The 226,562-nt window shown below is 66.9% G+C and carries 197 protein-coding genes, 2 tRNA genes, 4 pseudogenes and 2 riboswitches (2 of these 205 running past the window's edge); of the genes and pseudogenes, 93 read left to right on the plus strand and 110 right to left on the minus strand.

Annotation, left to right across the window (positions count from 1 at the left end):
• On the plus strand, window positions 1–189 hold the 3' end of the coding sequence (locus tag ACVJ6E_RS03175; protein ID WP_120268934.1) for a proton-conducting transporter transmembrane domain-containing protein. 1,365 nt of this gene lie to the left of the window's left edge; the window shows 189 of its 1,554 coding nt (coding positions 1,366–1,554); the start codon falls outside the window, past its left edge; the stop codon is at window positions 187–189.
• Between the two features lie 18 nt (window positions 190–207).
• Window positions 208–2,610 carry a DUF2309 domain-containing protein gene (locus ACVJ6E_RS03180; protein WP_120268933.1) on the plus strand — a complete coding sequence of 801 codons (2,403 nt, stop codon included), beginning with the start codon at window positions 208–210 and terminating at the stop codon, window positions 2,608–2,610.
• 52 nt (window positions 2,611–2,662) lie between these two features.
• On the opposite strand, the gene ACVJ6E_RS03185 is transcribed toward ACVJ6E_RS03180, so the two are convergent.
• Complete coding sequence (locus ACVJ6E_RS03185; protein ID WP_120268932.1) at window positions 2,663–3,409, minus strand: DeoR/GlpR family DNA-binding transcription regulator; 747 nt, start codon at window positions 3,407–3,409, stop codon at window positions 2,663–2,665.
• A 62-nt stretch (window positions 3,410–3,471) separates the two neighbouring features.
• On the opposite strand from ACVJ6E_RS03185, the gene ACVJ6E_RS03190 reads away from it, so the two are divergent.
• The 5 genes from ACVJ6E_RS03190 (at window position 3,472) to ACVJ6E_RS03210 (ending at window position 8,292) form a co-directional block, all read left to right on the plus strand.
• Window positions 3,472–4,104, plus strand: coding sequence for a TIGR00725 family protein (locus ACVJ6E_RS03190; RefSeq protein ID WP_083202422.1), 633 nt, complete (start codon window positions 3,472–3,474; stop codon window positions 4,102–4,104).
• 55 nt (window positions 4,105–4,159) lie between these two features.
• The gene (locus ACVJ6E_RS03195; RefSeq protein WP_120268931.1) at window positions 4,160–5,251 is read left to right on the plus strand and encodes an ABC transporter ATP-binding protein; all 1,092 of its coding nucleotides are present in this window, start codon (window positions 4,160–4,162) and stop codon (window positions 5,249–5,251) included.
• Entirely contained in the window at window positions 5,248–6,150 is a 903-nt protein-coding gene (locus ACVJ6E_RS03200; RefSeq protein WP_067339258.1) for a carbohydrate ABC transporter permease, read from the plus strand. Before ACVJ6E_RS03195 ends, ACVJ6E_RS03200 begins: the two co-directional genes overlap by 4 nt.
• Entirely contained in the window at window positions 6,147–6,971 is an 825-nt protein-coding gene (locus tag ACVJ6E_RS03205; protein ID WP_120268930.1) for a carbohydrate ABC transporter permease, read from the plus strand. The genes ACVJ6E_RS03200 and ACVJ6E_RS03205 overlap by 4 nt, the downstream gene beginning before the upstream one ends.
• A 70-nt stretch (window positions 6,972–7,041) precedes the next feature.
• On the plus strand, window positions 7,042–8,292 hold the full coding sequence (locus tag ACVJ6E_RS03210) for an ABC transporter substrate-binding protein (protein ID WP_120268929.1): 1,251 nt from the start codon (window positions 7,042–7,044) through the stop codon (window positions 8,290–8,292).
• Between the two features lie 114 nt (window positions 8,293–8,406).
• On the opposite strand, the gene ACVJ6E_RS03215 is transcribed toward ACVJ6E_RS03210, so the two are convergent.
• Window positions 8,407–9,312, minus strand: coding sequence for a LysR family transcriptional regulator (locus tag ACVJ6E_RS03215; protein ID WP_120268928.1), 906 nt, complete (start codon window positions 9,310–9,312; stop codon window positions 8,407–8,409).
• Window positions 9,313–9,404: 92 nt separating this feature from the next.
• On the opposite strand from ACVJ6E_RS03215, the gene ACVJ6E_RS03220 reads away from it, so the two are divergent.
• The 10 genes from ACVJ6E_RS03220 (at window position 9,405) to ACVJ6E_RS03265 (ending at window position 20,063) form a co-directional block, all read left to right on the plus strand.
• Window positions 9,405–10,706, plus strand: a complete 1,302-nt coding sequence (locus ACVJ6E_RS03220; protein ID WP_120268927.1) for an FAD-dependent oxidoreductase — start codon at window positions 9,405–9,407, stop codon at window positions 10,704–10,706.
• Complete coding sequence (locus ACVJ6E_RS03225) at window positions 10,703–11,881, plus strand: NAD(P)/FAD-dependent oxidoreductase (RefSeq protein ID WP_120268926.1); 1,179 nt, start codon at window positions 10,703–10,705, stop codon at window positions 11,879–11,881. The genes ACVJ6E_RS03220 and ACVJ6E_RS03225 overlap by 4 nt, the downstream gene beginning before the upstream one ends.
• Before the next feature lie 13 nt (window positions 11,882–11,894).
• Window positions 11,895–12,608: an SDR family NAD(P)-dependent oxidoreductase gene (locus ACVJ6E_RS03230; protein ID WP_120268925.1), complete on the plus strand. Its 714-nt coding sequence runs from the start codon at window positions 11,895–11,897 to the stop codon at window positions 12,606–12,608.
• A gap of 79 nt (window positions 12,609–12,687) precedes the next feature.
• Window positions 12,688–14,229 (plus strand): ABC transporter substrate-binding protein, encoded by a 1,542-nt coding sequence (locus ACVJ6E_RS03235; protein WP_120268924.1) that lies wholly within the window; start codon window positions 12,688–12,690, stop codon window positions 14,227–14,229.
• 167 nt (window positions 14,230–14,396) lie between these two features.
• A complete protein-coding gene (locus ACVJ6E_RS03240; RefSeq protein WP_120268923.1) occupies window positions 14,397–15,338 on the plus strand; it encodes an ABC transporter permease in 942 nt (313 codons plus the stop codon).
• Between the two features lie 41 nt (window positions 15,339–15,379).
• Window positions 15,380–16,249, plus strand: a complete 870-nt coding sequence (locus tag ACVJ6E_RS03245) for an ABC transporter permease (protein ID WP_083202435.1) — start codon at window positions 15,380–15,382, stop codon at window positions 16,247–16,249.
• Window positions 16,246–18,042 carry an ABC transporter ATP-binding protein gene (locus ACVJ6E_RS03250; RefSeq protein ID WP_120268922.1) on the plus strand — a complete coding sequence of 599 codons (1,797 nt, stop codon included), beginning with the start codon at window positions 16,246–16,248 and terminating at the stop codon, window positions 18,040–18,042. The genes ACVJ6E_RS03245 and ACVJ6E_RS03250 overlap by 4 nt, the downstream gene beginning before the upstream one ends.
• 539 nt (window positions 18,043–18,581) lie before the next feature.
• Window positions 18,582–19,220 carry a TetR/AcrR family transcriptional regulator gene (locus tag ACVJ6E_RS03255; RefSeq protein WP_120268921.1) on the plus strand — a complete coding sequence of 213 codons (639 nt, stop codon included), beginning with the start codon at window positions 18,582–18,584 and terminating at the stop codon, window positions 19,218–19,220.
• Complete coding sequence (locus ACVJ6E_RS03260; RefSeq protein ID WP_491676392.1) at window positions 19,217–19,762, plus strand: GFA family protein; 546 nt, start codon at window positions 19,217–19,219, stop codon at window positions 19,760–19,762. The genes ACVJ6E_RS03255 and ACVJ6E_RS03260 overlap by 4 nt, the downstream gene beginning before the upstream one ends.
• Window positions 19,749–20,063 carry a DUF6958 family protein gene (locus ACVJ6E_RS03265; RefSeq protein ID WP_120268920.1) on the plus strand — a complete coding sequence of 105 codons (315 nt, stop codon included), beginning with the start codon at window positions 19,749–19,751 and terminating at the stop codon, window positions 20,061–20,063. Before ACVJ6E_RS03260 ends, ACVJ6E_RS03265 begins: the two co-directional genes overlap by 14 nt.
• A gap of 22 nt (window positions 20,064–20,085) precedes the next feature.
• Here the strand turns inward: ACVJ6E_RS03265 and ACVJ6E_RS03270 are convergent, their stop codons facing one another.
• From ACVJ6E_RS03270 to ACVJ6E_RS03290, 5 genes are read right to left on the minus strand one after another with little or no spacing between them, the layout of a single operon-like run.
• A complete protein-coding gene (locus tag ACVJ6E_RS03270) occupies window positions 20,086–21,138 on the minus strand; it encodes a DUF6925 family protein (RefSeq protein ID WP_147421860.1) in 1,053 nt (350 codons plus the stop codon).
• A gap of 11 nt (window positions 21,139–21,149) precedes the next feature.
• Window positions 21,150–21,938, minus strand: coding sequence for an ABC transporter ATP-binding protein (locus ACVJ6E_RS03275; RefSeq protein WP_199681168.1), 789 nt, complete (start codon window positions 21,936–21,938; stop codon window positions 21,150–21,152).
• Entirely contained in the window at window positions 21,935–22,933 is a 999-nt protein-coding gene (locus ACVJ6E_RS03280; protein ID WP_120268918.1) for an iron ABC transporter permease, read from the minus strand. Before ACVJ6E_RS03280 ends, ACVJ6E_RS03275 begins: the two co-directional genes overlap by 4 nt.
• Complete coding sequence (locus ACVJ6E_RS03285; RefSeq protein WP_120268917.1) at window positions 22,930–23,838, minus strand: ABC transporter substrate-binding protein; 909 nt, start codon at window positions 23,836–23,838, stop codon at window positions 22,930–22,932. Before ACVJ6E_RS03285 ends, ACVJ6E_RS03280 begins: the two co-directional genes overlap by 4 nt.
• Window positions 23,813–25,825, minus strand: coding sequence for a TonB-dependent receptor domain-containing protein (locus ACVJ6E_RS03290; RefSeq protein WP_120268916.1), 2,013 nt, complete (start codon window positions 25,823–25,825; stop codon window positions 23,813–23,815). Before ACVJ6E_RS03290 ends, ACVJ6E_RS03285 begins: the two co-directional genes overlap by 26 nt.
• 180 nt (window positions 25,826–26,005) lie before the next feature.
• Window positions 26,006–26,221, minus strand: a riboswitch (cobalamin riboswitch).
• Window positions 26,222–26,680: 459 nt separating this feature from the next.
• Between ACVJ6E_RS03290 and rnk the strand changes: the two genes are divergently transcribed.
• From rnk to ACVJ6E_RS03310, 4 genes are all read left to right on the plus strand, one after another.
• On the plus strand, window positions 26,681–27,112 hold the full coding sequence (gene rnk, locus ACVJ6E_RS03295) for a nucleoside diphosphate kinase regulator (protein ID WP_120268915.1): 432 nt from the start codon (window positions 26,681–26,683) through the stop codon (window positions 27,110–27,112).
• Between the two features lie 172 nt (window positions 27,113–27,284).
• Window positions 27,285–27,851, plus strand: a complete 567-nt coding sequence (locus ACVJ6E_RS03300; RefSeq protein ID WP_120268914.1) for a GreA/GreB family elongation factor — start codon at window positions 27,285–27,287, stop codon at window positions 27,849–27,851.
• 36 nt (window positions 27,852–27,887) lie between these two features.
• On the plus strand, window positions 27,888–28,631 hold the full coding sequence (locus tag ACVJ6E_RS03305; protein WP_120268913.1) for a sulfite exporter TauE/SafE family protein: 744 nt from the start codon (window positions 27,888–27,890) through the stop codon (window positions 28,629–28,631).
• Between the two features lie 28 nt (window positions 28,632–28,659).
• Complete coding sequence (locus tag ACVJ6E_RS03310) at window positions 28,660–29,907, plus strand: D-amino acid dehydrogenase (protein WP_120268912.1); 1,248 nt, start codon at window positions 28,660–28,662, stop codon at window positions 29,905–29,907.
• A gap of 85 nt (window positions 29,908–29,992) precedes the next feature.
• On the opposite strand, the gene ACVJ6E_RS03315 is transcribed toward ACVJ6E_RS03310, so the two are convergent.
• The 10 genes from ACVJ6E_RS03315 to ACVJ6E_RS03360 all read right to left on the minus strand — a co-directional run bounded on the left by ACVJ6E_RS03315 (window position 29,993) and on the right by ACVJ6E_RS03360 (window position 40,649).
• The gene (locus tag ACVJ6E_RS03315; protein ID WP_120268911.1) at window positions 29,993–31,459 is read right to left on the minus strand and encodes an NAD-dependent succinate-semialdehyde dehydrogenase; all 1,467 of its coding nucleotides are present in this window, start codon (window positions 31,457–31,459) and stop codon (window positions 29,993–29,995) included.
• Between the two features lie 69 nt (window positions 31,460–31,528).
• Window positions 31,529–32,263: an ABC transporter ATP-binding protein gene (locus ACVJ6E_RS03320; RefSeq protein ID WP_120268910.1), complete on the minus strand. Its 735-nt coding sequence runs from the start codon at window positions 32,261–32,263 to the stop codon at window positions 31,529–31,531.
• Window positions 32,263–33,003, minus strand: coding sequence for an ABC transporter ATP-binding protein (locus ACVJ6E_RS03325; protein WP_097176654.1), 741 nt, complete (start codon window positions 33,001–33,003; stop codon window positions 32,263–32,265). The genes ACVJ6E_RS03320 and ACVJ6E_RS03325 overlap by 1 nt, the downstream gene beginning before the upstream one ends.
• Window positions 33,000–33,989 carry a branched-chain amino acid ABC transporter permease gene (locus ACVJ6E_RS03330; RefSeq protein WP_067221216.1) on the minus strand — a complete coding sequence of 330 codons (990 nt, stop codon included), beginning with the start codon at window positions 33,987–33,989 and terminating at the stop codon, window positions 33,000–33,002. The genes ACVJ6E_RS03325 and ACVJ6E_RS03330 overlap by 4 nt, the downstream gene beginning before the upstream one ends.
• Window positions 33,986–34,876, minus strand: a complete 891-nt coding sequence (locus tag ACVJ6E_RS03335; RefSeq protein WP_199681167.1) for a branched-chain amino acid ABC transporter permease — start codon at window positions 34,874–34,876, stop codon at window positions 33,986–33,988. Before ACVJ6E_RS03335 ends, ACVJ6E_RS03330 begins: the two co-directional genes overlap by 4 nt.
• Before the next feature lie 83 nt (window positions 34,877–34,959).
• Window positions 34,960–36,189 (minus strand): ABC transporter substrate-binding protein, encoded by a 1,230-nt coding sequence (locus tag ACVJ6E_RS03340; RefSeq protein WP_199681166.1) that lies wholly within the window; start codon window positions 36,187–36,189, stop codon window positions 34,960–34,962.
• A 54-nt stretch (window positions 36,190–36,243) separates the two neighbouring features.
• Window positions 36,244–36,654, minus strand: coding sequence for a carboxymuconolactone decarboxylase family protein (locus ACVJ6E_RS03345; protein ID WP_067221210.1), 411 nt, complete (start codon window positions 36,652–36,654; stop codon window positions 36,244–36,246).
• A gap of 19 nt (window positions 36,655–36,673) precedes the next feature.
• Window positions 36,674–37,930, minus strand: coding sequence for an alpha/beta fold hydrolase (locus ACVJ6E_RS03350; RefSeq protein ID WP_199681165.1), 1,257 nt, complete (start codon window positions 37,928–37,930; stop codon window positions 36,674–36,676).
• Entirely contained in the window at window positions 37,923–38,822 is a 900-nt protein-coding gene (locus tag ACVJ6E_RS03355; RefSeq protein ID WP_120268908.1) for an NAD(P)-dependent oxidoreductase, read from the minus strand. The genes ACVJ6E_RS03350 and ACVJ6E_RS03355 overlap by 8 nt, the downstream gene beginning before the upstream one ends.
• 1,209 nt (window positions 38,823–40,031) lie before the next feature.
• Window positions 40,032–40,649 carry a GntR family transcriptional regulator gene (locus tag ACVJ6E_RS03360; RefSeq protein WP_199681164.1) on the minus strand — a complete coding sequence of 206 codons (618 nt, stop codon included), beginning with the start codon at window positions 40,647–40,649 and terminating at the stop codon, window positions 40,032–40,034.
• Window positions 40,650–40,923: 274 nt separating this feature from the next.
• Here ACVJ6E_RS03360 and ACVJ6E_RS03365 point away from each other — a divergent pair, with 274 nt between their 5' ends.
• The 3 genes from ACVJ6E_RS03365 (at window position 40,924) to ACVJ6E_RS03375 (ending at window position 43,873) form a co-directional block, all read left to right on the plus strand.
• Window positions 40,924–41,769 (plus strand): N-acyl homoserine lactonase family protein, encoded by an 846-nt coding sequence (locus tag ACVJ6E_RS03365; protein WP_199681163.1) that lies wholly within the window; start codon window positions 40,924–40,926, stop codon window positions 41,767–41,769.
• Window positions 41,770–42,025: 256 nt separating this feature from the next.
• Window positions 42,026–42,991 (plus strand): LysR substrate-binding domain-containing protein, encoded by a 966-nt coding sequence (locus ACVJ6E_RS03370; RefSeq protein ID WP_120268906.1) that lies wholly within the window; start codon window positions 42,026–42,028, stop codon window positions 42,989–42,991.
• A 90-nt stretch (window positions 42,992–43,081) separates the two neighbouring features.
• Window positions 43,082–43,873, plus strand: coding sequence for a crotonase/enoyl-CoA hydratase family protein (locus ACVJ6E_RS03375; protein ID WP_120268905.1), 792 nt, complete (start codon window positions 43,082–43,084; stop codon window positions 43,871–43,873).
• Here ACVJ6E_RS03375 and ACVJ6E_RS03380 read toward each other — a convergent pair whose 3' ends face one another.
• Window positions 43,874–44,845: an NAD(P)-dependent oxidoreductase gene (locus ACVJ6E_RS03380; protein ID WP_491676407.1), complete on the minus strand. Its 972-nt coding sequence runs from the start codon at window positions 44,843–44,845 to the stop codon at window positions 43,874–43,876.
• Window positions 44,846–44,872: 27 nt separating this feature from the next.
• On the opposite strand from ACVJ6E_RS03380, the gene ACVJ6E_RS03385 reads away from it, so the two are divergent.
• The gene (locus ACVJ6E_RS03385) at window positions 44,873–45,754 is read left to right on the plus strand and encodes a LysR substrate-binding domain-containing protein (RefSeq protein WP_120268903.1); all 882 of its coding nucleotides are present in this window, start codon (window positions 44,873–44,875) and stop codon (window positions 45,752–45,754) included.
• A gap of 37 nt (window positions 45,755–45,791) precedes the next feature.
• Here ACVJ6E_RS03385 and ACVJ6E_RS03390 read toward each other — a convergent pair whose 3' ends face one another.
• Window positions 45,792–46,406 (minus strand): glutathione S-transferase, encoded by a 615-nt coding sequence (locus ACVJ6E_RS03390; protein ID WP_120268902.1) that lies wholly within the window; start codon window positions 46,404–46,406, stop codon window positions 45,792–45,794.
• A 184-nt stretch (window positions 46,407–46,590) separates the two neighbouring features.
• Between ACVJ6E_RS03390 and ACVJ6E_RS03395 the strand changes: the two genes are divergently transcribed.
• Window positions 46,591–47,058 carry an Lrp/AsnC family transcriptional regulator gene (locus ACVJ6E_RS03395; RefSeq protein ID WP_120269265.1) on the plus strand — a complete coding sequence of 156 codons (468 nt, stop codon included), beginning with the start codon at window positions 46,591–46,593 and terminating at the stop codon, window positions 47,056–47,058.
• 85 nt (window positions 47,059–47,143) lie between these two features.
• Here ACVJ6E_RS03395 and ACVJ6E_RS03400 read toward each other — a convergent pair whose 3' ends face one another.
• On the minus strand, window positions 47,144–48,046 hold the full coding sequence (locus tag ACVJ6E_RS03400; protein WP_120268901.1) for a LysR family transcriptional regulator: 903 nt from the start codon (window positions 48,044–48,046) through the stop codon (window positions 47,144–47,146).
• A gap of 112 nt (window positions 48,047–48,158) precedes the next feature.
• On the opposite strand from ACVJ6E_RS03400, the gene ACVJ6E_RS03405 reads away from it, so the two are divergent.
• From ACVJ6E_RS03405 to ACVJ6E_RS03420, 4 genes are all read left to right on the plus strand, one after another.
• The gene (locus ACVJ6E_RS03405; protein ID WP_120268900.1) at window positions 48,159–48,776 is read left to right on the plus strand and encodes a glutathione S-transferase; all 618 of its coding nucleotides are present in this window, start codon (window positions 48,159–48,161) and stop codon (window positions 48,774–48,776) included.
• 49 nt (window positions 48,777–48,825) lie between these two features.
• Window positions 48,826–49,806 carry a PNPOx family protein gene (locus tag ACVJ6E_RS03410; protein WP_120268899.1) on the plus strand — a complete coding sequence of 327 codons (981 nt, stop codon included), beginning with the start codon at window positions 48,826–48,828 and terminating at the stop codon, window positions 49,804–49,806.
• Between the two features lie 67 nt (window positions 49,807–49,873).
• Window positions 49,874–50,359, plus strand: coding sequence for a nuclear transport factor 2 family protein (locus ACVJ6E_RS03415; protein ID WP_120268898.1), 486 nt, complete (start codon window positions 49,874–49,876; stop codon window positions 50,357–50,359).
• A gap of 288 nt (window positions 50,360–50,647) precedes the next feature.
• Complete coding sequence (locus tag ACVJ6E_RS03420) at window positions 50,648–51,751, plus strand: cache domain-containing protein (RefSeq protein WP_120268897.1); 1,104 nt, start codon at window positions 50,648–50,650, stop codon at window positions 51,749–51,751.
• Here ACVJ6E_RS03420 and ACVJ6E_RS03425 read toward each other — a convergent pair whose 3' ends face one another.
• Complete coding sequence (locus tag ACVJ6E_RS03425) at window positions 51,752–53,731, minus strand: glycosyltransferase (protein WP_120268896.1); 1,980 nt, start codon at window positions 53,729–53,731, stop codon at window positions 51,752–51,754.
• A 1-nt stretch (window position 53,732) separates the two neighbouring features.
• A complete protein-coding gene (locus ACVJ6E_RS03430; protein ID WP_120268895.1) occupies window positions 53,733–54,926 on the minus strand; it encodes an HlyD family efflux transporter periplasmic adaptor subunit in 1,194 nt (397 codons plus the stop codon).
• On the opposite strand from ACVJ6E_RS03430, the gene ACVJ6E_RS03435 reads away from it, so the two are divergent.
• Entirely contained in the window at window positions 54,925–55,230 is a 306-nt protein-coding gene (locus tag ACVJ6E_RS03435) for a hypothetical protein (protein WP_147421859.1), read from the plus strand. The genes ACVJ6E_RS03430 and ACVJ6E_RS03435 overlap by 2 nt on opposite strands.
• Before the next feature lie 117 nt (window positions 55,231–55,347).
• Here the strand turns inward: ACVJ6E_RS03435 and ACVJ6E_RS03440 are convergent, their stop codons facing one another.
• Genes ACVJ6E_RS03440 through ACVJ6E_RS03450 form a run of 3 tightly spaced genes read right to left on the minus strand, consistent with a single transcriptional unit; the run spans window position 55,348 to window position 60,210 of the window.
• Window positions 55,348–56,475: an ABC transporter permease gene (locus ACVJ6E_RS03440; protein WP_120268894.1), complete on the minus strand. Its 1,128-nt coding sequence runs from the start codon at window positions 56,473–56,475 to the stop codon at window positions 55,348–55,350.
• Between the two features lies 1 nt (window position 56,476).
• Window positions 56,477–59,233, minus strand: coding sequence for a ribosome-associated ATPase/putative transporter RbbA (gene rbbA / locus ACVJ6E_RS03445; protein WP_120268893.1), 2,757 nt, complete (start codon window positions 59,231–59,233; stop codon window positions 56,477–56,479).
• Complete coding sequence (locus ACVJ6E_RS03450; RefSeq protein WP_120268892.1) at window positions 59,230–60,210, minus strand: HlyD family secretion protein; 981 nt, start codon at window positions 60,208–60,210, stop codon at window positions 59,230–59,232. The genes rbbA and ACVJ6E_RS03450 overlap by 4 nt, the downstream gene beginning before the upstream one ends.
• Window positions 60,211–60,408: 198 nt before the next feature.
• Between ACVJ6E_RS03450 and ACVJ6E_RS03455 the strand changes: the two genes are divergently transcribed.
• Together ACVJ6E_RS03455 and ACVJ6E_RS03460 are read left to right on the plus strand one after the other, a co-directional pair.
• On the plus strand, window positions 60,409–60,660 hold the full coding sequence (locus tag ACVJ6E_RS03455; RefSeq protein WP_147421858.1) for a hypothetical protein: 252 nt from the start codon (window positions 60,409–60,411) through the stop codon (window positions 60,658–60,660).
• Window positions 60,661–60,991: 331 nt separating this feature from the next.
• Window positions 60,992–61,726, plus strand: coding sequence for an aldolase/citrate lyase family protein (locus ACVJ6E_RS03460; RefSeq protein ID WP_120268891.1), 735 nt, complete (start codon window positions 60,992–60,994; stop codon window positions 61,724–61,726).
• Here ACVJ6E_RS03460 and ACVJ6E_RS03465 read toward each other — a convergent pair.
• The 8 genes from ACVJ6E_RS03465 to ACVJ6E_RS03500 are packed head-to-tail and all read right to left on the minus strand — an operon-like array spanning window position 61,710 to window position 70,533.
• The gene (locus tag ACVJ6E_RS03465) at window positions 61,710–62,621 is read right to left on the minus strand and encodes a GntR family transcriptional regulator (RefSeq protein WP_120268890.1); all 912 of its coding nucleotides are present in this window, start codon (window positions 62,619–62,621) and stop codon (window positions 61,710–61,712) included. The two genes, ACVJ6E_RS03460 and ACVJ6E_RS03465, sit on opposite strands and share 17 nt — an antisense overlap.
• A 34-nt stretch (window positions 62,622–62,655) precedes the next feature.
• On the minus strand, window positions 62,656–63,465 hold the full coding sequence (locus ACVJ6E_RS03470; RefSeq protein ID WP_120268889.1) for a carbon-nitrogen hydrolase family protein: 810 nt from the start codon (window positions 63,463–63,465) through the stop codon (window positions 62,656–62,658).
• A gap of 4 nt (window positions 63,466–63,469) precedes the next feature.
• Window positions 63,470–65,230: an ABC transporter ATP-binding protein gene (locus ACVJ6E_RS03475; RefSeq protein ID WP_120268888.1), complete on the minus strand. Its 1,761-nt coding sequence runs from the start codon at window positions 65,228–65,230 to the stop codon at window positions 63,470–63,472.
• Window position 65,231: 1 nt separating this feature from the next.
• A complete protein-coding gene (locus tag ACVJ6E_RS03480; protein ID WP_120268887.1) occupies window positions 65,232–66,065 on the minus strand; it encodes an ABC transporter permease in 834 nt (277 codons plus the stop codon).
• Window positions 66,062–67,003 carry an ABC transporter permease gene (locus ACVJ6E_RS03485; RefSeq protein ID WP_120268886.1) on the minus strand — a complete coding sequence of 314 codons (942 nt, stop codon included), beginning with the start codon at window positions 67,001–67,003 and terminating at the stop codon, window positions 66,062–66,064. Before ACVJ6E_RS03485 ends, ACVJ6E_RS03480 begins: the two co-directional genes overlap by 4 nt.
• A gap of 32 nt (window positions 67,004–67,035) precedes the next feature.
• A complete protein-coding gene (locus ACVJ6E_RS03490) occupies window positions 67,036–68,589 on the minus strand; it encodes an ABC transporter substrate-binding protein (RefSeq protein ID WP_120268885.1) in 1,554 nt (517 codons plus the stop codon).
• Between the two features lie 28 nt (window positions 68,590–68,617).
• Complete coding sequence (locus tag ACVJ6E_RS03495) at window positions 68,618–69,727, minus strand: C45 family autoproteolytic acyltransferase/hydrolase (RefSeq protein ID WP_120268884.1); 1,110 nt, start codon at window positions 69,725–69,727, stop codon at window positions 68,618–68,620.
• Complete coding sequence (locus tag ACVJ6E_RS03500; RefSeq protein ID WP_147421857.1) at window positions 69,724–70,533, minus strand: alpha/beta hydrolase family protein; 810 nt, start codon at window positions 70,531–70,533, stop codon at window positions 69,724–69,726. The genes ACVJ6E_RS03495 and ACVJ6E_RS03500 overlap by 4 nt, the downstream gene beginning before the upstream one ends.
• A 122-nt stretch (window positions 70,534–70,655) precedes the next feature.
• Between ACVJ6E_RS03500 and ACVJ6E_RS03505 the strand changes: the two genes are divergently transcribed.
• The 11 genes and pseudogenes from ACVJ6E_RS03505 to ACVJ6E_RS03555 form a co-directional block, all read left to right on the plus strand.
• A complete protein-coding gene (locus tag ACVJ6E_RS03505) occupies window positions 70,656–71,753 on the plus strand; it encodes a diaminopropionate ammonia-lyase (protein ID WP_120268882.1) in 1,098 nt (365 codons plus the stop codon).
• A 38-nt stretch (window positions 71,754–71,791) separates the two neighbouring features.
• Window positions 71,792–73,144, plus strand: coding sequence for an aminotransferase (locus ACVJ6E_RS03510; RefSeq protein ID WP_120269264.1), 1,353 nt, complete (start codon window positions 71,792–71,794; stop codon window positions 73,142–73,144).
• A gap of 159 nt (window positions 73,145–73,303) precedes the next feature.
• Window positions 73,304–74,349, plus strand: a pseudogene (locus ACVJ6E_RS03515) (IS3 family transposase).
• A 219-nt stretch (window positions 74,350–74,568) separates the two neighbouring features.
• Complete coding sequence (locus tag ACVJ6E_RS03520) at window positions 74,569–74,925, plus strand: hypothetical protein (protein ID WP_120268881.1); 357 nt, start codon at window positions 74,569–74,571, stop codon at window positions 74,923–74,925.
• 72 nt (window positions 74,926–74,997) lie between these two features.
• Window positions 74,998–76,494 carry a multicopper oxidase family protein gene (locus ACVJ6E_RS03525; RefSeq protein WP_120268880.1) on the plus strand — a complete coding sequence of 499 codons (1,497 nt, stop codon included), beginning with the start codon at window positions 74,998–75,000 and terminating at the stop codon, window positions 76,492–76,494.
• Between the two features lie 126 nt (window positions 76,495–76,620).
• Window positions 76,621–76,746: a hypothetical protein gene (locus ACVJ6E_RS03530; protein ID WP_256431521.1), complete on the plus strand. Its 126-nt coding sequence runs from the start codon at window positions 76,621–76,623 to the stop codon at window positions 76,744–76,746.
• Between the two features lie 16 nt (window positions 76,747–76,762).
• Window positions 76,763–77,149 carry a DUF302 domain-containing protein gene (locus ACVJ6E_RS03535; protein ID WP_120268879.1) on the plus strand — a complete coding sequence of 129 codons (387 nt, stop codon included), beginning with the start codon at window positions 76,763–76,765 and terminating at the stop codon, window positions 77,147–77,149.
• Window position 77,150: 1 nt separating this feature from the next.
• Window positions 77,151–77,825, plus strand: a complete 675-nt coding sequence (locus ACVJ6E_RS03540; protein WP_120268878.1) for a VTT domain-containing protein — start codon at window positions 77,151–77,153, stop codon at window positions 77,823–77,825.
• The gene (locus ACVJ6E_RS03545; protein WP_120268877.1) at window positions 77,822–79,132 is read left to right on the plus strand and encodes an APC family permease; all 1,311 of its coding nucleotides are present in this window, start codon (window positions 77,822–77,824) and stop codon (window positions 79,130–79,132) included. Before ACVJ6E_RS03540 ends, ACVJ6E_RS03545 begins: the two co-directional genes overlap by 4 nt.
• 67 nt (window positions 79,133–79,199) lie before the next feature.
• Window positions 79,200–81,533, plus strand: a complete 2,334-nt coding sequence (locus ACVJ6E_RS03550; protein ID WP_120268876.1) for a heavy metal translocating P-type ATPase — start codon at window positions 79,200–79,202, stop codon at window positions 81,531–81,533.
• 454 nt (window positions 81,534–81,987) lie between these two features.
• Window positions 81,988–82,308, plus strand: a pseudogene (locus tag ACVJ6E_RS03555) (helix-turn-helix domain-containing protein); the annotation flags it as partial.
• 147 nt (window positions 82,309–82,455) lie between these two features.
• Here the strand turns inward: ACVJ6E_RS03555 and ACVJ6E_RS03560 are convergent.
• From ACVJ6E_RS03560 to ACVJ6E_RS03610, 11 genes and pseudogenes are all read right to left on the minus strand, one after another.
• A pseudogene (locus ACVJ6E_RS03560) lies at window positions 82,456–83,055 on the minus strand (IS66 family transposase); the annotation flags it as partial.
• Between the two features lie 118 nt (window positions 83,056–83,173).
• Complete coding sequence (locus tag ACVJ6E_RS03565) at window positions 83,174–83,947, minus strand: HpcH/HpaI aldolase family protein (protein ID WP_120268875.1); 774 nt, start codon at window positions 83,945–83,947, stop codon at window positions 83,174–83,176.
• A complete protein-coding gene (gene hpaH, locus ACVJ6E_RS03570) occupies window positions 83,944–84,726 on the minus strand; it encodes a 2-oxo-hept-4-ene-1,7-dioate hydratase (protein WP_067339344.1) in 783 nt (260 codons plus the stop codon). Before hpaH ends, ACVJ6E_RS03565 begins: the two co-directional genes overlap by 4 nt.
• A gap of 15 nt (window positions 84,727–84,741) precedes the next feature.
• Window positions 84,742–86,196: a 2-hydroxymuconic semialdehyde dehydrogenase gene (locus ACVJ6E_RS03575; RefSeq protein ID WP_120268874.1), complete on the minus strand. Its 1,455-nt coding sequence runs from the start codon at window positions 86,194–86,196 to the stop codon at window positions 84,742–84,744.
• Window positions 86,193–86,885, minus strand: a complete 693-nt coding sequence (locus ACVJ6E_RS03580) for a class II aldolase/adducin family protein (RefSeq protein ID WP_120268873.1) — start codon at window positions 86,883–86,885, stop codon at window positions 86,193–86,195. The genes ACVJ6E_RS03575 and ACVJ6E_RS03580 overlap by 4 nt, the downstream gene beginning before the upstream one ends.
• Complete coding sequence (locus ACVJ6E_RS03585; RefSeq protein WP_067339349.1) at window positions 86,885–87,766, minus strand: VOC family protein; 882 nt, start codon at window positions 87,764–87,766, stop codon at window positions 86,885–86,887. Before ACVJ6E_RS03585 ends, ACVJ6E_RS03580 begins: the two co-directional genes overlap by 1 nt.
• Window positions 87,763–88,626 carry a VOC family protein gene (locus ACVJ6E_RS03590; RefSeq protein WP_120268872.1) on the minus strand — a complete coding sequence of 288 codons (864 nt, stop codon included), beginning with the start codon at window positions 88,624–88,626 and terminating at the stop codon, window positions 87,763–87,765. Before ACVJ6E_RS03590 ends, ACVJ6E_RS03585 begins: the two co-directional genes overlap by 4 nt.
• Window positions 88,627–88,697: 71 nt before the next feature.
• A complete protein-coding gene (locus ACVJ6E_RS03595; RefSeq protein ID WP_120268871.1) occupies window positions 88,698–89,666 on the minus strand; it encodes a TRAP transporter substrate-binding protein in 969 nt (322 codons plus the stop codon).
• Window positions 89,667–89,796: 130 nt separating this feature from the next.
• Window positions 89,797–90,726: a 3-hydroxyacyl-CoA dehydrogenase NAD-binding domain-containing protein gene (locus tag ACVJ6E_RS03600; protein ID WP_120268870.1), complete on the minus strand. Its 930-nt coding sequence runs from the start codon at window positions 90,724–90,726 to the stop codon at window positions 89,797–89,799.
• Window positions 90,723–91,997 carry a TRAP transporter large permease gene (locus ACVJ6E_RS03605; RefSeq protein ID WP_120268869.1) on the minus strand — a complete coding sequence of 425 codons (1,275 nt, stop codon included), beginning with the start codon at window positions 91,995–91,997 and terminating at the stop codon, window positions 90,723–90,725. The genes ACVJ6E_RS03600 and ACVJ6E_RS03605 overlap by 4 nt, the downstream gene beginning before the upstream one ends.
• Window positions 91,994–92,512 carry a TRAP transporter small permease gene (locus ACVJ6E_RS03610; protein WP_120268868.1) on the minus strand — a complete coding sequence of 173 codons (519 nt, stop codon included), beginning with the start codon at window positions 92,510–92,512 and terminating at the stop codon, window positions 91,994–91,996. Before ACVJ6E_RS03610 ends, ACVJ6E_RS03605 begins: the two co-directional genes overlap by 4 nt.
• Window positions 92,513–92,721: 209 nt before the next feature.
• Here ACVJ6E_RS03610 and ACVJ6E_RS03615 point away from each other — a divergent pair, with 209 nt between their 5' ends.
• Window positions 92,722–93,447, plus strand: a complete 726-nt coding sequence (locus ACVJ6E_RS03615) for an FCD domain-containing protein (protein WP_208996696.1) — start codon at window positions 92,722–92,724, stop codon at window positions 93,445–93,447.
• A 135-nt stretch (window positions 93,448–93,582) separates the two neighbouring features.
• Here ACVJ6E_RS03615 and ACVJ6E_RS03620 read toward each other — a convergent pair.
• A pseudogene (locus ACVJ6E_RS03620) lies at window positions 93,583–94,534 on the minus strand (IS3 family transposase); the annotation flags it as partial.
• Window positions 94,535–94,832: 298 nt separating this feature from the next.
• Window positions 94,833–94,907 (minus strand) — tRNA-Thr (locus ACVJ6E_RS03625).
• A 203-nt stretch (window positions 94,908–95,110) separates the two neighbouring features.
• Between ACVJ6E_RS03625 and ACVJ6E_RS03630 the strand changes: the two genes are divergently transcribed.
• On the plus strand, window positions 95,111–95,302 hold the full coding sequence (locus tag ACVJ6E_RS03630; RefSeq protein ID WP_120268866.1) for a hypothetical protein: 192 nt from the start codon (window positions 95,111–95,113) through the stop codon (window positions 95,300–95,302).
• Window positions 95,303–95,403: 101 nt separating this feature from the next.
• Here the strand turns inward: ACVJ6E_RS03630 and ACVJ6E_RS03635 are convergent, their stop codons facing one another.
• From ACVJ6E_RS03635 to ccoG, 5 genes are all read right to left on the minus strand, one after another.
• On the minus strand, window positions 95,404–95,928 hold the full coding sequence (locus ACVJ6E_RS03635; RefSeq protein ID WP_067221173.1) for a response regulator: 525 nt from the start codon (window positions 95,926–95,928) through the stop codon (window positions 95,404–95,406).
• A gap of 26 nt (window positions 95,929–95,954) precedes the next feature.
• Window positions 95,955–96,131 (minus strand): cbb3-type cytochrome oxidase assembly protein CcoS, encoded by a 177-nt coding sequence (ccoS, locus tag ACVJ6E_RS03640; RefSeq protein ID WP_120268865.1) that lies wholly within the window; start codon window positions 96,129–96,131, stop codon window positions 95,955–95,957.
• Window positions 96,131–98,401 (minus strand): heavy metal translocating P-type ATPase, encoded by a 2,271-nt coding sequence (locus ACVJ6E_RS03645; protein ID WP_120268864.1) that lies wholly within the window; start codon window positions 98,399–98,401, stop codon window positions 96,131–96,133. Before ACVJ6E_RS03645 ends, ccoS begins: the two co-directional genes overlap by 1 nt.
• A 29-nt stretch (window positions 98,402–98,430) precedes the next feature.
• Complete coding sequence (locus ACVJ6E_RS03650; RefSeq protein ID WP_158592683.1) at window positions 98,431–98,952, minus strand: FixH family protein; 522 nt, start codon at window positions 98,950–98,952, stop codon at window positions 98,431–98,433.
• A 108-nt stretch (window positions 98,953–99,060) separates the two neighbouring features.
• Window positions 99,061–100,518: a cytochrome c oxidase accessory protein CcoG gene (ccoG, locus tag ACVJ6E_RS03655; protein WP_208996695.1), complete on the minus strand. Its 1,458-nt coding sequence runs from the start codon at window positions 100,516–100,518 to the stop codon at window positions 99,061–99,063.
• A 386-nt stretch (window positions 100,519–100,904) separates the two neighbouring features.
• Between ccoG and ACVJ6E_RS03660 the strand changes: the two genes are divergently transcribed.
• Window positions 100,905–102,899, plus strand: a complete 1,995-nt coding sequence (locus tag ACVJ6E_RS03660) for a copper amine oxidase (protein WP_120268862.1) — start codon at window positions 100,905–100,907, stop codon at window positions 102,897–102,899.
• A 76-nt stretch (window positions 102,900–102,975) separates the two neighbouring features.
• Complete coding sequence (gene qhpR, locus ACVJ6E_RS03665) at window positions 102,976–104,034, plus strand: AraC-like transcriptional regulator QhpR (RefSeq protein ID WP_158592682.1); 1,059 nt, start codon at window positions 102,976–102,978, stop codon at window positions 104,032–104,034.
• Between the two features lie 93 nt (window positions 104,035–104,127).
• On the opposite strand, the gene ACVJ6E_RS03670 is transcribed toward qhpR, so the two are convergent.
• The 8 genes from ACVJ6E_RS03670 to ccoN form a co-directional block, all read right to left on the minus strand.
• A complete protein-coding gene (locus tag ACVJ6E_RS03670; RefSeq protein ID WP_208996694.1) occupies window positions 104,128–106,020 on the minus strand; it encodes an amidohydrolase in 1,893 nt (630 codons plus the stop codon).
• 317 nt (window positions 106,021–106,337) lie between these two features.
• The gene (locus tag ACVJ6E_RS03675; protein ID WP_120268859.1) at window positions 106,338–108,053 is read right to left on the minus strand and encodes a peptidoglycan-binding domain-containing protein; all 1,716 of its coding nucleotides are present in this window, start codon (window positions 108,051–108,053) and stop codon (window positions 106,338–106,340) included.
• A 46-nt stretch (window positions 108,054–108,099) separates the two neighbouring features.
• Window positions 108,100–108,522 (minus strand): SH3 domain-containing protein, encoded by a 423-nt coding sequence (locus ACVJ6E_RS03680; protein WP_120268858.1) that lies wholly within the window; start codon window positions 108,520–108,522, stop codon window positions 108,100–108,102.
• 7 nt (window positions 108,523–108,529) lie between these two features.
• A complete protein-coding gene (locus tag ACVJ6E_RS03685; protein ID WP_147421856.1) occupies window positions 108,530–109,027 on the minus strand; it encodes a hypothetical protein in 498 nt (165 codons plus the stop codon).
• Window positions 109,028–109,238: 211 nt separating this feature from the next.
• Entirely contained in the window at window positions 109,239–110,117 is an 879-nt protein-coding gene (gene ccoP / locus ACVJ6E_RS03690) for a cytochrome-c oxidase, cbb3-type subunit III (RefSeq protein WP_120268856.1), read from the minus strand.
• Window positions 110,118–110,120: 3 nt separating this feature from the next.
• Window positions 110,121–110,276, minus strand: coding sequence for a cbb3-type cytochrome c oxidase subunit 3 (locus ACVJ6E_RS03695; protein ID WP_067221152.1), 156 nt, complete (start codon window positions 110,274–110,276; stop codon window positions 110,121–110,123).
• Window positions 110,277–110,286: 10 nt separating this feature from the next.
• Window positions 110,287–111,021, minus strand: a complete 735-nt coding sequence (ccoO, locus tag ACVJ6E_RS03700) for a cytochrome-c oxidase, cbb3-type subunit II (RefSeq protein WP_120268855.1) — start codon at window positions 111,019–111,021, stop codon at window positions 110,287–110,289.
• A gap of 12 nt (window positions 111,022–111,033) precedes the next feature.
• Window positions 111,034–112,686 (minus strand): cytochrome-c oxidase, cbb3-type subunit I, encoded by a 1,653-nt coding sequence (ccoN, locus tag ACVJ6E_RS03705; RefSeq protein ID WP_120268854.1) that lies wholly within the window; start codon window positions 112,684–112,686, stop codon window positions 111,034–111,036.
• Window positions 112,687–112,992: 306 nt separating this feature from the next.
• Here ccoN and ACVJ6E_RS03710 point away from each other — a divergent pair, with 306 nt between their 5' ends.
• Window positions 112,993–113,556: a GNAT family N-acetyltransferase gene (locus ACVJ6E_RS03710; protein ID WP_120268853.1), complete on the plus strand. Its 564-nt coding sequence runs from the start codon at window positions 112,993–112,995 to the stop codon at window positions 113,554–113,556.
• A gap of 5 nt (window positions 113,557–113,561) precedes the next feature.
• On the opposite strand, the gene ACVJ6E_RS03715 is transcribed toward ACVJ6E_RS03710, so the two are convergent.
• Entirely contained in the window at window positions 113,562–114,599 is a 1,038-nt protein-coding gene (locus ACVJ6E_RS03715) for an AbrB family transcriptional regulator (RefSeq protein WP_120268852.1), read from the minus strand.
• A gap of 173 nt (window positions 114,600–114,772) precedes the next feature.
• On the opposite strand from ACVJ6E_RS03715, the gene hemN reads away from it, so the two are divergent.
• Entirely contained in the window at window positions 114,773–116,122 is a 1,350-nt protein-coding gene (gene hemN / locus ACVJ6E_RS03720; protein WP_120268851.1) for an oxygen-independent coproporphyrinogen III oxidase, read from the plus strand.
• Window positions 116,123–116,235: 113 nt separating this feature from the next.
• On the opposite strand, the gene ACVJ6E_RS03725 is transcribed toward hemN, so the two are convergent.
• From ACVJ6E_RS03725 to mscL, 6 genes are all read right to left on the minus strand, one after another.
• Window positions 116,236–116,934: a Crp/Fnr family transcriptional regulator gene (locus ACVJ6E_RS03725; RefSeq protein ID WP_120268850.1), complete on the minus strand. Its 699-nt coding sequence runs from the start codon at window positions 116,932–116,934 to the stop codon at window positions 116,236–116,238.
• Window positions 116,935–117,156: 222 nt separating this feature from the next.
• The gene (locus ACVJ6E_RS03730) at window positions 117,157–117,495 is read right to left on the minus strand and encodes a response regulator (RefSeq protein ID WP_208996693.1); all 339 of its coding nucleotides are present in this window, start codon (window positions 117,493–117,495) and stop codon (window positions 117,157–117,159) included.
• A 130-nt stretch (window positions 117,496–117,625) separates the two neighbouring features.
• Window positions 117,626–118,243: a response regulator transcription factor gene (locus ACVJ6E_RS03735; RefSeq protein ID WP_120268849.1), complete on the minus strand. Its 618-nt coding sequence runs from the start codon at window positions 118,241–118,243 to the stop codon at window positions 117,626–117,628.
• On the minus strand, window positions 118,240–119,424 hold the full coding sequence (locus ACVJ6E_RS03740) for a two-component system sensor histidine kinase NtrB (protein WP_120268848.1): 1,185 nt from the start codon (window positions 119,422–119,424) through the stop codon (window positions 118,240–118,242). The genes ACVJ6E_RS03735 and ACVJ6E_RS03740 overlap by 4 nt, the downstream gene beginning before the upstream one ends.
• Window positions 119,425–119,532: 108 nt before the next feature.
• Window positions 119,533–120,702: a pyridoxal phosphate-dependent aminotransferase gene (locus ACVJ6E_RS03745; protein WP_199681162.1), complete on the minus strand. Its 1,170-nt coding sequence runs from the start codon at window positions 120,700–120,702 to the stop codon at window positions 119,533–119,535.
• 102 nt (window positions 120,703–120,804) lie between these two features.
• Window positions 120,805–121,233, minus strand: coding sequence for a large-conductance mechanosensitive channel protein MscL (gene mscL, locus ACVJ6E_RS03750; protein WP_120268847.1), 429 nt, complete (start codon window positions 121,231–121,233; stop codon window positions 120,805–120,807).
• A gap of 202 nt (window positions 121,234–121,435) precedes the next feature.
• Between mscL and ACVJ6E_RS03755 the strand changes: the two genes are divergently transcribed.
• The gene (locus ACVJ6E_RS03755; RefSeq protein WP_120268846.1) at window positions 121,436–124,963 is read left to right on the plus strand and encodes a hybrid sensor histidine kinase/response regulator; all 3,528 of its coding nucleotides are present in this window, start codon (window positions 121,436–121,438) and stop codon (window positions 124,961–124,963) included.
• A 144-nt stretch (window positions 124,964–125,107) separates the two neighbouring features.
• Entirely contained in the window at window positions 125,108–125,737 is a 630-nt protein-coding gene (locus ACVJ6E_RS03760) for a hypothetical protein (protein ID WP_147421855.1), read from the plus strand.
• Between the two features lies 1 nt (window position 125,738).
• Here ACVJ6E_RS03760 and ACVJ6E_RS03765 read toward each other — a convergent pair whose 3' ends face one another.
• Entirely contained in the window at window positions 125,739–126,407 is a 669-nt protein-coding gene (locus ACVJ6E_RS03765; RefSeq protein ID WP_120268844.1) for a response regulator transcription factor, read from the minus strand.
• 322 nt (window positions 126,408–126,729) lie between these two features.
• Here ACVJ6E_RS03765 and ACVJ6E_RS03770 point away from each other — a divergent pair, with 322 nt between their 5' ends.
• From ACVJ6E_RS03770 to pip, 3 genes are all read left to right on the plus strand, one after another.
• On the plus strand, window positions 126,730–127,032 hold the full coding sequence (locus tag ACVJ6E_RS03770) for a DUF4212 domain-containing protein (RefSeq protein ID WP_120268843.1): 303 nt from the start codon (window positions 126,730–126,732) through the stop codon (window positions 127,030–127,032).
• On the plus strand, window positions 127,029–128,852 hold the full coding sequence (locus ACVJ6E_RS03775; protein WP_120268842.1) for a sodium:solute symporter family protein: 1,824 nt from the start codon (window positions 127,029–127,031) through the stop codon (window positions 128,850–128,852). Before ACVJ6E_RS03770 ends, ACVJ6E_RS03775 begins: the two co-directional genes overlap by 4 nt.
• Before the next feature lie 127 nt (window positions 128,853–128,979).
• Window positions 128,980–129,945, plus strand: a complete 966-nt coding sequence (pip, locus tag ACVJ6E_RS03780) for a prolyl aminopeptidase (RefSeq protein ID WP_120268841.1) — start codon at window positions 128,980–128,982, stop codon at window positions 129,943–129,945.
• Window positions 129,946–129,948: 3 nt separating this feature from the next.
• On the opposite strand, the gene ACVJ6E_RS03785 is transcribed toward pip, so the two are convergent.
• Window positions 129,949–130,428, minus strand: coding sequence for a secondary thiamine-phosphate synthase enzyme YjbQ (locus tag ACVJ6E_RS03785; protein ID WP_491676393.1), 480 nt, complete (start codon window positions 130,426–130,428; stop codon window positions 129,949–129,951).
• A 214-nt stretch (window positions 130,429–130,642) separates the two neighbouring features.
• On the opposite strand from ACVJ6E_RS03785, the gene ACVJ6E_RS03790 reads away from it, so the two are divergent.
• Window positions 130,643–131,611: an alpha/beta hydrolase gene (locus ACVJ6E_RS03790; RefSeq protein WP_120268840.1), complete on the plus strand. Its 969-nt coding sequence runs from the start codon at window positions 130,643–130,645 to the stop codon at window positions 131,609–131,611.
• Between the two features lie 52 nt (window positions 131,612–131,663).
• Window positions 131,664–132,536 carry an acyl-CoA thioesterase gene (locus tag ACVJ6E_RS03795; RefSeq protein ID WP_120268839.1) on the plus strand — a complete coding sequence of 291 codons (873 nt, stop codon included), beginning with the start codon at window positions 131,664–131,666 and terminating at the stop codon, window positions 132,534–132,536.
• A gap of 50 nt (window positions 132,537–132,586) precedes the next feature.
• Here the strand turns inward: ACVJ6E_RS03795 and ACVJ6E_RS03800 are convergent, their stop codons facing one another.
• The 5 genes from ACVJ6E_RS03800 to ACVJ6E_RS03820 form a co-directional block, all read right to left on the minus strand.
• Entirely contained in the window at window positions 132,587–133,081 is a 495-nt protein-coding gene (locus tag ACVJ6E_RS03800) for a hypothetical protein (RefSeq protein ID WP_158592681.1), read from the minus strand.
• A gap of 78 nt (window positions 133,082–133,159) precedes the next feature.
• The gene (locus ACVJ6E_RS03805) at window positions 133,160–133,780 is read right to left on the minus strand and encodes a 2-hydroxychromene-2-carboxylate isomerase (protein WP_120268838.1); all 621 of its coding nucleotides are present in this window, start codon (window positions 133,778–133,780) and stop codon (window positions 133,160–133,162) included.
• A gap of 91 nt (window positions 133,781–133,871) precedes the next feature.
• The gene (locus ACVJ6E_RS03810) at window positions 133,872–135,524 is read right to left on the minus strand and encodes a cisplatin damage response ATP-dependent DNA ligase (RefSeq protein ID WP_120268837.1); all 1,653 of its coding nucleotides are present in this window, start codon (window positions 135,522–135,524) and stop codon (window positions 133,872–133,874) included.
• An 18-nt stretch (window positions 135,525–135,542) separates the two neighbouring features.
• Window positions 135,543–135,965, minus strand: a complete 423-nt coding sequence (locus ACVJ6E_RS03815) for a DUF6841 family protein (RefSeq protein ID WP_120268836.1) — start codon at window positions 135,963–135,965, stop codon at window positions 135,543–135,545.
• Window positions 135,962–137,056 carry a ligase-associated DNA damage response exonuclease gene (locus ACVJ6E_RS03820; protein WP_120269258.1) on the minus strand — a complete coding sequence of 365 codons (1,095 nt, stop codon included), beginning with the start codon at window positions 137,054–137,056 and terminating at the stop codon, window positions 135,962–135,964. Before ACVJ6E_RS03820 ends, ACVJ6E_RS03815 begins: the two co-directional genes overlap by 4 nt.
• Before the next feature lie 78 nt (window positions 137,057–137,134).
• On the opposite strand from ACVJ6E_RS03820, the gene ACVJ6E_RS03825 reads away from it, so the two are divergent.
• Entirely contained in the window at window positions 137,135–139,663 is a 2,529-nt protein-coding gene (locus ACVJ6E_RS03825; RefSeq protein WP_491676408.1) for a ligase-associated DNA damage response DEXH box helicase, read from the plus strand.
• Window positions 139,660–140,385, plus strand: a complete 726-nt coding sequence (gene pdeM, locus ACVJ6E_RS03830; protein WP_491676394.1) for a ligase-associated DNA damage response endonuclease PdeM — start codon at window positions 139,660–139,662, stop codon at window positions 140,383–140,385. The genes ACVJ6E_RS03825 and pdeM overlap by 4 nt, the downstream gene beginning before the upstream one ends.
• A 6-nt stretch (window positions 140,386–140,391) precedes the next feature.
• On the opposite strand, the gene ACVJ6E_RS03835 is transcribed toward pdeM, so the two are convergent.
• The 4 genes from ACVJ6E_RS03835 to ACVJ6E_RS03850 all read right to left on the minus strand — a co-directional run bounded on the left by ACVJ6E_RS03835 (window position 140,392) and on the right by ACVJ6E_RS03850 (window position 147,212).
• Window positions 140,392–140,889: a DUF3429 domain-containing protein gene (locus tag ACVJ6E_RS03835; protein WP_120268834.1), complete on the minus strand. Its 498-nt coding sequence runs from the start codon at window positions 140,887–140,889 to the stop codon at window positions 140,392–140,394.
• Between the two features lie 54 nt (window positions 140,890–140,943).
• Window positions 140,944–141,732: a TIGR02186 family protein gene (locus tag ACVJ6E_RS03840; RefSeq protein ID WP_120268833.1), complete on the minus strand. Its 789-nt coding sequence runs from the start codon at window positions 141,730–141,732 to the stop codon at window positions 140,944–140,946.
• The gene (locus ACVJ6E_RS03845; RefSeq protein WP_120268832.1) at window positions 141,729–142,664 is read right to left on the minus strand and encodes a sulfite exporter TauE/SafE family protein; all 936 of its coding nucleotides are present in this window, start codon (window positions 142,662–142,664) and stop codon (window positions 141,729–141,731) included. The genes ACVJ6E_RS03840 and ACVJ6E_RS03845 overlap by 4 nt, the downstream gene beginning before the upstream one ends.
• A gap of 234 nt (window positions 142,665–142,898) precedes the next feature.
• Window positions 142,899–147,212, minus strand: coding sequence for a peptidoglycan-binding protein (locus ACVJ6E_RS03850; RefSeq protein ID WP_120268831.1), 4,314 nt, complete (start codon window positions 147,210–147,212; stop codon window positions 142,899–142,901).
• Window positions 147,213–147,558: 346 nt separating this feature from the next.
• On the opposite strand from ACVJ6E_RS03850, the gene ACVJ6E_RS03855 reads away from it, so the two are divergent.
• The 4 genes from ACVJ6E_RS03855 to ACVJ6E_RS03870 all read left to right on the plus strand — a co-directional run bounded on the left by ACVJ6E_RS03855 (window position 147,559) and on the right by ACVJ6E_RS03870 (window position 152,671).
• Complete coding sequence (locus ACVJ6E_RS03855) at window positions 147,559–148,008, plus strand: MerR family transcriptional regulator (protein ID WP_067221086.1); 450 nt, start codon at window positions 147,559–147,561, stop codon at window positions 148,006–148,008.
• A 344-nt stretch (window positions 148,009–148,352) separates the two neighbouring features.
• Entirely contained in the window at window positions 148,353–150,149 is a 1,797-nt protein-coding gene (locus tag ACVJ6E_RS03860; RefSeq protein ID WP_120268830.1) for an acyl-CoA dehydrogenase C-terminal domain-containing protein, read from the plus strand.
• A gap of 122 nt (window positions 150,150–150,271) precedes the next feature.
• A complete protein-coding gene (locus tag ACVJ6E_RS03865) occupies window positions 150,272–151,396 on the plus strand; it encodes an acyl-CoA dehydrogenase family protein (RefSeq protein WP_199681161.1) in 1,125 nt (374 codons plus the stop codon).
• A 66-nt stretch (window positions 151,397–151,462) separates the two neighbouring features.
• Complete coding sequence (locus ACVJ6E_RS03870; RefSeq protein ID WP_120268829.1) at window positions 151,463–152,671, plus strand: acetyl-CoA C-acetyltransferase; 1,209 nt, start codon at window positions 151,463–151,465, stop codon at window positions 152,669–152,671.
• 29 nt (window positions 152,672–152,700) lie between these two features.
• Here ACVJ6E_RS03870 and ACVJ6E_RS03875 read toward each other — a convergent pair whose 3' ends face one another.
• Window positions 152,701–153,462, minus strand: coding sequence for an EAL domain-containing protein (locus ACVJ6E_RS03875; protein WP_120268828.1), 762 nt, complete (start codon window positions 153,460–153,462; stop codon window positions 152,701–152,703).
• Window positions 153,463–153,603: 141 nt separating this feature from the next.
• Between ACVJ6E_RS03875 and ACVJ6E_RS03880 the strand changes: the two genes are divergently transcribed.
• Window positions 153,604–155,823 (plus strand): 3-hydroxyacyl-CoA dehydrogenase NAD-binding domain-containing protein, encoded by a 2,220-nt coding sequence (locus ACVJ6E_RS03880; RefSeq protein WP_120268827.1) that lies wholly within the window; start codon window positions 153,604–153,606, stop codon window positions 155,821–155,823.
• A gap of 108 nt (window positions 155,824–155,931) precedes the next feature.
• On the opposite strand, the gene ACVJ6E_RS03885 is transcribed toward ACVJ6E_RS03880, so the two are convergent.
• A complete protein-coding gene (locus ACVJ6E_RS03885) occupies window positions 155,932–156,393 on the minus strand; it encodes an META domain-containing protein (RefSeq protein WP_158592680.1) in 462 nt (153 codons plus the stop codon).
• Window positions 156,394–156,786: 393 nt separating this feature from the next.
• On the opposite strand from ACVJ6E_RS03885, the gene ACVJ6E_RS03890 reads away from it, so the two are divergent.
• A complete protein-coding gene (locus ACVJ6E_RS03890) occupies window positions 156,787–157,062 on the plus strand; it encodes a DUF6460 domain-containing protein (RefSeq protein ID WP_120268825.1) in 276 nt (91 codons plus the stop codon).
• A 22-nt stretch (window positions 157,063–157,084) separates the two neighbouring features.
• Here ACVJ6E_RS03890 and ACVJ6E_RS03895 read toward each other — a convergent pair whose 3' ends face one another.
• Window positions 157,085–157,987, minus strand: a complete 903-nt coding sequence (locus ACVJ6E_RS03895; protein ID WP_120269255.1) for a histone deacetylase family protein — start codon at window positions 157,985–157,987, stop codon at window positions 157,085–157,087.
• Window positions 157,988–158,106: 119 nt separating this feature from the next.
• Window positions 158,107–158,553 (minus strand): MarR family winged helix-turn-helix transcriptional regulator, encoded by a 447-nt coding sequence (locus ACVJ6E_RS03900; RefSeq protein ID WP_120268824.1) that lies wholly within the window; start codon window positions 158,551–158,553, stop codon window positions 158,107–158,109.
• 265 nt (window positions 158,554–158,818) lie between these two features.
• On the opposite strand from ACVJ6E_RS03900, the gene ACVJ6E_RS03905 reads away from it, so the two are divergent.
• Together ACVJ6E_RS03905 and dmeF are read left to right on the plus strand one after the other, a co-directional pair.
• Complete coding sequence (locus ACVJ6E_RS03905; protein WP_120268823.1) at window positions 158,819–159,091, plus strand: metal/formaldehyde-sensitive transcriptional repressor; 273 nt, start codon at window positions 158,819–158,821, stop codon at window positions 159,089–159,091.
• A 43-nt stretch (window positions 159,092–159,134) separates the two neighbouring features.
• Window positions 159,135–160,127, plus strand: coding sequence for a CDF family Co(II)/Ni(II) efflux transporter DmeF (gene dmeF / locus ACVJ6E_RS03910; protein WP_120268822.1), 993 nt, complete (start codon window positions 159,135–159,137; stop codon window positions 160,125–160,127).
• Between the two features lie 27 nt (window positions 160,128–160,154).
• On the opposite strand, the gene ACVJ6E_RS03915 is transcribed toward dmeF, so the two are convergent.
• On the minus strand, window positions 160,155–161,021 hold the full coding sequence (locus ACVJ6E_RS03915; protein WP_120268821.1) for a LysR family transcriptional regulator: 867 nt from the start codon (window positions 161,019–161,021) through the stop codon (window positions 160,155–160,157).
• Window positions 161,022–161,193: 172 nt separating this feature from the next.
• On the opposite strand from ACVJ6E_RS03915, the gene bla reads away from it, so the two are divergent.
• The 3 genes from bla to ACVJ6E_RS03930 all read left to right on the plus strand — a co-directional run bounded on the left by bla (window position 161,194) and on the right by ACVJ6E_RS03930 (window position 164,415).
• On the plus strand, window positions 161,194–162,096 hold the full coding sequence (gene bla, locus ACVJ6E_RS03920) for a class A beta-lactamase (RefSeq protein ID WP_120268820.1): 903 nt from the start codon (window positions 161,194–161,196) through the stop codon (window positions 162,094–162,096).
• Window positions 162,097–162,206: 110 nt separating this feature from the next.
• Window positions 162,207–162,572, plus strand: coding sequence for a VOC family protein (locus tag ACVJ6E_RS03925; RefSeq protein WP_120268819.1), 366 nt, complete (start codon window positions 162,207–162,209; stop codon window positions 162,570–162,572).
• A gap of 496 nt (window positions 162,573–163,068) precedes the next feature.
• Window positions 163,069–164,415 carry an MATE family efflux transporter gene (locus ACVJ6E_RS03930; RefSeq protein WP_120268818.1) on the plus strand — a complete coding sequence of 449 codons (1,347 nt, stop codon included), beginning with the start codon at window positions 163,069–163,071 and terminating at the stop codon, window positions 164,413–164,415.
• Between the two features lie 13 nt (window positions 164,416–164,428).
• Here the strand turns inward: ACVJ6E_RS03930 and choV are convergent, their stop codons facing one another.
• The 3 genes from choV to ACVJ6E_RS03945 all read right to left on the minus strand — a co-directional run bounded on the left by choV (window position 164,429) and on the right by ACVJ6E_RS03945 (window position 167,371).
• Window positions 164,429–165,460: a choline ABC transporter ATP-binding protein gene (gene choV, locus ACVJ6E_RS03935; RefSeq protein ID WP_120268817.1), complete on the minus strand. Its 1,032-nt coding sequence runs from the start codon at window positions 165,458–165,460 to the stop codon at window positions 164,429–164,431.
• On the minus strand, window positions 165,457–166,305 hold the full coding sequence (gene choW / locus ACVJ6E_RS03940; RefSeq protein WP_120268816.1) for a choline ABC transporter permease subunit: 849 nt from the start codon (window positions 166,303–166,305) through the stop codon (window positions 165,457–165,459). Before choW ends, choV begins: the two co-directional genes overlap by 4 nt.
• A gap of 118 nt (window positions 166,306–166,423) precedes the next feature.
• The gene (locus ACVJ6E_RS03945) at window positions 166,424–167,371 is read right to left on the minus strand and encodes a choline ABC transporter substrate-binding protein (protein WP_120268815.1); all 948 of its coding nucleotides are present in this window, start codon (window positions 167,369–167,371) and stop codon (window positions 166,424–166,426) included.
• A 650-nt stretch (window positions 167,372–168,021) separates the two neighbouring features.
• Here ACVJ6E_RS03945 and betI point away from each other — a divergent pair.
• The 3 genes from betI (at window position 168,022) to betB (ending at window position 171,829) form a co-directional block, all read left to right on the plus strand.
• A complete protein-coding gene (gene betI, locus ACVJ6E_RS03950; RefSeq protein ID WP_120268814.1) occupies window positions 168,022–168,642 on the plus strand; it encodes a transcriptional regulator BetI in 621 nt (206 codons plus the stop codon).
• Between the two features lie 4 nt (window positions 168,643–168,646).
• Window positions 168,647–170,302, plus strand: a complete 1,656-nt coding sequence (gene betA / locus ACVJ6E_RS03955) for a choline dehydrogenase (RefSeq protein WP_120268813.1) — start codon at window positions 168,647–168,649, stop codon at window positions 170,300–170,302.
• 63 nt (window positions 170,303–170,365) lie between these two features.
• Window positions 170,366–171,829 (plus strand): betaine-aldehyde dehydrogenase, encoded by a 1,464-nt coding sequence (betB, locus tag ACVJ6E_RS03960; protein WP_120268812.1) that lies wholly within the window; start codon window positions 170,366–170,368, stop codon window positions 171,827–171,829.
• Between the two features lie 7 nt (window positions 171,830–171,836).
• Here the strand turns inward: betB and ACVJ6E_RS03965 are convergent, their stop codons facing one another.
• Together ACVJ6E_RS03965 and ACVJ6E_RS03970 are read right to left on the minus strand one after the other, a co-directional pair.
• Window positions 171,837–172,949: a quinone-dependent dihydroorotate dehydrogenase gene (locus tag ACVJ6E_RS03965; RefSeq protein WP_120268811.1), complete on the minus strand. Its 1,113-nt coding sequence runs from the start codon at window positions 172,947–172,949 to the stop codon at window positions 171,837–171,839.
• The gene (locus ACVJ6E_RS03970; protein ID WP_120268810.1) at window positions 172,949–173,290 is read right to left on the minus strand and encodes a DUF952 domain-containing protein; all 342 of its coding nucleotides are present in this window, start codon (window positions 173,288–173,290) and stop codon (window positions 172,949–172,951) included. The genes ACVJ6E_RS03965 and ACVJ6E_RS03970 overlap by 1 nt, the downstream gene beginning before the upstream one ends.
• A gap of 294 nt (window positions 173,291–173,584) precedes the next feature.
• Between ACVJ6E_RS03970 and ACVJ6E_RS03975 the strand changes: the two genes are divergently transcribed.
• The 4 genes from ACVJ6E_RS03975 to ACVJ6E_RS03990 all read left to right on the plus strand — a co-directional run bounded on the left by ACVJ6E_RS03975 (window position 173,585) and on the right by ACVJ6E_RS03990 (window position 179,792).
• Window positions 173,585–174,250 (plus strand): S24 family peptidase, encoded by a 666-nt coding sequence (locus ACVJ6E_RS03975; RefSeq protein WP_120268809.1) that lies wholly within the window; start codon window positions 173,585–173,587, stop codon window positions 174,248–174,250.
• A gap of 36 nt (window positions 174,251–174,286) precedes the next feature.
• Entirely contained in the window at window positions 174,287–175,279 is a 993-nt protein-coding gene (locus tag ACVJ6E_RS03980) for a thermonuclease family protein (protein WP_120268808.1), read from the plus strand.
• A gap of 598 nt (window positions 175,280–175,877) precedes the next feature.
• A complete protein-coding gene (locus ACVJ6E_RS03985; RefSeq protein ID WP_120268807.1) occupies window positions 175,878–177,587 on the plus strand; it encodes a methyl-accepting chemotaxis protein in 1,710 nt (569 codons plus the stop codon).
• A 495-nt stretch (window positions 177,588–178,082) separates the two neighbouring features.
• Complete coding sequence (locus tag ACVJ6E_RS03990; protein ID WP_120268806.1) at window positions 178,083–179,792, plus strand: methyl-accepting chemotaxis protein; 1,710 nt, start codon at window positions 178,083–178,085, stop codon at window positions 179,790–179,792.
• Window positions 179,793–179,873: 81 nt separating this feature from the next.
• On the opposite strand, the gene ACVJ6E_RS03995 is transcribed toward ACVJ6E_RS03990, so the two are convergent.
• A complete protein-coding gene (locus ACVJ6E_RS03995) occupies window positions 179,874–181,538 on the minus strand; it encodes a lysine--tRNA ligase (RefSeq protein ID WP_120268805.1) in 1,665 nt (554 codons plus the stop codon).
• Window positions 181,539–181,786: 248 nt separating this feature from the next.
• On the opposite strand from ACVJ6E_RS03995, the gene ACVJ6E_RS04000 reads away from it, so the two are divergent.
• A complete protein-coding gene (locus ACVJ6E_RS04000; protein WP_245164980.1) occupies window positions 181,787–182,200 on the plus strand; it encodes a tellurite resistance TerB family protein in 414 nt (137 codons plus the stop codon).
• 47 nt (window positions 182,201–182,247) lie between these two features.
• Here ACVJ6E_RS04000 and ACVJ6E_RS04005 read toward each other — a convergent pair whose 3' ends face one another.
• The 4 genes from ACVJ6E_RS04005 to apaG form a co-directional block, all read right to left on the minus strand.
• On the minus strand, window positions 182,248–184,386 hold the full coding sequence (locus tag ACVJ6E_RS04005; RefSeq protein ID WP_158592679.1) for an EAL domain-containing protein: 2,139 nt from the start codon (window positions 184,384–184,386) through the stop codon (window positions 182,248–182,250).
• A 143-nt stretch (window positions 184,387–184,529) separates the two neighbouring features.
• A complete protein-coding gene (locus ACVJ6E_RS04010) occupies window positions 184,530–186,566 on the minus strand; it encodes an EAL domain-containing protein (RefSeq protein ID WP_158592678.1) in 2,037 nt (678 codons plus the stop codon).
• Between the two features lie 316 nt (window positions 186,567–186,882).
• Window positions 186,883–187,314, minus strand: a complete 432-nt coding sequence (locus tag ACVJ6E_RS04015) for a PACE efflux transporter (RefSeq protein ID WP_120268801.1) — start codon at window positions 187,312–187,314, stop codon at window positions 186,883–186,885.
• A 180-nt stretch (window positions 187,315–187,494) separates the two neighbouring features.
• Entirely contained in the window at window positions 187,495–187,887 is a 393-nt protein-coding gene (gene apaG / locus ACVJ6E_RS04020) for a Co2+/Mg2+ efflux protein ApaG (RefSeq protein WP_120268800.1), read from the minus strand.
• A 224-nt stretch (window positions 187,888–188,111) separates the two neighbouring features.
• On the opposite strand from apaG, the gene ACVJ6E_RS04025 reads away from it, so the two are divergent.
• Complete coding sequence (locus tag ACVJ6E_RS04025) at window positions 188,112–188,714, plus strand: CDP-alcohol phosphatidyltransferase family protein (protein WP_120268799.1); 603 nt, start codon at window positions 188,112–188,114, stop codon at window positions 188,712–188,714.
• 7 nt (window positions 188,715–188,721) lie between these two features.
• Here the strand turns inward: ACVJ6E_RS04025 and ACVJ6E_RS04030 are convergent, their stop codons facing one another.
• From ACVJ6E_RS04030 to ACVJ6E_RS04045, 4 genes are all read right to left on the minus strand, one after another.
• Window positions 188,722–189,918 (minus strand): O-succinylhomoserine sulfhydrylase, encoded by a 1,197-nt coding sequence (locus tag ACVJ6E_RS04030; RefSeq protein WP_120269254.1) that lies wholly within the window; start codon window positions 189,916–189,918, stop codon window positions 188,722–188,724.
• Window positions 189,919–189,960: 42 nt separating this feature from the next.
• Window positions 189,961–190,040: riboswitch (SAM riboswitch) on the minus strand.
• Between the two features lie 149 nt (window positions 190,041–190,189).
• Entirely contained in the window at window positions 190,190–190,576 is a 387-nt protein-coding gene (locus tag ACVJ6E_RS04035) for a hypothetical protein (RefSeq protein WP_120268798.1), read from the minus strand.
• 346 nt (window positions 190,577–190,922) lie between these two features.
• On the minus strand, window positions 190,923–191,354 hold the full coding sequence (locus ACVJ6E_RS04040) for a MarR family winged helix-turn-helix transcriptional regulator (RefSeq protein WP_120268797.1): 432 nt from the start codon (window positions 191,352–191,354) through the stop codon (window positions 190,923–190,925).
• Between the two features lie 117 nt (window positions 191,355–191,471).
• Window positions 191,472–192,563, minus strand: a complete 1,092-nt coding sequence (locus ACVJ6E_RS04045) for a 2'-deoxycytidine 5'-triphosphate deaminase (RefSeq protein WP_120268796.1) — start codon at window positions 192,561–192,563, stop codon at window positions 191,472–191,474.
• Window positions 192,564–192,754: 191 nt separating this feature from the next.
• Here ACVJ6E_RS04045 and ACVJ6E_RS04050 point away from each other — a divergent pair, with 191 nt between their 5' ends.
• From ACVJ6E_RS04050 to ACVJ6E_RS04065, 4 genes are all read left to right on the plus strand, one after another.
• Entirely contained in the window at window positions 192,755–192,955 is a 201-nt protein-coding gene (locus ACVJ6E_RS04050; protein WP_120268795.1) for a YgaP family membrane protein, read from the plus strand.
• Window positions 192,956–192,966: 11 nt separating this feature from the next.
• Window positions 192,967–193,941 carry an efflux RND transporter periplasmic adaptor subunit gene (locus ACVJ6E_RS04055; RefSeq protein ID WP_199681160.1) on the plus strand — a complete coding sequence of 325 codons (975 nt, stop codon included), beginning with the start codon at window positions 192,967–192,969 and terminating at the stop codon, window positions 193,939–193,941.
• Window positions 193,938–197,156: an efflux RND transporter permease subunit gene (locus tag ACVJ6E_RS04060; protein WP_120268793.1), complete on the plus strand. Its 3,219-nt coding sequence runs from the start codon at window positions 193,938–193,940 to the stop codon at window positions 197,154–197,156. The genes ACVJ6E_RS04055 and ACVJ6E_RS04060 overlap by 4 nt, the downstream gene beginning before the upstream one ends.
• 126 nt (window positions 197,157–197,282) lie before the next feature.
• On the plus strand, window positions 197,283–199,280 hold the full coding sequence (locus ACVJ6E_RS04065; protein WP_199681159.1) for an adenylate/guanylate cyclase domain-containing protein: 1,998 nt from the start codon (window positions 197,283–197,285) through the stop codon (window positions 199,278–199,280).
• Between the two features lie 9 nt (window positions 199,281–199,289).
• Here the strand turns inward: ACVJ6E_RS04065 and ACVJ6E_RS04070 are convergent, their stop codons facing one another.
• Entirely contained in the window at window positions 199,290–200,084 is a 795-nt protein-coding gene (locus ACVJ6E_RS04070; protein ID WP_067339550.1) for an ion transporter, read from the minus strand.
• Window positions 200,085–200,264: 180 nt separating this feature from the next.
• On the opposite strand from ACVJ6E_RS04070, the gene ACVJ6E_RS04075 reads away from it, so the two are divergent.
• Window positions 200,265–200,338: transfer RNA gene (locus ACVJ6E_RS04075), tRNA-Gly, on the plus strand.
• 139 nt (window positions 200,339–200,477) lie between these two features.
• Here the strand turns inward: ACVJ6E_RS04075 and ACVJ6E_RS04080 are convergent.
• Together ACVJ6E_RS04080 and ACVJ6E_RS04085 are read right to left on the minus strand one after the other, a co-directional pair.
• Window positions 200,478–201,389 (minus strand): ImmA/IrrE family metallo-endopeptidase, encoded by a 912-nt coding sequence (locus tag ACVJ6E_RS04080; RefSeq protein ID WP_120268792.1) that lies wholly within the window; start codon window positions 201,387–201,389, stop codon window positions 200,478–200,480.
• Window positions 201,386–201,709: a helix-turn-helix domain-containing protein gene (locus ACVJ6E_RS04085; protein WP_199681158.1), complete on the minus strand. Its 324-nt coding sequence runs from the start codon at window positions 201,707–201,709 to the stop codon at window positions 201,386–201,388. Before ACVJ6E_RS04085 ends, ACVJ6E_RS04080 begins: the two co-directional genes overlap by 4 nt.
• A 125-nt stretch (window positions 201,710–201,834) precedes the next feature.
• Between ACVJ6E_RS04085 and ACVJ6E_RS04090 the strand changes: the two genes are divergently transcribed.
• From ACVJ6E_RS04090 to ACVJ6E_RS04115, 6 genes are all read left to right on the plus strand, one after another.
• Window positions 201,835–202,146, plus strand: coding sequence for a multiubiquitin domain-containing protein (locus ACVJ6E_RS04090; RefSeq protein ID WP_120268790.1), 312 nt, complete (start codon window positions 201,835–201,837; stop codon window positions 202,144–202,146).
• A complete protein-coding gene (locus ACVJ6E_RS04095) occupies window positions 202,121–203,308 on the plus strand; it encodes a ThiF family adenylyltransferase (RefSeq protein WP_120268789.1) in 1,188 nt (395 codons plus the stop codon). The genes ACVJ6E_RS04090 and ACVJ6E_RS04095 overlap by 26 nt, the downstream gene beginning before the upstream one ends.
• Window positions 203,305–203,742 (plus strand): ubiquitination-like system serine protease family protein, encoded by a 438-nt coding sequence (locus ACVJ6E_RS04100; protein WP_120268788.1) that lies wholly within the window; start codon window positions 203,305–203,307, stop codon window positions 203,740–203,742. The genes ACVJ6E_RS04095 and ACVJ6E_RS04100 overlap by 4 nt, the downstream gene beginning before the upstream one ends.
• A 654-nt stretch (window positions 203,743–204,396) precedes the next feature.
• Window positions 204,397–204,972 carry a TetR/AcrR family transcriptional regulator gene (locus tag ACVJ6E_RS04105; protein WP_120268787.1) on the plus strand — a complete coding sequence of 192 codons (576 nt, stop codon included), beginning with the start codon at window positions 204,397–204,399 and terminating at the stop codon, window positions 204,970–204,972.
• A 28-nt stretch (window positions 204,973–205,000) separates the two neighbouring features.
• Window positions 205,001–205,288 carry a YciI family protein gene (locus tag ACVJ6E_RS04110; protein ID WP_120268786.1) on the plus strand — a complete coding sequence of 96 codons (288 nt, stop codon included), beginning with the start codon at window positions 205,001–205,003 and terminating at the stop codon, window positions 205,286–205,288.
• Window positions 205,289–205,397: 109 nt separating this feature from the next.
• Entirely contained in the window at window positions 205,398–206,021 is a 624-nt protein-coding gene (locus tag ACVJ6E_RS04115; protein WP_120268785.1) for an FMN-binding negative transcriptional regulator, read from the plus strand.
• An 8-nt stretch (window positions 206,022–206,029) separates the two neighbouring features.
• Here the strand turns inward: ACVJ6E_RS04115 and ACVJ6E_RS04120 are convergent, their stop codons facing one another.
• The 4 genes from ACVJ6E_RS04120 to ACVJ6E_RS04135 form a co-directional block, all read right to left on the minus strand.
• The gene (locus tag ACVJ6E_RS04120) at window positions 206,030–207,238 is read right to left on the minus strand and encodes a BaiN/RdsA family NAD(P)/FAD-dependent oxidoreductase (protein ID WP_120268784.1); all 1,209 of its coding nucleotides are present in this window, start codon (window positions 207,236–207,238) and stop codon (window positions 206,030–206,032) included.
• An 84-nt stretch (window positions 207,239–207,322) separates the two neighbouring features.
• Complete coding sequence (locus ACVJ6E_RS04125; RefSeq protein ID WP_120268783.1) at window positions 207,323–210,832, minus strand: YhaN family protein; 3,510 nt, start codon at window positions 210,830–210,832, stop codon at window positions 207,323–207,325.
• A 5-nt stretch (window positions 210,833–210,837) separates the two neighbouring features.
• On the minus strand, window positions 210,838–212,112 hold the full coding sequence (locus ACVJ6E_RS04130; protein WP_199681157.1) for a DNA repair exonuclease: 1,275 nt from the start codon (window positions 212,110–212,112) through the stop codon (window positions 210,838–210,840).
• A 13-nt stretch (window positions 212,113–212,125) separates the two neighbouring features.
• Entirely contained in the window at window positions 212,126–213,949 is a 1,824-nt protein-coding gene (locus ACVJ6E_RS04135; protein WP_158592677.1) for a glycosyltransferase family 2 protein, read from the minus strand.
• A 487-nt stretch (window positions 213,950–214,436) separates the two neighbouring features.
• Here ACVJ6E_RS04135 and ACVJ6E_RS04140 point away from each other — a divergent pair, with 487 nt between their 5' ends.
• The gene (locus tag ACVJ6E_RS04140) at window positions 214,437–215,201 is read left to right on the plus strand and encodes a transporter substrate-binding domain-containing protein (RefSeq protein WP_491676395.1); all 765 of its coding nucleotides are present in this window, start codon (window positions 214,437–214,439) and stop codon (window positions 215,199–215,201) included.
• Between the two features lie 6 nt (window positions 215,202–215,207).
• Here the strand turns inward: ACVJ6E_RS04140 and ACVJ6E_RS04145 are convergent, their stop codons facing one another.
• Window positions 215,208–216,062: a sterol desaturase family protein gene (locus ACVJ6E_RS04145; RefSeq protein ID WP_120268781.1), complete on the minus strand. Its 855-nt coding sequence runs from the start codon at window positions 216,060–216,062 to the stop codon at window positions 215,208–215,210.
• Window positions 216,063–216,169: 107 nt separating this feature from the next.
• Between ACVJ6E_RS04145 and ACVJ6E_RS04150 the strand changes: the two genes are divergently transcribed.
• Window positions 216,170–216,817 carry an alpha/beta family hydrolase gene (locus ACVJ6E_RS04150; protein ID WP_120268780.1) on the plus strand — a complete coding sequence of 216 codons (648 nt, stop codon included), beginning with the start codon at window positions 216,170–216,172 and terminating at the stop codon, window positions 216,815–216,817.
• A gap of 9 nt (window positions 216,818–216,826) precedes the next feature.
• On the opposite strand, the gene ACVJ6E_RS04155 is transcribed toward ACVJ6E_RS04150, so the two are convergent.
• From ACVJ6E_RS04155 to ACVJ6E_RS04175, 5 genes are all read right to left on the minus strand, one after another.
• On the minus strand, window positions 216,827–220,240 hold the full coding sequence (locus ACVJ6E_RS04155) for an efflux RND transporter permease subunit (RefSeq protein WP_120268779.1): 3,414 nt from the start codon (window positions 220,238–220,240) through the stop codon (window positions 216,827–216,829).
• Between the two features lie 3 nt (window positions 220,241–220,243).
• Window positions 220,244–221,635: an efflux RND transporter periplasmic adaptor subunit gene (locus ACVJ6E_RS04160; RefSeq protein ID WP_147421854.1), complete on the minus strand. Its 1,392-nt coding sequence runs from the start codon at window positions 221,633–221,635 to the stop codon at window positions 220,244–220,246.
• 224 nt (window positions 221,636–221,859) lie between these two features.
• Window positions 221,860–222,849, minus strand: coding sequence for an Hsp33 family molecular chaperone (locus ACVJ6E_RS04165; RefSeq protein WP_185924419.1), 990 nt, complete (start codon window positions 222,847–222,849; stop codon window positions 221,860–221,862).
• A gap of 8 nt (window positions 222,850–222,857) precedes the next feature.
• Window positions 222,858–223,790, minus strand: a complete 933-nt coding sequence (gene argF / locus ACVJ6E_RS04170; protein WP_120268777.1) for an ornithine carbamoyltransferase — start codon at window positions 223,788–223,790, stop codon at window positions 222,858–222,860.
• A complete protein-coding gene (locus ACVJ6E_RS04175) occupies window positions 223,790–224,989 on the minus strand; it encodes an aspartate aminotransferase family protein (protein WP_120268776.1) in 1,200 nt (399 codons plus the stop codon). The genes argF and ACVJ6E_RS04175 overlap by 1 nt, the downstream gene beginning before the upstream one ends.
• Before the next feature lie 498 nt (window positions 224,990–225,487).
• On the opposite strand from ACVJ6E_RS04175, the gene ACVJ6E_RS04180 reads away from it, so the two are divergent.
• The gene (locus ACVJ6E_RS04180; protein WP_067220937.1) at window positions 225,488–226,030 is read left to right on the plus strand and encodes a GcrA family cell cycle regulator; all 543 of its coding nucleotides are present in this window, start codon (window positions 225,488–225,490) and stop codon (window positions 226,028–226,030) included.
• Between the two features lie 143 nt (window positions 226,031–226,173).
• Here the strand turns inward: ACVJ6E_RS04180 and phoB are convergent, their stop codons facing one another.
• Window positions 226,174–226,562, minus strand: the 3' portion of a protein-coding gene (gene phoB / locus ACVJ6E_RS04185; RefSeq protein ID WP_067220934.1) for a phosphate regulon transcriptional regulator PhoB. The gene runs 310 nt beyond the window's last position; the window shows 389 of its 699 coding nt (coding positions 311–699); its start codon lies beyond the right edge, outside the window; the stop codon is at window positions 226,174–226,176.

Below are 226,562 nucleotides of genomic sequence, written 5' to 3' on the forward strand. Positions count from 1 at the left end.
CTGGAATGGGCGCTGATCGCCCTGGCGCTCGCCTCCTTCGGCGGTGTCGCCGTCGCACAGGCGCTGTTCCCGCACTGGGCGCATCACCCGGCGACGGCAGGCCTGCGGGTCCACTTCGCCAACGGCTTCTACGTGAATGCCGCCGTCGACCGCCTGATCGGCGGCTTCCGGCTCCCCTCGTCCCACTGATCCTCGGAAGGTTCCATCATGCTCACGCCTCCGACCTCCCTTGCCACGCCGCAGGTGACCGCTCTTCTCCAGGCGGCAGACCGGGCCGCCCGGCGGGTGCCGCCGGCCTTCCCGCTGGACGCCACCGTCGCCGTCAACCCGTTCCTCGGCCAGACCGGCGAGGACATGGCAGAAGCCGCCGCGCGCCTTGCCCGGGTCGCCGGCAGCGACATCGTGCCGGCACGGCGCCTCCATGCCGATGCGCTCGCCGCGCAGACGATCACCGCGCAGGACCTGCAGGACGCCCTGGATGCCGCGCCCTTCGCCGACAAGCCGGCGGACATCGAGAGCTTGCGGGCGCGCCTTGCGCAACCCGCTGCCGCCCCCTCGCCGCTGCCGACGCTGGCCGATCTTGCCGCCCGCGCCACCGGCACCGACTGGCCGGAGATCGTCGCCCGCACCACCGGGCTTTGGGCCGCGGGCCATTTCGACCGGGGACAGGCGCTGTGGACGCCTGCACCCGGCCGCTCCGCCTTCGCCGCCTGGCGGGAATGGGCGCAGCACGACCTGACGCCCGAGCTTGCCGGACTTTCCGGCTTCTGCCGGCATGTCGCCGCCTGTCCGGACACGCCGGAGCGGGCGATCCTGCGCGCGGCCACCACGCTCGGTGTCAGCGGCGCTGCGGCGGAAACCCTCTACCACCGGCTGCTGGTCGATCTCGGCGGCTGGGCCCAGCACGCCCGCTACCTGCTCTGGCAGGCGGAGCTTGCGGGGAGCACCGACACCACCCTGACGGACCTTCTCGCCATCCGGCTGGTCTTCGAGGAGGCGCTGTTCCTCACCTTCGGTGATGCCGTGAAGGAAGACTGGCAGGGCGTCATCGCCGCCCATGGCGAGGCGCCCGGCGCCAGTGCCGACCAGATCACTGACGCCATCCTGCAGGACGCGGCCGAGCGCTCGTTCCAGCGGCGGCTCGCCGCCCGTCTCCAGGCTCCCGAGAAACATGAGACAACCGAACGGCCCGCCCTGCAGGCGGCCTTCTGCATCGACGTGCGCTCGGAAGTGTTCCGGCGGGCGCTGGAAAGCCAGGACGCCGGCATCAGGACGCTCGGCTTTGCCGGCTTCTTCGGCCTGCCGGTCGCCCATCATCCGCACGGCTCGGTGGAGAGCGAGGCGCATCTGCCCGTGCTGCTGACGCCGGGCATGACCTCCACCGCGCAGCTGGAGCCGCAGGCCGAGACGGCCGGGCGGATCACGGCGCGGGCGCGGCGGGCGTGGAATCGCTTCCGGCAGGCCGCCGTCTCCTCCTTCGCCTTCGTGGAGGCGGCCGGCCCGCTCTACGCGGCCAAGCTGCTGCGCGACGCGCTCTCGCTGGCGCCCGCACATCACCACGCCCACCACCACGGCTGCGCGCCGCGGCTCGATCCGGCGCTGACCGCCCGGCAAAAGGCCGAGACCGCGGCGACCGTGCTCAAGGCGATGTCGATGATGCAGGGCCATGCCCGGCTGGTGCTGCTGCTCGGCCACGGCGCCAGCACGACCAACAACCCGCAGGACAGCGCCTATCATTGCGGCGCCTGCGGCGGTCACACCGGCGAGGTCTCCGCACGGCTGCTGGCGCAGCTTCTCAACGATCCCGAGACCCGCGCCGGGCTTGCCGAGATGGGCCTTGCGATCGCCGACGACACGCTGTTCGTCGCCGGCCTGCACGACACCACCACCGACGAGGTGACGCTCTTTGCGAAGGATGCCCCGTCGCAGGAGCATGCGCCGGATCTCGCCTTCGCGCGGGAAAAGCTCGCCGAGGCGGGACGGCTCGCCCGGATCGAGCGGGCCGCCCGGCTGCCGGGCGCCAGCCACGACCGGCTGGCCTTGCGGGCGCGCAACTGGGCCGAAACCCGGCCCGAGTGGGGCCTTGCCGGCTGCTCCGCCTTCATCGCCGCGCCGCGCGGCGTCACCGCCGGGGCGGACCTCGGCGGGCGGGTCTTCCTGCATTCCTACGACTGGCGGGCAGACGAGGGCATGAAGGTGCTGGAGCTGATCCTCACCGCGCCGGTGGTCGTGGCGAGCTGGATCTCGCTGCAATATTACGGCTCGACCGTCGCGCCCGACCTCTTCGGAGGCGGCAACAAGCTGCTGCACAACGTGGTCGGCGGCATCGGCGTCGTGGAGGGCAATGGCGGGCGGTTGCGCGCCGGCCTGCCGCTGCAGGCGGTCAGCGACGGGGCGCGGCTGATGCACGAGCCGCTGCGGCTGTCGGTGCTGGTGGAGGCCCCGCGCGAGGCGGTGCACGACATCCTGTCCCGGCACGAGGGCCTGCGCGCCCTCTTCGACAAGGGCTGGATGCACCTGTTGCTGCTGGAAGACGGCAAGGTCTCGGCCCGCTACCGGCCCGGCCTTGCCTTTGAAACCGTGACGTTGCCGCTGCAGGAAGCAGCCTGACAGAGAGGTTCCGGCCCGCCTCGTGCGGGCCGGACGCCGACGGCAGGACGGCTCAGCCGGCCTCTACCGCCAGGTCCTGACGACCGTCGATCACCTGCTCGAAGTCCGACAGCATGGCGATGGTGGAGAGCGCCGAGCGGCCGAACTTGCTCGCCGTCGCCAGCAGCAGCGACTTGCGCGCCGCCTGCATCGCCACCTTCTTCACGGCGATCTTCGACAGGTCGTAGTCCATCACCCGCCCCTCGGCATCCACCGCCGAGCAACCGATCAGCGCATAGTCGAGCCGCAGGCCCTGCAGCGCCAGCATCGTCTCCTCGCCGACCAGCGAGCCGTCGCGTCCGGCCACCCGCCGGCCGATCACGTTGACGTCGTGGCGCGAGGGATCGAAGGCGAGCGCGGCGCGCATGCTGTTGGTGAAGACGCGAAAGCCCGGCCGGGCGTTGAGCGCCTTGGCGGCCATCTCGACCGTGGTCCCGACATCGAGGAAGAGGCTCGCCCCGTCGGGCACGCAGGCTGCGGCCGTCTGCGCGACCCGCACCTTGTCCTCCACGGAGAGCTGTTCCTTCTGCCCGTGGTCGAGCCGCAGCGTCTCGGTCTGGCCGGTGACGCCCGCCCCACCGTGGAAGCGCTGCAGCCGGCCGGCATCGGCCAGCGCGATGATGTCGCGCCGGATCGTCTGCGCCGACACGCCGAACTCCTCGGCAAGGCTCTCGATGGTGACGAACCCGTTGCGCTCGGTGAGCGCCAGGATCTCGCGCTGGCGGGGGCTGAAGGCCGACAAGGGCTCGACTCGATTCATGGACTTGTCGTACTCCGCTATTTGAATGTAAAAAAGTTTACATCAACGATCGGAGCCGGCCAATGGGTAACACGCGTTATTTTCTGTCTGATGACACCGTCCACAGCGAGCAGGGCCGCCTCGACGCATGGGACTGGCGCTGGCAGGCCTGCGCGCTTCCCGCCGATGCCCGCGCCGTTTCCGCCCGCGAGGCGCTGGCCGCCATCGGTGCGAAGGGCGGCGCCCGCCGCGTGCCCGTCGGCATCATCGGGCCGCGTGCGGCAACGCCGGAACAGTATGCCGGGGCCGAGGCCGTGGGCCGGGCGCTCGGCGCCCTCGGCCTGACCGTGATCTGCGGCGGCAAGAGCGGCGTCATGGAGGCTGCAGCCAAGGGGTGCCGCGAGGCCGGCGGCCTCACCATCGGCATGCTGCCGGACCACGACTGGCGCTGCGCCAACGACCATATCGCCATCCCGATCGCCACCGGCCTCAGCGAGGGCCGCAACATGATCATCGCCAAATCGTCGGCCGTTCTGGTCGCCGTCGGCGGGTCCTACGGCACCCTGTCGGAGATCGCCTACGGCCTGCATTTCTCCAAGCCCGTCATCGGCCTGCTCGGCGCGCCGGCGGTCGAGGGACTGGAAATGGCGAGCGATCCGGAGGACGCGGTCGAGCGGCTTTGCGGGCATCTGATGGCAATGGCAACTTCGTCATAAAAGTTACACGCACGCCCCTCACAATGTAAGAAAGCTTACAAGGCTGGCACACACGATGAGCACCACCCCGACACTGGAACTGAAGGGCGTCACGCGCCGGTTCGGACCGCAGACCGTCCTCGACCGCGTCGACGTCTCCATTCCCTCCGGCAGCTTCACCGCGCTGCTGGGCGCGTCCGGCTGCGGCAAGTCGACGACCTTGCGCATCATGGCCGGGCTCGACCGGCCGAGCGAGGGGGCCGTGCTTCTGAACGGCGCGGATGTGGCCGACCGAACCGCTCACGAGCGCAATGTCGCGATGGTGTTCCAGTCCTATGCGCTCTACCCGCATCTGAGCGTGGAGCAGAACATCGCCCTGCCGCTGGCCATGCGCCACCTTACCACGCTCGGCCGCATGCCGGTCCTCGGCCGCTTCGCCCCCGGCAGCGGCGAGGCGCGCGCGAAGATCCGCCGCGCGGTCGGCGAAGTGGCGGAAATGCTCGGCCTGGAGCAGCTGCTGCACCGCAAGCCGGCGCAGCTCTCCGGCGGTCAGAAGCAGCGCGTCGCGCTCGGCCGCGCATTGGTGCGCGATCCCGTGCTCTTCCTGCTCGACGAGCCGCTGTCCAATCTCGATGCCCGGCTGCGCGTGAAGATGCGCTCCGAGCTCGTCGCCCTGCACAAGCGCACCGGCCGGCCCTTCGTCTACGTCACCCACGACCAGTCCGAGGCCATGGCGATGGCCGACCAGATCGTCGTGATGATCGGCGGACGGGTCGCCCAGGCCGGCACCCCGCAGGACCTTTACGAGCGTCCCGCCTCGCGCGAGGTCGCCGGCTTCATCGGCACCAATGCCATCAATTTCTTCGAACCCGGCAGCGCGCCGGCCGGCCTGCACCCGGCGGCCGGCTCGGCGGTGATCGCGCTGCGGCCCGAACATCTCAGCCCAGCCGCCTCCGGCACGGTCGAGGCCCGTCTCGAGACGGCGGAATATCTCGGCTCGGAGGTGGTGCTGGCCCTGCGGGCGGAGAGCGGTGCGGAGCTGCGGGCCATTGCGCCCGGCAACTACGCCATTCCCGCCCCCGGCAGCGCCGTGCGCCTGGGCTTCGACCCGGCGCAGGTGCATGTCTTCGACGCCGCATCCGGCCAGCGCATCGGAGAAGCGGCATGAGGCGCATGTCGATTGCTCGCCGCGAGGCCCTGACCACGCTCTGGCTCGCCGGCCCTGCGACGCTGGCGATGGTGCTGTTCATCTTCCTGCCCGTCGCCATCGTCGCCCTGCTCTCCTTCACCGACTACCAGTTCGGCGCCACCACGCTGAACTGGACGGGGCTGGAGAACTACCAGCGCCTGCTCGGCTCGACGCTGGGGCAGCGGGCCATCACCAACACCCTGCTTTACGTCGCCATCGTCATTCCGGCCTCCGTCGCGCTCGGCCTGCTGGTGGCGCTCGGCCTGCACCGGATGACCGGCTGGGCTCCGGGTCTCGCCCATGCGCTGCGCGCCGTCTACTTCCTGCCCGTCGCCGCGACGCTGGTCGCCATGTCGGTCGCCTGGCAGATGGTGCTGCATCCCTCGCTCGGCGTGGTCAACCACGTGCTCGCGGCCCTTGGCGGCGAGCCGCGCAACTGGCTCAGCGACCGGGGCCTGGTGCTCTACACCCTGGCGGTGATCGGCATCTGGCAGACCGTCGGCTACAACATGGTGCTGTTCCTGGCCGGCCTCGTCGCCATCCCGCCGGAGCTCTACGACGCGGCAGAGGTCGACGGGGCGGGCGGCGGCTGGTCGCGCTTCTGGACCGTCACCTGGCCGATGCTCGGGCCCACCACCCTCTTCGTGCTGGTGGTGACAGCGACCAACGCCTTCCGGGTGTTCGAGACCGTCGCCACGCTGACGCGCGGCGGCCCGGCCTTCGCCTCCGACACGCTGGTCTACGCGCTCTACCGGGAAGGCTTCGTCTACTTCAAGGCGGGCTATGCCAGCGCCATCACGATGGTCTTCTTCGCCTTCCTGCTGATCCTGACCTTCGCGCAGATCCGCATCGTCGAGAAGAAGGTGCATTACAGATGATCCGCAAGCTCGTCGGCCGTGCCGTTTCCACCGCGCTGCTGCTCGTCGGAGCCGCCGCGATCCTCCTGCCCTTCGTCTGGATGCTGTCGCTGTCGGTGAAGCCGCGCGACGAGATCTTCAGCACCGAGATCGCCCTGCTGCCCTCGCGGCTGGAATGGCGCAATTTCGTCGTGGCGCTGACCAGCACCGACGTGCCGCTGTTCCTGTGGAACGGGCTGGTCGTCGTTGTCGGCATCCTCGTCTTCCAGCTGGTGTTTGCCGTGCCTTGCGCCTATGCGCTGGCGCAGCGGACCTTCCGGGCCCGCGCGCTGGTCTTCGGCCTCGTTCTGGCGGGCCTGCTGGTGCCGTTCCACGTCACCGCGATCCCGATCTTCCTCGGCTTCGCGCAGGCCGGCATCCTCAACACCTACTGGGCGCTGATCCTGCCGTTCATCCCGACCGCCTTCGGCATCTTCCTGTTCCGCCAGGCGATTTCGCAGCTACCGACGGAGCTGTTCGAGGCGGCGCGCGTCGATGGGTTGAGCGAGACCGCCATCGTCTGGCGCATCACCTTCCCGCTGGTGCTGCCGGCGGCGACCGCCTTTGCGATCTTCTCGGTGACCGCGCACTGGAACGACCTGTTCTGGCCGCTGATCGCCACTACCGATCCGCAGCTCGCCACGCCGCCGCGCGGCATTCTCTACTTCCGCGACGAGGAGTCGGGCGACGATGTCGGCCCGCTCATGGCCGCGGCTCTCATCATCACCGCGCCGCTGGTCATCGCGTTCCTGCTGGCGCAGCGCAAGTTCACGCAAGGTCTCGCCGCAAGCGGCCTGAAGTGATGCGGGTAACCGACAACCACAGACGCGGGACAAACCGCGCAACGAGAAACGTCAACCAGGAGTGTCAAGCATGAGACGTGCCCTATTCGCCGCGGCTTTCGCGCTCGTCGCCAGCAGCGCCACTGCCCAGGAGACCGAGATCCGCGTGCACTATGCGATCCCGACCATCTGGGCCGATACGCAGAAGGCGCTTGCCGAGGCCTTCATGGCCAAGCATCCCGACATCAAGGTCACCCTGGACGGCCCGGCCGAGGGCTATCCGGAAGGCGTGCAGCGCCTGCTGCGCGAGGCCGTCGCCGGCACCGCGCCGGACGTTGCCTATGTCGGCCTCAACCGCTGGCGCATCCTGCAGGATCGCGGCCTGACCCAGCCGCTCGACGGCTTCCTCGGCGACAATCCGGCAGAGCAGGGCTACACCCCGGCGCTGCTGTCGCTCGGCAGCTTCAAGGGCCAGCAGCACGCGCTGGCGACCTCCGCCTCGACGCTGGTCATGTATGTGAACCCGAAGCTGGTCGAGCAGGCCGGCGGGTCCATGGACGACTTCCCGACCACCTTCGACGGGGTGATCGAGCTCGCCGCCAAGATCAACGCGCTCAGCGACACGATCGACGGCGTGTGGATCGACCGGCATGACTGGCGCTACCAGTCGCTGCTCGGCGCCTTCGGCGGGCGTCCGATGAACGAGGATGAGACCGACATCACCTTCGACAGCGAGGCCGGCATCGAGGCCGCGCGCCTCTACCAGCGCTTCGCCAAGGAAGCGGGCATGAAGTCCTACGCCGACAGCGACGCCCGCCAGGCCCTTCCGGCCGGCACGCTCGGCATCATGTTCGAGAGCTCCTCGCTGCAGACCCGCTTCGAGCAGGGCGCGGGCGATGCCTTCAAGGTCACCGTCAAGCCGCTGCCGCTGGGCACCGACGACGAGGCGTCCGTCTACTTCCCGACCGGCGGCTCGGGCATCGTCATGCTGACCAAGGACGAGGCCAAGCAGAAGGCGGCGTGGGAGTACATTTCCTTCGTCACCGGGCCCGAGGGCCAGAAGATCATCGTGGAGAACACCGGCTATGCTCCGGCCAACTCCATCGTGGTCGAGGACAAGGAGTATCTCGGCGCCTTCTACGAGAAGGACCCGAACGCGCTCGTCGCCCACACCCAGATCGCCCGCCATGCCGGCCCCTGGTACGCCTATCCGGGCGCCGAGGGCGTCGCGGTCACCGACCTGATCGCCGCCGCCCTGGTGGAAGTGACGGAAGGCGCCGATGCCGAGGCGACCATCAAGGATCTTGCCGAAACGCTGCGCGTCCAGCTCGGCATGAAGTAAGCATCCCGCACTAAACCGGTCTCTCCCAAGACCGGATTGGAGACGGTCGCGCCTTCCGGGTGCGGCCGTTTTCGTTTCCGGCGTCAGTCTTCTCATGACGCGGCATGAGCCGCGTCAGTCGTCCTGATAGCCGCGCACGTAGCGCTCGAACCCGTCGACCAGCGCCAGCGCCTCCGGGCTCAGCTTGTCGCCATGCGGCTTGATGATCGAATATTCGAAGCGGTCGGGGATCTCGACCGGGCGCATCACCCCGCCCATGCGCAGGTGGTCTCGCGCGGTGAACGCATCGACGATGCCGACGCCGAGCCCCCGCATCACCAGCGCCGAGACGATGTGCGAGAGGTAGGACTTCATCTTCTGCACCGGCGGCCGGCGCATCTTGGCGAACACCCGGTCGAAGGCTCGGCCGGACATGGTGGAGTCCACGAAGCCGACGAAGTCGACGCCGGACAGATCCTCCTCGCGCACGATGTCCCGTGTCCCGAGCGGGTGGCCCGGCGGGCCGATGAAGCGGAACGGCACCGAGCCGCTGCCCACCACATCCACCTCGTGCTTGTGGCGCGTCGGGATGCCGAAGCCGATCTGGCACTGACGCAGCGCCACCTGCCGCACCACCGGCAGCGTCGTCATCGACAGGAATTCGGCGCGGAACTCGGCCCGCTCCTGCGACAGCATCGCAATCACGCCGGGCAGCGCCGACTGGGCGATGGCCGGGGCCGCGGCGATGGTCAGCGTCGCCCGGTAGCCTTGGCGGATCTGGGTCGCGGCCCGCTCGATCTGGCCGAGCCCGACGAAGCTGCGCTCCACCTCGGTCCACAGCTCGTGCGCCTCGCGGGTGGCGACGACCCGCCCGCCCCTGCGGCTGAACAGCGGCAGCTGCAGCCGCTCCTCCAGATCGCGGATCAAACGGCTGACGGCAGGTTGCGAGATCGCCATCTCGTCGGCGGCGGCGGAGACCGTTCCCGCGCGCATGACGCAGCGGAAAGCTTCCAGGGAGCGCTGCGAAATCGACGAGACCATAACATTTCCGCATATTCGTGGAAGGAAACGGTATTTGCCTTATACCCGGCACCTTCGCACTCTGACAACAGCAGACAGTCTGGAGGGGCGACGTGAGCGCGGCAGACGATCACCGGCAGGTTCCGGCAAGCACGCAGGTCGTGGTCATCGGCGGAGGCATCGTCGGTGTCTGCACCGCCCTCTTCCTCGCCGAAAAGGGCATTCCCGTCGTCCTGTGCGAGAAGGGCCGCATCGCCGGCGAACAGTCCTCGCGCAACTGGGGCTGGATCCGCAAGGCCGGCCGCGACAACCGCGAACTCCAGCTGATGATCGAGAGCGCCGGCATGTGGCGCGACCTCGCCCCGCGCCTTGGCGAGGACATCGGCTACGGCATTCGCGGCACCACCTATCTCGCGACCAACGAGAAGGAGCTGGAGAAGCACCAGACCTGGCTGCGCGACAATGCCGGTTTCAACCACGGCTCCGTTCTCCTCAGCCCGCAGGAGACGGACGACCTGCTCAAGCGCAACGACCGCCAGTTCGCCGGCGCCCTGCACACCCCGTCCGACGCCACCGCCGAGCCATCCCTCGCCGTTCCGGCGATGGCGCGCTACGCCGCGCGTCTCGGCGCCACGATCATCGAGGGCTGCGCCGTCCGCTCCATCGAGCGTACCGGCGGCAAGGTCCGCTCCGTCGTCACCGAACATGGCGAGATCGCCTGCCAGAGCGTGGTTCTGGCCGGCGGCGTGTGGTCGCGCACCTTCCTGGAAAATCTCGGCCTGTCGCTGCCGCAGCTGGCGGTGAAGTCCTCGGTCCTGCGCACGACGCCCGGTCCCGAGGTCATCGCCGGCGCGGTCGGCGCCACGAAGGCTTCGCTGCGCCGGCGCGCCGACGGCGGCTACACCATCGCCCGCTCGGGCGCGGCGGAGTTCCAGCTGGTGCCGGCCGCATTCCGTCATTTCCTCGACTTCCTGCCCGTGCTGGCCGACCGCTGGCAGATGATGAAGATCCGTCTCAGCGGCGATTTCTTCGGCCCGCTCGGCCGCCATCGCTGGCAGGCCGACGAGGTTACCCCGTTCGAACAGGTGCGGGTGATGGATCCGGTGCCCGATCCGCGCCTTCTCGCCGATGTGCTGGCCGGCGCCAAGGCGCTGCATCCGCGCCTCGACGGCGTCGAGATCGCCCATAGCTGGGGCGGGTTGATCGACGTCATGCCCGACGAGATCCCCGTCGTCGACGAACCCGCCGGCTGGTCGGGCCTCGTCGTCGCCACGGGCCTCTCCGGCCACGGCTTCGGCATCGGCCCCGGCGTTGCCCGCCTGGTGGTCCAGCAGATCGAGGGCGACACGCCGCTGGTCGACATGAAGCCCTTCGCCTACACCCGTTTCGGCAGAAAATCGAAGGCGGCCGCATGAACCATCCCGCCCTCGCCACGCCCGACGTGCTCGTCATCGGCGCCGGTATCACCGGCACCTCGGCAGCGCTCGAAATCGCCAGGGCGGGCGGGAGTGTGGAGGTCATCGACACCTACGGCCCGGCCGCCATGGCCTCGGGCTGGACGCTTGCGGGCGTGCGCCAGTCGGGCCGCCATCCGGCGGAACTGCCGCTGGCGCTCGCCGCCGTGGCGCTGTGGCAGGATCTCCACGAAGACCTCGGCGCGCCGACCGGCTACCGCCGATCCGGCAATCTGCGCCTTGCCCGCACGGACGCGGAAGTCGCCACGATCCGCGCCCTCGTCGAAGACCAGACCCGGGCCGGCCTGCAGCTTTCCTTCCTGCCGGACCTCACCAGCGTGCGCGAGATCGCCCCGGCCCTGTCGGACCGGGTGCTTGCCGCCTCGTTCTGTCCCTCCGACGGCCATGCCGACCCGCTTGCGACCGTCACCGCCTATGCGAACCGCGCCGAGAGCCTCGGTGCGCGCCTTTCCTTTGGCGAGCGGGTCCTGCGGCTGGAGGCGGAGGGCGGGCGCATCGTGCGCGTCGTCACCGACCGCCGCACCCTCAGCCCCGGCACGGTGCTGATCGCTGCCGGTTTCCTCGTCAACGAGCTGCTCGCCCCGCTCGGCCACGGCATTCCGCTGCGCCGGCCGATGGTCACGGTGCTGCGCAGCGTGCCCTGCCCGCCCCTGCTCACCCCCGTGCTCGGCGTCGCCAATGCCAATATGGCCGCGCGCCAGGAGAACGACGGGCGCATGCGCGTCACCAGCGGCATGGAGGAGTGGGCCGGCGAGATCGTCGAGACCAGCGGGCGCCCCACCATCCGCCCGCGCATGCGGGCCCTTGGCGAGACCATCGCCAAGGTCGCCGAGGTGCTGCCGGGCTTTGCCGAGGTGGAGCTGGCCGAGTGCTGGGCCGGCGCACTCGACCTGACGCCGGATGCCCTGCCCGTGATCGACCGGCTGCCCGGCCTCGACAATGCGGTCGTGGCCGCGGGTTTTTCCGGCCACGGCTTCGGCATCGGCCCGGTCACGGGTCCCATCGCCGGCCGCATCGCGCTCGGGCGGGAGCCCGGCCACGATGTGTCCGCCTTCCGCTACGGCCGCTTTGCCGCACAAACCGGCCCCGATGCGCCGCTGACCCTGCACGGATAGAGGAGACAAGCCCATGCTCAATCCCGAAGGCCGCGTGGTCATGGTGTCCGGCGCCAGCCGGGGCATCGGGCTGGCGATCACTCGCAAGCTGCTCGACAAGGGCTACAGCGTCAGCGCCGGCGCGCGGAACCCGGATGCGCTCGCCGAGCTCTTGGCGGATGCGCCGGGCGACCGGTTCCTGTGCGCCCGTTATGATGCAGCAGACCGCGCCACGCATGGCGCGTGGCTGGCCGCGACGCTTGCCCGCTTCGGCCGCCTCGACGGGCTGGTCAACAATGCCGGCACATCCAACACCTTCTCCATCGAGAGCGGCGAGGAGGAGGACCTCGACGCGCTGTGGACGATCAACGTCAAGGGGCCGCTGTTCCTGACGCGGGCCTGCCTGCCGCACCTGAAGGCCGCCGGCAGCGGCCGGGTGATCAATGTCGCCTCGCTCTCGGGCAAACGCGTGCGCAATGAGAACATTGCCTATAACATGACCAAGCACGCCCTCATGGCGCTGACCCACGGCACCCGCCGCATCGGCTGGGATCATGGCGTACGCGCCACCGCCGTCTGCCCGAGCTTCGTCGCGACCGACCTCACCGACGGGGTCACCAAGATCTCCCGGGAGGAGATGATCCACCCCGACGATTTCGCCGAGATCACCGCCCTGGCGCTGGCCCTGCCGAACACGGCAGCCATGGCGGAAATGCTGGTAAACTGCCGGCTTGAAGACACGCTGTGAGGAGCAGCGTGACCGTAAAAAGGGCCCCATAGACAAAAAAATACAAAACAAAACAAAACATCGACCAGAGGACAGGACCATGAAAACCGGACTGGGAATTGCACTTGCAGCCTTGCTGGCGACAGGACAGGCCTATGCCGCCGGAACGACCCTGAATGTGGGTATGGCGAGCGCGGATGCGGGCAAGCTCGACCCGCATGTGGCGACCTCCACCCCCGACAAGGGCCTCCTTCACTGGATGTTCAACGGTCTGGTGCGGATCAAGCCGGGCGAGGCGAGCCCGGAATTCATCGAGCCGGACATCGCCAGCAACTGGACCACCTCCGAGGACGGCCTGACCTGGGTCTTCTCCCTGCGCGACGACGTGGAGTGCCACGGCGACTACGGCAAGATCGACGCGGAGGACGTGGTCTATTCGCTGAAGCGCTCGGCCAATACGGACATCTCCGCCTTTGCCAAGGACTACACCGCCTTCGACAGCGTCGAGGCGACCGGCCCGATGGAAGTCACCATCAAGCTCAAGAACAAGATCCCGAGCCTGCTCGGCCTGCTGGTGCCGTATCATGGCGGCAACATCGTGTGTAAGGACGCGGTCGAGGCGCTCGGCGAGAACTATCAGCGCACTCCCGTGGGCACCGGCCCCTTCATGTTCGCCGAATACCAGCCGCAGCAATATGTGAAGCTGGTCGCCAACCCGGAATATTTCCGCGGCGAGCCGAAGATCAAGGAAATCTACTACCGCTACATCCCGTCCGACTCCTCGCGTGACCTGGCCTTCCAGTCCGGCGAGGTCGACATGATCTACGGCAAGCAGGAACAGACCTGGGTCGAGCGCATCAAGCAGGTGCCGGGCACGGTCGTCTCGGTGATGACGCCGGGCGAGATGTCGGTCATCCATCTCAACATGACGATGCCGCCGCTCGACGATCTGCGCGTGCGCAAGGCCGTCGCCCATGCGATCAGCCGCGACGCCATGGTCCAGTTCAAGGGCCCGGACGTCACGCTCGCGGCGATCTCGCCGGTGCCCGAGGGGCATCTGGGCTACACCGCCGACGTGCCGACCTACGAGTATTCGGTCGAGAAGGCCAAGGCCCTGCTCGCCGAGGCCGGCCATCCGGACGGCGTGACGATCAAGGCGATCCACACCACGCTGCCGGGCATGCTGACCACCATGGAGGCGATCCAGGCCCTGCTGCGCGAGGCGAACATCAACCTGGAGATCGAGACCGTCGAGCACGCGACGTTCCACGAGCAGATCCGCAAGGACATGAGCCAGGTGACGCATTACGCGGCCGCCCGCTTCCCCGTCGCGGACGTCTACCTGACGCAGTTCTTCTACTCCCCGTCGATCGTCGGCACGCCGACGGCCATCACCAACTTCTCCCATTGCGCGGTTGCCGATGCGGAGATCGAGGCCGCGCGCGTGGAAGGCGACAAGCAGAAGCAGCTCGAGTACTGGGCCGAGGCCCAGCGCAAGATCATGGCGGAAGTCTGCGCCGTGCCGATCGTGCAGAGCATGCAGCTGTGGGCCTGGAAGGACACGCTCGACCTCGGCGTCGATGTGAAGGGTTCGCTGAACCTCAGCCCGCCCGTCACCGAAGCCGCGTCCTTCTCGCAGTGAGAAGCGCGTAAGCTCCGCACCGGAGGGCCCTGACCGGCCTTGCCGGCAAGTGACGACGCTTCTTCCGCCGGGCGCCCAGCGCGTGCCCGGCGGGGGCAGCGATCTCATCCGCCACGGTGGGTGCGTGCAGGCGCATCCCGACCGTGGGCGACGGAGGCTCGCCTTACATGACCGCATTCGTTCTCAAGCGGCTTGGTTTCGCGGCGATCACGCTTTTCGCCGTGCTGACCATCGTCTTCTTCATCGTCCGCGTGCTGCCGGGCGATCCGGCGCTGGCGATCCTGGGCGACCAGGCCAGCCAGTCGGCGCTGGAGGCCCTGCGCATCCGCCTTGGCCTCGATGTCCCGCTCTACCAGCAGTATTTCGTCTTTCTTGGCGGCGTCGTGGTGGGCGACTGGGGCGTTTCCATGGTTTCCGGCCGGCCGGTGATCGAGGAAATCCTCAAGGTCCTTCCAGCGACCATCGAGCTCACCGTGGCCTCGCTGATCCTCGGCATCGTCGTCGGCGTGCCCTTCGGCGTGTGGTCGGCAGTGCGGCGCAACAAGCTGCCGGACTATCTCGCCCGCATCGCTTCGCTGCTGGGGCTTTCCTTCCCGGCCTTCGTCTCGGCGGTGCTGCTGCTCCTGTTCTTCTCGATCCACCTGCGCTGGTTCCCGGTGATCAGCTCGGGCCAGGGCAGCGGCCTTGCCGACCGGCTGCGCGACCTTGCCCTGCCGGCGATCAATCTCGGCCTGATCATGGCCGCCTACATCACCCGCGTCACCCGCTCGGCGATGCTGGAGGTGCTCAACCAGGACTATGTGCGCACGGCCAGGGCCAAGGGCCTCGCCTTCGCGGTCATCGTCTGGCGGCACTGCCTGCGCAACGCCCTGATCCCGGTGGTGACCGTCGTCGGCCTCTATCTCGGCATCCTCATCGGCAATTCGGTGCTGACCGAGATCGTCTTCAACCGCCCCGGTCTCGGCAAGCTGATCGTCGGCGCGCTCAACCAGCGCGACTACACGATGCTGCAGGGCATGATGGTCATCTACACGCTGATCGTCGTGCTGGTGAACCTGATCACCGATCTGACCTACGGCCTGATCGACCCGAGGATCAAATACTCATGACGACACAGCCGACCGCCGCGACCGGCCAACGCCCGTCGCGCATGACCTATTACCGCCTCGCGATCGCGACGGTGCTTTCGGGTCTGTTCAACGCCTTCAACGCCAACAAGACCTCGTGGGTCGGCCTTGCCGTGTTCCTGATCGTCGCTCTTCTGGCGATCCTGGCGCCGGTGATCGCCCCTTACGATCCCTTGCAGCAGAACATCCTGTTCCGTCTCAAACCGCCGTCGGAGGCGCACTGGTTCGGCACCGACTATTACGGCCGCGACACGCTCTCGCGCATCCTGTGGGGCGCGCGCATCTCACTGACCATCGGCCTGCTCGCGATCGGCTCGGCGATGATCATCGGCACCCTGATCGGCATGGTCGCCGGCTATTTCGGCGGCCGCACCGACCTGCTGGTCATGCAGGTGATGGACGTGCTCCTCGCCTTCCCCTCGCTGATCCTCGGCCTGATCGTCGTCGCCATGCTCGGCCCGTCGGTCGCCAATCTCGTGATCGCCATCGCGCTCACCGCAATCCCGCCGTTTGCGCGGATTGCCCGGGCGCCGACGATTGCGGTCAAGAACCGCGAGTTTATCGAGGCCGGCCACGCGCTCGGCTACTCGCATATGCGGCTGATGTTCCGCCACATCCTGCCGAACATCGCGCCGGAAGTGCTGGTGATGGGCTCGCTATGGCTGGCCACCGCCATCCGCGTCGAGGCGTCGCTCGCCTTCATCGGCCTTGGCGTCAATCCGCCGACGGCAACCTGGGGCGGCATGATCCGCGAGGGCTTCGAGAACATTCTCGACAGCTTCTGGCTGGCCCTCTTCCCCTCGCTGGCGATCCTTGTCGTCGTCTTCTCTCTCAACCTCCTGGGCGACGGCCTGCGCGATGCGGTCGACCCGCGACTGAAGGGGGAACAATGACCGAGCCCGTTCTCAAGGTCGAAGGCCTCACCACCTCCTTCCGCGTCGACGGTGCGCTGGTGCCGGTGGTGCGCAATCTCGACTTCGCCATCGACACCGGCGAGACCGTCGCCATCGTCGGCGAGTCCGGCTCCGGCAAGTCGGTCACCGCGCTCTCGATCATGCGGCTGCTGCAGGAAGGCACCAGCCGCATCGAGGGCTCCGTCCGCCTGTCCGGGCGCGATCTGCTCACGCTCGACGAGGAGGCGATGCGCGACGTGCGCGGCGGCGAGATCGGCATGATCTTCCAGGAGCCGATGACCAGCCTCAACCCGGTGCTGAAGATCGGCTTCCAGATCGCCGAGGTGCTGCGCCGGCACCGCGGCATGAGCCAGGCCCAGGCCGAAACCGAGGTGCTGCGCCTGTTCGATCTGGTGCGCATTCCCGATGCGAAGCGGCGGATCGGCGAGTATCCGCACTCCTTCTCCGGCGGCATGCGCCAGCGGGCGATGATCGCCATGGCGCTCGCCTGCCAGCCGAAGCTCCTGATCGCCGACGAGCCGACCACCGCCCTCGACGTCACCATCCAGGCCCAGATCCTCCAGCTCGTGCGCGAGCTGCAGACGGAGATCGGCATGGCGGTGATGTTCATCACCCACGACATGGGCGTCGTCGCGGAAATCTCCGACCGGGTCGTCGTCATGCTGCGCGGCGACAAGGTGGAGGAAGCCCCCGTCGACCGGCTGTTCGCCGCACCCGAGCATCCCTATACCAAGATGCTGCTCGGCGCCGTTCCCCGCCTCGGCGGGCTCGGCGACACCAGGACGCCACGCCGCTTTCCCAAGCTCGACGACACGGGCGCGGGGCCCGAGCCCGACAACGAACCGGACATGCGCGGCGCGCCGCTCCTGGAAGTGCGCAACCTGACGACGCGGTTTTCCGTGCGCGGCGGGCTGCTCAACCGGCCGGTCGGCAATGTCCATGCGGTCGAGGACGTGTCGCTGACGCTTGCCGCCGGCGAGACGCTGGCGCTCGTCGGGGAATCCGGCTGCGGCAAGTCGACGACGGGCCGCTCGATCCTGCGGCTGGTGCAGCCGGCCGGCGGCGAGATCCTGTTCGAGGGCAAGGACCTGATGGCGGCGAGCCATTCCGAGCTGCGCCTTGCCCGCCAGCGGCTGCAGATGATCTTCCAGGATCCCTACGGCTCGCTCAACCCGCGCCAGGCGGTCGGCTCGGCCATTGCCGAACCGATCCGCGTGCACAAGCTGATGGCCGACGAGGCGATCCCCGACCGGGTCAACGAGCTGCTGCGCCTCGTCGGGCTGAAGGAGGAGCACGCGCTGCGCTTCCCGCACGAGTTCTCCGGCGGCCAGCGTCAGCGCATCTGCATCGCCCGCAGTCTGGCGCTCGAGCCGAAGATGATCGTGGCGGACGAGTCCGTCTCCGCGCTCGACGCCTCGATCAAGGCGCAGGTGGTCAACCTGATGCTCGACCTGCAGCGGGAGCTGGGCCTTGCCTATCTCTTCATCAGCCACGACATCGCCGTGGTCGAGCGGGTCAGCCACCGCATCGCCGTCATGCTGCTCGGCGAGATCGTCGAGATCGGCCCGCGCGACGCGGTACTGCGCAACCCGCAGCACCCCTACACCAAGAAGCTGATCGAGGCGGTTCCGGTGCCCGATCCCGCCGACAAGCGCCAGCGCGGCGGGCTGCTCACCGACGAGCTGAAGAGCCCGGTGCGGGCCCTCGACTGGGCCCGCCCGCCATCTCGCATGTATCCGGTCGGCGAGGGTCACATGGTCCGGGAGTTCTAGAAACCGGGAGTTCCGGCCGACAGCTCACGACGGACCGCTCTTCCGGTCGCCTCTTTCTCAGGAGGTCATCCCGGCCGCGCGCAAGCGCAGAGCCGGGAGCCATTGGCACCCTCGGCCAGCGTGAGGTGGAATGCCTCTCCTTGGCGTCTTCCCGGACGAGGCCGAAGGCCGACGATCCGGGACCGGGGAGGCACGGCGGCTGCGGTGCTTCCTGAGCGCTGCCGAAGCGCCCTCGGCTCTCCGATCCCGCATCTGCGCTTCGCTCCGTGCGGGATGACGCGCGGATGGGTGGGGCGTCCTCGCTGCCGCTCTGGAAACCAATAGGCCCCGGCTCTCCGGCTTCGCCTGCGGCCGGGGTGACCTCGGAGGGTGGGGACGGCGCCTCCCCAACCAGCCCACCATCCGACCTCCCCCAGCCCCCATCCAGCCCACCCCAAACCTTCCCCAGCCTCACCCAAGCCTCCCCTCTCCAGCGCCCCCCAGCCAGCTGCCCAGGACTCTCCGTTGCATACATACCAACTGTATGGTATGTATCTGTCATGCCAAGACCATCCAAACAGTCGCCCGAACGCGGCGATGCCCGCACCCGCCTTCTGGAGGCCGCCCAGCACAGCATTCGTGCGAAGGGGTTTGCCGCCACCTCCGTCGACGACCTGTGCCGGCTCGCCGAGGTGACGAAGGGCGCGTTCTTCCACCAGTTCGGGTCCAAGGAAGCGCTCGGCGTTGCCGCGGCCGAGTACTGGGAGAGCGGCACGACGGCTTTCTTCGAGGCGGCGCCCTACCATCTGCCGGACGATCCGCTGGACCGCGTTCTGGCCTATGTCGCCTTCCGCAAGTCGATCATCGAGGGCGACTTTGCAGAGTTCACCTGCCTTGTCGGGACCCTGGTGCAGGAGGTCCACGCCGCCTCGCCGGCCATTCGCGATGCCTGCGGCAGGAGCATCTTCGGCCACGCGGCAACGCTGGAGAGCGACATCCGCGCGGCGATGGAGGCGCGCGGCATTCGCGGCGAGTGGACGGCCGAAAGCCTTGCCCGCCACACGCAGGCGGTCATCCAGGGCGCCTTCATCCTCGCCAAGGCGGGCAACGATCCCGGCCTTGCCCGCGAGAGCCTCGACCATCTCGACCGCTATATCCGCCACCTGTTCGGCCAGCCCCGGGAGGAGACGACACCGTGACCAAAACCATCAAGCTGTCCTGTGCCTGCGGCTCGGTCGAGATGGAGGCGGTCGACCCGCCGATCATGAGCACCGAATGCCTTTGCACGTCGTGCCGGACCGCGGCCGGCGTGTTCGAGGCCCTGCCCGGCGCGCCGCGCCTCAGGGAAGCGACCGGCGGCACCCGGTCGGAGATGTATCGCAAGGACCGCGTCCGCTGCGTCAAGGGCGCCGACCACCTGCGGGAACACCGCCTGACGGCGCAGACCACAACCCGCCGCGTGGTGGCCACCTGCTGCAACACGCCGATCTTCCTCGACTTCACCAGTGGCCACTGGATCGACCTCTACGGTCCCCTGTGGCCCGCCGGCACCCTGCCGCCCCTGCAGATGCGCACCATGACCGGCGACATGGACGATCCCTCCGCTCTGCCGGACGACGTTCCCAACCTGAAGACCCATTCGGCCGGGTTCTTCCTTCGCCTGATCCTTGCCTGGGCCGCGATGGGCTTCCGCCGACCCCGCGCCGACTACGTGAAAGGAGTGCTGGATGTCCCGGCCTGACGACAGGATCGAGATCGAGAACGTCAACATCCCTGGCAAGACCTCGCGTGTCGACCGGGCGAAATACGAGGCGATGCGCACCGCCCTGCTGTCCGTGCTGACGCCGGACAAGCCGGGGCTGACGGTGGCGGAGGCCAAGGCAGCGCTCCTTGCACACCTGCCGGACGCGCTGTTCCCGGCAGGCGCGACCGCCGGCTGGTGGCTCAAGGCGGTCCAGCTCGACCTCGAGGCCAAGGGCACCATCGCCCGCGCGCCGACCAAGCCGCTGCGCCTCTATCGGAGCGCGCCCGGCACCGCCTGACAGGCCCGGTAGCCCGGCGGCTTCAGTGGCCCGGGCGTTCCTCGTCCACCTCGCCTGGCTCCTCCAGCCGGTCGAAGCGCTGGCGCAGCCGCTCGATGCGGCGGGCAAGGTTCGGCCGGCCGACCGCCTCCGCCTGCCGGCCGAGCTGGCGCAGCGCGATGCGCAGGCCCGTGCGGGTCAGCCGGCTGTCCGGCTCGGCGAGCGCGTCTTCCATCCCCTCTTCCAGCGCGTCCAGCACCTTGTCCTTGATCGCCACATAGTCCGGCAGGCCATAGCGGCGCAGCAGCTCCTGGAACTCCTCGTGGCGGGCGGCGTCGAAGGCGATGTCCTCGCCCCGCGCGCCCGAAACCGCGCTTGCCGGATGCAGCATGGCGCAGGGCACCAGCCCTTGCGGGATCGGCGTGTTGGCCGAGTGCGTGCGCCCGGAGCGCAGCAGCTTGGGCAGCACATGGGTATGCGGCCCATCGGGCGAGACGCCGCCCGTGTCCGGCCCGCCGATCATCTGGTAGACCTCGACCCGCCCCAGCTTCGAGCGGGCGATGCGGTGCGGATGCGCCCGCAGGATCGCCGCCATCGCCGGGTTCTGCGGATCGGCCACCGAGCGGCCGGCATTCTCCCGCAGGATCGCCATCAGGTCGGGATCGCTGGTGCGGATGCAGAACTCGATCTGCGGCTGGGCCAGCCCCATGTCGAAGAGTACCGCATCCCGGTCCTCCTCGCGCAGGGCATCCACATCCGGCCCCAGCTCGCTCAGCACCGCCCTTTGCGTTACCGCGGCCTGCTCCTCGGGCAGGCACAGCGCCAGCCCCTGGCCCCAGCGGTTCGCACGCGGGCTCAGCGTCTCGAAGGCCACCGCCCTCGCCTCGTCCAGCGCCGACATGTCGAGGCGGATGCCACCCTTTTCGGTCACCCGGTACAGCTCCTGCGGCCGGTCGACCAGCAGCCGGTCGTCGGCCCGCTGGTGAAACTCGGCGATGGCGCCGAAGGAACCGATGCTCCAGCCCGCGCCCCGGTCGGCCAGCCGGTCGGCGAGGATATCGGCAAGGCTGGACGTGCTCGCTTCGGTCTCTGTCATGCCCGTCTCTGTCATTGTGCTGTCTCCCTGGAAATCAGGTCGCTCGGGACGACGGACGCCCGCCCCCCGATGTCGATATGTTCGGCGCGGATGCCGTAGACGCCGGCAAGACGCTCGGCGTCCAGCACCTCGCCCGGTGTCCCATCGGCGACGAGCCGCCCGCCGTCGAGCAGCAGCAGCCGGTCGCACCACCGGCTCGCCAGCGTCAGGTCGTGCAGCGACACGAAGACGGGACGCCCTTCCGCCACCAGCCCGGCCAGCACCTGCATCAGGGCGATCTGGTGCGCCGGGTCGAGGCCGTTCACCGGCTCGTCGGCAATGCAGGCATGCGGGGCCTGCGCCAGCATGCGCGCGATCAGCACCCTGGCCTGTTCGCCGCCCGACAGCGTGTCGAAGGGCCGGCGGGCAAAGCCGGCCACATCCATCCGCTCCATCGCCTCGCGGGCCTGGCGCAGGTCTTCGGCCGATGCCCCACCAAAGCCGCCGCGATGCGGCAGGCGGCCCAGCAGCACCACCTCGATACAGTCCATCGGCCAGTGGACCGTCCGCTCCTGCGGCATGTAGGCGATCAGCCGGGCCCGTTCGCTTGCCGGCATCGCGGCAAGCTCGCAGCCCCCCCAGCGGATGCTGCCCGCGTGGGGCTGCAATCCGGTCATCGCCCGCATCAGCGTCGACTTGCCGGCCCCGTTTGGGCCGATCACACCGACAAGCTGCGGCCGGTCGCAGGAGAAGGAGATCCCCCGCAAGGTCTCGCGCGTGCCCCGGCGCACGGTCACGCTCTCGCAGTCGAGACGGATCATGACGTCCTCCGGCGCAGGCTGATCAGCAGCCAGAGGAAGAACGGCGCGCCGAGAATGGCGGTGACGACGCCGAGCTTCAGGTCCCGGTCCGGCATCACCAGGCGCACCGCGATATCGGCGGCCAGCAGGAAGGCCGCCCCGCCCAGCGCGCTGGCCGGCAGCAGGCGCGAGGGCCGGTGGCCGACGAGCGGGCGGAGCAGATGCGGCACGATCAGCCCGACGAAACCGATGGCGCCGCTCACCGCCGTCGCCCCGCCGACGCCGATGGCGGTTCCCACCACCGCCAGCACCCGGGTGCGGTCGAGATTGACGCCAAGGCTGCGGGCGACATCGGGCCCCAGCGCCAGCGCGTCCAGCGCCCGCCCCGTCAGCGCCAGCATGACGCCGCCAACCGCGATGAAGGGCAGTGCCAGCCCGGCATGGACGAGGCTGCGGTCGGTCAGCGAACCCAGCATCCAGAAGACGATTTCCAGCGCCGCAAAGGGGCTCGGCGCCAGGTTCAGCGCCAGCGAGGTCAGCGCGCCTGCGAGCGAGGACAGCGCGACGCCGGCCAGGATGATGACGAGAATGTCGCCCGAGCGCCCCACCAGCATCTGCACCAGGGTCACCGCGATCAGCGCCCCGGCCAGCGCGCAGAGCGGCAACGCATAGGGGTGCAATGCCGTCAGCCCGGCATAGATGGCGATCACCGCGCCGAGCGAAGCGGTGGCGGAAATGCCCAGCAGGCCCGGCTCGGCCAGCGGATTGCGCAGGAAGCCCTGCAGCACCGCCCCCGACAGGCCGAGGATCGCGCCGATGGCCGCGCCCAGCAGCGCGCGCGGCAGACGGATCTCGACGAGGATCACCGCCTCCGCGCTGTTCGTGTCGTTGAAGGCTGTGACGAGCGTCAGCGGATCAATCCACACCTGCCCCAGCCCGAGCGAGGCGAGGAACAGCAGCGCGGCCAGCAGGCCAAGGCCGGCCAGCAACAGCGGGTAGCGCCGGTCCGCGGTCATCGGTTCGCCTCCGGCCGCAGTGAGGTCCCGCCGCCGGCCTCGGCGCGCAATCGTGCCACCGCCTCCAGTGTCAGCGGCGTGCCGCAGATCCAGTAGCGGCTGTCGGCGGAAAGCCGCCGCTCGCTGCCGAAGCGCGCGTCGAGCGCCGGATGGCGCAGGATCTCGGTCGCGCGCGAAGGATCGGCGAGCGAGCGCTCCCACAGCAGCACATAGTCCGGATCGGCCAGCACCAACGCTTCCAGCGGCAGCCGCGTCGTCCCGGTGATCTCGAGTTCCTCGCCGAGATGGCGCAGGCCCGCCGCGCCGACAATCTCGTTTTCCAGCGTGCCGCCGCCGGTGGTGAAGCTGTTGGCGCCGAAGGAGCCGAGCACCGGTGCATGCCCCTCCGGCGGCGCGGCGGCAAGGGCGGCGGCCTCTGCGTCGAAGGCGGCGATCAGCCGCGCGGCCTGCGCCTCGCGCCCGAGCAGTTCGCCCATCCGGCGGACGTTCTGCCGAATGTCGGCAAAGCCGTTCGCCGGGGCGAATTCCTCCACCCGGCGGCCGAGCCGCCGCAACATGTTGACCGTCGCCCGCCGCGTGTAGGTGCCCGAAATCACCAGATCCGGGTCGAGGCGGAAGATCTCCTCCGCCAGCCCGTGATTGATCGTCAGCCCGGCCGTCTGCGCGCTCATCAACGAGACGTCGGGCCGGGCCGCCAGGTAGGAGACCGAGATGAGCTGGCCGGGCGCGGCCACCAGCATGGCGATCTGGTCGGTGCACAGGTTCATCGACACCACCCGCCGGGGCGTCTCGCCCGTGGCGGACGCGGTGGCGACGGTGCCCGGACCCGACAGCGCCAGCAGGGCGGCGAGGACAATCCCCGCCGCCCCGCCCCTGGCGTCAGAAGCTCGCCTTGATGCCCGCATAGGCGGTCAGTCCTTGTGAGTTGTAGCTGTAGACTTCCTGGTACTGCTGATCGAGCAGGTTCTCCACCCGCCCATAGACCGTGAAATTGTCAGAAACCCTGTAGTCGGCACCGACATTCACAAGGAAATACTCGGACAGCGTCACCCGGGTCTGCGGCGTTGCGCTGATGAACTCGTTGTCCTTCATCCGGCCGTTGAAGATCGTGTCGAGGAAGAGGTTTCCCCGCCCTTCGTGGAAGGCATAGACGAGGCTGAGCGAGCCGGAGTGCTTGGGCCGGCGCACCTCCTGCAGGCCCGTCGGCTCGGTCGCATCCAGATAGGTGTAGGTGCCCTTGGCGTAGAGGTCGGCCAGCAGTTCCACGCCGAGCGACACCTCGATGCCCTGGCGCCTGCTGATCCCGTCCATGTTGGCCGGCGAGGAGCCGGCGCCCGCCACCCAGGGCGTCCAGATCTCGTCTTCCAGCCGCTCGTTGAAATAGGTCACGTCGGCGACCGCTCGCCCGCCCCAGAACCTTTGCTCGATGCCGATGTCCCAGGCGAAGTTCTTTTCCGGCCGCAGGTTCGGATTTCCGGTGAAGGTCGCCGGAATGAAGCCGAACTGCTCGAAAAAGGTCGGGTTGGTGATGCCCGTGCCGATGGAGGCGTGGAAGCGCGTACCGGTCTCGTGCAGCTGATAGGCGGCGCTGGCGCTGTAGGTCAGCGTGTCCTTGAACTGGTCGTTGCGGTCGTAACGCAGGCCTGCGCTGAAGAACAGGGCGTCGAGGAACGCGCCGCGATACTCGGCGACATAGCTGGTCAGGTCGCGCTGCTTGCCGGGAACCTGCGAGGGATCGTAGGCGGGAAAGGCGTTCTTGTAGTGCTCGCGCTCCCACTCGATGGCGCCGGTCAGGCTGTGTTCGGCGTCGAGGAAGTCCGGCGTCGTCGCCGTCACCGTCGCCTGATAGCTGAGGTGCAGGCGGCGGTCGTCGTTGCCGTTCAGGCTGCCGGAGTTGAAGCCGCGCCGCTCCAGTCCGGAGTATTCGGCGCGCGCCTTCTGCACCAGCCGGTCGTCGAATAGCGACCAGGACAGGCCGACGCCGGAGTAGAACTCCTTCGTCGCGTTGTATCCGGGCGTGTCGATGACAAGGCCTTCCGTCGGGGTCGGCGGCCAGGAGGAGTCCTGGTCGTCCGTGTCCGACTTGCGGTCGACATAGCGGGCGCTGAGATCGAGGCTCAAGGCCTCGGTGATGTCCCAGTTGAAACGGCCGTTCAGCGTCGCGTTGCGGTCGCCGTCCTTCTCCGAGCCGAACTGGGAGATGTTGAAGCCCTCGTTCTGCCGCCAGGCGCCGGAGACCGCGATGTCGAACCTCTCGCCGCCGCCGCGCACGCCCAGATGGCCGGCCACCGTCTTGTCGGTGCCCGTTTCTGTGCGCCCGGTGATTTCCAGGTCGTTGTGGATACCGCCCTTGGTGGTGATGGCGATGACGCCGGAGCTGGCGTTGGAGCCGTAGATGGCGCTTTGCGGGCCGCGCAGCACCTCGATCCGCTCGATGTCGGCGACCTGCAACCCGCCGAAGTCGAATTCGCCGCTGGAGGTGGCCGCCACCTCGACGCCGTCGATCAGCACCAGCACATGGTTGGCTTCCGAGCCGCGGATGCGGATCTGGGTCATGCCGCCATTGCCGCCGGTGCGCGACACCGCCAGGCCCGGCACCTTGCGCAGGGCATCGGCGACATAGCGCTGCTGCGTCGTCTCCAGCTCCTCGCCCGTGATCACCGTGTGAGCACGGCCCACCGCTTCGGCGGCGACCGGCGTGCGCCCGGCCGAGACGACGACCCGGCGCAGCTGCGTCGGCTCCTCGTATCCCCCTTGCGCGTCGAAGCCTTGCGCCTCGAAATCCTGGGCTCGGGCACTTCCCGGCGCCAGCACCATCGCGGCCCCCAATCCGGCCCCCAGCACAGCGGCCACCGGCCCGGCGCGCAAGGCGCCACGCGAAATCGAATTCATCCAGACACACCCCTGACGTGCGCCGAAACGCCCCTCGGCGTCCCGTCGCGATACGGCACGAGCCAGCGGACGCGACCGCGCAACCCCGCGCGAAGACGCAAGGCGGCGGCCTGCGGACGCAGGCGGTTTTCGGGTGTCACCTCAACGGAAAGCCGCGCCTCGACACACCCCGTATCGAAGGTCGGGTGACCGACAGGGGCAGGTCTCCTGGCTCACGGGTCATCGCGGACATTCACCTTCCCAACCCTGCCTTTGGCGGCGGGGTCAGTGGCCTTCGAGCGTCCACTCTCCGTTCACAGTTGCGGGGGCAGCCACGGTTTCGGTCCCTGTTGGGTACGCCTCACCGTGTTCCCTTTTCATCCGGACATGTCCGGAACCTCTGTCGCCGTAAAAGAGAGCGGTTTCGCGCGCCGGAGTCAATCATCTGTCGATGCCCTGTTCGCAGGCACAACCAGACGCTGCGTCAGGACGCCTGCCGGCCCGCTCCCGGCTGCCGCGCAGGCCGGCATGGCAACCCGGGGGCTGCGCGAATCCGGCCCCTCGCAGGGTTCTGCGCGCCTGCTTGCCGCGTCCGGGAAAGCCGTGACTTGACTTTCGCCCCGCAAGCACCGACCTTCTTGGAATGTACACGACCGCTCCGCGCCTGCTTTCCATTTTCAGGGTGTGCCCCATCGCGGGACACTGACCCCCGGCTCGGTCGCGTCGCGCCCCGGCCGCGGGGCATAGGCCGGCTCGTCCCCTAGCGGGCAGACAGCAGGCCACCAAGGCGGCGAACAACTTCCCACAACAGATCATGACCGCCCGACGCGCGCTCACGTGCGTCGGCGGCCTTACAACATTGCAAGGATGCCGAGAATGGCTCCAGCCATCCAGAAGAAGCGCAAGCCCGCCATCACCTTGACCCGCTCGGACCACGAGCGGCTGTCCGGGCTTGCCGATTCCATTTCCTCCCGCAATCCCGCTGTCGCGGATCAGCTGGCGAGCGAGCTCGACCGCGCCCGCGTCGTCGACGACCGGCGCATTTCCGCCGACGTCGTTCGCATGGGATCGCGGCTGCGCTTCACCACCGATGCCGGCGAGGACCGCACCGTGACGCTGGTCTTCCCGGGCGATGCCAACATTGCCGAGGGCAAGATTTCCGTCCTCACCCCGATCGGCGCCGCCCTGATCGGCCTGTCTGCCGGCCAGTCCATCGACTGGACCTCGCTGGACGGGCGCACCCACCGGCTGACCGTGGAGAGCGTCGAGTTCCCCGCCGTGGCCGAGGCCGAGGCCCGTCCGGCATGACCACCACCGGAACCGGGGCAAGCACCGAGCCGAAGCCGCGCGACCGGCTGGCGATTTTCGGAGGGTGTCTCATCGCAGGATCCTGACCCCTGTGCCGCGACCGAAAGCGGCCAGGGGGACTCCGATCCGTTTCACCTTTGCCGCTCCACGGACGGAGCGCTGGAGACCTGCGATGTCCATCGACACCTGCATCCTGACCACCAAGGACTTCACCATTCTCGAGGTGATGCGCGACCGCCGCCGCGGTCACGAGGACCCTCTCGCACCGATCCTCAAGCGCAAGCTCGAGGCGGCGACCATCGTCTTCCGCGAGGACGTGCCGGAGACGGTCGCCACCTTGAGCAGCCGCGTCACCTACAGCGTCGACGGGCGCACGCCCGACACGCGGGTGATCTCGCACGACCACCTGTCCATGCCGATGGGCATGTTCCTGCCGATCACCACCCGGCGGGGGCTGGCCCTGCTCGGCCTGTCCGAAGGCGAGGAATTCGTGCTTCAGGACGGGGCCGGGCGGCAGGAACGCATCCTGCTGCAGAAGGTGCATTTCCAGCCGGAAGCCGCGCGGCGCAGCGGCGGCGGCAGCACCGGAGAGACCGGCGAGACGGCGGCACAGGCGATGCCGGAGCCGGCGCGCCGCCGGCCCTTGCTGAAACTGGTGCATGGCGCCTTGGCAGGCGCAGACCGCCCCCGGGCAGGCGGATATAACGGACCTGAGGATCCCGGCCCCTCGGCCGCCTGAGGTCCGCGCAAGGGACAAGAGAGAGGACACCCACCCATGCTCGACTACATGGTGCTGGCGACGGCAGCCTTCGCCGCCGGCATGCTCAACACGATCGCGGGGGGCGGCACGTTCCTGACCTTCCCCGCGCTCGTCTATACCGGGGTGCCGGTGGTGACGGCCAACGCGACCAGCGCGGTCGCGGTGTTTCCCGGCTATCTCGGCGGCGTCGCCGGCTTTCGCAAGGAGATCGCCGCCCTCGACCCGCGCCTGCTGATCCGCGTCGTCATCGCCACCGCGTTCGGCGGCTTCCTCGGCTCGCTTCTGCTGCTTGTCTCCACCAACGAGGCCTTCTCGGCCGTCGTTCCCTTCCTGCTGCTTGCCGCCACCCTCGCCTTCGCCTTCGGCGAGCGGCTGCAGGGCTGGGCGCGCCGCCGCCGCGCCTCCTCCGGCGGGCTGTTCGCCACCACACTGGTTGCGATCTACGGCGGCTATTTCAACGGCGGCCTCGGCATCGTGCTGCTGGCGCTGTTCTCGCTGTGGGGCATGCGCGACCTCAACGCCATGAACGGGCTCAAGAACGCCCTCTCCTTCGTCCTTTCCGCCATTTCGGTCGCGACCTTCGCCGCGGCCGGTCTCGTCAGCTGGCCGCAGGCCATCCTGATGATGGTCGCCGCCACCATCGGCGGCTATGCCGGCGCACCGGTGGCCAAGGCCCTGCCGCGACAGGCGGTGCGGGCCATCGTCATCGTCGTCGGCACGGTGATGAGTATCGTCTTCTTCTGGCGCCTCTTCTCCTGAGGGTGCCGCAACATCGGGCAGTCAAGTCATGAAGGTTCTGGTTCTCGGCGGCGGCGTCATCGGCGTTACGACCGCCTGGTATCTCGCCCGCGCCGGTCACGAGGTCGAGGTGATCGACCGGCGCGAGGCAGCGGGCATGGAAACGAGCTTCGCCAATGCCGGCCAGGTCTCGCCCGGCTATTCCGCCCCCTGGGCGGGGCCCGGCGTGCCGCTCAAGGCGCTCGGCTGGCTGACCATGCGGCACGGCCCGCTGGTGGTGCGGCCCAAGGCCGACCCCGCCATGTGGGGCTGGATGCTGAAGATGCTGCGCAACTGCACCTCGGCGCGCTACGCGGTGAACAAGGCGCGCATGGTGCCGATCGCCGAGTACAGCCGCGACCTTTTGCGCGCCCTGCGCGCGGAAACCGGCATCGCCTATGACGGGCGCAGCCTCGGCACGCTGCAGCTGTTCCGCTCGGTGAAGCAGCTCGACGGCGTCGCCAAGGATGTCGACGTGCTGCGCCAGTTCGACGTGCCCTGCGAGGTGCTCGACCGCGAAGGCTGCATCGCCGCAGAACCCGCGCTCGCCCACGCCAAGGCCGATTTCGCCGGCGGCCTGCGCCTGCCGGACGACGAGACCGGCGATTGCCAGATGTTCACCACCCGCCTGGCCGAGATGGCGGCGGAGCTCGGCGTGCGCTTTTCCTTCGGCACGGAGTTCGTCGGCTTCACGCGCGAGGGCAACGAGATCACCGAGGTCCTGACCTCGAAGGGAACCCGCAAGGCCGACGCCTATGTGCTGGCGCTTGCCGCCCATTCGCCGGCCGCGCTGCGCCCGCTCGGGATCAAGCTGCCGATCTATCCGGTGAAGGGCTATTCCCTCACCATCCCGATCCGCGACGAGGCGCTTGCGCCGGTCTCCACCGTCATGGACGAGACCTACAAGACCGCGATCACCCGGCTCGGGTCGCGCATTCGCGTCGGCGGCACGGCGGAGCTCGGCGGCTTCGACACGGCGCTGCGACCGGCGCGGCGGGCAGCGCTGGAACATTCCTTCGGCGATCTGTTCGGCGGCAGCGCCGATCCGGCGGAGGCGAGCTTCTGGTGCGGCCACCGGCCAATGACGCCGGACGGCCCGCCCTATGTCGGCCCCTCAGGGATCGGCCGGCTGTTCCTCAATACCGGCCACGGCACGCTCGGCTGGACCATGGCCTGCGGCTCGGGCCGGGTGGTCGCCGATCTCGTCGATGGCCGCGCGCCGGAGATCGACATCGCCGCCCTGTCGCTCTCGCGCTGAGCGAACAAGGACGCCGGCACGAAAAAGGGCGGCCCGACATCTGCCGGGCCGCCCTTCTTGTTGCTTGCGTGCGTGCGCTACGGCCTCAGCCGATGCCGCCCATGCACAGATACTTCAGCTCCAGATAGTCCTCGACGCCGTGGCGCGAGCCCTCGCGGCCGAGGCCCGACTGCTTGATGCCGCCGAAGGGCGCGACCTCGGTGGAGATCAGGCCGGTGTTGATGCCGACCATGCCGCTTTCCAGCGCCTCGGCCACCCGCCAGACCCGCGCGAGATCCTTGCTGTAGAAGTAGGAGGCAAGGCCGAACTCGGTATCGTTGGCCATGGCCACGGCTTCCGCCTCGTCCTCGAAGCGGAACAGCGGGGCGACGGGACCGAAGGTCTCCTCGCGCGCCACCTTCATGTCGGTGGTCACGTCGGCGAGCACCGTCGGGCGATAGAACGTGCCGCCTTGTTCGGCGCGCTCGCCGCCCTCCAGCACCCGCGCGCCCTTGGCCAGCGCGTCGGACACATGCTCCTCGACCTTCTTCAGCGCCGCTTCGCTGATCAGGGGACCGACGGTCACCCCCTCCTCGAAGCCGTTGCCGATCTTCATGCCGCGCACCTTTTCCGCCAGCTTCGCGGCGAAGGCGTCGTAGATGCCGGACTGGACGTAGATGCGGTTGGCACAGACGCAGGTCTGCCCGCCATTGCGGTACTTGGCGATCAGCGCGCCCTCGACCGCCGCATCCAGATCGGCGTCGTCGAAGACGATGAAGGGCGCGTTGCCGCCGAGCTCCAGCGACATCTTCTTGATCGTGTCGGCGCACTGCTTCATCAGGATCCGCCCGACGCGGGTGGAGCCGGTGAAGGTGATCTTGGCGACCTTCGGGTTGGCGCAGAGCTCCTGGCCGACACCGGCCGAATCCGACGAGGGCAGCACGTTGAAGATGCCGGCCGGCACCCCGGCGCGCTCGGCCAGCACCGCCATGGCGATGGCGGAGAGCGGCGTCAGCTCGGCCGGACGGGCGACGAAGGAGCAACCGACGGCCAGCGCCGGCGCGACCTTGCGCGCGATCATCGCATTGGGGAAGTTCCACGGCGTGATCGAGCCGACGACGCCGACCGGCTGGCGGATGACGACGATGCGCTTGTCGGCCTGGTGGCCGGGGATCGTCTCGCCGTAGATGCGCTTGGCCTCCTCGGCGAACCACTCGATGAACGAGGCGCCGTAGAGGATCTCGCCGCGCGCTTCGGCAAGCGGCTTGCCCATCTCGGCGGTGAGGATGGTGGCAAGGTCGTCGGCATTCTCGACCATCAGGTCGAACCAGCGGCGCAGCACCGCCGCGCGCTCCTTGCCGGTCTTTGCCGCCCAGGCGGGCTGGGCCGCATGGGCCGCATCCACCGCGCCGGCGACGTCGGACGGACCGAGATCCGTCACGTTCGCCACCAGCTCGCCGGTCGCCGGGTTGTAGACCGGGAAGGTCTTTTCGCCGTCGATCCAGCGTCCGTTCACATAGGCCTGCGTCTTCAGCAGGCTGGGGTCCTTCAGGGCGAGGGCGTTCTCAGCCATGCGGGGTCGTCCTTTCTTCGTATCCGTGCGGGGGCAAGGCCCGAGCGGGGGGCATCGGGCCTTGCGCCGTCAGATGCCCAGATAGGCCTTGCGGATGCGGTCGTCGTGCAGCAGCTCGCGCGCCGAGCCCTCGATCTCGATGGAGCCCGAGGACATCACATAGGCGCGTTCCGCGCTGTGCAGGGCCAGCGAGACGTTCTGCTCGACGAGCAGCACCGTAACGCCGGAGCGGTGAATGTCGAGGAAGCGCTGGTGCATTTCCTCCACGACCAGCGGCGCAAGGCCGAGGCTCGGTTCGTCGAGGATCAGCAGCTTGGGCTCCAGCATCATGCCGCGGCCGACCGCCACCATCTGCTGCTCGCCGCCGGACATGGAGCCGGCATACTGCATGCGCCGCTCCTTCAGCCGCGGGAACAGCTCGAACACCCGCTCCAGGGACTGCTGCGTCGCTGCCTGATCGGCATGCGCGTAGGCCCCCATGCGCAGATTGTCCTCGACCGTCATCTCCGGGAACACATGGCGCCCTTCCGGAACATGGGCAATACCCAGCCCGGCGATCTCGTGCGCCTTCAGCTTCGTCAGGTCCTTGCCGTCGAAGACGATGCGGCCCTTGCACTGGGGCAGCAGGCCCGAGATCGCGCGCAAAAGCGTGCTCTTGCCGGCGGTGTTGGCGCCGATGACGGCAACGAACTCGTTGCGCGCCACATGCAGCGAGATGCCGTGCAGGACCGGCTGGGCGCCGTAGCCGGCGGTCAGATCGCCGATCTCCAGCAGGACGTCCTTGTCGTTGGCCGAGGCCTGCATCAGTGGCCCTCCCCTTCGGTCGAGAAATTGGCGCCGAGATAGGCGTCCAGCACCTTGCGGTTGCTGGCGATTTCCTCGGGCGTGCCGTCGGCGATCATCTCGCCGAAGTTCAGCACGATCAGCCGTTCGCACAGCTTCATCACCGCCTTCATGTGGTGCTCGACGACGATGAAGGTCATGCCCTCGTCGCGCAGCGAGCGCACGAGCTCGATGATCTCCTCCATCTCCGCCGGCGTCAGCGCCGCCATCACCTCGTCCAGCAGCAGGAGCTTGGGCGAGGTGCACAGGGCACGGGCCACCTCGACGCGGGCGCGCTCGGGGAAGGACAGGTCGCCCGCCTTCTTCTGAGCGATCGCGCCGATGCCGACCCGCTCCAGGCACTCGGCCGCAAAGCGGCGCGCATCCGCCAGGCTCCGGTTGACCAGCCCGCCGGTCACGACGTTGTCGAGCACGGAGGACTCGGCGAACAGCGCGACGTTCTGGAACGTCTTGGTCAGGCCCGACTTGGCGATCTGGTGCGGCTTCAGGCCGCCGATGCTCTTGCCGTCGAAGATCACCTCGCCCGAGCTCGGCGGATAGATGCCCACCAGCACGTTGAAGAGCGTCGTCTTGCCCGCGCCGTTGGGGCCGATCAGGCCGATGATCTCGCCGGGCGAGACGGTGAAGGTGACGTCGGAATTGGCCACCAGGCCGCCGAAGCGGCGGGTGACGTTCCGCACTTCCAGAAGATGGCCGCTCATGCGCGCTGCCTCCCCTTGAGCCGGTCGCGCACGGACTCGAACAGCGAGATCAGGCCGCGCGGGTTGAGCAGGATCACCACGATCAGCAGCATGCCGTAGGCGAACTGCGACAGGCCGGCGATGGAGTTGCCGAGATAGGAGTTGGCCATCTCTTCCAGCGGGATGATCACCGCCGCCCCGACCCAGGGACCGTAGAGCCGGCCGGCTCCGCCCAGGATCACGATCAGCGCCATCTTCACCGAGATCGTCGCCACGCCGAAGATCGTGTCGGGATCGAAGAAGAACTGGAACTGGGCGTAGAGCGTGCCGAGCATCGCCGTCAGAACGGCCGACAGGATCGAGGCATGCAGCTTCACCCGGTAGGTGTTGACGCCGATCACCTCGGCCGCCGTCTCGTTCTCCTTGATCGCGCGCAGCCGGTAGCCGAAGGCCGAGGTCTGGACCAGCCAGAACACCAACGACACCAGGATCATCGCGCCGAGGAAGAGATAGTAGTTCGGCAGCACCGTCTGGAACTGCAGCGCCCAGAAGCCGGCATCGGGACGGTAGGGAACCGAGATGCCGACCGGCCCGCCGGTGACGCTGGTCCAGGAGTTGGCGACGACGCGGGCGACCTCGCCGGCGGCAAGGGTTGCCAGCGCGAAGTAGTGGCCCTTGAGCCTCAGCGTCGGCAGCGACAGCACCAGGGCGAATATCGCCGCCAGGAACATGCCGACGAACACGCCGAGCAGCGGCGACAGGCCGAACGAGCCGAACAGGATCGTCGAGCTGTAGGCGCCGATGCCGAAATAGGCCGCGTGGCCGAGCGAGATCTGGTTGGCGAGACCGCCGACGATGTTCCAGGCCTGGCCCATCGCGCAGAACAGCAGCATCAGGCACAGGATGCGCAGCGTGTAACCGAAGGGATCGAGCCCGAGCGGCGCAACGATCAGCGCCAGGACCACCAGCGCCGGGAGCGCGATGGAGAGCGTGTTGGAGCGGGTCATGAACGCCTCCGGGCGACGATGCCTTCCGGCCGCAGCGCCAGCACGAGGATGAACACCACGAACAGCGCGAGGTTCTGCAGCTGGATCGGCATGAACAGGGCGGAGAAGGACTGGATGATGCCGACGGCGATGCCGCCGATGATCGCACCGGTCACCGAGCCGAGACCGCCGAGCACCACCACCGTGAACAGCAGCACCGCATAGCCCGAGCCGACCGCCGGCGAGGCGGTGATGTAGGGCAGCACGACCGAGCCGCCGAAGGCGGTGGTACCGACGCCGAGGCCGAAGGCGACCGAATACATCAGGTCCGTGTTGACGCCCATCAGCTTGGCCGCCATCGGATCCTGCGAGGTCGCGCGCATGGCCGCGCCGAAGCGGGTCTTGTTGAGGAACAGCCACACCGCGCTGCCCGACAGCAGGGCCATCAGGAAGGCGTAGAGCTTGTCCATGCCCACCAGCAAGCGCTCGCTGCCGTAGGAGAACAGCGTCAGCGACTGGGTCTGGTAGGGGGTCGTGACCGAGCGGTATTCCGCGCCCATGATCATCAGCGCGGCGTTTTCCAGCGCGAAGAGCATGCCGACGGTCAGGAAGATCTGGGCGACCTGCGGGGCGCCGAGCACCGGGCGGATCAGCACGCGCTGCAGCACCATGCCGAAGCAGAAGGTCACCGCCAGCGCGATGAAGGCGCCGAGCATCGGGTCTAGGCCGAAGAAGTGCCAGCACGCCCAGCCGATGAACATGCCGATCATCATGAACTCCGCATGGGCGAAGTTGACGATGTGCATGACGCCGAAGACGAGGCTGAGACCGATCGCCAGCACCGCGTAGACGCCGCCGATCATGATCCCGTCAAGCAGGGTCTGTAGCAGGATGATGAGGTATTCCATTGTCCCCTCACAAGGTTCGCCGGGAGGGCGTGGTCACCCTCCCGGCAGCCTGGCAGCCCCTCAGCGGGGGCTTGAGGTCGGGATCAGAGGCTGTGCCAGACGGCCTCGGCCTTGGCGTATTCGGCCGGAGCGACGGTCACCAGCTCGTCGCCGCGCCACTGCACCATCATCGGCACCGCGTGGACGTTGAGGCCGGTCTCGTCGAACTTGATCTTGCCGCCCGACATGACGGTGGCCCAACCCTCGTCGAAGGTCTCCGAGGCGATGACGTCGCGCAGCTGGCGCGGGTCGGCGTTGCCGGCCTTCTCCAGAGCCGAGGCGAGGACGCCCATGCAGGCCGCATGCTCCTGCGCCTCGTGCACCATGAAGTAGCCGAAACGCTCGCGGAACCGCTCGGTGTATTCCGGCGCCTGGTCGTAGGCGGCCGGCGAGATCGACAGCACGTCGTCGGCGAGATCGCCGAGGCCGTTGCGGAAGTCCGGGATGATGTAGCCGGCCGCGCCGCCGATGGTCGGCAGGTTGATGCCCTGCTGGCGCATGTTGCGGATGATCAGCAGGCTGTCGTTCAGGTACGAGACCGGGAACACGGCCTGGGCCTCGGTGCGGCGCAGCTGGTTGATCAGCGGCGACACGTCGGTGATGCCCAGCGGATAGGCCTCGTCCATCACCACCTCGATGCCGTTGGCCTCCGCCGCGGCGCGCAGGCCGCCGGCCTGCGAGGTGCCGTAGGCGGTGTCCTCGTACATGATGGCGATCTTGGTGATCTCGTCGCCGGCCTTGCGGGCCAGATCGAGCGTGTGGGTGATCGTCGCCGAGCCCAGCTGCGAGGCCTTGGAGACCACCTGGAAGATGTTGCGGAAGCCGCGGCCGGTCACCTGGTCCGAGAAGGACATGGTGAGCAGCGGCACGCCGCGGCGCTCGGTCACCTCGGAGATCGCCAGCGTCAGCGACGAGGCGAAGGCGCCCAGCACCGCGCACACGCCGTCCTGCGACATCATGCGCTGCGCCACGGTTGCGGCCTGCGTCGGGTTGGACGTGGCGTCGGAGATGATCAGGTTGATCTTGGCCCCGCCCATCGACTTGATGCCGCCGGCAGCGTTGATCTCGTCGGCGACGAGCTGGATGCCGTTGCGCGAGTTGATGCCGAACTGGGCGTTGGCGCCCGACAGCGGCTGGATCACGCCGACATTGATCGTGTCGGCGGCAAAGCCGCGGCGCGCGTAGAACGGCATGGTCAGCGCCGTTGCGGCACCGGCCGCCAGCACCTGGCGACGCGACAGGCTGAACGGGGACTTGGACGTGTCTTTGGTCATCTTAGGTTCCTCCCAGGGGTGGTTGCCCGGATATCGCTCCGGGCGCTGCGCAGTTCAGATGCCCATTTCCTCGAAGACTTCCTGGGCCGTGCGGAAGCTGTCGATGCCTGCCGGAACGCCGCAATAGATGGCGACCTGCAGCATGATCTCGCGGATCTCTTCCTTGGTGAGGCCGTTGTTGATCGCGCCGCGCACATGCAGGCGCAGCTCGTGGCTGCGGCCGAGCGCCGAGATCATGCCGAGGTTGAGGATCGAGCGCTCGCGGCGGCCGAGGCCCTCGCGGTTCCACACATCGCCCCAGCAATACTCGGTGACGAGCTGCTGCATCGGCCAGTTGTAGTCGGTCGCCTTGTTGACCGAGGCGTTGACATAGGCATCGCCCAGCACCTCGCGGCGGGTCTTCAGGCCGGCCTCGAAGCGCTCGCCGGCCGGCGTGCCATCGGGGCGCATGGTCTTGGTGGTCATCGTTGCTTCCTTCAGTTGCTCACGAGTGAGAGGGGGCGCCGGGTCCGGCGGCGAGAAGCGCCAGCGCCTGATCCAGGTAGCCGGCGAAAAGGTCGGGATGTTCGGTCATCGGGAAATGGCCGAGATCGGGCATGACGATCTGGCGCGCGCCCGGCATCAGGGCGCAGAGCCGCGCGCCGTCGTCCGGCGTTGCCGAGTAGTCGTAGGCGCCCGACAGCAGCACCACCGGCAGGCGGGCGGCGTCGACCATCGGGGCGATCTCCTCGCCGTCGAACTCCAGCGAATAGAAGCCGAGATCGGCCTGATAGACGCCCGGCGCGCCTTGCGAGTAGATCCAGGCGGCGCGGCGGCGATAACCTTCCGGCGAGGTCGGCGCCATCAGCCCGCGCACGAAGGCGCCGTTGTGCAGGCCGGCATGGACGCCGACGTCGTTCTGGCCTCGGTTGATCCGCCCCTTGGAGCGGTAAGGCGGCTCGATCGGCAGCACGCCGCGCAGCAGCTCCGGCACACGGGCCGCGCAGACCAGCGTCACCGCCGCACCCATCGAGCAGCCGGCCAGGATCGCCGGCCGGCCGACGACCTGCGCCAGATAGGCCTTCACCCAGTCGAGATAGCGGTCCGCCGTCAGCGTGTAGGGCGCGCCGTCCCAGCCGAGCGGCGGCATCGAGCGCCCGTGGAAGGGCATGTCCGGCGCGTGCAGCTCATAGGCATCGCCCAGCGCGCTGTCGGCCATCTGCGCCTCGAACTGGCGCGCATCCGCCCCCGCCGTGTGCAAAAAGACCAGCGGCACCGCGCCCTTGCGGCCCGCAATCTCCGTGTGGATCTCCAGCGGGCCTTCGGTGCAGTTCAGCGTGATCCTGCGCCCGGTGACGCCCTCGATGCGCCGGGTGCGCTTCGGCGCTGCGAGCTCGGGCGCGGCCAGTGCCATCTCGAACAGCCGCTCCAGCGCGGCGCGCGCCCTGGCAAGGCCCAGCGCATCGCCCGTCACCTCGACATCCGGATTGGCGATCTGCAGAGCGGTAAAGCCCTGGTGGCGCGGCGGCGGCGGCACCTGGAGCATCTTCTCCAGCACGCCCTCGCCGAGGCGCATCTCGATATCGGCGACGATCCCCGCGCCCGCCGGCTCCACCCTGCCCTCCTCGATCCACAGCACGGCGCGCGCGCCGCCCGAACGGATCGACAGCGCCACGGCGAGGCCCGGCGACAACCGGGTCAGCTCCGGATCGCCGGAGGCGGCCTGAAGGCGGCCGACAAGGGTGGCGAGCAGGTCAGCCACGGCGCGAGCCGCCGTCGACATAGCGGTAGATCTCGGTGTGGTCGGCACCGGCCGGCAGTTCGTCCGTCGCCGCGTTCCACTCCTGCGACGTGCGCGCCAGCAGCTTCATGTCGAGGCCGAGATCGCCGGCGAGCCCGGCCGCGATGCCGATATCCTTGGACATCAGCGCCAGATCGAAGCCCGAGTTGAAGGCACCCGACAGGATGAACTTCTTGACCTTGTTCTCGGTCGTGTTGTTGCGCCCGGTCGAGGCATTGAGAATGTCGGTGATCACGTCCTCGTCGAGGCCGAACTCGCGGCCGACGATCAGCGCCTCGACCGCGGCCAGCGCACCGGCCGCCGAGACGTAGTTGTTCAGCACCTTGATCACATGGCCGGCGCCCAGCTTGCCGGCGAGGAAGATGCGGTCGCCCATCGCCTTCAGCACAGGCTCGGCGCGGGCCGCATCGCCCGCCTCGCCGCCGACCATGATCGCCAGCGTGCCGTCGATGGCCTTGCCGACGCCGCCGGAGACCGGCGCATCGACCAGCGAGAGGCCGCGCGCCTTCAGCTCTTCGGCGAGCTTCAGCGTGTCGGCAGGCACCGACGAGCTCATGTCGATCACCAGCGCGCCCGGCGCCACGTCCGCCAGCGCGTTCTCCTCGCCGACGAGGCAGGACGCGACGATGGCCGAGGTCGGCAGCATGGTGATGACGATCTCGGCGCCGCTTGCTGCCGCACGGGCGCTGTCCGCCGCCGTGCCGCCCTTGGCGGCGAAGGCCGCGCCGGCCTCCTTCGAGCGGTCGTAGCCGGTGACCTGATAGCCGGCCGAGACCAGGTTGACCGCCATCGGCAGCCCCATCCGACCAAGGCCGATGAAGGCGATTTTCGCGGCGACCGTTTGCTCGACCATTTTTGTAACTCCCTGGCTTTCAGCCTCTGCATAACTGACAGGGCGGCATTATCAGATTATCAGACAATCTGTCAATCAGTCGCGCAAGTGCCTGCGCTTGCAGGCAAACCTGCCGCGGCACCATCGCGACACAGGCGCGAAACCGCACAAGACGCGGGCCGAAAGGGCATCAGGCGGGAGGTCGGGAGGCGGTTGGGAGGCGCAGGTTGGGGGACGCCGGGTTGGGAGAAAGCTTGAACCTCAGCCCGAGACGGAGGCCCGGCCCCACATCCCCTCGGCCGTCAACCCGCATCCCCTCGGCCGTCCCCGCACCCCCTCAGCCGTCACCCCGGGCAAGCGAAGCGCGACCCGGGGCCCATTGGCTTCCAGAGCGGCGGTGAGGACACGCCCGCGCAAACCCCGACCACAGGATGTCATCCCGGTTTCGGCGAAGCCGAAGACCGGGATCCAGTACACTCGAACGGTTGAAGTCGGGCCTCGGCCCTGCGGCCTAACCGCCGGTGGCGGCTAGCTTTGCGCCACCATCTGCCCCAGCGGATACTGGACGCCTGCCTGCGCAGGCGTGACAGCCGAGGAGGTGGCGATGCACCCCCGCCTCACACCTGCCGAGGGTGCCAATGGGTCCCGGCTCTCCGGCTTCGCCTGCGGCCGGGATGACCTCCGAGAGGGAGGAACGGCCTCGCATCCCCTCGGCCGTCCCCGAGAAAGAGGCACGGCCCCACATCCCCTCGGCCGTCACCCCGGGCAAGCGCAGCGCGACCCGGGGCCCATTGGCTGCCAGAGCGGTGGGAAGGACACGCCCGCACAAACCCCGACCACAGGATGTCATCCCGGTTTCGGCGAAGCCGAAGACCGGGATCCAGTACACTCGAACGGTTGAAGTCGGGCCTCAGCCCTGCCGCCGAACCGCCGGCGGCGGCTAGCTTTGCGCCACCATCTGCCCCAGCGGATACTGGACGCCTGCCTGCGCAGGCGTGACAGCCGAGGAGGTGGCGATGCACTCCCGCCTCACACCTGCCGAGGGTGCCAATGGGTCCCGGCTCTCCGGCTTCGCCTGCGGCCGGGATGACCTCCTGAGACGGAGGCACGACCCCGCATCCCCTCGGCCGTCACCCGCCCCCCTCAGCCGTCACCCCGGGCAAGCGAAGCGCGACCCGGGGCCCATTGGCTGCCAGAGCAGTGGTAAGGAACCGCAGAGAAAGCCCCCCCTCAGGCGACTTCCGCGTCGCTCAGCAGCTGAAGGGCGATCTTGCTGCTTTCTTCCACGTGGGTGATGCTGGCGCGGCGTGCCCACTCGGCATCGCGGGCGCAGATTGCCTTGGTGATGTCGCGGATTTCCTCGACGCTCTTCGGCAGCCGGTGCGGCTGGGTCATCGTCGTTGCGCGCAGCATCGAGACGCGGTTGTGCAGCGAGGTCAGCATGTCCTCGACATAGATATTGCGCGCGCCCGCGATCAGACAGCGATAGAACTCCGCCTTGCGCGCGACCAGCTGCTCGGTCGGGGCCTTTCCCTCGGCTGCCGCCGCGAAAGCCTCGCAGGCCGCATGCAGCCGCTGGTGCTCCTCGTCGGAGCCCTTGGCGGCGAATTCGGCGCCGCAAAACCCTTCCAGCAGCGCACGCAGCTGATAGAGCTGCTGCGCCTCCTCGAAGGAGACCTTGGTGACGATGGGACCGCGATGCGGCTCGGTGCGGATCAGGCCTTCCGCTTCCAGCTGACGCAGTGCCTCTCGCACCGATGTGCGGCCGACATCGAATGTCTCGCAGAGTTCGCGTTCGATGAGACGGTCGCCCGGCTTGAAATGACCGGTGGCGATCAGCTCGCGCATCTTTTCCTCTACCAGATGCCGAATCGTCGCGCGCTGTTTCGAGATTCGCAGTCTCGCCTGTTCCATCGATTCCACTTTCTTCCGTCCGGCCTGTCGCGCACCGGTTGCTCCGCGTTCCATAGCATATCCGAATGCGGCTGCGCTCGATGTTAGACATCTGGCTCGCCGGCGAGTATAGACCGAAAATGACAGATTGTCAGACAACCTGCCCGTTTCCGTTTGCCGCACCCTTTTGCGGCACCGGCCTGCGGGCAGACAAGGGAGGGAGGTTCCCGTGACGACGACCAGCAAGATCCCCGGCTTCCCCGCACCCGGCCGCGCGCAGTCCCTCAAGGGGCCGGCCAAGCCCTGGGAGGTGATCGCGCTGCGCTATGCCACCAAGGACCTGCCGGGGAACCATGCGGTGCTCGATCCGGACCCGCACGAGGGCGAGGCCCGTCTCGACTATTATATCTGGCTGTGCCGCAACGGGGATAGGACCGTGCTCGTCGACACCGGCTTCGCGCCGGAGGAAGGCGCCGCCCGCCAGCGGATCCTGCTGACCCACCCGGTCGAGGCCTTGAAGCGCATCGGCGTGGAGCCGGAGGACGTCACCGACGTCTTCATCACCCACCTGCACTACGATCACGCCGGAAACCTGCGCCACTTTCCGAACGCGACCATCCACCTGCAGGACGCGGAGATGGCCTATGCGACCGGGCGCTGCATGTGCCACGCCCGGATGCGCAAGCCCTTCGCGGTCGAGGACGTCAAGACGGCGGTAGAGATGGTCTATCGCGACCGGGTGCGCTTCCACGAGGGGGATTACACGCTGCTGCCGGGTCTGACCGCCCGCCTCGTCGGCGGTCACTCGAAGGGGCTGCAGATCCTGGTGGTCGACGGCGAGACGCCGCTGGTCATCGCCTCGGACGCGCTGCACCTGCGCCGCTACCTGACCGACGGCCAGATCTTTCCGGTCTTCGCCGACTATTACCGGACGGTCGAGGGCTACCGCGTGCTGCACGAGCTGATCGAGGCCGGCTGCGAGATCCTGCCCGGCCACGACCCCGACGTCGTCACACTTTATCCCCGCGTCCAGCCCGACTGGGAAGACGCCGTCTTCATTCGCAAGGGGGCGTGAGCGGGCCGACACCCCGGAGGCAGACTCGGTCTCAACACGCCGGGTTTCGCCGATTTCGGGAATTTGCGTCGGTCCGCATCGATTTTCGCGAGAATTGAGACGGGTTTTTGCAAAAAACGTCGCAAGTCTCGCAATCGGGGACAAGGCCTTCCGGCCAGCCTGCCGACGCGGTGGGGCGGCCTGCCCAAATTTCCTTTGCCCGGTGCGGTTTTCCGGCATTTAAATGAGAGAAATTCATTTCCAAGGGGAGACGCCCATGGGCCTGCGCCTGCCGCCGCTTGCCTCGCTCCGCCTGTTCGAGGCCGCTGCCCGGCACGCCAGCTTCAAGCAGGCAGCCGAGGAGCTCGGCCTCACCCCGTCCGCCGTCAGCCATGGCATCGACACGCTGGAAACCTGGCTCGGCGCGCCGCTGTTCGACCGGTCGGGACGTTCGGTCGCGCTCACCGCCGCCGGCGAGGACCTGTTGCCTTATGTCAGCGAGGGTCTGTCGATGATCGCCACCGGCGCGCACCGGGTGTCGCCGCTGCTCGGCGCCCGCAGGATCCGCGTCAGCGTCGCCCCGACCTTCGCCCGCCGCTGGCTGGTGCCGCGGCTCGGCCGGTTTCGCGGCCGGCACCCGGAGATCGACCTGCATGTCGACACCAGCCACCGGCAGGCGGTCTTTCCGCTCGACGGCGTCGACCTTGCCATTCGCATGGGCCCCGCGCCCTGGCCGTCGGCGCGCTCCGAGCTGCTGTTCCGCGAGGCGTTGCAGCCGGTGGCGCATCCCGATCTCGCCGCCCGCCTGCCCCAGCGCGAGGGGCGGATCGACTGGGCACGGGCGCCGCTGATCCATGTGGCGACGGTCGAGCACGACTGGGCGGCTTGGTTTGCCGGAGGGGTTTCGGCGGCAACGGACACGCCGCCGCCTGCGGGCCGCGGCCTTCATGTCGACACGGTAGACCTGGCGCTGGAAGCCGCCGCGCAAGGGCTCGGCATCGCCCTTGCCCGCCTGCCGCTTTGCGCCGGTGCGCTCTCTTCCCCCGCGCTCCCTTCCTCTGCTCCTGCTGCCCCCGCTCCGTCTTCTCCCGCCTCCCCCGTCCTCTCGCCGCTGGCCGGCTGCCCGCCCGTGCCCGTGCGCACCGGCTATTGGGCCCTGCTGCCCTCCGGCCACGAGCCGCGCCGCGAGATCGCCGCCTTCCTGCGCTGGCTGAAGGGCGAGGCCGCACCCTTTCTCGAGTGAACTTCAGTCATTTCAAGCAAGCTTTCCTCGTTTGTGTCCGGCGCGCCTGCGGCCCAGCATGGGCGCCACTGGACCGACGAGGAGAACCCCATGTCCGACACCGTGCTGTGCGATATCGACGGCGGCATCGCCACCTTGACCCTGAACCGCCCGGACAAGCTCAACGCGATCAACTACGAGATGGCCGACCGGCTGCTGGAGCGGTTGGAGGAGATCGAGCTCGACACCCGCATCAAGGCGGTGATCCTGACCGGCGCCGGCGAGCGCGCCTTCTCTGCCGGCGGCGACATTCCGCAGTTTCGCGAAAGCGTACGGCTCGGCCCGGCCCGCGCGGTACGCGATTTCGTCCGCCGCGGCCAGGCGATGACCGCCCGCCTCGAAGCTTTCCCCAAGCCGGTGATCGTCGCGGTCAACGGCCTTGCCTATGGCGGTGGCTGCGAGATCACAGAGGCCGCGCACCTGGCCGTCGCCAGCTCCCAGGCCCGTTTCGCCAAGCCGGAAATCGCCATCGGCATCCCGCCGACCTTCGGCGGAACCCAGCGTTTGCCTAGGCTTGCGGGCCGCAAACGCGCGCTGGAGCTGCTCCTGACCGGCGATCCGTTCGGCCCCGGGCAGGCGCTCGAGATGGGGCTGGTCAACGCCGTCGTGCCGCCCGGCGAGGTGATGAGCCGCGCACGCGCCCTCGCCCACCGGATCCTGCGCCACTCGCCGCTGGCGGTGGCCGGCATCATCGCCGCCGTCACCCGCGGCCTCAACATGACCATCGCCGAAGGCCTGCTGGCCGAGGGCGAGCAGTTCGCCCGGATGGCCGCGACGAACGACATTCACGAAGGTCTCGGCGCCTGGGTCGAGCGGCGGGTGCCGGCCTATTCGGGCACCTGATCAGGCGCCTTGCGGCCCGCCGTCGGTGCGGGCCGCGATCGCCTGGACCACGGCGGCCATGTCCTGCTTTCCGAGGCCCAGCCTCTCCGCCTCGTTGAAAAGCGCGTCGGCCGCATCGAGCAAAGGCGCGGCGATCCCGGCGCTGCGCGCAGCCTCGGCGACGAGCCCGCTGTTCATCTTCACGTCAGAGATCGCCGCCTGTACCGAGAAGTCGCCGGCGCACAGCTTGGCGAGCTTGATCCGGGAGACGGCGCTGGCCATCGGCCCTGCATCGAGAACCGCCTGAAAACGTTGCAGATCCACGCCCTGCCGCTCAGCGAAATGAAAGGCCTCGGCAAGGCCGGCGACCATGGTGATCAGGAACAGATTGACCGACAGCTTCATGGTGAGCGCGCCCGGCACGGCGCCGCAGGGGATCGTCTCGCGGCAAACGGGCCGCAAGAGTTCGCGCAGCATCGCAACGTCGTCGTCGCCGCCCGCCAGCATGCCGACCAGCTGCCCCTCCTCCGCCGGCACGCGGGAGCCGGAGACCGGCGCCTCGACATAGCGCCCCCCGGCCGCGCGGATGTCGGCGTCCAGCCCCCGCGACCACTCCGGCGAACTGGTGCCCATCGAAACGATCAGCCGCCCGGCGACGGTGCCGGCAAAGCCTTCCGTGCCCCGGCCGAGCACCGCATCGCTGGCCGCAGCGTTCGCCATCATCAGGATGATCACGTCCGCGTTCCGGAACACGTCGGCGGCGCTCCCCGCCACCCGCGCGCCGGCCTGGCGCAAGGGGGCGCAGCGCTCGGCCGTGCGGTTCCACACCAGCAGATCGACGCCCGCCCGCGCCAGATTGAGCGCCATCGGCTGCCCCATCACGCCAAGACCGACAAACCCGACACGCATCCCGCTCTCCCGTTCGCCTTGCTCGCTTCGCCTTTCAGCATGGCCGAAGCTAGCGTGCTGCGCACCTTTCGAGTATCGGATAATATGGGATCGTCATTTCAGGATTTCGGGATGATTAAGGCCAATCTCGACATGGATGCGCTGCGCAGCATGGTTGCGGGCATCGAGCTCGGCAGCTTCGCGCGGGCTGCCTCTGTGCTGGGCCGCTCGCAATCGGCGATCAGCATGCATCTGAAGAAGCTGGAACAGCAGACCGGGCAGGTCCTGTTCCGGCGCAGCGGCCGCGGCCTGGTGCCGACGGAGGCCGGCGAGACGCTGCTCGCCCATGCGCGGCGGATCCTGGCGCTGAACGATGCGGCGCTGGACCGGCTGGGCGCCGCCGCGTCGCCCGCCGCGATCCGGCTCGGACTGCCGCAGGACTTCTTCGAGGATGTGATGCCGGATACGCTGCAGGCCTTCGCCGGTGGACATCCCGGCACCCATGTGGAGGTGCGCGCAGGCCGCAACCACACGCTGGCGCAGGAGGTGCACGCCGGGCGGCTCGATGCCGCCCTCGCCTTCTTCCCGCAAGGGTCCGAGGGACACGGCGAGAAGATCGCCACGCTGCCGTTAGTATGGATCGGAACGGACGCGAGCCGGGAGACGAAAGACCCGCTGCCGCTCGTGCTGTTCGATCATCCGTGCCTGTTTCGCCAGACGGCGCTGCGCGGCCTCGACCAGGCCGGGCGTTCCTGGCGGCTGGCGCTGACGACGCCGAGCCTTCCGGGATTGTGGGCCGCGATGCGGACCGGCCACGGCATCACGGCGCGCACGCGGCACCGCATTCCGGCGGACCTGCGGGAGATCGACCGTCTGGAACAAGGATTGCCGGACTTGCCGCCGATCGAGGTGAGGCTGCTGAGCGCGGAAGCCCCCTCGCCGGCCGCCGCCGAGCTTTGCGCGATCCTGCGCGAAACGGCAGAGCGGCACATCGCGGGGCACGAAAGCCCATAGCCGCCTGCGCATTACATCGGCAAACGCATCATCTTGCTCAGTCTTGCGTTTTCCCGCTGTAACTCGTCGCCTGCATCGACGGCCGCAGGATAAATTCACCGTACCAGGCCATCAGCCTGGGGTAATTTCCGAAGACAGGCAGTTGACGGAACACGATCCAGTCGAGCGCTGTCGCAAGCGCGATATGTCCAACGGTCACAGGACCTTCCAAGCTGATGGCGCGTTCGATGAACTCGTAAGACTCCACAAGCTTTTCGGCCTGCCCGTCGGCAAACGGAGCGTAGCGGAATGCCTGCGGTCGCCGTTCCTGTTCCCAGCGCAGCAGGATCCCCGCATCGCAGATGCCTTGGGCCAACGCCTGAAGGCGAAGCGCCTCCCAGCGTGCCGGCCCTTGCGAGGGGACAAGCTTCGGCCGGTCGTGCAGCTCATCGAGATATTCACAGATGACCGGAGAATCGAAGAGCGCAGTTCCATCTTCGCAGACGAGAACCGGCACCTTTCCGAGCGGGTTCACCCTGAAGACCTGCTCATTCTGCCGGGTGGGACTGGTTTCGTGATGAACGACGTTCAGTCGGGGCACAAGGCCGACCTCGTGGGCGAAGACCAGGACCTTGCGGGCATAGGGCGAATGCGTCTGATAGAAAAGTTGCAAATCCAATCTCCGGAGAAAGTCGAGGAGATACCGGCGACGGCATCGGGTGCGACGTGACTGCAGTCGCCGAATTGTTCTCCAAGCCGGGCGTTCGCGAACTATATTTTCGCAATCTCAGGAATTTTCCCGATCCTTTGATCAAATGACGCGCATTTCACGCGCATGTTTGGAGATCAACGCGCAAATGCCGCAGACCCTCGATCAACTCGACCGGAGATTACTCGCCCTGCTGCAGGCGAATGCGCGCCTGTCCGCCGACAAGATCGGCGCAGAGATCGGCCTTTCGCCTTCGGCGGTCCAGCGACGCATCGCGCGCCTTCGCGAGAGCGGCGCGATCTCCGCAGAGGTCGCGATTGTCGATCCGGGAACCGCCGGGTACCCGCTGAGCATGATCGTCGATGTCGAGGTCGAGCGCGAACGGCCGGAACTCCTGGCTGCCTTCAAACGCTGGATCATGCGCGAGGGAGCCGTCCAGGAAGCCTGGTACGTCACCGGTGACAGCGATTTCGTGCTCGTGATCGCCGCGCGCGACATCCCAGACTATGACGGCCTCATGCACCGCATGGTCAGCGAGAACGCGAATATCCGCCGCTTTCGCACGCGCGTGGCGCTCGGCACCCTGAAGCGCGGCGCGGCCGTGCCACTGGAGTAACGGACGCGAGCAGCGCGACCTCACGACGGGATGGCAGGGACCGGGCGCGCGGCCCCGGCTTGCCGCACGTCTCCGGCCTTTCCTGTCACCTGGTATTGAGAAGTCGATTGTCCCTGAGGCGCCTTGAGGCAAGCTCCACAAAGGCCTGCACCTTGGCCGTGACCCGGCGCCCCTCCGGATGCACGATGTGGATCGGCAGCGGTTCCTCTTCGCTGTCGCTGAGGACCGGGACCAGCTTTCCTTCGGCCACAAGCGGCGCGACCTGGTAGGACAGCACCCGCGTCAGGCCCCAGCCTCGCATCGCCGCCTCGATCGCCCCTTCATTGGTGTTGCAGACAAGGCGCGGCGAAACGCGGACCGAGGTCTTCTGCTCCTTGCCGAAGCGCCATTCCGGCGAAGTCCAGACGCTGGTCGCCGCCACGATACGATGCCCGGCGAGATCCTCGGGCGTGCGGGGCGTGCCGTGGCGTTCCAGATAATCCGGCGCACCGCAGACGATCCGCCTGACGGTCCCGACCTTGACCGCACTGAGGTTCGACAAGGGCAGCTGTCCGATCCGGACGGCAACGTCGATCCCTTCCTCGACCATGTTGGTGACCCGGTCGAGAAGCAGCGCCCTTGCGGCGACCTCCGGGTGCAGGTCGAGATATTCGGTCAGGATGGGCAAGACGTAGATGCGCCCGAAAAGAACCGAAGCGGACACGGTCAGCGTGCCGGTCGGCTGCGAGAAGGCGCCCGCAGCGGCAGCCTCGGCCTCTTCCAGATCCATCAGGATGCGGCGGCAGTCCTCGATGTAGCGCTGCCCGGACTCCGTCAGCGTCAGCTTCCGGGTGGTCCGGATCAACAGACGCGTGCCGATGGCCTCCTCCAGCCCGGCAATCGCACGCGTAACCGCCGGCGGGCTGATGTTGAGTTCGCGGCCGGCGCGGGCGAGGCTTCCCGTCTCGACGACCTTGGAGAAGACCCTCATCGCCAGAAAACGGTCCATGACGCCCTCACTATTCCTAAAAATGGAATGAACCATTTTTAATTCATCATATTCACGCGAATAGAGAAACAACCAATATCGGGCTCATCCACTTCAGCAGGAAAGCCCAGCCATGAAGCTCTATCATCACCCGCTCTCAGGCCACTCGCACCGCGCGCATCTGTTCTGCTCGCTCCTGGGGCTCGAGGTCGATCTCGTCGAACTCGATCTCGCCAACGGTGCCCACAAGGCCCCGGACTACCTGCAGCTGAACCGTCTGGGACAGGTGCCGCTGCTGGACGACGACGGCACTCTGGTGCCCGATTCCAACGCGATTCTGGTCTATCTGGCGAAGAAGGCGGGCCGGACCGACTGGCTGCCCGAAGATCCGGCGGGGGCTGCAGCCGTGCAGCGGTGGCTGTCGATCGCGGCGGGCCAGATCGCCTTCGGCCCGGCCGCAGCGCGTCTGGTCACGGTGTTCGGTGCCAGGTTCGACGCCGAGGAAGTCATCTCCCGCGCCCACGCGATCCTGAAGGTCCTCGACAGCGAGTTGCAGGATCGCAACTGGCTGGCGGCCTCCCGGCCGACCCTCGCCGACATCGCCCTCTACAGCTACGTGGCACGCGCGCCCGAGGGCAATGTCGACCTTGCCCCCTACGGCCATGTCCTGGCCTGGCTGGAGCGCATCGAGGCGCTTCCCGGTTTCGTGCCGTTCCAGGCAACGCCTGTCGGCCTTGCCGCGGCAAGCTAGCGGACAGGACGCCCCCCCCCCCCCGATGAGAGGACGAGGAACAGTCGCCATGACGAACCACGACGAGACGGCGGTATCCGCCTCGCCCTTTCACGAGGGCGAGCTGGCCCTGCAGCGACAGGCAGGCGCGGCGGAGCGGATGGACGCGCTGGGGCGCCGGGTCGTGCGCCGCTACATGCCCGACCAGCACCGAGCCTTCTTCGAACAGTTGCCGTTCCTGCTGGTCGGCGCCGTCGACCATGCCGGAGACGTCTGGGCCAGCCTGGTGAGCGGACCGGCGGGGTTTGCGACCTCGCCCGATCCGCTCACCCTGCAGGTGCGGGCGGGCATGGACGAAGACGACCCCGCCGCCCTGGGACTGGCGAGCGGCGCCGGTATCGGGCTGCTGGGCGTCGAGCTTCACACACGCCGGCGCAACCGCATGAACGGCCGGCTCGCCAGCGTCGGCCCCGGCGGTTTCACCGTGAGCGTGGAGCACAGTTTCGGCAACTGCCCGAAATACATCCAGCTGCGCGACGTCACCATCGGCCAGGATGCGCCCGGTGTCCGTCCCGAGAGCAGGGAGTTGGACGAACTGGACCGGGCGGCCCGGGAGATGATCGCTCGCGCCGACACGTTCTTCGTCGCCAGCTATGTCGATCTGGAGGACGGGGCGCGGCAGGTGGATGTTTCCCATCGCGGCGGCAAGCCGGGCTTCGTCCATGTGGGCGAGAACGACGTCCTGACCATTCCGGACTTCGCGGGAAACCTGCATTTCAACACGCTCGGCAATATCCTTGCGAACGGCAAGGCGGGGCTCCTGTTTGTCGACTTCGAGACAGGCGACCTGCTGCAGCTGACCGGCGAGGCGCAGGTGATCCCGAAGGAGCCGGCGGGCCGCGCCTTCGAGGGAAGCGAGCGGCGCTGGACATTCCGGCCCCGCCGCGTCGTCCATCGCACCGCCGCAACGACGCTCAGATGGCACAGCCGCGAGGACGGGCTCTCGCCGTTCCTGCGCATGACGGGTTCCTGGGACGAGGCCGGCGCCTGACCGGCGGCGACCCCTCCCCGCGTCCCGAACGTCACACCCTGCGACCTGCACCCGAGGACCACACGACATGTCACAGTCTGCAAAGGCCGAAAGCCGCCCTCCCTTCCCCCCGTTCACCCGTGAGAGCGCCGAGCAGAAGGTGCGCATGGCGGAGAACGCCTGGAACAGCCGCGACCCGGAGCGGGTCGCCCTCGCCTACACGCCGGCGAGCCGATGGCGCAATCGCGCCGAGTTCCCGACGGGCCGGACGGAGATCGCCGCGTTCCTCACCCGCAAGTGGGCCCGCGAATTCGACTATCGCCTCATCAAGGAGCTCTGGGCCTTCACGGAGAACCGGATCGCCGTGCGCTTCGCCTATGAATGGCGCGACGACGCCGGCAACTGGTTCCGCTCCTACGGCAACGAAAACTGGGAGTTCGACGAGCACGGCCTGATGCAGACCCGCATCGCCAGCATCAACGACCTCCCCATCCGGGAAGAGGACCGGAAGTTCCACTGGGCGCCCGGTCCCCGTCCGGAGGACCATCCCGGACTTTCCGATCTCGGGCTCTGACGGCTTCGGCCCGACCGGGGATCGTCCACCGATGAGGATCGCCGGTGGCTTGACTTGGCCGGGCCATCCCCCCAGGCTGTAGACACAGCCGCGCTACAGGCAAAAGTCGTCCTGGAACGCGCATCCTGCAGAACGCGAGCCGTACACGGCAGCGGCACCGTGATCGGAGCCGAACGCGCCGAGGCACTGCCTGCCAGAATGGCAGGACAACGGCAAAAACCTGCTTCGTCCGCCCGACCTTGCGGATGGGCCGACGGCGTCCCGTCTTCCTGAAATCCGGAGGAGACCATGAGCCGACTGCTCTCGCGAGGCAGTTCTCCCTCGCTCTCCCGCGCCCTTTACGGCTTTGTCGTCCTCAACGCCCTTCTGGCTGCGAGCGGTGCCTGGCTCGTCGTCGACCAGCGGCAGGCGGAGCTTCGACAGATCGCACTGGCAGAAGCGGTCAGGACACGGGCACAAGGCATCGAGCTGGATTTCGCCCGTACCCTCCACCATGAATGGAGCAAGGCGCGCACCATCGCGCGGGACATCGCCTCGCGCGATGCCTCCTCGGTCCGCACGTCGCTGGACCTTGTGGTCGGCGACAACTCGCAGGTGTCCTGGGCCGGGATCGCGGCCCTCGACGGCACCGTCACCATCGCCTCGGGCGGACTTCTGGAACAGCAGAACGTCTCCACGCGCCCCTGGTTCCAGCGCGGGCTGACAGACGATTTCGCCGGCGACGTGCACAAGGCGGTCCTGCTGGCCGACCTGCTTCCCTCCACCGAGGGCGAGCGGCGCCAGTTCCTCGATCTGGCAACCCCGATCAAGGACGGCCAGGGCAGCGTGACCGGCGTTCTTGGCCTGCATCTGGACTACGCCTGGGCGCAAACGCATCTGACAGAGACGGCGCGGGCCCTGCAACTCGACGCCTTCATCGTCGACCGCACGGGAACCGTCGTGATGGCAACGACCGATGTCGTGGGGCCGTCTCTGGACCTGCCGAGCATACGGGCGGCCACCGCAGGCGCCGCGCGCGCCGCGCTCGAAACCTGGCCCGACGGCATCTCCTATCAGACCGCGGTGATCCCGCAGGTCGGGTATGCCGACCTACCGTCCTTCGGCTGGAGCCTCGTCGCCCGGATCGACAACAATGCGATGGCCGCAAGTTCCCTCTCCGGCACGCTTCTGCTTTTCCTTGTAGGCTTCGGACTTGTGCTCGCAGGGACGACGGTCCTGTTCGTCCAGATTTTCGTCCGGCCGCTGCAACGCCTTTCCGCCAGTGCCAGCGCCATTCTGGCCGGCGAGGAAACCTATCCGTACGAGGCAACCAGTACGGCCGAAGCGCACACACTGAGCGCGGCCGTCGCCCGCCTGCAGGAGACCGTCCCGGAGAGCCCGGCCGGCAGCTAGCTAGTCGCCGGTGGTGGACGACAGCCGCCGCGCAAGATCGGCGACTAGCCCGCGATACCGCGTCTGCGTGACGCCCGGAGCATCGCCGGAAGCATAGAACCGGCGTAGCAGGGCGTCGTATTGCTGGGGCGTCGGCTCGAGCAGGAGCCGAGCGCCATCGTCGCTGGGCGAGGAAACCACCGCGCGGATCGAACCGACCCCGTCGATCTCGATCTCGACCGGCTCGGTATCCGACAGCTTCGTCCCGCGCACCCGCACAGTGTTCTGCGTAAGCCCGACGATCCAGACCCGCCGGACCTCGTCCCCCATGCGGATCCTTGCCCGTTCCGGCGCCTCGTCCAGGTGGCGCTCCCGCCGGGGCAGCTCGATGCAGGCCAGAACCGTGATCGCGAGCACGACCAGGTTGTAGAAGCTCCAGAACAGGATCACCATCTTGCCCGAGCCGGCGGTGTTGAACGCGAACGTGTCGGACAGGACGCCGATCAGAAGGCCGATCATCGTGAGCGCGTAGAGCGCCACGAAGGGCGCCATGATGTGCCATTGCACCACGACCTGGCTCCGGTCACCGCCCTTGGCGGTCACCGAGAAGGGGTGGCCCTTCGGCTGGACGAGACCGGTCCAGGCCGCGCGCGTGATGGGGATGGCGCCGAGCAACTGGCTGACGTCGTTCACGATCGGCACCACCAGGCCGCCGGAGACGACGTTGAGGCTTATGAGGGTCCAGGCGAAATAGACCCCGAAATAGCTCACCACATCCGCCACGCTGGCATCCACGACGGTAATATTGAAGAACCAGTAGAAGAGCGGATAGACGAACGCAGCCAGCCGGAATGCGAATGTCGCAGTCCAGTAGAGGACGGAATCGACAACGCTCCACCTGTCCCTGAGACGGAGCCTGTTGGGCGCCAGCGGCCCCATCCGGCCGCGCGCGATCTGCATCAGACCGAGGCACCAGCGGCTTCTCTGGGTGATGTATTCCTTCAGCCCCTCCGGCGCGAGGCCCTCGCTGAGGGGCTCGTTGAGATAGACGGTCCGGTGCCCGCGATCCTGCAGCACAAGCGTCAGCAGGAAGTCCTCGGTTATGCTGTCGCTCGGAAAGCCGCCGACCTCCGACAGGGCGCTCCAGCGAACGACCGACGACGTCCCGCAGCAAAAGGCGATCCCCCAGGCGTCGCGGGAGGGTTGCAGATGATCGAAGAAGAAGCGCTGCTCGTCCGGATAGGACCGGCTCAGGCCGAGATTGTGCTGGATCGGATCCGCGTTGAAGAAGTGCTGCGGGGTCTGGACCAGACCGACCGAGCGATCATGAAAGAGAGGCAGCGTTCGCGACAGGAAGTTGCGATGCGGCACGAAGTCGGCGTCGAGTACGGCGATGAAATCCGGCGCCCCTTCCCTCTCGAGCACCCGCAGCGCGTTGTTCATGTTGCCCGCCTTGGCGCCCTTGTTGTCATCGCGCGTGACATAGCGGGCACCGCGCATCTGGCAGAACTCCTTCAGCCAGTCGCGGCGGCCATCGTCCAGAACCAGGATGTCGAAGTTCGGATGGTCGAGCGCCAGCGCGCCGATGATCGTCCTCTCCAGGACATTGCGATCCTCGTTGTAGGTGGCGATCAGCACGGCGACGCGCGGCGGTTTTTCCTCGCCCCACCAGCCGGCATTGTCCGTCGCCTCCTGCTTTCGGTCCCTGGTGCGGGCAAGGATGACGAACGAACTCAACGAGGAAACGGCGGCTGCAGCCTCCAGAGCAAAGAAGGACCAACTGACGATGCAGTCCCAGGTGAGGCCGGCCGGAGCCAGAGTTTCCGTCGCGCGCCACCACAGATACCGGACAGCCAGGACGCCGGCGACCGCGAACAAGAACGAACGATGCCAGGTCGAGCGCCGGGAGAACAGCAAGGGCACGACGGCACCGGCCCCGATGACAAGGACCACGCGCATGAAGCTGGAGCCCGTCTCGCTGAGGTAGACGAACGGAAACATCTCAGTTCCAGAACCCGCGCAGGAAATCCAGCGGGCGTCCTTCGAAGAAGGCGCGGCCGGTGCGCCCGACCGCACAGCCCAACTCCGGATCGCTGCGAAGCGCGGGCAGCAGCAAGGTCACGTCATACCGCTCCAGGTGACGCTCGCTGGGCGCGATCGCCAGGTTGCGATAGATCGTTTGGGCACCCGAGCCCGCCAGCCGCGTCACGGTCCCCTCGAATGCCCGTCCATCGGCATTCACGCGGAACATGGCGGGATCGCCGAGCTGCAGGCCGTTGTAGACGCTTTCCGAAACGCTGAGCGTGACGATGCTCGAGTCGCAATCGATCAGCCGCATGATGTCCTGGCCGCGCTGCACGGTTTCGCCGTCGGACGCCAGAACCTCCCAGATTCTCCCGGACACGTTGGCTGTCAGCTCCGCCGATGTGAGGCGATGGACGCGCAGCCGCTCCGCGGCGGTCCTGCGTTCAAGAGCCTCGGAGCGCGCCAGTTCCGCCTGCAGGTCGGAACTCAGCTCGTTCAACCGCAAGGACAATTCCAGCTGGCGCTGTTCCGAATAGGGAACGTCGCTGTAGCCGTCCCCGAGAAACGTCCCGCGGCGCGCGGAGCTCAGCGCGATCTCGACAGAGTTCGCTTTTTGCCGGGCGCTTTCCAGCTCCTGTTGGGAGACCCGCTGCGCGGCCCGGATCCGCTCGAAGGATGCAGACGTCTCGACCCCGCGCTCCGACAGCTGCTGGGATCGATCGAACGCGGCGCGCGCCTCCTCGACGCGCGCCTGCGCAACCGCGATCTGGGACTGGGCCGAGCGCAACTCCGTCTCGAGCTGCCGCACGCGGTCTTCGCGGTAGTTCTCGGCCCGAAGCTGCAATTGCTCCAATGACCCTTCGATAGCCGCGATCGTCTGCCGGAGATGGGCGATCTCCGCCTTGGTGAAGGCTTCTTCGCGCAAGAGATCGTTGAGGCGGATGCTGTCGACCAGCGGATCCTCGATCGCCCCCAGCGCCTCTCCTTCGGCCACCGAAGCACCGAGCGAGCGTTGATCGAGGCGCAGCGTGCCGGAGATGGGCGTGCGAAGGGTCGTGACGCGGGCATTGATTGCCGCATCCGCACTGACGCCCGCCAGTTGTTCGCCGGCGATCACAAAGACCGCCATGGCAATGATGAGAAATCCGATGATGAGCCGCGTCGGACGCATGAGCGCTCTCGTGCCTCCCCTTTGTGATCGCGCGCAGAAAGCCGGTGTACCGCAAAGACGAACCGACAGCCGTCAACGCGCCCTCTCGCTCTCCCTTCCACCAATCCAAAAAGTGCAAGGTGTCGAGAAAACGGCAGCCCGCCACCGCCGGGAAACATGGTTAACGAAAGGTTTCGCCTGTCCGACCAGCAAGAAAGCCGCGCGTGCACCAAAACTGCAGCAGGCGGCCGACAACGGGAGAGAGAGCGATTTTGGGGAGGGGAATGGCGCTTCCGGAGAGATTTCGCTCTCCAAGTTTCAATAAAATCAATGGACTACGTGGAGATCGAGAGCTGGTTTGCAGGCGCGTTTTGCATCCATTGCCTTGCCGGACAAGAAGACGATGGCCTTGCAGAAAGTACGCAGGAAGATGCGCACTGCGTCAGCGCGCACCGGCCATGGTCTTGCGGAACCGCGACAGGGCGACGACGAAGAAAATCGCGCTCAGGACCGACATGGCGAGGATCGACGGCCATACGGTCATCAGCCCTGCCCCGCGGTAAAGAATAGCCTGGGCAAAGGCAACGAAGTGAGTCGAGGGCGATACCTGCATGATCGCCTGGAGCCATTCGGGCATGCTTTCCATGGGCGTGGTGCTGCCGGAAAGCAGGTTCATGATGACCAGAACCGGCAGTGCGAGAAGGCCGAACTGCGGCATCGAGGTTGTGAAAGTCGCGATCAGGATGCCGAGCCCGGTCACCGAGATCATGTAGATCAGGGCTCCGAAGACGAACAGGGCAATCGACCCGTGGATCGGCACGCCCAGCAGAAGCTGCACCACGAAGACCAGCGACAGAACTGCAGCCACGACGATGGCCAGCCCGTTCGCCCAGATCTTCGCCACCATGATCTCGGACGGTTTCACCGGCATCACCAGAAGGTGCTCGATGGTGCCGTGCTCGCGTTCGCGGATCAGCGCGGCCCCAGTCAGCAGAACCGACAGGATGGTGACGTTGTTGATGACCTGCATCACCGCGTTGAACCAGCTCGAGTCGAGGTTCGGGTTGAACATGGCGCGGACGACGAGGTTGATCGGCAGCGCCGCCGCGTCTTCGTTGCCGCTCAGGAACTTCGCGGTCTCGGCCTGGATGATCGACTGCAGGAACACCGTGCCGTTGCCCGCCTGGGCCATGGCGGTCGCATCGACGTTGAGCTGGATCTCGGACTTGCGCCCGGCCAGCAGATCGGCTTCGAACTCCGGCGGAAAGCGCAGCACGAAAACGAAGGCGCCGCTGTCCATGCTCGCATCGATCCCGTCGGCGGAGATCTCCACCGGGGTGTCGAATTCCGGCGGCAGAATGGCACTGACGATGCGTCCGGACAGGGCGGAGCGGTCCTCGTCGACATAGGCGACGGACGCGTTCTGCACCTCCAGCTTGGCCCCTGTCGCCACGGCATAGATCGCCAGCGTGAAGACATAGACGATCAGCAGCAGCAGGACAGGATCGAAGACGAGGCTTCTGAGTTCCTTGACGCCCAGGCGATAGACATTGGCGAGCCAAAGAAACATCCTAGGCCTCCTGCTTGTCCAGAATGGCGATAGACAGGGCGGTGAAGAGAAGCGCGAAACCGGCCAGTGCCAGGTGATTGTGCCAAAGCTCGGCGAAGCCCAGCCCCTTGGTGAAGGTGCCGACGCTGACCTGCTGATACCAGGAGGACGGAAAGGCCAGGCCGAGCAGCCGGCCGCTTCCCGACAGGGAGGAGACCGGCACGACCAGACCGGAAAAGTTGACGGCGGGAATGATGGCGATGATCGCGGCGGCGAAGGTGGCGGCCACCTGCGTCCTGGTGAAGGTCGACACCAAAAGGCCGAAGGCCGTTGTGGCCAGGACGTAGAACAGGGTTCCCACCATGAGAGCTGGCGCCGAGCCCTTCAGCGGAACACCGAAAACCACATAGCCGATGACGACGAGGCTGGCGAAGCTGATGAAGGCGATGACGACATAGGGAAGCTGCTTGCCGAGCAGGAATTCGCTGCGCGTTACCGGCGTCGAGCGGAAATTGGCGATCGAACCGGTTTCCTTTTCCCGCACCACGCCCATTGCCGTCATGATGGCGGGGATGAGGACGAGCATCAGCATCATCACCGAAGGCACGATGGCAAACACGCTCTTGAAGGCCTGATTGTAGCGGAAACGGGTGACCACCTCGGTGGCATAGGGCGAGATCACCTCGCCGAACTGCCGTTCGACCTGATCGGTGTAGTAGCCAAGGGCCAGGCCCTGCAGATAGCCGCGCGCCGTCTCGGCCCGGAACGGCATCGCTCCGTCGATCAGCACGTCGATCTCCGGGGTATCACCGCGCAAGAGCCTGCGCCCGAACTCGGTCGGTATCTCGATGCCGATGCTGATTTCGCCGTCGACCATGCGCTGGTGCAGATCCCGCCTGCTGGTCGCCGGAGCGTGCTCCTCGAAATAGCGCGAGCCGGAGAAGCTCTCCAGCAGCGTCCTGCTCTCCATCGACTGATCGCGATCCAGCACCGCGTAGGGCAGGTTCTGGACGTCCAGCGAAATGCCGTAACCGAAGGTCAGCATGAGGATGACCGGCCCGAGAAAGGCAAAGACCAGCCGCATGGGATCGCGCAGCAATTCCATCGTTTCGCGGCGGGCAAAGGCCCAAAGGCGCGACGGGCTGAAAAATCCGCCGGTATCCGCGATTGGCGTCGGAGCCGGCCGCGGGGCCGCAATTTCGGGTGCGGACACCGGAGCTTCCTTCACCGGTTCCGGCGAGGCGTTCTGGCCGGACGCCTCGCGCAGGATGTCGATGAAGGCGTCGTTCAGGCTGGCCGCGCCCTTGCTGCGGGTCAGCTCGTCGGGCGCGCCGACGGCCAGCACCTTGCCCGCATGCATCAGCGAGATGCGGTCGCACCGCTCCGCCTCGTTCATGAAATGGGTCGAGATGAAGATCGTCACGCCCTGATTGCGCGACAGGTCGATCAGGTACTGCCAGAAAATGTCCCGTGCGACCGGATCGACGCCGGAGGTGGGCTCATCGAGAATGAGGACTTCAGGCTTGTGGATCAGCGCCACGGCAAGCTGCAGGCGCTGCTTGATGCCGAGCGGGAGCCCGTTCGGCCGCATGTCCGCTTCGCCCTGCAGGTCGAAGGTGCTCAGCATTTCCTCAATGCGGGCATCACGCGTTTCGGGAGCGAGACGGTAGAGGGCCGCGTGCAATTCCAGGTTCTGGCGCACCGTCAGTTCGGAATAGAGCGAGAAGGACTGCGACATATAGCCGACGCGGCGGCGAGTGGCCATGTCGCCGGCGTTCAGCGTCTCGCCGAACAGCAGCGCATCGCCCTCGCTTGCCGGCAAGAGCCCGGTCAGCATCTTCATCGTGGTCGACTTGCCGCAGCCGTTCGATCCCAGAAAGCCGAAGATTTCGCCGCGCTCGATCTCGAAACTCACATGGTCGACGGCGGTGAAGTCGCCGAAGCGGCAGGTCAGGCCGTGCGCCTCGATCGCCGGTGGTCCCTCCATCGGCACGCGCGGCGGCACCTCGACGGCGCGGTGCCCGCGCCGTTCGGCTTCCGGCAGCATGGCAACGAACGCAGCTTCCAGCGTCGAGACGCCGGCAGCCTGCCGCAGCGCCTCGGGCGTGCCCTGGGCGATGATCCGCCCATCCATCATGGCGGCCAGCCAGTCGAAGCGTTCGGCCTCCTCCATGTAGGCGGTGGCGACGATGACGCTCATGTGCGGGCGGTCGCGCCGGATGCTGGCGATCAGCTCCCAGAACTGCTCGCGCGAGAGCGGATCGATGCCGGTGGTGGGTTCATCGAGGATCAGAAGGTCCGGATCGTGGATGAGGGCGGAGCAGAGCGACAATTTCTGCTTCATGCCGCCGGACAGCTTGCCGGCCGGGCGGTCGGGAAACGGCGCAAGGCCGGTGGCCTCCAGCAGCGCCTGGATCCGCTCCGCGCGCTCCGCCTCCGACTGCGCGAAGAGTCGCCCGAAGAAGTCGAGGTTCTCGCGCACCGACAGGGTCGGATAGAGATTGCGGCCGAGCCCCTGCGGCATGTAGGCGATGCGCCGGCTGCAGGCCCGGCGATGGGCCGTGCTGGCCATATCGCCGCCGAACACAGTGACGGAACCGGACTGGATGCGGCGCACGCCGGAGACGATCGCCAGCAGGGTCGACTTGCCGACCCCGTCCGGGCCTATCAGGCCGGCCATGCAGCCGGCCGGAATGTCGAGCGTGACATCGCAAAGGGCTGTGATCTCGCCGTAACGATGCGTTACGCCCTGCAGCCTGGCGGCCGGTTCTCCCGTCATTGCGGCAGCTTGACCTCCAGGAAGTCCGGCCAGGCAACAGCAGGGTCGGTCCGCACATAACCGACGCCCGCGACACCGGCCTTGGCGCGGTCCTGATACTTGACCAGAAGATCCTTCGGGATGGACAGCTTCACCCGGAACATCAGGTTCTCGCGCTCATCCGACGTTTCCACCGATTTCGGGGTGAACTGGGCATTGCTGGCGACGAAGGTGACGCTCGCCGGGATGACGTAATCGGGAATCGGATCGAGGATCAGGCGCGCTTCGCTGCCGACCTGCAGCAGACCGGCATCGTGTGCCGGCAGGAAAATGGTCATGTAGATATCGGTCAGGTCGGTGAGCGTGAGCACCTTGCCGCCGGCGCCGAGCACCTCGCCTTCGCGGGCCAAAAGGTACTGGACCCGGCCGCCGCGGGGCGCGCGCAGCTGGGTATCGTCGAGAATGGCTTCGAGCTGGGCGACCGCAGCCTTGGCCGACTCGATGGTGGCCTTGGCAAGTTCGACGCCGGCCTTGGCCGCTTCCACCCCCGCCACGGCGGTGTCGAGTGCGGTACGCCGCTGGTCGGCAAGCTCCTGCGAGCTCACCTGCCGCTCGACCAGCGCGACGGTGCGCTGGTGCTCCTTTTCGGCGAGGTCACGCTTGGCCTCGTACAAGGCGACCTGGGCATCGGACTGGCGCAGCCCCTGCTCGGCCTGCGCGACCGTGGCGCGCGCCTGGGCGAGCCGGGCGTTGAGCTCCGACACATCCATGCGCGCAACGAGCTGCCCTGCCTCGACCATATCGCCTTCGCTGACCAGGACCTCCGTCACGCGGCCGGCCATCTTGGTGGCGACGTCGACGCGCTCAGCTTCGATCCTGCCGTTCGAGGACGCGATGCCCTCGGGCAGCTTCTCGGTGTTCATCGTGCGCCACAGATAGACCCCGCCTGCGACAGCCACGATCACAGCCGCCACGGCGATGACCTGTTTCCACTTCATCGAAAACCCCTCGCAAACAGAAAACCTGTGTCGCCATCATCCCGGCGTGCGCCTGCACAGCGCCGATCCTGCACTGCACACTGCACCTTTAGGTCACCCAGGTGCACAACCATTTGATGTCAATCAAAGGCGAGCTATCGAGAAAGGTTAATTTTCGACGGTAGCCGTCATGCCTCGACCTCCGGGACGTCCGGACCAATGCAGCATATCAATCTGATCGTGACTGGCATTTTATTCGTATGGCGCGGAACTCAAGGTGTCGGGCAGCATGAGCCGCCCCCCCCCCCACGCCTTCAACAGCTCGCGCTTGCCGAGCACGGCGCGTTGTCTATCGCAGTCGATATGCGCGTCGCCTTTTCAAGCGACGCGCGCTGGTTCGACGGGCTGGGCGGCTGGCTGTCCAACCGTCCCTTGAATGCCCCCTGGCTTTTCAGGCGCCTTCTTCCGTAATTTCGGGGCTGTGACATGCAGTGGACACGTGTCGCCTCGGCTTTGGACAACCTGATCCTCAAAGACGGGCAAGGCCAACTCTTGTCGTCGCAGTGGCGCCAGATACGCTAACATTTAAACTACCTTTGATCCCGAGCACGTCTGACTGACACCCTCAAGCAATCCGTGCGTCCAACCACGAGGCATGGGGCAAGTTGTTGCACAGGACAATATGTCCCGAGGAGACAGCGGCTCAAAACCGGATTCGCCTAGCATAATTACAAAAACCCATTTTTCTTTATTTTTTCCTAATATTTGGTATTTTTAAATCATTAAAAACGTGAGAGGTAACATGCATCCACAAACCGCCCTCTGGTTCTCAAGCCCGAACACCTGGTTGCTCGAGCTGCTTTCGCCGGCAAAGGTGCCGCACATCATTCTGGACATCGAGCATGGGACGTTCGACCTTTCCGCGACGGACAGCTTCATCTGCCTCGCCAAGGCGAGAGGATTTTCCGTACATGCCAAGACGCTGTCACCGGAGATGAGCCCGATACAGCAGATGCTGGATCTGGGTGCGGATTCCGTGATCGTGCCGCATATCGAGGACCTCACCCACGCACGGGACGTGTGTGCCTACGCAAAATTCGCCCCAATCGGAAAGCGAAGCTTTGGGGGAGGCAGAACCACCGGATATGGCGCACCGTCCGAGGACTATTTCGAAGCGCAAAATGCCCGAACACGCTGCTATCCGATGATCGAGACGGCGGGAGCCTTGCGGGATGTGACTGAAATTCTCGCGCTCGATTGCGTCGATGGCGTGTTTATCGGGCCTTCCGACCTCTCACTTTCCCGAGGCCGGGGACGATATACATTCAACGATGAAGACAGGACGGACCTGCAGAAGATCATCGATGCAGCTGCCGCCGCGGACAAACCCTGGATCATGCCGGCTTGGCGGGCGGGCGAACGGGCGTTGTCCCGAACCCATGGCGCACTGATTATGGCAGTCGCGGAAGAGCAGGATATCTTGAAAACCGGCCTTGAGGCCCTGCTGGGTCAGGCTGACTTCAGCGCTGTTGCATAAGCCTTTGCAAAACGGAGCGGCGGACAATTTGGAGATGCCGCTCCATCAAGGAGGAAGCCCACAGGAATTCGCCCTGCTCCAGCGCCTCGACAATCATCATATGCTCCTCGCAGGACTGCCGGACCCGCGCTGGATTCGTGGTGGTCGCGTATTCGGAAATTCTGCGCAGCTTGTTTTGCTGCTTGACCGCCTGAATAATGAATTCGTTGGCAGAAAACTCCGCAACCATCAGATGGAAGTCCGAATTGACTTCAAACAACGCGCGGGCGCTGGTCGTTTCCATTTTTCCGGCGAGCAATTCTTCGTGCAAGGAACGCTGCCGAGCAAGACGCGACGCATTCGGTTGAAAACTGTCCAAGCGCATTCCCGCCGGCTCTACCGCAAGGCGGAAATCATAGGACTGCAGCCGGCGTTCTTCCGAATCCAGCAGCGCCGCGAAGTGCCAGCCATAGCCGGACGAGCGTTCGACGATCCCATCGCGGACGAGCGCGATCAGCGATCTGTTCAAATCTGCCTTCGAAACGCCGTAGCGCTTGATAAGATCCGTTTCGGTAAAACTGTTGCTGAGTTTGCCCTCGCGCCAGTCGTTGCAGATCAGCATGTCGAGATCGTCGCTGTCATCGTCGGACAGCAGTTTTTCGACCGGGTCGGGCAGCTTCGCAAGGATCCATTTCTGGCCCTCGTCCCGGCTGATATTGCCGCTTTCCAGCAGGTGGAACAACGCTGCCCGGACAGGTGTCCTCGAAACGCCGAGCTGTGTCGCAAGCTTGCGCTCACTGACCTTCTGTCCGAGCTGATAGGAATCGTTGTGAAACAGTTGGAGAAGGCGTTGAGCAAATTCTTCCGGCTCAATGTGACTGCGGTTGCGTGGTGAGCTGGATTTCTCAGTGCTCATGCTTTTGGTCCTGCCCCTTCCTCTGGGCGTGTGTTCACATGCGCCGGTGCGTTGCCAGCGGGATCAACCGGCGCGCCCGCTCGATCGCTGTCCGGTCAATTCGGGCAGACACCAAACCTTCCCCCAACGGCCGGCATGCAATCACGCCGCCCCACGGGTCGACAACCAGACTGTGGCCATAAGTGTAAAGCGTTTCCCCGTCTTCCTCATAACGCCCTTCCTGCCCCGGCGCCACGACATAGCATTGCGTTTCGATGGCACGGGCCCGCAGGAGCGGCTCCCAATGCTCCTTGCCGGTCTGCAACGTGAAGGCGGCCGGCAACACGACGACCTCCGCCCCCGCATCCACCAGGGCGCGAAAGAGTTCCGGAAAACGCAGGTCGTAGCAGATGGCACAGCCCACGGTGATGCCGTCGAGGTCGTAAGTCACCACCTGCGTGCCGGGCGTATAGACCTTGCTCTCATCGTAGACCGTGCCGTCGGGCGCGGTGATGCGGAACATGTGGATCTTCCGGTAGGAAGCGACTTCCTTGCCCGACCTGTCGAAGACAAAACTGGTGTTGAAGCGTTGCTCCCCCTTCGCCTCGGTCAGCGAGCCGCCATGAATATAGACGCCGTGGCGGCGGGCCATGCCTGCCAGCATCTCGTAACCGGCACCGCCAGGACAAATCTCGCCCGCCGCGCGCTGCGTTTCGGCCGTGCCGCCGAAGAAGGTGAAGCACTCCGGCAGCACGATCAGGTCGGGGCGCTCCTGATCGACAGCCTGCCCGATCAGCCTTTCTGCGGCCGCTATATTGTCTGCCGGATCGATGCCGACATTCATCTGGACAAGTGTGACTTTCATGATCCTAGTCCTGGGTGAGAGCGACGAAATGGCCAGGGGCGGCTTCATGCAGCCGGTAGTTCGGCCCCTCTTCGTAAAAGGGAAGGTCGTTATACTGGGCAGCGCGGTCGGGTACCCGGCGCGCGTGCACGTCGAAACCACCGTCTCCATTCGCTCTGACGACGGCCGAAGCCGACAACAAGCGCCTGGTGTAGGGATGCAGCGGCCGGTCGTAGATTGCATCGCGCGGTCCGGTCTCGACCACCCGGCCGCGGCGCATGACCATGACGCGGCTGGCGACCTGTTCGACCACGGCAAGATCGTGCGATACGAAGAGGTAGGAGAAACCGAACTTGTCCTGCAGCTCCATGAGCACATCCAGCACCTGAGCCTGCACCGTCAGGTCCAGGGCGGAGACGGGCTCATCGGCCATGATGATGTCGGGCTTCATGATGATCGCCCGGGCGATGGCGACACGCTGCTTCTGTCCGCCGGAAAGCTCGTGCGGGAACTTCTCGACCTGCCGCTCGTCCAGGCCGACATCGCGCATGCATTGCAACACCCGGCGGGCCTTTTCCGTCCTGTCCAGACCTTTGGCATGGCGCAGGCCTTCGCCGACAAGTTCGCCGATGCGGAAGCACGGATTGAGGCTTGAGGCCGGATCCTGAAACACCACCTGCATCTTGGAACGCATCGCTCGCCATTCTCGGCGGTTGGCCGGGTCGAACTTCCGGCCGTCGACGTGAATCTCGCCGCCGGACATCTGCTGAAGCCCGGTTATCGCCCGGCCGAGGGTTGTCTTTCCCGATCCCGATTCCCCTACAATGGCCAGGTTCTCGCCCCTGTTCAGCTCCAGGCTGATGCCGTGCACCGCCTGGAAATCCTCCCGGCGGGACCAAGGCCATTTGCGCTTGCCGCGATAGACGACAGCCGCCTTGTCCACGGTCAGAAGCGGGGCCGCGGGCCTTGGCTGCGTCACCCACTTGCCGCGCTTCGGGCTCGCGGACAGCAGCATGCGCGTATAGGCCTGTTTCGGATGCTGGAAGACCTCCTCGCAGGACCCGGCTTCGACAACCCTTCCCCGCTTCATCACGGTGACATCCCCGGCATATTCGCCGACAAGGCCGAGGTCATGGGTGATCAGCAGGACGGAGGTTCCCGCCTCCCTCGTCATTTCCACCATCAGATCCAGCACCTCGCGCTGAATGATGGCATCAAGGGCGGTGGTCGGCTCGTCGGCAATCAGCAGCTTGGGCTTCAATGCCAGGACCGAGGCCAGCATGATCCGCTGGCGCATGCCGCCCGAATATTCGCTCGGATAAGCTCGGAAGGCTCCGGCCGGATTGCGGATGCCAACCCGATCCAGCATCGCCAGGCAATAGTCATAGATCTCCGCCCGCCGCATCGACGTGTGAAGACGCAGGCCTTCGCGCATCTGGTCGCCGACCGTGATCGCCGGATTGAGCGACAGCATCGGCTCCTGGAAGACAAAGCCGATCTCCCTGCCCCGTATCCGGCGGAATTCTCTCGCACCGATCCTGTCCAGCCTTTGGCCAGTAAAGCGAATTGAGCCTCCACTCTGGCAGACCGCATTCGGCAGCAGACCGACGATTGAGCGGGCCAGCATGGTTTTGCCTGATCCAGATTCGCCGACAACAGCATGCACGTGACCGCTTTTCAGCGACAAGCTGGCCTCTTCGACGATGGGCCGGTGAATGCCGAACCGGGTTTGCAGGGAAAGCTCCAGGCCGTCGATTTCCAGAAGGATGTTGTTGCGCTCGGCCATGTCAGATTTGCTCCATCCTCGGGTCGAAAAAGTCGCGCAGAGCATCGCCGAGCAGGTTGACAGCAAGCAGTGTTGTGGAGATGGCGAGGCCGGGGGCAAGAACCAGCCATACGGCGGTACTCGCAAATTGCTTGGTGTCGGCCAACATGCCGCCCCAGGTCGGGTGAGGAGGCGGAACGCCGAGACCGAGAAAGGCCAGCGCACTTTCCGAAAGAAGCGCCGTTGCAAAGAGCGAAGTAGCTATGACAGAGACCGGCGTGATGCAGTTCGGCAGCACATGCCTGATCAGCGTGTCCAGATGGGAGTTGCCGAGAGCCCGTGAGCTGTCGACGAAATCCTTCGCCCGGATGCTCAGTACGGTGCCCCGGACAACCCTTGAAACGCCGGGGGCGTAGGAGATACCGAGGGCAATGATGACGCCGTATTTGCCGGGGCCGACCGCAGCCACGATGCCGAGGGCGAGCAAGAGGCTCGGAAATGCGATCAGGGCATCCATGACCACGCCGATGGCCCGGTCGGTGCGGCCGCCGAAATAGCCGGAAACAGACCCCACAAGGATACCGGCCAGCACAGCGACGGTGACAGAAAGCGTAGAGATCGTCAGGCTTTCCCAGGCGCCGACAAGAATGCGGGAAAGCGTGTCGCGGCCGAACTGGTCTGTCCCGAGCCAGTACTCGGCACTTGGTGGCTGCAGACGCGCGGCGAAATTGACCAGCAGCGGGTCGTGCGGCGTCCACAAGCTGCCGAGCAGTGCGGCCAGCAGGAAGAAGGTCATCAGAACCAGGCCGGCGCAGGCGTTCAAACGCCCCTTCAGGAAACGTTGGGCGAGGGTCATAGTTTTACCCTGGGATCGAACACGGGATAGAGAAGATCGATGATCGTGTTGATTGCGACGTAGATCGCGACAATGAAGATCAACACGCCCTGGACGACGGCGTAGTCACGGGCAAAGATCGCATTGACCATGAGACGGCCGAGACCAGGCAGGCTGAACATCTGCTCAATGACGACGACACCGCCCAGCAAGTGCCCCAGAATGAGCCCCAGAACCGTCAATGTCGGTGCGAAGGCATTGGGGAAGACATGTCGCCTCAGGAGACGACCCTCGCCGACCCCCTTGGCGCGCGCATGCGTGACATATTCGAGCCCCATCACCTCGATGGTGCTGGCGCGTGACATGCGGGTCAGCACCGCAACTTCGGTCAGAACAAGGGCGACGACCGGCATAATCAAATAGATCATGCCGGCGGCGGGATCCTCGAACACCGAAACGTAACCGACAGTGGGCAGCAGCTTCCACTTGGCACCAAAGAACGTAAGAAGCAAAAGGGCCGTCCAGAAACCGGGAACCGAAAGGCAAAGCGTGGCGATGCCCACGATCGAGGCGTCGGTCTTGGTGTTTTGCTTCCAGCCGGCAACAATACCGGCTGGAATGGCAATGAAACCCGCAATGACCGTTGCGGTCAGGACGACGATGGCGGTGACCGGAAAGGCGGCCCGGATCTCGTCGAGAACCGCACGTCCCGTTTGCACCGAAACGCCAAAGTCGCCCCGCAGCAGTGCCGCCGCCCAGGTCAGATATTGCGTGACCAGGGACTGGTCGAGGCCAAGCTCCCTGCGCTTGGCCTCCAGCGCCGCCGGATCATCGATATCGCCGATGAACAGCAGTGCCGGGTCTCCCGGAATGAGACGCATCAGGCCGAACACCATGATCGACGCAAGGATGAGTATCGGTATGGCCGATATCACCCGTTTCAAAGCATAGGCCCACATGCACTACCTCCCTGGAGAACCTGGTCGTCGTCTTATTCGCCGGAGGTCCGGACGCCCCACAAGCGGGGTGACTCCAGCGGCCAGAGTTCGAAGCCCTCGACCCCGGCATTCAGGCCGACGGCCCGCGCCGGGTTGAAGAGGCCGATCACAGAAGCGTCTTCGACAATCAGGGAATGCGCCTTGCGGAAAAGGTCAGCCCGCGTTTCGGGATCGGTGGCAACGCCCGACTGGTTGACTAGCTCGACGATCTCGAGCGCGTCGACAATGGCGTTGCCGCGGCTGACCTTGTCGCCGACAACGACATTCATCATCAGGGTGGGATCGCTGCGGGCGGAAAAGCCCATGACCATCATCTGGAACTTGCCCTCCTTGTAGGCAGCGTACTGGCTGGCCCAGTCGAGCACGTCCAGCTCCACATTGATGCCGGCTTGCTGAAGCATGCTCTGGATGGCGATGGCCGCGATATTGTCGAAGGGATAGGTCGCGTTTGTCACCAGCTTCAACGGCCGTCCGTCATATCCGGCCTCAGCCAGAAGCGCTTTCGCCTTGTCCGGATCGTATCCAAGCCCTTCGGCGAAGGCCGGCCCGAAATAGGACGAGGCCCGCGGCACAGCGGAGGGGTTCGGCTTGCCGAGGCCGTTGGTTGCGCCCGCGGTCAATGCGTCGATGTCGATTGCGTGGCCGATGGCCTGGCGCAAGCGCCGGTCCGACAGAAGCGGATCGGTGTTCTGCATCATCAGAACTTCCCATTCCGGTGTCGCAACGGTCTGAACGCTCAAGCCTTCCGTGCCTTCCACTTCGGCAAGGGTGCTCAGATCGAGACGGGGCAGGACATCGATATCACCGGCGAGCAACGCGGTCTTCGCCGCGGCCGCATCCGGCGTGACCAGAAACCGGACTCTGTCGACAAAAGTCTCCCGGCTTCCGGAGTATCCGTCGCGGGGCGTGTCGAGCGGCACATAGCCGTCGAAGCGGTCGAGGCGGACATATTGTCCCTTGCGATGTTCGCCGAGCGTGAAGGGGCCGGTCGCGATCAGTTTCTCCAGCTTGCCGCCCTCCCCGACGGAATCCGGATGAACGATGCCCGACAGGCAGACCTTGTGGGCCATGCGCGTCAGGAACAGGCCGTTGGGTTCTTCTAGGGTAAAGCGGACATGGCGGTCATCGAGCACTTCGATGGACGTGATGTCGATGCCGAGGCTGCCGCCCTTGAACCAGCTCCGGCACAGGAAGCCGGTATTCTTGTCGAGCAGGCGGTCCCACGACCACTTGACTGCCCGGGCCGTCACCGGTTCGCCGTTATGGAAGACGGCGCCCTTGCGAAGGGTGAAGGTATAGCTCCGCCCGTCCTCGGAAACCTCCCAGGACTCCGCCAGCATCGGACCTACGGAGAGGTCGTTCCTGTAGGCGACAAGCGCCTCCACGATATGGTGCAACACCGTATCGGTGTTGGCGTCCCGGTTGACGCCGAAGTCTATCGACCGGATGTCACCCGGGAGCGAAACCGTAATCTCGCTCGCATTGGCGGCGCCAGACGCCAGTGCAAATGCGGTTGCAAACAACGCGCTTTTGATATGCTTTCCCATGCTTCCCTCTCTGGTTGGTTTTTCGGCATCAAGGAGTGATGTCGTATTGCTCGAACTGAGGGTCGCGGTATGGCCGCATGGCCAGCCAAGCCCGTTGTTTTTCTGGCTCCATGATCAGTGTGTAGAGCGTTGCCGACGCCAGCCCGCCCTGGCGCGCGGCAGGCGCACGCAGAACGCTGCCGGGCCGGTCCGCCGTATCGAGCAGCGCAGCTTCCAGCCGCTGCCGATCGACTTTTCCGCCGCCCCCCGCGAGCACCTGGCGAACACGCAGGTCCCGCGTCAGACTGTCCGGGCACCGCGCCAGATTGACATCCCGCAAGCGCAGCCGGGCAACCTCGCTCTTGAAATGGTTCGCATGGGTCAGGACGCCATTTTCCGGAGCGAGCCACTCCGTAACGCCGGGAGCCGCTTCCAGGATAAAGGCGGCACCGTCGGCATGGCTTGCCGCCAGGGCGTGGGAAAAGGACGGTTCGCTTGTATAGGCAAGGCCGAGCGCCTCGCCCAACGACCTAGAATGAACCATGTTCCGCCGCAGGACCGGGCTCGGAACCCCGAGGCGGCCGTAATCCCTGTCCGAATGCAGCCCCATAGCCGAAATGGCGAGACCGAGTTCGTTCATGCCGTGACGCGCCAGCTGGCCTGCTTCCAGGAAGTGAAGCGCGTTGGGTCCGTCATGATCGAGAATACGTAGTGCAATCGTGTGGTCGGCCACCTCCGGCATCCAGTCCCAATTCTGGGCGTGAAGCAGGGTACCGGACGCACTCGCTTCCGGCAGAATGATCGCGCCGGTGCATTCATCCGCGGCATCCGCGACCTCGGTGGTCGGCGTTTTGGCGCGGCTTGCACGCCAATACAGGATCTCCGTTCGGGCATTGAGGAGAACGATCGCATCGGGGTGCTGGTCACTGCCTTTGGCAATTGCCTCGATCTCGACCGCGGCTTCCGGAGCATAGTCCTCAATGCAATTTCGAAAGGCCGCTGCCGTCGTCAGGGCCTCAGGCCAGTCCACGCCGCGCTTGGCGAAAAAAGCCCTGTAGGTCCCCAACGCGCTGTTTATCAGGGCGGATGCGGCTTTCCCGTAAGTAAGGCCGCGCGCGGCGCTATCGCCGCGGATCGTGATTTCCGTAAGACGTGTCATTGGCCGGCCTCCGTCCCCAGGACGTCGCCGAGAAAGGCATGCACAGGCTCCAGCACCGCAAAACCCTCATGGGCAACGCCATCGACCTTGTCCAGCCGCGCCGCGACACCGCCGGCAAGCAGGCTGGCGCGCAGGCTGTCCATCAGGGCAAGACGATTGAGGCCGGCCTCGTTGATGCCCTCCATCCAATGCGGCGAACCCGGCGCCGTTGCGACATCCGTTTCCTGATCGTCTGCATCCCCGATCACGAGCTGCACAGGCAGTTTCCGAAGATACTCCAATGCAAGAGGCTGGCCGGCCAAGGCTTCCAGCCCGGCAAGTCCGCGCCACCACGGCAGCGTGTCGTCCATCAAGGTAACCTTGCCGGGCGCCCCGATGCTGAGCGCGGCAAGACGCTGTGCATGCAGATAGGCAAAGCGGTGAGCAAATTGGCCGCCGCCGGAATAGCCGAACAAGGCGAAGCGATCCACGGCAAGTGTCCCTTGCATCCGGCTGTTCAGTTCATCGACCATGGCAAGAAGGACCAGGTCGAAGCGCGTCTTCGGCGTGACACAGAATTTGTAGCTTTCCGTATCGTCCGGACCTTCGATCCCGCATGGGAAGAGCGGAGCCAGCACGACGGCGCCCAGCTTGTCGGCCAACGCGACGAAGGCATCCCGATAGCTCTCGGCCACCCGGTAAGACCCGTGTATGGCGACGATAAGCGGCCGCAAGCCCTGCGCGGGCTGCGTGTCGGAGACATAAAAACAATAAGAAAAGCGCCTGTCTTCCTGACAGAGCCAGAACGGGTGATTTCCAGGGTGCATGTGAGTGCCTTGTGATGGAATGCCCCTGAAGGATTAGCTACAAAAACCACTATGTCAAATATTTTCCTTTATTTTTGGTTTTTTTATATCTATTGATACCGTCAATACACGGAGAAGCTCCCATGCAGGTTTTCAAAAATCCATTGCGCGGACAAGGACTTGGCGGCGAAGACGCCCTCACCGCCGGCGATGTCGTCATCGACACCACGTTGCCGCGCGCGGTCTTTTCAGCTTGGGACGGTTTTAGCGCAACGCCGCTCATATCCGCCCCGCAATTGGCTGCGGCTGCGGGCGTTGGTACCGTCTGGCTGAAGAACGAAACGGTTCGGCTCGACCTCGGCAGTTTCAAGGCGCTTGGCGGGGCCTATGCCGTCGCCCGCGTCATTATGAAGGCGGCAGGCCTTGAGGGGATCGCCGGTGCCCGGGAGTTGCACCAGGCTCCCGCAAGGTCCATTGCCGCAGGCATGACCTTCCTGACTGCCAGCGCAGGAAATCACGGCATTGCCGTTGCCGCCGGCGCGCGGCAATTCGGAGCCAAGGCCAGAATTTTTCTCAACGAAACGGTTCCGGAGAGTTTCCGCCACAGGCTGGAATCCCTCGGCGCGGAGGTCGATCGCACAAGCTCGACCTATGACGACAGCCTTGCAGCGGCCCGCGAAGCGGCGGACCGTGGAGAGGGCATCCTGCTGTCGGACACCACCTGGCCCGGCTACACCAATCTGCCCCGCTTCATCATGCAGGGTTATGCCATCATGCTGGAAGAGGCTGCCGCAGCCCTGACGGAAGCCCCCACCCACATATTCCTGCAGGCCGGAGTCGGCGGACTTGCCTGTGCCCTTGCCGCCAAGACCCGGGCCATCTGGGGAAACAGCGTCTGCGTCGTTGTCGTGGAACCGGATCGGGCGGCCTGTCTGAAAACCAGCGTGGAGACGGGGCGCTCCGTCGTCTTCGAGGGCCCAGTCTCCAACATGGGCCGGCTGGACTGCAAGGAACCGTCGCTGACCGCACTGCGGCTCCTGGCCAGGGAAGCGGACTATTTCGCCACGATCAGCGACGAAGAAGCCGAAGCCGCGGTCAGGATGGTCGCCGGCGCCGGGCTTGCCACCACCCCGTCGGGGGCAGCCGGCGTCGCGGCCCTGCTTGGAAGTGCGGAGGCGGGACTTTCCCTTTCCGCTTCCAGCCGCTTGCTATGCATCATCAGCGAAACGACGGCGCCCTGAACAACAAGCTCCACCAACAAGACCATCTGGAACAAGACATGACGATCCCCTTCAACAACACGGCGTCTTCCCGTTTCCTGCACGGGTTCACAGACCTTGCCACCCTTGAGAAAAACGGCCCCGTCGTCGTTACCCAAGGCGAAGGCATCTATGTGCAGGACACCACCGGAAAGCGCTATCTCGATGCCAATTCAGGCCTCTGGAATGCCATCGCGGGCTTCGACCATCCGGAGCTTATCGAAACGATGGTCGCCCAGACCCGGAAGTTCCCCACCTATCACGCCTTTTTTGGCCGTGTCCCCGAGCCTGCCGTCGCCCTGGCCGACAAACTGATCGAGGTCTCTCCGTTCGACCGCGGCAAGGTCTACTTCACCAACTCCGGTTCCGAAGCCAACGACACAATGGTCAAGATGCTGTGGATGCTGAACAGGGCCCGGGGCAAGCCGGAGCGGCGCAAGATCGTCACGCGCGTCAATTCCTATCATGGTGTCACCGTCGCGACGGCCTCCATGACCGGCAAAGCCTATAACGGCCATTTCGGCCTACCGCTGCCGGACTTTCTTCACGCCGACTGTCCCCATTACTGGCGTTATGGCGAAGCGGGCGAGAGCGAGGGCGACTTCACCGCGCGCATGGCACGCAACCTGGAAGATCTCATCCATCGGGAAGGCCCGGATACGATTGCCGGCTTCTTTGCCGAACCCGTGATGGGAGCCGGCGGCGTCATCCCGCCGTCAAAGGGTTACTTCGAAGCCATTCGCCCAATCCTGCGCAAGTACAACATCCCGCTTATCGCCGACGAAGTCATTTGCGGCTTCGGCCGCACTGGGGAAATGTGGGGGTCGGACACCTACCGGATGGAACCTGACGCGATCATCGCCTCCAAATGCATCACCGCCGGCTATTTTCCGATGGGAGCGGTCCTGCTGTCGGGGCCGCTTGCCGACGACATCATGGACGTCTCCCGTACCATCGAAGAGTTTCCCCATGGCTTTACCGCAGGCGCACACCCGGTTGGTTGCGCGGTTGCACTGAAGGCCATCGATCTCATTCAAAATGGCGGGCTTCTGGACAATGTCCGGCGGGTTGCCCCCCAATTCAACGCACATCTGGCGCGCCTCGCAAAACATCCGAACATTGGCGAAGCACGCGGCATCGGCCTTATGGGCGCGCTCGAACTGGTCGCCGACAAGGCATTGAAGACACCGCTTCCCGCCGATCTTCAAGTCTCCGAACGACTTGCCAACGAGGCGCTTCGGAACGGCCTTATCGTTCGCCCGCTGGGAGCTTCGATCGTACTCGCACCGCCGTTCATTTCGCGTAACGAAGATATCGACGCAATATTCCAGCTGCTTGAAAGCTCGCTCGACAATGTTCTCGCAAAGGTTTGACGACCGTTGCCAAGGGGGCATGCATTCGTTCTGACCGGCTCCCCTGAGTTGTCCCCGCTTTGAAGCTAGCCTGCACCCCGAATAAGGAGGCAGGCGATGAAATGATCCAGGTTTTCCGACGAGCCGACCATCGGCATTTTTAAGGAGCATCAGGCGGGCATGTCGACCGTCGATCTGTGCCGCAAATACAGCGTCAGCGAAGCGACCTTCTACAAGTGGCGCTCGAAGTATGGCGGCATGGAAGTGTCGGAGGCCAAGCGGCTGAAAGCGCTGGAGGAGGAGAACGCGAAGCTGAAGAAGCTTCTGGCGGAGTCGACGATCTATGTCTCGACGCTCCGCGAGATGCTCGGAAAACTCCTCACGCCCGGCTCGGGGAAAGAGCACCGTGAGCTAGGCCATCGAACATGAAGGCTACTCCCAGCGCCGTGCATGCGGTCTGGTGGGTATCGATCCTCGGGTCTATCGTTATCGATCGGCACGGCCGGACGATGCTGAGTTGCGCAAGCGGCTGAGAGAGCTGGCGTCACAACGCCGGCGCTTCGGTGACCGCCGCCTCCACATCCTGCTGAAGCGTGAAGGCGCCGAGGTGAAGTGGAAGAAGCTCTACCGCCTCTATCGCGAGGAACGGCTGACCGTGCGCAAACGCGGCGGCCGCAAGCTAGCCTTGGGCGCGCCTGCCCGATGACGATCCCACAGGATCCCAACCAGCGTTGGAGCCTCGACTTCGTGTCCGACACCTTGTTCGATGGACGCCGCTTCCGCATCGTGTGCGTCATCGACGACTTCAGCCGGGAGTACCTGGCGACCGGCGTCGACAACTCGATCTCGGGTCATCGCATTGCCAAGGAGCTTGATGCCATCGCAGAACGCCGTGGCTATCCCATGCTGGTGGGTAGCAACAACGGCACCGAACTCACCGCCAATGCGAGGCTGAAGTGGCCGCAGGATCGTGACGTCGAATGGCACTACATCTCACCTGGAAAGCCGATGCAGAACGGCTTGTCGAAAGCTTCAATGGGCAGTTGAGGGACGAGTGCTTGAACGAGCATCTCTTCACCAGCTATCGCCACGCTCGTGAGATCATCGAGGAGTGGAGGATCGACTACAACCTGAACCGACCGCACACGAACCTCGACGGGCTCACCCCGAGCGAATTTGCAGCCCGCTCCGCAATAGACCACAACCTGAACAGGACTAACTTATAGACGCGGACAAAACGGGGAGCAGGCCATGTAATTTATTGAAAAATTTGGTAGCGGAGGACGGATACTGCCAATCCCCACACCTACCGGATATACGCTACAAGCTCCGACTATTCTCTCGGCTTTTCGCGGCATAAATTTACACTCCGCCGACCACGGCCAGCAGTCATCAATGGCTCGATCCAATGGACATTGTCGTGACCAGAGCCTATCTACTAAGAGATGATCGATCGCTTCGTCACCATGTTTGCCTTGCTCGCGATCGCTGTGGTCACAACGATGACTCCGGCGCATACCGTGCGCATGAGTGCCGGGCAGGATCATGTATTTCATGTCAGCGAGATGATGCACGTCACCGATGACAGCGGACGCTCCTGTGCTGACCAGCTTCATTGCGGTACCGCCGACACCGGCATTTGCGGGTTCGTCTGTGCCGGTTTCACGGCCTTCCTGCCGTTTCCGAGCGCGAAAACCGGACAAGAGTACGTGCCTTCCCGACATGACTTCCCGCTCGAGGCAAGCCACGTCGGCCATGCGCCAGGATTGAACGAACGACCTCCCAAGTTCCGTCTCCTCTGATCGCGCCCGGGCCGACGCTCGCGGCGTCCCATCGGCATTGATGAACGGGACGGATGTCCCGAGGAGACGACCATGAACATCCTTTCGCGACGCGGCTTTCTCGCCGCAAGTGCTGCCGCCATTGGCGCTGCGCACATGCCCCGTCTTGCCTTCGCGCAGACCGTGGCTCCAATCAGCCTCATCGCTGCAACCCGGACGCTCGACATTAACGGGCGCGCGGCCACGGTCTTCGGTCTTGCCGGTCCCGGCGGTCAGGGACTTGTCCTCGATCCCGGACAGAGGTTTCGAGTGGACCTGACCAACGATCTCGATGTCGGCACCATCATCCACTGGCACGGCCAGACCCCGCCAAATGCGCAGGACGGCGTGCCGGACATGCCGATGCCCCTTCTCGCCCCGGGTGAGACCCGATCCTACGACTTCGAGGCGCGGCCGGGCACCCACTGGATGCACAGCCATGTGCCGACGCAGGAGATGCAACTGCTCGCCGCGCCGCTGATCGTGCGCTCGCAAGAGGATATCCTCGCCGACCGGCAGGAGGTCGTGATGTTCCTGCATGACTTCTCCTTCCGAGCCCCCGAGGAAGTGCTGGCGGAGATTAACGGAGGGCATGTCGGCGATGGCGCCGGTCCCTCTGCGCAGCCCGATCAAGGCGCGCCCATGGGAGGCATGGGGGCGATGCTGGGTATGAATCATGGTGCCATGGGCAGGATGATGGGCAGCATCTCTGGTATGGGCGGCATGGCCATGGACCTGAACGATTACGATTGGGACGCCTATCTCGCCAACGACCGGACCCTGTCGGACCCCGAAGTGGTGCAGGTCGAGCGTGGCGGACGCATCCGGCTTCGGGTCATCAATGCCGCCGCAGCTACGGTGTTCTGGATCGAAACCGGTGGAGCAGAGGCGCGACTTGTCGCAGTGGACGGGCACGCCGTCCAGCCTGTTCCGGGCACGCGGTTCGGGCTGGCGATGGGCCAGAGGCTGGACATCGAGATCGACCTGCCGAGCGAGGGCGGCTCCTGGCCGGTCCTCGCCCTGCGGGAAGGCGGGCGGGAGCGAACCGGCCTGATCCTCGCGACGCGGGGTGCCGAGGTTCGGCGTCTTAATGCCATGGCGGCGTCCGAAGCGCCGGCCTTCGACACCGGTCTTGCGCAGGAGGCACGCCTCATTGCGCTGGATGCCCTGCCTGATCGACATGTGGACCGCAGCCATGTGCTGATGCTAGGCGGCTCGATGCAGCCCTATCTCTGGACGATCAACGGGGCGGTCTGGGGCCAGCACCAGCCGATCATCGCGCGCAGCGGCGAGCGGGTCGTTCTGTCGTTCCACAACATGTCGATGATGGCCCACCCGATGCATCTGCACGGGCATGTGTTCCAGATCGTCGGCCTGAACGGGCGCCGCGTCGCCGGGGCCCTGCGCGACACGGTTCACGTGCCGCCGATGGCGATGGTCGATGTCGCCCTCGACGCCGGCGAGGCTGCGCGCTGGATGCTGCATTGCCATCATATGCCGCACCTCGCGACCGGCATGATGACCGAGTTCGCGGTCACGGCATCGGCCTGACCCGGGTCGGGCGTCCGGACAGGGCGCCCCGACGTGCCGGAACCGACCCCAGCTGTCCTGCCCCATGTTGTCGTGAGGGCCGGCCAAAAGGCACACCCTACGGGTGAAAATCAGGAGGATGAGATGATGAACTGGAACGACATGGGCTCCGGAATGGGGTTCGGAATGGGATTTGGCTGGCTCTTCGGCCTGCTGATCCTCGCGCTGGTGGTTTTGGCCATAGCGGCGCTGATCAAATATCTTCGAAAATAAGAGAAAGGACTTCTCAATGGCTTACACGATCAATCGCATGATCCCGGACACCGGTATCGACGATGTCGACACCCGCACGCGCAAGGCGCTGGCGGACCATGGCTTCGGTGTCCTGACCGAGATCGACGTCAAGGCGACGATGAAGAAGAAGCTCGATGTCGAGATGCCGGCCTATCGCATCCTCGGCGCCTGCAATCCGAATATGGCGCATCAGGCCATCGGGATCGAACCGCGTGTGGGCGCGATGCTGCCCTGCAATGTGATCCTGCGCGAAGTCGAGGGCGGCGTGGAGGTCAGCGCCATCGACCCGGTGGCATCGATGCTGGCGATCGACAACGCCGAACTGACGGCGGTCGCCGGTGAGGTGCGCGACCTTCTGGCGAAGGCCGTCGCGGCCGTCTGAGATGGGCCTGCGCGCAATCATTCTCATGGCGATGGCGATCCTCGGGATCGCCATGCTCGGTATCTGGCAGTTCGCGCCTGCAGTATTCGCCGATCTGCACGGCCTGATGGACGGCGAGCGCCTGGAGATGCTTGTCGCGCGCGCGGGTCTCTGGGGGCCGGTCCTTGTCGTCGCGCTCATGACCCTGGCGGTCGTCGCCAGCCCGATCCCGAGCGCGCCCATCGCGTTGGCCGCCGGGGCGGCCTACGGGCATCTATGGGGGACGGTGCAGATCGTGATCGGCGCGGAACTCGGCGCGCTCATCGCGTTCGGCCTCGCGCGGATTCTGGGGCACGACGTCTTGCGGCGCGTATTCGGTGATCGTGTCGATGCCGGCCTGCTCGGGTCGCAGACCGCGTTGACGGCGACGGTCTTTGCCAGCCGCCTGATGCCCTTCGTATCCTTCGACATGATCAGCTATGCGGCCGGGCTGAGCCGTCTGCACGCGTGGCGGTTCGCCCTCGCGACACTGGCCGGCATTGTCCCGGCAAGCTTCCTGCTCGCCCATTTCGGAGGGGAAGCGGTGAGCGGAGACCTCGGCCGGGCGACTTGGGCAGTTCTCGGCATCGGCCTTGTGACGGGCTTGCCGTTGCTCTGGGTGGCGATGCGGAAAAGGCCGGAAAAGGAAAATCCATGACGAAGCACGATTACGAGAGGAACAGCATTACCCTTCCTGGCGCGGTGGCCATGGGAACGGGTGTGATGATCGGCGCGGGCATTTTCGCCTTGACCGGTCAGATCGCCGAGCTTGCCGGGCCGCTCTTCCCGCTCTCATTCGTCGTGGGCGCCATCGTGACCGCCTTCAGCGCCTATACCTATATCAAGATGTCGAACGCCTATCCCTCTGCAGGCGGCATCGGGATGATCCTGAAGAAGGCATACGGGCCGACGACGGTCGCGGCGGGCGCCGCTCTTCTGATGGCGCTGTCGATGGTCATCAACGAAAGCCTCGTCGCACGTACCTTCGGCACCTACACGCTGCGGGCGTTCGGCGGCGATCCGGACAGCGTTCTGGTGCCGATCCTCGGCGTCGGGCTGATCTTCTTCGCCTGGCTCGTGAACGTATCAGGCAACCGGTCGGTCGGGCTGTTCTCCATCGTCATGGCCGTCCTCAAGGTAGGCGGCATCGCGCTGTTCGGGGCGGCCGGTCTGTGGGCGAGCGGCATCTCGATCGAAGCAACTGCCGGAGATTCCAGCGCAAGCGGGTTCGTCGCGTCGCTCGCGCTGTCCATCCTTGCCTTCAAGGGGTTCACGACCATCACCAACAGCGGCGCCGAGGTCACCAACCCGCACCGCAATGTGGGCCGGGCCATCGTCCTGTCCATCACCATCTGCGTCGTCGTCTATCTGCTGGTCGCCTTCGCCGTCGGCTCCAGCCTGACGCTCGACCGCATCGTGGCGGCGAAGGACTATGCGCTGGCTGAAGCGGCCCAGCCCGCCCTCGGGCAGACCGGCTTCTACCTGACGCTGGCGCTGGCGCTGGTGGCCACGGCCTCGGGTCTGATCGCCAGTGTTTTCGCGGTCTCGCGGATGCTGGCGATGCTGACGGACATGAAGATGATCCCGCACAGCCATTTCGGGATGCCGGGCTCAGTCAAGGACCACACGCTCGTCTATACCGTCGTGATCGCGGGCCTCCTGACAGTCTTCTTCGACCTCAGCCGCATCGCCTCGCTCGGAGCCTTCTTCTATCTGGTGATGGACATCATCATCCACTTCGGTGTGTTCCGGTATCTGCGCGGGGAAATCGGCGCTCAGGGTTGGGTGCTGCTGACGGCCATCGTCCTCGATGCCGTGGTGCTGTCCGCCTTCGCCGCGATGAAGTGGCAGTCCGACCCGCTGATCGTCGTGATCGGCATCGTCGGCATGGCGCTGGTGTTTCTGTTCGTCCGGGTATTCCTGGCGCGCAATCCGGTCCGGGAAGGCGCTCACGACCACCCATGAAAAGAGCTTGAGCTTCCAGCAGGTGGAAGCCGCAAGCTCAATCGAGAAACGGAAAGGCTGGCAGACCATGGACCACGATCATCATGACGCGGCACCTGACATCCTGGCGGGGACGGAGACGGCAACGGACCCGGTCTGCGGGATGACGGTCACGGTCAGCCCGGACGGACGTCACGCCGAGTTCCAGAGCGAGACCTTCCATTTCTGCTCGCAGAAGTGCCAGACAAAGTTCAAGGCGGACCCGTGGTTCTATGCTTCGGGTCGCGCCGCCGGACAGAACAAGGCTGTTCCGGCCAACGTCCAGTACACCTGCCCGATGCATCCCGAAATCGTTCGCGATGCGCCAGGATCCTGTCCGATCTGCGGCATGGCGCTCGAGCCAATGGTGCCCTCGGATGAACCCAGCGAGGAATTGACCGACTTCACCCGCCGAATGTGGATCTCAGTTGCCGCGGCGGTGCCGCTCGTCATCCTGACCATGGGCGAACTGGTGGCGCTGCCGGTGCGCGAGTGGGTCGGGCACCAGATGGCCAGCTATCTGGAATTCGTGCTGGCCACGCCGATCATCCTCTGGGCGGCGCTGCCATTCTTCCGGCGCGGCTGGGACTCGATCGTGAACCGCAGCCCAAACATGTGGACCCTGATCAGCATCGGCGTTGCTGCGGCCTACCTTTACTCGATCGTCGCCACCTTCCTGCCGGGCATGTTTCCGGAACAGTACCGGATGGGCCATGGCGTCGGCACCTACTTCGAGGCGGCAGTCGTGATCGTGGCGCTGGTCTTCGTGGGCCAGGTTCTCGAGCTGCGCGCCCGCGAGCGCACCGGAGACGCGATCCGCGCACTTCTGGATTTGGCGCCGAAGACCGCGCGGCGGATCCTGCCCGATGGGACAGAATATGACGCACCGCTGGAGAATATCGTGGAGGGCGACCGTCTACGCGTGCGCCCCGGAGATGCCGTCCCGGTCGACGGCATCGTGATCGCGGGCCGCTCGTCGCTGGACGAAAGCATGCTGACCGGCGAGTCTATGCCAATGGAAAAAGGCCCAGGCGATCCGGTAACCGGGGCCACGATCAACAAGAATGGCTCCCTCGTGATCGAGGCCGGTAAGGTCGGATCTGATACCGTGCTGGCGCAGATCGTCGCGATGGTGTCGAACGCGCGGCGGTCCCGCGCGCCGATCCAGGGGCTGGCCGACCGGGTGTCGGCGGTGTTCGTACCGACTGTGGTGGCCATCGCAATCGTCGCTTTCGTCGCTTGGATGGCCGTTGGCCCCGAGCCCGCGCTGGTCTTCGCCATCGCCTCGGCTGTGTCGGTGTTGATCATCGCTTGTCCCTGTGCACTCGGTCTCGCGACACCAATCTCCATCACCACGGCAGCAGGGCGCGGCGCACAAGCGGGCGTTCTCATCAAGGATGCCGAGGCGTTGGAACGCATGGCGGGGGTCGACACGCTGATTGTCGACAAGACCGGCACCCTGACCAGGGGCAAACCGAAACTGACGGATACGATTGCACTCGGCGATCTGACCGAGACGGACCTGGTGTCGCTGGCCGCGGCGCTCGAGCGCGGCTCGGAACACCCGTTGGCCGAAGCGATCGTCGAAGGCGCCGAGGCGCAGGGTGCCCGGCGTCAGGAGGCGGCAGACTTCGACGCCATCACCGGCAAGGGCGTGCGTGGCAGGGTCGGCGAACGCGCGGTGGCGCTCGGCAATGCCGCGATGATGCGGGAACTGGGTCTGGATACGGGTGCAGCCGAAACGAGGGCCGACGCTCTGCGCGCCGAAGGCAAGACGGCCATGTTCATTGCCGTCGATGACGCGCTTGTCGGTATCGTGGCTGTGGCCGACCCCATAAAGGACACTACGGCTCAGGCGATCCGCGAACTGCACGCACAGGGGCTGCAGGTCATCATGGCGACGGGCGACAACGAGCGCACGGCGCAGGCAGTGGCAGGCAAACTCGGGATCGACGAGGTGCGCGCGGGCATCCTGCCCGAGGCCAAGAAGGACCTGATCGACCAGTTGCGCCGCAACGGTCACAAGATCGCCATGGCAGGCGACGGGGTGAACGATGCCCCCGCGCTGGCCGCTGCCGATGTCGGCATCGCCATGGGCACCGGGGCCGATGTTGCGATGGAAAGCGCAGGCATCACCCTGCTGGGCGGTGACCTGATGGGCATCGTTCGTGCGCGCAAGCTGGCCCGTGCCACCTTGCGCAACATCAAGCAGAACCTGTTCTTTGCCTTTGCTTACAACGCGCTTGGCGTCCCCATCGCAGCAGGACTGCTCTACCCCGCTACCGGCCTTCTGCTTTCGCCGATGATTGCGGCGGCGGCGATGAGCCTGTCCTCAGTCTCGGTGATCGCCAACGCCTTGCGCCTCAGGCGGGCCAATCTCTGACCTGTCAGTCCACGCAAGCAATCTCGAACGGAAAATCAGACGATCCAAAACAGTTTCTCCCGCCGCACGTTCCTGATCGGCGGATCCGAACTGCTGGCTGCATAGCCCTTGGCAGCGATGATCCAAGACGCAGGACCGACTATCCATGTGACGAAGGATCCGAATTGTGGCTGCTGCTCGGCCTGGATCGAGATCCTGGAAACTGCTGCTTTCGCGGTCACCACCGAGCCGAGCGCCGGTGCGGTTCCCATGCGTTACAAGCTGGACAGCGGCCTCCCACAGAAGATGACCTCTCGCCATACTGCGAGGGTCGGAGCTACAGGATCGTGGGTCACGTCCCTGTGGCCGACAGTCGCCGCCTGCTGGATTGTCCGAGTTCAGCGCCAATGAGACAATTTCGGCTTAACGGATAGAGGAGGCTTTCTGGCTCATCGTAGCCCTTCAAGGAGCGAAGATGAGACGGAAATCCTGGACACAGAAGGAGCCGGCGGAGAAGGTCATCAAGGACATCCGCCGCGCCACCCGCAAACAGTATTCGGCGGAGGAGAAGATCCGCATCGTGCTGGAAGGCTTGCGCGGCGAGGAGTCGCATCTCCCGGCCAAGCGCACGCTGGACAAGCTCGGCATTCCAAGATCCACCTTCAATCGCTGGTATGACCGCTTCCTGACCGGCGGCGTCGATGCGCTGGAAGACTGCAAGCCACAGCCCAGGCGGGTCTGGAACCGCATTCCCGACGAGGTTCGCCAGAAGGTCGTTGATCTTGCCCTCGATCAGCGAGGCGATGACGGCCCAGTTTTCTGCGCCAGCATCATGCCTGCGAAGAGCGCGTTCTTCCGGTTGAGTGCGGTCGGACGGATCCGTCCGCTCAACCGCATTGTTGTCAAGCTCAATGCGACCATCGACCAGGAACAGCTCGAGCTCGTTACAGTATTTTGCGATGCAGCTCAGTGCTTCGCCGAGGGGGCTTTCGCGGAGACGCGGGCACGATGATGATCCAGCCGTTCTCTTATCCGTGCGGCGATTGGTACTGACCGCTCCCGGCGCACGGGCGAGACGAGCAGCCGGTCCCAGGCCTCGGATGTCGGCTTCGATGTCGTAGAGCTCGCGGATGACCCGCACACCCTCTTCCGCAATAGGGGCAATGCCGGCACGCGTGATCTCGATCAGCTTGAGTCGAGCATGGGCCCAGCAATAGGCGAGCGTGATCTCCGATCCGATGCGGCCGGGCGCGTAAGTGAAGGCAACACCAGGTGATGCGGTGCCATTCCAGGGTCGATCGTCTCTGGCCGGAGCCCAGAAGTATCCGGTCTTGGTCTTTCGGGCTCCAGGATCGAGCACTGGTGCGCGGGTTTCGTCCATGAACAGCTTCGATGACCTTTTCAGGTCCGCCATCAAGGCATCGTAGGCCGGGTGCAGCTCGAAGGCGGCCCGGCCGATCCAATCGGCCAGCGTTGAGCGGCCCAGATCAACACCCAGGCGGCTGTAAATCTGCGCCTGGCTATAGAGCTGAAGGTGATCAGCACCAAGGTCGGCAGCTGCGCGACCCGGGCGGTCGTCTCGCAGATGAGGCCGACCCGCGGTGAGTGGCCGATCCGCTTGTCGCGCAGCAGCAGGTGGTCCGACGTTGCAACCGGCCGTCCTACAGGGGGCGGACGGAAACGGTCTGCAGGAGGGCCCGCGCCGAGCCGACAAGCAGGCCGGTGTCGACGCCCGCGGCGACGAAGCGATAGCCCCAGTCGCGGTAGCGGAGCGCGTCTTCCGCGCGGGTGGCAAGGATACCGGGAACCTTGCCCGCGGCGATGATGCGCTGCGCTGCCGCGTGGATCACTTCCTGCACGTCCGGATGGCCCGGATTGCCGAGATGCCCCATCGAGGCGGAAAGATCCGACGGGCCGATGAAGACGCCGTCGACGCCCTCGACCGCCGCAATCTCCTCAAGCCGGGCCATGGCCTGTGCCGTCTCGATCTGGACGAGGACGCAGATTTCGGCGTTGGCCTCTTGCAGGTAGTTCGGCACCGTGCCGTAACGGCTGGCGCGGGTGGCCCCGGCGACGCCACGAACGCCGTCCGGGGGATAACGGGTGGCGCGCACCGCGGCCTCCGCCTCCGCCGCCGTCTCGACGAAAGGCACGAGCAGGGTCTGGATGCCGATGTCGAGCAGTCGCTTGATCAGCACCTTGTCGTTCCACGCGGGCCGCGCCACGGCGGAGGCGGTGCCGGTGGCGGCGGCCTGGAGGATCGGCTGCAGGGCGGCGATCTCGACCGGCGAGTGCTCGGTATCGAAGAGCATCCAGTCGAAGCCGGTGAGCGACAGGGCCTCGGCGGCGACGGGGCTGGCAAGGGAGCTCCAAAGACCCCATTGCAGCTCACCGGCCAGCAGGCGCGACTTGAAGCGGTTTTGCGGCATGGTCATACGAACTGCACCGCGACGGAGCCGAGCGGGCCGAAATCCGCATGCAGGGTGTCGCCCTTGGCCGCCCAGACCGGCCGCGTGAAGGAACCCGACAGCATCAGGTGACCGGGCTCCAGCGTCGTGCCGAAGGGACCGACCTTGTTGGCGAGCCAGGCGATTGCCATCGCCGGATGGCCGAGCACGCCGGCGGCGAGGCCTGTCTCCTCGATCTCGGAATTGCGGTAGAACACCGCGCCGACCCAGCGCAGGTCGACCGCATCCGGGCGCACCGGACGGCCGCCCAGCACGATGCCGGCGGCGGCGCCATTATCGGCGACGGTGTCGTAGATGCGGCGCGGCTCGGTGACGCGCGCGTCGATGATCTCGATCGAGGGCACTACCCATTCGGTGGCGCGCAGCACGTCGACAAGGCCGACGCCCGGCCCCTTCAGCGGCTCCTTGAGGATGAAGGTCAGCTCCGGCTCGACGCGCGGCACGCAGAAGGCGTCGAAGGGAACCTTGGCGCCGTCGGAAAGGACGAGGTCGTCGAAGAGATAGCCGTAGTCCGGCTCGTCGATCTTCGAGGAGGCCTGCATCGCCTTCGAGGTCAGGCCGATCTTGTGGCCGACGATCCTGCGCCCCGCCTTGACCCGCTCCTCCGCGACGGCGGAGGAGATCGCGTAGGAATCCTCGATCTGGATCTGCGGAAACATCTCGGAAGGGCGCTTGCCCTGCACCTTGGTGCGATGGCTTTCAAGCAGGGAGGCAACGACCTCCGCGCGCTGTGCTTCAGTCAGCATGATGTCCTCAAATCCTCAGAGCTTGACGCAGACGTTGCGGAGTTCGGAATAGAACTCCATGGAATGGATGCCGCCCTCGCGGCCGATGCCGCTCGCCTTCGAGCCGCCGAACGCCGTCCTGAGATCGCGCAGGAACCAGCAATTGACCCAGCTGATACCGACCTCGACCTGACCCGCAACGCGGTGCGCCCGCGTCAGGTTCTCCGTCCAGATCGAGGTCGCAAGCCCGTAGGGCGAGTTGTTGGCGAGCGCGATCGCCTCCTCCTCGGTGTCGAAGGGCGTGAGATGGGTGCAGGGACCGAAGATCTCCTCGCTGATGACCGGCGAGGTCTCGGGCAGGCCAGTCCACACGGTGGGCTCGACCCAGTAGCCGCCCTCGTAGCCCTGCAGATCCGGCACGCCGCCGCCGGCGACGAGGTTCGCGCCCTCGTTCCGGGCCTTGTCGTAGAAGGACAGCACCTTGGCGCGGTGTTCCGCCGAGATCACCGGACCCATCGTCGTCACCGTGTCGAACGGATCGCCGAAGCGGTAGCTCCGGGCCTTGTCGGCAAGGCCTTCCGCGACCCGGTCGAAGATGCCGCGCTGCACGTAGATGCGCTCGGTGCCGAGGCAGACCTGACCGGTATTGGCAAAGCAGGCGCGGCCGATGCCCTCCATCGTCTTGTCGAAATCGGCATCGTCGAAAATGATGCCGGGATTCTTGCCACCGAGCTCGAGCGAGACCGGACGCACGCCGCGCGCGGCGGCCGCCATGATCGCCTCGCCGGTACGGGTCTCGCCGGTGAAGGTGATGCCGTCGACATCCGCATGGGTGGTCAGGAACTCGCCGGCGCAGCCGGGGCCGCGTCCGTGCACGACATTGTAGACGCCGGCGGGAATGCCGACCTCGTTCATCACCTCGCCCAGCAGCGTTGCCGTGGCGGGCGTTTCCTCGGACGGCTTGACAACGACCGTGTTGCCGCAGGCGAGCGCCGGGGCGACCTTCCAGGTCATCAGCAAAAGCGGGAGGTTCCAGGGGCAGATGACGGCGATGACGCCGCGCGGCGTGCGCACCGCATAGTTCAGCGCGCCGGTGCCGTCCGGCGTCGGCATGGCGAAGCTCTCAGTGCCGAGCGTCGCCACCTGGTCGGCGAAGACGTTGAAATTGGCGGCGCCGCGCGGGATGTCGATATGGCTGGCGATCGAGCGCGGCTTGCCGGTGTCGCGGATCTCGGCGGCGAGGAAATCGTCGAAACGCGCGTTGATGCCTTCGGCAAGCTTGCGCAGGAGGCCGATGCGCTCGGGGACACTCATCCGGCCCCAGGGGCCCTTCAGCGCGGCGCGGGCGGCGCCGACCGCCTGATCGACCTGCGCCTTGTCGGCGGCACGGATCTCGCCGATCACCTCGCCGGTGGTCGGAAAGTGGTTGGCAAAGCCGTCGCCCCGGCCGGACACGAACTGGCCGTCGATGAAATTCCTGAATTCGGTCACGTTGCGCCGCCTTTTTCCTTGGGAGCCGTCTCCGGATCCGCCGCTGTCAGATGATCCCACATGCGCTCGACGATGCGCCCTGCCCGGGTCGCCCGCTGGCTAGCCTCCGCCTGAGATATCGCTGGGGCCTCGGCGAGCCCGGCCGCGCGCACGGCCAGCTCCACCCGGCACATGTCCTCCAGATACCAGGCAAGCACCGTCGCCTCCTGAAGGCTGGCGCCCGCGGTCACCGCGCCGTTGCCGCGCATCAGCAGGCCGGCGCTTCCGCCCATCGCGTCGATCGCGCCGACGGCGCGTGCATCGTCCCGGACGAGCTGGACGTCGTCCCAGAGGCCGACGGCGGGAGCGAAATAGGTGCCGAAGCCGTGGCGCATGGTAGGGATGATCGAGGTCGCGCCGAGCGCCATCGCGCTCGGGCCCATGAAGCGCACGACGCCGCCCGCTTCCGGCCGGCGCCGGTAGATCTGCTGGTGCAGCCGCACCTCGCCGAGCACGCCCTCTGGCAAGGGGCCGTGGACCGGCACCTCGGTGCATTCGGCACCCGGCGCAATCAGACCCATCGGCTCGGCTGGACAGACGAGAAAGCGTTCCGCGTCGATGCGCGCCGAGCAATGGCCGTAGGCGTGAACGAGGCCAGCGCGGGCGAGCGCGCGCGCCGCCAGCCGGACGGTAACGGAGAGATCGCGCATCAGCCCTGCCCGTCACCGCCCTTGGCGTTGTCGAAGGCGGCGATGCGCGGCGCCGAGCCCCACTTGCAGAAACCCTTCGGCTCGAAATGGAACTGCCGGTCGCGCCAGAGCGGCTCGTCGTGGATCTCGCAGACGCCGGTCGAGTATTCGAAGGTCATGCCGTCCGGGCCGGTGAAATAGAGGAACTCGGCCGACGAGGTCGGATGCTGGCCGGGACCGAAGGTGATCTTGACCTGGTTGTCGGAGACGAAGTGGAAGGAGCGCTGGATGTCGTCCGTGCCGCCGACCTGGTGGTTGATGTGCTGGATGCCCGCCTTGTGGAAGGGAAATAGCGCGATCGAATGGTGGATGGTGCCGAGCCGCATCAGCGGCGCGTCGCCGATGCGGTCGGAGACACGGGCGTTGCAGACGCTGGTCCAGAACGCCTCGTCGCGTGCCGCGTCCGTGGTGCAGAGACCGACATGGGAGAAGCCGGTGATGCCGGCATCGCGGGTGCCGTGGTAGCGGCGGCCGGTCGTCTCGGGACGGACGACGAACTCGATGGCGTTTCCGGTCGGATCGCGGAAGCGGATGAACTCGCGCACGAGGCGCGCCTCGCATTCCTCGCGTGTTCCGTAATGCACGTGGTGGCCGAGCGCCTCCAGCGTGGCGGCCGCCGTCTGCAGGTCCTCGCCACGGCCGAGCTCGAAGGCGGTGACCTGGTCGGCCGGGTCACCTTCGAAGTAGCACAGCGTGTGGGCACGTTCGTCGGACTTGAAATAGATGGCGCCTCGGCGGCGCTCGGAGACCTCGAGGCCGAGGATGTTGGTTGCGAACCATTCCGCGCCGGCCAGGTCGGCGGTGCCGAGGCGGCAATAGACGACGTCCTTCAGCTCGATCATCGCGCATCTCCTCCCAGGAATTCCGGCTGCTCGGTCACCGAGCCCCACTGGCCGTGGCTCGCCGCCGTGTCGGCGAACTGGCGCGGGCCGCGCGCGGCGATCTGCGGGCCCTTCTCCATGCCGGTCATGTAGCTCATCAAGAGGCCGCCGGGGCCGCGCGTCGTCACGTAGATGGCGCCGGAAGCGGCTTGCCGGTCCGGACCTGCGACGACCGGAAGCTGGCTCTTCTGGATGAAGTACCAATTGCGCATCAGGCTGTCCTTCGCGTCCACCTCATAGGCCGCGCCGAGAACGCCGTCGCGGGCGGACGGGTAGAGCGCGATGCGGTGATGCGCCTCGTCGAGGGCCAGATAGGCGGTGTCGCCGGCCCAGTCGGACACCGTCAGGCCGAGCCCCTCGACGAAGAAGGTCTCGTTGGCGGCAACGTCGGTGCAGGCAAGCTGGACGGCGCCGAAATCGGTGATGCCGGCATCGCGCGGACCGTGATAGCGCCAGCCGGAGGTCAGCGGCCGCCAGACGATCTCGACGGCGACGCCGTTCGGCGCCTCGGTGGCGAGCGCCGCCTTGGCCTGGCGCAGGCGCGCCTCGTCGGCCGAGAGCATGCGCGCCGCGTATCCGGCGGCCTCGAGCCGTGCCGCGAGCGCGCCAAGGTCCTCCTCGCGCGCCACGGTAAGCGCGATCGCCTCGCCGTCGCCCGCCGTGGACAGGCAGAGCGAATAGTTGCGATCATCCGAGCGGAACATGGCACGCTCGCCGTTGCGGTCGCACGCCTGGAGGCCGAAGACGTCCCGTGCGAAACGCGCGGCCTCGTCGAGATTGTCGACGGCCACACGCAGGTATCTGAGGTCACGGTACTTCATCTTCGGCTCCTTGCGTTCTGGGTGCACGCGGGCGACAGCGCCGCCCGCGTGCGGGATCTGAGGTGCGAAAGTCACATCCCCGAAGCTTCGGCCTCAAGCTCCTTGAGGAGCGGCGCTTCCTCACGCCAGCGCGCGTACCACTGGTCGACGGCGTCTCCGAACCATTCGCGGCCGACCTGGATCACCGGAACCTTTGTCGTCTCCAGCTTGGCGCGATAGTCGGCGTCGATCCCTGCATAGCCCGCGACCAGCGTGTCGAGCCGCGTCGCGAAGACCTCCTCGACGATCGCGCGGTCGGCTTCGGCGATCGTGCCCCACTTGCGTCCTGAGGCGATGGCGGCCATCGGGAACATCATGTGATCGGAGATCACGATGGATCCGGCATGGTCGTAGTATTTCGAGTTCCAGGTGCCCTCGACATCGATCTGCATGCCGTCGACCTGGCCGTTTGCGAAGGCGTCATAAAGCGCCGGCAGCGGCATCGGCGTCGGCGCCGCGCCAAGGCCTTCCCAGAAGGCGAGTTCGGGCGCAAAGGGAATCGTGCGGATCTTCTTGCCATTCAAGTCCTCGACCGTCGCGGTTTCGCCGCGGGTGACGATCATGCGCATGCCGGCCATGCCCCAGCCGAGACCGACAAGGCCGAAATCGGCCATGCCGTCGAGCAGCTTGGTCGCGGTCTTGCCCTTCAGGAGCTCACGCGCACCGGCCACGTCCTTGACGATGTAGGGGGCGAGGAAGATGCCGTAATTGGGGTCGCGGTTCGCGAACTCGCCCAGCGTGAAAAATGCGAAGTCCATCACGCCGCTCTGCAGCTGCTGCAGCATCTGCGCCTCGTTGCCGAGCTGGCCCGACGGGAACACCAGGATCTCGACCCGGCCCTCTGTGCGGGCCTTGATCTCCTCGGCGGCGGCGGTCGCGGTCACCGTCCACTGGTGCGGCGGCGGCGTGATCAGCCCGAGCCGATATTGCTCGGCGGCCGCCGAGCCGACGGTCATAGCCAGGATGGATGCTGCCAGCGCGGCGCCTTTGAAGCGTTGCATGTCCTACCTCCCATTTCACTCGGCCGTGCGGATGCCAGGATCCGCCGGTCGTGCCCCATAAAATATCGATATTTTTCAGAGGGCAAGAAAAAATCGATATTTTTATAGAAAAAGAATTTTTCTCGTTATTTTAGAGGGAGCTGTCACGCTCGTGGTTCATTCTCGCCACCTGTTCGAGCAGGACCGGCAAGGTAGCGTCGCGGTCGGCGGCGATGCCGGCAAGCGGCGGCAGGTCCGCCGTCTTGTAGGCCTCGGCGATGGTCCGGCAGGTGTCGGCATCGAGAACCGGCGCGCCGAGATCGTCGAACAGCGCTTGGAACTGCGGCCCGAGCGCTTCCAGAAAGCCGGCCATGCCCCGCTCGGCACCGGCCAGAGCGAAGACGCTCATCGGGCCAAGGCGGCACCAGCGCGGCGCCAGCGCCTCGGTGACGGCGCGCTCCGTGTCCTCCAGGCTGGCGGCGCCGGTGGCGACGAGATGCACGGCCTCGCGCCAGATGGCGGCCTGCAGCCGATTGACCAGATGCCCGGCCACCGGCTTCCTCAGTTCGAGCACAGTCTTGCCCATCGCCTCGTAGATCGCGCGTGCCATCGCCATCGCGTCGGCCGATGTGGCCGTGCCACCGGCGATCTCGACCACCGGCATCAGATAGGGTGGATTGCAGGGATGACCGATCAGGAAACGGTCCGGCCGCTCCAGCCCAACCGCGATGGCGTCCGCGGTGAAGCTGGACGAGGAAGAGGCGATGACTGCCCCCCGCCCGGCCCTTCGCTCGACATCGGCAAGAACGCGCTGCTTGAGCTGAAGGTTCTCGGGCAGGGCCTCCTGGACGAGATCGACATCACCTTGCGGAAATGTCGCGACCACCGCCGGGGGCCGTGCCCCGTCCGCAAGCGTGCCGAGCCGGGCAAGCACCCCGCGCGCCTGCTCCCAGGTGGCGGCCACGCGCGAAGATGCGCCCGGATCGGGATCGACGACCCGCGTCTCCAGACCCGCACCGGCGAAGGCCGCGGCCCAGCCCGCCCCTATCAGTCCCCCGCCGATGACCGCAACGCGGGTCATTGCAGCGCGGCTCCAAGGCCGGTCGAGAGCATCGGGAACAGGGACAGGGCGACGATGACGAGCGCGACGGCGAGAAAGAAGGGCAGAATCAGCCTCGCCAGCCGCTCGGCCCGCACATTGCCCATCAGCGCGGCGGTGAACAGGCCCGTGCCGACCGGCGGCGTCAGGAGGCCGGCCGTCAGGTTGAGGCAGACAATGACGCCGAACTGGAACGGATCGATGCCGTAGACGCCGGTCGCCACCGGCAGGAACACCGGCACGACGAGGATGATCGCCGGGATCGGGTCCGTCACCATGCCGAGAAAGAGCAGAATCAGGTTGATTGTCAGCAGGAAGACGATGGGCGACGTGGTCAGCGACTGCACCCAGGCCGCGACGATGGCCGGCACGTTCTCGAAGGTGATCACCCAGGAGAAGAGCCCAGCGGCAGCAATCAGGAACAGGACAACGGCAGAGGATGCCGCGGCGCGCATGAAGGCGGGCCAGATATCACTCACCGACATCTCGCGATAGACGAACATGCCGACGACGACGGCAGCGACCGAGGCGACGGCGGCGGCCTCCGTCGGCGTCGCGATGCCGCCGAGGATCGAACCGATGATGACGACGGGGATGGCCGCCGCCGGCAGCGCGTCGCGCACCGCGACAACGCGTTCGCGCAGGTCGAGCGTGCGGCTGCGGGGGAAAGCGTGCCGGTGGCGGAGCCAGGCGATGACGGCAAGGAAGGCGAGGAACATGATGACGCCCGGCACGATGCCGGCGATGAAGAGATCGCCGATGGGAAGTTGGGCGATGACACCGAAGATGATGAACATCATCGAGGGAGGAATAATCGGCGCCAGCATGCCGCCGGCCGCGGTGATCGCCACGGAGACGTCGCGCGGATAGCCGGCCCGCTCCATTTCCGGAACGGCGATGCGCGACATTATGGTGATCTGCGCCACCGTGGAGCCGAGGATCGAGGCCATCATCATGTTCGCGACAAGATTGACATAGGCGAGCCCGCCGCGCACCGAGCCGAGCAGCGCCATGGCGAGGGCCATCAGCCGCCGGCCGATGCCGCCCTCGTTCATGAACTCGCCAAGGAGAATGAACAGCGGCAGCGCCAGCAGGCCGTAATTCTCCAACCCGCCGAAGAACTGCTGCGGGAAACTCTGAAACAGGATGTGATTGCCGCCCGCCAGGATGATGACGACGGCAAGTGCGATCAGCGCGAAGGCGATCGGCACGCCGGCGATCAGGAAGGCAAGGAAAAAGCCGCCACCGATCATTGCGCGTGCTCCGAAACCGCGCCGAAGCGGGCGAGCACATGGACGAAGCCGGTAAGGCAGAAGATGGGGAGGATGAGCCAGAACCAAACCTTGCGCATGCCGAGCGTCGTCGTCGGTTCCTGGTACAGGAAGTTGAAGCTGGCGCGCGAATAGGCCTGCAGGCTGTCCGCCGAGAGCACCCCGACAGGGTCGAACCAGTTCCACAGCATCCAGGCGAAGAGCGCGAAGAGCGCGAGAAGCAGCGTGTCGACCGCGCGGGCAAGGCGTGCGCGCAGGCGCGGGCCGAGATTGTCGGACACCAGCGTGACGGCGATGTGCTGTCGGTTGGCGATGCCGAGCGAGGCGCCGGCGAAGGCGCCGAGCACCATCAGGTAGACAGCGAGTTCGTCAGTCCAGATCAGCGGCCGCCCGAAGGCGCGCGAGACGACATTGGCGAGCAGCAGGGCGAGGATCGCCACCACGATGGCGCCGGCAAAGCGCGCCTCGACCCAGGCGACGACGTCGCTGGCCCGCATCAGCCGGCCCCGCAACCCGTTGCTTCGCTCAGTCCTGCCCGGCCCGGCCATACGCTTCTCCCTTGCCATGTTTCGTCCCTGGCGACAGGGGCTGGAGTGAATATCGATATTTTTATAGTGTCAAACAAAAAATCGATATTATTGCACTTTGGCCGGATTGGCGTATTCTTCGCGAAAGGCTATCAGTTTGACGTGCAGGAGGCTTGGGCTTGGACGCTATCGATAAACAGGGACCGGAGAAGACGATTGCGGAACGCGCCTATCGCACGATCCGCGAGGACATCGTATCGGGGACCCTGAAGCCGGGCGAGAAGCTGAAGATCGAGATCTTGCGCCAGCGCTACGGTTTCGGCGCCGCCCCCTTGCGCGAAGCGTTGTCGCGCCTGTCCGGCGATCACCTGGTCCATGTCATCGGCCAGCGCGGCTTCGTCGTCGCGCCGATCTCCGTGCATGACGCGGCCGAGATCGGCGACCTGCGCAAGCTGCTCGAGGTCGAGGCGCTGTCGCGCTCCATCCCGCGCGGCGACACCGCCTGGGAGGAGCGGCTGATCACCACCTATCACCGGCTGTCGCGGCTGGAGACGGGCGAGGACCAGGGCATCAAGGCGCTCGATCTCTGGGAAAAGCACAATTCCGCGTTCCACGACGCCACCGTCGCGGCCTGCGGCTCGGCATGGCTGTTGCGGCTGCGCGAGCAGCTGTTCCGCCAGCACGAGCGCTACCGCCGGTTCAGCCGCCTCAAGACCGTTTGGACCCGCAACATCCATGCTGAGCACGAGGCGCTGTTCGAAGCGGCGATGGCACGGGATGTGGAGAGGGCCTCGGCGATCATTTCCGTGCACGTCCAACGCACGACCGATGCGGTGATCGCGGCGCTGTCGCCGGCAGCTCCCGACGCCGGCCAGACGGGCCAGGCTGGTATGCCGCCGCAATAATCCGGCGCGGCGCCCGCTCCGTGGAAAGCCGGCGCGGCCGGATACAGGCACGATGACGACACCAAATCCGGCGCCGACGAGCTCATCGCGCGGGACTGAGCTACTCCCCGTCATTTGGACAGGATCTGGCGTAAATTAAGCTACTCTTTGCACCTGCTGATCGGGTTGGTTGATATCATTTCTCTGCCAATAGACCAGCGCCGGAGGCTGGCCGCCCAGGGCTGAATGCGGGCGCTGATGGTTGTAGAAGGTCATCCATTTCCGGATGGTCGCCTTTGTCTCCGAACCGCTCTCCCAGGCATGCAGGTAGACGCACTCGTATTTCAGAGTGCGCCACAGCCTCTCGATGAAGATGTTGTCGAGGAACCGGCCTTTTCCATCCATCGAGATCCGGACGCCCGACCGGCGGAGCCGTTCGGTCCAGGCAAAGGACGTGAACTGGGGACCCTGATCCGTATTCGTGACCTCGGGCGGCCCGAACTTGTGGGCGGCCTCGTTGAGCGCTTTGACGCAGAAGTCGGCCTCCAGAGTATTCGATATCCGCCAGGACAGAACCTTGCGGGTGTGCCAGTCCATGATCGCCACGAGGTAGAGGAACCCGCGGCGCATCGGCAGATAAGTGATGTCCGAGCACCAGACCTGGTTCGGGCGATCCACGCGCAGGCCTCTCAGCAGATAGGGATAGGTCTTGTGCCCCTTCGCTGGCCTGCTGGTATTGGGTTTCTGGTAAATCGGCATGAGCCCAATCAGGCGCATCAGCCGCCGTACCCGCTTCTCATTCACCAGGTGTCCGTCGTTACGCAGATGCCAGGTCATTTGCCGGACGCCGAAGAACGGGGTCTCCAGGAACTGCTCGTCGATCCGCCGCATCAGGCCGAGGTTCTGTTCGGTCTCACCCTTCGGCTCGTAGTAATAGGACGAGCGTGCGATCGACAGCAGCTTGCACTGCTACCCAATCGACAGATCCGGGTGGTCAGGCTCGATCATGCCGCGCCTCACTTCCCGCCCCAAGGCTTCAGCTTTCGTTCCAAAAAAAAGAGTTGGCCACCGCCAGCTCCCCGAGCGTGGCGTGGAGCTCCTTCACCTGCTCCTCGTCATCTCCGGCTTCTTGCGGTTCCCGCGCTCGAACACGCCAGACGCGCCTTCGAATTTCGGGGGGCAGCTCAAATATCGCTCGCGATTGCGGTCATGAGAGAGGCGCTGTGTGAATTGAATCTGTTGCCATTTGATCTTCCGCGCCGTGCCATTTGATTTTGCGCGCTACACCTGATGAAGGTGCCGAACCTTGCCTGCCATGACATGCTCGTTTGTATGCGTCTGTATAGACGCAGCATGTAGGCAAGCGGCTGAAAAGCAAGGATGAATAACGATTTCAAGGGGATGAATGGTGCTGCCGGAGAGATTTGAACTCTCGACCTCTCCCTTACCAAGGGAGTGCTCTACCCCTGAGCTACGGCAGCGATGAGCGCGGGTTTATGCGCAAATTCCGGCATGGTCAAGAGGGGTTCACGGGTTTTGACACCGCAATCCACGCCCCATCCACCCGACAGGTACAAAGCGCGACGCGCAGCGGGCGCGCGGGGCCGCCGGCCTTGCCAGAATGACGGCTTTTCCGGCATATCCTGACGGGCAAGACTTCAGGAAAAACGACGCGAGACGCTGCGTGACAGACCGCACACGACAGAGGGACGACAAGGCGAAAATCGGAACCGGGGGAAAACCGGCCGACCGTCGGCCCGGCGGCCGCGACGAGGCCCGCGAGGCGCGACTTGCCGCGGCGCTGCGCGCCAACCTGCGCCGGCGCAAGGCGGCCGGGCAACGCGACACGGACGGCTCGTCCCAGGACGAGAGCTGAGCACGCACCCTTGCTCGCCCGCCCAGCCAATCGGCCGGGCAAGGCAGATACGATGCGTCTCCTGCATTCGTTGACTGAAGCGCGAACGTCGACCGGGAGGTTCAGGCCGCCTGCCCGTCCTCGCCGTTTTCCATGCCCTGCCAGATCTTCTGCCGGTTGCGGATCTCACGCGGAGCGGGGCCGAAGTAACTGGGCGTCTTCACGAAATCCCGCGGCTGCATGATCACGCTGTTGACGCGCTGGTAGAGCGCCTTGGCCGAGATCGGCTTGGAGAGCAGCTCATGCACGCCGAGCCGCCGCGCCTCGATGATGCGGCTGCGCTCGGTATGGCCGGTGACCATGATGATCGGGATATAGGCGAAGGGATTGTGCGGGTTGCGGATCATGCGCACCATGTCGGCGCCGTCGAGGATCGGCATCACCCAATCGAGAATCAGGATGTCTGGATTGGCGCGCTCCATGGCCTCCAGGCCGGATGCGCCATCTTCCGCCTCGACGATCCGCCGCGCGCCGAATCCCTGCAGCATCGTGCGCAGGATCGTACGCATGTAAGCGCTGTCTTCGACGAGAAGAAAGGTCAGGGATGCCAGATCAAGCGACACGTTCAACCTCCGATGCCAGACCATATGGCACGGGAAATCTGAAATAACGGTTATCCCCGCCCGTCGTTTTTGCCATCTCCCTCCGGCAGGTCGTCATCCTGCAGGATCCGGTACTTGGCCCCCTCCAGGTCCTCGTACTGGCCGGACTTGAGCGACCACAGAAACCCGGCAAGGCCGAGCAGGCCGAGCACCAGGGCGACGGGAATGAGATAGACCAGGACGTCCATCAGGCAGCCTTCCCTTCAAGGCCCGACGTTGCCGGCCCGGCGGTTACCGGCACAGCCTCGGGCGCGGCAGCGGTGTCGGGCTGGCGCGACAGGCGCAGCCGAAGCGCGTTCAGCGTCACCACCAGGGATGAGGAGGACATGGCAAGCGCCGCCCAGAGCGGTGTGACGAAGCCGGCCACGGCGAACGGTACGGCCACGAAATTGTAGAGCATGGAAAAGCGCAGGTTCTGCACCATCGCCTTGTGCGCGCGGCGGGAGTGCCCCAGCGCCTCGGCGACGGGGGCGAGCCTGTCGCCGAGGAAAACCGCATCCGCGGCGGCCTGCGCCACATGGACCGCCGTCACCGGCGAGATCGAGACATGGGCGGCGGCAAGCGCCGGGGCGTCATTGAGCCCGTCTCCGACCATCAGCACCTTGCGCCCCTCGCCGGCCAGTTGTTCCAGCCGCGCGATCTTCGCCGTCGGGGTGAGTTCGCCCGCCCAGTCGTCGATACCGAGTTCGCGCGCCACTTCCTCTACCGGCGCTGTGCGGTCGCCGGACAGGATCGCCATCCGGTATCCCTCGCGGCGCAGACGCTCCACGGTCTCCACCGCGTCCGGGCGCAGCCGCTGGCCGACGGCAAAAGGCACGGCCGGGGCATCCCCGTCGCGGAAGGCGATCAGCGAGCTGCCCGGATGCCGGCGGACGAACTCCGCTACTGCGCCCTCCTGCATGCCGCAGAAGCGGGCGCTGCCGAGCCGAAGCTCCCGCCCCTCGAACGTGGCCCCGATGCCCTCGCCCGGCGTCTCGCGGACGTTCTCGAGCGGGATGGACGCGCCGGAGGCGCGCGCAAGCGCGCCGGCAAGCGGGTGGCGGCTCGCCAGTGCCAGCCGGCCCGCCAGTTGCAGGACCTGCGGATCGATATCGCCAGTGGCCGCGACCGCCGGCAGCGGCAGCGTCAGCGTGCCGGTCTTGTCGAAGACGATGGTGTCCGCCTCGGCCAGCCGCTCGATGGCATCGCCCGAATGCAGCAGCACGCCGGCGCGGAACAGGAGACCGGACGTAACCACCTGGACCGCCGGAACGGCGAGGCCGAGCGCGCAGGGACAGGTGATGATCAGCACGGAAATCGCGATCACCAACGCATGCTGCCAGTCGGCACCGACCAGATACCAGCCGGCGAAGGTGAGAAGCGCGGCAAGATGCACGACCGGCGAATAAAGGCGCGCCACCCGGTCGGCGAGCTGGACATAGCGCGAGCGGGCCTGCGCGGCGGTTTCCAGCAGGCGCGTCACCTCGTCGAGCAACGTCGCGCCGGAGGCAACCGTCACCTGGACGGTGAGGCTGGCGGAGGCGTTCGTGGTGCCGGCATAGACCGCATCGCCCGGCCCGACGGAGGCAAGCGCCGTCTCGCCGGTGACAAGGCTCTGGTCGATCTCCGAGCGGCCGGCGACGACGCGCCCGTCCAGCGGCACGCGCTCGCCGGCGCGCACATGGATCAATGCGCCCGGCTCGACCCGCGACAGCGGCACCTCGCGCAAGGAGCCGTCGGGCCGCTGGATCACCGCCGTCTCTGCCTTGAGCGCGGCGATGTTTTCGGCGAAGGCGCGGGTCCGACGGCGCATCGTGTGGTCGAGATAGCGGCCGATCAGCAGGAAAAACAATAGCATCACGGCGGATTCGAAATAGGCGTGGTGAGCCGACTGGACGGTCTGCATGACCGAAAGGAACAACGCGAGGCTGACGCCGATGACGATCGGCACATCCATGTTGAGCCGGCGCGCGGCGAGCGCTGCGAAGGCCGAGCGCAGGAACGGCCGGCCGGCATAGACGGCGGCCGGCAACGCGATCAGCGCCGATACCCAGTGGAAGAAGTCGCGGGTTTCCGGATCGATGCCGCTGGCGTTGCCCGACCATACCGAGACAGACAGCAGCATGATGTTCATCATGGCGAAGCCAGAAACGGCAAGCGCGCGCAGCAACTCGCGCCCTGCTGCGTCGGAGCGCTCGCGCACATCCGCCGGATCGAAGGGATGGGCCCGATAGCCGAGCCGCGACAGGACGTCGATGATCCGCTCGGCGTCCGTCTCCTCCTGCCGCCAGTCGACGGCAAGGCGGTGGCTGGTCAGGTTGAGGCGGGCCTTTTCGACGCCGGGCACGAGCGCGAGGCCATGCTCGATCTCGGCCATGCAGGCGGCACAGGTCACCCCTTCGACGGCGAGGTCCATATGCGCCTTGCCGTCGTCCTTCAGCGTGACGAATGCGTCCCAGTCGCGCTCATGCACGGTCATGTCGCCTGCCGCCTTTCCTAGCCGGCCGTCTATTCGGAAAAGAAGACGCGGTTTTGCGAGCGGAAGGTCTCTCCTTCGGCGCCGGAACTCGCATCGAGCTGCAGGATCCAGCGGCCGGCCGCAACGTCTTCGGCCTCGGCCGAATAGCGACCGAGTTCACCCTCGCTCAGCACCAGCTTGCGGGCCGGCTCGGGGCTTGCAGGGCGCTGCAGCGTTGCCTCGACCGACAGGCCGGTCAGAGGATTGCCGGCGGCATCGAGCGCGGAGACCTGGATGCGGGCGATACCGTCGCTGTTGCGTGTGACTTCGCCGCTGACGTTCCAGTTCAGCTCGCCTTGCGCGCGCGATGCGGCGATCTCGCCGTTATAGGCCTGCCCTGCCTCATAGGCCCGGTCGGTCACCACGCCAGGGAAGGAGGACAGCGCGAAATAGACGAAGAAGATGTTGGCAACGAGCATCACGAAGAAGAAGCTGCCGAGCCAGATCAGCACGGTCCGGCCCGTTACCTTGCGCTCGGCGGGGTGCGTCGTTGCAGCGCGGGATGCGGTCATGTCGAGCCTCTGATCGATGCAATTTTCCATGCGGGCGATCCTACCGGATGGGGGAGGCTTGCGACAGACGCAAGCCTCCGGTCAGGATTAGTACGTGCCGGCCGCGACTTAGGGTGCCTTGAAGAAGTCGCTCGCCGTCGCCGTGTCGCCGCTTGCCATGTCGCGCAGGCGGAAGACGATCGGCGTCGACTTGTCGAGCTGCGCATCACCCGGCGAGAAGACCAGCACGCGCAGCTCGCGCGTGGTGTCGACCCCGACGGTGATGATCGGCGCACCGTCGACATGCTCGCTGATGCCGACGACCTCTACGCGGGTGCCCTCCGGCATGCCTTCCACCGACAGGGCGAACTCGCGCGCGCTCAGCCGCTTGTTGAGCATGCGGATGGTGTAGCCGTTGCGCACACCGCCGTCGGACAGCTCCACATAGATCGGGTTGCGGTCGTGCAGGACGCTCATGCCCTCGTGCTGACGCATGGCCAGCGCATAGGCCATGATCGCGCCGACCAGAATGATGATCGCGGCATAGATGACGGTACGCGGACGGACCATCCGCACGACGGTCTCCTCGCCCGCCATCCGGCGCTTGATGTTGTCGTCGGTGTCGTAGGCGATCAGGCCGTGCGGCTTGCCGATCTTGTCCATGACCGTGTCGCAGGCATCGATGCACAGTCCGCACTGGATGCAGCCGAGCTGGGTTCCGTTTCGGATGTCGACGCCGGTCGGGCAGGCATGGACGCACTGGTAGCAGTCGATGCAGTCGCCGGCGGGCAGCCCCTCGTCGACGCGCTTGCGGCTCTGCTTCAGCGAGCCGCGCGGCTCGCCGCGGTCATAGCGGTAGGTGACGTTGAGCGCGTCCTCGTCCGTCAGCGCTGCCTGGATGCGCGGCCAGGGGCACAGGAAGATGCAGACCTGCTCGCGCATGTGACCGGCCAGCGCGTAGGTGGTGAAGGTGAGAATGCCGATCCACAGATAGGCCGAGAACGGCGCCTCGCCGGTCGCCAGCGATTTCACCAGGGTCGGCGCGTCGGCGAAGTAGAGCACCCAGGCACCGCCCGTCCACCAGGCGATCATCAGCCACAAGGTGTGCTTGGAAAACTTCTGCAGGACCTTGGCGACGCTCCAGCGCTCGGCATCGAGCAACATCCGCTCGCGCCGGTCGCCCTCGATCTGGCGTTCGACCCACAGGAACAGGTCGGTCCACACGGTCTGAGGGCACAGGTAGCCGCACCAGATCCGGCCGGCGACGGCGTTCATCAGGAACAGCGCCATCGCCGCCAGGATCAGCAAGCCGGTGAGGTAGTAGACCTCCTGCGGCCAGATCTCGATGAAGAAGAAGTAGGCGCGCCGGCCGGCAAGATCGATGAGGACGGCCTGATCCGGCGCGTCGGGGCCCCGGTCCCAGCGCACGAAGGGCAGAAAATAGTAGATGCCGAGCGTGGCGAAGAGTACCGCCCACTTGATCTTCCGGAAGGTGCCGTGCACCGCCATCGGATAGATCTTCTTGGCCGAGGCAAACCATTCGTCCGGCTGGCCGCCGGCACCGGTGGTGTCCGTTTCTGCGCGCATTGTTCCGTCCATGTCACTGGGCTCCGCTATCCCGTCTCGGGACACCCTTGGAAGCTGCGGTTCACCCGATCAGGGCGACACTAGCGCCGAGCACGAGCGATCGGATTGCGACACGTCAACTCCGCGACAATCCGCCGCCGACAGCCGGCTCAGCCACCCCGTCTTTCCGCGTGACTAGCATTTCGAGCCCCTGCCCGCCTTGATCGGCATCAAGCCGGACAGGCGCACGCTGCGCCGGAGATCCAGATCAATCCTGCGCTTCTGGCCACAATTGCACAACCCATCCTTCTGTCCGGCCTTATTTTGCCTCCAGGGCGGCAACGACCGGACGACAGATCCGGCACCGCCTATCCAGACGGGATAATTTTTGAGGAGGGGCATTCCCCATGCCGCATATTCATCGCTTCGCAGCCGGCTTCATGGCTGCGGGACTGCTTGCGTCGACCGCGCTGCCGGCGGCAAGCCATCCGCTCGACGCCTTGAGCGAGGCGGAGATCACCGAGGCCGTCGCCCTGCTGACCGCCGCCGGACGGACGGGCGAAGGCACGCTCTATCCCTATATCTCTCTGAAGGAGCCGGAAAAGTCCGTAGTGCTCGGCTGGAGCGAGGGCGATCCGGAACCGCGTGCCGTCGAGGTGCATTTCAAGACCACCGAGGGCGTTTTCGTCGCCGAGGTGGACCTTGCGGGCGACCGCGTGGTCTCGGTCGAACCGGCGCCCGCCGAGACGATGATCCTGGTTGCCGAGTTCATGACCGCTATGGAGCTTGCGACCTCCAACCCGCAGTTCATCGAGGGTCTGGCCAAGCGCGGGCTCAAACCCGAGCAGCTGTTCTGCCTGCCGCTGACGGCCGGCCTCTTCGGCATGCCGGAGGAAGACGGCCGGCGCCTGATGAAGGTGCCGTGCTACGTGCTGCCGGAGGGCTCAAATTTCTACGCCAAGCCGGTGGAAGGCCTCTATGCCGTGGTCGATCTCAACGCCGGATCGGTGGTCGAGGTGTTCGATACCGGTGTGCGGCCCGTGCCGGAGGATGGCTGGGGCTACACGGAAGCGGAAGTGGAGGCACGCACCGGCGCCCTGCGTCCACGCGGCAATCCGGTCACCCTGTCGCAGCCGGGCGGCTCCAACGTCACCATCGAGAACGGCCTGATCTCCTGGGACATCTGGCGGTTCCGCGCCCGTGTCGACAAGCGCCCCGGCGTTGTGCTGTCGAACATCGAGGCCCGTGACGGCGAGCGCTGGCGCTCCGTGCTTTATCAGGCGCATCTGTCCGAGGTCTTCGTGCCCTATATGGATCCGGACGAGGGCTGGTACTGGCGCACCTACATGGACAGCGGCGAGTACGGCTTCGGAATCTTCCTCACCCCGCTCAGGGCCGGCGTCGACTGTCCGGCCCATGCCACCTTCCTGCCGGCGGTGGTGCATACCGACCAGGGCACGCCGCTCTCCATTCCCGATGCGATCTGCATCTTCGAGCGCAATATCGGCGACCCGGCCTGGCGGCACTTCGAGATCTTCGCGCAGAGCGAGAGCGAGCAGGTGCCGGCGGAAGGACGCCCCGCGACGCAGCTGGTGGTCCGCTCGGCTTCCGAGGTCGGCAACTACGACTATCTGGTCGACTACGTCTTCCATCAGGACGGCCGGCTCGACGTGATGGTCGGCTCCACCGGTCTCGACGCGGTGAAGGGCGCGGTCATCAAGTCGATGCGCGACGAGGGAGCAGCCGAGGAAACCCGCTACGGCACCTTGATTGCGCCGAACCTGATCGCGCCCAATCACGACCACTACTTCAACTTCCGCCTCGACTTCGACATCGACGGCCAGGCCAACAGCTTCATGCGCACGGGGCTGGTGCCCGGCAAGCCGGAAGACGGAGCGCCGCGCCGTTCGTTCTGGGTGACCGAGACGAAGATGGCGATGAGCGAACTCGGCGGACGCTACAAGGTCAACCCGGACACGCCGGCCATGTATCACGTCATGAACATGGGCGCCGACGGGCCGCTCGGCCATCATCCGGGCTACATGATCGTGCCGGGCAACAGCGTCGCCTACTCGCCGTTCGACTATTCCGGCGACATGCCGATGAAGCGCAACGCCTATGTCGAGTACACGCTGTGGAACACGCCCTACAGCACGACCGAGCGTTATGCTGGCGGGCGCTTCGCCTTCCAGAGCGACGGCTCGGATACGCTGGCCACCTGGACGCAGCAGGACCGACCCATCGACAATACCGACATCGTCACCTGGTACACGATGGGCTTCCACCACGTGCCTCATACCGAGGACTGGCCGGTAATGTCGACCATGTGGAAGGGGTTCACGCTGCGGCCCTTCAACTTCTTCCCCCACAACCCGGCGCTGACCATCCGTCTGCCGGAGTAGCACGGAACGGCCACGCGCCATGATTGACAGTCCCGGATCCGCCGCCCACCATCGGGCGACGGATCCGGAGCCGGCCATGCACGCCTCGCAACATCCCTTGCGCCACGCATCGTCCAACGCCTTGCCTCCCGCCTCGCCCGCCTTTCGGGCGACGATCTCCGCCGCCGCGCTGCCGCTGATCAGCGACGTGATGGCAGGCGCCGGGCTCGACGCGCCCCGCGCCTTTGCCGAGACGGGTCTCAGCATCACGCTCGCTCCCTCGCACGCGATCCCCCTCGACCGGTTCACGACCTTGCTGGAAAACGCCGGGCGCCAGGCCGGTACCCAGGCCTGCCTGTGGTCCTGCGGCCGACGGATCGCAGCCCCGGCACTGGCAACGCTGTTTCCCTCGGGCCTTGTCGAGACGCGGCTCGGCGGGCTCCTGTCCCGGCTTCTGGCCGACCTGCAGGCGCTGCAGGAGGGCACGACCTTCGAGCTGCAGGTCGAGGGCGACACCTGCACCCTCGCCTATCGCATCCACGACCCGCGGATCTGGCCGCGCTCGCGCGATGCCGAGTTCACCCTCGGCTTCCTGCATGCGGTGATCGAGCGGTTCGCCGGCACCGTTCCGACGGTGGAACTGGCGCTGGAACACGAGCAGGACGGCTGCCGCGCGGCGCTTGCCCGGCAAGCCGGCTGCGTGCCGCTCTACGGCCAGCGGCTCAACATGCTGGCCTTCCCGGCCCGGCTGCTCGACCTTGCCATTGCGGCCGACGACTTTCCCGTTCCCGGCCATCCGCCCGATCACCTGCAACGGGAACGCTCGGACGGCGACCCCCGGCAGCGCGTCGGCGAGGCGATACGCCGGCGCGTCGGACAGGGGCCGTTCTCGCAAGGCGACATTGCCGCGGACCTCGGAGTATCGGGACGCAGCCTGCGCCGCCTGCTGGATGCGGACGGGCCGAGTTTTCGCGCGATGACCGACGACGCACGGCTCGACTATGCGCTGTGGGCCTTGCAGCGCACGCGGCTGCCGGTCGGGGAGATCGCCTGGCGGCTCGGCTACACCGATCAGGGCGCCTTCGCGCGCGCCTTCAGGAAGGCGACTGGCGCCCCGCCGAGCAGTCTGCGCAAGGACGCGGGCGCCCCCGACTAGCGCGGGGCTGCTACCTCCCCCCCTTTCACGATGCAAAACGCCCGGGACCATTCGATCCCGGGCGTTTCCTTCAGTTCGATACGCGCGTTGCGGTCAGCGGGTGCTGGCAGGCGCCTGCGCACCAAAGCCGGCAGCAAAGGCCTGGTACAGAAGATCGGGCCCATGCGCATGGCCGCCGGCAGCCTCGACGCTGGCCGAGGCATTGCGCAGGAAGTTGCCGAGCGCGTCGCTGCCATCAGGCCCCGGGCGCATCCGCAGGTTGCCCTGCTTCTCTTCGTCCTTACGGGTGTAGATGGTCTGGCCGTGCTTGATCGTCTCCTGAACCTTCAGCGTGTCCAGCGTCTCGGGATCGATCGCCGTCGGGTCCTGGCTCAGGATGATGAGATCGGCGACCTTGCCGGTCTCGATCGATCCCTTCTGCCCCTCTTCGAAGTGCTGATAGGCCGGCCAGATGGTCATCGCCTTCAGCGCGGTCATCACATCGACCCGCTGGTTAGGACCGAGGATATCGCCAGACCGCGAGCGCCGGGTCACGGTGGCGTCCAGAATGCGCATGCTGTCGGGGAACGCCACCGGCGCATCGTGGTGGGTGGAGAACATCATGCCGCGCTCGCGCACCCAGCCGGTCGGCGAGATATTGTCAGCATTGACCGGACCGACGGTACGATCGCGGTGCCAGTCGCCCCAGTAGAAGGTGTGCATGGGGAACAACGAGGGGAAGATGTCGAGCTCATCGAGAGCACCGACCTGATCCTGGCGCAGGAACTGGCCGTGGATCAGCACCGGGCGACGGTCGTCGTTGCCGTGCTTCTCGGTCGCGGACTTGATCGCCGCGATCAGCATGTCCGAGGCGCCCTCGCCGTTGGAATGGGTGATGACCTGGACGTTGTTCGCAAACGCCCAGTCGATGGCATCGAACACCTGGTCGCTGCTAGCGGCCGCATAGCCGGCATAGTCCGCACGGAAATGCGAAGGCGGATTGTAGTAGGGGCGGTCGCGCAGGGCTGTGAAACCCTGCGGCGAGCCGTCGATGGTCAGCTTGGCGCCGCCGACACGGAACCCGTTGGTATAGGTCTGCGACACGTTGGCGGCGATGAAGTCGCGATCGACGAGAACGTCCGGATAGGTGACGACATCGATCTTGATGCGGCCGGCATCGGAGGCCCCTTGCATCAGCCTGACGACATTGGGCGTGGAGCGGCCTTCCTGGCCGGTCGTGTAGCCGTAGCTCGCAAGCAGCTCGGTGCCGGCGACGAACAGCTCCTCGCCGCCCGCCTTGTCGAGACCGGAGACCAGCTTCATCAGGGCCGGGAAGAAAGCAGCTTCCTCAAGCACGCCATTGGGCTCGCTGCTGCCGTCCTCGCGCCGGATCACGCCGCCGTCCGGGTTCTTGGTGTCGGCGGTGATGCCCACCGCCTCAAGCGCCTTGGAATTGAAGACACCGATATGCGCGGACTGGTGGATGATCACGATCGGCACGTCGGTCGATACCGCGTCCAGATCCTCGCGCGTGGGATGGCGCTGCTCCTTGAGCTGTGCGTCGTCGTAGCCGAAGCCGAGTACCGTGCCGAGCCGCTTGATGCGCTCCGGATAGGCTCCCTTCCACTCGCGCAGGGTCTCCTGCAGCGCGGCGATGTCGTTGACCTTGCCGTCAGGGGCGGGCTGGGTATTGGCCGACACGGCCTGCACGCCGATCATGAAGGCATGGCCGTGAGCATCGACAAAGCCCGGCAGCATAGCCCGGCCCTTGAGGTCGACGAGCTCGGTGCCCTCGCCCTTGTGCTTCATCACCTCGTCGGCAGAACCGACCGCGATGATCTTGCCATCCTTCTCGGCAACCGCTTCCGCTCGCGGTGCGCCGTCGTTCATGGTCAGGATCGGACCACCGGACCAGATCCGGTCGGCCACCTGTTCGGCAGCGAGGGCAGGCAAGGCACTGACGCCCGCAATCAGAACGGCAACGAGAGGGCTGGACAAGGCTTTCACGATATACTCCACAAACGCGTGTGTTGCCGATGCTCGCAAAGCGATGCACGCGACCATCGGGCTCGAAAATTCCAGCTACACCTTGAACGCGAGATTCTTTCGAGAAGCTGAAGACAACGCCCCTCTTCGCTTTCCGGATGGGGACAAGTCCTCCCGCAGATGCCCCGACGCTGCGGCACCGCAACGTCATCTGCAGAACGCAAAGGCGCCCCGAAGGGCGCCTTTGCGTGTGTCTTGCGGTCGGTCAGCGGATCGATTGCCGCTGTTCTCGCGCCACCGCCGGATGCAGATCGACGGACGGAAGGCTGGGCGCCCTGTCAGTTCCAATGCTCCGTCAGTTCGGCAATTCGGCGGCTGTAACCGTTGATGGTCAGGCTGCCGAGCACCGGATTCACAATCCCGTCGTGATCGACGGTCTGCCCCTCGGCAATGGCGTGCATCGTCAGTATCTCGCCGGTATCGCCGGCGACATTCCCGGCAAGCAGGCGAATATGCCACTCGGTCGTCTTCCAGTCCTGCGGATTTGCTCCGGCGAGACGGGCGCTCTGCAGGCGCAACACGCCGGAGCCGGAGATTTCACCATCTGGCGAAACGCGAAGATCAAGCTCGCCGGACCCGGTGCCATTGCCGGTCTCGGTATTGGCGAGAGTGACCTTACCCACACCTCCTGTGAAAACGGCCTTGCCCTCGAAGGCAACGTACGGCACCTCGCTGCCGGATCGCGGCGTGTTGTACTGGCGCTTGTCATGCGCGCGGATGTCGTTTCCACTTATGTGAATCTTGAATTCGCCGTTTTCCGTCAGTCCCCGTCCGTTGTGCGGCTTGAAAAGCGCGCCGTGGAGATGAGCCACCGCGTTGCCGAAACGGCGGCTGAAGCGCGCGACCGGCCATCCGGACGGCGAGCTGTATCCGAAGCTGACCCAGCCCGTCGAGAATGGCCCCTCTGCATCGTAGCGGCCCACGCTGGCTTTGGCGCGCTGGTAGGACTTCTTTCCGGTCTCGATCACCTCGTAGAATTCCGTGGGCCCTTCGCTCCTGACCAGTTGCAGATCGTCCTCCCACTCCGAGCCGCTCAGCCTTCCAGTTTCCCGGTTGAAGCAGAGGTCGGTCATTTCCAGCACGCGGCGCGTCCCCTCTCCGGTGAAATTGTACCAGGCGATGGCCCGGCCGATCTCTCCCTCGCAGCCGGCCAGCCGGTGATAGGGATAGGAGCCACCGCCTGCCATTGCGGCGCCGGCCGGCGCGCTACCGACGGCGGGAGGCTGCGGTCGCGAAGCGGCAGGCGCTGCCGTCGGCGCCGGGGCGACCGGGGCGGGCGTAGATGCGACGCTCATCGCTCCCGCCTTTGCGAGTGCTTCCAGGACGGCGAAATGGGCTGCTGGCAGTTCCTCGTTCGCCGGGAGGCCGTGGCGTTCCTGGAACCGCCGGACCGCGGACCGTGTCGCCGCATCGCTGATGCCGTCGACCGTGCCGGGATCGAAACCGAGGGCCGCTAGATAGCGCTCGGCAAGCAAGCCCATGCTGGCAGGTCCCTGCCCCGCAGTGCTTGCGACGCCTGCCGGCGCAGCATGAGCTGCCGCCCCGGGTACACCCGCGACCGGGGCCGCGAACCGGGCTGCGGGGCATGCGGAAAGCGCTTGCGACGAGCCGTTGAGCGACAGCCGGGCCTGGGCTCCGCCGGGTGTCGACAGCGTTACCGCGCTCCCCTGCGCGAGCCGGTCCATCAGACTGCGTACCAATCCCGTCTGGGCCGCTGTTTGCGCCTCGAAGCGTCCGTTCGCGAACATGAAGCCGACGGGCGCGCCATCGTCGACCACGACCGAGGCGGGGCCGGTCGGCGCCATGCCGGCAATCACGATCTCCAGGGAAAGAAGCGGACCACCGCAGGACACGACGAGTTCGCTGCCGTCTGCTGAAACGCCGACGAGGGTGTCGCCATCGAGACGTTCGGAGAACCAGCCCTGCGCCGCTGCGGGACTGCACAGTCCCCAGACGACAACGGACCACAAGGCAAGCCATGAGGAGAAGCGCATTGGGTTCGGTCCTTCGGTGCGGACGGGATCGACGGCCAGGACGCTGTCAGCCGGCAAGGTCCGCCAGCCAGTTGCTGTGGATCCAGCCCTTCTTGCCGCGATAGGGCAGAAGGCGCTTTTTGTCCGGCGAGGTACAGCTCGGCTGCGAGCCGCCGTAGACGACCCCGAACCATTTGCCCTTGTGGTCGAAGGTGAACACCTTGTCGCCGTTCCTCAGCCGGCCGATTTCGCGATAGTTCGAGCCCGGACCGGAACGCACCGCAAGGAACCCGTCGCCATCTGCCTTCAACCCGGCAACGACACTTGTCGCGCAGGTCGGCAGGTCGTCCCCGCCATATTCGTAGATCGGCACGTCGAGACCGTCGGCACGGAGGGGATATGCGGCGAGCAAAGGACCGAGCACCAGACCGAGAGCAGCCGCGGCAGCGCCACCGCGCAAACGAGGGGAGAAGAGTATCGATGTCTTCACTGTCGTCTCACTTTCTCAATATCGTTCGTTCGCCGAGCAACTGGATGCCCCAGTCGAAGAGCCGGACCCGGATCGTCAGGTCCTGTTCGGGGAAAGCTCCATGAACGCCGAGTTGATGATGGGATCTGTCATCGAGCGGTATGGACCCGCCAGCCGCTGTCAGCCCCTGTTCGCGCAGCCAGGCGAGAACCCTGGGAAACAGCACTGCAGCGTCGAACGCTCCGTACTCCTCGCGGTATACGGCGCAGCTCCGCAGCTCCCTGTCTGGGAGCGTGTCGATGTAGATGGACAGATAGTCCGGTGTGGATCCGACGGAAATCGCCATCGCCGTACCGTCCGCACTGATCTTCCGGCGCATGGGACGAGGGTCGAAGTCGTCCGAAAGGTGATCGTCGCGTCCTGAGAACACCCTGCTGCACTGGGCGACAAAGGTGCGCCACTGCTCCTGGAAGACAGTCAGTTGGTCCGTTGCCTGCGCCTGTCCAGCCAGGGCAAGCATCGCCAATGCCGCAAGCCCGGCACACGAATATCGCATCAGTCCCCCACCCCGTCGTCCCGCCTGACAGCGACTGTGGTAGCGGGACACCCGCCATGTTGGGCAAAGATGCAAGACAGGTGCAACCCGCCGGAGGCAGAAAAGGGCTGAATCCGCGTCGTAAATGAAAAAAGGCGCCCCGAAGGGCGCCTTTCCGTGTGTCTTCCGGTCGGTCAGCGGATCAATTGCCGCCGCCCAGGGCATGGACGTAGACCGCCAGCGACTTCACCGTCGCCGGATCGAGGCGCGGGGCCCAGGCCGGCATGACGCTGTTGCGGGCGTTGGTCACCTGCGCGCGGATCGCGTCGACCGACTTGCCATAGAGGTAGTTGTTGGCGGTCAGATTGGGAGCACCGACCTCCTTCATCCCCTTCAGGTCGTCGCCGTGACAGGCGGCGCAGTTCTCGACATAGACCTGCTCGCCGGCGGCAAGATCGACGCCCGCTTCCGGCTCGAGGCCCGCACGGCTGCCGACGAAGTTCGCCACCTGGGTGATCTGCTCCTTGTCGAGCATGCCGTCGGCGCCGAAGGAGGGCATGTCGCCCATGCGCGTCTCGTCATGACCCGAGCGGATGCCGTATTGCAGCGTCTGGTGGATTTCCTCCAGCGAGCCGCCCCAGATCCAGTTGTCGTCCTGCAGGTTCGGATAGCCGGTCGCACCCAGCGCGCCGGTGCCGTGGCAGGCGGCGCAGTTGTCGCCGAAGGCGGCACGGCCGTTGGCCATGGCGAACTCCAGCAGCGACTGGGTGGACTCGATCTCCTCGAGCGAGGCATTGACCAGCGTCTCGCCGATCTGCGCCCGCTCCGCCATCCCGGCCTCGTAGGCGGCCAGCGCATTGGCGCGCTGGCTGTCGCCGAGAACGCCGGCCGTGTAGCTGGAGACCAGCGGCCAGGACGGATAGACCACCCAGTAGCCGATGGACCACACGATCGTGGCGTAGAAGATGTAGAGCCACCACTTCGGCAGCGGATTGTTCAGTTCCTTCAGGCCGTCCCACTCGTGTCCGGTCGTCTCGACGCCGGAGATGTGGTCGACCTCCTTCTTGTACCCGTCAGCCATGTCTCAATCCTCCCGCAAGGGGATCTGTGCCGCGTCGTCGAAGCGCTTGGCGTTTCTCGGCCAGAGCGCATAGGCGACAACGCCTGCGAAAAGCACCACGAAGTAGACCAGTCCCCACGTCTGGGCGAAGCTGGCGGCGGCCTCGTAACTCTCGTTCATCACCGCCTCCTCAGCGCAGGTTGGCCTTGTTGTCGTAGATCGAGAAGTCGACCAGCGTGCCGAGCATCTGGAGATAGGCGACCAGCGCGTCCATCTCCGTCACCTTGCTCGGGTCGCCGTCGAAATCGCGGACGATCGCGTTCGGATAGCGCTCCAGGAACCCGTCCACGGCCGCACTGTCGGGCGAAGCCTGGGCGATCATGTCGGCGGCAGCCTCGGAGACCTGGGTCTCGTCATAGGGAACGCCGACGGCACGGTTCGCCTTCAGGTGATCCGCGATGCCGCGGGTCTCCACCTTCGCCTCGAGCAGGAACGGATAGCCGGGCATGATCGATTCCGGCACCACCGAGCGCGGATCGGCCAGGTGGTCGCGATGCCACTCGTCGGAGTACTTTCCGCCGACGCGGGCAAGGTCCGGACCGGTACGCTTGGAGCCCCACTGGAAGGGGTGGTCGTACATGCTCTCGGCCGCCAGGCTGAAGTGGCCGTAACGCTCCAGTTCGTCGCGCATCGGGCGCACCATCTGCGAGTGGCAGAGATAGCAGCCCTCGCGGATGTAGATGTTGCGGCCCGCCAGTTCCAGCGGGGTGTAGGGACGCATGCCCTCCACCTTCTCGATCGTGCTCTTCAGGTAGAAGAGCGGGGCGATCTCGACCAGGCCGCCGATGGAGACCACGATCAGGATGCCGATGACGAGAATCAGGGAGTGCTTCTCGAAGATTTCGTGTTTGTTCCAAAGGGACATTTTGCTCTCCCCTTACTCGGCCGGAGCCATGGCGCCGGCGGGAAGGGCTTCGGCTTCTTCAGCCTCGCCATGCCGCACGGTCATCCAAAGGTTGTAGGCCATGATCAGCGAGCCTGCGACGAACAGGGCGCCGCCCAGGGCACGGATGACATAGAAGGGATGCATGGCTTCGACGGTCTCGATGAACGAGTACTCGAGGAAACCCATGGCATCATAGGCGCGCCACATCAGGCCCTGCATGATGCCCGACACCCACATCGCGCAGATGTAGAGCACGATGCCGATGGTGGAGATCCAGAAGTGCCAGTTCACCAGCTTCAGCGAGTAGACCTGCTTCTTGTTCCACAGCCAGGGGATCAGGCAGTAGAGGGCGCCGAAGGAGATGTAGCCGACCCAGCCGAGCGCACCCGAGTGGACGTGACCGATGGTCCAGTCCGTGTAGTGCGACAGCGAGTTGACGGAACGCAGGCTCATCAGCGGGCCTTCGAAGGTCGACATGCCGTAGAAGGCGATGGAGACGACCATCATGCGCAGCACCGGATCGGTCCGCAGCTTGTCCCATGCACCCGACAGGGTCATCAGGCCGTTGATCATGCCGCCCCAGGAAGGCATCCACAGGATGATCGAGAAGGTGGCACCCAGCGTCGAGGCCCACTGCGGCAGAGCCGTGTAGTGGAGGTGGTGGGGACCGGCCCAGATGTACAGGAAGATCAGCGCCCAGAAGTGCACGATCGACAGACGGTATGAGTAGACCGGCCGCTCGGCGCGCTTGGGCACGAAGTAGTACATGATGGCCAGGAAGCCGGCGGTCAGGAAGAAGCCGACCGCGTTATGGCCGTACCACCACTGCACCATCGCGTCCTGAACGCCCGCCCACAGGATGTAGGACTTGGTCCCGAACACCGACACCGGCACCGTCAGGTTGTTGATGATGTGCAGCATCGCGATGGTGATGATGAAGGCGAGGTAGAACCAGTTCGCCACGTAGATGTGCGGCTCCTTGCGCTTCCACAGCGTGCCGAGGAAGACGAGGAGATACGCCACCCAGACGATGGTCAGCCACAGATCGGCGTACCACTCCGGCTCCGCATACTCCTTCGACTGCGTCGCGCCGAGCAGGTAGCCCGTGCCGGCGATGACGATGAAGAGGTTGTATCCGAGGATGACGAACCAGGGAGCGATCGTGCCCGGCATGCGGGCGCGGCTGGTGCGCTGGACCACGTAGAAGGACGTGGCGAGCAGCACGTTGCCGCCGAAGGCGAAGATCACGGCCGAAGTGTGCAGCGGGCGCAGCCGGCCGAAACTCGTCCAGGGCAGGTCGAAGTTCAGCGCCGGATAGGCGAGCTGCAGGGCGATGATCAGGCCGACCGTGAAGCCGGCGACGCCCCAGAACACGGCCGCCCAGGCGCCGAACTTGATCGGACCCAGGTTGTAGTTCGGCTTGCCGTCGATTTCCTGCGGCGCCGGAACCCGGTCCTCGAAATAGTTCCGGAAGATGATGAAGGCGCCGGCAGCCGCAGCGAGCGAGCCGATAGCGGTGTGAAAAGCCATGACCTGATCATACGTCTTACCGGCGATGATGAGGCAGGCGAAGGCGATCACGACGAGGAATACGGCGAAGAAGCCTTCCTCCATCGTAATGTACTTGGCTTGAGCTTGAGCCATTGGTGGGCGCCCCGAGTCTCTTGGTGATCCAAACCCCGCAGGGTCAAGGCGCAGGTATGGCCGATCGGCTGTTCGACGCCTTGATCCAGGTCAAGACAGCTTGCGGCAAAGCGCGGTCGGGAACATCCGCAAAAGCACGGCTGCGACGATTTGTTTTGGCTTTTTCTGAGTTTAACCGGCCTTCAGGCGCCTTTTCGCGACTTCCCCACAGCCTGGCGCTCTTGAAGAGTGCGATCGCGCTCCCCACTTCCCCGCTTCCGACTCGCCTTTACACGCGCCCTCCCCCCTGATTCACCCCAGGTTGCAATGACGCTTTCCCTGCCTTCGCTTCCCCTTCGCACCGCCCGCCTGATCCTGAGACCGTTCGAAGACCGCGACTACGATGCCTATGCCGCCTATCACGGGCGCAGCGACGTCTACCGCTTCCTCTACAGCTTCCCGCCGGAGGCAGATGAGCTGCGGCAGCAGTTCGAACGGGCACAGCAGCCGGATCTGTCGAAGGACGGAGCGACGATGACGCTGGCGGTGGAGCGCAGCCAGGACGGCTGCGTGCTCGGCGAAGTTCTTCTGAAGGTCGCAAGCACCGCCGCGCTGCAGGGCGAGCTCGGCTATATCTTCGATCCTGCCCACGCGGGAGCGGGCTATGCGACGGAAGCGGCCGGCGAGGTGCTGCGGGCCGGTTTCGAGGACATCGGCTTTCACCGGATCTTCGCGCGGATCGACGCGCAGAACCACGGCTCGGTGAAGGTGGCCGAGCGGCTCGGGCTGAGGCGCGAAGCGCATTTCCGGCAGAACGACCGGCACGACGGGCGATGGGGCGACGAGTTCGTCTACGCGCTTCTGGCCGAAGAATGCCCGGCGAGCGGCTGACGGCGTCAGACCACCCGTTTGGGCGGGCCCAGGATTTGCCGGGTCGCGAAGGGAAGAAGCAGCACCATCCCGAAATAACGGGCTAGCTGGTGCGCGGCAACGAAAGCCGGGTCGAGGTCGAGCAGGTAGGCGAGCAGCGTCATCGCCTCTAGCCCGCCCGGCGCATAGGCCAGCAACAGCTGTCCGAGCGGCAGGCCGAGCAGGCTCGAGGCGAACAGCGAGATCGCCACGGCGATGCTCATGCCCACGGCAAAGGCCCCGAGACTGACCAGAAGAAGCCGCAGCATGTCGCGCAGCGAAATGTTGGTGAACCGGCAACCGATGATGCAGCCGAGCCCGACAAGGGCGGGGATCGTCAGCCATTCGGGCAGGTGGACCGCGACGATGCCGCTGGCATTGAGAGCGGCGCTGACGAAGAAGGGGCCGGTGAGCCATCCGGCGGGAACGCCGGCGCGCTGAAACAGGTAGCCCGAGACAAGCCCGGCCGCGGCGACGAGAGCCAGCGGCAGGAGTTCGACCGGCACGGCCGGCACCACTGCGACGACCTCCGGCTCGCTGCCGGCGATGATCGGCGGCAGCAGGGAGACCAGAATGAACACCCGCAGCGTCTGGGCCACGGCCACCCGCATCGTGTCCGCGCGCGGATAGGACAGCGACAGGATCATCACGTAGGACAAGGCGCCAGGTATCGCCGCGAAATAGGCGGTGTCGCGGTCCCAGCCGGCAACCTTGCGCTGGAACAGGAAGGTCGCGCCGAGCACGGCGGCGACCGAGACCAGCACCAGCAGCATGGTGACCGGCCATTCGCCGATTCGCTCCACCGTCTCAGGCGTGACGCCCGCGCCCATGGTCAGGCCGAGCACGACGAACAGCATGTCGCGCAGGCGGTCGGGAATCGCACAGGAGACACCGGACAGGACCGCGATGGCCGTCGCGACCATTGCTCCCGCGAGCCAGGCCGCAGGCAGCCCGGCCAACTGGAACACGCCGCCGCCGAGGGCACCGATCGCCAGCGTCAAAAGAGCTTGCCTGAGTGAGGGCATGAAGATCCGCCGAAGCCCCCAAAGGGCCGGAAAGAGGTGGGTTGCCAAGGCAATAGATCAAGAAAAGCGGCGATCTGCCATGCATTTTACGGGGATCTGCCATGCAGCGGCTGATTTTGCGGAGGTTGAGCAGGATCAAGGTTCGTGCTCGGCAAAGCAGGCATTCTCGCCTCATGACCGATCTCGACCAACGCTATGCGACACGCTCCGTGCCGCGCTACACCAGCTACCCGACCGCGCCGCATTTCCATGCCGGCGTGACAGGGGCGACCTATGGCAACTGGCTGGCGGGACTGCCCGCCAATGAACCGCTCTCGCTCTACCTGCACGTCCCCTATTGCCGGGTGATCTGCAACTATTGCGGCTGCCACACCAAGGCGGCGCGCCGCGACGAGCCGCTGCTCGACTATACGGATGCGCTGCTGGCAGAAATCGACCTGGTCGCGGCCAGGCTGCCGGACCGCATGCAGGCGGTGCACATCCACTGGGGCGGGGGCACACCGAGCCTCCTGCCGCGGCCGCAATTCCTGTCCGTGGTCGAGCGGCTGCACAAGCACTTCTCCTTCTCGCCTGCGCATGAACATGCCATTGAGCTGGATCCGCGCACGGTGACACCGGACCTTGCCGAGACGCTGCGCGAGGCCGGGATCACCCGTGCGAGCCTCGGCGTGCAGGATTTCGATCCGGTGGTGCAGAAGGCCATCGGCCGGGTGCAGCCCTACGAGCAGGTGGCGCAGGCGGTGGAGCGGCTGCGTGCCGTTGGCATCGATGCGCTCAATTTCGACCTGATGTACGGCCTGCCCTTCCAGACGCTGGAAACGATAACCGAGACAATCCGGTTGACGCAGGCGCTCGCGCCCGGACGCATCGCCCTGTTCGGCTATGCCCATGTGCCCTGGATGAAGAAGCACCAGCGGCTGATCGATGAAAGCCGGCTGCCCAATGCGGCCGAGCGGATCGCCATGGCGGACCATGCGCGCGAGAAGCTGCTGGATGCCGGCTACCGGGCCATCGGCCTCGATCATTTCGCCATGCCGGATGACGACATGGCGCTGGCGCTCGATGCCGGGCGGCTGCGGCGCAACTTCCAGGGCTATACGACCGACACGGCCGACACGCTGATCGGGTTCGGTGCCTCCTCCATCGGCAAGCTGCCGCAGGGCTATGTGCAGAACATGCCCGATACCGGCGGCTGGAGCCGGGCGATCGGCGACGGCTTGCTGCCGGTCGCGCGCGGCATCGCACTGGATGCCGACGACCGGGCACGGGCCGAGATCATCGAACAGCTGATGACGGAGCACGCGGCCGACGTCGGCGCCATCGCCGCCGCCCACGGGCTGCCGCTGGCGCATTTTTCCGCCAGCATTGCCGACCTTGCCGAGATGATCGGCGACGGGCTCGTGACGATGGACGGCAGCCGGATCGAGGTCACCTCGCGCGGGGCCCCCTATGCGCGTATCGCCGCCGCCGCCTTCGACATCTATCTGCAACGCGGCGTTGCCCGCCATTCCGTTGCCGTGTGAGGCAGCAGGGGCAAAAAGAAACCCCGGACCGATATGGCCCGGGGTCGGAAGGTTGATGCAGAAGTAAAGGGAATGCCTGGCGGCGGGACCATTTCCCGCCGGCAAACCGCAGCTCAGTGAATGCCCGTCAGCTGGCAAAGACCGCAGACGCGCGTCACATGAATACGGTCCTGACGTTCCAGACGGATCACACCGCGCCGCTTCAGTTCGGAAATCACCCGGCTTACGGTCTCGATGGTGAGGCCAAGATAGTCGGCGATCTCCTGGCGGGTCATGTTCAGCACCAGATTGTGCGGGTCGCAGGTATCGGAAGCCGGGCCGGCGCAGCCCTCGCCGCCGCGGTTCGGCACCATGCGCATGAAGTAGCTGGCGACACGCTCCATCGCCGACTTGCGGCCGAGCAGCATGGCGTGCTCGTGCAGGCCTTCCATCTGGGCCATCAGGCACCTGGCGACGTGGCCCTGAAGAACGGCGGAGGCATCGACCTCGCGGCGCTCGTGGACCAGAAGGCGCACGGGCGTCAGCGTCTCGGCGGACACGTCATAGCGCGGCCCGCCGGCGGTCCCGAAGATCATGCCGCGGGTCAGAATCTCCACGACCTGGCGACGCCCGTCGGGCAGGAGCTTGTAGAGCATGATGATGCCGTCCTGCAGCTCGTAGATCCGCTCGGCGGCATCGCCCTCGTAGAAGATCACGTGATGCTGGTCATGGCGCTGGGTGCGCGCCTGCGGGGTCTCCACGGCTTCGCGCGTGCTGCGCGCCGCGACCGCTCCATGCCCCATCGTCTCGGACGTACGTTCCAGGTAGGCCATTGCCCCCTCCTCCTGCCAATTCGGCATTGGCGGATGAAAATCGGCCGCGGGCCCCTGGCCCTGCGAACCGGAGCCGCATCCCGTCCGATGCGCCTCTCCGTCAACGCCGCAAAGTCTAGAAGCGAAGTTGGGGGACCGAAATTCGGTGGTCTTCGTACGACCTATTACCTAGCGTGGCAAAACAACGCATCAGCGCGCACAAAAACAAGCGCCTCGGCAACTTTACAAAAGCGCGACGAGAGCTTCTTCGGTCAGTGGCTTGCGTAAAAGTACAGGCGGCAGATCATCGCCGAACAGCTCTGCGATGGCGCGGCGCGACTGGCCGGTGATGGCGATGACACGCGGAGGCGACGTCAGACGGGCGACCCAGCGGATAAGCTGGACCCCGCTCACTCCCGGCAGGCCGAGGTCAACGATCACGATATCCTGAGATCCGGGAGGCACATGCTCGAAGAAACTCTCGGCGTCAGGATACACCTCGACCTGATGCCCGATTTCCCCAAGCAGCAGGGCAAGCGAATCGCCCACTCCCGGATCGTCTTCGACGATATGGATAGTCACCGTCTTAATCCCGCCGCCCTGGCAGCCCCGAAGCGCGTCCCCCATGGGCCGCAGTCGCGCGACTATAGACCCTTGGGGCGGCGACGAAACTACGGCGGAATACGGAAGCGCCGCGTGCGGTGCCGGACCTCTATTCGTGCGAGAGGACGATGCGGACCAGGTCGGCGGCGTTGCGCGCGCCGAGTTTTTCCATGATGCGGGCGCGATGCACCTCGATGGTGCGCGGGCTGATCCCCAGGGTACGTCCCGCCTCCTTGTTGGAGGCACCGGCGGTGATTTCCTCCAGCACTTCACGCTCGCGCGGGGTCAGCGTCTCGCTGCCCGGGAAACTGCGGGCCGGCGGGGTGACGCTCTCGACGTTCTTGCGCTCGCTTGCCTCGATGGCCTCGCGCACCCGCGTCACCACGGTTTCTGCGTCGAAGGGCTTTTCGATGAAATCGTGGGCGCCCTGCTTGATCGCCTCCACGGCCATCGGGATATCGCCCTGACCGGAAATGACGAAAACCGGCGCGGCAAACCGATCGGCATGAAGGCGGCGCAGGATCTCGATGCCCGACTGGCCCGGCATATGCACATCGAGGATGACGCATCCGGGCAGCTTGTCCGGTCGTGCTGCCCGCTCCAGGAAAGCTTCGCCGGTCTCGAACGAGTCGACGTCATAGCCTTCCAGCTCGAAGACGACGGTCAAAGCGTCACGAATTGCCGGGTCGTCATCGACGATGTGGATCAGATGCGCGGTCGCGCTCATGCCGTCGGTCCTTTTCTGCCAGGGGGCGCGGCCGCCTGGTCGGCACGCTCGGGCGTGTCGACCGGCAGGCGCAGCACGAAGGCAGCTCCCCCTTCCCCACCGTTGGGTTCGACGGCGAGATCGCCGCCATGATTCTGCGCGATCGAACGGGAGATCGTGAGGCCAAGGCCAAGGCCGCCCTTCTTCGCGCCCGAGAATGCTCTGAACAATGTCGGTACGACTTCCGGCGGAACTCCGCCACCTGAATCGGTGATACGGATCAGCATATCCTCGCCGCTTACCGCCGCAGTCAGCCCGACACGCTTTACCGGAGCCTGGCGCACCGCGTCGAGCGCATTGCGGATCAGATTGATCAGGATCTGCTGGATCTGCACAGGATCGACGGCAATGTCCGGCAAACTGTCGTGGACGTCGTTGACGATCTCGATGTCGCGGCAGTCGGTGCCCATGGTCACCAGCTCGAGACACTCGCCGACGAGCCGCGCCACATTGACCGAACGCCGCTCGGGATCACGCTTTTCCACGAACCTCCGCATCCGCTGGATGATCTGGCTGGCCCGCTCGGCCTCGCGCACGCCCTTGTCGACAATCTCGACCAGCTTGCCGTCGCGGTTGTCGTCGCCGACCTTGCGCTTGGCCGCCTGCAGGTAAAGCATGATCGCCGTCAGCGGCTGGTTCAGTTCGTGCGCGATGGCCGCGCCCATCTCGTCCAGCGCGCTGATGCGGGTGACGCTGACAAGCTGCGCCTGGGCTTCCGCCAGACGCCGCTCTACCGCCTTGCGCTGACGCAGGTCGCGGATGATGCCGATGAACTGGCGCCCCTCCGGCGTCGCCGCCTCGCCGACCGAAAGCTCGATCGGGAATTCGGTGCCGTCGCGGTGCATGCCGCGCACCTCGCGGCCGATGCCGATGATGCGCTTCTCGCCAGTTTCCAGATAGTTGTTCAGATAGCCGTCATGCGCCTCGGCATATTCGGAGGGCATCAGGACCTTGACGTTGCGCCCCCTGACCTCCTCGGCCGTATAGCCGAACAGGGTCTCGCACGCCTTGTTGAACAGCAGGATTCGCGCCCGGTCGTCCATCACGACGATGCCATCGACCGCCGTACCAAGCACGCTTTCGAGCCGCGCCTCCGACACGCTGGGCAATGCTGAAACGCTACGGGTCTGATCTTCGCGCATTTTGGGCCCGATACGATGCGGGGAGCGACCCGCCGTCGGGAAACGAACAAAATGTATCCGCTTCCAATCCTCTACGCAAAAATCCGTAACTTAGACTCGCGTGCTTCGTCAACGCGCTATCCAGTCGCCAAGGCGCTGCGCTGCCGTCTCCAGCTGCTCCGCGGAACGGGCGAAACACAGGCGCAGGAACCCCTCTCCGGCCTCGCCGAAAGCGCTGCCGGGCGCAAGCCCGACGCCCGTCTCTGCGACGATCCGCTTGGCCAGTTCACGGCTGTCGGAAAAGCCCTCGACACCGAAGAACAGGTAGAAGGCACCTTGCGGCGGCGCATAGCGGATCCGGCCGGTGGCCGCCAGGCGTCCTTCGATGATGGCACGCCCAGCGCTCGCACGGCTGCGCTGCAGCGCCATGAACGCCTCTCCCTCGTCGAGCGCGGCAACAGCAGCGCGCTGCATGAACTGCGCAACACCCGAGGTCGAATACTGGATCAGGTTCTCGATCACCTGCCCGAGCGCGGGCGGGGCCGAAAGCCAGCCGATGCGCCAGCCGGTCATCGCCCAGTTCTTCGAGAAGGTGTTGACGTACAGGATCAGGTCGTCCGGCTCGGCCACATCCATGAAGGAGGGCGCGCGGGCCGTCTCTCCCTCGACGAAGCGGCTGTAGACCTCGTCGGCGACGATCCAAAGTCCCCGCCGGCGGGCTTCATCGAGGATTGCCGCCAGCGTCTCCCGGTCGGCCATCCAGCCGGTCGGGTTGGACGGCGAATTCAGGTAGATGGCCCGGGTGCGCGGGGTCACGGCGGCAAACAGGCGGTCGAGATCGAGCGTCCAGCCGTTGGGCGAGAAATCGAGCGGCACCGGAATGGCCTGCGCGCCCATGATGCCGATGGCGGCAGGGAAATTCGGCCAGGCAGGCGAAGGATAGATCACCTCGTCGCCGGCACCGGCGATCGCCTGGACCGCAAGCTGGATCGCCTGCATGCCCGAGCCGGTGACGAAATAGCGCTCCGCACCCCAGTCGCGGCCGAAATGGCGCAGGTGATAGCGCGCCAGCGCCTCACGCAGGTCCGGGATGCCGCGCTGATAGGTATAGAAGGTTTCGCCCTTTTCCAGCGACGCCTCGGCCGCTGCGCGGATGAAGTCCGGCGTCGACAGGTCGCCCTCCCCGACCCAGAGCGGGATCAGGTCGGAGCGCTCGCGCGCGAAATTCACGACCTCGACAATGCCGCTTTCGGGCGCCTGGCGCGCCTCCGGCCGCAGCGCGGACATCACATCGACCATGGGAGGATCTGTCTCTGTTGGCAAAGGGGGGATTGCGAGGCCCGCCGGGGTCTTGTCCCCGTTGGCGGGCCCTGCCTGTCGTTCGTTCGGGCGGGACGCGCCTCAGCGCGTCTTCAGCAAATCGCGAATCTCGGCCAGCAGCACTTCCTCGCGGCTGGGCGCGGGCGGTGCGGGAGGCGCGGCCGGCTTCTCGTTGCGCAGCCGGTTGATCCCCTTGACCACCACGAACAGCGCGAAGGCGATGATCAGGAACTTGATCACCGCATTGATGAACAGGCCGATGTTCCAGGTCACCGCGCCGGCGGCCGTTGCCGCCTCGACGGTGAGATAGGGCCCGGGCGCCGTGCCCTCGCTCAGCACCAGGAAGAGCTGGGAGAAATCGACGCCGCCGATCAGCAGGCCGATGGGGGGCATGATCACGTCGTCGACGAGCGAGGAGACGATGGCGCTGAAAGCCGCGCCGATGACAATGCCGACGGCCATGTCGACCATGTTGCCCTTGACGGCAAACTCCTTGAATTCCTTCAGCATGCTGGCTCCATCCCGTGGCTGCCGGCACCGCGGTCGGTGACCGGGGCGTGTCTGGTTGCAGCTTCGGGTTTAGCACGGGCCGGCGCATCCGGGAATCTCCCTATTCCCCTTTCGCACCACCCCCTTATCGCCAAGCGTCGAATGGACAGGAGCCGGCAAACATGGTCCGATCTCCGCATCAGGGTCGGGAGGAACGCAACGCATGGTCGAAGGGTGGGTCGTCGTCGTCGCGGCGCTCGGCTACGTGCTTCTGCTGTTCGCCATTGCCAGCTACGGCGACCGCAAGGCGCGCTTCACCGCGTCCGGCCACGGCCGGCCGCTGATCTATGCGCTGTCGATCTCGGTCTACTGCACGTCCTGGACCTTTTTCGGCTCCGTCGGCACGGCAACGCATAGCGGGCTGGAGTTCCTGACGATCTATATCGGGCCGATCCTGGTCTTCGCCCTCGGCTATCCCCTGCTGCGGCGGATCATTCGCCTGTCCAAGAGCGAGCGCATCACCTCGGTCGCCGACTTCATCGGCGCGCGCTACGGCAAGAGCCAGCCGGTGGCCGCGGTCGTCGCGATCATCGCCGTCGTCGGCATCGTCCCCTATATCGCGCTGCAGCTGAAGGCGGTCTCGCTCTCGGTCACGACGCTGATCTCGCATCTCGACCTCAAGCCCGGCGAGACCGGCCTGCCCTTCTTCGACGACATCACCTTGATGATCGCCATCGGCATGGTGATCTTCGCCTGGGCGTTCGGCACCCGCCATATCGATGCGACGGAGCACCAGGAAGGGCTGATGCTGGCCATCGCCGCGGAAGCGGTGGTCAAGCTCGTGGCCTTCCTCACCGTCGGCATCTGGGTCACCTACTCGCTCTACAACGGTCCGGGCGACCTGTTCGCCGCCATGGCCGCGGAACCCAGGGTCGTCAACGCCATGGCCGGCGAGCTGTCGGGCGGCAACTGGGTGGTGATGACGCTGTTGTCGGGCATCGCCGTCATCCTGCTGCCGCGCCAGTTCCACGTCACCGTGACGGAGAACAATTCGGGCGCAGAGCTGCGGCGCGCGACCTGGCTGTTCCCAATGTATCTGGTTGCGATCAACCTGTTCGTCGTCCCGATCGCGGCGGCAGGCATGATCATGCTGGATCCGGCGATCAACCCGGACTCCTATGTGCTCGCCCTGCCGCTGGCCGCCAATCACCCATGGCTTGCGCTCGTCGCCTTCATCGGCGGACTGTCGGCGGCCACCGCCATGGTGATCGTGGCCAGCGTCGCCCTTGCCATCATGATCTCGAACGATCTGGTGATGCCGCTTGTGCTGCGCCGCTCCAGCGAGGATGCGATCATCGCCTCCCATGGCGAGGACATGAGCCGGATCCTGCTGCTGACGCGGCGGGCGGCCATCTTCGTCACACTGCTGCTCGCCTATGCCTATTACCGGGCGGCCGGGGACACGGCGGCGCTCACCTCCATCGGCCTGCTGTCCTTCGCTGCCATCGCGCAATTCGCCCCGGCCTTTTTCGGTGGCCTCGTCTGGCGGCGCGGCACGGCGCGCGGCGCCATCGCCGGCATGCTGATCGGCTTCGCCATCTGGGTCTACACCCTGCTGCTGCCGACCTTCGCGCAATCGGGCCTGATCCCGATCACGCTGATCGAGAACGGCCCCTTCGGCATCTGGCTGTTGCGGCCCCAGGCGCTGTTCTCGCTCGCCTTCGATCCGCTCACCCACGGCGTCTTCTGGAGCCTTGCCGCCAATATCAGCGCCTACATCATGTTCTCGCTGTCGCGCGTGCCCGAGCCCGTGGAGCGGCTGCAGGCCAATATCTTCGTGCCGTCCGAGCTGTCGCCGACGCCGGGCCTGCGCCTTTGGCGAACCTCGGTAACCGTCGGCGACCTCAAGTCGACCATCGCGCGCTATCTCGGCGAGGAGCGCACCGACCGCTCGTTCCAGAGCTTTGCCCGCGAGCGCGGGCGCGACTTCGACCCGAGCGCCACCGCGGATGCCCAGATCCTGCGCTTTTCCGAGCAGCTGCTGGCCAGCGCCATCGGCGCCGCCTCGTCGCGGCTCGTCCTGTCGCTGCTGGTCAAGCGCCGCGACCCCAGCGGCAAGGGCGCGCTGAAGCTGCTGGACGACGCCACGGTCGCGATCCAGTACAACCGCGACCTGCTGCAGACCGCGCTCGACCAGGTGCGCCAGGGCATTTCGGTCTTCGACCGAGACCTCAGGCTGATCTGCTGGAACCGGCAGTTCCGCGAGTTGCTCGGCCTGCCGGCCGAGTACGGCCAGGTCGGAACGCCGCTCGATGCCATCATCCGGTTCAATGCAAAACGCGGGGAACTGGGCGCCGATCCGGTGGAGGTGATCGTCGGCGACCGCCTGGACAAGCTAGTGGTGCGTCACGAGACCTTTCAGGAGCACATGGCCGGCAGCGGCCTCGTCCTGGAGGTGCGGACCAGCCCGATGCCGGACGGGGGCATCGTCACCACCTATACCGACATCACCGAGCGGGTGCTCGGCGAGGAAGCGCTGGCGCGGGCCAACGAGACGCTGGAGCGCCGGGTGCGCGAGCGCACGCTGGAGCTCACCCGCGTCAACGAGGAGCTGACCGACGCCAAGGCGCTGGCGGAAGAGGCGAATATCGGCAAGACCCGCTTCCTGGCCGCCGCCGGCCACGACATCCTGCAGCCGCTCAATGCCGCCCGGCTCTATGCCTCCAGCCTGACCGAGCGCTTCACGGAAGGCGAGCTGAAGCATCTGGTGCAGAATGTCGGCGCCTCGCTGGAATCGGTGGAGGAGATCATCGGCGCGGTGCTCGACATTTCCCGCCTCGACACCGGCGCGCTGAAACCGGAAATCACCGTCTTCCGGCTGGAGGAGATCCTCAATCCGCTGCGCACCGAGTTCGAGCCGGTGGCGGAGGAAAAGAACCTGCGCCTCGCCATCCTGCCGACCAGCCTCAGTGTGCGCTCCGACCGCCGCCTGCTGCGCCGGCTGCTGCAGAACCTCATCTCCAACGCGATCAAATACACGCGCAGCGGCCGGGTGCTGGTGGGTGTCAGGCGCCGCCGCGGCAAGGTGGTGATGGAGGTGTTCGACACCGGCATCGGCATTCCGCAATCGAAGCAGAAGCTGATCTTCATGGAGTTCCACCGGCTGGACGACGGCGCCCGCGAGGCGCGCGGCCTCGGCCTCGGACTGTCGATCGTCGAGCGCATCGCGCGGGTGCTCGACCATCCGGTCACGCTGGAATCGCGCACGGGGCGCGGTTCGCGCTTTGCCATCGAGCTGCCGATGGCCGCCTCCGTGCCGGCCCTCATCGCGCCAGCGCCGGCGGCACCGCACGATGCGCCGCTCAAGGGCCTGCATGTGCTGGCCATCGACAACGAACCTCAGATCCTCGACGGCATGCGGGTGCTGCTGACCGGCTGGGGCTGCAGGGTGACGACGGCGCTGGACCCGCTCGAAGCGGCGCGCAAGACCTTCGAGGCGGGCGAACGGCCCGACGTCCTGATCGCCGACTATCATCTGGACGAGGGAACCGGCGTGGAGGCCGTGGTGCAGCTGCGCTGGCGCTTCGGCACGGAAATCCCGGCGCTGCTCGTCACCGCCGACCGCAGCCAGGGGGTGCGTGCGGAAGCTGCGGCCAAGGAGATCGAGATCCTCAACAAGCCGGTGAAACCGGCAGCGCTCCGGGCCTATCTCTCCCGTGTGCGCAGCGGCAGCGCCGCCGCGGCGGAGTGATCCGCATCACGACACGCGCTCAAGCCTGCGTGTAAACGCTTCTCCTGCCATGAAGCCGCCCTGTTTGCAGGGTCCGGCTCGCCACGCTCGCGCAAACATGCCGGATGCCGGATCGCATCGCCGGGACGGGCCAGAGAGACGAAAATGAGACGACTGCTGCCAATGGCGGGCGCCACGCTTGCCCTGCTCCTTGTCACCTCCGCTGCACAGGCCTCCGGCTGTATCGCGTCAAAGCCTGGCACCGGTCTTTCGGCGGACGAGGCAAGCGCCGTCTACGACTGCCTCAAGGATGCGCTCCTGGAGGGCTACCGGCAGGGCGACAAGCGGTGGATCCCGGGTGACTATGTCGAGAGCTTCCGGCTCTGGGAGCGTGCGAGCCGCAATCCGGCGTTTTCCCCTGCCCATGGCGGACGCCATCTCCTCACCTATGTCAATGCGGCCGGCGCGCGGGACTACCTGCGCTTCAGCGACAGCGACGTGACGATGCCGGTCGGTACGCTGATCGCGGCGGAGTCCTTTTCCGTCGACGAACGGGGCCGCGCCCAGCCAGGCCCGCTGTTCCTGATGGAGAAGGTCGAGCTTGGCCGCTCGCCGCAAACCGACGACTGGTTCTACATGGCTGTTGCGCCGAACGGTTCGCCCATGGTGATGGACGTGATCTCCGCCTGCAGCGCGTGCCACCAGGGCCGGTTCGGCCAGCGCGGCGGGCTCGGCTATCCGCCCGTCGAGGCGCGCGCCGTACCGGTTCCCGCGTCCGGCGGCCAGCCCGAATAGCTCAGCGCGCCTCCGCCGTCAGCCACTGCCCCTGCTCGATCTTGGCGGCGGCGATGACCGCCTGCGTGCGGCTTTCAACGCCGAGCTTTTGCAGGATCGCCGAGACATGCGCCTTGACGGTCGCCTCGGAAACGCTGAGCTCATAGGCAATCTGCTTGTTGAGCAGACCTTCCGACAGCATCATCAGCACCCGCACCTGTTGCGGCGTGAGCGTTGCAAGCCGCTGAGCCATGGCGCTTGCATCGCCATCGGCCTCGCCCAGATCGACATCGGGCGGGGTCCAGCTGCCGCCCGCCATCACCTGGGACACGGCCTCGCGAATGACCTCGATGCCGAGCGACTTCGGGATGAAGCCGGAAGCGCCCAGCTCCATGCAGCGGCGGATCGTTCCCACATCCTCGCTCGCCGACACGATCACCACCGGCACGCTCTGATACTGGGCCCGCAGGTACATCAACCCGGAAAAACCGCGCATGCCCGGCATCGACAGATCGAGCAAGAGCAGGTCGACCTCGCCGTGGCGCTCCAGCTCGGCGGCCGCATCCTCGAGCGTCCCGACCTCGACGATGCCCGCCCCCGGATAGAGACGCTCGATCGTCTGGCGCAGGGCGCCGCGAAACAACGGATGATCGTCCGCCACAACGAAATGATACGTCGCGCTGTCCGGCACGCCGGTTCCCTCCTTAGACGCTGACCGCGATCGATCGCGCGCTTCCCTCGCGGGCCCCTCCCAGAACCCCAAGGGACGTCGCTTCTTCTCTTGCGAGATCGCGGCTTCGCTCTCCCCAAGCCGGTGCCCCCGGCAGACCGGCAATCCGCGGCATTATCGCTACAGGCCCGTCCGGCATCAAGCGGCGGCTTGCAGGCGGTGACCGGCAAGCTCTTACGGGAACGGGCAAGGATCGTGCAAGCTGGCCACACGGGGCATACTGACCATCGAGCGAATCGCATAATCAGATCGATGGCTCGGCCAGGCATGCCGGAGGACTTGGATGACCCTTGACGCAAAGCAGGGCGACACCCCGCAGGCGCGACGCTGGCGCCGCACGGTCGGCCTCGCCATCGCAACCATCGCTATTCTGGCGGTTTTCGCCGTGGTCGTGCCTCTGTTTGCAGGCCAACTCAACGGCACCCGCTTCGCCGGCTTCCCGCTCGGCTACTACATGGCCGCGCAGGGCTCTCTGGTTGCCTTCCTGCTGCTGACCGTCTGGTTCATCCGCCGCCAGGAGCGCCTCGACCGCGAAGCCGGCGTTGCCGAGCCCGACCCGTTCGATTCCGGAGAAGAGCTGCGATGAGGAAGGACAAGGTCGCGGGCCGCGCGGGCCAGCTTTACGGCACTGTCGCAGGCCTCCTCGCCGCCTTTATCGCAGGCCTTGTCATCCTCGAGCAGATCGGCGTGCCCCAGCAGGTCCTGGGCTATTTGTTCGTGGCAGCGACGCTGGTCCTTTATGCCGGCATCGGCATCGCCAGCCGCACGGTCCATGTCACCGACTACTATGTCGCCGGGCGGCAGGTGCCGGGCGTCTTCAACGGCATGGCGACGGCTGCCGACTGGTTGAGCGGCGCGTCCTTCATCGGCCTTGCCGGAACGCTCTACATGCTCGGCTTCGCCGGGCTTGCCTATCTGCTCGGCTGGACCGGCGGCTTTGTGCTCGTCGCCGTGCTCATCGCGCCGTATCTGCGCAAGTTCGGCGCTTTCACCCTGCCCGATTTCCTGGCCGCGCGGTTCGGCGGCCATGCGGCCCGGCTGACCGGGGTGATCGTGCTCTTCGCCTGCTCCTTCACCTATGTGGTGGCACAGTTCTATGCCACCGGCCTCATCGCCTCGCGCTTCCTCGGCATCCCCTTCGGCACCGCCGTCTATGTCGGGCTCGGGACGGTGCTTTTCTGCTCCCTGCTCGGCGGCATGCGCTCGGTCACCTGGACGCAGGTCGCCCAGTATCTGGTTCTGATCGTCGCCTTCATGCTGCCGGTGGCGATCCTGTCGGCGCAGCATTTCGGCATGCCGCTCGCCCAGTTCGCCTATGGCGAGGCGCTGGAGCAGATCGCGGCGCTGGAGCAGCAGATGCTCGCCTCCGGCCTTGCCGATCCCGAAACGCTCGTCCGGCACCTCGTTCCCGGAGAAGCGCTCGATCCGCTGAACTTCACGGCGCTGATCGTCTGCCTGATCATCGGCACCGCGTCGCTGCCGCACCTTCTGATGCGCTTCCTGACCACCTCCAGCGTGCGCGATGCGCGTCGTTCGGCCGGCTGGACGCTGTTCTTCGTCCTGCTGCTCTACGCCACCGTTCCTGCCTATGCCGCCTTCGCCAAGCTGGAAGTCTACCAGAACGTCATCGGCGCCAGCCTGCAGGCGCTGCCCGACTGGATCTACACCTACGGCCGACTCGGACTGGTCGAGATCTGCGGCAAGGCGGCCGGTTCCGCCGAGGCAGTACGCGAGGCCTGCGCCGCCGTGCCGGAAAACGCCGGCGTCCTGCGCCTTTCGGATCTGTCCATCGATCGCGACGTCATCGTGCTCGCCCTGCCGGAGATCGCGGGCCTCCCTTACGTGATTGCCGGGCTGGTCGCAGCCGGTGGTCTTGCAGCGACTCTCTCGACGGCCAACGGCCTGCTGCTGGCCGTCGCCAATGCGCTGGGGCATGACGTCTACTACCGCACGCTCGACAGCCGCGCTCCGGCGAGCCGGCGCCTGCTGGTCGCGCGCCTCTTCCTGCTTGCGACCGCCGCAGTAGCGGCCATCGTCGCATCGAGCCGGCCGTCCGACATCCTGTCGATGGTGGCCTGGGCCTTTTCCCTGGCCGCCTCCGGCTTCTTCCCGGCGCTGGTGCTGGGCATCTGGTGGAAGCGCTGCACGGCGGCAGGTGCCGTCTGCGGCATGCTGGCCGGGTTCGGCCTCACCCTCGCCTATCTGGTGATGACCCAGTATGGCGGCATGGCCGAGTGGTACGGCATCCGCAACACCTCCGCGGCGATTTTCGGCGTGCCGCTCGGCTTTGCGGTTGCCATCCTCGTCAGCCTGGTCACTCGCACGCCCTCGCGCCATGTGCAGGCGATGGTCGAGGAGATCCGCAAGCCTGCCGGCAAGCCGGTGATGATCGACGGAGCGTCCTGAGCCGTCACGGCCCTGCCGAAACGCAGTCCGGGGACATTGCGACCGCCCCCCGGCGGACAGGCGACAGGCACGGCACTTCGGGTTACCGTGCGCGCGACCCACGCTCCCGCGCTAAAGGGAACCGACCATGACAGACGCGCTTTTCCCACTGATCGAGCCGTACCGAACCGGACAACTCGCGGTCAGCGACCTGCACACGATCTACTTCGAGGAATGCGGCAATCCGCAGGGCATCCCCGTGGTGATGTTGCATGGCGGACCGGGCGGGGGCGCGGGCGAGATCCTGCGCCGGTTCCACGATCCCGAACGCTACCGGATCGTGCTGTTCGACCAGCGCGGCTGCGGCCGGTCCACGCCGCATTCGGAGCTGCGCGAGAACACCACCTGGGATCTGGTCGGCGATATCGAGAAGCTGCGCGAGCACATTGGCGTCGACCGGTGGCAGGTGTTCGGCGGGTCCTGGGGGTCGACGCTGGCGCTCGCCTATGCGCAGACCCACCCCGAGCGCGTCACCTCGCTCATCCTGCGTGGCATCTTCCTGCTGCGGCGGGCCGAGCTGTTGTGGTTCTACCAGGAAGGCGCCAGCTGGCTCTATCCCGACCTTTTCGCCCCGTTCCTCGACCTGATCCCGGAGGACGAGCGCAGCGACATGATCTCCGCCTATCACCGGCGCCTGACCGGCCCGGACGAAGCAATGCAGTTCGAGGCGGCGACACGCTGGGCACGGTGGGAGGGTTCCACCCTCTCGGTGCTGCGCGACCCGGCGCGCGAGGCCTCCTTCTCCGACCCGCACTACGCCCATGCCTTCGCGCGCATCGAGACGCACTATTTCGTCAATGGCGGTTTCTTCACCCATGACGACGAGTTGCTGCGCAACATCGGGCGGATCCGCCACATACCGGCGGTGATCGTGCACGGCCGGCACGACGTGGTCACGCCGGCAAAGAACGCTGTCGATCTTGCGACGGCCTGGCCGGAAGCGGATCTGAAGATCATCGAGGATGCGGGCCATGCGGCAAGCGAGCCGGGCATCGTCGCCGCTCTCGTCGAGGCTTGCCGCAGGTTCGCGGACGATCTCAAGGCCGGAGGCTGATGCTCAGGTGCCCAGATAGCGCAGCGTCAGGCTTCGCTGCTGGGCATCGCGCCGATGCTCCACCAGGTAGATTTCCTGCCAAGTGCCGAGATCGAGCCGTCCGGCCACCACAGGCACGCGCAGGCTGACACCCGTCAGCATCGTCTTCACATGCGCGGGCATGTCGTCCGGCCCTTCCGAGCGATGGCGCCAGCCGGCATCCTCCGGGGCAAGCCGCGCCAGCGCATCGAGCAGGTCCGCCTGCACGTCCGGGTCGGCGTTTTCCTGGATCGTCAGCGACGCCGAGGTGTGCCGGAGGAATACGGAAAGCTCGCCATCGCGGGCATTCTGCTCGGCAAGCCATCCGCCAAGGCTGCGGCCGATGCCATAGAAGCGCTGGCCGGAGGTCGCGACCATCAGCCGGCCCATGCGCTGGCGCAGGTCCAGGCCATCGTCCTCGAAGGTCCAGGTCTCGAAGATCGGGTTGCGATAGCTCTGCCGCATGGTTCCATCCGCCTCGCCATGGCGGCGAAGTATGCCGCCGGGCGACCGTGCACGCAAGACGCGCAGACCGCGCCTGCCCCGACGCGAGGCGACTTTTTGCCGATAGATCAATCAGTTTAACGGGTTGGGGCTTGGCAGGAGGTTGTCATACGACTAGCCTTGTCCCGGAGTATCTTCCCTTCAGGCACGACTGGCAGACGAGGCCCCCGGCGACATGGCCGAAGACGAATCTTCACACACGCCCTTCGGTTCGGCTTCCGCGGAAACACAGGCCTTCAACAAGGACCTGTTGCGGCGACTGACCCTGTTGCCGGACCAGTGGTCCTACCCTCCGTCCGTGGTGCGCGAAAGGCGCGCGCAGGGGCTCGGCCCCTTCCCGCTCGCGCCCCGCTCCGCCGACGCACGCGAGATCGCCGTGGCGGGCCCTCATGGCGACGTGCGCCTGCGCATCCTCGCTCCCAGGACGCGCCCCTCCACCGGTGCCTACCTGCACCTGCATGGCGGCGGCTGGACGCTGGGCGCGGCCGATGAGCAGGATCCGCGCCTTGCCGAGCTTGCGGAGGCGACCGGCCTGACGGCCATCTCCTGCGACTACCGGCTTGCGCCCGAGCATCCCTATCCGCAAGGTCCCGACGATTGTGAAGCAGCCGCCGCCTGGCTGTTGAGCGAGGGCGAAAAGTTGTTCGGCGGCAATCGCTTCGCCATCGGCGGCGAATCGGCGGGCGCCAATCTCGCAGCCTCGGTGCTGCTGCGCTTGCGCGGGCGCACGGACCTGCCCTCGCGCTTCGGCGCCGCCGTCTTCACCTGCGGCTGCTTCGATCTCCGGCTGACCCCGAGTGCGCGCAACTGGGGCAGCGACAAGCTGGTGCTCAACACCCGCGACCTGAAGATGTTCGTGCGTCACTATCTATCGCACGGCCATGACGCGGCCGATCCCGACATCTCGCCGCTGCTTGCCGACCTGCGCGGGCTGGTGCCGGCACATTTCGTTGTCGGCAGTGCCGATCCGTTGCTCGACGATACGCTTTTCATGCAAGCCCGCTGGGTGGCTGCCGGCAACGCCGCCGAGATTGCTGTCCATCCCGGCGGGTGCCACGTCTTCCAGCATTTCGACCTCGAGATCGCCCGGGCCAGCAACCGGGCTATCGACGCTTTCCTGAACCGCAGCCTGGCCGCCGCCTGACCCACTTCCCTGTCCGGCCCCCTCCCATCATAAAGCCACCGAGACGCCGACCATGCCCGCCTTCGAGACATTGCTGTCTTTCGTCAATTGCTGGGAATGCGATGAGAACGACCATCTCAACGTCCAGTTCTACCTGTCGCGCTTCGACGAGGCCGACCGCCAGTTTCGCCTGCTCACCGGCCTGAGCGACGCGGTTGCCGGCGTCCGCCGCGCCCGCCACATCCGCTATCACGCGGAGCTTTATTCCGGCGACACGCTGGTGATGACCAGCCACATCGCATTCGACGGCCCGTACATGCTGACGGTCGTGCATCAGCTGCGGCGCACCATCGACGGAGCCATCGCGGCCACCGCCGTGGATGGGTATGCCCCGTCGGACCAGGTGGCGCGCGAACTGCGCCGCCGGTTCGAGGATGCTGCGGCGCCGATGCCGGATGCCGCCCTGCCGCGCAGCCTGCCGACGACGCCCGAGACCCTGTCGATCACGGCACGCCAGATCGAGACGGCGGGGGCTGCCATCACCCACCGGGCGACCGTTCTGCCACGCCACGCCGGGCCGGATGGACGAGCGGAGGACGGCTTCGCCGTCGGCTGCTTCAGCGAGGCGGCCCCGCACCTGTGGAACCGCACGCCGATGACCGAAAGCTGGCTGGAGGCGCGCGACCTTGGACGGGTTGCTGTTGAGATGAAGCTCGTGTGGGCCAGCCCGCTGAAAATGGGCGATCCGGCGGTGACGATGAGCGGACTGACCGGGGCTTCGACCTCGACCTTCTCGTTCCGCCACTACCTGTTCGAGGCGCGCACCCTGCGGCTGGCGGCAATCTGCGACGTTACGGCACTGGCGATGAACCTGAAGACCCGCAAGGCGACGAAGCTGGAAGAGGATGTTCGCAGCGCCATCATCAAGGCCGCGATGAAGCACTGAAGCCTTGCCGCTTTCGCCATCTGACGGCGGGTGCCCCCGAGCGGGGCGCCCTACTCGGCGAAGCTGTCATACTCCTGGCGCAACGTTCTCATCATGCCGAAGAAGCGGCGCATCGCCTTCTCGGTAAAGTCCATCGCGCGATCGATTTCCTTTTCCTCCTCAGGCGTCAGGCTGTGCCGCTCGCCGCCCTTGGGGGCAGCGGGCGCGCGCTCCTCGGCCGCCGGCGGCTCGCCGGCCTTTGCTGCCAGCCTGCGGTTTTCCGCGCGCAAGCTGGCCACTTCCTCGGACAGCCGGGCGACCTCTTCCTCCAGAACGATCTGGACGTCTGGCACCAGCACGCAGCGCCAGGTCTCGTCGCGCTTGAGGCACTGAGAGATGCGGCCGGTCTGGCGGTCGAGGCGCAGGAAGCTCTCTCCGGCGGGCGACAGTACATAGCGCTCGGGATCCGCGTCGGGCCGGTCGCCCGATTGTGCCCCGGTCTGGGCCAGCCCGGAAACCGGCGCCATCGCGCCGATCAGGGCAAGGCAAATCGCTATCCGCTTCATGTCGCTCTCCGAAGGTCAGGGCCGGGCGCTATCATGGCGCTCCGGCATGGCAAAAGCACGGCAGCGGGTCGTCTGGCCCTACGGCTGCTCGTAGGGCGGACGCCCGCTCGCCAGAGCCTCCTCCAACAGTGCCAGCCGGTCCTGCCCCCAGAACACCTCGCCATTGAGCACATAGCTCGGCGAGCCGAACACGCCGCCGGCAATCGCTTCCGACTGATGCTCTTCGTAGCGCTCGACAATGGCCTTCTCGCCGGCATGGGCGATCACCGCGGCCGGATCGAGGCCCAGGCCCGTCAGGATCGCGACATGCACCGCCTCATCGGCGATATCCTGTTCGTTCACCCACAAGGCCTCGAACACCGCCTGCGTATAGGCTGCGACCGGGCCGCCATCGATGGCCAGCGCCAGAGCGATCCTGTCGGCAAGATCCGGGTTTACCGGAAAATACGCGGGCTGGAGCGTCAGCGGCACCTTGCGGTGCGCGCGCCAGCGCTGCAACTCGATGAGGCGATAGGCCTGACGCACCGGATGGCGCCGGGCCAGCGGCAGGCCGCCGGTCTCCGGGAATACGGCTGCCAGCGATACCGGGCGGAAGCGCACGGCGTAGCCCTGCTCGTCCGCCATTTGCAGGAAGGCGGCATGGCCCAGATAGGCCCAGGGGGACGCGTGGGTGTAGTAGTAGTCGATGACACGTTGCATGCAGTGCGGACCTCGCTCGGTAATCGTCGCGAGGCACCCTGCGACGGGACGGCCCGGCAATCAAGTGACCTCGGGCAGCCGCACGCGAATATCACCGCAAGGCCGCGGCCTCATCCTGCGGTAGCAACGCCAGCAGCGCCTCTATCCGGTCCGCCTCCGCCGGCGGCTTGTCCCAGCGCAGCCGGGCGACGCGAGGAAAGCGCATGGCGACCCCGGATTTGTGCCGCGTCGAGCGGTTGAGCCCCTCGAAGGCGACCTCGATCACCAGTCCGATTTGCGGTTCGTGGCGGACTTCGCGCACCGGGCCGAAACGGTTGATCGTGTTCTGGCGCACGAAGCGGTCGATCTCCAGCAGCTCCTCGTCGGTGAAACCGAAATAGGCCTTGCCGACAGGCACGAGTTCGGTCCCCTCCTGACCCTCCCTCCAAACGCCGAACGTGTAGTCGGAATAGTAGGAGGACCGCTTGCCATGACCGCGCTGGGCATACATCAGCACCACATCGACACGGTAGGGATCACGCTTCCATTTGTACCACTGGCCCTTGGGCCGGCCGGGCACATAGGGCGCGTCCCAGCGCTTCAGCATCAGGCCTTCGATGGCGGCCGCATCCTCGCCCTCGTGATGATCGGCAGGCGCCTCGCGCGCGCGGGCCAGCGCCGCCCAGTCCGGCGAGGGCACCAGCGGCGACAGATCGATACGCGGATGATCGAGCGCCTTGAGAAAGTCCTCCAGCTTCGCCCGGCGCTCGCGAAAGGGGCGCTCGCGCAGATCCTCGCCGCCCAACGCCAGCAGGTCGTAGGCGCGGATCGCCGCCGGCAACTCGCGCATCATCTTGGCCGGGACGGTCTTGCGATTGAGGCGCTGCTGCAGGGCGTTGAAGCTCTGCACCTTGCCGTCGATCACCACCAGCAACTCGCCGTCGAGGGCCGCGTCGAAGTCGAGCGTCTCCACCAGGTCGGGAAAGGCGCCCGATATGTCGTCTCCCGTCCGGCTGTAGAGCCGCCGGCGCAGCCGCCCGTCACGCCCCGTCGACACGGCGGCCTGCACGCGGATGCCGTCCCATTTCCACTCGGCCGCAAAGTCGGCCGTGTCCAGCACCTCCATGTCGCGCGCTTCCAGCGGATGCGCCAGCATGGCCGGGCGAAACGGTACCGGATCGTCGGTTTGCGGCTGCTCGCCCTCGCCCAGCGCCCAGGCGAACAACCCATCATAGGGCGGCGAAAGCCCGTGCCAGACCTGTTCGATGTCGTCCGGTTGCAAGGTGCCGAGCGCCGCGACCGCGGTCTTGGCGAGGCGCGCGGAGACGCCGACGCGCAGGCCTCCGGTGACCAGCTTCAGCAGCGCCCAGCGGCCGGTCTCGTCGAGTGTGTCGAGCCACCCCGCGATCATGCCGGGCGCCTCTCCGCGCCCTGCCTGCTGCAGCCGGCGGACCACCTCGGGCAGGTCCGGCGCGGTCGCCTCCCCCCTTGCGTCAGCCGGCCAGATCAGCGCGATCGTCTCGGACAGATCTCCGACGAAGTCGTAGGAGAGTTCGAACAGGTGCGGATCGACCCGCTCCGCGACCAGCGCCCGCAGCATCGCCGGCTTGGCGTGGCGAAAGCCGAGACCGCCGGTCAGCGCAGCAAGCGCCAGCCCCCGCGCCGGGTCGTTCTCGCTACGGAAATACTCCGTCATCAAAGCGAGTTTGGCGGACCGGCGCGGCTCGAAGGACAGCCTGTCCAGCAGGGCGGCGAAACGCTGCATTGTCCCTCTGGGCGTCCCTCAGGGCTCGTTGACGATCATGGCGATACGCCAGGCATCGCCGTCGTAGATCAGGTGGTAGTGGCAGGTGAACTCGATCACCGGCTCGCCGTCCGCGTCCGACTGGACCCAGGTGAGCGTTGCCATGGCCGCATCGCCTTCCACATGGGCGGAGAGGATGTCGAAAGCCGAGGTCACCACGCCTTCCTTTTCCAGCGCGGCGAACAGCGTCTCGATATTCTCGAGCAGCTCCTCCTCGTCCTGGAACACGTTGCCCTTGCCGAACTGCCAGATCACTGCCGGATAGGCGAAGCAGTCGGCCACGGCCTCCGCGTCGTAGTCCTCGAAGGCATCGCGGTAATCGTCGAACAGATCGAGCAGCTCCTCGTCATAGCCCTCGTCCGGCTCCGCCAGACCTTCCGGTTCCCGATGCTCTTCGCTCATGTCTTGCTCCCGATCCCGGCGGCCGTTTCCGCCGTTTCGACTTTACCCGCCGGCTCGGCCGCATCCCCCTCGTCGCCATAGCCGATGAGGTTGAGCGGACGGGCGGCCAGTCCCTGCTGCCGGCACCAGTGGACGAGGGCCTCCTCGGCGCCATGCGTAACCCATATCTCGCCGGCCCCGGTCTCCGCCACGGTTTCCCGCAAGTCATCCCAGTCGGCATGGTCGGAGATGACCAGCGGCAGCTCGGCGCCGCGCTGCCTTGCCCGGGCCCGTACCCGCACCCAGCCGCTGGCAACCGCCGTCACCGGATCGCCGAAGCGCCGGGCCCAGCGGTCGGCGAACTGGCCCGGCGGGCACAGCACGATCTCGCCGGCAAGCTCCTTCGCCCTCTGTCCGACGGGCTCCAAGGCCCCGAGGTCGATGCCTTGCGCCTGATAGTAGCTGCAAAGCCGCTCCAACGCGCCGTGCAGGTAGATGGTGCGCTGGTAGCCGGCGGCGCGCAGCTCCGCGATCACCCGCTGCGCCTTGCCCAGCGAATAAGCGCCGACGAGATGCGTGCGTCCGTCGAACAGCGCCAGGCTTTTGAGCAGCTTGCCGATCTCGCCGGCGGCCGGCGGATGGCGGAAGACCGGCAGGCCGAAGGTCGCCTCGGTGACGAAGACCTCGCAGGCCAGCGGCTCGAAGGGGGCGCAGGTCGGGTCCGGCTGGCGCTTGTAATCGCCGGACACCACGACGCGCGTGCCCTTCGCGGTCTCGATCTTCACCTGCATGGAGCCGAGCACATGGCCCGCCGGATGGAAGGAGACGGAAACGTCGCCGATGCGGATGACCTCGCCGGGAACGGCCTCCTGGCGGGTGCCGGTGAAATCCTCGCCATAGCGGATCGCCATGATGTCGAGCGTCTCGCGGGAGGCCATGACCGCGCCGTTGCCGGGGCGCGCGTGATCAGCATGGCCATGGGTCACCAGCGCCCGCTCGACGGGACGCACCGGGTCGATATGAAACCCGCCGGCGGGACAGTAGAGCCCTTCCGCCGTCAGGGTCAGCACATCGCCGCCGGTCGTTCCGGCTGAAGGGGAGGCCTCACGCATCATCCTCCCTATGTAGGAGTGTTCGGGCGGATTGGAAATGCATCCCCGGCTCGACGAACAGACAAGGAACAACTATCTCTGAACGCGATGGATGCCGCAGCCCAGCCTCTTCTGCCGGAACGCTTCTCCCGCTGGTTCGAAAGCCGCGGCTGGAGCCCGCGCGCGCATCAGCTGGACCTGCTGGAGACGGCCCGCTCGCGCCGCTCGGTGCTCCTGATCGCTCCGACGGGCGCGGGCAAGACGCTGGCCGGCTTCCTGCCCAGCCTCGTCGCATTGTCCGAGCGCCCGCGCCGCAAGCCCGGTTCGGCCGGAGCGCGCCGGGGCGTCCACACGCTGTACATTTCGCCGCTGAAGGCGCTGGCGGTGGACATCGCCCGCAACCTGGAGGCCCCGGTCGCGGAGATCGGCCTCGACATCCGCATCGAGACCCGCACCGGCGACACGCCCGCCCACAAGCGGCAACGGCAGAAGCAGGTCCCGCCGGACATCCTGCTGACGACGCCGGAGCAGATCGCCCTGCTCCTGTCGGATGCGCAGGGGCGCGAGATGCTCGCCGACGTCGACACGGTGATCCTCGACGAGTTGCACGCGCTGGTGACCTCCAAGCGCGGCGACCTGCTCGCCCTCGGCCTTGCCGCGCTGCGCCGGATCGCGCCCTCGCTTCGCACCATCGGCCTGTCGGCAACGGTCGCCGAGCCGGACGAGCTGCGCGCCTGGCTGGTGCCGCAGAGCGAGGGCGCCCCTCGCGCGCTCGCCGACGTCGTCACGGTCGCCGGCGGCGCAGAGCCGGACATCACCATCCTCGACAGCGACGAGCGGCTGCCCTGGTCGGGGCACTCGGCCCGTCATGCGGTGCCCGACATCTACCGGATCATCTCGCAGCACCGGACCTCGCTCGTCTTCGTCAACACGCGCTCGCAGGCCGAGATGCTGTTCCAGGCGCTGTGGCACGCCAACGAGGACAACCTGCCGATCGCCCTGCATCACGGATCGCTCGACGTCGGCCAGCGGCGCAAGGTCGAGGCGGCGATGGCTTCGGGCGCCTTGCGCGCCATCGTCTGCACCTCCTCGCTCGACCTTGGCATCGACTGGGGCGATGTCGACCTCGTCATCAATGTCGGCGCGCCGAAGGGCGCAAGCCGCCTCGCCCAGCGCATCGGCCGCGCCAACCACCGCATGGACGAGCCCTCGCGCGCCATCCTGGTGCCTGCCAACCGTTTCGAGGTGCTGGAATGCAAGGCCGCGCTCGATGCCTCGCGCGCCGGCCAGCAGGACACGCCGCCGCTGCGCAAGGGCGCGCTCGACGTGCTGGCCCAGCACGTGCTCGGCTGCGCCTGCGCCGGCCCCTTCGATCCGCTCGAGCTGTTCGACGAGATCCGCTCCGCCGAGACCTATCGCGACCTCGCCTGGGAGCGGTTCGAACAGGTGATCGATTTCGTGGCGACCGGCGGATATGCGCTGCGGACCTACGACCGATATGCGCGGTTGAAGCGACAGCCGGACGGACGCTTCCGCCTGTCGCATCCCAAAATCGCCCAGCAGTACAGGCTCAATGTCGGCACCATCGTCGAGGCGCCTATGCTCAAGGTGCGGCTGGTCCGCTCGAAGTCGGAAGGTCGGCGCACGCCGATCGGGCGCGGCGGGCGCATGCTTGGCGAGATCGAGGAATGGTTCGTCGAACAGCTCGCGCCCGGCGACACGTTCCTGTTCGCCGGCGAGATCCTGCGCTTCGAGGGGCTGCGGGAAAACGAGGCCTATGTCTCGCGTGCCCGCGCCGAGGCGCCGAAGATCCCTTCCTATCAAGGCGGCAAGTTTCCGCTGTCCACCTATCTTGCCGCCGGCGTGCGGGCGATGCTCGCCGACCCGGCCAGCTGGCAGGCCCTGCCCCATCAGGTCCGCGAGTGGCTGGAGATCCAGAAGCTGCGCTCCTCCCTGCCGCAGCCGGAGGGCCTGCTGGTCGAGACCTTCCCGCGTTCGGACAAGCATTACCTCGTCTGCTACCCGTTCGAGGGGCGCCTTGCCCACCAGACGCTCGGCATGCTGCTGACGCGGCGGCTGGAGCGGCTGGGAGCCCATCCGATGGGCTTCGTCGCCAACGACTACGCGCTGGCCGTATGGGGGCTGAGCGATCTCGACGCGCTGATCGCACGCGGCCAATTGTCACTCGACGAGCTGTTCGACGAGGACATGCTGGGCGACGATCTCGACGCCTGGCTGGCGGAATCCAGCTTGATGAAGCGCACCTTCCGCACCTGCGCGGTGATCGCCGGTCTCATCGAGCGCCGGCATCCGGGTCAGGAAAAAAGCGGTCGGCAGGTTACGGTCTCCGCCGATCTGATCTATGACGTTCTGCGCCGGCACGAGCCGGACCATATTCTGCTGCAGGCGACTTTCGCGGATGCGGCGACAGGACTTCTGGATATCTCCAGATTGGGCGAACTTCTTGCCCGAATTCGGGGGCGAATCGCGCATACTTCCCTGGCGCGGGTTTCGCCACTTGCCGTTCCGGTGATGCTGGAAATCGGCAAGGAACCCGTGTTCGGCGAGGCGCAGGAAGCGCTTCTCGCAGGGGCCGCAGGCGATCTGGTCAAGGAGGCTATGGAGTGAGGCCGTTTCTTGCCCGCAACGAGGTGCGACGCTTCGCGCCCGTTTGCCATGACATTTCCATCGCGGGCGAAATCGTCGGCCTTCACGACAGCGGTGCCATGTGGTGGCCGGACGAGAACACGCTCGTCGTCGCCGACCTGCATTTCGAAAAAGGTTCGTCCTTCGCCCGCAAGGGCCTCATGCTACCCCCCTACGACACGGCCGCAACGCTGGAAAAGCTGGCGGAGGCCATCGACGCGTTCCAGCCGACCCGCGTGATCGCGCTCGGCGACAGTTTCCATGACGGCGAAGGCTCCGACCGCCTGCCCGCCTCCTACCGCGCGATGCTGACGACGCTGCAGCTCGGCCGCGAGTGGATCTGGGTGACCGGCAACCATGACCCCATCGCGCCGGTCGGACTGTGCGGCGAAACGGTGGACGAAATCGCCCTCGGCGGCCTCCTGTTCCGCCATGAGCCGGAGGACGGCGCCCCTCCGGGCGAGATCGCCGGACACCTGCATCCGGCCGCCCGCATCCGCCGCTATGGCCGTAGCGTGCGCCGCCCGTGCTTTGCCACCGACGGAACCCGGCTGGTGCTGCCCGCCTTCGGGGTGTTTACCGGCGGGCTCAATGTGCTGGACGAGGCATGGAGCCCGTATTTTCCCGCGCGCGAATTTTCCGTCTTCATGCTCGGCGATGGCCGGCTCTATCCCTTTACCGCGACCCGCCTCGTTTCCGACTGAGCCCGCTCACGCGGCACGGCCGAGCAGCAACCCGGCGGCCGAGACAAGCAAAGCCACGGTGACCACCACGCTGAGCCGCCGCCGCAATGTCGCGTACCACAGCGGCAGCGAGCCCTTGACCGCGGCCCGTTGATCCCAGCCCGCCTGCATCAGGAAACCGCCCGCAAGCACCACCATTGCTGCGACCGGCGGCAACAGCGCGGCACCCCAGCCCAGCAGCGACGGCAATACCGACAAGGCGAACTCGCGCATGCCCCGCTGGCGCCCGGCCATGGCGACGCCCCAGCGCACCCCGCCCAGAAACGACAGGATCGCCGCGCCGTAGATCGTCGCCGCGCGGGCTATCGGCTCGACGAATGACGGCTGGCTCGCCTGCAGCGCGGCATAACAGAGATAGAGCGCGGCGAAGACGAAAGGGAGCAGCCCGGCATAGCCGAGCCGCACGGCGCCAGCCGGGCCCGGCTGGGCTGCAAAACGGGTGAGATCGGGTTTGGCCGCCGCCATATGTACCTCCGCGCCTTTGTGCCGTCCGTGACGGGTGTTTTGCGCGGATACGTCCTAGTCGCGGCGGAAGATCACTCCGGCGAGCCAGCCGGTGAACACCGCCAGCAGCACGGCGAGGAGGCCATAGGCTGCCGAATACTGGTGAGCGAACCAATAGGTGTACTGCTCGAAGCCGGTCTTGGCGACGCGCAGAGGCATCTGCGTTTCGGCCAGCAACGTGCCCCCCTGCAGCAGGTAGACGGTCACCTTATAGTCGCCCACCGGAATGTTCGCCGGCAGCGCCACCGAGGTGCGGAACAGCGAGTTGCCTAGGAAGTCGATGACGTCGTGGCGCTCGGAATAAAGGCCGCTCGCCTGGCGCAGGCGCAAGAACGCCGCGCGGAAATTGTCCCGGTCGCTGATCGGCACCTGCGAGGCGCGGGCGATCCGGAGATTGAGGAAATGCAGCCCGATCCGGTGCTCTTCCAGAATGGCGCGCGAGGAAAGCTCGTGCGGAGGCCGGGTCGTGTGCACCGCAAGGAAGCTCGGCACCTCGGCAAAGACTTCCGCGTCCCGGTTCACCCAGATGCCGAGAAAGCGGCCCTTGCGCCGCGTGGTCACATCGCTTTCCGGCCCCGAGACAACCACCGCAATGTCGTACGGATCGGGCCGGCCGACCGTGCCCGCATCGCGGGCGATCTCGCCGAAGACGACGATGTTGGTGCCCGTATAGTTGGACTCGATCCGCACCACATCCGCCGACAGCGCCGCGGTCAGGCTCTCGGCCCGCGCGGGCGCTCCCGCTTGCGCGAACACGATGGCGAGCAGGCCGAGGACCGGCAGGAGGAGACGGCGGCCGGTCATTGCGCCGGCTCCAGGATCAAGGTGGGATCGACGGCGTAGAGCTCGTCCGGCTGCATCAGCAGGTTCACCGCGAAGCGGACGCCGACGCCCAGCACCAGCAGTGCCAGCAGCAGCCGCAGCTGGTCGCCGCGCAGCTTCTGCCCCATGCGCGCCCCGAACTGGGCGCCGATGACGCCGCCCACCATCAGGAGCATGGCAAGCACGATATCGACCGACTGCGTGGACATGGCATGCAGCACGGTGGCGGCGGCCATGGTCACCAGGATCTGCAGCAGCGACGTGCCGATGACGATGTTGGTCGGCACCCGCAGGAGATAGATCAGCGCCGGCACCATCATGAAGCCGCCGCCGATGCCCAGGATCGTGCCGAGAAAACCGATGATGGCGCCCAGCCCGATGATCGGAATGATGCTGACGTACAGCCGCGAGCGGTAGAACCGTACCTTCAGCGGCAGGCCGTGGACCCAGTTGTGCTGCCCGGGCCGGCGCGCCGTCACCTTGGCGCCGGAGCGTCGCCGTGCCATCGCGCGCAGGGACTCGAACAGCATCAGCCCGCCGATGGCGCTGAGGAAGGTCACGTAGGACAGCGAAATGACGAGGTCGAGCTGGCCGAGCGTCTGCAGGATGCCGAACAGCCACACGCCCACCGCCGAGCCGACGACACCGCCGACCAGCAGCATCCAGGCGAGCTTGAAGTCGATCATCTTGCGCCGCCAATAGGCGACGACGCCGGATGTCGAGGACGCGACGACCTGGGTGGTGACGGTGGCGACGGAGATGGCCGGCGGGATGCCGGAGAAGATCAGCAGCGGTGTCAGCAGGAAGCCGCCGCCGATGCCGAACAGGCCCGACAGGAAGCCTACGGCACCACCCATCCCGAACACCATGAACATGTTGATCGGCAGTTCGGCGATGGGCAGGTAAACTTGCACGGCACACCGGCGGCTTGTGGCCGCTCGTCCCCGACGGGCGGCGTGGAGGTTGATGAAATGGCCCGCTGCGCTCTCCGCCTGTGGCGATTGAGGTTCGCAGCCCCCGGAAGCCCATGCTTTTCCTAAGGATAAAGCCTGCCAGCTTCCCTTATGTCAACGTGAAACGGGCGCATTTGCGGCTGCGCCCGCTCCTTTGCGTCGACGGATCCGGCCAAGGCCTTGCACAGGGCCGGATCAGATGTTCTCGCCGGCCAGCGCCTTGACCAGATCCGGCGAGATCGCGCCGGTCACCGGCAGGCCGTTGGCCTGCTGGAAGGCGCGCACCGCCTCGCGGGTCCGCGGCCCGATCTGACCGTCCGGCGTGCCCGGATCGAATCCCCGCTGGGCCAGCAGCTTTTGCGCATTCATCACCAGTTCGCGCGGGTCCGCAGACGCGCTTGCGCGCGGTGCTTCGACCTCCGCCGGCACGGACCAGGCCGGGTTGAACTCCACCTGGTTGGCCGCCAGCGCGCGTGGGGCTTCCTTCCAGGTCTCTACCGCGATGCGCGCTTCGGCCAGCTGCTCGCGCGAGAGCATGTTGGCAAGCTCGTCGCGCTTGTTGCCGGCGTCCCGGTCGCCCTGGCGCGCGGCAAGGGCGAACCACTTGTAGCTCTCGACCAAGTTCTTCTCCAGGCCGAGCCCGCGGGCATAGAGAATGCCGAGATTGTACTGGCTGTCGGCGAGGCCGAAATTGGCGGCCTTCTTGAACCAGTAGGAGGCGTCGTTGAACTCCGGCGTGCCGGACAGGCCTTCCGCGTAGAGCACCGCGAGATTGTGCGCGGCCTTGGCGTTGCCCTGCTCGGCGGCGCGGCGATACCAGTCGCGCGCCGTCTCCAGGTTCTTCTCCACGCCGCGGCCCTTCTCGTAGAGGCTGCCGAGACGGTACTGGGCGGGTGCAAGACCGGCATCGGCGGCCTTGCGATAATAGCTGGCGGCCTGCTTCAGGTCCGGCTGGACGCCGGTGCCTTCGGTATAGTTCACCGCGATCGCGAACAGCGCGGCCGGGTCGCCCCCGGCGGCTGCCTGGCGCAGGGAGACGGGACCGGCCTCGGCCGGGATGCCGCCGATAGCCGCGCCCGCTGCGGGGCCGGCCGGCGCCATCGCCGTGGTGCGGGACGCAAGGTCGAGCGAGGCAGGCGCGCTGCCCGGCGTCTGGAACTGCGCACCGGGGATGGTGCCGGGAATGGCGCCCGGAGCGGTCGAGAAGGCGTTGCCGGACACGGCCGGCGGCGCGAAGGCGAGATCGGATCCCGGCTCGGAGGCAGGCGCGCTCTGCGGCCCGGCCAGCGGAACGTCGCCCCCGGTCGCGGCCGGGCGGTCCTGCACCAGGTCCGGCATGTCCATGCCGCTCATCCCCGCATCCGCCGTCGACACGGCCGCTGGCGGCGGCGAGACCGGCTCGGGCGGGGCTTCGCTCGCGAGCTGCCGTGCCTCGGGTACGCGCGCCTTGGCGCCGGCTTCGGCCACGCCCGTGTCTGCGGTCGCGACAGGCGGCACATTGGTCATCGCCTCGATGGTCGGCGGGGTCTCAAGCGAAGCGATGTTGCGCTCGGCCGGCGAGACCAGCTTGAAGATCTGCAGCGCACCGACCGCGATGATCACGGCGGCGGCAGCCAGCATCACCGCGCGGCGACCGCCTGCGGAGAACAGCCTGCGGCCGCCCTTGTCTTCGGTCTCCACCTCTTCCGCATCGACGGACGCCGCAGCGCGCATATCGGCACGCAGCTCATCGGCGAGCTCCTCGCGGCGGCTGCGCGCGGCATCCGAGCGCGGTCCGTCGCGGCGATCGCCGGCAAGCGGCCGCGGCTCCACGACCTCGGCGGTCTCGGCTTCCGGCGCATCCTTGCTCTTTGCCTTGCCGCGCGCGAGCTTGGAGCGCAGCCAGCCGGCAGCGCTGGCGCGCGGCTTGTCGTCGGATGAGGAGGACGTGAGGCTCCCGAAGGACAGACCCGAGCCGGACGCGTTGGCTTCCTCGCTCGCCGCCTGGGCGGCACGGCGGGCGGCGGCGATGAAGTCGGCCTTGCGGTCGCGCCCGTCCTGCGGCTGCGCACCGGTGCGCCCCGCACCCATCGGCGAGGAGGGACGCGCGCCGGCCGGGCGGGCAGCCGAGCGCTGCGGCGGCACGGAGGCATCGGCAGCGGCGGCGGCCGGCATCTCGGCACGCGGCATGATCGGCGCTTCCATGCGCGGCTGCGCCTGCTGGCGCACGCGCGGCTTGCCGGAGCCCGGCTCCAGCGGCCGGTCGTCTTCCGGACCCGGGGGCGGCATCGTGGCGACGCGGGTGTCCTGCTCCAGCGCCATCAGACGGTTGTTGATCGACGCCAGCACGTCCTGGACGCTGTCCATGGATTCGCGGGCACGTCGCTCGGAACTGGTCGCCGCCTCCATCAGGCGGTGCAGGTCGCCGCGCAGGGCCTGGGCGACATCGCCGCCCCCTGCCCCGCCCGACTGCAGCGCGCTCTGGATCTCGCCGAGACGGGCAAAGCCGCTGTCGGCTGCATCCAGCTTCGCGGCAAGCGCCGCGATCTTGTCCTCGACCTGCGACAGCACCGCCGCGTCGTCGCTCGACGCGCCGCGGTTCACGGCCTCGGCGAGATCGCGCAGCTGCGCTTCCAGTTCGACCACGGAGACCGGCTGGGACACGCTGTCGCGCAGCGAGACGATCTCGCGGCGCAGGCTCTCGAACTCGTCGGCGCCGGCGGACGCGCGGCCCGCTTCGAAGCGCTCGTTGAGATTGGAGATGCCGGCCTCCAGGCGGGCGATCAGGTCCGCCTCGATGCTGCCCTGCTGGCCCTCGGCGACGAGCGTCACCCGGTCCGGCCGGTCAAGGGCATTGATCTTGCCGTCGATGGCGGCAAGGCGCTTTTCCAGCAGCGTGAAGGCCGCGTCATAGCTCGGCGGCATCTGCCGCGCGGTCTCGATCCGCTTCAGCCGGCCGGCGATCTCGCCCAGCTTCTCGTCGAGCTGCGGATCGGTGCGGGTGTTGCGATCATCCGCCAGCATGCTGGCGATCTCTTCCAGGCGATCCTGCAGCCGGTCGACCGCGCCTGACTGAGGCAGCCGGTGCTCGATGGCGCCCATCCGCTCGGACAGGTGGCGCTGCTCGTCGACCAGCCGGTCGATCGTATCGAACCGCTGGGCCAGCGCGGTCATGCGCTCGTCGATGCCCGCGAGCAGGTCGCCGACGTCGAAGCGCTCGACAAGATCGCGCACAGCGCGGATCTCGCCGCGCAGCAGGTCGAGATCGGCACCGCCGCTGCGACGCACGAGTTCCTCCACCCGGTGGCCGATATCGGCCACCCGGTCGTCGAGCGCGGCGATCTGGTCGCCGCGCGGCACGATGCGGAACGCTTCCTCGATATCGGCGAGACGACGGCCGAGATCGGCGACGAGCCGGGGCTCCAGCTGATCGCGGGACATCTCGTCGAGGCGCTGGACGAGGTGCGCATAGCCGCTTTCCAGCGTCTGCAGCATGCCCTCGACATTGGACTGGTCGATCATCGACCGCAGATCGGAAATCTCGGCGCGGACCTCGCGCACGATCCGCATGTCGCCCCGGTCGGCACGCAGCCGCTCCACCGCATCCGACAGGCGGCGCATCTCGCCGGTGTCGCGGGAGACGGTCCGCTCGCGCTCGGCGCGCAGGCTCTGGGTGAGGAAACCGCGCAGGTCGGCAATCTCGCGCCGCAGCACGCCCAGCTGGTCGTCCCGCGCGCCGGTGGCGCGGTCGACCCGGTGGGCAAGATCGCGGATCAGCGGGCGCAGGTCCTCCTCGGACCGGTCCTCGCGCCAGTCCGCCGGCCGGCGATAGCCGTCCTCGGGCGCCTCGCGCCAGGTGCTGCGCGCCGGCGACGCAGCCTCGCGGGCCTCGCCGTAACCGTCGTCCGCCAGGTCGTCGTAAGCCGCCTCGCTGTCGTCATAGGCAGCGGGCTGACGGGTGTCGTAATGGGCTGTGCGGCGGGGATCGCGCGGGGCGTCGAAGCCCTCGTCCTGCCAGTCCTCGCTCCACGTCTCGCGGGCCTGCGGCGGCGCGGCGCGGCGCGGGGCACGCGCCGGGGCAGCAGCGCGAGCCGGAGCGCTCGCACGGGCCGGGCGCATCGTCCGCTCCTCGGCGTCGGCCTCGTTGGAGAGATCCTCGACCCGGCGGTCCAGCCGGTCGAGCGCGTTCAGCACCGCCTCGATGCGGCCGCTGCGCGATCCGGCGGGCGCACGCGCCGGGGCAGCGGCGGGCGCTGCGGGACGTTCGTTGCGGGCCCGAGCGGCAGCCGCGCGCCGTGTCTGCCGGTTGCCAGCGGGGGCGGGCTGCGGCGTGTCCATGAGACGGCCCAGGGCATCTGCGACATCGTTGAGCTGCTCGCGCGCCCTCGCCCGGTCACCGCGCTGCGGATCGGCAGCCGGCGCCCGGCGCCGCGGCTCGTACCAGCTTTCCGGATCGCCATGCGCTTCGCGCCCGTAGCCGTCTTCCTGCGGAAGGCCGCGTTCACTGCGATGTCGCGCGTTCCAGGACATGAACTGCCTCTCAAACCCATGTGGGGCGCGTGCGCGCCAGCAATCTTCTTCGCCCCAGGTCGGAACACGGCTACACCGGACCCGGACGAGCTTGCCGTAAACTGTCGCCGCTTATGGTAAACAGGCCGTTAAGTCCGGGATTTACATGCTTAACGACTGGTAAACGCGCCTTGCGGATCGCAAGCCTGCCTCCCGCACGCGTTCGCCAGGAAGCTTGACGCTTACGTCCACGGAATGTATCCCGGAGGCAGGTGACGTAGTGTCACGCTCCCACACACCCGCCGGACCCGCGCGGAGCGATGCCCGCTCCTGCCCCTCGTCTTTCGGGATACTCAAGGAAAATGCCATGAGCGAAGCGCTCTCGGTCAACAACGATATCGTCGAGGCAGTCGCCGCAAAGGACGAAACGACGAAGAAGACGCTCTTCACCATCGGAGATCTTGCAAAGGAATTCGATGTCACCTTGCGCACTCTTCGCTTCTACGAGGACAAGGGCCTTCTGAATCCTCGCCGTGACGGCATGACCCGCATCTACACCCGGCGCGACCGGGCCCGGCTGAAGCTGGTGCTGATGGGAAAGCGGGTCGGTTTCTCGCTCGCCGAGATCCTCGACATGCTCGATCTCTACGACCTGCGCGACGGCCAGGTGACCCAACTCAAGGTGGCTCTGTCGCGCTTCCAGGGCCAGATCGACGTGCTGGTGAAGCAGCGCCGCGACATCGACCAGGCCATCGAGGAGCTCGGCCGGACGGTGGAGATCGTCTCCGGCATGCTGAAGGAGAAGGAGAGCGACTGAGTCGCCCTTCCGATTGCAACAGGGGCGGCATCGCCGCCCGGCACCTTGCCGCAGTTTCCGAACCCGTGCCGCCACCGCGGCGCGGGTTTTTGCGGTCCGGCCTCCGAATTTTGCCGCACCGGTACGATTTTGTTCCGAATCTCCGTGATTTCGCCCCGAAGACGGCCGAGATTGATGCCTGCGGGACTTTTTTCAGCCCCCTGCCGTTGGGACATCCCTTGCGAGGCCCGGCCGGCAGCCATATAACCAGCTCAAGGTGACGTTTACGGAAACGTCAGGTCCATGATGCGGACTGCCCGTCGCAACCGGCATCACAGCCGGGCCGACCTACCGGGAGGATGACCATGCCGAGCTACACCGCCCCCGTCCGGGATGTGATGTTCCTGCTGAACGAGGTGCTGGGCTTCGACCGCCACGGCAACCTGCCGGGCTTTGCCGATGCGACGCCCGATCTCCTCGAGGCGATCCTGAACGAGGGCGCGCGCTTCTGCCAGGAGGAGTTGGCCCCGCTCAACGCCACCGGCGACCGCGAGGGCTGCACCCGCAACGACGACGGCAGCGTGACGACGCCCAAGGGCTTCCGCGACGCCTACGACACCTACCGGGAGAACGGCTGGATCGCCCTTTCGATGCCGGAGGAGTATGGCGGCCAGGGCCTGCCGACCACGCTCAACTCGGTGATGCAGGAGTTCATTTCCGGCGCCAACCTTGCCTGGGGCATGTATCCGGGCCTGTCGCAGGGCGCGGCCGCCGCCATCCAGGTGCATGGCAGCGCGGAACAGAAGGCGCTCTACCTGCCGAAGCTTGCCACCGGCGAATGGTCGGGCACGATGAACCTGACCGAGCCGCATTGCGGCACCGATCTCGGCCTCATCAAGACCAAGGCCGTGCCGCAGGGCGACGGCACCTACCGCATCTCGGGCCAGAAGATCTTCATCTCCGCCGGTGAGCACGACCTGACGGAGAACATCGTGCATCTGGTGCTGGCCCGCATCGAGGGCGCGCCGGAAGGCACAAAGGGCATCTCGCTGTTCATCGTGCCGAAGTTCCTGCCCGATGCCGACGGCAAGCCGGACGCGCGCAATGCGGTGTCCTGCGGCTCGCTGGAAGAGAAGATGGGCATTCACGGCAACGCCACCTGCGTCATGAACTACGACGAGGCGACCGGCTGGCTGATCGGCGAGGAAAACCGCGGCCTCAACGCGATGTTCGTGATGATGAACGAGGCGCGCCTTGCCGTCGGCGTGCAGGGTCTCGCCCAGTCGGAGGTCGCCTATCAGAACGCCCTGGCCTATGCCCGCGAGCGGCTGCAGGGCCGGGCGCTGACCGGCCCGAAGAACCCGGACGGCAAGGCCGACCCGATCATCGTGCATCCGGACGTGCGCCGCACGCTGCTGTCGATCCGCGCCTTCAACGAGGCGGCCCGCGCGCTGGTCCTGTGGACCGCGCTGCAGTCGGACATCTCGCACCGTTCCTCGGACAAGGGCGAGGCCCAGGCGGCGGACGACCACATGGGCCTGATGACGCCGGTCATTAAGGGCGTGCTCACGGACAAGGGGTTCGAGAACGCGGTGGCGGCGCAGCAGATGCTGGGCGGCCACGGCTATATCGAGGAATGGGGCATGTCGCAGTTTGTGCGCGATGCCCGCATCACCATGATCTACGAGGGCGCCAACGGCATCCAGGCGCTGGATCTCGTCGGACGCAAGCTGCCGCGCGACGGCGGCCGGGCGGTGATGGCCTTCTTCAACGAGGTCGGCACCTTCCTCAAGGAGATCTCCGGCGACGAGACCCTCGCCCCGCTCGCCGGGCCGCTCAAGGCCGGCCTCGACGACCTGCAGAAGGCGACCATGTGGTTCATGAGCAATGCCATGACCAAGCCGGACAATGCCGGCGCCGGCTCGACCGACTACATGCATCTCTTCGGCATCGTCGCGCTCGGCTACATGTGGGCGCGCATGGCGAAGAGCGCGCAGGCCGCCCTCGCCTCGGGAGCGGACGGAGACAAGACCTTCTACGAGACCAAGCTGACGCTCGCCCGCTACTTCATGGAGCGGCACATGCCCGAGACGGGGCTGCGCCTCGCCCGGGTCTCGGCCGGCGCCGACACGATGATGGGCCTCGACGCCGCCGCCTTCTGAAGGCAGCGCGAAGGCCCGAACGAAAAGGAGCGGCGCACCTCGCGCGCCGCCCCGCACAACGACAAAACCGTCGCAGGGAGGAAAGCGGCTTGAACGTCTTGAACGCCGGAACGCCGGCATGGATGAGCGATGAACTGACGATGCTCGACGACGCGTTCGCGCGTTTTCTCGAGCGGGAGATCGCCCCGGACTACGAGGCATGGGTGGAGGACGGCTGCGTCACGCGCGAGGCATGGGAAAAGACCGGCGCCGGCGGGTTCCTGTGCTCCGGCATGCCGGAAGAATATGGCGCGGCCGGCGGCACCTTCGCGCATGAATCCGTGATCATCCGCCGCCTCGGCCTTGCCGGCTTCGACCATTTCGGCATCGCGCTGCATTCGGCCATCGTCGCGCCCTACATCAAGCATTACGGCTCGCAGGAGCAGAAGGAACGCTGGCTGCCGAAGCTCGCCTCCGGCGAGATGATCGGCGCCATCGCCATGACCGAGCCGGGCGCGGGCTCCGACCTGCAGTCGATCCGCACCAGCGCGGTGCGCGACGGCAACCACTACCGGATTTCCGGCGCCAAGACCTTCATCACCAACGGGCAGTTGGCGAACCTGATCATCGTCGTCGCCAAGACCGATCCGGCGGCAGGGTCCAAGGGCGTGTCGCTCTTCGTGCTGGAGACGGACGGAGCGGACGGCTTCCGGCGGGGGCGCAATCTCGACAAGCTCGGCTTCAAGGGCAACGACACGTCGGAGCTGTTCTTCGACGACGTGCGCGTGCCGGCAGATGCGCTGCTTGGCCCGGAAGAGGGGCGCGGCTTCTATCAGCTGATGGAACAGTTGCCGCAGGAGCGGCTTCTGGTGGCGGTGCAGGCGATGGCGGCGATCGAGCGCGCGCTCGCCCTCACCCTCGACTACGTCAAGGAGCGGCAGGCCTTCGGCAAGCGCATCCTCGACTTCCAGAACACCCAGTTCAAGCTTGCCGAGCTGAAGACCGAGGCAACCATCGGCCAGGTCTTCGTCAACGACTGCATCGCCCGGCACGTGGCCGGCGAACTCGACGGGGCCACCGCCTCGATGGCGAAATACTGGACCACGGACCTGCAGTCCAAGGTCATGGACGAGTGCCTGCAGTTCTTCGGCGGTTATGGCTACATGAACGAATATCCGATCTCCCGGCTCTACGCCGATGCCCGCGTGCAGCGGATCTACGCCGGGACAAACGAGATTATGAAGGTTCTGATCGCCCGCAGCCTCTAGGGCTGCGGGTACGCATTCGCCGCCCCTTGAAGGGGCCGAACGGCAGGACGGATCAAGGAGGCATTGATGGCCGACGCACTGATTTTCGACCATGTTCGCACGCCGCGCGGGCGCGGCAAGAAGGACGGCTCCCTCTATGAGGTGCCGGCGGTGCGGCTGGCGGCCGAACCGCTCAAGGCGCTGCGCGAGCGCAACGGGCTAGACACGAAGCTCGTCGACGATGTGGTCCTTGGCTGCGTCGATCCGGTCGGCGAGGCCGGCGGCGACATCGCCCGCGCCGCGGTCTTCGCAGCCGGCTACGACCACGCGGTCCCCGGCGTCCAGCTCAATCGCTTCTGCGCCTCCGGTCTCGATGCCGTGAACTTCGGCGCGGCGCAGGTGATGGCGGGCCAGCACGACCTCGTGGTGGCGGGCGGCGCGGAGTCCATGAGCCGCATCGGCATCGGCGCCTCGGGCGGCGCCTGGCCGGTCGATCCGCAGGTCGCCCTGCCCTCCTACTTCATGCCGCAGGGCGTTTCGGCCGACCTCATCGCCAGCAAGTACGGCTTCTCCCGCGATGACGTCGACGGCTACGCGGTGGAAAGCCAGAAGCGCGCCGCCAACGCCTGGGACAAGGGCTATTTCTCCCGCTCCGTCGTGCCGGTGCGCGACATCAACGGCTTGACCATCCTCGGCCGCGACGAGCACATGCGGCCCGAGACCGACATGCAGTCGCTGGCCGCCCTGAACCCGTCCTTCGAGATGATGGGCCAGATGGGCGGCTTCGATGCGGTGGCGATCCAGGCCCATCCCGAACTCGCCTCGCTCACCCATGTGCACCACGCGGGCAACTCGTCGGGCATCGTAGATGGGGCCGCCGCTGTTCTCATCGGCAACCGCAAGGCCGGGCGCAAGGCCGGCCTGACGGCGCGCGCGCGCATCCGCGCCTTCGCCAATATCGGCTCGGAGCCCGCCCTGATGCTGACCGGGCCGGTGGACGTCACCGAGAAGCTGCTCGCCAGCGCGAAGATGTCGCTGAAGGACATCGACCTGTTCGAGATCAACGAGGCCTTCGCCTCGGTGGTGCTGCGCTACCGGCAGGCCTTCGACCTCGACCCGGCCATCGTCAACGTCAACGGCGGGGCCATCGCCATGGGCCATCCGCTGGGAGCGACCGGCGCGATGATCCTCGGCACCGTGCTCGACGAGCTGGAGCGGCGGGACCTCAACACCGCGCTGGTGACGCTGTGCATCGGCGCCGGCATGGGCACGGCAACGATCATCGAACGGGTGTGAGCGTGACGGGGCCCGGCGAAATGGCGGAGCTAGGCGACCTGCGCGGCCTTTGCACGGTCGAAGGCGGGCAGCGCGGCCAGGGTCGGACGTGCCAGGTAGTAGCCCTGCACGAGCGAGATGCCCGCCGCTCGCAGCACCGTCAGCTCGGCCTCGGTCTCGATACCTTCGGCAAGCACCGTGATGTCGAGCTGGCGGCAGATGCCGATGATGCCGGCAACGATCGCCTGGCGGGCCGGGCTGGTGTCGATATCGCGCACCAGGTCCATGTCGATCTTGACCAGGTCGGGCTGGAAATTGGCGAGAAGCTTCAGGCCGGCATAGCCGGCGCCGAAATCGTCGATGGCCGTGATGAAGCCGCGCCGCTTGTACTCCGCGATGATGCCCTTCACATGCCCGGTGTCGATCATCGGTTCGTTTTCGGTGAACTCGAACATGATCCGGTCGAGCGCAAATCCGGCGCGGCCGGCGGCAAGCAACGTCGTGCGGATGCAGGCGGCCGGATCGTAGACCGCGTTGGGCATGAAGTTGATGGACAGCCGCGTGTCGCCGTCGCCGAAAAGCTCGGCGGCGAGCTCGATCGCCTTGACCCGGCAGGCCTGATCGAAACGGTAGCGGTTTTCCGGAGTGACCCGTCCGAGGATCGTCCCGGCGGACTCCCCGTCGATGCCGCGCACCAGGGCCTCATAGCCCCATATCCGGTTCCGGTTGAGGTCGATGATCGGCTGGAACGCCATCGTGAAGTCGAAATCCAGGCGAGCGCCGTCGCGGCATCCTTCGCACTGTCCGCTCATCCGCCTCACTCCCGCTGGTATCCTGTTACCTCAACGCGTTCTACCAGCCCAAAATTGCCATTTGCTTACCCGGCGCACCCGCACGGCAGCGCATTTTTCCAACGCAACAACGGCACGCGCCACTGACATCAGGAGGCCGACATGGCTTACAGGAACTTCACCCTGACCACCGACGCCGGCATCGCCCACATCGTCTGGGACATGCCGGGCAAGAGCATGAACGTCATCGACATGTCGGTGATGGACGAGCTGGACGCCATCGTCGATGCGGTGGCGGGCGATGCGACCGTCAAGGGCGCCGTCATCACCTCGGGCAAGACCGCCTTTTCCGGCGGCGCCGACCTCACCATGCTGGAAGGGCTGCTGCGCGACTTCCATGCCAAGCGGGCGAAGGATCGGGAAGGGGCGGCGCGGATGCTGTTCGACGGTTCGCGGCGCCTGTCGCAGATCTTCCGCAAGCTGGAGACCTGCGGCAAGCCGTTCGTCGCGGCGATCAACGGCACCTGCATGGGCGGGGCGACGGAACTGGCGCTCGCCTGCCATGCGCGGGTGGCGGCCGAGGACGATGCCTTCAAGATGGCCCTGCCGGAGGTCAAGGTCGGCCTCTTCCCCGGCGCGGGGGGCACCCAGCGCGTCATGCGCATGGCCGACAGCCAGCAGGGTCTGCAGTTTCTGCTGCAGGGCAAGACGCTGAACGCCGCACAGGCGAAGGCGATGAAGCTGATCGACGAGACCGCTCCGGCCAGGAAGCTGGTGGCGACGGCCGTGAAGATGCTGAAAGCGGGCGTCGATCCGGTCAAGCCGTGGGACCAGAAGGGCTTCCGCCTGCCGGGCGGGGGGACCTACTCGCCGGCCGGCTTCCAGTTCTGGCCGGCGGCCAACGCCATCTACCGGCGCGAGACCCATGACAACTATCCCGGTGCTAGGGCCCTGCTGCAGGCGGTCTACGAGGGCCTCCTGATGCCGATGGACCAGGCGCTGACGGTGGAAAGCCGCTACTTCGCCCATGTGCTGCAGACGCCGGAAGCGGCCAACATGATCCGTTCGCTGTTCGTCTCCATGCAGGAGCTGAACAAGGGCGCGCGGCGGCCGACCTCGGTCAAGCCGAACCGCATCCGCAAGGTGGGCATTCTCGGCGCCGGCTTCATGGGCGCCGGCATTGCCTATGTCACCGCCAAGGCCGGCATCGACGTGGTGCTGATCGACCGCGACCAGGCGGCGGCAGACAAGGGCAAGGCCCATTCCGACGAGCTGGTCTCCAAGGCGATCAAGCGCGGACGGGCCAGCGAGGCCGACAAGGTGGCGCTGCTGTCGCGCATCACAGCAACGTCCGACTACGAGGCACTGGCGGATTGCGACCTGGTCATCGAGGCGGTGTTCGAGGACCGCGAGGTCAAGCGCGTCGTCACGGAGAAGGCCGAGGCGGTGCTGAAGTCGAAGGCGATCTACGCCTCCAACACCTCGACCCTGCCGATCACCTCGCTCGCCGAGGCCTCGAAGCGGCCGAAGAACTTCATCGGCATCCACTTCTTCTCACCGGTCGACAAGATGATGCTGGTCGAGGTGATCCTCGGCAAGAAAACCGGCGACAAGGCGCTGGCCATGGCGCTCGACTACATCAAGGCGATCAAGAAGACGCCGATCGTGGTCAACGACTCGCGCGGCTTCTACACCTCGCGCGTCGTCATGACCTATATCCGCGAAGGCCTGATGATGCTGGCCGACGGAGTGCCGGCAGCGATGATCGAGAATTGCGGCCGCATGGCCGGCATGCCGGTCGGCCCGCTGTCGCTCGGCGACGAGGTGGCGCTGGACCTTGCCTGGAAGATCGTCTCGGCAACGCGCAAGGACCTCGGCGTCAAGTATGTCGAAGGCCCGCTCGACAACATCCTGGAAGAGATGGTGGTGAAGCGCGAGCGGTTCGGACGCAAGAACGGCAAGGGCTTCTACGATTATCAGGGCCGCGACAAGAAGCTGTGGCCCCGCATTCCCGAGGTGGTCGGCAAGCCCAAGCCCGCCGATGCTTTCGACGTGGAGGAGCTCAAGCAGCGCTTCCTCGTCATGCAGGCGCTAGAAACGGCGCGGATCTTCGAGGAGAACTGCCTGACGGATGTGCGCGAGGCGGATGTCGGATCGATCCTCGGCTTCGGCTTCGCGCCGTTCACCGGCGGCACGCTGTCCTATATCGACGGCATGGGCACCGCCGCCTTTACCGAGCTGTGCCGCAAGTTCACCAAGAAGTGGGGGCCGCGGTTCAAGCCGAACCGCCTGCTCAAGGAGATGGCCAAGACCGACGCCCGCTTCTACGAGCGCTTCGCTCCCGAAAAGGGACCGGATGCCGGCGAGCGCGAGGCGGCGTAGGGCGCCGCTTTCCACCTCACCACAAATGCGAAGGGCGGCCTCGGCCGCCCTTTTGCGTTTTTCGAACAGGGCAGTGCCCTATCCCCGCGTCCTTGCGGGCAGGCGATGCTACTTGTTGACCAGCAGCAACACGGCCGCGCCGGACTGGTCGCGCAGCAGCACGCGTCCTGGGATGCCGTCGACCTGGGTGACAGCCGGGAAGAAATGCAGGAACCGGCGCTCGAGATCGCCGGACGGGCCCTCGCAAGCCATTTCCGTCGCCATCACGCGGGTCGAGACGGAGAGCGCGTGTCCCATCTGCTGCAGCGTGCCGCGCAGGCGGTTGCAGCCGGCCGAGGCCAGCCACATGCCGTGGCGGTCGATGGTCACTTCCGTGCGGCTGGACAGGCCCTGGTCGACATCGACCAGCGCGCCGCCCGGCGCGGCAAGCGCCTCGATCCGCCATGTACCGGTCACGGAAAGGTCCTGCGCCTCGGCACTCGAGGGGTGGGCGGAAAGGCCGACCAGCGGCGCTGCGGCGAGCGCAAGGACGGCGATCTTTCGCAAGAGGGCAAGGGTCTGAAGAGGCATGTCGACGGGCATTCCTGGCTTGTCGGGCCCCGCGCCGCAGCGGCACGGAGCCTTCGGCTTCGACGGTCGGTTCGCTTTCCGGCTCCGCGTGACCGGGGCTGGAGCCGTGTCCGGGCGCTCCGAAAAGGACCGCCGGCAATGAGGACGCATCTGGGCTCGCCGCCTCCCGAGCCTGAGCGATCCGGACAAATGCCCCATGAATCGCCCGCATCCCGCGACACGAGATGTCACGCTCCAATGTGGCATCATATTGACATTATCACAGAGGGCGCCGCGAAAGGAGCGGAGACGATTTTGCGTTTGATCCGAGCCACCCGCCCGCCTACATCTCAGGGACACGGGATGGTGCGCAGGCCTTTGCGAGCCCCCGGCAGCCTTTGCAGGAACCAGCGCATGTCCAACAGCCCGATCAGCCGCTTTCTCGGAGACTCGCCCGCCCGGGTGATCCTCAAGCTGTTGTTCCTGTCCTTCGTCGTCGGCGTGCTGATGTCGGCGCTCGGCCTGTACCCGCTCGACATCTTCGACGGGATCGTCTCCTTCATCCGCCGCCTGTGGGATCTCGGCTTCGAAGCGCTCGGCCAGCTCGGCGGTTATTTCGTGCTCGGCGCCATGGTGGTGATCCCGGTGTGGGTGGTGCTGCGGCTGATGAGCCTCGGCCGGCGCAGCTGAGCCGGCCCCTCCCCTTGCGGCTTCAGGCGACCTCTGCCGCTGCCCGGTGCAGGATCGTGTGGCGGCGCGCCAGCCTGTCGATATCCTCCAGATAGCCGCCGCCGATGACCCCGGCGAGCGGGACCCCGGCCTTGCGCACCTGTTCCACGACATAGCGGTCGCGGGCGGCCAGTCCCTCGTCGCTCAGCGACAGCCGGCCCAGCCGGTCCTCCTCGTGCGGGTCGACGCCGGCATTATAGAACACGATGTCGGGGCGGAAGGCGGCAAGCGCTGCCGGCAGCACATCGGCCAGCGCTTGCAGATAGGCCCCATCGCGCAGCCCGTCCTCCAGCGGCACGTCGAGGGTCGAGGGCACCTTGCGGACGGGATAGTTGCGGGCCGCATGCAGCGACAGCGTGAAGACCGCCTCGTCGCCGGCAAAGATCTGCGCGGTGCCGTCGCCCTGATGCACATCTAGATCGACGACCATGGCGCGCCGGATCGCCCGATCCGCCATCAGCAGGCGGATCGCGACCGCGACATCGTTGAAGACGCAGAACCCCGCCCCGTGCGAGCTGCGGGCGTGATGGCTGCCGCCGGCAGTGTTGCAGGCGATGCCCCGGTCCAGCGCCAGAAGCGCGGTCAGCACCGTGCCGGCGGTGGCGCAGCGGGCGCGGAAGCCGACGCTCTCGCTCATCGGCAGGCCGATCTCGCGGGCGATGGGCGCCGGCACGTCGGCGGCGAAGACCTGGTCGACATAGGCCCGGTCATGGGCGAGCGCGATCCACTCCGCCGGAGCCGGTGCGGGACGGTGGAAGCCCCCTTCCGCGACCAGCCCGTCCTCGACGAGCACGTCCGCCACGCGGCGGAACTTGTTCATCGGAAAGCGGTGGGCGGCGGGGATATCGGCGCAAAAGGCCGGATGATGGACGATGGCGAGCGACATGCGGAACTTCGAACCCGGTTGCAAGACCAAGTGGGGACAGGCGTTTATACGCTCCGCAGGCCGCAGGAGACCAGTGCAGGGGCATCCCGTCGCGGAACGCCCCCGCACCTTGCAGGGTCTCAGACGATGGCCGCCCTCAAGGGGACCGTCCGGCTCGCCGCCGGACCGGCCAGGCCGCGATGCAACTCGGCCAGTTGGCCCTCGCTGATCGACATGGCCGGCAGACCGGCCACCACGTCGGCAACGATGGCATCGGCATCGGCAAGCAGGACCTCGCCGGCCTGCGTCAGCCGCGCCAGGCTCTGGCGGGCATCGCGCTCGCCCTTTTCCGTGACGACGTAGCCGAGCTTCTCGAGCGGCTTCAGTGCCCGGGTCACCGCCGAGGGCGTCAGGCCGACGGACTGGGCCAGTTCCACCCGCATGGCGCGGCTGCCGGGAAAGTCCGACAGGCTCTTGAGCAGGCGATACTCGCGGAAGCTGACGCCGCGAGCGCCGGCAAGCGGGCGGTCGAGCCGCTTCTCGATGAGGCCGGCAATGTCGAGAAGGGTGAAGACAAGCGCGTTCATGACACGAAACCTTCCATTTGCGTGATTGTTGCAGTCTATATACGTGAGTCCTCACGCATTTCAAGAGGCAATCGGTTCAGGCAGGGAAATCCGGCGCCGACCCTCGACCCGCCGCGCCGTCCAACCATGCCCGAAAGCCGGCCTCCCCGGTGCGCCTCTGCCCAGCATGACGCGTCAGACACCACGAGGCGCGGCCGGACTTCCCATTTCGGGTCGGGTATAATATAGTCCCCTATACTATACAGGGAAGGCACGGACAGGCACGATGTCCCATACCGTTCGCGACGGACAGAAGCTGATTGCCCGGGTTCGCCGTCTCAAGGGGCAGCTCGAAGGCATCGAGCGCGCGCTGGAGGCCCAAAAGCCCTGCGCCGAAATCCTGCGTCAGCTCGCCTCCGCGAGAGGCGCCCTGAGCGGCCTCACCGCAGAAGTGATGGAAGGCCACCTTCACGAGCATGTCCTTCACGCGCAGACCGAGGCCGAGCGCCGGCAGGGCAGCGAGGAGCTGCTCGAGGTCATCCGCACCTACATGAAATAGGCCGGCATCAAATAGGCCGGGCAGCCGGCGACGGGAGAGTGCAATGGCACCCGAGACCATCTCCACCTACACGCACGGACACGACTTTCTCGGCTCGCAGCATCGGCGCAACGAGCGGCGGGTCTGGCTGGTCATTGCCCTGACGGCAACGATGATGGTCGTCGAGATCGCCGCCGGCACGCTCTTCGGCTCGATGGCGCTGCTCGCCGACGGCTGGCACATGTCCACCCACGCAGCCGCCCTGCTCATCACCGCCCTTGCCTATCTGTTCGCACGCCGGCATCGCAACGATCCGCGCTTCAGCTTCGGCACCGGAAAGCTCGGCGATCTCGGCGGCTTCGCCAGTGCCATCGTGCTGGCGCTCGTCGCGCTGCTGATCGGATGGGAAAGCCTGCTGCGCCTCGCCAACCCGGTGGCGATCAGCTTCGAGCAGGCCATTGCCGTCGCCGTCATCGGACTGGTGGTGAACCTGGCCTGCGCCTGGCTGCTCAGGGACGATCATGGTCACCATCATCACGGCCATCATCATCATCATTCCCATCACGGCCATCATCACGACCACGCCCACCATGACGCGCACGACCATTCCGGCCATGGCCCGGCGCGCGACAACAACCTGCGCGCCGCCTACCTGCATGTGCTGGCCGACGCCCTGACATCGGTTCTCGCGATTGCCGCATTGCTGCTCGGACGCAGCCAGGGCTGGCTCTGGGCCGATCCGCTGATGGGTGTCGTCGGTGCGCTGATCATCGCGCGCTGGTCGTGGGGCCTGATCCGGGCGACCGGCGCGGTGCTGCTGGACCGCACACCCGAGGACGAGCACCTGCCGGAGGAGATCCGCAAGGCGATCGAGACCGCAGGCGACCGCATCTGCGACCTGCATGTCTGGCAGGTCGGGCCCGGCCACCACGCCGCCATCGTGTCCTTGGTGTCGAACGCGCCGAGGGACCCGGCGCATTACAAGGCAAGGCTCGCCCGGATCGCGGCGCTGTCCCACATCACGGTGGAGGTTCAGCCGGCACCGCAGTCGGCCTGAGAGCAGACCGTACCGACGCCTGCGTCCTCAGCCCGCCTCGTCCGCGATCCACTGGTGAAAGGCGCGCATGGCCGGCGTCTGCCGGCGCGATTTCAGCCAAGTCAGCCAGTAGGCGCCGAGCGAGGCGTCCACCGCGAAGGGGCGGACCACCCGCCCCTCCTCGATCTCGCGCGCAAACATCGCAACCGGCACCAGGGCAACGCCCGCTCCCAGCGATGCCGCCTCCACCAGCGCCCTTGAGGAATCGAACATGAAGCCGCGCGCCGGCAGCGGCTCGAGCCCGGCCATGCGGAACCAGGCCGCCCATTCATCCTGCCGGTAGGACCGCAGCAGATCCTCGCCGGCCAGATCGGCCGGCTGCTTCAGCCGCGCCGCGACCTGCGGCGCGCAGACCGGCGAGAACGGTGCCTCCATCAGCCGGACCGCATCCGTCGCGTGCCAGGCGCCGTCGCCGAAGCGGATGAACAGGTCGAGCCCGTCAAGCAGCATGTCGGCCCGGTTGTTGTTGGTCTTCAGCCGCAGATCGACATGGGGGTTACGCTCGCGAAAGCCCGCCAGACGCGGCAGCAGCCAGCCGATGGCGAAGGTGCCGACGACGCCGATGGTCAGAATTTCGCGGAAATTGCCCTGCTCGAACTGGCTCAGCGTCGCGCTCATCCGGCGGAAGGCGTCGGTCAGCACGGGCAGCAGGGCCTGCGCCTCGTCGGTGAGCGCGAGCCCTCGCGGCAGGCGCTTGAACAGGGTGAGGCCGAGCGTGTCCTCAAGCGCCTTCACCTGATGGCTGATCGCGGTCTGGGTCACCCGCAGCTCCAGCCCGGCACGGGTGAAGCTGCCGAGCCGGGCCGAAGCCTCGAAGGCGCGCAGCGCATTGAGCGGCAGTTGCGAGACGTCCATGGGCTTTTCTCCAAGACCAAGATTTTCTCATGTCTAATCCCAGAATTGATCGTTTGGCGAGGGTCTCGTGTTTGCGCATGATCGCTCCCGCAGGCTGGGAGGCCATCCAGCGCCACCTGCCGCCGGCACCGACCGGCGCGGGTCGCACGCTTTCACCACGGAGACGAAATCCATGTTCAAACTGTCTCGCCGGCAGGCGCTTGCCGGCTCGCTTCTGCTCGCCCCGACGCTGGCCGCCGGCACCACTCTCGTGACGATGCCCGCCCGTGCCGGCGTGGCCGATGTCGCCGATATCGAGGGGCGCCTTGCCGCGCTGGAAAACAAGCAGGGCGGCCGCCTCGGCATCGCCATCCATGACGTTGCCAGCGGGCAGACCTTCGGCAATCGGCTGAATGAGCGGTTTCTGATGGCCTCTACGTTCAAGCTGATGCTCGCCGCCTTCGTGCTTGCCCGCGTCGACCGGGAGGAGGAACAGCTCGACCGGCGCATCCCCTTCACCAAGCGCGATCTGGTGTCCTGGTCGCCCGGCACGGAAAAGCACGCCGGCGGTCCCGGCCTGACGGTCGCCGAACTGTGCGAGGCGACGATGACGCTGTCGGACAACACCGCCGCCAATCTGCTGCTGGCAAGCTTCGGCGGCCCGGCCGCGCTGACGGGCTTCGCCCGCTCGCTCGGCGACGAGACCACCCGTCACGACCGGACGGAGCCGGCACTCAATGCCCATGACGGGCCCGATGACGAGCGCGACACCACCACGCCGGCAGCGATGGCGGAGACCCTGCGCAAGCTGCTGTTCGGGGATGCGCTGTCGCGCCGCTCGCGCGACCGGCTGACCGCGTGGATGGTCACCAACCGGACCGGCGATGCGCGCCTGCGCGCCGGCTTTCCCGCCGACTGGCTGGTCGGCGACAAGACCGGCACCAGCGGCAAGGGTCACGCCAACGACATCGGCGTCGCCTGGCCGAGCGGGCGCGGCGCGCTGATCGTCACCGCCTATTGCGAGATGCCCAAGGCCGAGGCCAAGACGCGCGACGCCACCATGGCAGAGATCGCCCGCATCGCCGCCTCCATCTGAGGCAGCCCGGGCGGGATGGCCTTGCTGCCGTCCCGCCCCATCCGACATTTCTTCAAGGCATTGGCCGCCCCTTCGCCTACCCTCTCCCGCAGCAATCACGGGAGCACCGCATGAGCGTCAGGCGCATCGTCGCGAATATCGCCGTCACCGATACCGGGCCGTCCGCGGCCTTCTACCGGGACATTCTCGATCTCGAGCCGGTGATGGACCACGGCTGGTTCCTCACGCTGGCTGCCGAAGCCCAGAGCCCGGCACGCCCGCAGATCGGCATCGCCACGCAAGGAGGTTCGGGCACGCCGGTGCCGGACCTCTCCATCGAGGTGGACGACCTCGATACGGTCATCGCTCGCATCGCGCGCGCCGGACTTCGCCCCGAATACGGGCCGGCCGTTGAGCCCTGGGGCGTGCGCCGCCTGTTCCTGCGCGATCCGAACGGACGTCTGCTCAACATCCTGGAGCATGCGGGGGAAAGCTGAGACGAGAGCACAGCGCGCCGCGGCCCCTCCACTCGTCCTCCCGGACGGCGCGCCAGCGCCGAGCCGGGACCAGAGACAACCCCTACAGGCGCGAGACGGGAAGGCGCCCGTCTCCCCTGCTGCTGTCATACCTGCGAAGGCAGGTATCCAGTATCCGCCGGGGCGGGTGATGTCGCGAAAGCGGCAACCTGAGGCCGCCGGGCGATGCCGAGGCCGGAGCCATGCCACCTGTGGTTACTGGGTCCCGGTCTTCGGCTCCGCCGAAACCGGGACGACAGCCGGTGGATCGGGTTCGCGCCGCGTGTCGCCGCCACTCCTTCGCCCCCACCCCTCCACTCGTCCCCTCGAACGGCGCGCGGCAAAACGAAAGAGAAACCTGCTGCCTTCTCACACCGCCCGCCCGCCACATCCCGTTTGACCGTTCCACCTCTGTTCGCTAGCGTCCGGCCAAACGACTCTCCTGCCCGCCTGCACCCCGCATTTTGAGCCAAGCCAGATGACGAGCCAGCCCGGCGCCGTGCGCCCGTTCGACGTGACCAGCCGCAGCGTGCTTGCCATCGCGGTGCCGATGACGCTCGCCTATCTGTCGACGCCGCTGCTCGGTCTGGTCGACACGGCAGTGATCGGCCAGCTCGGCGATGCCGCGCTTCTCGGCGGCATCGCGCTCGGCGGCGTGCTGTTCGACATCGTCTTCACCAGCTTCAACTTCCTGCGCGCCGGCACCACAGGCCTCACCGCGCAGGCCGCAGGTGCGGGCGACGGCGAGGAGGAGCGCGCCGTGCTGTTCCGTGCCGTGCTGCTGGCAGTGGTGCTCGGGTCGGTGGTGATCGTTCTGCAGCAGCCCGCGCTCTCCGCCGGCCTGTGGCTGATGGGCGGCAGCCCCGAGGTACAGGCCGCGACCACCAGCTATTTCGCCATCCGCGCCTTCTCCGCGCCGCTGGCGCTCGCCAATTACGCGTTTCTGGGCTGGTTCATCGGCCGCGGCCGGGCCATGACCGCGCTCGGCCTGCAGACCTGGCTGAACGGCTTCAACATCGCCCTGTCCGTGCTGTTCGTGCTGTATTTCGAGTGGGGCGTCGCGGGCGTTGCCGCTGCCACCGTCGCGGCCGAGGCGCTGACCGCGCTGGCCGGCACGGTGCTGGCCGCCCGCGCCCTGTCGGGCCGGCCGCTCCCCACCCGCGCGCAGGTGTTCGACAAGGTCCGCTTCAAGCGGATGATGGCGCTCAACGGCGACATCCTGATCCGCTCCTTCGCGCTGATTACCGCCTTCGCCTTCTTCATGTCGCGCTCGGCAGCGCAGGGCGACACCGTGCTGGCGGCCAATGCCATCCTCGAGAAGCTCTTCATGGTGGCGAGCTTCTTCCTCGACGGCCTTGCAACGGCGGCCGAGCAGCTTGCGGGCCGCGCGGTCGGGGCGCGCTACCGCCCGGCCTTCGACCGCTCGCTCAAGCTCAGCCTCGTCTGGGGCTATGTGCTCGCCGGGCTGATTTCGCTGGTCTTCTTCTTCGCCGGCCCGGTGCTCATCCATGCGATGACGACGGCGGAGGACGTGCGCCAGGTCGCGATCACATACTTAAGCTGGGCGGCGGCGACGCCTCTGTTCGGGGTGCTGGCGTTCCAGATGGACGGCGTGTTCATCGGCGCCACCTGGTCGCGCGACATGCGCAACATGATGCTGCTGTCGCTGGTGCTCTACTTCGCCGCCTATGCGATCGCCTTCCCCATACTCGGCAATCACGGCCTGTGGCTCGCCTTCACCATCCTGCTTGCCGCGCGCGGCTTCTCGTTGCTGGCGATCACCGGCCGGCGCGCGCGGGAGACCTTTCCCGCGCTCCCCGCCTAGCCGGCAGCACCGTCTAGCGCAGGCAGTCGAGGATCTCGCCCTCGCCGACCAGCCCCAGCGGCGTGTCGCCGTCGCAGACCAGCACCGGCGCCTCGGCGGAGCGCTTCAGGGCGATCACCTCGCGCACCGGCGTCTTCGGCGCGCAGCGCGGCGCGCCGTCCAGCCCGCTCGCCTCGCCCTCGCCCAGCGGACGCATGATGTCGCGGGCGCGCAGCACCCCGAGCGGGTTCATGTGCGCCACGAACTCCGCCACATAGTCGCTCGCCGGCTTGCGCACGATCTGCTGCGGCGTGCCGAGCTGGATCACCCGCCCGCCCTCCATGATGGCGATGCGGTTGCCGATCTTGGCCGCCTCGTCGAGGTCGTGACTGACAAAGACGATGGTCTTGTTGAGCTTGTCCTGCAGCGCCAGCAGCTCGTCCTGCAAATGGCCGCGGATCAGCGGATCGAGCGCGGAGAACGGCTCGTCCATCAAGAGGATCGGCGCGTCGGTGGCAAAGGCGCGGGCCAGCCCGACGCGCTGCTGCATGCCGCCGGACAGCTCGTGCACATACTTGTCGCCCCACTGGGCAAGGCCGACCAGCTCCAGCTGCTCGTCGACCTTCCGCCGGCGCTCGCGCGTCGGCAGTCCGGCCAGCTCCAGCCCGAAGCCGACATTCTCGCGCACCGTGCGCCAGGGCAGCAGCGCGAATTGCTGGAACACCATGGCGATCCGGCCGCGGCGCAGCGCGCGCAGCTCCTGCGGCGCGCACGCGGACGGGTTCACCGACCCCTCGCCATTGTGGACCAGCACCTCGCCCCGGGTGATCTGGTTCAGCCCGTTGACGGCGCGCAGCAGCGTCGACTTGCCGGAGCCCGACAGGCCCATCAGCACGATCAGCTCTCCCTCCTCGATGTCGAAGCTGGCGCCGGCCACCCCGAGGATCTGGCCGGTCTCCGTCTGGATCTCGGCGCGGCTGCGGCCGGCATCGATCAGCGGCAGCGCCGTCTCGGGGCGTTTGCCGAAGACGATGTCGACATTGCGGAACGAAACGGCGGCGGTCATCGGCTGCCCTCCCCTTCGTTGCGGTTGCGGAAGAAGCGGTCGAGCACGATCGCCACCAGCACGATGGCGATGCCGACCTCGAAGCCCTGCGCGATGTTGACGGTGTTGAGCGCGCGCAAGGTCGGCACGCCGAGCCCGTCGGCGCCGACGAGCGCGGCTATCACCACCATCGACAGCGACAGCATGATGGTCTGGGTCAGGCCGGCCATGATCTGCGGCAGTGCGTAAGGCAGCTCCACCTTCCACAACAGCTGCCAGCCGGTGGCGCCGAAGGCCTCGCCCGCCTCGATCAGCTGGCGCGGGGTGGAGGAGACGCCGAGCTGGGTCAGGCGGATGGGTGCAGGAATGGCGAAGATCACCGTGGCAATGAGGCCCGGCACCATGCCGAGGCCGAAGAGGATCAGCGCAGGGATCAGATAGACGAAGGTCGGGATCGTCTGCATCAGGTCGAGGACGGGGCGCATCGCGGCATAGAGCTTGGGCCGGTGCGCGGCGGCAACGCCGAGCGGCACGCCGATCGCCATGCACACGGCGGAGGCGGCGGTGACCAGCGACAGGGTTTCGGTCGTCTGCGTCCAGTAGCCCTGGTTGATGATCAGCAGCAGGCTCGCGGCGACGAACAGCGCGAAGGAGACGCGCCGCTGCACGACATAGGCCAGCACCGTTGCGGCGATCACGACCGCGACCGGGCCGGGTGCCTGCAGGAGCCATAAGATGCCGTCGATCAGGGTCTCGAGCACCGCCGAGATGCCGTCGAACACCCAATAGGCGTTGGCGGTGAGCCAGTCGACCAGGGCCTTCGCCCAGGAGCCGATGGGAATCTTGTGTTGGGTGAGCCAGTCCACGCGCAGCCTCGCCGTTCGTTCTTGTGATCTTGTGCGGGAGCTTGCCGCATGCCCGCAGGGCGAATGCGGTCCGCCCGCGCGCGGCCTTCAGGGGTCACGCGCGGGCGAACGGGATGGGTCAGAGGCCGAGGGCGCCGTTCAGGGCTGCCTTGGCATCGCCGCCGTCGAAGGTGGTCACACCCTCGAGCCAGGCATCGGCAACGCCCGGGTTGGCCTTCAGCCAGGCGGTCGCGGCCGCGTTCGGCTCGGTACCGTCATTGAGGATCGCGCCCATGATCTCGTTCTCCATCTGGAGCGAGAACTCCAGGTTCTGGAGGAACTTGCCGACATTCGGGCACTCTTCCACATAGCCGGCGCGCACGTTGGTGTAGATCGTCGCACCGCCGAGATTGGGGCCGAACACCTCGTCGCCGCCCTCAAGATAGGCCATGTCGATATTGGCGTTCATCGGATGCGGCTCCCAGCCCAGGAAGACGACGTCCTGCTTGCGCGGCACCGCGCGCGAGACCTGCGACAGCATGCCGGCTTCCGAGCTCTCGACGATGTCGAAGTCCTTCAGGCCGAACATATCCTTCTCGATCATGTCGATGATCAGGCGATTGCCGTCGTTGCCGGCCTCGATGCCGTAGATCTTGCCGTCGAGATCGTCCTTGAACTTGGCGATGTCGGCGAAGGACTTCAGGCCCTTGTCATAGGTGTATTGCGGCACGGCGAGCGTGTACTTGGCGCCTTCCAGATTGGCGCGCACGGTCTCCACCGAACCGTCCTCGCGATAGGCCTTGATGTCGCCCTCCATGGTCGGCATCCAGTTGCCGAGGAAGACGTCGATGTCCTTGTTCTTCAGCGAGGCATAGGTGACCGGCACCGAGAGGATCTTGACGTCGGGCTCGTAGCCGAGCGCGCCCAGCACGACCGAGGCGGTGGCGGTGGTGGCGGTGATGTCGGTCCAGCCGACATCGGAGAAGCGGACGGTCTTGCAGGCTTCGGCTTCCGCCGCCATGGCGGCGGGGGCGGCAAGGCCCAGGGCAAGGGCTGCGGCGCCGAAGCGCAGGGCAAGGGTTTTCATCAGCTTGTGTCCTCCTGACGGAGCGGGACGACCGGAAGGGCCGGCCCGCATGCGGGGTTGCAGCGCAGCGGCAGGTCCGCCTGCGCCGATGGTGGGCCGGCCGCAAGGGGCGCGGCGGCACGAGGTCCCGACGCGCGATCCGCGGCAAGCGCGGCGCGCAGGGGTTCGAAGGGCGGGGCGGGAGGTCCCGCACACCGGCAGCGAAGGCCGGCGGCCAGAGGCGACGGGGTCGCCAGAGCGCGGCACCGGGGCGCGATACGCGCTCGCCGAATGCTGCAGCCAGGCAGCAAGGGCCCGGCACGAACGAACCGGACCTCCCTGCCCGTTTCGATGCGCATCAAAACATTTTTGAGCGGAATAGGCAATTCCCCGCACGTTTTTCGTTTTTTCATTGATTGAACGGCCAATCAAAATTATTCCTTGAAGAGCAAGGCGCGCCGGCCGACACCGACCGGAAAGCGCACCCGCCGCGCAGCACGCCCCTGTGGACGGGCTGCCGCCGAGGACCAACGCAGCGGCTGCCGCCGGCGGCCTGCCCTCCCCTCGACCGGCGGTGCATCTCAGGGACAGGACCGCACACGCCGCCCGGCCTCGGGCGGGGCGGATCGCAACCTTCAGAACGAACGGGGCGGGCTGGAAACGGAGCGGACATGCCGCGAATCGGAATGGAAACCCATCGCCGCAAGGCCTTGATCGACGCGACCGTCGCGACGATCCACGAGCGCGGCTTCGGCGATGCGACGATGGCGGAGATCGCGCGCCGCGCCGGTGTCTCGGGCGGGCTCGCGCATCACTATTTCGGCTCCAAGGCCGGGCTGCTCAACGCCACCATGCGGTTCCTGCTCACCGACCTGTCGCGCGAGACACGCGAGCGGATGGCCGGAGCGGAGGGCCCGCGCGCGCGCATCTCGGCGATGATCTCGGCCAGCTTCGCGCCGACCCAGTTCCAGCCGGCGCTGATCTCGGCCTGGCTTGCCTTCTACCTGCAGGCGCGCACCGACGCCGAGACGCGCCGCCTGCTGCGCATCTACCACCGGCGGCTCGTCTCCAACCTCGCCCATGCCTTTTCCGCGCTCATTCCCGGCGAGCGCGCCCGCCATGCGGCCGAGGGTACGGCGGCGATGATCGACGGGCTCTGGCTGCAGCGCATCTTCGCGGACGGCCCGCCGCAGCCGCGCAGCGCCATCCGCCGGGTCGAGGACTATGTCGAGCGGCAGCTCGGCACGCTCCCCCCGGCCGCCACGGACATCGCACACAAGGGGAACGGATAGACCCATGCAGGACGCGACACATATCGTCGTCGGCTCCGGCTCGGCCGGCGCCGCCCTCGCCTATCGCCTGTCGGAAGACCCGGCCAACAAGGTCCTGGTGCTGGAGGCCGGCGGATCGGATATCGGCCCCTTCATCCAGATGCCGGCCGCGCTCAGCTACCCGATGAACATGTCCCGCTACGACTGGGGCTATCAGAGCGAGCCCGAGCCGCATCTTGGCGGGCGCCGGCTCGCGACCCCGCGCGGGCGCGTCATCGGCGGCTCCTCCTCGATCAACGGCATGGTCTATGTGCGCGGCCATGCGCGCGACTTCGACACCTGGGAGGAGATGGGCGCACGCGGCTGGTCCCATGCCGATGTCGCCCCCTATTTCGAGCGGATGGAGACGAGCCATGGCGGCGAGGCCGGCGTGCGCGGCACCTCCGGCCCGCTGCACGTCACCCGCGGCACCAAGTGGAATCCGCTCTATGCCGCCTTCGTCGAGGCCGGGCGTCAGGCCGGCTACGAGACGACGCCGGACTATAACGGGCTGAAGCAGGAAGGCTTCGGCGACATGGAGATGACCGTGTGGCGGGGCCGGCGCTGGTCCACCGCCAACGCCTATCTGCGTCCGGCGCTGAAGCGGCCCAACATCCACCTGTTCACGGGCGTCACCGTCACCCGCGTGCTGTTCGAGGGCACGCGCGCGACCGGCGTCGAATACCGGCAGGGCGGACGCATCGAACGGGTGAGCGCCTCGGCCGAGGTGATCCTTGCCGCCTCGTCCATCAACTCGCCGAAGATCCTGATGCTGTCCGGAATCGGCGACGGCGCCGCGCTCAGCGCGCTCGGCCTGCCGGTCCTTGCCAACCGTCCGGGCGTCGGCAGCAACCTGCAGGACCATCTGGAGCTCTATATCCAGCAGGCCTGCATCCAGCCGATCACCCTCTACAAGCACTGGAACCTGATCTCCAAGGCCATCATCGGGGCACAGTGGCTGTTCACCGGCACCGGGCTCGGCGCCTCCAACCATTTCGAGGCCTGCGCCTTCATCCGCTCGCGCGCCGGCATCGAGTATCCGGATATCCAGTACCACTTCCTGCCCTTCGCCGTGCGCTACGACGGCAAGGCGGCGGCTGAGGGGCACGGCTTCCAGGCGCATGTCGGGCCCATGCGCTCGAAGTCGCGCGGACGCGTGGCCCTGACCTCGCCCGACCCGATGGCCGATCCCTCGATCCTGTTCAACTACATGTCGCACCCCGAGGACTGGGAGGACTTCCGCGCCGCCATCCGCCTGACGCGGGAGATCTTCGGCCAGGAAGCCTTCGCGCCCTATCGCGGCCGCGAGATCCAGCCGGGCGCCGAGGTGCAGTCCGATGCCGAGCTCGATGCCTTCATCCGCGAGCACGCCGAGAGCGCCTACCACCCCTGCGGCACCTGCCGCATGGGCGCGCCCGACGATCCGATGGCGGTGGTCGACCCGCAGGGCCGGGTGATCGGCGTCGAGGGCTTGCGCGTTGCCGACAGCTCGATCTTCCCGCAGATCACCAACGGCAATCTCAACGCCCCCTCGATCATGGCCGGCGAGAAGATCGCCGACCACGTCATGGGACGCGAGCCGCTGCCGCGCTCCAACAAGGAGCCTTGGATCCATCCGAACTGGCGGACAGCGCAGCGTTGACGCCTTAGACTTGCCTCACACTCATTCGTAAAGTTCCGGTTCGCGTCCGCCAGGAGAGAGTTCATGCGTGCCCAGCCCCCCGCTTCGCATTTCATCAACGGCAGCTATCAGGAAGACCCGCATGGGCGGCCGATCGAGAACCGCTATCCGGCGACCGGCGAGGTGATCGCCCGGCTCTGCGCGGCCGGCTCCGAGACGGTCAACGCCGCCGTTGCCGCGGCGCGCTCCGGCTTCCGCGTCTGGGCGGCCACGCCGGCGGCCGAGCGCGGGCGGGTGCTGCGGCGCGCGGCGGACCTGCTGCGCGAGCGCAACCGCGAGCTCTCCGAGCTGGAGACCCTGGACACCGGCAAGCCGCTGCAGGAAACGCTTGTGGCGGACGCGGCCTCCGGCGCCGATTGCCTCGAGTATTACGGCGGCCTTGCCGCAACCCTCACCGGCGAGCACATCGATCTCGGCGGCTCCTTCGCTTACACCCGCCGCGAGCCGCTCGGCGTCGTCGGGGCCATCGGCGCCTGGAACTATCCCATCCAGATCGCCTGCTGGAAGGCGGCACCCGCACTCGCCTGCGGCAATGCGGTCGTGTTCAAGCCGTCGGAGCTGACCCCGCTCAGTGCGCTGAAGCTTGCCGAAATCTTCAAGGAAGCCGGCCTGCCGGACGGGGTGTTCAACGTGGTGCAGGGCTATGGCGAGACCGGCGCGCACCTGGTCGAGCATCCGGACGTCGCCAAGGTCTCGCTGACCGGCTCGGTCCCCACCGGCACGAAGGTAGCCGAGATCGCGTCCCGCACGCTCAAGCACGTGACGCTGGAGCTCGGCGGCAAGTCGCCGCTGATCGTCTTCGACGATGCCCATCTCGACAATGCGGTGTCGGCGGCGATCAACGCCAATTTCTACTCCTCCGGCCAGATCTGCTCGAACGGCACCCGCGTCTTCGTGCAGAAGGGGCTGAAGGAGGCTTTCCTCGAGAGGCTGACCGAGCGCACCGCCCGCGCCAGGCTCGGCGACCCGATGGACGAGAGCGTCGACACCGGCCCGCTGGTCTCGCAAGCCCAGCTCGACAAGGTGCTCGGCTATATCGAGGCGGGACGGCGCGAGGGCGCGCGGCTTGTCTGCGGCGGCAACCGCGCCACCGTGCAGGGCTTTCCGGACGGGCTGTTCGTCGAGCCGACGGTGTTTGCCGACGTCGCCGACCACATGACGATCGCCCGCGAGGAGATCTTCGGCCCCGTCATGTGCGTGCTCGACTTCGAGAGCGAGGAAGAAGCGGTGGCGCGGGCCAATGCGACCGAGTTCGGCCTTGCCGCCGGCGTCTTCACCCGCGACATCGCCCGCGCGCACCGGGTGATCGGCGCGCTGCATGCCGGCACCTGCTGGATCAACACCTACAACCTGACGCCGATCGAAATGCCGTTCGGCGGCTACAAGAAGTCCGGCATCGGCCGCGAGAACGGCCATGCCGCCATCGAGCACTACAGCCAGGTGAAGTCCGTCTACGTGGAGCTCGGGAACGTCGCCAGCGCCTATTGAGGGCGCCTCAGACGTTCCCCTGTCCGTCCGGGTCGGCCTTGGCCCAGGCTTCCGCATTGCGGCCGCTCGCCTCGCCAAGGTCGGCAAGTCCGTGCCGGTCGAGGCAGGCGGACAGATGCGTCAGGATGCGGCCGACCAGCCCGGGCCCCTCGTAGACAAGGCCCGTATAGAGCTGCAGCAGGTTGGCGCCGGCCGTGATCTTGGTCCACGCCGCCTCGCCGCTGTCGATGCCGCCGACGCCGACGATGGGCAGGCGCGGACCGACGCGCAGGCGCATGCGGGCAAGCGCGATGGTCGCGCGGCGAAACAGCGGCCGCCCCGACAATCCTCCGGCCTCGGCCGCGCCCTTGCGGTCGGTGAGACCATTTCGCGCCAGCGTCGTGTTGGAGACGATCAGCCCGTCGATGCCCGCAGCCAGCACCTCGGCGGCGATGTCGTCGAGCCCCGCCTCGTCCATGTCCGGCGCGATCTTCAGCAGCACCGGCACCGCGCGGCCATGGCGGGCGGCGGCTGTTTCCCGTGCGTCCATCACCCGGCCGAGCAGTTCCTTCAGCGCCTCGCGCGCCTGCAGGTCGCGCAGGCCCGGCGTGTTCGGCGACGAGATGTTCACCGCGAAATAGGACGCGAGATCGGCGAAGGTCTCGATCCCGGCCACATAGTCGGCGATGCGGTCGGCCGCGTCCTTGTTGGCCCCGACATTCACCCCGACGATGCCGCCGCGATGGCGCCGCGCCGCCAGCCGCGCACGCAAAGCCGCATGGCCTTCATTGTTGAAGCCGAGGCGATTGACGACGCCCCGATCCGCAGGCAGGCGGAAGACACGCGGACGCGGATTGCCGGCCTGGGCCAGCGGCGTCACCGTGCCGGCCTCGGTGAAGCCGAAGCCGAGCGCCAGCAGCGCGTCGGGCACCTCGCCGTTCTTGTCGAACCCGGCAGCCATGCCGAGCGGGTTGGGAAAGGTCAGATCGCCGAGCGTCACCGCCAGCCGGCCGTCGCTCGGCACCTTGCAGGCCGGCGTCAGGCCGCTTGCCAGCGCCTTGACGGTCAGCCCGTGGGCGGTCTCCGCATCGAGAGAGAAGAGCGCCTTGCGGGCGAGCGCGTCGAAGGCGGAGGAAAACATCACAGCGCCTCCGGGAAGAGGTGGGCGCCGTCTGCTCCCAGCGGCAACTCGCGCACCCAGCGTACCGCCGACATCTCCAGCTCGCCGTAAAGATGCGGGAACAGCGCCCCGCCGCGCGAGGGCTCCCATTTCAGGCCCTCGCCCAGCGCCTCGGCCTCGATCGCGACGAGGACAAGTCCCTCCTGTCCGGCGAAGTGCTTCGCCGCGGTCTCGCGCACCTGATCGGCCGCGGAAAAATGGATGAACCCGTCGGCCAGGTCCACCGGCGCACCGGAAAACCGCCCCCGTGCCTCGGCCTGTTGCCAGTCCCTGCCCGGAGAAATCTTGTAGATCAACGTCATGAGGCGGCCCGTCCCTGTGCGTGAAGAAGGCTTGCGCGCCGGATTACAGGCTGAGGGCCGGCCGCACAAGGCCAAGAGGAAGGCAATTGGGGAGGAAAGCGAGCGCCTCGTTGCCGGGCCAGACTGGCACTCGACTGCCATTAGGAATATATACCCGTAACGGGGATAACCCGGACAGGAAGCGCGGGACGGGCGGCCTCGACCGCCCCCGGCGTCCGGCCGTCCCGGCGGCGGCCGCAGCAACAGGCCGCCCGGCCAGGACCATTCCCTGGCAGGCGGCAGCGGAGCCAAACCATGCTTTCGCACGAGACGGTCTGGTCGGCCATCGACCTGCTTGCCCGGCGCAACGGGCTGACGCCCTCCGGCCTTGCCCGGCGCGCGGGGCTCGACCCCACCACCTTCAATCCGTCGAAGCGCACCGCCGCAGACGGGCGGCCGCGCTGGCCATCGATGGAATCGATCGCCAAGATCCTCGGCGCCACCCGTTCCGACCTTGCCGACTTCGTCGCGCTGGTCAACGGACCGGAACAGGACGCCGCGTCCGCCGACATGGCCGACAGCGACCGCCTGCCTTTGCCGCAGCTCAGCTCCGCCACCGGCGCCCATGCCGCTGCAGGCGGCTTCTTCCATGACGGCGACCTGCCGGCGGTGCTGGAGGGCGGCGGCCCCACCGCCCTTGCAGAGATTCCTTGCGAGGACTGCGCCATCCGTGTCACCGGGGGGGACATGCTGCCCTTCTACCGGGAGGGCGACATCATCGTCATCTCGCCGAAGCGGCCGATCCAGCGCGGCGACCGCGTGGCGCTGCGCCTTGCCTCGGGCGAACTCCGCGCCCGCATCTTCACCCGGCGTCTGCGCGGCCGCATCGAGCTGTCGGCGCTGGATGCGGAGGCCGCACCGGAGCGGCTGGCGATGGCGGAGATCGCCTGGATGGCCCGCATCATCTGGGCGAGCCAGTAGCTACGAGCCGCAAAAGCGCGGCAAACGGGAACGGATATGGGACGCACTTTCCTCATCGCATTGCTGATCGCAGGCGCGCTCGCGGTCGCGGCCGACTATGGCAGCGGCGGCATGCTGCGGGGCTTGGTGAGCGGCGAGAACGGCGACGGCGCCCTCCCCCCGGCGCCTGCCGCCGCCCCCGGCGCGACGGCCAACGCGGCGACCGAGCCCGAGCCAAAGCCCCAAGCCCAGCCCGCCCCCCTGCCGCAGGCCGCATCTCCCGCAGCGCCCTTAGCCCCCCCGCAGGTCGTGCAGCTTCCCGATGCGCCCAACCCCTCCAGCATCCGCAATGTCACCCCGTCCGACATCCTGCCGCCGCCGCGTGTCTCCGGTCCTCTCAAGCGCGTCGCCTCGCAGGTACCGAAGCTGCCAGAGCGCGAGATCCCGACCGAGATCACCTTCCACCAGCCGCTGGTGATCGATGCCGGGAGCTTCCGCACCAAGCAGCTGACGATCCGCCTTGCCGGCATCGACGCACCGCGGCTCGAGGAAACCTGCCCCTCGCGCCTTGGCGGCACCTGGCCCTGCGGCATGCGGGCGCGCACGGCCCTGCGCGGGCTCGTGCGCCGGCACGCCATCACCTGCGACGGCATGCAGGACACGCCGGCCGGCGTGGTGCTGGCCCAGTGCCGCAAGCAGGGAACGGACCTCGCCGCATGGATGGTGGCGCAGGGATGGGCACGGCCCGGCGAAGGCGCGGGCGAGGACCTTCTCGCCGCGTCCGAGGCTGCCCGCGAGGCGCGCCGCGGCATCTGGCAACTCGACGGCCCGGCGCCGCTGTCCCCCTTCCCCTCCCTCTCGGCCGGTGAAGCGCAAGACGACGACACGCCCGCTGACGAGGGCACGCCGGAGGCTACGGCCGGCACCCCTTCGCCGCTCGACCCGGGCCGCCGGCCCGGCGCGGATGCGGATCCTGCACGCGCCCTATCGCTGGACCTGCCCCCGGTGGAAATCACCGAAACGCCCTGGCATCCGGGCAACCGGGACTGACGGCGGGCCGCCGCGACAACTCGCAGACCCTGGAGCCGCCCGACCGGAGATATTTTCCCCAAAACCGATATTCTTCGGACGAACGTTGCGGCACCCCAGGGCTCGCAAGGCCAACCCTAGAAAAGATGGCCCGCCGCCTTTCCCTTGAGGAAAAGCGCATTGCGGATCCTGCGCAAGTCTCGCCTCCCTCAAGTAAATCCTTACGAAAATACCAAAATCTCTGCTCAACCGCCCGCTCGGGCAATCGCCGTATTTCCATACGAACCGCTCCCAGAAAGAAAATACCAAAATATTCGATAGCAATATCCTCGAAAAATTTGCCAAACAAGCGTGGGTCAATATTCGAAGACAAGCCAAATTCTTGAAACTCACATGCGCTTTCTAGGGTCTTTAACACAAATTTAAGAATGGGAGCGCAATCAAGTTGTGACCGAGCAAATCTCGGCCGACCTGCACGTACCAGCGCACCACGACTTGAGCTTCAAGAACAGAAAACCTGCAATATTCGAAGAACCATAAATAAAATCTCTCGAAATATTGCCGAGCTCGCACCCCCGCTGCGCCCATCCCAGTCGATCTCGAACTCTGCGAGCCCCCCATGCTGCGGCTTTCCAACATCCGAATCCTCTACAAGATCCTCCTGGTCATCGCCTTGCTCAGCGCGATTGCCGGCGCCCTGACCTATCAGGCGATTTCCGCCATGACCGTAATGGACAGCGCGAGCGCGCGCATGTCCGCACAGGCCACCAATTCGCGGCTCGTCGCCCAGCTCAGCGCCAACCTGATGGCGATCAGCCGCGCCAACTACCGCATGGCAGCCGATCCGCGCCCCGCCACCTTCAAGGAGGCGAACCAGTCGATCAGCCGGGAGCGCGAGAGCTTTGCAAAAGGCATGGCAGAAGTGCGCGCCGGCGATTCCAGCTGGATCACCGCCGACCTCGACCAGATCCAGGCCCGCTGGGACAAGTTTCAGATCGAAATCGATGAAGATGTCGACCTGGTCAACACGATGGGCGGCGATCGCACCCCCGAACAATCCGCAACCCTCAGCGACTCGATGGATGCCACGCTCGAGGCGAGCCTGACTGTGCGCCAGTCCTTCGTCGACCTGTCCGGCAAGCTGAACGACGAGGTCGAGCGGCTGAAGCTCGAGGCCAACGAAGCCTATCGCCAGAGCGAGACCAGCATGATCACGCTGGCGATCGCCGGCATTCTCGGCGGCGTCTTCGTCGGTTTCCTGATCACCCGCTTCGGCATCGTCAATCCGATCCGCGCGCTGATGGGCAGCGTCCGCCAGCTGGCCGATGGCCATTTCGACATCGAGGTGGCCGGGCGCGATCGCAAGGACGAGGTCGGCGAGATCGCCCAGGCCGTCGAGGCCTTCAAGATCAAGCTCGCAGAGGAAGCCCGGCGCGAGGCCGAGGCCAAGATCGAGCGCGATCTCAAGGCCGCCGAACAGCGCAAGGCCGAGATGATCCGCATGGCCGACGATTTCGAGAATGCGGTGGGCGAGATCGTCACCGTCGTCTCCTCCGCCTCGACCGAGCTGCAGGCGGCCGCCGCCACCCTCACCTCCAGTGCCGAGGAGACCAGCTCCCAGTCCGCCTCTGTTGCCAGCGCCGCACAGCAGGCGGCGATGAACGTGCAGACCGTCGCTGCCTCGATCGAGGAACTGTCGAGCTCGGCGACCGAAATCGGGCGTCAGGCCGACCAGTCCAAGAACGTCGCGGTGCGGGCGGTGGAAGAAGCCGAGCGCACGAATGTGCGGATGCGGAACCTGCGCGAGAACGCCGACAAGATCGGCGCGATCATCAGCCTGATCGACGAGATCGCCGAGAAGACCAACCTCCTCGCCCTCAACGCCACCATCGAGGCGGCGCGCGCGGGCGAAGCGGGCCGCGGGTTCGCGGTCGTTGCCAACGAGGTCAAGGGGCTGGCGGAGCAGACCGCAAAGGCGACGGCCGAGATCTCCACGCAGATCAAGTCGATGCAGAGCTCGACCACGGAAGCGGGCGAGGCCATCGTCTCCATCGGCGAGACCATCCGCGACATGAACTCGATTGCCGACGCGATTTTCGGTGCCATCGGCGAGCAGACCAGCACCACCTCCGAGGTCGCCCGCAACATCCAGCAGACCGCTCAGGGCACGCAGGAAGTCACGGACAATATCGGCGGCGTCACCCAGGCGGCGCAGGAGGCGAGCTCCGCCTCGGCGCAGGTGCTGTCCTCGGCCAACGAACTGGCCGAGCAGTCCTCCAACCTGCGCATGCAGATGTCGCAGTTCCTGGACAAGGTCCGCGCCTCCTGAGGCTCCTTTCAGGCGCCTCCACCGCTCCCGGCCCGCGCCGGCGGGCACGAGACAGAGAAGGGCCGCCCTCGGGCGGCCCTTTTTGTGTTTGTTTTCAAGATGTCGCCAATAAACCCCGCCCAGGCGTCGAGTTTTACATACGGGGTCACCGCACTGTAAATTTTCCCCAGAATATCCACAAACGAATCGCATCTGCCTGTAGATACTACCAAGCATCTGCCGGGATTCCGAGGCTTTGACCGGCCTGCCGCAACCGATGAGATACGCTGCACGAGCAGCATTAACCACAGATTCATAAACGCAACTCAAAACTTTGAGTCAACAAAGGCAATAACAACGCTCGTTATATTTGAGCAAAAGCCAAAAATATAAGTATCTCATCCAGATAGCCATAAGCCATCTCTGGAAGAAGAGAACCACGCGACCCTCCAAAGGTAGTCAGCGCCGACAGCCCATTTTCTGCCCTGTCGGGGTGTCAAATACCGGAGACAATCCATGCCCTTTCTTTCGAATCTGAAGATCATCACCAAGATCCTCATCGTCATCGGGTTTCTCGGCTCCATCGCCGGCGGGCTGAGCTATATCGCCATCACCGGCATGGACGAAATGAACGCGTCCAGCGAACGCATGGACCAGGCGGCCACCAATGCGCGCCTCGTTGCCTCGCTCGGGGCGAACGTGCTGGCCATCGGCCGCGCCGAAGCCCAGCTCGGCACCGATCCCCGCCCCGAAGCCGTCGAGCACATCCGTGGGCTGATCGACACGGAGCGCACGCGCTTCGCCGACCGGCTGGCCCGGGTGCGCGAGGCCGCAACCGGCGAGATCGCCGCCAGTGCGGAGCAGGTCGCCAGCGAATGGGACGCCTTCCTCGTCAGCGTCGACAAGACCGTCGCCGCTGCCGAGGGCGTGAAGGGCTTCGAGATGACCGGGGCCACGGCCGATCTGCGCGAACAGCTGGAGCTCAGCAACCAGAAGGCCAATGCCCTGCGCCAGACCCTGATCGACGTCTCCAAGGATCTTGAAAACCGCGTCGGCGACCTCAAGAACGAGGCAACGGCGCAGTATGAGGCGAGTTCCCGCCTGCTGCTGATCGTCACCTTCGCCGGCATCCTCCTGGGCATCGGCGTCGGCTTCGCCATCGCCAAGTTCGGCATCGCCGATCCGCTGCGCCGCCTCGTGGCGATGGTACAGCGCCTGGCCGGCGGCGAGTTCGACATCGAGATCGACGGCCGCGAGCGCAAGGACGAAGTCGGCGAGATCGCCCAGGCGGTCGAGGCCTTCAAGGTCAAGCTGGCCGAGGAAGCGCGCCAGGAGGCGGAGGAGAAGATCGTCGCCGATCGCGAGCTTGCCGAGAAGCGCCGGACCGAGATGAACCGGATGGCCGACGACTTCGAAAATGCGGTCGGCGAGATCGTCAACATCGTCTCGTCGGCGGCGACCGAGCTGCAGGCCGCGGCCAGCACGCTGACCGCCTCTGCCGAGGAGACCAGCTCCCAGTCGGCCTCCGTCGCCGCGGCGGCCGAGCAGGCGGCGATGAACGTGCAGACCGTCGCCTCGGCGGTGGAAGAGCTCGCCAGTTCGGCCGGGGAGATCGGTCGTCAGGCCGAGCAATCGCGCGAGGTTGCCGGCCGTGCCGTCAGCGAGGCGACGCGCACCACCGATCGGATGGGCGAGCTGCGCAGCAATGCCGACCAGATCGGCGCGATCATCAGCCTGATCGACGAGATCGCCGAGAAGACCAACCTGCTTGCCCTCAACGCCACCATCGAGGCGGCGCGGGCGGGCGATGCCGGGCGCGGCTTTGCCGTGGTCGCGCAGGAGGTCAAGGGGCTCGCCGAGCAGACCGCCAAGGCAACGGCCGAGATCTCGACCCAGATCAAGTCGATGCAGAGCTCGACCCTGGAGGCGAGCGAGGCGATCTCGGGCATCGGCCGCACCATCGACGACATGTCCAACATCTCGGCGGCGATCTTCTCGGCCGTCGGAGAGCAGGGCAACACCACGACCGAGGTCGCGCGCAACGTCCAGCAGGCCTCGCAAGGGGCGGAGGAAGTGACGTCCAACATCGTCGGCGTCACCCAGGCTGCGCAGGAGGCAAGCTCCGCCTCGGCCCAGGTTCTGGCCTCCGCCAGCGAGCTGGCGCAGCAGTCGGAGGTGCTGCGCTCGCGCATGGCCGAGTTCCTACGGACCGTGCGCGCCGCCTGAGGCTCGCGCGAACCCCTCACCGCCAAACGCGAACGGGCCGCCCGATGGGCGGCCCGTCTTGCATTGGCAGGTGCCGGCCGGTCAGCCGGCGGAGACGAGTTCTCCGGCGATGGCCTTGGCGATCAGCGCGCGGGTCTCCGGAATGCCGTAGAGCGCGACGAAGGAGCCGAAGCGCGGCCCCCTCTCCTGCCCCAGCAGCAGCTTGTAGAGCGCCGAGAACCAGGCGACGGAAACGCCGGGTCCGCCGTCCGGGCTCTTCTTGTTCGGGTCCTGGTAGCGCTCGATGGCGCGGGCGACGTCCAGCACCGCGTCCTGGATCGCCGAACCGTCCGCGCCCTCGGGCAGGCTGGCGAGCTTTTCGTCCAGCGCCTTCAGGGCCTCCAGCTCGACCTCGTCCGGCGCGTGGAAGACCTTGGCCGGCTTCACGAAGTCCTCGAAATAGCGGATCGCGTAGCCGACCAGCTCGTCGAGCTTCGGGTGGCTCTGCGGCGTCACGCCCGGCACATGGCGCGAGATGAACGCCCACAGCACGTCCTTGTTCTCCGCGTTGGAGGCGGAGACGAGGTTGAGCAGCATGGTGAAGGAGATCGGCACCTCCACCTTCGGCGGGTTGCCGGAATGGATGTGCCAGGCCGGGTTGGCCAGCTGCTGCTCGACCGGCATCGAGGCGTATTTCTCCGCGAAGGCGAAATACTCGTCGACCGCCTTCGGGATGACGTCGAAATACAGCTTCTTGGCGGTCTTCGGCTTGGTGAACATGTAGAGCGCCAGGCTCTCCGGCGAGGCGTAGGTCAGCCACTCGTCGATGGTCAGGCCGTTGCCCTTCGACTTGGAGATCTTCTGGCCCACCTCGTCGAGGAACAGCTCGTAGACGAAATGCTCCGGCGGCGTGCCGCCCAGAACCTGGCAGATCCGGTCGTAGATCGGCTGGTTGGTCAGGTGGTCCTTGCCGAACATCTCGAAGTCGACGTCGAGCGCCGCCCAGCGGGCGCCGAAATCCGGCTTCCACTGCAGCTTGACGTTGCCGCCGGTGACGGGGAGCGTCACGTCGGTGCCGTCCTCGTCCTCGAAGGTGATCGTGCCGGCCTTGGCGTCGACCGCCTTCATCGGCACGTAGAGCACGCGGCCCGAGATCGGCGAGATCGGCAGGAAGGGCGAGTAGGTCGCCTGCCGCTCCTCGCCGAGCGTCGGCAGCATCACGTCCATGATGTCCTGGTACTTCTCCGCGGCCTTGATGAGGATCGCGTCGAAGCGGCCGGACTTGTAGTAGTCGGTCGCGCTGGCGAACTCGTATTCGAAGCCGAAATGGTCGAGGAAGCGGCGCAGCATGGCGTTGTTGTGGGCGCCGAAGCTGTCGTAGTCCCCGCCGAACGGGTTCGGCACCGCCGTCAGCGGCATGTGCAGATACGGCTCCAGCGCGGCGCGATCCGGCACGTTCTCCGGGATCTTGCGCATGCCGTCCATGTCGTCGGAGAAGCACAGCAGCCGGGTCGGGATGCGGTCCTCGCTCAGCAGGCGGAAGGCGGTGCGCACCATGGTGGTGCGGGCGACCTCGCCGAAGGTGCCGATATGCGGCAGGCCCGAGGGGCCGTAGCCGGTCTCGAACAGCACCGGGCGGTCGATCTTCGCCTTCTCCACGCGTTTCAGCAGCTTGCGCGCCTCCTCGAACGGCCAGGCCTTCGAGGTCCGGGCGGCCTCGACGACGGCAGGGGAAAGATCGAGTTCGGGCAGCGAAGCTGTGGTCATGTGCGGACCGTTGTCTTTGTCTTGTGTTTCGGGATTGGGGTATTCGCAAAACCGGCCGGGATGGCGCGCGGGCGCACGGGCCGGCCGGCGCGCGACACTAGAGCGTTTCCGGGCGAAACGGAACCTTCGCATCGCAAAAAATCGCCGCACCCGCCCGCCTGCGACGATGGGTGTCTTGCGCTCGCCGCCTCATGCCGCTAGGGGAAACGCAACCGCCAAGGGAAGGTCAAGAAAGGTCCGCAGATCCGATGAGCGAACGCGTCAGCCTCCAGGAAGCCCTGATCTACGTGATGGTGATGGTGTCGGCCTCCGACAGCAGCATGACCGACAAGGAACTGCATTCCATCGGCGAGATCATCAAGACGCTGCCCGTCTTCTCCACCTTCGACCAGGAGAAGATCGTCGCCGTGTCGCAGGACTGCGGCGAGCGCCTGCAGGCCGAGAACGGCATGGCCAACACCTTCGCGGTGATCGCCGCCAGCGTCCCGCCGAACTACCGCGACACCGCCTATGCGCTGGGTGTGGAGATCGCCATTGCCGACGTGGCGGTGGCCCAGGAAGAGCTGCGCGTGCTGCAGCTGCTGCGCGATGCGCTCGGCCTCGACAAGCTGACCGTCGCGGCGATCGAGCGCGGCGCACAGGCCCGCTACCGCATCGCCTGAGCGGGCGGGCGCTCCCGCGCCCCTAGCCCCTTCGGCTTTCCGCGCTCTCAGTCCGTCAGGCCGTAGCCGACCCACGGCGTCGGCCTGCCGACGTGGAAGCCCTGCACCTGCGAGACCCCGAGGTCGCGCAGCATGGTCTGCATTTCCGCCGTCTCGACATACTCGGCGATGACGCCGACGCCGAGCTTCGCCGCGATGGCCACGATGCCGGCGACCACCGTCTGCTGGAAGCCGTCATGGGCGACGTCGCCGATGATGGCGCCGTCGATCTTCAGCGCATCCACGGGGAAGTGCCGCAGATAGGCGAAGGACGACAGGCCCGAGCCGAAGTCGTCGAGAATGACGCCGCACCCGCGCCGGCGCAGCTCGCCGGTCAGCGCCTGCGCGGTGGCGAGGCTGCGCACGGCCGCCGTCTCGGTGATCTCGAAGCACAGGCGCGAGGCCGCGTCCGGGTGCCGGTCGAGCGCGCAAAGCAGGAAATCCTTGAACTCCGGATCGCCGACCGACAGGCCCGACAGGTTGATGGACAGCCGCGTTTCGGCCTCCACATTGTCGACATTGGCCAGAACGGTGGAGACCACCCAGCGGTCGATGCGCGGCATCAGCCCGTGCCGCTCGGCCGAACCGATCAGCGCCGCCGGCGCCAGCACCCGTCCGTCCTCGCCGATCACGCGCAGCAGCACTTCCCTGAGAGGCGTGCTGCGCCCGTCCACCGGCAGGATCGGCATGGTGTAGAGCTGGAACCGCTCGTGCTCGGCCGCGTCCGAGATGATCCGCACATTGCCGACATCTATCTGGCGGGCGATCATCTCTTCCGCGTCGGGGCGGAAGACCACGGCGCGCGCGCCGCCGATCTCCTTGCCATAGAGGCAGGCGCGGTCGGCCCGGTTGAGCAGCTGGAAGACGGTCAGCGGCAACCCGCCTTCCGTCTGCGGATCGACCAGCGCGATGCCGACGCTGGCGGTGACGGCGTGGGTGATGCCGCCCCAGGCGAAGCGCATGGTCGCCAGATCGGAGACGAGGCGGTTGCCGAAGTCGAGGGCCTGCGTCTCGTCCGCGCCGCGCAGCACCACGGCGAACTCGTCGCCGCCGAGCCGCGCGCAGCGCACCTGCTCGTTCGCCTCGCGGCTCTTGAGCAGGCCGGCGATCTGGCACAGCAGCGCATCGCCCCCGCTATGGCCGGAGATGTCGTTGACGATCTTGAAGTCGTCGAGATCGATGGTCAGGAGCGCCGCCCGCTCGCGGCCGGCGGCAGCGCGGGCGATCACGTCCTCCAGATCGGCCTGCAGCACATGCCGGTTGGCCAGCCCGGTGAGCGCATCCTCGCGCGCCTGTCGCCGCAGTTCCTTTTCCATCAGGCTGGCCGCGGTGATGTCGCGCATCACCACGATAGCGGCGGAAATCGTGCCGTCGGCATCGCGATACGGGTCCATGCGCACGCGCAGGAACCGGACTTCGCCGCTCGTCGAGACGAGATCGTGCTCGTATTCCACCGACTGGCCGGAAAAGCAGCTCAGGAAGTGATTGCGCGCGCGCCCGTCGAACCGCTCGCTGCCGATCAGTTCGCTGACATGCAGGCCCTCGAACTCTACCGGCTGCATGCCGTAGAAGGCGGCATTCGCCGCGTTGGTGAACTTGTAGCGGAAGTCCGTGCCGATCACCGAGATGCGGTCGGTGGTCTGGCGCACGATCTCCTCGTGCAGCGACAGCCGCTCGTGCAACGCCTCGAACTGGCTGATGTCGCGCACGGACACCACGACACAGGCCACCTCGGCGCCGGGCGCCGAGATCGGCTGGATGGCGACCTCGAACAGCCTGCCGCACATGTGCTTGCGCACGCCCTGAACGCGCAGGCGGCAGGACTGGCCGGCAAAGGCCATGTCGATATAGGGCTTTCGCAAGGAGAAAACGTCCGGCCCGACGATCTCGGCGACATGCCGGCCGATCACCTGGTCGCGCTCGAGGCTCTCCATGTCGAGGAAGGCGCCATCGACGTCCCAGATCCGGTAGTCGCGGTCGCAGACGAAGATGCCGGCGCGATTCAGCTCGATGATCGCGGCGCGCACGAAGCTGCGGTCGACCGGGATCGGCCACCCCTCGTTCGCCGTGGTGGTCTGGTGCGGCGTCCCCGTGTCTGCGGGAAGCTCGGGCACGTCATCGAGACAGTCCAGAGAGCTTCCGCTCATGCCACGGGGCCCATACGACATTGCAGTCCTCCGCAACCACCGGCCGAGAATGTCTCGCGATGACCTTCCGGCCGGACGCGGCACACACTAATATCCTCTATCACGGCGGGAACTTCTATTGCAGTGAGGGAATTGACATACTGTCATTTGCCGAAGACATCGCCCCATGACACGGGCTTTCCGATATAAAAGCCCTGGACGAGACTGACGCCGAGCCCTCGCAGAACCTCCAGCGTCTCCTGGTCCTCGACATATTCCGCTACGACACGCACGTCCATGACATCCGCCACGGCGACGATGCCGGCGACGATGGTCTGCTGCACCCTGTCCTCGCGCACATTGCCGATGATGTTGCCGTCGATCTTCAGCATGTCCACGTCGAAGCGGCGCAGGTAGCCGAAGGAGGAGAGCCCGGAGCCGAAATCGTCGAGCACCACACCGAGGCCCCGCGCCTTCAGCCCGGCGATCAGCTCCAGCGCCGTCTCCATCGAGCGCACGGCCGAGGTCTCGGTGATCTCGAAGGCAAGGCGGCCGGGGGCGACACCGGCCGCATCCAGGGCCGCCAGCAGGAAGGTGCAGAAGATCGGGTCGCCGACCGACTGGCCCGACAGGTTGATGGAAAGATACGCATCGGCGGGCAGGTCCGGCAGGCGACGCAGCACGGTCTCCACCACCCAGCGGTCGACCCGGTTCATCAGCCCATGGCGTTCGGCTGCGGCGATGAAACCGGCCGGCGGCAGCGGCCGTCCGTCTTCCGACAGCACCCGCAGCAGCACTTCATGCCAGGGCCGGCCGGTGTCGTCGACCGGAGCGACCGGCATCACGAACAGCTCGAACCGGTCATGCTGGAGCGCGTTCTGCACCACCTGGAAATTGCCGATCTCCTCGAAGCGCGCGCGCATCTCGTTGTCGTCGGCATGGAAGACCGACAGGCGGGCGCCGCCCTTCTCCTTGGCGACGAGGCACGCGCGGTCGGCCCAGTTCAGCACATCCTGCACCGAAGGGGTCGAGGCGGCGAAGGCCTTCTGGTCGAGCAACGCGACGCCGACGCTGGCGCTGATCGAAAACAACTCGCTGTTCCACGAGAACCCGACCGCCTCGATCGAGTGGACCACCCGCTCGCCCAGCGCCACCGCACCGGCCTCGTCGACCACCTCAGCGACCAGCGCGAATTCATCGCCCCCCAGGCGCGCGACGAAAGCGTTCGGATCGAGGCTCCTCAGCAGGCTCGCCACCTGGCGCAGCAGCGCATCGCCCGCCGTGTGCCCGGCCAGGTCGTTGACCACCTTGAAGTCGTCGAGATCGACCAGCAGCAAGGCCGTTCGGCAGCCCTCCGCGCACGCCTCCTGGTTGGCGCAGATCTCGATGCGCTGTGCGATTTCGCCTTCCAGCGCGTGGCGATTGGCCAGTTCCGTAAGCGTGTCCAGCAGGGCCTGTCGGCGCATGTGGCGGTCGAGCAGCGCCGTCTCGGTGACATCACGCATGTTGACGATGGCGCCGATCAGGGCGTCGTCCTCGCCCTTCAGCGGCTCCAGGCGGACGGAAAAATGGGTCTCCTCGCCGTCGGCGCGGGCGCTGACCAGTTCGTATTGCACCACCTCGCCGGCAAAGCAGCGGGTCAGGTGCGGCAACACCCTCTCCTCGAAGCCGCTCATGCCGATGACATCGGGCACCGCCAGGCCGACCACCTCTTCCGGCAGGCGGTTCCAGATCATCGCATAGGCGGGATTGGCCCACAGGAAACGGAATTCGGTATCGACCACCGCCAGCGCGTCGGAGGTCTGGCTGATCACCTCGTCCTGCATCGACACGCGCTGTTCCAGCTCGTGCAGGTCGGTGCGGTCCTCCATGGTCAGCAGCATGCCGATCACTTCGCCGGCCTCGTCGCGCACCGGCTCGTGGCGGATGCGCAGCAGCTGACCCCGGGTCGCGCGGCGCAGGCCCCATTCCACCGAGGTCCGCGCTTCGCCCGCCAGCGCCGCCTCGATGTGCGGCAGCCGGCGCTCGTAGACCTTGCGGCCCATCACGTCGGCCAGGTGCCGGCCGACGAAATCCGCCCTGTCGAGCCCTTCGGTCTCCAGACAGGCGGCATTGACGTCGCGAACGGTCAGATTGCGGTCGCAGACCAGGATGCGGATGGAGGTGGTATCGAAGGACGACCGGTACGCGTGCAGAAGCATTTGCGATGGCGGCAGCGCCAAGGTGCCTTGATCTATCACCGTGTTGCGCATCCCCGTTTCCCTCAACCGGTTCCCGCTCCGTTCGACGCAGCCTCAGTTCCCCCCGAACACCGCGAAAGATAGCTCACCCCGAAAGACAAGCCGCTCTTCGCCTGCGGAAGGGACCGAACATAACCTTGTTACTGTTTATACGTCGTTTACAGGCGGCGGTTTTGCTCGCCACTGTCAACAAAAAAGACGACAGGCTCCTCACCTCCCATCACAAATACATATATATGACTGGGGAATGCTGGCGCTGCCGCGCCCGGAAGGCGCGTCAACCGTCCTGCAGGGCCGGCCGCGGCACCGGAAACACTGCGTCATAGGCCAGATTGAAGACGAAGGCGTAGACCACGTAGAACAGCGCCAGCGCCGCATCCATCACCAGCGCCTCGATGAGGCCGATGTCCAGATACCAGGCGATCGGCGGCACCAGGATCACCAGCAGGCCGAGTTCGAACAGCAGCGCATGGCCGACGCGCAGGCGCAGGCTCTTGGCCGTGTCGCCGCGCAGGGCCATCAGCGCATGGTCGAAGCCGAGATTGTAGATGTAGGTCCACACCGTCGCGAGCGTGGCCGCGGCAACGCCGATCACACCCATGTCGGCCATGGCAAGGCCGAACAGAAGCGCGCCGAGCGGCGTGATGATGGCAAGGCCGAGGATCTCGAAGGCAAGGGCGTGGCGGAGACGGTCGAGGGTCGAACGCATGGGAAACTCCCGGTTTGGCAAACCGGGTCGTCCCGGCCGATCTGCCCGGTCGCGGAGCGTGCCGCCGCCGGGTGAGGTCGTCCTCGAGCCCTTGATATACTTCCTCCCCCGCCCCGTTCAAGGGCAGCCGGGGCAAGGCAGGGCTGCATCGGGCGCCGGCCTCGCACGAGAGGCGGGCGGTCAGTTGATGCTGCGCGCGGTGCCGGGAATGTCGAGCGAGAAAGCCGGGATCGCCACGTCGAAACGCTCGCCGTCGACGGTTTCCATCTGGTAGCTGCCCTGCATCACGCCGGAGCTGGTGCGCAAGGGACAGCCGGAGGTGTATTCGAAGCGTTCGCCGGGCGCGAGCACCGGCTGCTCGCCGACGACGCCGAGGCCGCGCACCTCCTCCAGCCGGCCAAGCGCGTCGACGATGCGCCAGTGGCGGGCGCGCAGGCGCACCGTGTCGAGGCCGAGATTGACGATATCGACGGAGTAGGCCCACACGAAACGATTGTCGTTCGGGCTGGATTCATCCGCGAGATAGTGCGGTTCGACCGTCACCTGGATATCGCGCGTCACCGCCCGGTACATGCCTGTCCTTCCGCCTCGCCCGCCGTTCCGCCGGCCCCGCTGCGGGTCCGGGTCCGGCTCATGATCCCGCAATCTAATCCGGTTTGCCGGCTTTACCAGCCCCTTGCGCGGGCGTCTGATCGCCGTCCCGTGACAGCGAATTTACCTGCGCGCCGCTTGCGCGCGGGGGCCGTCCACGGCATTGCCTTGGGCCAAGGCTTTTCCGCCGTCCGAAGGACCCGCCCATGTTCGACGCCCGCCTCAGGCCGCTCATCGATCCGCCGCTCAATGCAGCCGGCCGGCGTCTTGCGGCCGCCGGGATCAGCGCCGATGCGGTGACGCTCGCCGGCTTTGCCTGCGGCATCGCCGCGGCGTTCGCCATCTGCTGGCATGCCCCCTTGCTCGGCGCGCTGCTGATCCTTGCCAACCGGCTGGCGGACGGGCTCGACGGCGCGGTGGCGCGCGCCCGCGTCCGCACGGATCGCGGCGGCTATCTCGACATCGTGCTGGATTTCTTCTTCTACGGGGCGATCCCCTTCGCCTTCGCCCTCGCCGACCCTTCGGCCAATGCGCTGGCGGCCAGCGCGCTGCTGCTCAGCTTCTACATGAACGGGGCGAGTTTTCTCGGCTTCGCGATCATGGCGGAAAAGCGCGGGCTCTCGACCAGCGCGCAGGGGTCCAAGTCGCTCTACTATCTCGGGGGGCTGGCGGAAGGCGCCGAGACGATCGCCGTCTTCCTCGCCTTCTGCCTGTTTCCGGCCGCCTTCGCGCCCATCGCCTGGGCCTTCGCGGCGGTCTGCGCGGTCTCGGCGACCGCGCGTCTCGTCATGGTGTCGCGGCTGCTTTAGGCGCCCGTCAGGCGTTCTGGGCCACGTCCAGCGCGGTCAGCAGGTCGGCCGCCAGATCGTCCTCGTGCTCCAGGCCGACAGACAGGCGCAGCAGCCCGTCGGTGATGCCCAGCTCCGCCCTCGCCTCCTCGGCAACCGACTGGTGCGTCGTCGTCGCCGGATGGGTGATCAGGCTGCGGGCATCGCCCAGATTGTTGGACATCTTGACGATCTTGAGCGCGTTGGAGGCGCGGAAGGCCGCTTCCTTGCCGCCCTTCAGCTCCAGCGCCAGCATGGTCGAACCGCCCTTCATCTGGCGGCGCACCACCTCGGCCTGCGGGTGGTCGGCACGGCCGGGATAGATCAGCCGGGCGACCGCCGGATGCTCGGCCAGCACGTCGGCCAGCCGCGAGGCGGTGCGGGTCTGGCGCTCCACGCGCAGGGCCAGCGTCTCCAGCCCCTTCAGCATCACCCAGGCGTTGAACGGGCTCATCGACGGGCCGGTATGCTTGGTGAAGGGCATCACCTCGTCGTTGATCCACTCCTCGGTTCCCAGCACGACGCCGCCAAGGCAGCGGCCCTGTCCGTCGATATGCTTGGTGGCGGAATAGACGACCACGTCCGCGCCCAGCGCCAGCGGCGACTGCCAGATCGGAGTGGCGAAGACGTTGTCGACGATCAGCTTGGCGCCAACCGCATGGGCCATCTCGGCGACGGCGGCGATGTCGATCACTTCCAGCGTCGGGTTGGTCGGGCTTTCCAGGAAGCAGGCGACCGTCTCCGGGCGGATGGCGGCGCGCCAGGCGTCGAGGTCTGTGCCGTCGACCAGCGTCGAGGAGACGCCGAAGCGCGGCAGCAGGGTCTCGACGATGTAGCGGCAGGAGCCGAACAGCGCCTTGGCGGCGACCACATGGTCGCCCGCCTTGCAGCAGGCCATCAGCGCCAGGTTGACGGCGGCCATGCCGCTGGCGGTGCCGCGGGCGGCCTCCGCCCCTTCCAGCGCGGCGATGCGGTTCTCGAACATCGCCACGGTCGGGTTGGAGTAGCGCGAATAGACGAAGCCGGGATCATCGCCGTTGAAACGTGCCTCGGCCGCTTCGGCCGTTGCGTAGACGAAGCCCTGTGTCAGGAACATCGCCTCGGAGGTTTCCCCGAAGGGTGAGCGGGTCGTTCCGCCATGCACCAAGGTGGTCTCGGGGTGCCAGCCGTGCCTGTTCGTCGTCATGCCGTTCTCCAAACGCAAAAACCCCGGCCGTGAATGGGCCGGGGTCTTTGCAACCCGGCCTGTTTAGCGACTTGTTTAACGTGGCTGCAAGCCGGCCGGCTCAAATCACCACGGAATTTGACGATCCTGATAGTCCACGGCGCAGGGCGCGTCAACATTCCTTGCAGGAGGAACTTGTTCGACGGCTGCCGAGATCTTGCGAGATCTTGCAAGAACACGCGCACCGCTTGTCCGCATCGTGCGGTCGGCGCGCCCCGCACCATGCCTCGCCTCACCCCTCCTGCGAGGCGGCGAACTCCTTCTGCAGCATGGCCGCGCGCATCGCCGGCAGGCGCAGGGCGTTGATCGCGACGACGATGACGAGAAGGAGCACCGCCGTCGCCAGCGCATCGAGGAACCAGCCGAGCGGGACGGCGAGCTGGCCCCAGAAGGCCGGCAGCTCCGGCAGGCCGTCCAGCGTGGTGAGGCCCGCACCCGCATGCAGGGCGAGCGCGATCCAAAAGCCCGCGCAATACGGGCAGTTCCACTGCTTGTAGAGCGTGCGCAGCGGCGAGGGCAGCGCCGCGATCAGGCGGTTGAACCAGGTGCCCCACTTGGGCAGGGCCTGCCAGAACAGGATATGGATGGCGGCGCCGATCAGGGCAGCTTCGAAGGACATGACGTGTCTCCGCTCTTCAGGGAAATGGACCCGGTTACCGGATCGGGAAGATGGATCCGCTTGCGGATCGGGGGATCGTGGACATCGTGGACATCGGGGACCGGGCGCCTGCCGGCCCGTTCCATCGACCCGCCGGTTGCCCGGAGTTTGCATAAAGTTAGTTAGTTAGTTAGTAAGACAGACTACATGATCAAGACCTGTTTCGTCGCATGTCGGGCAGATCCTCTATTGTCGGGTTTCTGGGGTCGGGTTTCTGGGGGCGCGCCTCTGGGGCCGGGCTTCTTTGGTCGGGTTTCTGGGGCCGGCCCCGCGCCCGGCCGGTTCGGCGCGGCAAGGCCCCTGCCCGTCAGGGCAGGTCGGCCAGCGTTTTCAACGCCAGGCGGAAGGCTGCCGCCTCGTAGGGCTCCAGCCCCTCATAGAGATGGCGCAGCGCCCCGCGATAGACTTCCTCGCCCTGGCGCAGCAGATGCGCGCCCTCGTCGGTGATCAGGATGTGCTGGGCCCGCGCATCCATCTGACAGGGAACCCGGTGCACGAGCCCCCGTTCCTCGAGTTTCAGGACCATGGCGCTGGCCGAAGCCTTGCGCACGCCCATAGCTTCGACCACGTCCTGCAGGTGCTGGCCGTGGTCGTTCTCGTCCACCTTCTGGCGTTCCTGCGCACGGATCGCGCGCAAGTACTCGAATTCGCTGTGGCTGAGCCCTGCCTCGGCGGCCTGCATCGACCATTGCCGGTGGGCGAGCCGGTGCAGCCGTTCGAGCGCTTCCGTCGGCGTCATCGCATCTCCATTTGGTCAGGATGACATACTAAATCAACCCACAGCGGTCAAGCCGGCGGCGGGCACGCGGAAAAGCCGCGATGCCCCTTGCTCCTTACCCGGTCCCGCGCGCAGCACTCAGCGGAAGTGCTTCGACAGCTTCAGGCCCTGGCCCTGGTAGTTGGAGCCGATGCCCTCGCCATAGAGCGTCGTCGGGCGGTCGAGCATGTGCTCATAGACCAGACGGCCGACCGTCTGCCCGTGCTCGACGATGAACGGCACCTCGTGCGAGCGTACCTCCAGCACGGCGCGCGAGCCGCCGCCGCCGATCTCCGAATGGCCGAAGCCGGGATCGAAGAAGCCCGCGTAATGGACGCGGAACTCGCCGACCAGTGGATCGAAGGGCACCATCTCGGCGGCATAGAGCGGCGGCACATGCACCGCCTCGCGCGAGACGAGGATGTAGAACTCGTTGGGATCGAGGATCATGTCGCGGCCGCCGCGATTGATGATCGGCTCCCAGAAGTCGAGCGGGTCCTGCCCTGCGCGCAGGTCCATGTCGATGACGCCGGTATGGCGCTTGCCGCGATAGCCGATCAGGCTGCCCTCGCCCGCCCCTTCCAGATCGATGGTCAGATGCACGCCGCCACCGATGGTCGCCTCGCCGCCCGAAACCAGCCCGTGGTTCGCATGGACCAGCGACAGCGCGACATCGTCCAGCGTCGGCTGGCCGCGGCGAAAGCGGATCTGCGACAGGCGCGAGCCCTCGCGCACCAGCACCGGGAAGGTGCGCGGGCTGATCTCCGCGTAGAGCGGGCCGCGATAGCCGGCCGGCACGGTGTCGAAGGCGCGGCCCTCGTCGGTGATCACGCGGGTGAACACGTCGAGACGGCCGGTCGAGCTCTTCGGATTGGTGGTCGCGGCGACATCCTGCGGCAGCGCCAGCGTTTCCATCAGGGGCACGATGTAGACGCAGCCCGTCTCCAGCACCGCACCGCGGGTCAGGTCGAAGGCATGCAGCTTCAGCCGGTCGAGCTTTTCCATCACCCTGGCGCCTGCGCCCGGCAGGAAGCTGGCGCGCACCCGGTAGGCGAGCGGCCCGAGCCGCAAATCGAGGCTCGCCGGCTGGATCTGGTCGTCGTCCGGACGGCGCGGCGCACCGATCTCGCCGCGCTCGAACATCTCGGCGACGGCCTGCGCCGGCAAAATGCCGTGGTCGGCTGCGGTCATTCTCAGGTTCCTCGTTTGCCTGTTTCGCCGTGATTAACAAAGCGCGCCCGGATTGGCCAACGGGATTTGCGCTGCCGGCGCCGCGCACGGTGGATGCGCGCCCTTGCCGCATGCGTCAGGGATGACCCGTATTGACGTAATTTTAGAAGATACTAATATTTGAACAAATCAAGCTCCCAGGAGGTTTTCCCATGACCCTCGACCGTGCCGTTCTCGCCTTTGCCGGCGCCATGACGCTTCTTTCGGTGGCGCTGACACTCACCGTGTCGCCGCTTTTCGTCTGGTTCACCGTCTTCATCGGCCTCAACATGCTGCAGGCCGCCTTTACCGGCTTCTGCCCGGCGGCGATGATCTTCCGCCGCCTCGGCATCGCGCCGGGAACGGCGTTCTGACGGAGAGCATGATGATCCTGCGTGCCGCAGTGCTGGCAGTTTCGGCCCTCGCCCTTGCGGGGCCGGCGCTGTCGGCGGAGACCCTGACCGTGGAAAGCCGCGCGGTGACCGAGTGGAAGGCCGTGTTCGGCCAGGTCCAGGCGCGGGACGAGGTTCCCGCCCGCGCCCGCATCGGCGGCACCATTGCGGAACTCGCGGTGGAGGAAGGCGACACCGTGCGCGCCGGCGAGCGCATCGCCAGCGTGACCGACGAGAAGATCGCCTTCCAGGTGGCGGCCATCGACGCGCGCCTGCGCGCCCTGCAGAGCCAGCTGGAAAACGCCGAGGCCGAACTTTCCCGCGCCCAGACCCTGGTCGAGCGCGGCGTCGTCACCCGCCAGCGGCTGGAGCAGCTGGCCACGTCCGTCGATGTCACCCGCAACCAGATCGCCGCCGCCCGCGCCGAGCGCTCCGTCGTCGTGCGCCAGGGCGAGGAAGGCGAGGTTCTGGCCCCGGCCGACGGGCGCGTGCTCACCGTTCCGGTCACCCGGGGCGCGGTGATCATGGCCGGCGAGACCGTCGCCGTGCTGGGCAGCGGCGGCACCTTCCTGCGCCTTGCCATCCCCGAGCGCCACGCGGAAAACCTCAAGGACGGGGCGGATATCGAGATCGGCGCCAATGGTGCGACGACGACAGGCCGGCTCGCCAAGGTCTACCCGCAGATCCAGGGCGGGCGGGTGATCGCCGATGTCGAGGTCGAGCAGCTCGACACGCAATTCGTCAATGCCCGCGTGCTGGTGCGCGTGCCGGTCGGCGAGCGGCAGGCGATCCTGCTCCCCCCCGCGGCCGTGACCACTCGCGCCGGCCTCGACTTCGTGACGCTGGCGGGCAGCGCCGGGCCGGTGGAGCACACCGTGCTGACCGGCGGCACCATCCGCCTCGACGGCACCGCCTATACCGAAATTCTCTCGGGCCTTGCGCCCGGCGACGAGGTTCTCCTGCCATGACCACGCCTTCCGGTGGCGGGCTCGGCATTGCCGGCGGGCTCACCCGCGCGTTCATCGCCTCGCCCCTGACGCCGCTGTTCCTGCTCGCCTCGCTGGCGCTCGGGCTGATCGCCCTCGTCACGCTGCCGCGCGAGGAAGAGCCGCAGATCTCCGTGCCGATGGTCGACATCCATGTCGAGGCGAGCGGGCTGCGCGCCGCCGACGCGGTGAAGCTCGTCACAGAGCCGCTGGAGACCATCGTCAAGGGCATCGACGGGGTCGAGCACGTCTATTCGCAGACCCGCGACGATGGCGTGCTGGTGACCGCGCGCTTCCTGGTCGGCACCTCGTCGGATGCGGCGGTGCTGCGCGTCCATGACAAGATCCGCGCCAACATGGACCGCATCCCGGTCGGCATTCCCGAGCCGCTGGTCGTCGGTCGTGGCATCGACGATGTCGCCATCGTCTCGCTGACGCTCACGCCGGCGCCAGGGACGGGAGACACGATCACTCCGGCCGCGCTGACGCGCATTGCCCGCGAGCTGCAGGTGGAGGTGTCGAAGGTCGACAATGTCGGCCTCACCTACCTGGTCGGCGCGGTCGGCGAGGAACTGCGCATCAGTCCCGATCCCGAGCGACTGGCGCTGAACGGCGTCACGCTGCAGCAGCTCGCGGGCAAGGTCGGCGGCGCCAACCGCGCGTTCCCCAGCGGGCAGGTGCGTGCGCTGCAGGACGGCACGGCACGCGAGGTGACGCTGGTCGCCGGCGAGACCCTGTCCAGCCCGCAGGAGATCGGCAATCTGGTCCTGACCACCCGCGACGGCCGCCCGGTCTATGTGCGCGACGTCGCCGATATCGCCTTCATTTCCGAAAGCGATGCGATCTCGTCGATGTACCAAAGCGGCGAAGCGAGCCGCGTGCCGGCGGTGACGCTGGCGGTCGCCAAGCGCGCCGGGGCCAATGCGGTCACCGTCGCCGAGGCAGTGCTGGCCCGCGTCGAGGCGCTGGAAGGAACGCTCGTTCCCGCCTCCATGCATGTGACGGTGACGCGCGACTACGGCGAGACGGCCAACGAGAAGGCCAACGAGCTGCTGTTCCACCTGGGGCTGGCGACGCTCTCCATCATCGCGCTGGTGATGGCCGCCATCGGCCGGCGCGAGGCGCTGGTCGTTGCCGTGGTGATCCCGGTGACGATCCTGCTGACGCTCTTTGCCGCCTGGGTGATGGGCTACACGCTGAACCGGGTGTCGCTGTTCGCGCTGATCTTCTCCATCGGCATCCTTGTCGACGACGCCATCGTGGTGATCGAGAACATCGCCCGCCACTGGGGGATGGCGGACGGGCGCGATCGCCGGACCGCCGCCATCGAGGCGGTGGCCGAGGTCGGCAACCCGACCATCGTCGCGACGCTGACCGTCGTCACCGCCCTGCTGCCGATGCTGTTCGTCTCCGGCATGATGGGCCCCTACATGAGCCCGATCCCGGCCAATGCCTCGGCGGCGATGATCTTCTCCTTCTTCGTCGCGGTGACGGTGACGCCCTGGCTGATGCTGAAAGTCGCCGGCAAGGCGCCCGTCCACGGTGGTCACGATACAGGGCATGACGCCAATTCCGGCGGCCGACTCGGGCGCGCCTATCTGGCGGTCGCCCGCCCGCTCCTCGCGTCCAAGGCGCGCAGCTGGGCCTTCCTGCTGATCGTCGGCGCTGCGACCCTCGGCTCCATGGTGCTGTTCGCCACCCGGGACGTGACCGTCAAGCTGCTGCCCTTCGACAACAAGTCCGAGCTCTCCGTCGCCATCGACCTGCCCGAGGGCAGTACCGTGGAGCAGACGGATGCGGTGGCGCAGGCCGTTGCCCGCACCGCGATGGCGCTGCCGGAGGTCGTCTCGGCGACCACCCATGCCGGCACCGCCGCGCCCTTCGACTTCAACGGGCTGGTGCGCCACTCCTATCTGCGCCAGCAGGCGCAGCTCGGCGACGTCGCGCTGGTGCTGGCGCCCAAGGGCGAGCGCGAGCGGGCCAGCCACGCGGTGGCGCTCGACCTGCGCCGGCAGCTTGCCGCCCTCGACGTTCCGGCCGGCACGGTGCTGAAGGTGGTGGAGCCGCCCCCCGGCCCGCCGGTTCTGGCGACGCTGCTTGCCGAGATCTACGGACCGGACGCGCAAACGCGCCGTGCGGTGGCCGACAAGGTGCGCGAGGCCTTCGCCTCGGTCCCCTTCATCGTCGATGTCGACGACAGTTTCGGCGTGCCGGCCCCGCGCAAGCGGGTGACCGTCTCCACCGACGAACTCGACTTCTTCCGGGTGCAGGAAAGCGACGTGTTCGACACGCTGGCGATCCTCGGCGGCGGGCGCACGCTCGGCTATTCGCATCGGGGCGAGGGGCGGGCGCCCATCCCTATCCGGCTGGAGCGGGCGCGCGGCGACAAGGTGCTGGACGAACGGTTCCTGGCAACGCCGATCCCGGCCGACGTGCTGCCCGGCAGTACCAGCGTCGTGGAGCTGGGCGATGTGGTCGAGGTGCGCGACGAACTCTCCTCGCCGCAGATCTTCCGCCACAACGGCCGCTTTGCCGACATGGTGACGGCGGAGCTTGCCGGCGACTTCGAGGCCCCGCTCTACGGCATGCTGGCGGTACGCGATGCCATCGACGCGATGGACTGGGGCGATCTGCCAAAGCCCGTCATCCGCCTCAACGGCCAGCCGGAGGACGAGAGCACGGTGACGCTCCTGTGGGACGGCGAGTGGGAGGTGACCTGGGTGACCTTCCGCGACATGGGCGCAGCCTTCGCCGTCGCCCTGCTCGGCATCTATATCCTGGTGGTGGCGCAGTTCGGCTCGTTCCGCGTGCCCTTGGTGATCCTGACGCCGGTGCCGCTGACCTTCATCGGCATCATCGGCGGCCACTGGCTGTTCGGCGCGCCGTTCTCGGCCACCTCGATGATCGGCTTCATCGCGCTTGCCGGCATCATCGTGCGCAACTCGATCCTGCTGGTCGACTTCATCCGCCATGCGCGCCAGCCCGGCCAGCCCCTGACCGAGGTGCTGCTGGCGGCCGGCGCCGTGCGGTTCAAGCCGATCCTGCTGACCGCGCTGGCGGCGATGATCGGCGCGGCGGTGATCCTGACCGACCCGATCTTCCAGGGCCTGGCGATCTCGCTGCTGTTCGGCCTCGCCTCCTCCACCCTGCTCACCGTTCTGGTGATCCCGGCGATCTACCGGGTGCTGCGCACGTGAGCCGCCGCCCGGGCCCGCAACCCTGCAAACGCCGCGCCTCTCCCGGCACGCGTCATGCTAGCATCGCGCGCGCGGCCGCCCGGTGATTCCGGCGGCCCGGCAAGCGGGCGGGGAGACTGACGTAGCGTGACGGGAGAACAGCACATCCTGGACCGGCAACCGGATCAGGCAGCGCAGGAACTGTCTGCGCGCGATGCCCGGCGGCGCGACTGGGCGCGGCCGCTGCGCGTCCATCTCAGCACGGTGATCGTCGCGCTGCTGCTCGGCATCTCGCTGCCGCTCACCTGGCTCGCCCACGACCAGGGCACCCGCCTGTCCACCTCGGCGGCGAGCGAGCGCATGAGCCTGCTCGGCCAGCGGGTCGCGACCCAGTACGAGGCGGTGTTCAACGACGGGCTGACGGCGGTGATGCTGGCGGCCGCGGCCGATACGCTGCTGGAGGATCCCACCGGCGACATGGCCGGCAAGGCGCTGTTTCTCGACCGGGTTCTCGACACCTCGCCCCATATCGACGGGCTCTATGCCGCCCATGGCGACGGCGGCTTCCTGCACGGGGTCGGCGACACCGAGGCCTGGCGCAAGGCGCTCGGCGCGCCGGAGGGCACCGACCATGCGGTGCGCCTCATCCTGCCGGCCGAAGACGGCACCCGCCAGTCCGTCTGGCGCTTCCTCACCTCCGACGGGCGCGAGCTTGCCCGCCGCGACGACGGCCCCACCCGCTTCGACCCGCGCCGCCGTCCCTGGTACCGGGCGGCGATCGCCGCGCGCGGCCGGCCGGTCACCGTCGGGCCCTACACCATGGCGACCACCGGGCAGCTCGGCCTGACCGTCGCCGTCGAGGCGCCGGACGAACCCGGCGCGGTGGTCGGCGCCGACGTGCTGCTGGAAACCTTGAGCGACCTCCTGTCGCGCGAGGCGGTCTCTCCCCGGGCGAGCGGCTATGTGTTCGACGAGGCCGGCCGGCTGATCGTGCATTCCGACCCGGCGCAGATGGCAGCGCTGCTGCCGCAGCTCTCCGCCCGCTCGCGCCGCGCGCCCATCGCCATCGACGATCCGCTGCTTCCGCGCCTCCTGCCGCTGCTCGGGCCGAGCACCGTCTCGGGCCTCCACCGGATCGAGGCCGACGGCGAGACCTACCTGCTGGCGCTGGAGCCGGTGCGCGGGGCGGCGGAGCTCGCCGGCACCGTCGTCGCCGTCGCCGCGCCGCTGTCGGACTTCACCGCCGAAAGCCGCCTGCTCGTCGCCCGGGCACTTGCCGTTTCCTTCGGCCTCATCGTCATGGGCGTGCTGTCGGCGCTGCTCGTCGCGCGGCTGGTCAGCCGCTCGCTGACGCAGCTTGCGGACGATGCCGCGCGCATCGGCGATCTCGACCTTGAAACCCGCCCCGCCGTCTCCTCGCTGGTTGCCGAGATCAACACGCTGGCCGGGGCGCTGGCCACCGCCCGCACCGCCATCGCCAGCTTCGCGCTCTACGTGCCGCGCGAACTGGTGCGCAAGGTCGTCGCCGCCGGGCGGCAGGACCCGGCCTCGGCCGAGCGGCGCGACGTCACCGTGCTGTTCACCGACATCCGCGACTTCACCAGCCTGTCGGAGCGGCACGCGCCGGAAGAGGTGGTGGCCCTGCTGTCCGACTATTTCGAACTGCTCAACCGCACCGTCGAGGCGCATGACGGGGTGATCGTCCAGTATCTGGGAGACTCCGTCTACGCCATGTGGAACGCGCCGGAGAGCAACCCGGACCATGTGGCGGATGCCTGCCGCTGCACCCTGGCGCTGGTCGCGGCCGTCGATGCCCTCAACGCCCGCAACCGCGCCGCCGGGCGGGCGGAGCTCGCCACCCGCTTCGGGTTGCATACCGGCATTGCGGTCGTCGGCAGCGTCGGCGCCTCGACCCGGCGCCAGTACACCGCCATCGGCGACACGATCAATGTCGCCTCGCGGCTGGAGGGCATGAACAAGGAGTTCGGCACCACCGTCCTGACCAGCGAGGCCGTGCGCAGGGCCGCCGGGGACGAGGCCTTCGCCTTCCGCCCGCTCGGCAGCGCGCGGGCCAAGGGCCGGGCGGCGGAAATCGCCGTCTACGAGCTGCTGGCGAAGCCGGACACGCCCAACGCGGCGCCGTAAGCCGCCCCCTCAGCGCTCGGTGAGGCGCCCGCGCAGCTCGCGCACTTCCTCGCGCAGCGCCCGCACCTCGGCCAGCACCAGGCCGGTCTCGTCGTGGATCGCCTGGCGGTCGGCCTCGGCCGTGCTCTCGTGCTCCTGCTGCATGGCCGAGACGATGACACCGATGAAAAGGTTCAGCACGGTGAAGGCGGTGCACAGGATGAAGGGCACGAACAGTAGCCAGGACAGCGGATAGACCTCCATCACCGGCCGCACGATGCCCATCGACCAGCTTTCCAGCGTCATGATCTGGAACAGCGTGTAGAGCGAGGCGGCGATGGTGCCGAACCATTCGGGGAAGGACGCGCCGTAGAGCTTCGTCGTCATCACCGCGAAGACATAGAAGACGAGGCCGAGCAGCAGCACGATGGAGCCCATTCCGGGGAGCGCGGCGACGAGGCCGCCGACCACCCGGCGCAGCGAGGGCACCACCGAGATCAGCCGCAGCACGCGCAGGATGCGCAGCGCGCGCAGCACCGAGAACGCCCCGCTCGACGGCATCAGGGCGACGCCCACCACCGCGAAGTCGAAGAGGTTCCACGGATCGCGGAAGAAGGACGGCCCGTGCGCCACGATCCGCAACGCGATCTCGATGGTGAAGATCGCCAGGATCAGCGCGTCGAAGGCGACGAGCGCCGGGCCGAAGGCGGCCATCACGCTCGGGCTTGTCTCCAGGCCGAGCGTCACCGCATTGACGACGATCAGCGCAATGATCACCGCCTCCCAGCGGCGAGACTGGACCAGGGCCTTGAGCCGTTCACGCATGTCTTCACTCTCCAGGACGCTTTGTGCGGCGCGCGCACCGGCGGGGCCGCCGGTCGGCACGAGAAGTGGTCATCGGCACCGCAAAATCAAGGAGAAAGCAATTTCGCGGGAGAGCCCTCCCCAGCCGTCCGCGAGGCGCTTGACAGCCCGCCCGCCCCGCGCCGATATAGAGGCCGAGATGCGGGTGTAGCTCAATGGTAGAGCGAGAGCTTCCCAAGCTCCAGACGAGGGTTCGATTCCCTTCACCCGCTCCAAATCTTTGGATTTCGTTAAAGATGTGAAATGCGAAAAATAGTGATTTTTGCCCGCATAGGTTCCGTGTAGAAAAACTTGTGGCACCGCCCTGCGGAATACGCAGGAAAAATGTGCTCCCTCTCAGACATGATTCACTTTTCAAGGCGGTATGCCTATTCGGCGGTGCATCACTTCGAAGGCGTCGTCACCATCCTCGGCGTCATCAAAGCGACTCAAGCGGATGAGGGGCTCAAGGTGCAACAAGGAAATGGTAAAGTCGTATTGGTCTGAGGCAAGCACGATTTCCTCACAGGGCTCGGCGAACCATACATCGCCATCATGCGCCATCTGTCCCCGGCTCTTCTCAAGCAACTCCGGCTGCGCTGCCAACGAGCTTGCAGGCACGGCAATGGGCGGACGACCTGCTGTCTTGAAGTAAGCGCCCGTGCGTAGTGCGGCGGGGCTTGAGCGCGCCCACAAAATGAAGCCATCGCGAGACACCACCATCACGGATCGGCCCTCGGTGTATTGCAGCCAGCGCAAGGTGGCTGCGATCAGCGAAACGCCATAGCGCTGTGCGCAACCGCCAAGGTCGGCGAGCGTCGGCTTAGCCCGCACATCTATCTGGCGGCGAAAATCATCAAAGGGCATTAGCAGGTTGGCGGCGAAGTCGTTGGCCTGCGCCTCGATCTGCCGATACTCGCTATCCCACCGCATCATGTCCTGCGGCGCGCATTCAATCCCTTCGGGAAACTGTAATCGATGCAACAGGTAATGGCCGAACTCGTGAGCAACCGTGAAGTTGACGCGGCCCGGCGATGCAACACGACTGTTATAGATGATGCCCCAGCCCTTCTTGCCCGGCGGCGCTTTGTAGAGCGCCCCGTCAAAGCCAGGCAGACTGTCGCCCAGAACCAACGAAACCGGATCATCTGGGAAACAGTGGCGGGAATATTCCTTGGCCAGATCAGGCACCTGAACAGGAAACCTCTCCGCCGCAGCGCCATGGACGCTGTTGAGCAACAGCGTCAGGGTGTTGGCCCAGCGTTGCGGCGAAAAGCTTTCCGTCACGACTCGTCACCCCACAGTTTGACCATCTGCCTGATCTTGTCTTTGGTGGTGGAATCCATCTTCCGGTATTGACGGTAGAACTGCGCGTCGGCAGCTTCTTCCTGGCTCACGCCTTCACCCTCGTCGAGGAGAAAATCGATCGTGGTGTCGAGCTTCTCCGCGATCTTTGCCAGCTTCTCCGCTGACGGGCGGGGTGGGCTCTTGTTCTCCAGTTCCCAGATGTAGCTCTTGCTGGACTCGGTCAGCTCGGCGAGCTTGTCGAGGGTAAAGCCTTTCTCCTTCCGCAACCTGCGTATCTTTTCGCCTAGAATATTCTGCAAGCAGCGCCTCCTTTCGCTTGTTCGGTGTAGGCGCATTTTACGTCCTTGACAGCCGAATGGCAATATGAGACTTTGTTCGGTGTAGGCGCACTTTCTATGCGTCCGTCACGAATCGGAGTTTGAACATGGACAGCAGCAAGAAGGATAACCCCGGCCAGGGTCACGGCGACGAAGACCACGGCGGCGGTGCGGGTGGGCAGAGTCAAACGACGATCATCGTCAACACCCGCGAGAAGACCGTCCAAGGCAAGGAAGTCACTTACGACCAGATTGTCGCCCTCGCGTTCGAGACCGTCCCGAGCGGCGAGAACATCGAGATCACCGTGCTGTACCGGGACGGTCCCGGCCAGAACAAGGAAGGCACCCTCGCGCCGAACGGTTTGGTGCGCATCAAGAAGGACATGATTTTCGATGTCACTGCCACTGACAAGTCGTAATCCGGACCTCGCTCGTCTGGTGCAGGATGGCTACGAACTAGCCATCCTGCATAGCCACCTCGTGATCACCGGTGTGCCTTATGTGAACAGCAAAGGTGAAGTGCGCCTTGGCACGCTGGTCTCGGACATGGGCAGCATTTCCGGCGATGTAACCGCTTCGCCGATCCAACAGCACATTGCCATGTGGGCAGGGGAATATCCCTGCGACAGCGGCGGCAAGCCGCTCGAAAAACTGCGTCACGGCAGCGCCGATCAGACTCTTGGCTCTAACCTGACCGTCAATCACTCTTTCTCGAACAAGCCGCACGAGGGATACCGCGACTATCATCATAAGATGAGCACGTATGTCGCGATGATCGAGCGCCATGCGCAGGCCATCGATCCTGATGTGACGGCGCGCACCCACCGGTTCATCGAAAGCGGCGATCCCAACTCCCCTTTCCACTACCCGGACACGGCCTCGGGCCGGGTCGGGATCACAAATGTGATGCGCAAACTGGCACTTGCGCGGGTCGGGATTTTCGGGGTCGGGGGCACTGGCTCCTATGTCCTCGACCTTGTAGCGAAGGCACCGGTGCGCGAGATCGCGATTTTCGACGGTGATACCTTTCTCCAGCACAATGCCTTCCGCGCGCCGGGGGCAGCGTCTGCCAATCAGCTCCGCAAGCTTCCCAAGAAGGTTGATTATCTGGCGGGCATCTACTCGCGGATGCACCGTGGCGTCGTGCCTCATGCCTTTGCGATCTCAGAAGACACCCTCGACAAGATCGGGGCATTCGATTTCGTCTTTGTCTGCATGGACCCCGGCACGCCCAAGCGGCTGCTTGTAGAATACCTTGAGCGCAACGACATCCCGTTCGTAGATGTGGGCATGGGCATTGAGCTTATCGATGATAAGCTGACTGGGCTGGTCCGGGTCACCGCGAGCACTCCTGACAAGCGCGATCATATTCGGCAGCTGGGACGCGTCTCCTTCAAGGACGGCGGCAAGGACAACATCTACGCCAAGAACATTCAGATTGCCGACCTGAATGCGCTCAACGCTGCACTCGCCGTCATCCGCTGGAAGAAGCATTTTGGCTTCTACGCAGATCTCGGGCACGAGCATCACGCCAACTTCGCCGTAAGCGGCAATGCGATAGTCAATGAGGACCAAGCATGAGCCGTGCAACCTACACCCATAAGTTCGTCAAAGCCTTTCCTGAGCGGTTGGAAGAAGGTGTTCTCTATGTTTCGATGGAGTTTGCCACGGCAGCGCACCGCTGCTTCTGTGGCTGTGGGAGCGAAGTTTACACGCGTTTTTCACCGACCGATTGGTCGATGAAATTCGACGGCGAGACGGTGACGATCAGCCCGTCCATCGGCAACTGGAGCTTTGCCTGCCAGTCCCACTACATTCTTGCGAATGGACGGGTGCGGTGGGCCGACAAATGGTCGCGAGAGCGTATTGAGATGGGCCGCGCCTTTGATCGCGAACACAAGGAACGCCATTACAAGGGCTCGCATTCGGTCACGCATGCGCCGACACAGGGCGGTCAGCAAATGCCTCGTCCTGGACTGTTCACTCGCCTCGTGCATTGGCTCAGGGATAGGTAGCGCCCGGATAACCAGTGATCGTGCGGGCTGGGCTGCGCGATCGTAAGAGTGTGGCAGGGGCTTGGACCGCTTGGGGCTTTGCCGGCTGCCCGTCTCACAGCCGGGCCGTTCCTGCACCCTAGACTGCCTCACGAAAATCCAGCCCGAGGATAACAGTGCGGCCTCCTCCGGGAGCACAGTCCGCCGCCTTCCGGGGATAACAATCCGGCCTCCTCCTCTCGGCGCTCCCGGCCCAACAGGAGGTCCCATCGGCAGCCAGGCAGCCGGTGATCTCTCCTGCCCGATGCCTCGGCTTCCCCTGCCGATTTCGGGCGAGCGGCCGATGTCAGTGCGTTTGCGACGGCTTTCTCAATTTTCGGGCTTTTTGAGAGACGATTTTGCAAAATTCCGCGCAAAATTTCTCAATTTTCCATGGCGATCAAAACACACCTGTTTTCAGATGGTTAGCTGGTAATTCCCGCCGCCGCACCGCCGTTTCGGGCGTTTCGCGCCGCTTTGCCGCGCGTCCTTCCTTCGCCCGTCCCGCCCTCCCCGCCGTCCCTGTTGTCCCCGCTTGACAGAATTGGGACACTCGTCCTAAATCTGAATTAGGACAATCGTCCGAGACAAGATCTATTCCCTGTCCGGGCAGCACCAGAGGAAGGGTGTGGGAGAATGGCGCGCGCGACCCGCGACCAGATCGTCGGCGAGGCCGACCGGCTGTTTTACGAGCAGGGGTTCGAGCACACGTCCTTTGCCGATATCGCGGCGGCGGTCGGCATTTCGCGGGGCAATTTCTACCATCATTTCAAGACGAAAGACGAAATCCTGAGCGCCGTGATCGACCGGCGGCTGGAGGCGACGCGCGCGCTCCTGGTGGCCTGGGAGAGCGAGGCCGGCGACAGCCCGGCGGCGCGCATCCGCTGCTTCATCCGCATCCTGATCGCCAACCGGGCGAAGATCCTGCGCCACGGCTGCCCGGTCGGCACGCTCACCGCCGAGCTCGCCAAGATCGACCATCCCGCGCTGAGCGATGCCGGCCGCCTCTTCGCCCTGTTCCGCGACTGGCTGGCGCGCCAGTTCGCAGCGCTCGGCCATGGCCCGGATGCCGACCGTCTGGCGCTGCATCTGATCGCCCGCAGCCAGGGGATAGCGACCCTTGCCAATGCCCTTGGCGATGCGGAGTTCGTCGAGCGGGAAGTCGCCGATCTCACCCACTGGCTCGACCGCACCGTGCCGGCAAGTGCCTGATCAATCTTATATTTCCAAGGAGAGAACCATGTTCGTCGTGTTCCTGAAATTCGCCGCCAACCGCGCGGACGCGCCCCGCCACATGGACGGGCACAACGCCTGGATCCGCCAGGGCTTCGAGGACGGCGTCTTCCTGCTCGCCGGCAGCCTGGTGCCGGGTGTCGGGGGTGCGGTTCTGGCCCGCGGCGAGCCCCGCGAGGCGCTGGAGGCGCGCGTTGCCGCGGACCCGTTCGTCAAGGAGGGCATCGTCAGCGCCGAGATCCACCAGATCTCGCCGGGCCGCACCCACGAGGGCCTTGCCGCCCTGCTCGCCTGAGCTGGTTCTGCGCGAACCGGTACCCCGATTGCGCCGGCAGGCGGACCTTCGCGGACGCGCGAAAAGCCCCTAGTTTCAAAACAGTCACGACTGTCCGGATCCTTGCCCGATGTACACGCCGCCCGCCTTTCGCGAGGACGATCCCGCAGCGCTTGCCGCGATGATCGGGGCCTGCCCCCTCGCAACGCTCGTCACCGCCACCGCCGACGGCCTGCTGGCGACGCCGCTGCCGCTGCTCTTCGACCCCGCTGAGGGGCCGTTCGGGGTGCTGCACGGGCATCTTGCCCGCGCCAATCCCCAGTGGCGCGCGCCGGTCGTCGGTGAGGCGCTGGTGACCTTTTCCGGGCCGGACGCCTATGTCTCGCCCGGCTGGTACGCCAGCAAGGCGGAGCACGGCAAGGTCGTGCCGACATGGAACTACGCCGCCGTCCATGCCTATGGAAAGATTGAGTTTTTCGAAGATGCGGAGCGGCTGCTGGAGGTGGTCGGCCGCCTGACCGACCGGCACGAGGCCGGGCGGCCCGCCCCCTGGGCCGTCTCCGACGCGCCGGCCGATTTCGTCGCCGCGCAGCTTCGCGGGATCATTGGCATGCGGATGGTTATCACCCGGCTGGAGGGCAAGCGGAAGATGAGCCAGAACCGCAGCGCCGCCGACCGGGCCGGCGTTGCGCAGGGGCTTGCCGGCGAGGGCGACGAGAGGGCGCGGCGGGTGGCGGGCGAAATCCCGCTCTAGCGGCGGCCTTAAGCGCCCGCCTCCGCAATCGCCGTGCCCGCGGCCCAGCCCGACGACCAGGCCCACTGGAAATTGTACCCGCCGAGCCAGCCGGTGACGTCGACCACTTCGCCGATGAAATAAAGGCCCGGCACGTCCTTCGCCTCCAGGCTCCTGGAGTTTATCCCCGCCGTGTCGACGCCGCCCAGCGTCACCTCCGCGGTTCGGTACCCTTCCGTGCCGAGCGGCATCACCTCCCAGCCCTGCAGGGTCGCGGCCATGGCGGCGAGCTTGCGGTCGCCGGTCTCGCCCATCTGGCCCGACCAGCCGTGGCGCTCCGCCATGTAGCCGGCCAGCCGCTTCGGCAGGATCTCGGCGAGCGCGTTGGCCAGGCTGCGGCGGCCGTTTTCCTGGCGCGAGGCGCGCAGTTCGCCCAAAAGGTCGCGGCCCGGCAGGAAGGCGATACGAACCGGCTGGCCCTCGCGCCAATAGGACGAGATCTGCAGGATCGCGGGGCCGGACAGGCCGCGATGGGTGAACAGCATCGCCTCGTCGAACGAGGTCTTGCCGAAGGAAACGCGCACGGGCGCGGCGACGCCGGCGATCTCGCGGAACCCCGCCAGCATGTCTTCGGCGAAGGTCAGCGGCACCAGGGCGGGCCGCGTTTCGGTGACGGCGAGGCCGAAGCGCTCGGCGATGCGGTAGCCAAGGCCGGTCGCGCCCATCTTGGGGATCGACTTCCCCCCGCAGGCGACGACGAAATGGCGGCAGGAGACCGTCGCCGCCCTCTCGCCGCCCAGCGTCAGGCGGAAGCCGTTATCCCCGTGCTCCAGCTCCTCCAGCGTCGTCGACAACCGCAATTCGGCACCGACCGCAGCCATCTCCGCGCGCAGCATCGCGATGATATCCCCGGCCGAGTTGTCGCAGAAAAGCTGGCCCAGCGTCTTCTCATGCCAGGGAATGCGGTGCCGCTCGACCAGCGCCAGGAAATCGCGGGCGGTGTAGCGGCCGAGCGCGGACTTGGCGAAATGCGGGTTTTCGGACAGGAAATTGCGGGCCGTCGCGCCGATATTGGTGAAGTTGCAGCGGCCACCTCCAGAAATGCGGATCTTCTCGCCGGGCGCCTTGGCATGGTCGATGACGAGCACGCGCCCGCCTCGCGCACCCGCATGGGCAGCGCACATCATACCGGCGGCGCCGGCCCCGAGAATAACAGTATCGAAGCGCTCAGCGCGCATGGCAGGCTTCCAGATGGGGAAATGCGATCATGCGGCAAGCCATGCCGGATCGCGCGGCCGCTGGCAACACGCAGCGTAAGCCTTTCACATCTCCAGCAGGTCTAGCCGCTCGCCCAGCTCCCGCCGGGCGATGTCGACCACGCTGGCGTGGTGGGTGAAGAGGATCGGCTGCAACGTGTCCGACAGGCCGGCGAGCGTGCGCAGGCCCGCGGCCGTGCGCGCATCGTCGAAGGTCTGGAACAGGTCGTCGCCGATGAAGGGAGCCGCCTCCGCGCGGGTGGCGTAGTCGGCCAGAAACGCAAGGCGCAGCGCCAGGTAGAGCTGGTCGCAGGTGCCGTCGCTCAAGCCGACGAGGCCGACGGTCGCCCCGTCCGGGCGACGGGCCAGCAGCTCCGCCCGGTCGTCCTCGCCGAAACGGCGCGTCAGCCCGTCGAAGGAGCCGGAGGTGAGCCCGGCGAACAGCCGGCCGGCGTGATCCAGCAGCGGGTCGTCCTGACGGGCGCGGTGCTGCTCCAGCGCCCCTGAGAGAAGCAGCGAGGCGAGCCGGGTGACGAGCCACTGGCGGCCGAGTTCCTGCAGTTCCGCCTCGGCGGCCAGCCGCTCGAAGGCGGCGCGGTCGGCGCCCTCCCCGGCCTCGGCTCGGTCGCGCTCGCCCAATGCGGCATGGCGGGCGGCGAGCGCTTCCTTCATGTCCGCCGTCAGCGCGTCGATCTCGCCGGCAAGCCTTTCCAGCGCCGCTTGCGCGGCCCCGTCATCGAGCCCCGAGAGCTCCTCGGCAACCGCCTCGCGGGGCTCCCCGGCCGACGTTTCGGCAAACAGCGCCCGTGTCTCGTCGACGGCGGCAGCTATGCTGTCGCGCTCGGCCAGACGGCCGGCGAGCGGCACCATGTCGTCCGACTGGAGCCCCTCGGGAAGATCGGCGCACAGGGCGGAAAGTTGCGCATTGGCGGCGGCCTGCCGCTCCTCGGCACGGGACAGCTCGGTGCGGGACCTTGCAAGCGCCTCGCCCGCTCCTTCTGCCCTGGTGAGCGCCACACGCTCCTCGGCAAGGCGGCGCTGCAGGGTCTCGACCAGCCGGTCGGGCTCCTCGCCCGCCCCGTCGTCGAGAAGGCCAGGCGCGACCCGTCGCACCAAATCGAGAGCGGCCACAGAGAACGCCTCGTTGTCGCGCTGCATGCCATGCACCCGGCGGGCGAGCTTGTCGCGTTCGCCCAGCGCCGCCGGCAGCACGCGCCAGACTTCCAGCACGGCAGCGGCCGCCTGCGGCGAAGCGCCAGGATCTAGCCCCGCCCCGCCGAGCGCTGCGTCGAAGTCCTGCCGCCAGCACGCAAGCTCCTCCTCGACGGCAGCAGCCTGACGCTGCAGGCCGTCGAGCCGCGCCGCGGCATCCTCGATGCGGGCAGCCAGCGCCCGCCCCTGCTGGAAGGCCTCCGCCCGGCGCTCCAGCTCGCCCTCGACAAGGCGCAGCAGTGCAAGGCCATCGCGAGCGAGATCGCCGGGTGCCGGCACCGCCAGCCCCAGCTCACCGGCTAGAGCGGCAAGCCCGGGCAGCGCGCGGCCGGCACCGGCTTCCAGGCCATCGGTGGTGGCAACGAGGTCGGCCAGTTCCTCGCGCTGTTCCAGCCAGCGGTCGACCGACTTTCGCCATTCGGTCATGGCGGTGGGGCCTGCCGGCTCCAGCCCGAGCGGGGCAAAGAGCGCGGCCCAGGCTTCCTTGGCAGTGGCGAGGGCTGCGGACAATTTCGCCCCGCCCTCTGCGGCCTCGGCCCGGCGGGCGAGCAGCGCATCGCGGCGGGCGACATCACCCGCATGGCGCGACACGCGGTCGGCCTCGGCTATGGCACGGTCGGCCAGGTGATCGGCCTCTTGCAGCAGCGGCTGCGCAGCGTCAAGCGCCGGCGTGCCGCCGTCCGGCACCTTGGCCAGCGCGTCATCGCGCTCGCGCCGTGCGGCCTCTATGCGAGCGCGCGAGGGCATGTCGCCGCCGCGCTCGCTCTCGGCAATCGCGGCGTCGAGACCCGCAATTTCTTCACCCCATGCCGCGTCCTGCTCGCGGTGGCGCCGCAGCCCCTCGCCGATCTCGTCGAACCGGGCGCGAAACTCCGAAATCTGCTCAAGGCCGGGCAGCGGCGCACCGGCAAGACGCTCGGGCTCGGCAACCGGCGGCGACAGGCGCGCGGCCGCCTCCATGAGGCGGCTGGTCAAACGCTGGCGCGTCGGCAGCAGCCGGTCGCGCTCTTCCAGCTGGCGGACCTGCGGGGCGAGCGCGGCAAGGCGGGCGCGCAAGGGAGCCGGATCGGCGACACGTCCGTCCGCCGCCCCGCCGGACAGGCGTTCGAAATCCGCACTCTCCCTGGCAAGTGCGGTCTGCAAATCGGCGCGCTGGCGCGACAGCCGGTCCCCCTCCGCAAGGCGCGCGGCGAGATCGGCAAGGGCGGCGTCCGTGGGCTGGCGGGCGCGGATCGCCTCGCTGTCCTGCGGCTCCAGCGCCAAGCCGAGGCGGCGCAGCTGGGCACCCAGTGCATCCGTCAGGTCGCTCGCCTCACGGGTCACGCGCGGAATGTCGCGCTGGCGCTGACGGAAGGCCCCGATATCGGCATGCAGCGCGGTCACCTCCGCAGCCGCCTCGATGAGCGGACGGTCGACCGCGATGCCGCGCGCCAGCTCTTCCGCTTCCTGCAGGCGGCGGACCGCGTCCCGCTGTGCAGCCGCAGCTGCCGTCACGGCGGCCAGCGCTTCCTCCAGCCGCCGGGCAAGGCCGCGGGGCACCTGATCCAGATCGGCGAAGGCGGCAAGGCGCGCCTCGCTCGCGGTGAGGCGGGCGAGAAGCGGCTTGAGGCTGACAAGACGGGCAAGCCGCTCTCGCCGGGCATGCGCCTCGCTCAGCCGCGCCTCGGCCTCGGCCAGCGTCTCGTTCGCCGTCTCGACCGCCTTGTTCAGCGACTTCCATTCGGCTTCGCGCAGCTGGCGCTCGCGCTCCTCGCGGCGCGCCTCCGTATGGCGCTCGAGAACCTGATAGATCTTCCGGTTGCCGGAGGCGCGCGGCGCGAACAACCCGTCGGCCTCGCGGTCAAGATCGGCGCGAAGGGCATTGAGCCCATGGAGGCCCGAGGCGGCCGCAAAAATCTCGCCGCCCTCCCCGTCGCCGGCCAGAAGCGCGCGTCCGCCCTCGCGCAAGCGCTCGGAATCGAGACCGAAGGCAAGCTGGAAGACCTCGCGCGTCAGCCCGCCGAGGAACGGCACAAGCGCGTCGTCGCCAAGCGGCGCCTCACCATCATCGTCGGCCAGCAGGGTGTTCTTGCGCCCCTTGCGGCGGCGCAGCGACAGGCTGTTTCCGCGCGCATCCGTGAGCGTTGCGCACACGCGCAGGCTCGGTGCCTCATGCAGGAAGTCGTAGCGCCGCTCCTCGGCACCGTCGGCCGCGCGCCGCTTCTCGCTGAAGCCGAACAGCAGGTCGGAAATCGCGGCGAGCGTCGAGCTCTTGCCCGCCTCGTTGGGGCCGTAAACGAGATGCAGGCCAGCGCCGGGGCGAAAGCGCAGCTCCCGGTCGGTCAGGCTGCCGTAGCGCAGCAGATGCAGCCGATCGATCCGCATCCGCCTCAGCTCCCTTCCGCGATACGTTCGGCGAGTAATGCCCGCGCCTCGGCGACCAGCGTGTCGAGCTCTTCGCCGAAGGGCGCGGCCGGATCGACGAGACCGGCAGGCAGCTTGTTCACCAGCAGACCGATCTGGCCGGCGGCCTCCTCGCGAAAGTGCGAATCGTTCGCCGCCTCTGCAAGCAGCGCGGCAAGGTCGAGCGAAGCATCGAGCGATGCGAGCGGACGGGCCTCGGCGGGCGGGGCAAGGTCGAGCTCCAGCTTTTCCAGCCAGGCCTCGGCATCGGCCTGATGGCAGGCATTCTGCATCTCGTCGATGAGCAGCGCGCGGTTGGCGAGCGCCCAGCCGTGAAGCGGGCTCTCGCCGGAAAGCCGCACGCGCAGCGCGAGCGGGCGCCCCTCGGCCGCCGCCACATGCGGGCGCAGCGCCTCGCGCGCCATGGCGACGAGGCCGGCCAGATCGTCCGCCCCGCCGGCGGCGATCTCGACACGGGCCCAGCGCGCCTCGTCGACGATCATCCGCTCGATGCCGGAAACCTCACCGTCGGTGACGGTGACCAGCACCGCGCCCTTTGCGCCTGTCTCGCGGATCGAGCGGCCCTGAATGTTGCCGGGAAAGACCACCGGCGGATCCTCGCTCACCACCTCAAAGGCGTGGACATGGCCGAGCGCCCAGTAGCCGTAGCCGCGCGCCGCCAGATCGGCCAGCGAACAGGGCGCATAGTCGGCATGGGGCGGACGGCCGGTCAGCGAGGTGTGCAGCACGCCGATATTGAAATGGCCCGGCACCGGCGCGGGATAGGCGGCGGCAAGGTTCTCGCCGACCTGGCGGTCCGGGAAGCTCTGGCCGTGCAGGGCAACGCGCAGATCGTCCAGCGTGTGCGTCTCCGGACGGCGGGTGCCGAAGCTCGTCACGTTGTCCGGCAGGGTGACGGCGCGGGTGACGACGCTTTCGGCATCGTGGTTGCCGCGCAGGATGAAGACCGGAATGCCGGCACGCTCCAGCCGCGCCATCTCGCGAGCGAAGAACAAGCCGACGGAATTGTCGCGCCACTCGCCGTCATAGACATCTCCGGCTATCACCATGAAGGCGGCCTCGGCCTCGATGGTCCGCGAGACGAGGGTGGAAAGCGCAGTGCGGGTCGCCTCGCCGAAGCGGCGGGCGATCTCGGGATCGCGCAGGGCAAGCCCGGTCAGGGGGCTTCCGAGATGCAGGTCCGCCGCATGGACGAAGGAAAAGGACGACACGTCGCGCACCAGCCGGGAATCACGGGACAAACGAGAGATGACACTAGTGGGTTTTGCCGCGCCTTTGAACGCCGGGCATTCGCGACGGACGCCGGGCAAGGCCGTGCTCGGTCTTCTGCCAGCGATGCGGCCGGCGCACCAGGTCGACGACGGCGGCGTAGAAGGCAAGGCTCTGGGCGAGCCAATAGGCCGGAATCAGCGCCAGATCGAGCAGCGATGGCAGACGCGAACGCGCGGCGGCGCCGGCGATCGCCAGCAGCGTCATGCTGGCATAGCACAGGATCACGCTGACACCGGCGAGGGTCAGCACCACGCCGCCGAGCAGATCGAAGCGCGGCAGCAGCCCGGCGACGCCGGACCCGTAGAGCAGCAGGACGCCGACGAAGAGGGGATGGGCGGCAAGCGTCACCACCATGGCCAGAAGATAGACGAGCAGAACGGCAAGGCGCGTGCGGCGCAGCTCCTCGGCCAGGCGGAAAGGATCGCGCAAGGTCACCAGCAAGGTCTGCAGCCAGCCCTTCAGCCAGCGGCTGCGCTGCGCGTGCCAGGCCCGCCAGCTGAGCGGCGCCTCCTCGAAGGTGGTGGAGGCGAGCATCTGCATCGACCAGCCGCCGCGCACCAGCCGCAGAGCAAGGTCGGCATCCTCGGTGACGTTGCAAGGATCCCAGGAGCCGGCGGCATCCAGCGCGGTGCGGCGGAAGTGGTTGGACGTGCCGCCGAGCGGAAACGGCAGGCCGCGCGCGGAAAACCAGGGCAGCTGGCAATCGAAAAGGCCCGCATATTCCAGCAGGAACTGTCGCGGAAAGAAGCGGTGGCTGCGGTGGTCGATAGCAAGGTGCCCCTGCAGCACCGCAACGGATGGCGGGAGTTCGGCAAAGCGCGAGGCCGCCAGCAGCAGCTGATCCGGCTCCGGCCGGTCCTCCCCGTCAAAGACGGCGATGAGCTCGCCGCGCGCGTGGTCGAGGCCATGGACGAGCGCGCGCGGCTTGGTGCGCGGCCCCGGCCCGGTCACGCTGAGGATGCGCATGCCGGGCGCCAGATGCGGCTCCAGCGCGGCTCGGGTCTCGTTGTCGTCCTCCTCCAGCAGGAAAAGGACCTCCAGCCGGTCCCGGGGATAATCGAGGGCATCGAGGTGCCGGGCGAGACTTTCCGCCACCCGCGCCTCGCGGTAAAGCGGCACCAGCACCGAATAGCGCGGCAATAGGTGGTCAGGGAGAAGACGGGCCGGCGACGGGCTGGGCGTGTGGCTGAGGCCGGCGAGAAGCCGCAACGCGCCGAGCAGCATGCCGAGCAGCGTCACCAGAACCGAGGCGAAGATGACCAGCGCCTCCACGGTGAGCAGCCGCCCGAGGCAGAAGGCAGCGACCGCAAGACCAAGGACAGCGACCTGCCCCCGTGTCAGCACCACTCGGGCACTGACGTCGGGCCGCTCGCTCGCCAGCCTCAGGCCCGGTGCGGCGGCCCGGCCGGCAAGCTCGAGCGCCACTGGGGTGGCGATGGCCAGACGGTCCCGCAGAGATGGCGCGCGCGCCAGCAACGCGCGGATCGCCGCGACGCTCTCGGGCACCGGCGCGAACACGGCAAGCCGCTCGCCCGTGGGCGTGCGTCCGCAAAACAGCGGTCCGGGAAACCCGCGCGGTGGCAGAAGTTCCAGCTGCGCATCCGCCCGGAAACTGCCCTGCGGCAGAAAGGGCAGGCCGAGCGACTGGGCGAGCGCCGCGTAATAGGCATCGGGCGAGACGAGCCCTTCCTCCATCAGCAGCCGGGCCAGCACCCCCTCGCGCGGGCCGGCTCGGCGGGCCAGCGTCGCCAGATGCGCATCGGCAAGACCACGCCCGCGCAGCAGGGCCAGCTCCGGCGGCAACATGGCCGCGGGTCTGCGCCCGGACAAGGGCTCCACGCGCACCGACGAGGGCTGGCGGAGCGCGGAGGCAGGCGCTGCGGCGCCGTTGCGGCGCCCATGTGGCCGCAACGCATGGCTGGACGCGGGCGCGGATCGGTGTGATAGGATCGCGTCGGCGCGGGCAGCGTGCGGAAACGAAAGGTCCGGAAACTGCCCATCCGCCATCAACGTGCAGGCCCCTCGACAGGCGGGCAAGGGAGACCGGGAGCAACGGCATACGGGCGCGCGAAAGGCCGAAGGGCCGCGCGGCGGCGGCAGGACTGCCGGCCAAGCGGCACGGCGCAGGCGCAAAGCCCGGACTTCATTGCGGTTCGCCCCCCGACAAACGGCCACGACAGCGATGCGATTTGATAGCAGGACTTCAGGAATTGCAACCCTTGCTTTCATTGCGGTTGCATGGTTCGCGCTTCTTTCTGCCCCCCTCACCGGCCCGGCCGAGGCGCAGGAGGCGGTGCCCGATGTCACCGTGCCGAATTTCTGGGACCCGCGCAGCAGCAGCGACCGGCCGACCGTATCGCCCGAGACGATCCGCTTCCTCGCCAGCGACGACTTCCCGCCCTTCTCGTTTCGCGACGGGACCGGCCGCCTGACCGGCTTCAACATCGACCTCGCCCGCGCGATCTGCGAGGAACTGGACGCGGCCTGCTCGCTGCGCATCAAGTCCTTCGACGCGCTGGTGCCGGCCCTGATACGCGAGGAAGGCGATGCGGTCATCGCCGGGCTCGCCGCGAACGAGGCCAACGTCAAGACGCTGCTCTTCTCCGATCCCTATCTCGGCCTGCCGGCCCGCTTCGTCGCGCTGAAGGGCAAGGAGGTCGACACCACCCCTGAGGGGTTGGCGGGGCGGAAGATCTCCGTCGTCGCCGGGACGATGCACGAGCGCTTTCTGCGCACCTATTTCGCCGATGCCGAGATCGTGACCTTCGACGGGGCGACGGAAGCGCGCGCGGCGCTCGGCACCGAGGAGGCCGTGGTGCATTTCGGCGACGGGCTGTCCCTGTCCTTCTGGCTGAACGGCAAGACCTCCGGCGACTGCTGCGGCTTTGTCGGCGAGCCATGGATCGAGCCGGGTTATTTCGACCGCGGCATGACCATCGCCTTCCGCAAGGAGGACGCGCTGCGGCAGGAGGCGGTCAACCACGCCCTGCAGCGGCTGCAGCTCAAGGGCGTCTACAGCGAATTGTACCTGCGCTACTTCCCCGTCAGCTTCTACTGAGGCTGCCTATTCGGCCGCGTCGGAAGCAGGCCGCTGCGGATCGCCGGCGTCTTCGCCGCGCATCCCGCTTTGCGGGTGCATCCGCATGAAGGGCACACCGAGCGACCAGACGTAACCGGTCGGCCCCTCGTGCTGATATTCGTCGAGGCCGATGGTCATGCCCTCGTGTCCTTTCGCCGGCTGGGCGACATAGGTGCCGAACAGCCTGTCCCAGATCGCCAGGTTGAAGCCGTAGTTGGAATCCGTCTCGCGGCGGATCACCGAGTGGTGGACCCGGTGCATGTCCGGCGTGACGACAAGCAGGCGCAGCCAGCGGTCCAGCGTCAGCGGCAGGCGGACATTGGCGTGGTTGAACATCGCCGCTCCGTTCAGCACCACCTCGAAGACGAGGACCGCCATCACCGGAATGCCGAAGGCAATAACGACCGCCGCCTTCCAGACCATCGACAGCACGATCTCCAGCGGATGGAACCGCAGGGCGGTGGTCAGGTCGATGTCGCGGTCGGCGTGGTGCATGCGGTGGATGCGCCACAGCAGCGGGATCTTGTGCGAGGCCCAGTGCTCGGCCCACACGGCAAAATCCAGCAGCACGAAGCCGAGCAGCCCGGCGATCCACAGCGGCATGCCGAGCGCCGGAAAGAGGCCGAGCCCCTGATCGCCCGCCCACTGCGCGACGCCGACGGCGGCCATGGGAAAGACGATCCGCAGCACCGCCGTGTCGGTGGCGACGATGGCGAGATTGGTGGTCCAGCGGCGAGCGCGCGAGAAGATCAGCGCACGGCGCGGCAAGGCCAGCTCGAACAGCGCCATGGCGGCAAAAATGCCCAGAAACAGCAGCAGCCTGACGGTTGCCTCGCTCATCAATCCCTCGCGGTCCCTGCCTCGACAGAACGGAGCTTGCACCTTACCTCATCCCGTGAGACAGGAGCCCGCAACATCAATCAACAGATCGCGACCAAAGGCCACGGATGACCGAGCTACTCTGGACCCGCCCCGAAGGCGACACGCCGACCGTGGCCACGCTGCTGCTTGCCCATGGCGCGGGCGCTGCGATGGATTCCGGCTTCATGAACCGTTTCGCCGGCCATGCGGCGGCGGCAGGCCTTGCCATCGCGCGCTTCGAGTTCGCCTATATGGCCGCGCGGCGCGCCGGCGGACCGAAGCGGCCGCCGCCGAAGGCCGACCTGCTGATCGGCGAGTACCAGACCGCGCTGCAGGATGTGCTGAAAAGCGTCGAGGGGCCGGTTCTGGTCGGCGGCAAGTCGATGGGCGGGCGCGTTGCCGCCATGCTGGCGGCCGGCAGCTCTCTGCCGAAGCGCGTCTCGGGCGTCGTCTGCCTCGGCTATCCGTTCCACCCGCAAGGCAAACCGGACGACTGGCGCATGGCGCCCCTGGAAGGCGCGCGCCGGCCCGTGCTGATCGCGCAAGGCGACCGCGACGGCTTCGGCAATGCCGCCGAGCTCGCCGAAGTCACCCTGCCCGCGCATGTCGAGCTGGTCTGGCTGGAGGACGGCAACCATGACCTTGCTCCGCGCGGAGCATCGCCTGCGACCTGGGACGGGAACCTGGCGCTCGCCGCGAAGGCGGCTGCCGACTTCGCAAGGCGGCTGGTCTGAGGGGAGACCCTATTCCGCCGGCATCTGGGCCGGCGGGCCGGAGCGACCGTGATCGCCGCCCCCATTGCCATGCGGCTCCCGGCGCAGGCTGACCATCCGCCGCAGGTCCTCGCCGATGCCGATCAGCGCCGGCACCAGCACCAGCACGAGAAGCGTGGCGGTGGCGAGACCGAAGACGATGGTGATGGTCATCGGCATCAGGAAGCGCGCCTGAAGGCTGGTCTCGAACAACAGCGGCGCAAGACCGCCGATGGTCGTCAGCGAGGTCAGCAGCACGGCGCGCAGGCGATCCTGCGCCGAGATGACCGCGGCCTCCGCAACGCTGCGGCCGTCCTTGATATGGTCCTCGAACCGGTCGACCAGAATGATCGAGTTGTTGACCAGGATCCCCGACAGGCCGAGCAGGCCGACGAAGCTGAGGATGGTCAGGTCGTAGGCCATGAAATAGTGGCCGGCGACCGCGCCGACGACGCCGAAGGGAATGATCGACATCACCGCCAGCGGCTTGAAATAGCTGGCAAAGATCGCCGCGAGGATCAGGTAGATCATCGACAGGGCCGCGACCATGCCGAGCTGCAGGTCGGAGAACGCGGCGCGCCGTTCCTCCTCGCGCCCCGAATAGCGGTAGTCGATGCCGTACTTGCCCGCGAGTTCCTGCATCTTGCCCGTCTCAAGGTCCCGGACGATCTCGATATTGGAGGTGACCTCCGGGTCGACATCGGCCGAGACGGCCACGGTAACCCGGCCGTCTCGCCGCTGGATCACCGAGAAGCTCTCGCGCTCATTCAGTGTCACGACCTCGGTCAGCGGCACGAACTCGCCGCTCGGCGCGCGCAAGGAGAGCTCGCGCAAGGCCCCGCCGCCCAGCGACACCTCCTGCATGACGCGGATGGTGATCTCCTCCTCACCGCGGGCAAAGCGGCGCGGGATCGAACCTTCCAGCGCGGAGCGGATCTGGCGGGCAGCATTTTCGACGGTGAAGCCGAGCGCCTTGCCGCGCGGGCTGAGCTCGATCACCAGTTCCGGCTTGCCGTAGGGCAGGTCGTCGGCCACGCCGTCGACGCCGGGATAGGAGGTGAGGAGTTCCTGCAGCTCCAGCGAGGCTTCCTTGAGGACGCGCGTGTCGTCGCCCATCAGACGGACGTCGAGGTCCCGCCCCGGGGGGCCGCCGCGACGTTCGAACACGGCAACGCGCTTGGTACCGGCAATCTCGGGGATGGCACGGCGCCAGGCCTGAACGATTTCCGGCGTGCGCACGCTCCGCTGCTCGGACGTGGTCAGCTGGACGTCGATGCTGGCGACATTGTTGCCGCGGCTGTTGCCGGACTGGCCGAGGGTCGCATAGGAGGCGACGATCAGCGTCTCGCCGTTCTCCGCCGTCAGGCTCTCCTGTGCCTGGCGCAATGCCCCGTCGATGCGCAGCAGGGCCTTTTCGGCGTCCTCGATGGAGATGCCGGCGACGAAATCGACAGTGGCGCGGATGTTCTCCGCCTCCGGCGAGGGGAAGAAGCGGAAGCCGACATGGTTGCCCCGCATCAGGCCGGCGGTGAGCAGCAGCAGGCCGATGGCAAAGGCCACCGTGACATAGCGCCAGTCATAGGCCAAGCGCACGAAACCGCGGAAGGGCACGTCGCGGAACCAGCCGAAGCCGGCGTCGAAGTTGCGGCGGAACCAGCCGGGGCGTTCGTCGAAGGTGCGGCGCGTGCGAGCCCGGCGCATCAGCAGCAGCAGGAACTCGATTGCCGCGGCAATAGCGAAGAACACCACGATCACGGCGACATCGAAGGGCAGCGTCCCGAAAGTCTCGCGGCCCGCGCGTGCCGGCACGGCCAACCAGTCGAGCCAGACCGGCACGGTGATGTCCTCGCGCCCGGCAAGACCGACCAGGAACAGGCCCGGCACGCCGGCGATCAGCACCACCCGCCACCAGTTCCACGACGGCGGGCGGGCGAGCGAATGCGCCAGGTGGCCCGGCAGCACGAAGAAACACTCGATGATGCTGGCGGTGATCACCGCGACGACGACGAGCGGCAGCACGCCCATCAGCTGGCCGATGGTGTCGCCCATCAGGGTGATCGGCAGGAAGGCGGCGATGGTGGTGGTCGAGGCGGCGACAATCGGCCAGAGCATGCGCCCAGCACCTTCTTCCGCCGCCAGATAGGGCCCATCTCCCATGGCGATGCGGGTCGCCGTGTGCTCTCCAACCACGATGGCGTCGTCGACGATGATGCCGAGCGTCATGATCAGCGCGAAGAGCGAGAACATGTTGATGGTCTGCCCCGACATCCACATGAACCCGAGCGTCGCCATCATCGCGACCGGAATGCCGGCCGCAACCCACAGGGCGATGCGGCCGTTGAGGAAGGCGAAGAGCACGATCACGACCACGAACAGGCCGGAAATGCCGTTCTCCACCAGGATCATGATCCGGTCGGTCAGCGCCTCGGCGCGCACCTCGTACTTGACCAGCTCCAGCGAGGCCGGCAGCTGCGGTGCGATCTCCGCCAGATAGCGGTCGAGGATCGCATTGACCTTGAGCTGGTCGGCGCGGGCCGAGCGCTCCACCGTCAGTTCGACGGCGCGCATGCCGTCGGAATAGCCGATGGTCTGGTCCGGGTCGTAGGAGCGCGACACATCGCTGATGTCGCGCAGCTCGATCTTCTCGCCGGTCGGGAAGGACTTGACGACGATGCGGCTGATCGCCTCCGGCGAGGTGGTGTCGGCCACCGCCCTCACCTGCCGCTCGACGCCGCCCTGCAGGTCGCCGGAGGGCAGGTCGCGGGTGTTGGCGGCCACGCGCTCGGAAATGTCGGCAAGCGTCAGGTCGAGCCGGCGCAGTTCGCGCTCGGGCACCTTCACCACGTATTCGGTATCGCGAAAGCCGTTGAACGAGACCTTGTCGATGCCCCGGTCGATCAGGCCATCGCGGATCTGGCGGGCAAAGGCCTTCAGCGCGTCCTCGCTGAAGGGACCGCGCAAGGCGACGCGGGCCACCCGGTCGAACCAGTTGGCGAGCGAGATGCGCGGCCGCTCGGCATCGTCGGGAAGCGTGGTGATGCCGGCAACAGCCTGTTCCACGTCCGACAGCGCCTTCTGCATGTCGGCGCCTTCGAGGAATTCCAGGCTGATCGAGGCCGCGCCCTCGCGCGAGTAGGAGACCATCTCGTCGACATTGTCGATGAAGCGCAGTTCAGGCTCGATGGCCTGGAGGATGTTCTTCTCCACGTCCTCGGCGCTGGCACCCGGCCAGGAGACCGACACGGAAATGCGGTCGATGACGATCTGCGGGAAGAACTCGGCGTTCAGCCGGGCAAGGCCGAAGGCGCCGAACAGGATCATCAGCACCATGACCAGATTGGCGGCGTTGCGATGGCGCAGGAAATGGCCAATGACGCCGCGCGGAACGAAGCCGGTGTCGCGCATGGATCAGCCGCCCGTATTGGCGCCGCGATTGCGCGGCTCGGAGACGAGAAGGCCCTCGCCCGCCTTGTCCAGCCGGGTCGAGACCAGGCGGTCGCCGGTGGCCAGATCTCCGGAGACGATGACATGGGTCCCGTCGAAGGCGAGAACCTCGACGTCGCGGCGGCGCGTGCGGTTTTCCTCGTCGACCACGAAGACATGGTCCGTGCCGTAGATCGCGCCTTCGGGAATGCGGGCCGAGTCCGGGTAGGTGCGATCGGCAAGACGCAGCTCGACGAAGGCGCCGGGGCGCAGGGCCGGCTGGCCTTCGGAGACGGTCACGCTGGCATAGACGTCGATGCCGCCGCGCGCCAGCGCCACTTCGGCGCCGACCCGGCGGATCTCGCCGGCATAGGTGACCGGCTGGCCGCCGATATACCAAAGCACCTCGACCGGACGGCCGACGACGGTGCCGCTGTCGGACAGGATGCGGCCATACTGATTGTCGGAAAGGGTGAAACGGACCTCCAGCGCATCGCGCTCATAGAGGGTCGCCACCACGTCGTTGACGCCGACAAGGCGGCCGATGGCGGCATTTTCCGAGCGCACCACCGCATCGAAGGGCGCCTTCAGCACGGTGTCGGCAAGATTCCGCTCGGCCTGCGACAGACGCCACTGCAGCCGGTCGATGGCCGCCTGCTGCTGGTCGACGCGCGCCTTTTCGACATCGAGGGCATAACGGCGCTGCTCCAGGGCCTGGCCGCGCTGGGAGACCAGCAGGCGGCGTTCGTCGACGGTGCGCTCGGTCACCGAGCCGCTGCCGAGCAGCTGCTCGGCCCGCTCCAGATCGCGCTGGGCGAATTCGAGCTGCTCGCGGGCGCGCTCGACATTGCCTTCCTCGGTGGACACCCGGCCCCTGGCCTCGACAAGGGCGGCACGGGCCTCGACGAGATTGGCGCGCGCCTCGGTGACGGCGCCCTCGTACTGGAAAGGATCGACGGCGAGGAGTTCCTCGCCGGAAGAAATGATGGAGCCGGTCTCCAGGGAGGGATTGACCCGGACGATCTCGCCGGCCACCAGCGTACGCAGCTCGGCGGTGCGCGCGGCCGTCACCTCGCCGTAGAGCGAGAGCATCGGCGCGTGGTCGCGCACCTCCAACTGCGTCGTCTCGACGATGAAGGCGGTCTCGCGCGCCGGGCGCACCGGTACCGGATCCTTGGCAAGGATCAGGCGGTTCATGCCGACATAGGCGGCGAGCAGCACGGCGAGAGCGATCGCGGCCTGCAGAAAGAGCTTGATCGCCATGACGCCCGCACGACCGGCAGAGCGCTGCCGCGTGTGCGGGCGCTCGAACGCGACCTCCCCTTTCGGGGTGCGGTTGTCGTCGTCCACCGATTTCAGCATGACACTCTTTTCCACTCGAATGCTCTCTTGCGCGGTCCCACTACCTATAGGCGTTCGGGCGCGGACTGGATTGCTTCGCGGACGCACATGCCGCATTTGCGGACTATTCAGGTGCCGCAAACGACTGGCAAGGCGAAGAGTGTATCAAAATGTGACCATTGCGACTCCTGTCACATCCGGTGACAGGATGGAACGGTTTCCGCCGCTTTTCGTGCCCGGTCCGGCCCGCCAAAGGCGGATCAGAACTCGTCGGGGCTGTAGTCGTAGCGGGTGTTGCAGAAGCGGCAGGTCACCTCGATGCGGCCCTCGACGGTCATGTCGTCGCGCTCTTCGGTGGTGAAGCCCTTCAGCATGCCCCGGATGCGCTCGTCCGAGCAGCGGCAGCGGTCGGCAAGCGGCTGGGGCGAGAAGATGCGCACGCCGCGCTCGTGGAACAGGCGGAACAGCAGCCGCTCGGCCGTCATGTCCGGGTCGCCGAGTTCGTCGTCGCGCAGGGTCTCGACCAGGGCGCGGGCCTCGCGCCAGGCGTCGTCTTCCTCGAACTCGTGCTCCAGCGCGCCTTCCGGCGCATCGCCCGGCGGCAGGTCGGCCTGGCGCATCCGCTCCGGCGCCTCGGGCAGGAACTGGGCGAGCACACCGCCGGCAAGCCAGGAATGGCGCGGCGTTTCCCCGGCGCGGCGATCCAGCACCTCGCCGACGGCAAGGCGAACCACGGTCGGGATCTGCTCGGACTGGGCGAAGTAGCGATGCGCCACCTCTTCCATCGTGATGCCGTCCAGCGCGACGATGCCCTGGTAGCGGTTCATCGCCGCGCCCTGGTCGACCGTCATGGCCAGGTGACCATTGCCGAGCAGCGAGGGGGTATCGGTGCGCCCGGCCGCCTCGGCTGCTGCGACCGCCTCGGCATCGAACTGGGCGCAGGCACGCAAACCGTCCGGCGTCTGGAAATCGACGACCAGCATGGAAACCGGGCCGTCGGTCGTCGTCTGCAGGGTGAAGCGTCCGTCGAACTTCAGCGAAGTGCCGAGCAGCGCCACCAGCGTGGCCGCCTCACCCAGAAGGCGCGAGACCGGCGCCGGATAGGCGTGGCGCTCGAGAATGCGGTCGAGAACCGGGCCGAGCATCACGGCGCGGCCGCGCACGTCCAGAGGCTCCACTGCGAAGGGAAGCACGGCATCGCGACCGGCCGGGGTGACGCCCAGCCGCTCCAGTTCGTCCTGAACGCTCATGTCGGGTCCTATGCGTCCTGCAGGGCTCCGAAGCACCAGGCAAGGATGCCCTTTTGTGCATGGAGCCGGTTTTCCGCCTCGTCGAAGACGACGGACTGCGGTCCGTCCATCACCTCCGAGGTCACCTCCTCGCCGCGATGGGCGGGCAGGCAATGCATGAAGATGGCTTCGCAGTCGGCTTCCGCCATCAGGCGGTCGTTGACCTGATACGGGCTCAGCAGGTTGTGGCGATCGCCATCATCGTCGCCCATGGAGACCCAGCAGTCGGTGACGACGCAGTCGACGCCCTTCACGGCCTCGAACGGATCGTCGGTGATGCGGATCTCGGCACCGGCCTTGCGGGCGGCGGCGATGAGCTCGGCCGGCGGCGCCAGCTGCGAGGGGGTGGCGATGTTGAGCGCGAAGTCGAGCTTGGCCGCAGCATGCACCCAGGACGCCAGCACGTTGTTGCTGTCGCCGGTCCAGGCGACGCTGCGCCCGGCGATGCTGCCCTTGTGCTCCTCGAAGGTCAGCACGTCGGCCATGATCTGGCACGGGTGGGTGCGCTTGGTCAGGCCGTTGATGACCGGCACGGTGGCGTACTCGGCCAGCTCCGTCAGTGCATCGTGATCGAGGATGCGGATCATGATCGCGTCGACATAGCGCGACAAGACGCGGGCCGTATCGGCGATGGTCTCGCCGCGGCCAAGCTGCATCTCGGCACCGGTCAGCATCAAGGTCTCGCCGCCGAGCTCGCGCATGCCCACGTCGAAGGAGATGCGGGTACGGGTCGAGGGCTGCTCGAACACCATGGCCAGAACGCGGCCGGCAAGCGGGCCGCCGCCGGACACGCGGACGGGGCCGCGCGCCTGCTTGATGCGGCGGCTGCCGTCCAGGATGAAGCGCAGCTCGCTGGCATCGACATCGGTCAGGTCGAGGAAATGGCGGGGCTGGATGGTCATTACTCTGCAGCTCCCCGCTCGAGCCCGGCTTCCATGGCGGTGGCGGCCTGGTCGATCCGCGACACGGCCTCCTCGATCTCCGCCTCGGTGATGGTCAGCGGCGGCATGATACGCAGGACGTTGTCGCCCGCGCCCACGGCCAGCACGCCGGCCTCGCGGAAATGCGACAGCAGCTCGGTGTTGGTGACCCGGCACTTCAAGCCGAGCATGAGGCCCTTGCCGCGGATCTCCTCGAAGATCGCGGGATGACCGTCGACGACGGCGGCCAGCTTCTGCTTCAGGAGCAGACCCTTTTTCTGGACGCTGTCGAGGAAGCCGTCGGCCAGCACCACGTCGAGCACGGCATTGCCGACCGCCATGGCCAGCGGATTGCCGCCATAGGTGGTGCCATGCGTGCCCGGCTTCATGCCGGAGGCCGCTTCCTCTGTCGCAAGGCACGCGCCCAGCGGGAAACCGCCGCCGATGCCCTTGGCCACGGCCATGATGTCCGGGGTGATGCCCGCCCATTCATGCGCGAAGAGCTTGCCGGTACGCCCGACGCCGGTCTGCACCTCGTCGAGGATCAACAAGATGCCCTTGTCGTCGCACAGGCGGCGCAGCTCGCGCAGGTACTCGGTCGGCACCGGGCGGATGCCGCCCTCGCCCTGGATCGGCTCGATCAGCAGGCCTGCGGTGGTATCGCCGATGGCGGCAAGCAACGCCTCATGGTCGCCGAACGGCACCTGGACGAAGCCCGGAGCCTTGGGACCGAAGCCTTCCAGATACTTCTCCTGCCCGCCGGCGGCGATGGTCGCCAGCGTACGGCCATGGAAGGCACCCTCGAAGGTGATGATGTCGACCCGCTCCGGCTCGCCCTTCGCATAGAAGTAGCGCCGCGCGGTCTTGATCGCGCATTCCAGCGCCTCGGCGCCGGAGTTGGTGCAGAACACCCGGTCGGCAAAGGTCGCCTGGGCCAGCTTGCGCGCGAACGCTTCCTGCCCCTCGATCGCGTAAACGTTGGACACGTGCCACAGCTTGTCGGCCTGGTCCTTCAGTGCCTTGACGAGGCCGGGATGGGAATGTCCGAGCGAATTGACGGCGATGCCGGCGGCGCAGTCGAGAAAGCGTCGGCCATCGGAAGTCTCCAGCCACACACCCTCGCCACGCACGAACTCCAGGTTCGCGCGGCTGTAGGTCTGATAGAGAGATGAGCCTTCCATGTCCTTACCTGCTCCCATTGACCGGCTGTCCTGCCGGGGAGATGCCTTGGCGGAGCGAGCCGCCTTCGATCCCCTCGCCTGCTGTCGGAACGCTGCCGTCATGCCGCCGCAAAGAGCGGCAAGAACCGCCGACAGGCATCGCCGAAAGCAATTATGCCGCCCACGAGAGGCGGCACGGCGAGGAAGCCCCGTTATACACCGGGAGAGCGCGGGAAAGTCAACGGAATTGGCTATGCGCGCCGCTCGGGCCGCGGCGAAACCAAAGTCGCCGGAAACGGCCTTTTCTGGGGAAAACCGTATCAATCCCCAGGTGAATCGCCCCCTCACCTTGAACCGCAAACCCGGCATATTGTAGCTTTGCAGTCAAGAAATACGAGATCTCGTGTATCCGACTCACAATAGCCTCAAAATCCGGCAATGAGCGGGGCACCCTCACGGTGTGCCGATAACCTTTTATTAACCAGATGTCGGGGCCCGATCAAACACGGAGTTGAGCGCATGTCCTGGACAAGCGAACGCGTCGACCTTCTCAAAAAGCTCTGGACCGACGGGCTGAGCGCCAGCCAGATCGCTGCAGAACTGGGCGGCGTGACCCGCAATGCGGTGATCGGCAAGGTTCACCGCCTCGGCCTGTCGGGACGCGCCAAGGCGGCGGCTCCCGCCCAGAAGGCGCGCGCCAAGCCGGCCAAGGGCGGCGCGGAGGAAGCGGCACAGGCCGCGACCCAGCAGCAGGGCGGCAACGCCCCCTCGGCACCGCAGACGGTGGGCGCCACCGCGCTGAAGATCGAGACCGCTCCGGTCGCGGCTCCCGCGCCGCAGGCCAAGCCGGTTGCCGAGTTGGTGCCGATCGCCAAGCGTGCGACGATCCTGACGCTGACCGAGCGGACCTGCAAATGGCCGATCGGCGACCCGACCAAGGAAGACTTCTACTTCTGCGGCCACCCGTCGAACCCGGGCGTCCCCTACTGCACCTATCATTGCCGCATCGCCTACCAGCCGGCGAGCGACCGCCGCCGCGACCGCAACGTTGCCAACGGCTGAGGCAACGCCCCGGCCCGTTTCCGGGGGCGCAGTTACGAGAAAGGCCCGCCTGCGGTATCCGCGGCGGGCCTTTTCGCATTCTGGTGCCGGTTCGCAGATAGACGGCGCGACAGCCGCCCCGGCGTTTCCGCTAGCTGCGGGTTTCAGGAGGCGGCGGCGAACTGGTCGTTGAAGGCGTAGCCGGCGCCGCGCACGGTGCGGATCGGATCCGGCACCTTGCCGCGGTTGATGGCCTTGCGCAGGCGCCCGACATGCACATCGACCGTGCGCTCGTCGACATAGACGTCATGGCCCCAGACGCCGTCGAGCAGCTGCTCGCGCGAAAAGACACGCCCCGGCGAGGTCATCAGGAACTCCAGCAGGCGAAACTCGGTCGGGCCGAGATGGATCTCGCGGCCCGAGCGGCGCACCCGGTGTGTCTCCCGGTCAAGTTCCAGATCGCCCGCGCGCAACAGCGAGGAGACGACCTCCGGTTTTGCCCGGCGCAGCATCGCGCGCACCCGCGCCATCAGCTCCGGGATCGAGAACGGCT

The organism is Stappia sp. G46H5W, from assembly GCF_058448995.1.

Coding starts and splice junctions, on each gene's coding strand:
- ACVJ6E_RS03490 (WP_120268885.1), bottom strand. CDS start 68,589: ATGGGAAAGCATATCAAAAGCGCGTTGTTTGCAACCGCATTTGCACTG.
- ACVJ6E_RS03180 (WP_120268933.1), top strand. CDS start 208: ATGCTCACGCCTCCGACCTCCCTTGCCACGCCGCAGGTGACCGCTCTT.
- rnk (WP_120268915.1), top strand. CDS start 26,681: ATGGCTCCAGCCATCCAGAAGAAGCGCAAGCCCGCCATCACCTTGACC.
- ACVJ6E_RS03580 (WP_120268873.1), bottom strand. CDS start 86,885: ATGCGCGATCTCTCCGTTACCGTCCGGCTGGCGGCGCGCGCGCTCGCC.
- ACVJ6E_RS03460 (WP_120268891.1), top strand. CDS start 60,992: ATGCATCCACAAACCGCCCTCTGGTTCTCAAGCCCGAACACCTGGTTG.
- ACVJ6E_RS04070 (WP_067339550.1), bottom strand. CDS start 200,084: ATGCGTGAACGGCTCAAGGCCCTGGTCCAGTCTCGCCGCTGGGAGGCG.
- ACVJ6E_RS04150 (WP_120268780.1), top strand. CDS start 216,170: ATGACCGAGCTACTCTGGACCCGCCCCGAAGGCGACACGCCGACCGTG.
- ACVJ6E_RS03860 (WP_120268830.1), top strand. CDS start 148,353: ATGCCGAGCTACACCGCCCCCGTCCGGGATGTGATGTTCCTGCTGAAC.
- ccoN (WP_120268854.1), bottom strand. CDS start 112,686: ATGGCTCAAGCTCAAGCCAAGTACATTACGATGGAGGAAGGCTTCTTC.
- ACVJ6E_RS03965 (WP_120268811.1), bottom strand. CDS start 172,949: ATGTTTTCCTCCGCCTTCGACGCGCTCGCCCGCAAGGCGCTCTTCTCT.
- ACVJ6E_RS03420 (WP_120268897.1), top strand. CDS start 50,648: ATGAGCCGACTGCTCTCGCGAGGCAGTTCTCCCTCGCTCTCCCGCGCC.
- ACVJ6E_RS04165 (WP_185924419.1), bottom strand. CDS start 222,849: ATGAGCGTTCAGGACGAACTGGAGCGGCTGGGCGTCACCCCGGCCGGT.
- bla (WP_120268820.1), top strand. CDS start 161,194: ATGTTCAAACTGTCTCGCCGGCAGGCGCTTGCCGGCTCGCTTCTGCTC.
- ACVJ6E_RS04000 (WP_245164980.1), top strand. CDS start 181,787: ATGAGCGAACGCGTCAGCCTCCAGGAAGCCCTGATCTACGTGATGGTG.
- qhpR (WP_158592682.1), top strand. CDS start 102,976: ATGCACGCCTCGCAACATCCCTTGCGCCACGCATCGTCCAACGCCTTG.
- ACVJ6E_RS03795 (WP_120268839.1), top strand. CDS start 131,664: ATGCCCGCCTTCGAGACATTGCTGTCTTTCGTCAATTGCTGGGAATGC.
- ACVJ6E_RS03635 (WP_067221173.1), bottom strand. CDS start 95,928: ATGGTCTGGCATCGGAGGTTGAACGTGTCGCTTGATCTGGCATCCCTG.
- ACVJ6E_RS03820 (WP_120269258.1), bottom strand. CDS start 137,056: ATGCGTGAGGCCTCCCCTTCAGCCGGAACGACCGGCGGCGATGTGCTG.
- ACVJ6E_RS03775 (WP_120268842.1), top strand. CDS start 127,029: ATGAGGAAGGACAAGGTCGCGGGCCGCGCGGGCCAGCTTTACGGCACT.
- ACVJ6E_RS03745 (WP_199681162.1), bottom strand. CDS start 120,702: ATGGTCGATGTGATGTCCGCGCTGCGGCCGGAGGCGCGCCAGGCGCCC.
- ACVJ6E_RS03360 (WP_199681164.1), bottom strand. CDS start 40,649: ATGCGCGAGCTGATCGCCACCGGTCATTTCAAGCCGGGCGACCGTCTC.
- ACVJ6E_RS03885 (WP_158592680.1), bottom strand. CDS start 156,393: ATGCCTCTTCAGACCCTTGCCCTCTTGCGAAAGATCGCCGTCCTTGCG.
- ACVJ6E_RS03760 (WP_147421855.1), top strand. CDS start 125,108: ATGAGACGACTGCTGCCAATGGCGGGCGCCACGCTTGCCCTGCTCCTT.
- ACVJ6E_RS03985 (WP_120268807.1), top strand. CDS start 175,878: ATGCTGCGGCTTTCCAACATCCGAATCCTCTACAAGATCCTCCTGGTC.
- ACVJ6E_RS04120 (WP_120268784.1), bottom strand. CDS start 207,238: ATGCGCGCTGAGCGCTTCGATACTGTTATTCTCGGGGCCGGCGCCGCC.
- ACVJ6E_RS03200 (WP_067339258.1), top strand. CDS start 5,248: ATGAGGCGCATGTCGATTGCTCGCCGCGAGGCCCTGACCACGCTCTGG.
- ACVJ6E_RS03325 (WP_097176654.1), bottom strand. CDS start 33,003: ATGAGCGGCCATCTTCTGGAAGTGCGGAACGTCACCCGCCGCTTCGGC.
- ACVJ6E_RS03870 (WP_120268829.1), top strand. CDS start 151,463: ATGGCCGACGCACTGATTTTCGACCATGTTCGCACGCCGCGCGGGCGC.
- ACVJ6E_RS03335 (WP_199681167.1), bottom strand. CDS start 34,876: ATGGAATACCTCATCATCCTGCTACAGACCCTGCTTGACGGGATCATG.
- ACVJ6E_RS03280 (WP_120268918.1), bottom strand. CDS start 22,933: ATGACCGCGGACCGGCGCTACCCGCTGTTGCTGGCCGGCCTTGGCCTG.
- ACVJ6E_RS03270 (WP_147421860.1), bottom strand. CDS start 21,138: ATGACAGAGACCGAAGCGAGCACGTCCAGCCTTGCCGATATCCTCGCC.
- ACVJ6E_RS03465 (WP_120268890.1), bottom strand. CDS start 62,621: ATGAGCACTGAGAAATCCAGCTCACCACGCAACCGCAGTCACATTGAG.
- ACVJ6E_RS03970 (WP_120268810.1), bottom strand. CDS start 173,290: ATGACGTTGATCTACAAGATTTCTCCGGGCAGGGACTGGCAACAGGCC.
- ACVJ6E_RS04175 (WP_120268776.1), bottom strand. CDS start 224,989: ATGGAAGGCTCATCTCTCTATCAGACCTACAGCCGCGCGAACCTGGAG.
- ACVJ6E_RS04110 (WP_120268786.1), top strand. CDS start 205,001: ATGTTCGTCGTGTTCCTGAAATTCGCCGCCAACCGCGCGGACGCGCCC.
- ACVJ6E_RS03410 (WP_120268899.1), top strand. CDS start 48,826: ATGACGAACCACGACGAGACGGCGGTATCCGCCTCGCCCTTTCACGAG.
- ACVJ6E_RS04090 (WP_120268790.1), top strand. CDS start 201,835: ATGGACAGCAGCAAGAAGGATAACCCCGGCCAGGGTCACGGCGACGAA.
- ACVJ6E_RS03455 (WP_147421858.1), top strand. CDS start 60,409: ATGCAGCATATCAATCTGATCGTGACTGGCATTTTATTCGTATGGCGC.
- ACVJ6E_RS03330 (WP_067221216.1), bottom strand. CDS start 33,989: ATGACCCGCTCCAACACGCTCTCCATCGCGCTCCCGGCGCTGGTGGTC.
- ACVJ6E_RS03900 (WP_120268824.1), bottom strand. CDS start 158,553: ATGAACGCGCTTGTCTTCACCCTTCTCGACATTGCCGGCCTCATCGAG.
- ACVJ6E_RS03210 (WP_120268929.1), top strand. CDS start 7,042: ATGAGACGTGCCCTATTCGCCGCGGCTTTCGCGCTCGTCGCCAGCAGC.
- ACVJ6E_RS03930 (WP_120268818.1), top strand. CDS start 163,069: ATGACGAGCCAGCCCGGCGCCGTGCGCCCGTTCGACGTGACCAGCCGC.
- ACVJ6E_RS03505 (WP_120268882.1), top strand. CDS start 70,656: ATGCAGGTTTTCAAAAATCCATTGCGCGGACAAGGACTTGGCGGCGAA.
- ACVJ6E_RS04145 (WP_120268781.1), bottom strand. CDS start 216,062: ATGAGCGAGGCAACCGTCAGGCTGCTGCTGTTTCTGGGCATTTTTGCC.
- ACVJ6E_RS03890 (WP_120268825.1), top strand. CDS start 156,787: ATGTCCAACAGCCCGATCAGCCGCTTTCTCGGAGACTCGCCCGCCCGG.
- ACVJ6E_RS03675 (WP_120268859.1), bottom strand. CDS start 108,053: ATGCGCTTCTCCTCATGGCTTGCCTTGTGGTCCGTTGTCGTCTGGGGA.
- ACVJ6E_RS04035 (WP_120268798.1), bottom strand. CDS start 190,576: ATGTCCTTCGAAGCTGCCCTGATCGGCGCCGCCATCCATATCCTGTTC.
- ACVJ6E_RS03945 (WP_120268815.1), bottom strand. CDS start 167,371: ATGAAAACCCTTGCCCTGCGCTTCGGCGCCGCAGCCCTTGCCCTGGGC.
- betI (WP_120268814.1), top strand. CDS start 168,022: ATGCCGCGAATCGGAATGGAAACCCATCGCCGCAAGGCCTTGATCGAC.
- ACVJ6E_RS03535 (WP_120268879.1), top strand. CDS start 76,763: ATGGCTTACACGATCAATCGCATGATCCCGGACACCGGTATCGACGAT.
- ccoG (WP_208996695.1), bottom strand. CDS start 100,518: ATGCGCGCAGAAACGGACACCACCGGTGCCGGCGGCCAGCCGGACGAA.
- ACVJ6E_RS03975 (WP_120268809.1), top strand. CDS start 173,585: ATGCTTTCGCACGAGACGGTCTGGTCGGCCATCGACCTGCTTGCCCGG.
- ACVJ6E_RS04100 (WP_120268788.1), top strand. CDS start 203,305: ATGAGCCGTGCAACCTACACCCATAAGTTCGTCAAAGCCTTTCCTGAG.
- ACVJ6E_RS03345 (WP_067221210.1), bottom strand. CDS start 36,654: ATGACCACCAAGACCATGCGCCCCGATGGCACGCCGGCCGGCGAGCGC.
- dmeF (WP_120268822.1), top strand. CDS start 159,135: ATGGCACCCGAGACCATCTCCACCTACACGCACGGACACGACTTTCTC.
- ACVJ6E_RS03245 (WP_083202435.1), top strand. CDS start 15,380: ATGACCTATTACCGCCTCGCGATCGCGACGGTGCTTTCGGGTCTGTTC.
- ACVJ6E_RS03850 (WP_120268831.1), bottom strand. CDS start 147,212: ATGTCCTGGAACGCGCGACATCGCAGTGAACGCGGCCTTCCGCAGGAA.
- ACVJ6E_RS03590 (WP_120268872.1), bottom strand. CDS start 88,626: ATGAAGTACCGTGACCTCAGATACCTGCGTGTGGCCGTCGACAATCTC.
- ACVJ6E_RS03430 (WP_120268895.1), bottom strand. CDS start 54,926: ATGCGTCCGACGCGGCTCATCATCGGATTTCTCATCATTGCCATGGCG.
- betB (WP_120268812.1), top strand. CDS start 170,366: ATGCGTGCCCAGCCCCCCGCTTCGCATTTCATCAACGGCAGCTATCAG.
- ACVJ6E_RS03235 (WP_120268924.1), top strand. CDS start 12,688: ATGAAAACCGGACTGGGAATTGCACTTGCAGCCTTGCTGGCGACAGGA.
- ACVJ6E_RS03305 (WP_120268913.1), top strand. CDS start 27,888: ATGCTCGACTACATGGTGCTGGCGACGGCAGCCTTCGCCGCCGGCATG.
- ACVJ6E_RS03230 (WP_120268925.1), top strand. CDS start 11,895: ATGCTCAATCCCGAAGGCCGCGTGGTCATGGTGTCCGGCGCCAGCCGG.
- ACVJ6E_RS03605 (WP_120268869.1), bottom strand. CDS start 91,997: ATGATCGGTGGCGGCTTTTTCCTTGCCTTCCTGATCGCCGGCGTGCCG.
- ACVJ6E_RS04115 (WP_120268785.1), top strand. CDS start 205,398: ATGTACACGCCGCCCGCCTTTCGCGAGGACGATCCCGCAGCGCTTGCC.
- ACVJ6E_RS04010 (WP_158592678.1), bottom strand. CDS start 186,566: ATGCTTCTGCACGCGTACCGGTCGTCCTTCGATACCACCTCCATCCGC.
- ACVJ6E_RS03740 (WP_120268848.1), bottom strand. CDS start 119,424: ATGCGCGAAGATCAGACCCGTAGCGTTTCAGCATTGCCCAGCGTGTCG.
- ACVJ6E_RS04125 (WP_120268783.1), bottom strand. CDS start 210,832: ATGCGGATCGATCGGCTGCATCTGCTGCGCTACGGCAGCCTGACCGAC.
- ACVJ6E_RS03990 (WP_120268806.1), top strand. CDS start 178,083: ATGCCCTTTCTTTCGAATCTGAAGATCATCACCAAGATCCTCATCGTC.
- ACVJ6E_RS03485 (WP_120268886.1), bottom strand. CDS start 67,003: ATGTGGGCCTATGCTTTGAAACGGGTGATATCGGCCATACCGATACTC.
- ACVJ6E_RS03355 (WP_120268908.1), bottom strand. CDS start 38,822: ATGGTCGAGCAAACGGTCGCCGCGAAAATCGCCTTCATCGGCCTTGGT.
- ACVJ6E_RS03715 (WP_120268852.1), bottom strand. CDS start 114,599: ATGCCCTCACTCAGGCAAGCTCTTTTGACGCTGGCGATCGGTGCCCTC.
- ACVJ6E_RS03450 (WP_120268892.1), bottom strand. CDS start 60,210: ATGAAGTGGAAACAGGTCATCGCCGTGGCGGCTGTGATCGTGGCTGTC.
- ACVJ6E_RS03285 (WP_120268917.1), bottom strand. CDS start 23,838: ATGCGGGCATCAAGGCGAGCTTCTGACGCCAGGGGCGGGGCGGCGGGG.
- ACVJ6E_RS04025 (WP_120268799.1), top strand. CDS start 188,112: ATGTTCGACGCCCGCCTCAGGCCGCTCATCGATCCGCCGCTCAATGCA.
- ACVJ6E_RS03290 (WP_120268916.1), bottom strand. CDS start 25,825: ATGAATTCGATTTCGCGTGGCGCCTTGCGCGCCGGGCCGGTGGCCGCT.
- ACVJ6E_RS03790 (WP_120268840.1), top strand. CDS start 130,643: ATGGCCGAAGACGAATCTTCACACACGCCCTTCGGTTCGGCTTCCGCG.
- ACVJ6E_RS04060 (WP_120268793.1), top strand. CDS start 193,938: ATGACCACGCCTTCCGGTGGCGGGCTCGGCATTGCCGGCGGGCTCACC.
- ACVJ6E_RS03600 (WP_120268870.1), bottom strand. CDS start 90,726: ATGACCCGCGTTGCGGTCATCGGCGGGGGACTGATAGGGGCGGGCTGG.
- ACVJ6E_RS03375 (WP_120268905.1), top strand. CDS start 43,082: ATGTCCGACACCGTGCTGTGCGATATCGACGGCGGCATCGCCACCTTG.
- ACVJ6E_RS03610 (WP_120268868.1), bottom strand. CDS start 92,512: ATGCGGGCCAGCGACGTCGTCGCCTGGGTCGAGGCGCGCTTTGCCGGC.
- ACVJ6E_RS03320 (WP_120268910.1), bottom strand. CDS start 32,263: ATGCAGGCCTCGGCCAACGACAAGGACGTCCTGCTGGAGATCGGCGAT.
- ACVJ6E_RS03770 (WP_120268843.1), top strand. CDS start 126,730: ATGACCCTTGACGCAAAGCAGGGCGACACCCCGCAGGCGCGACGCTGG.
- ACVJ6E_RS04045 (WP_120268796.1), bottom strand. CDS start 192,563: ATGACCGCAGCCGACCACGGCATTTTGCCGGCGCAGGCCGTCGCCGAG.
- ACVJ6E_RS03195 (WP_120268931.1), top strand. CDS start 4,160: ATGAGCACCACCCCGACACTGGAACTGAAGGGCGTCACGCGCCGGTTC.
- ACVJ6E_RS03525 (WP_120268880.1), top strand. CDS start 74,998: ATGAACATCCTTTCGCGACGCGGCTTTCTCGCCGCAAGTGCTGCCGCC.
- ccoP (WP_120268856.1), bottom strand. CDS start 110,117: ATGGCTGACGGGTACAAGAAGGAGGTCGACCACATCTCCGGCGTCGAG.
- ACVJ6E_RS03480 (WP_120268887.1), bottom strand. CDS start 66,065: ATGACCCTCGCCCAACGTTTCCTGAAGGGGCGTTTGAACGCCTGCGCC.
- ACVJ6E_RS03660 (WP_120268862.1), top strand. CDS start 100,905: ATGCCGCATATTCATCGCTTCGCAGCCGGCTTCATGGCTGCGGGACTG.
- hemN (WP_120268851.1), top strand. CDS start 114,773: ATGACCGATCTCGACCAACGCTATGCGACACGCTCCGTGCCGCGCTAC.
- ACVJ6E_RS03800 (WP_158592681.1), bottom strand. CDS start 133,081: ATGAAGCGGATAGCGATTTGCCTTGCCCTGATCGGCGCGATGGCGCCG.
- ACVJ6E_RS04040 (WP_120268797.1), bottom strand. CDS start 191,354: ATGACGCCGACGGAAGCGCTCGAACGGCTGCACCGGCTCGCCCACCGG.
- ACVJ6E_RS03395 (WP_120269265.1), top strand. CDS start 46,591: ATGCCGCAGACCCTCGATCAACTCGACCGGAGATTACTCGCCCTGCTG.
- ACVJ6E_RS03310 (WP_120268912.1), top strand. CDS start 28,660: ATGAAGGTTCTGGTTCTCGGCGGCGGCGTCATCGGCGTTACGACCGCC.
- ACVJ6E_RS03880 (WP_120268827.1), top strand. CDS start 153,604: ATGGCTTACAGGAACTTCACCCTGACCACCGACGCCGGCATCGCCCAC.
- ACVJ6E_RS03595 (WP_120268871.1), bottom strand. CDS start 89,666: ATGCAACGCTTCAAAGGCGCCGCGCTGGCAGCATCCATCCTGGCTATG.
- choV (WP_120268817.1), bottom strand. CDS start 165,460: ATGACCGCCGCCGTTTCGTTCCGCAATGTCGACATCGTCTTCGGCAAA.
- ACVJ6E_RS04055 (WP_199681160.1), top strand. CDS start 192,967: ATGATCCTGCGTGCCGCAGTGCTGGCAGTTTCGGCCCTCGCCCTTGCG.
- ACVJ6E_RS03735 (WP_120268849.1), bottom strand. CDS start 118,243: ATGAGCGCGACCGCGCATCTGATCCACATCGTCGATGACGACCCGGCA.
- rbbA (WP_120268893.1), bottom strand. CDS start 59,233: ATGACGGGAGAACCGGCCGCCAGGCTGCAGGGCGTAACGCATCGTTAC.
- ACVJ6E_RS03405 (WP_120268900.1), top strand. CDS start 48,159: ATGAAGCTCTATCATCACCCGCTCTCAGGCCACTCGCACCGCGCGCAT.
- ACVJ6E_RS03440 (WP_120268894.1), bottom strand. CDS start 56,475: ATGTTTCTTTGGCTCGCCAATGTCTATCGCCTGGGCGTCAAGGAACTC.
- ACVJ6E_RS03400 (WP_120268901.1), bottom strand. CDS start 48,046: ATGGACCGTTTTCTGGCGATGAGGGTCTTCTCCAAGGTCGTCGAGACG.
- ACVJ6E_RS03190 (WP_083202422.1), top strand. CDS start 3,472: ATGGGTAACACGCGTTATTTTCTGTCTGATGACACCGTCCACAGCGAG.
- ACVJ6E_RS04005 (WP_158592679.1), bottom strand. CDS start 184,386: ATGAGCGGAAGCTCTCTGGACTGTCTCGATGACGTGCCCGAGCTTCCC.
- ACVJ6E_RS03835 (WP_120268834.1), bottom strand. CDS start 140,889: ATGGCGGCGGCCAAACCCGATCTCACCCGTTTTGCAGCCCAGCCGGGC.
- ACVJ6E_RS03300 (WP_120268914.1), top strand. CDS start 27,285: ATGTCCATCGACACCTGCATCCTGACCACCAAGGACTTCACCATTCTC.
- ACVJ6E_RS03475 (WP_120268888.1), bottom strand. CDS start 65,230: ATGGCCGAGCGCAACAACATCCTTCTGGAAATCGACGGCCTGGAGCTT.
- ACVJ6E_RS03585 (WP_067339349.1), bottom strand. CDS start 87,766: ATGATCGAGCTGAAGGACGTCGTCTATTGCCGCCTCGGCACCGCCGAC.
- ACVJ6E_RS03540 (WP_120268878.1), top strand. CDS start 77,151: ATGGGCCTGCGCGCAATCATTCTCATGGCGATGGCGATCCTCGGGATC.
- ACVJ6E_RS03520 (WP_120268881.1), top strand. CDS start 74,569: ATGATCGATCGCTTCGTCACCATGTTTGCCTTGCTCGCGATCGCTGTG.
- ACVJ6E_RS03755 (WP_120268846.1), top strand. CDS start 121,436: ATGGTCGAAGGGTGGGTCGTCGTCGTCGCGGCGCTCGGCTACGTGCTT.
- ACVJ6E_RS03645 (WP_120268864.1), bottom strand. CDS start 98,401: ATGACCGTGCATGAGCGCGACTGGGACGCATTCGTCACGCTGAAGGAC.
- ACVJ6E_RS03695 (WP_067221152.1), bottom strand. CDS start 110,276: ATGAACGAGAGTTACGAGGCCGCCGCCAGCTTCGCCCAGACGTGGGGA.
- ACVJ6E_RS03530 (WP_256431521.1), top strand. CDS start 76,621: ATGAACTGGAACGACATGGGCTCCGGAATGGGGTTCGGAATGGGATTT.
- ACVJ6E_RS03240 (WP_120268923.1), top strand. CDS start 14,397: ATGACCGCATTCGTTCTCAAGCGGCTTGGTTTCGCGGCGATCACGCTT.
- ACVJ6E_RS03185 (WP_120268932.1), bottom strand. CDS start 3,409: ATGAATCGAGTCGAGCCCTTGTCGGCCTTCAGCCCCCGCCAGCGCGAG.
- ACVJ6E_RS03550 (WP_120268876.1), top strand. CDS start 79,200: ATGGACCACGATCATCATGACGCGGCACCTGACATCCTGGCGGGGACG.
- ccoO (WP_120268855.1), bottom strand. CDS start 111,021: ATGTCCCTTTGGAACAAACACGAAATCTTCGAGAAGCACTCCCTGATT.
- ccoS (WP_120268865.1), bottom strand. CDS start 96,131: ATGGACGTCCTGGTCTATCTCATTCCCGTCGCCCTGGTGCTCGGCCTG.
- ACVJ6E_RS03435 (WP_147421859.1), top strand. CDS start 54,925: ATGAGCGCTCTCGTGCCTCCCCTTTGTGATCGCGCGCAGAAAGCCGGT.
- ACVJ6E_RS03925 (WP_120268819.1), top strand. CDS start 162,207: ATGAGCGTCAGGCGCATCGTCGCGAATATCGCCGTCACCGATACCGGG.
- ACVJ6E_RS03840 (WP_120268833.1), bottom strand. CDS start 141,732: ATGACCGGCCGCCGTCTCCTCCTGCCGGTCCTCGGCCTGCTCGCCATC.
- ACVJ6E_RS03425 (WP_120268896.1), bottom strand. CDS start 53,731: ATGTTTCCGTTCGTCTACCTCAGCGAGACGGGCTCCAGCTTCATGCGC.
- ACVJ6E_RS03205 (WP_120268930.1), top strand. CDS start 6,147: ATGATCCGCAAGCTCGTCGGCCGTGCCGTTTCCACCGCGCTGCTGCTC.
- ACVJ6E_RS03225 (WP_120268926.1), top strand. CDS start 10,703: ATGAACCATCCCGCCCTCGCCACGCCCGACGTGCTCGTCATCGGCGCC.
- apaG (WP_120268800.1), bottom strand. CDS start 187,887: ATGTACCGGGCGGTGACGCGCGATATCCAGGTGACGGTCGAACCGCAC.
- ACVJ6E_RS03895 (WP_120269255.1), bottom strand. CDS start 157,987: ATGTCGCTCGCCATCGTCCATCATCCGGCCTTTTGCGCCGATATCCCC.
- ACVJ6E_RS03710 (WP_120268853.1), top strand. CDS start 112,993: ATGACGCTTTCCCTGCCTTCGCTTCCCCTTCGCACCGCCCGCCTGATC.
- ACVJ6E_RS03785 (WP_491676393.1), bottom strand. CDS start 130,428: ATGCGGCAGAGCTATCGCAACCCGATCTTCGAGACCTGGACCTTCGAG.
- ACVJ6E_RS03865 (WP_199681161.1), top strand. CDS start 150,272: ATGAGCGATGAACTGACGATGCTCGACGACGCGTTCGCGCGTTTTCTC.
- ACVJ6E_RS03495 (WP_120268884.1), bottom strand. CDS start 69,727: ATGACACGTCTTACGGAAATCACGATCCGCGGCGATAGCGCCGCGCGC.
- ACVJ6E_RS03510 (WP_120269264.1), top strand. CDS start 71,792: ATGACGATCCCCTTCAACAACACGGCGTCTTCCCGTTTCCTGCACGGG.
- ACVJ6E_RS03500 (WP_147421857.1), bottom strand. CDS start 70,533: ATGCACCCTGGAAATCACCCGTTCTGGCTCTGTCAGGAAGACAGGCGC.
- ACVJ6E_RS04155 (WP_120268779.1), bottom strand. CDS start 220,240: ATGCGCGACACCGGCTTCGTTCCGCGCGGCGTCATTGGCCATTTCCTG.
- ACVJ6E_RS03385 (WP_120268903.1), top strand. CDS start 44,873: ATGATTAAGGCCAATCTCGACATGGATGCGCTGCGCAGCATGGTTGCG.
- ACVJ6E_RS03875 (WP_120268828.1), bottom strand. CDS start 153,462: ATGAGCGGACAGTGCGAAGGATGCCGCGACGGCGCTCGCCTGGATTTC.
- ACVJ6E_RS03650 (WP_158592683.1), bottom strand. CDS start 98,952: ATGACCGCATCCCGCGCTGCAACGACGCACCCCGCCGAGCGCAAGGTA.
- mscL (WP_120268847.1), bottom strand. CDS start 121,233: ATGCTGAAGGAATTCAAGGAGTTTGCCGTCAAGGGCAACATGGTCGAC.
- ACVJ6E_RS03995 (WP_120268805.1), bottom strand. CDS start 181,538: ATGACCACAGCTTCGCTGCCCGAACTCGATCTTTCCCCTGCCGTCGTC.
- ACVJ6E_RS03980 (WP_120268808.1), top strand. CDS start 174,287: ATGGGACGCACTTTCCTCATCGCATTGCTGATCGCAGGCGCGCTCGCG.
- ACVJ6E_RS03255 (WP_120268921.1), top strand. CDS start 18,582: ATGCCAAGACCATCCAAACAGTCGCCCGAACGCGGCGATGCCCGCACC.
- argF (WP_120268777.1), bottom strand. CDS start 223,790: ATGACCATCCAGCCCCGCCATTTCCTCGACCTGACCGATGTCGATGCC.
- ACVJ6E_RS03415 (WP_120268898.1), top strand. CDS start 49,874: ATGTCACAGTCTGCAAAGGCCGAAAGCCGCCCTCCCTTCCCCCCGTTC.
- ACVJ6E_RS04030 (WP_120269254.1), bottom strand. CDS start 189,918: ATGACGACGAACAGGCACGGCTGGCACCCCGAGACCACCTTGGTGCAT.
- ACVJ6E_RS03805 (WP_120268838.1), bottom strand. CDS start 133,780: ATGCAACGTGTCATCGACTACTACTACACCCACGCGTCCCCCTGGGCC.
- ACVJ6E_RS03250 (WP_120268922.1), top strand. CDS start 16,246: ATGACCGAGCCCGTTCTCAAGGTCGAAGGCCTCACCACCTCCTTCCGC.
- ACVJ6E_RS03545 (WP_120268877.1), top strand. CDS start 77,822: ATGACGAAGCACGATTACGAGAGGAACAGCATTACCCTTCCTGGCGCG.
- ACVJ6E_RS03915 (WP_120268821.1), bottom strand. CDS start 161,021: ATGGACGTCTCGCAACTGCCGCTCAATGCGCTGCGCGCCTTCGAGGCT.
- ACVJ6E_RS03370 (WP_120268906.1), top strand. CDS start 42,026: ATGGGCCTGCGCCTGCCGCCGCTTGCCTCGCTCCGCCTGTTCGAGGCC.
- ACVJ6E_RS03810 (WP_120268837.1), bottom strand. CDS start 135,524: ATGCAGCGTTTCGCCGCCCTGCTGGACAGGCTGTCCTTCGAGCCGCGC.
- ACVJ6E_RS03265 (WP_120268920.1), top strand. CDS start 19,749: ATGTCCCGGCCTGACGACAGGATCGAGATCGAGAACGTCAACATCCCT.
- ACVJ6E_RS03470 (WP_120268889.1), bottom strand. CDS start 63,465: ATGAAAGTCACACTTGTCCAGATGAATGTCGGCATCGATCCGGCAGAC.
- ACVJ6E_RS03315 (WP_120268911.1), bottom strand. CDS start 31,459: ATGGCTGAGAACGCCCTCGCCCTGAAGGACCCCAGCCTGCTGAAGACG.
- ACVJ6E_RS03565 (WP_120268875.1), bottom strand. CDS start 83,947: ATGACCATGCCGCAAAACCGCTTCAAGTCGCGCCTGCTGGCCGGTGAG.
- ACVJ6E_RS03340 (WP_199681166.1), bottom strand. CDS start 36,189: ATGACCAAAGACACGTCCAAGTCCCCGTTCAGCCTGTCGCGTCGCCAG.
- ACVJ6E_RS04105 (WP_120268787.1), top strand. CDS start 204,397: ATGGCGCGCGCGACCCGCGACCAGATCGTCGGCGAGGCCGACCGGCTG.
- ACVJ6E_RS03855 (WP_067221086.1), top strand. CDS start 147,559: ATGAGCGAAGCGCTCTCGGTCAACAACGATATCGTCGAGGCAGTCGCC.
- ACVJ6E_RS03275 (WP_199681168.1), bottom strand. CDS start 21,938: ATGATCCGTCTCGACTGCGAGAGCGTGACCGTGCGCCGGGGCACGCGC.
- ACVJ6E_RS04095 (WP_120268789.1), top strand. CDS start 202,121: ATGTCACTGCCACTGACAAGTCGTAATCCGGACCTCGCTCGTCTGGTG.
- pip (WP_120268841.1), top strand. CDS start 128,980: ATGACAGACGCGCTTTTCCCACTGATCGAGCCGTACCGAACCGGACAA.
- betA (WP_120268813.1), top strand. CDS start 168,647: ATGCAGGACGCGACACATATCGTCGTCGGCTCCGGCTCGGCCGGCGCC.
- ACVJ6E_RS03905 (WP_120268823.1), top strand. CDS start 158,819: ATGTCCCATACCGTTCGCGACGGACAGAAGCTGATTGCCCGGGTTCGC.
- ACVJ6E_RS04180 (WP_067220937.1), top strand. CDS start 225,488: ATGTCCTGGACAAGCGAACGCGTCGACCTTCTCAAAAAGCTCTGGACC.
- hpaH (WP_067339344.1), bottom strand. CDS start 84,726: ATGCTGACTGAAGCACAGCGCGCGGAGGTCGTTGCCTCCCTGCTTGAA.
- ACVJ6E_RS04050 (WP_120268795.1), top strand. CDS start 192,755: ATGACCCTCGACCGTGCCGTTCTCGCCTTTGCCGGCGCCATGACGCTT.
- ACVJ6E_RS03215 (WP_120268928.1), bottom strand. CDS start 9,312: ATGGTCTCGTCGATTTCGCAGCGCTCCCTGGAAGCTTTCCGCTGCGTC.
- ACVJ6E_RS04135 (WP_158592677.1), bottom strand. CDS start 213,949: ATGTTGCCGCCGGAGCTGGCCCTGCTGCGCGGGCGTGGTCTTGCCGAT.
- ACVJ6E_RS04015 (WP_120268801.1), bottom strand. CDS start 187,314: ATGCGTTCGACCCTCGACCGTCTCCGCCACGCCCTTGCCTTCGAGATC.
- ACVJ6E_RS03815 (WP_120268836.1), bottom strand. CDS start 135,965: ATGAGCGAAGAGCATCGGGAACCGGAAGGTCTGGCGGAGCCGGACGAG.
- ACVJ6E_RS03725 (WP_120268850.1), bottom strand. CDS start 116,934: ATGGCCTACCTGGAACGTACGTCCGAGACGATGGGGCATGGAGCGGTC.